This is a genomic window from Neorhizobium sp. CSC1952 (genome assembly GCF_030378245.1).
GTDB classification, from domain to species: Bacteria; Pseudomonadota; Alphaproteobacteria; order Rhizobiales; family Rhizobiaceae; genus Neorhizobium; species Neorhizobium oryzae_A.
This window is the reverse complement of record NZ_CP128416.1, coordinates 4,139,503-4,363,757: the sequence shown is the minus strand read 5'-3', so window position 1 is coordinate 4,363,757 and position 224,255 is coordinate 4,139,503. Positions and strand designations below refer to the sequence as shown.

Sequence of the window (224,255 nt, the reverse complement as noted above, 5' to 3'; positions counted from 1 at the left end):
CCTCGATCTCGTCGATGCGCGCGACGTTGAACTCGGCCTTGCCGCCCTTTTCCCAGATGGTTTCCGCCGCCGACTTGGGGATCACGCCGATTGCCGCAAGCGCATCGCAGGCATGCGCCTCGATCTCGAACCAGATGCGGAACTTGGTCTCGGGCGACCAGATGGCGACCATTTCGGGCCGGGAATAGCGGGGGATCATTGGCTTTCGGCTTTCTCAAAGAGTGTCGGGGCCGCTGTAGCAAGAAGCGGCACCAAGCTCAAGTTTTGGAATGGCGAAAGGCGATCAGGGTGCGGTCTTGATCGGGATGGCGATCCAGCGGCCGTCCTGTCCCTCGAACCCGGCGCTCAGGACCATGACGAGCGCGACCTCGACCGTCGCACCTCCCATGGCCGTGCCGCTGACGATGCCGCCGAGCCGGTAACCCGCGACGCAGCCTCGCGAGGACGGGATGCGCTGGTCTTCATGGACCACGTCATCGGCAGGCTTTCCGTCCCGCTCGGTGAACCGCAGGCGGAAGGAAACCATCTTCTCGACCATGCCTTCGCAGCGCGGATCGAGCGCCTGCGGAACCTCCTCGAGCACCAGCGTATCGGGTTCGCCGACCGGCGGCAGGACGGGCACGCTGCGGTAACGCAGCTTGTGCGGATCGCTGTCCACTTCGGTGACCGGATTGAAGGCCACGAGTTCGCCCGGATGATTGGCAAGCTCCCGGGTTTCGATCACCGTTTCCGCGTCGTTCTGGACCTGCCAGCGCGCCTTGGCGATCGTCGCACCGTCTTCTTCGAGCCGGACCCGGAACGGTGTTCCGGGCAGGTAGGTATCCTTGGCAAGGTCGAGCGCGTAGATATTGGCGTAGGGGAAGCCCGAGCCGTCCTGGATGCCGTATTCCTCGTAGGCGAAGACCTGACCGTCGGCGGAAAATCCGATCGGATGGATGCTGGAGATATCGGCTCCGGACGCAGAACCGGCAAAGAGCATCGCCGCACATGCCGGAACCGAAGATCGCAAGCTCGACATCATCTGCGCCCGTCCTTGGCGGCGGTTTTGAGCCGTGCGATTTCCGCCGGGGCTCTCAGTGCCGCGATATTGTTCCGATAGGCCGCGATTCCTTCGCCCTTGTAAACCGCAGAGCCGGCGACGAAGACATTCGCGCCCGCCGCGGCGGCTGCGCCGATCGTCTCCGCCGTGATGCCGCCGTCCACCTCGAGCTCGATCGGCCGGGCGCCGATCATCGCCTTGGCGGCGCGGATCTTCTCCAGCATCGCCGGAATGAATTTCTGTCCGCCGAAGCCCGGATTGACGCTCATGATCAGGATGAGATCCACGTCGTCCAGGACATTCTCGATCGCCGAAAGCGGTGTCGCAGGATTGAGCGTGACGCCGACCTTCTTGCCGAGCGACCGGATCGTCTGCAGCGAGCGGTGCAGATGGGGGCCCGCCTCGACATGCACGGTAATGCTGTCGCAGCCCGCTTTCGCGAAGGCTTCGAGATAGGGATCGACAGGCGAGATCATCAGGTGGCAGTCAAAGAAGGCCGTCGTATGGGGACGGAGCGACTTGATGATATCGGGTCCGAAGGAGATGTTGGGTACGAAATGACCATCCATGACGTCGAGATGCACCCAGTCCGCACCCGCTTCCACGGCATCGCGCACTTCCTGACCGAGTTTCGAGAAATCGGCGGCAAGAATGGATGGGGCGATGCGGATGGGCAGGGTCATGGCTCGAAAAGTCTCCGGTTTGATCGGCGTCTCTAGCATTCCCGCTTTGCGGGAACAATCGTCACTCGGTCGCCGGGTGGGACAGGGAAAAAGCCGATCCGCGCCATTCGAGCAGGCGGAATGGGTTTTCCCTCAATTCGTGGTGCTCATCGAAAGCGATCGGGCCGATGGCGGTGTTGAAGGAACCGCTGCCGATGGCTTCCGCCACAGGCCGGCGGCCGGCGGCCAGGATCGCCTGATGCGCGAGTTCGGCGGCGGCATGGGCCTGCAGCATGTATCCGTCGGGGTCGAGGTTCCTGGCACGCAGCGCTGCGACCGCCGCCGCGGCCGAGGGCAGGGCCGCATAGTCCGGAAGTGCGACGGCGAGTACGCCGTCGCGCAGCGGCACGGGACGGTTGGCCGCCCGCATCGCATCGCCGCCGATGAGCGTCAGGGGAATGCTTTCCGAAGCCGCGTCGCGGGCGATGATCGCCATGTCGTTGCGGTCGCCGCCGACGAAGACATGCGTCGCACCCGCCTTCGCGAGCCGGCGTACCAGCGCCACCTGCTGTTCCTGGCCGGGACGGAACGTGTCGGTGAAAACAGGGGTGATGCCCGCCGGCTCCAGGTGCTGGCGGATGGCGCTCGCAAGTTCTCGGCCGTAGATCGTGCCGTCCTCGACAAGCGCGATCGGCTCCGCCTTCCAAGCGCTCAGGATGGTTTCGGAGAGCTTTTCCGCCTCGTCGCCATCCACGGGCGCAATGCGGTAGAAGGGCCAGCCGTTGCGCAGCGCATCCTCCATCAGGATCCTGGAGCGGACGGAAATGCTGATGGCCGGAATCTGTGCGGCTTTCAGTTGCGGCAACGCCGTTGACAAGGTCTCAACGCAGAGGAAGCCGATCGCAACGACTGCCTTTGCATCCATGAGATTCCTGGCGACGGCGGCGCCACCGCTTTCTTCGCAGTTCTCATCGATCTCGACGATCGTATCGCCGGCCGTCTCCGCCGCCGCGCGCGCGCCCTGGAAGACCTGGGCGCCGAGGGATGCGTAAGGGCCGGAACGGGGCGCCACGACGCCGATCACCGCCGCCGATGCCGTTCCGCACGCGAGAAACGAAGCCAGCAAACCGGCGATGATGAAACGTCGTGCTGTCATGCTTTTCCTGAAAGTCTTGGCTCAGGCCACATTTAGCCCTCCTGCCGCGAGCGTCAAAGAGAATCGGCCATGGGATGTAAAAAGCCGCAACCGACGTGGACATCAAGTCTCTTTGCCACCATATCTCCAATAGGAATATGGGGCTGACATGGTCCCGCATGCCCGTGACGCCCCTTGACGAGATGCCTTTGCCGGACCATTCCTTTCTCGATCCCGCCCTCTACCGCGACGGCATGGCGCGCTATGCCGGCCATGTCCAGGTGGTGACGACGGAATTCGAAGGGGTTAGGCGCGGCGTCACGGTGACGGCGGCCTGCTCCGTCTCGGACAATCCGCCGACCCTGCTGGCCTGCCTGAACAGCAGCAATGCAAATAACGCGATCTTCGGCAAAAGCGGCATCTTCGCGCTGAACTCGCTCGCGGCGCATCATGAAGCCCTGGCGACCGCGTTTGCGGGCCTGAGCGGCGTGCCGGCCGAAGAGCGTTTTACGCTCGGCACCTGGACGACGCTTGCAACCGGCGCGCCGGTGCTGGCCGATGCGGTCGTGAGCTTCGATTGCAGACTGACCGACATCAAGCAGGTCTCGACGCATTTCGTGATGTTCGGCGAGGTAAAGGCGATACATTTCGGTGAGGCACGCCCCTCGCTCATCTATCTGGACCGCGGTTTTCGCACACTGTAGAACGCCGATTGAAGAAGGTGTCATATGCCGGACGAAAGAAACACAATCCCGCTGCCCGGATCGATCGACGAGACGATCGCGCTTCTGGGGGATAAGGATTATCTTGCCGGCCGATCGCTGGCGACGGTGATCTTTCTGGCGCTGAAGATGAAGCGGCCTCTCTTTTTGGAAGGCGAGGCGGGGGTCGGCAAGACGGAGATCGCCAAGACCCTTGCCAGGGCGCTCGGCAGGCCCTTGATCCGCCTGCAATGCTACGAAGGCCTCGATATTTCCTCCGCCGTCTACGAATGGAACTATCCGGCACAGATGCTCGACATCCGGCTTGCCGAAGCGACGGGTGTCAAGGACCGCAAGGCGCTGGAAGCCGACCTTTTTTCCGAGCGGCATCTGATCCGCCGCCCGGTGCTGCAGGCGCTGGGGGAGAAGGGCGGCCCGGCACCGGTCTTTCTGATCGACGAACTCGACCGCACCGACGAGGCTTTCGAGGCCTTCCTTCTGGAAGTGCTGTCGGATTTCCAGGTGACGATCCCCGAACTCGGCACGATCAAGGCGGCCGAGCCGCCCATCGTCGTCATCACCACGAACCGCACCCGCGAGATTCACGACGCCTTGAAGCGCCGCTGCCTCTATCATTGGGTCGACTATCCGGATGCGGCGCAGGAATTGGAGATCATCCGCCGCAAGGTGCCGCAATGCGCCGAGACGCTGTCGCGGCAGGTCGTGGCCTACGTCCAGAAGCTCAGGACGCTCGACCTCTTCAAGAATCCCGGCGTGGCGGAGACGATCGACTGGGCGACGGCGCTGACCGAACTCGACCGGATCGCGCTCGATCCGGAAACGATCGCAGATGCGCTCGGCACGCTTCTGAAATACCAGGACGATGTCGCGCGCATCAAAGGCGGCGAGGGCGAACGGGTGCTGAACGAAGTCAGGGCGGAACTGCTGGCTGCTGGGTGAGACGATGGCTGCTGGGTGAGACGATGGCTGCAGGGTTTGACGAGGATGGAGCGATGGTTTCGGCCGGTGACGGGCGGCTTGCGGATAATCTCGTCTATTTTTCCCGCGTGCTCCGGCGCGCCGGCTTGAAGACCGGGCCGGCCACCGCAGCGGATGCGATCGCCGCCGTCGATGCGATCGGCATCGGTTCCCGCGAGGAATTCCACGCAGCGCTCTCGGCCGTCTTCGTCAAGCGCCACGAGGATCAGCCGGTCTTCGATGAGGCCTTCAAGCTGTTCTGGCGTTCGCGCGACCTCGTCGGCAAGATGATCGCGATGATGTCGCCCAAGGCTGCCGACAATCGCGAACGGGAAAAGCAGAGGGCCGGCGCCACCCGCGTCAGCGATGCGCTCACCGCCGACCGGCCCGAAAATCCCGGGCGCAAACCGCCCGAGATCGAAGTGGATTCGCGCTTCACGACGTCCGCCAGCGAGGTGTTGAAGCGCATGGACTTCGCCCAGATGACGGTGGCGGAACTGGCTCAGGCGAGACGCGAGCTCCGGAAGCTGGCGCTGCCGCTCGATCAGGTGACGACCCGCCGGTTCCGGCCATCGGGCCGTCCGCCGAGGATCGATCCGCGGGCAACCATGCGGCAAGCCATGCGGAGCGGCGGCGATCTCATCCTGCCGCGTTTCCGGCAGCGCAAGATGGCGCCGCCGCCGCTGGTCGTGCTCGCGGATATTTCCGGCTCCATGAGCCAGTACACGCGCATCTTCCTGCATTTCCTCCACGCGCTGACGGAAAAACGGACGCGGGTGCATACCTTCCTGTTCGGCACGCGGCTCACCAACGTGACCCGGCAGATGCGCCGGCGCGATCCGGACGAGGCGCTGACCGGCTGCACGGACGCCGTGCGCGACTGGTCCGGCGGCACGCGGATCGGCGCGACGCTTGCCGAGTTCAACCGGCTCTGGTCGCGCCGCGTGCTGGGGCAGGGCGCCGTGGTGCTGCTGATCACCGACGGGCTGGAACGCGAAGGCGTCGAGGAACTGGAAAAGGAAATGGACCGGCTGCATCGCTCCTGCCGGCGGCTGATCTGGCTGAACCCGCTACTGAGATTCGACGGCTTCGAGGCGAGAGCCCGCGGCGTGCGCGCCATGCTGCCGCATGTGGACGAATTTCGCGCCGTTCACAATCTGCAGTCGCTTGCCGATCTTGCGATTGCATTGTCGGATGATCATACAAAAGCTGCGGACCCGCGGCGATATCTGGATATGAGGAGGGTCGCATGACTGTTTCCGGAATATTGGATCCCTTGACCACCGCGCAGAGCTGGAAGGAAGCCGGTCGCGAGGTGGCGATCGCCACCGTGATCGACACCTGGGGCTCGGCGCCGCGGCCGGCCGGCAGCCATCTCGTCATCGACGGCGAAGGCAATTTCGAGGGCTCGGTCTCCGGCGGCTGCGTCGAGGGCGCGGTCATCACCGAAGCCCTCGACGTGATCGCCTCCGGCGCGCCGAAGATGCTGGAATTCGGCGTTGCCGACGAAACGGCCTGGCGCGTCGGCCTGTCCTGTGGCGGCCGCATCCGCGTCTATGTGGAAAGGCTCGGCTGATGCAGCTCGAAGCATTGGTGAAATTGAACGCCGCCCGGCGCGACCGCAAGGCCGCTGTCGTCGTGACGGATCTTTCCGATGACAAGGTGCAGGTCATCCTCGAAGGCGATGCGGTGCCCGGTCCGCTCGGTGAGGAGGTCGTAAAGGCTTTCCGCAGCGGCAAGGTCGGCACGGTCGATGTGGAAGGGCAACCGCTTTTTCTCAACGTGCACCTGCCGCCGCCGCGCATCGTGGTGATCGGTGCGGTGCATATCAGCCAGGCACTGGCGCAGCTGGCGCCGGTCGCGGGTTACGACCTGACGATCATCGATCCGCGCACGGCCTTTGCGACCGAGGAACGCTTCGAAGGCGTCGAACTCATCGCGGACTGGCCGGAGGACGTGCTGAAGGATCGTCCGCTCGATGCCTATACCGCGCTTGCGGCCGTGACCCATGATCCGAAGATCGACGATTTTCCGCTGTCGGAGGCGCTCAGGGCCGGCTGCTTCTATGTCGGCGCGCTCGGCAGCCGCAAGACCCATGCGAAACGCGTCGAACGTCTTAAAGAGTTGGGCCGCACCGACAACGAGATCGGCCGCATCGCCGCTCCGATCGGGCTTGATATCGGCGCCGCAAGCCCGGCGGAGATCGCGCTCGCGACGCTTGCCCAGATCGTCCAGGCGTTCCGCCGCCGCGACCTCGTCACTACCGGGTGACCGCGATGCGATACGGAACATTTGAGCTCGGCGAAGCGGAGGGCACGGTACTGGCCCACAGCATCCGCTTGCCGTCCGGCCGGGTGCCGAAAGGGCAGGTGCTGTCGCAAGGCGATATCGTCCGGCTGTCGGAGGAAGGTGTCGCCTCCGTGGTGGCTGTCCGGCTCGACCCGGGCGACATGCTGGAGGACGAAGCGGCAGCGACGATCGCCGGTGCGATCGCGCCCGACAATCTACGCTTCTCCGAGGCGACGACCGGCCGGGTCAACATCTATGCCAGGGTCGACGGCCTTTTTGTTGCCGACAAGGCGGTGGTGGACGCGCTGAATCGCATCGATCCGGCGATCACGCTTGCCTGTCTCGCGGATCATGTCGCGGTGCGCGCGGGTGACATGGTGGCGACCGTCAAGATCATTCCGCTGGCGGTCGGCGGCGACAAGGTCGCGCAAGCCGTCTCGCTTCTGTCGGAAGCGGTTGCTTTCGAGGTGAAAACCTTCCGTCCCCGAGCGGTGACACTGGTCGCGACCGAGCTTCCGTCGCTGAAAGCCTCGGTCATGGACCGCACGGCCAGGCTGCTGGAGCAACGGCTCGCGCCATCCGGTAGCCGGCTCATAAAAGAGATCCGAATCCCGCATTCCGCCGATCGTCTGACCGAGGTTCTGCGAGAGCTTAAGTCTCGGGAAATTGATGAGCCGGCTATGGTTATCGTCTTCGGCGCTTCTGCGGTGGCCGATGCGGACGACGTGATTCCGGCCGCCATCCGGCGTGCGGGCGGCGAGGTGGAGCAGGTCGGCATGCCGGTCGATCCCGGTAACCTGCTGGTGCTCGGCCGGATTGGCGAGGTCCCGGTGCTTGGCGCGCCGGGCTGCGCCAGGTCCCCCAAGGAGAACGGGTTCGATTGGGTGCTGAACCGGCTGATGGCGGGCGAGACGCCGACCTCCTTCGATATCACCGGCATGGGCGTGGGAGGGCTGCTGATGGAAATTCCGACCCGGCCGCGACCGCGCGATGCGACGGCGGAGAAGAAGGTGACATTGTCGGTCGGAGCGTTGCTGCTTGCGGCCGGCCAGGCGCGGCGCATGGGCAAGGAGGGACCGCACAAGCTGCTTGCCGAGTTCGGCGGCGTGCCGCTCGTGCGACGCAGCGCCGAGGTCCTGTCGGCCTCGCAGGCATCGCCTGTCGTCGCCGTCACCGGACATCGCCGCGAGGAGATCGAAGCGGCTCTCGCCGGTCTCGATATCCGCCTGCATTTCAATTCCGGCTACGCCTCGGGCATGGCGGGTTCGCTGGTGACCGGCTTTTCGGCGCCGGAACTGGCCGAAAAGGATGGTATCCTCGTCATGCTGGCGGATATGCCGGGTGTCACGACGGACCATGTGAACATGCTGATCGCGGCCTTCCGCGAGGCGGGCGGCGGTGTGGTGGTCCGCTCGGTGTCGGAAGGCAAGCGCGGCAATCCGATCATCCTGCCGCGTGTCGCCTATGATGCCGTGCTTCGACTCGAAGGCGATGTCGGTGCGCGCGCCATCATTGAAAATTCCGGTCTGTCGGTCATCGATGTCGATATCGGCCCGGCGGCCCATCTCGATGTCGATACGCCCGAGGCGGTGACGGCTGCGGGTGGCGTGCTGAGGGGGTAGCTCATGGACAATGCCGGCATCGAGGAGATGTTCGAAGGGCTCGGTCCCGTTTCGATCCGCCGCATGTTCGGCGGCAAGGGCATCTATCATCAGGGCTTGATCGTCGCGATCGATCTGCGCGACGAGATCATGCTGAAGGCGGATGACGTGAGCGCGCCCGAATTCGAAGCGGCCGGAGCTCGTCAATGGACCTACGAGAACAAGAAGGGCACACCGGTTCCGATGCCCTATTGGTCGGTGCCGGAGGCAGCCTTCGACGATCCGGACGAAATGCGGAAATGGGTGCGGCTTGCCTTCGAAGCGGCAGTAAGGGCGAACTCGAAGTCCTGACTGCAGCACGAATCATCGCTGCAGTGCGAAATCTAGCGGCTTGATCCGGAAACTAAGGGAAGCTTATTATTGCTTCGTAGTGGGGACGTGGGTGTCGAATCTCTCGACCGGGTAGCGTCCGGGAATAAGAACAAAATAATTTCATGAAGATAGCCGCTTCGGTTTGCCGGGGCGGCTTTCGTTTTCATTCATTTCAAAAGATGCGCGAAAGCTTTTGCCGCAAAGGCAGACAGCGGCTGCGGCAGGCCGCTGAGATCGAACCAGCCGATTTCCGACAACTTGTCGGGTTCGGCAAGCGTCGGTTCGCCGGAAAAATCGCGCGTGATGTAGATCAATGAGATCCAGTGCTGCCGGTCGGCCTCGACGATCTCCTCGACCGTGCAGAGATAATCGACCTTGCCGATCCTGAGGCCGCTTTCCTCTTCCGCTTCGCGGCGCGCCGCCTCGGAGGAGGGCTCCATCAGGTCGACCTTGCCGCCGACAATGCTCCAGAACCCGGTTTCCGGCGCCTTCAGGCGGCGGCAGAGCAAAACTCTGCCGTCTTCGCGCAGAATCACCAGCCCGGCACCGACGCCGGGAAAATCTATGCCGGGTTTTGCAGACATGCGAGCGACCTTGGGATCAGCCCTTGGCGTTGGCGACGATCAGCATGAAGGCGGGAATGTCGTCGCCGAAGCCGACAGGGGTCGGGCCGTCGTCGTGATCGCGGTGGTAACGGGCGCGACGCTCGCGATTGTCGTCATTGGCAGGGTTCGGCCGCGTGTTGCGGTTGCCGCCATTGTTGTGCGGCTTCCTGTCTGCCCTGCGCTCCGGTTTCACGTTTTCCACTCTCGACTCCACGAATGCCTCTTCGGCCTCGATCTGATTATCCTGACTTTTCGTGTCAGCCCTGTGACCCGAATTGCCGCGCCCCGAATCACTGCGCCCCGAATCACCGCGCTTGCCGCGGCCGCGCTCCTTATCACGATCGCGGCCCTTGCGGCCACGCTCGTTGTCGTGGCTTTCCATGGGCGCCGGGAGCGCAGAGAGATCGCCGTTCTGCCATTCGACTTTTTCGCCGATCAGCTTCTCGATCGCATCGAGATACTTCGTATCGGCGCGGGTGACGATGGTGAAGGCGCGGCCCGAACGGCCGGCGCGGCCCGTGCGGCCGATGCGGTGGACATAGTCTTCCGCATGGATCGGCACGTCGAAGTTGAACACATGGCTGACATCCGGGATGTCGAGCCCGCGTGCGGCGACGTCGGAAGCAACCAGCAGCTTGATATTGCCGTCCTTGAAGTTCGCAAGCATGGTCATGCGCGAGCGCTGATCCATGTCGCCATGCAGCGCGCCGACGGAGAAGCCATGGCGCTCGAGCGAACGGAAGAGTTCGGAGACGTCCTTCTTGCGGTTGCAGAAGATGATCGCGTTCTTGAGCTCGTCCTGCGCCTTGATGAGATCCCGCAGCACGGCGCGCTTCTCGTAATCCTTGTTATGGGAGGCGACGAGGCGCTGCGTCACGGTCTTGGCGGTCGAGGAGGGCTTTGCGACTTCGACGCGTTCCGGATTCTGCAGGAAACGGTCGGCAAGCTTCTGGATCTCCGGCGGCATGGTGGCCGAGAAGAACAGCGTCTGCCGGGTGAAGGGGATCATCTTGGCGATCCGCTCGATATCCGGGATGAAGCCCATGTCGAGCATGCGGTCGGCCTCGTCGATGACGAGGATCTCGACGCCGGTCATCAGGAGCTTGCCGCGCTCGCAATGGTCGAGAAGGCGGCCGGGCGTCGCGATCAGCACGTCTGCGCCGCGCTCCAGCTTGCGGTCCTGGTCCTCGAAGGAGACGCCGCCGATCAGCAGCGCGACGTTGAGCTTGTGGTTCTTGCCGTATTTGTCGAAATTTTCAGCGACCTGCGCGGCGAGCTCGCGGGTCGGCTCCAGGATCAGCGTGCGCGGCATGCGGGCGCGGGCGCGGCCCTTCTCCAGAAGCGTCAGCATCGGCAGGACGAAGGAGGCGGTCTTGCCCGTTCCGGTCTGGGCGATGCCGCAGATATCGCGGCGCTGCAGCGCATGCGGGATTGCCCCTACCTGGATCGGCGTAGGGGTCGAGTAACCCGCGTCGGCGACCGCGGAGAGGACTTTCTGGCTCAGGCCAAGATCAGCGAATGTGGTCAAAGGGAATTCTGTTTCCGTTCCGGTTCTATGCGAACACTATGCAAGTCGGCACAGGACAGGCCGACGACTGGCCGCGACATAGGACCAAAAAGCCTGAAAGTCAAGGAAAACAGGGCGATTGGGCTTAGGATTGGTGAACGAAGACGGTAAAGGTCGAAGCCGGCTATTCTTCAGTGGCAAAGAATTGTCCGATGCGAGGGCAATCTCTTCAGTTGAGATAGGTCGTGAGCTTCATGCCGGCATTGAGAAAACGGCTGGGATCGACGGGGTTTCCATCGCGGCGCACTTCATAATGCACATGCGGGCCGGTGGAGCGGCCGGTTGAGCCTGCCCGGCCTATGACGTCGCCGGCGGAGACCATATCGCCCTCCTTGACGAGGATTTTCGACATATGGCCGTAGCGGGTGGCGATGCCCTGGCCATGATCGATCTCGACCAGATTGCCGTAACCGGCCGAAAGACCGGCTATCGTTACCTTGCCGGCGCCGGTCGCCTTCACCGCCTGACCGGTTTCGGCCTGAAAATCGATGCCGGCATGCAACGCCAGGCGACCGAGGAAGGGATCGATGCGGTTGCCGAAGCGGCTGGTGACCGCATGGCCGGGGGCAGGATTGCCGAAGGGAAGGTCTCGCGCGGTCTCGCGCACGCTCTCCAGCCGGGTGAGCGCGGCGTCAAGCTCGTCGAGGGAGGCGTCGAAGGCGTTGGTATCCGTTTGCGGCTCGACATAGGGGCCGCCGACGCCTTCGCCGGCGCTAGCGCCGGCATTCGCCTCGGAGGCCACATCCACTCCCGTCCGCTTCAGGATGGTGGCGATCGCGTCCGCGGTCTGCGCGGCTCCCGTCGTCAGGTCGGCGATTTTTGCGAGCTGCTGCTTCTCGATGTTCTTCAGGGACAGCGTCACTTTGGAGAAGACGCGATCGGCCCGGTCGGCCATGTTTTCGCGCAGCGGCGCATAACCGAGGGCACTCGTCGCATCGAGAGGCGCCGCCGAATTCTTGCTCGAAAGAAGTTTTTCGATCGCCTGGATGCCGCTGCCGCCGGAAAGTGATGCCCGGCGTTCTCCGGATGCCGGCTGCAAGGCGGTGGGAGCGATCGTCTCAGGTGCCTTGAGGCCGGATTCCTCTGCGCGGTTCAGAAGCGATCCGAGCTTGCCGTGCCGGTCGAAGAGGGTGTTCTGCTGTTCGAGGAGCTTTTCGACCTTCTGTTCGACAACCTGCTGGTCGAGGAGCTGGCGGGACGTGATCCGGTCGAGCTGGGCGCGCAAAGCCGCAATCCGGTCCTCGTAGTCGTGCTGCATCCGCGCCTGGCGCGCCATGGTCGCGCCGATCAGGTCGTCGCGGATGACGAGATAGGACGTGGCCGCGAGATAACCGATCGCAAAGACGCCGAAGAAGCAAAAGGTAAGGGCCGCCATCCATGGCCGGATGGTCATGTGGCGGATCTTCTCGCCGCTGGCGAGGATGAGAACGTGGCGAGGCGCACGTTTCCCAAACACCCGGTTTTCGGTTCCCTTCGCCACGTGCTGCCCCCTGAGATGCGACTCCTGACGTCGCTGACCCATGGCCGGATTACACACGGTTATGGTTAACCAATGCTTTACTTCGACGGGTCAGGCATTGCTGGTGGAGGTGAGCGAACGGTAGAAAGAGGGCGTCAGCCCCGCCTCGGCGCGAGCGATATCGTTGAAAGGCGCCTTCAAGGAGCCGCGGAAGTTGGCGCGTACGAGCTGCTGGAAGGTGGCGGCCGGGTCCTTGCGCTCGCGGGCGCAAAGAAAGCGAAACCACTTCGCCCCGATCGCCACATGACCCTTTTCGTCGTTGTAGATGACGTCGAGGATCGCGGCGGTTTCGAGATCGCCGCTCTCGCGCATCTTCGCCTGCAGGGACGGCGTCACGTCGAGCCCGCGCGCTTCGAGAATGAGAGGCACGACGGCAAGCCTGGCGGTCAGATCGTTGCGGGTCGAATGGGCGGCCTGCCATAGTCCGTCATGGGCGGGCATGTCGCCGTAGTCGGCGCCCATCTCGTTCAACCGGGCTCGGACCATGCGGAAATGCTTGGCCTCCTCGAAGGCGACCTGCATCCAGCCGTCGAAGAAGGAGTTCGGCACCGGCTGGGTTGCGAAACGGGCGACGATGTCGAGCGCCAGATCGACGGCATTGAGCTCGATATGGGCGATCGCATGCAGGGTTGCGATGCGGCCGTTGACCGTGTGGAGCGAACGCTTCCCGACCGCCTTCGGCGGCACGAGTTCCGGCTTTTCCGGGCGGCCGGGCCGCTCGGGCAGCGGCGGATCGAGCGGCGAGCGCAGCGACAGGCGGCGCTCGAACCAGCGGGTGGCGGTTTCCTGCGCCAGCCGCGTCTTGATGTCGAGATCGGCCGAAAGAATCGCCGTGGTTGCGCCGCCCCTCAACGAGGTGATCGAAAATTCGTCCGACATCAGGATATACGCGTCCCCGTTCACAACGCCTTGAGGCTTTCCAGAACTTCCTCGGCATGGCCTGCGACCTTCACCTTCGGCCAGATCCCGGCGATTCGCCCGTCTGCGCCGATCAGGAAGGTCGTTCGCTCCACACCCATATAGGTGCGCCCATACATCATCTTCTCCTTCCAGACGCCGTAAAGATTGGCAAGGGCCGTGTCCTCGTCGGAAGCGAGGATGATCGAGAGCCCATGTTTCTGGGCGAACTTGTCGTGTTTCTTGACCGTGTCCGGGGATACCCCGATGACGGCAGCTCCCGCTTTTTCGAATTCCGGGAGGAGGCCGGTGAACGAGATCGCCTCCTTGGTGCAGCCCTCGGTATCGTCCTTGGGATAGAAATAGAGAACGACCGGTTTGCCGGAAAATTGTTTCAAGGACACGCGGCCGCCGCCGTCGCGGGGGAGTTCGAAGTCGGGAGCGGTGTCTCCGATCGCCAAATGAGGCATGGATTTCCTTTCTTTTGCCGGTATCTTGAGTGATTGTCGCCGCAATCGGTATATACTGGCCCGCGCGACGTCCAGATCACTCCCGAATATGGAAAGATAGTTTCAACCTGATGGCGGAAATTCGCGGAGAAAGGGTCAGTTTCAGCCGGAAAGACATTGTTCCGCTGCACGAACTTCCCTCTGCAAAGACGGAAGATCCGATCATCGTCCATTGTCCGCCGCCGCGTTCGCGGGTGAAGCGATTCGGCAAGACGGTCGTGCTGTTCGTCATGCTGGTAATCCTCGCGATCGGCAGCGCCGTCTTCGCCATCGAAAGCGGCGTGGCCGACGGAACGCTTTCCGCACGCGCCCAGAGCGCGCTCAACGATGCGATCGGCCCGCGTTACGCAGCGTCGGTCGGTTCGACCGCGATCCGTTTCGATTCGGGTTTTCGCCTGGCGCTGGAGGCCCGCGACGTCGATATCGTCGAACAGGCGACCGGCCGGCATCTGAGCCGGACCGGCGCCATGCGCATGGCCATCGACCCCCTGGCGCTTCTGGCCGGCCGCATATCGATCAAACACATGGAGGCGGAACATATCCGGCTCGATACGGCGCAACTCCCCTCCGGCGATCCGCTGCCGCTCTCGGAAGTCCGCATCGACGCCATGCCCGCGCTGCTGGAACAGGCATTCCAGCGTCTCGACGAGGCGCGGGGCCTCATCGAACGCACCGGCACCGGCTCGGTCAGCATTTCAGGCATCGAAATCCTGCTGCCGGCGGCACCCGGGCGGACGCCGACCACTCTCGTCGTGGACGATCTCAACCTGACCCGCAGCGCCGAAGGCGAGGTGGAGATCAACGGGGCGATCAGCCTGAACGGCCGCAAGGCCGTGCTGACGGCTGCGTCGAAGACCGTGGAAGGCGTTACGACATCGCTGTCGGCGAAGCTCACCGGTCTGGAGGTGACACCTTTCCTGTTGCAACGCACGGAAGACGGCGCGCCGCGCGAAGGGATCGAGGGTTCGCTCGATCTCGACCTTGCCGCCGTCCGCGCAAGGGAGACGACGAAGCCCGCGATCACCGCAACGCTCCGCCAATCTCCCGGTCACTTCTATTTCGACGGGCTCCAGCAGGTCTTCACCGGCGCCGAGATCAACATTTCCTACGATTTCGCCAAGAACTCGATCGAGCTCCTGCAATCGGAAGCCCGCTTCGGGCCGACCGTCCTGCCGTTCACCGGCGCAGTGATCGATCTCAGCAGGCTCGATCCGAATGACGCGCGTCTCGGTTTCGGCCTCGATCTCCTGATCAGCGGCGGCACCGCCACGGGCGCCACGGAAAGCGAGCAGCCGGCACGGTTCGATCTCAAGGCGACCGGCCGCTATCTTTCGGTCGAACGGGAGCTGCAATTCGACGAAATGGGCGTGTCCAGTCCGCTTGGGAGAATGGCCGGATCGCTGAAGGTCCGTTTCGGCAGCGACTCGCCCGAGATCAGCTTCGGCGCGCAATTGCCGCATATGGAGGTGACCGGCGTCAAGCAGCTGTGGCCATTCTGGATGGCGCGAAAACCGCGCGAATGGGTCATGGACAACATGTTCGGCGGGACCGTGACCAACGGCTCGATCGCGGTCTTCATTCCCGCGGGCCGCATGAAGGGACCCGGAATTCCGCTGGAGCTCGATGAGAACGAGCTGCAGATCGGCTTCGATCTCGCGAATGCGCGAATGAATCTCCCCGGCGACATCCCTCCGCTTCGCGACATCGACGGCCGGTTCACATTGAACGGGCAACTGCTGCAGGTCGATGTCGCCCGCGCGGCCTCCTTCTTCCCGTCCGGCCGGTTCGTCGCGGTGGAAGGCGGCCGTTTTTCCATTCCCTCGACCTATGCCAAGCCCTTGATGGCGGATCTTTCGCTGAAACTTGCGGGACCTGCGGACGCGGTGACGGAGCTGGCGAATTTCCAGCCGATCAATGCGCTGAAGGGAACCGAGTTCAAGCCGGAGGATTTTTCGGGAAATGCGCGCGTCGACCTCACCGCGCGCATGGGCCTGATCAATGCCCATAACCCGCCGAAGCCGACCTGGAACGCCCATGCCGAGCTCGACCACGTCAATCTCGGTCCGGAATTCTCCGGCCGCAAGATCAGCGCGCTGGACGGCACCCTGGACATCGATACCCAGACGGCGAGGCTCGTGGCCAACGGCAGGATCGATGACGTTCCGGCCGACATTACCCTGGTCGAACCGGTCGATGCCGGATCCGCGACGAAGCCCGAGCGGGTCATCAAAGCGGTCCTCAACAACGATCAGCGCGAAAAGCTGGCGCCTGGCCTTTCCGACATGATCGACGGAACCGTGACGGCGCAGCTGACGCGCATCGACGCAAGCCGGCAGGCGGTCTCGCTCGACCTGAGCCGTGCGGCGCTTTCCGTGCCGTGGCTCGGCTGGACCAAGGGGAGCGGCATTCCGGCGAAGGCCCAGTTCGAGCTTTCGGAGGATGGCGGGCGCAGCGATATCCGCAATTTCGAACTGTCAGGCGACGGTTTCGGGGTAAAAGGCAGCCTCTCGCTCAACGGCGATGAATTGACATCTGCCGAATTCTCCAATGTGCAGCTTTCGCCGGCCGACAATTATGCCGTTGCCGTCAAGCGCGCCAAAGGCAGTTTTGCCGTCTCGATCACCGGCTCGGTCATGGATATGCGGCCGATCATCACCAGGCTGCGGGCAGGCGGAAAGGGCGGAAGCGGAGGCAGAAGCAGCGACGACGGCGACGCGAGCGTACGCGCCAAGCTGGGTCGCGTGATCGGCTTCAACGATCAGACGCTTTCGAACGTCTCGCTTCTGTTTTCCAGCCGCAACGGCGATATCGCGACCGCCGATTTCTCCGGCGTGACGGATAGCGGGCAGGCGGTCGTCAGCCAGATGAACCGCGGCGATACGATCTCCGTCACCAGCGGCGATGCGGGGGCGGTGATCCGCTTCGCGGACCTTTACGACAACATGCGCGGCGGGCTCCTGAACCTGAGGCTGAAGGCGCAAGGGGACGCCTGGGCAGGTTCCATCGATCTGCGCAGCTTTTCGCTCGTCAACGAGCAAAAGCTCCAGTCGCTGGTTTCGACGCCGGACCAGGAGGGGCGCAGCCTGAGTTCGGCGACGAGGCGGAATATCGACGTGACCTCCGCCAAATTCCAGCGTGGTTTCGCGAGCCTTCTCTACCGCGGCGGAAGCCTTGCCGTGGAAAACGGCGTGGTGCGCGGCGAGCAGATCGGCGCGACGTTCCAGGGCCTTGTGCGGGACGGCAAGGGCAACATGAACATGACCGGTACCTTCATGCCGGCTTACGGGCTGAACCGCCTGTTCGGGGAGCTGCCCCTGATCGGCGCCATACTCGGCAACGGTCGCGACCGCGGCCTGCTGGGCATCACCTTCAAACTGGAGGGGGCCTTCGACAAGCCGCGCTTGACCGTCAATCCGCTGTCGCTGATCGCCCCCGGCATCTTCCGCCAGATCTTCGAATTCCAATGAAAAGGGCCGCAGAAGCGGCCCATTCCGATCTTCCTCAACGTGTTGCCGGATCAGGCCGGACGCACCAGGATATGCTTCTTCTTGCCGAGCGAAAGCTTGATGACGCCGTCGCTGGTGACTTCGCCGGTTCCGATCACTTTTCGCTCGTCGCTCACCGGCTGGTCGTTGATGCGCACCGCGCCACCCTGGACGTGGCGGCGGGCTTCGCCGTTCGAGCCGGCAAGCCCGGCACGCACGATGAGCGTCAGGAGGCCGATGCCGGCATCGAGCTCGGCAGAGGGCACCTCGACCGACGGCAGGTTCTCGGAAAGTCCGCCTTCCTCGAAAGTCTTGCGGGCCGTCTCGGCGGCTTCCTCGGCTGCGGCACGGCCATGCAGGATTGCCGTCACCTCGGTCGCGAGGAGCTTCTTGATCTCGTTTACCTCGGCGCCGCCGAGCGCCGAAAGCCGGGCGATCTCGTCCATCGGCAGCGTCGTGTAGAGCTTCAGGAAGCGCGGCACATCCGCATCCTCGGTATTGCGCCAGTACTGCCAGAAATCGTAGGCCGACAGCATCTCCGGGTTCAACCAGACCGCGCCGGTCGCGGACTTGCCCATCTTGGCGCCCGACGACGTGGTCAGCAGCGGCGAGGTGAGGGCGAAGAGCTGCGGCGTCCCCATGCGGTGACCGAGATCGATGCCGTTGACGATATTGCCCCATTGATCCGAGCCGCCCATCTGCAGCCGGCAATCGTACCGCTTGGCGAGTTCCACGAAGTCGTAGGCCTGGAGGATCATGTAGTTGAACTCCAGGAACGACAGCGACTGCTCCCGGTCGAGACGGGTCTTGACGCTCTCGAAGGAAAGCATCCGGTTGACCGAGAAATGCCGGCCGACATCGCGCAGGAACTCGAGATAGTTCAGCCCGCGAAGCCAATCGGCATTGTTGATCATCAGCGCGTCCTTCGGGCCGTCGCCGTATGCGAGGTAATTGGAGAAGACGCGCTTGATCGAGCCTATGTTGCTCTCGATCGTGTCGATGGTCATGAGCTGGCGTGCTTCATCTTTGAAGGAGGGGTCGCCCACCATGCCGGTGCCGCCGCCCATCAGGGAAATCGGCCGGTGGCCGGTCTGCTGCATCCAATGCAGCATCATGATCTGGATCAAGCTGCCGACATGCAGGCTCGGCGCCGTCGGGTCGAAGCCGATATAGCCCGTTACGGTTTCCTTCGAAAACAGTTCATCGAGACCGGCCTCGTCGGAGACCTGGTGGATGAAGCCACGCTCGTCGAGCGTGCGAAGGAAATCGGACTTGAACCTGGACATGACCTATCTCTGCGGGATGTGTGTTTTATGGATATGGCCGCGCCTCTAGCACTGTTTTTGCCGGCAATCACTTCAAAAGTGATGCTGGGAGGAATCAGCGCTTTGAATGAAAGGGCGGCACCTCTCGGCCTCCTGTCGGTCCGGCGGGACACGACGTCCCTGACGGCATTGATATTTTAGGCATTAACGTTTTCTTGTTCATGCGCTTTTAACATCCGGTCCGGACGCGGTAACCAGGGGTGGCGTGCAGGATTCCTGCACCGGTGGGTGATGAACGGGGCGGCCTTTTTCCTGGCGGTGAATTTCATCATCGCCATTTCCTTTTCGCTGGTCTTTGCGGTGGTCTCGACCCGCAGCCGTTCGCGGAGCGCCGCCCTCTGGTTTGCGGCAGGTTTTGCCGTTGCCTCGCTTTCGGCACTCTGCGAACTGCTGGTCGCCTACACGGACATCCCCAAATTCTGGGCGATCGGGGCTTTTTCGACCGTGCTTACCGGCATGATCCTGCTGAGGGGCGGCGTCGGCGAGCTTTACGGCCGCAAAATCGACCTGAGGAAGGCGGTCGGCTTCCTGTTGGCCGGCATCTTCCTCGATATGCTGATCTATGACCTGCCGCGCGGAACCGCCCTGCATGCCTTTCCCTATCAGACGCCTTTCGCGTTCGTTATCTTGACGAGCGCCGCTGCCGTCTTTTCGTCCACGCGCCGGCTGACGATCGATCGGGCGCTCGGCGGCCTGCTTCTGGTGACCGGCCTGCATTTTTTCGCCAAGGCCGGCCTTGCAGTCGTTGCAGGAGCGGGGACGACCGCCAAGGATTATATCCACACGAACTATGCGCTGATCTCGCAAAGCGCGACCGCCGTGCTCATGGTCGCCGTGGGATTGACGCTGCTGTCCGTGCTCGTTCTGGAGATCATGGCGGACGAGCGCAGCAATTCGGAAAAGGACTCCCTTTCCGGCCTCGCCAACCGCCGCGGTTTCGAGAACGGCGTGAAGGCGGCGCTCACGTTCGCACCCAACGACCGGCACGCGCTGATCCTCTGCGATCTCGACCGTTTCAAGAAGATCAACGATACCTACGGTCATCACGGCGGCGATCTGGTCATCCAGGCTTTCGGCGATCTTTTGCGGGCGAGTGCCGCCAAGAGCGCTGTGGTCGGCCGTGTCGGCGGCGAGGAGTTTGCGGTCTTCATGCCGAGCACGACACCGGAGATGGCGGCGCTGTTTGCTCAGGCATTGAGGGGTGGGACGATGGGGATAGCGGTGAGCGCGCTTCCGTCCTCCTTCACCGTGACGGCAAGCTTCGGCGTGGCTGAACTCGCGCCCGGAAATGATCTCGCTTCCGCCATGCGCGATGCCGATGCCGCGCTCTACGAAGCCAAGCGCTCCGGCCGCAACTGCGTCAAACAGGCACGCCGGCAGGGGGTGCTGGAACCCGCAGGGATCAAGGCCGTGAAATGAAACGGCCGCAAAAGCGGCCGTCGGGACTGGTCGTTTCGGGTTTCGCTCAGCGAATGCGCTTGGCGGCCGGTTCCGGCACCAGCTCGCCGTTCAGGCGGCGGTCGAGATAATCCTCGCATTCGGCCATCAGCGTCTCCACATGGCCGTTGAAGAAATGGTTGGCGCCTTCGACCATGCGATGGGTGATTAGGATGCCTTTCTGCGTCTTCAGCTTTTCGACGAGGGCATTGACGTCCTTCTCGGGCGCGACCTTGTCGGCATCCCCGTTGATGATGAGGCCCGAAGACGGGCAGGGGGCGAGGAAGGAGAAGTCGTAGATGTTGGGCTGCGGCGCGATCGACATGAAGCCTTCGATCTCTGGACGGCGCATCAGAAGCTGCATGCCGATCCAGGCGCCGAAGGAATAGCCCGCGACCCAACAGCTCTTGGAATCGGGATGCAGACTCTGCACCCAGTCGAGCGCGGAGGCGGCATCCGACAATTCTCCGGCGCCGTGATCGAACTCGCCCTGGCTGCGTCCGATGCCGCGGAAATTGAACCGGAGCGTCGTGAAGCCGCGCTTCTGGAACATGTAGAAGAGCTGGTAGACGATCTGGTTGTTCATCGTTCCGCCGAATTGCGGATGCGGGTGCAGGATGATGGCGATCGGGGCGCTTTTTTCCTTGGAGGGCTGGTAACGACCTTCCAGGCGGCCGGCGGGGCCGTTGAAAATGACTTCGGGCATCTGTACTCCGGTCAACGTGCTCAGGTTCCAAACCGGCCGATCGCGTCGAGTTTGACTTGACGAAGCCGCTCAGCTTTTCTAAAACACAGTTTAGAACCATTCGAAATTGTGGGCGCCCTGCAAGCGGCACCCGATGCGATGTCTCATAAGGCAAGGCTCAAGGAAATTTCAAGGAAAATGCGGGCCTCCCGCCTGCAGACGTGGAACTCGACCTCTATCTAGGAACGGAACTGAAACAGGCAATGGCGATCAACCGCATATATCTGGATTGGAACGCGACGGCGCCTCTGGCTGCGCCGGCGCGCGCCGCCATGCTGGATGCGCTTGAATTGCCGGGTAACGCCTCGTCCGTGCATGGTGAAGGCAGAGTGGCCCGCGCCGCCGTCGACAAGGCCCGCCGGCAGGTGGCCGCGCTCGTCGGGGCCGAGCCGACGCATGTGACGTTCACGAGCGGCGCGACGGAAGCGGCGAACCATGTGCTGACGCCGGAGTTCCGCATGGGCCGGGCGCCGCTGACGATCAGCCGGCTTTACGTCTCGGCAATCGAGCATCCGGCGATTCGCGAGGGCGGTCGCTTCGATACGGCTGACGTAACGGAAGTGCCCGTCACCCGCGACGGAATCATCGATCTGGCGGCGCTCGAAAACCTGCTGGACGGCCATGATCGCAATGCCGGCCTCCCAATGGTGGCCGTCATGCTGGTCAACAACGAGACGGGCATTGTCCAGCCCGTGGCGGAAGCCGCTGCGCTGGCTCATGCCCATGGCGGCTTGATGGTGGTGGATGCGGTTCAGGCGGCGGGTCGCCTTCCGGTCGACATCAACGCGCTCGATGCGGATTTCCTGATCCTCTCGTCCCACAAGATCGGAGGGCCGAAGGGCGTCGGCGCACTCGTCTCCCGCGGCGAAGCCTTGATGCCGAAGCCGCTGATCCGCGGCGGCGGACAGGAAAAGGGACATCGTTCCGGCACCGAGAATTTCCATGCCGTGGTCGGCTTCGGCGCGGCGGCGGAAGCGGCGCTTGAAGGCCTTGCGGAGCGCAATGCCGCCATCGGCGTGCTGCGCGACCGGCTGGAAGAAGGCATGCGCCGGGCCGCGCCGGATGTCGTCATTCATGGTACGGCAGTTCCGCGCGTGGGGAATACCTGCTTCTTCACCTTGCCGGGCCTGAAGTCGGAAACGGGACAGATCGCCTTCGATCTCGAAGGCGTCGCGCTGTCGGCCGGCTCCGCCTGCTCCTCGGGCAAAGTGGGCGAAAGCCATGTTTTGACGGCCATGGGACACGATCCGAAACTCGGAGCGCTTCGGATTTCGCTCGGTCCCGACACGACGCAAGAGGACATTTCGCGGGCGCTCGCCGCCTTTAGCAAGATTGCCGCTCGCCGAAGACCGGCGGGCGAAGCCGCATGAGCGGCCGGTAAAATTGCGGAAGCGCAAATTTCCGCTTGCCAAAAGGTGTGAAAACCGCCTTCTGGCGCCTACATAAGGGTGGCAGTTGTCCCCCTGACAAGATGACAGAATTGCCGGAATTTGAACCGGCAAGATTTGGAGAATGAGCATGCCTGCTGTCCAGGAAACAATCGATCAGGTCCGTGGGATCGATATCGATCAGTACAAATACGGTTTCGAAACCGTCATCGAAGTGGACAAGGCTCCCAAAGGTCTCTCGGAAGAGATCATTCGCTTCATTTCGGCCAAGAAACAGGAGCCGGAATGGATGCTGGAGTGGCGCCTGGAGGCCTATCGTCGTTGGCTCACCATGGAAGAGCCGACCTGGGCGCGCGTCGACTATCCGAAGATCGACTTCAACGACATCTATTACTACGCCGCTCCGAAGAACGTCACCGGCCCGAAATCCCTCGACGAGGTCGATCCGGAGCTTCTGAAGACCTATGAGAAGCTCGGCATTCCGCTGAAGGAACAGGAAATCCTGTCCGGCGTGCAGAAATCGAAGGTCGCCGTCGACGCGGTCTTCGATTCGGTCTCGGTCGTGACGACCTTCAAGGAAGAGCTGAAGAAGGCCGGCGTGATCTTCATGTCGATCTCCGAGGCCATCCGCGAACATCCGGAACTCGTGAAGAAGTATCTCGGTTCGGTCGTTCCGGCCTCCGACAATTTCTATGCGACGCTGAACTCCGCCGTCTTCACCGATGGTTCCTTCGTCTTCGTGCCGAAGGGCGTGCGGTGCCCGATGGAGCTGTCCACCTATTTCCGCATCAACGAGAAGAATACCGGCCAGTTCGAGCGTACGCTGATCATCGCCGAGGAAGGCGCCTACGTCTCCTATCTCGAAGGCTGCACGGCGCCCCAGCGCGACGAGAACCAGCTTCATGCGGCGGTCGTCGAACTCGTGGCGCTCGATGACGCCGAGATCAAGTATTCGACCGTCCAGAACTGGTTCCCGGGCGACAAGGAAGGCAAGGGCGGCATCTACAACTTCGTCACCAAGCGTGGCGATTGCCGCGGCGCCCGTTCGAAGATCTCCTGGACCCAGGTAGAGACCGGTTCGGCGATCACCTGGAAATATCCGAGCTGCATCCTGCGTGGTGACGACAGCCGCGGCGAGTTCTACTCGATCGCCGTGTCCAACGGCCATCAGCAGGTCGACAGCGGCACCAAGATGATCCATCTCGGCAAGAACACGTCGAGCCGCATCATCTCCAAGGGCATTTCCGCCGGCCGCTCGAACAACACCTATCGCGGCCAGGTATCGATCCATCGCCGTGCCGAGAACGCCCGCAACTTCACGAACTGCGACTCGCTGCTGATCGGCGACAAGTGCGGCGCGCATACGGTGCCTTACATCGACGTGAAGAACGCGTCGGGCAAGGTGGAGCACGAGGCGACCACATCGAAAATTTCAGACGACCAGAAGTTCTACGTCATGCAGCGCGGCATTCCGGAAGAGGAAGCGATCGCGCTCATCGTCAACGGCTTCGTCAAGGAAGTCATCCAGGAACTGCCGATGGAATTCGCCGTCGAAGCCCAGAAGCTGATCGGCATTTCGCTCGAAGGTTCCGTGGGCTGATGGCCCGCTGTCCGAATATCGCGCTCTGACGCGTCACCGAATAAATCCGGAAGGATAAGAATTATGCTTGAGATCAAGAACCTGCACGCACGTATCGCCGAGGACGGCACCGAGATCATCCGCGGCCTGAACCTCACCGTGAAGCCCGGCGAGATCGCCGCGATCATGGGCCCGAACGGCTCCGGCAAGTCGACGCTTTCCTATATCCTCTCCGGCCGCGAGGATTACGAAGTCACCGAGGGTGACATCCTTTATAACGGCGAGAGCATTCTGGAACTCGATCCGGCCGAGCGCGCCGCCAAGGGCATCTTCCTCGCCTTCCAGTATCCGGTGGAAATCCCGGGTGTGGCCACCATGCAGTTCCTCAAGGTGGCGATGAACGAGCAGCGCAAGGCGCGCGGCGAGGCGGAACTGACGACGCCGGACTTCATGCGCCGCGTCAAGGATGCCGCCGAAAAGCTGAAGATCGACCAGGCCATGCTGCGTCGCCCGCTGAACGTCGGTTTCTCCGGCGGCGAAAAGAAGCGCGCCGAGATCCTGCAGATGGCGTTGCTTGAGCCGAAGCTTTGCGTGCTCGACGAAACCGATTCCGGCCTCGACATCGACGCGCTGAAGATCGTCGCCGACGGCGTCAACGCGCTGAAGTCGCCGGACCGCGCCACAATCGTCATCACCCATTACCAGCGCCTGCTCGATTACATCGTGCCGGACACCGTTCACGTTCTCTACAAGGGCCGGATCATCCGCTCCGGCGACAAGGCGCTGGCGCTCGAGCTGGAAGAGAACGGCTATGCCGACATCATCGGGGAAGCGGCGTAAGCGCCGAGGAAGGATGTTGTCATGAACATGCAGACGACAATGCGCCTGACGGCCGCCGAAACCGCTTTGGTCGAAGCCTTCGGCGCCCAGTTCGGCGAACTGCCGGGCGACGGCACGGTTGCGGGCAAGCGCGACCGGCTTCTGGACGATTTGAAGAAGGCCGGTCTTCCGACCCGCCGCATCGAATCCTGGCATTATACGGACCTCAAGAACCTGCTGCGCACCGTTCCGGATGCGGTCTCGGTACCGGCGCTCGATCCCATCGCGCCCGTCGTGGAGGGTTCGCAGGTTCTTTCTGTCCTGCAGGGCGAAGCCGCTGCCAAGCCTTCGATTGAAAGCCTGGACATCGCGGCCTTCAAGGAAAAGCTCGCCGACGGTTCGGCCGCCGCCGCCCTGACGGCGCTCGACAGGGACGATGCGATCGGTCGCATCAACGGCAGCTTCGTGCGCGACGGCTTTGCGATCACGGTTCCCGCCAATACGGAACTGGAAGAGCCGGTCGAGCTCCAGGCGCTGCATGGCGCCGGCCAGATCCACACGCGTTTCCCGGTCTCTTTCGGCGCATCGTCCAAGGCGACGATCATCGAGCGTCACCGCGCGGTGACCGAAGGCGCCGCGCTGGTGTCCTCGATCAGTGACATCGCGCTGGAAGACGGTGCGGAAGTCACCTGGATCATCCTGCAGCAGCAGGGCGCGGCCGACACCCATCTCGGCCAGATACGCGTCGAACTCGGCGCCAATGCAAAGCTCAGGCTCTTCGTCGTCAATGCCGGCGGCAAGCTGGTGCGCCAGGAGCTGCGCATCAACGTGGAAGGCGAGGGCGCCGAACTGACGCTGCGCGGCGTCAACCTGCTCGGGGGCGAAAGCCATACCGACGTGACACTGGTGCTCGGCCATAACGTGCCGCACACCAATTCGACGGAGATCATCCGCAACGTCGTGTTCGACAAGGCCAGCGGCGTCTTCCAGGGCATGATCCGGGTCGCGCCCGATGCCCAGAAGACCGATGCGAAGATGTCGTGCAACACGCTGCTGCTCACCGATGACGGCGATTTCTCGGCCAAGCCCGAACTCGAAATCTTCGCCGACGACGTCGTCTGCGGCCACGGCGCCACGGTCGCCGATATCGATCGCAACCATCTCTTCTACATGATGGCGCGCGGCGTTCCGGAGAACAAGGCGCGTGCGATGCTGGTCAATGCCTTCGTGGCGGAGATCGTCGAGGAGCTGGAAGACGAAAAGCTGGTCGAGGCGCTGGAAGGCGTCATCTCGGCCTGGCTCGAGAAGCACGCCTGAGGTCGCTGACGAGAGCGACTGATCTTTCCATCGTCATGCTCGGCCTTGTGCCGAGCATCCACGACGGTTGATACGGCTGCAACGATAGGAAAGGGTCTGACATGGACCAGACGACACCAGTGACCGCCTATGACGTTGACGCCATAAGGCGGGATTTTCCGATCCTGTCGACCATGGTGCATGGCAAGCCGCTGGTGTACCTGGACAATGGCGCCTCGGCGCAGAAGCCGCAGGCGGTGATCGACGCGATCAGGCACGCCTATTCGAGCGAATATGCGAATGTGCATCGCGGCCTGCATTTCCTGTCGAATGCCGCGACCGAGGCTTACGAGGCGGCGCGCGAAAAGGTGCGCCGTTTCCTGAATGCCGGCTCGGTCGACGAGATCGTCTTCACCAAGAATTCGACGGAAGCGATCAACACGGTCGCCTATGGCTGGGGCATGCCGAAGATCGGCGCGGACGACGAGATCGTCGTGACGATCATGGAGCATCACTCCAACATCGTGCCCTGGCATTTCATCCGCGAACGGCAGGGGGCGAAGCTCGTCTGGGTGCCGGTCGACGACGAGGGCGCCTTCCATATCGAGGATTTCGAGAAGTCCCTGACCGAGAAGACGAAGCTCGTGGCGATCACCCATATGTCGAATGCGCTCGGCACGATCGTTCCTGTGAAGGAGGTCTGCCGCATTGCGCATGAGCGCGGCATTCCGGTTCTGATCGACGGCAGCCAGGGCGCCGTGCACATGCCGGTCGATGTGCGCGACATCGATTGCGACTGGTACGTGATGACCGGCCACAAGCTCTACGGCCCTTCGGGCATCGGCGTGCTGTACGGCAAGATGGATCGCCTCAAGGAGATGCGGCCGTTCCAGGGCGGCGGCGAGATGATTTTCGAGGTGGCGGAGGATAACGTCACCTACAACGATCCGCCCCATCGCTTCGAAGCCGGCACGCCGCCGATCGTCCAGGCGATCGGGCTGGGCTATGCTTTGGACTATATGGACAAGATCGGCCGGGCGGCGATTGCCCGCCATGAAGCGGACCTTGCGGCCTATGCGGCCGAGCGGCTCAGGGCGATCAATTCGCTGCGCATCATCGGCAATGCGCCCGGCAAGGGCGGCATCTTCTCCTTCGAGCTCGCCGGCATCCATGCCCATGACGTCTCGATGGTGATCGACCGCAAGGGGGTCGCGGTCCGCGCCGGCACGCATTGCGCCATGCCGCTCTTGAAACGCTTCGGCGTGACCTCCACATGCCGGGCATCCTTCGGCATGTACAATACCCGCGCCGAAGTGGACGCGCTTGCGGATGCGCTGGAATATGCGCGCAATTTCTTTGCCTGAGGAAGCTTGTGATGGCTGTCGATGAAACGGAACCGAAATGGGACGCCCGCGAAGGGATCATCCAATCCGCCATTCCGGCCGATGAACTGGCCCGTTTGAGCGACGACATCGTCGCGGCGCTGAAGACGGTCTACGATCCGGAAATCCCGGCCGACATCTTCGAACTCGGCCTCGTCTACAAGATCGATATCGAAGACGACCGCATGGTGAAGATCGTCATGACGCTGACCGCTCCGGGTTGCCCGGTCGCCGGCGAAATGCCCGGCTGGGTGGAAAACGCCGTCGGCGCCGTCGAAGGTGTTTCCGGCGTCGAGGTGGAGATGACTTTCGATCCGCCCTGGACCCCCGACCGCATGTCGGAAGAGGCTCAGGTCGCCGTCGGCTGGTACTAGCATGATCCTGAAAAGCTGTAGACTTTTCAGATGAGATCATGTGGCTAGCTGGTATTGATCGGTTAATTGGCCGGTACTACATTGATTCCGATAACACCGGGCCTTGAACCCGGCTGTGGAAGGAGAATGAGCTCATGGGCTTCGCAATTATGACGATGACCGATGCCGCCGCGACGCGCGTCAAGCAGATCGTGGCCAATTCCGGACCGGACGCCAAGGGCATCCGCGTCGGGATCAAGAAGGGCGGTTGCGCCGGCATGGAATACACGATCGATCTCGTCACCGAACCGAACGCCAAGGACGATTTGATTGAACGCGAAGGCGCGCGGGTCTGGGTCGAGCCTTCTGCCGTGCTTTATCTCCTCGGCACTCAGATGGATTTCGAAGTCACCAGGATGCGCTCCGGCTTCACCTTCGTGAACCCGAACCAGACATCGGCCTGCGGCTGCGGCGAATCCGTCGAGCTGAAGCCGGCGGACCTCGCAGCGCTTGCCAAGCAACGCGAAGCGGAAGCACGCGTCTGACGCGCTGGTTCGTCCGTCATCATCCTCGGACTTGTCCGAGGATCTAAGCTATTCAATATATTAGGCCGTTGCAGATCCTCGGGGCAAGCCCGAGGAGGGCGTACCAAATGGGCCTTCTCGCCTATTTACTCACTCGTGCCGAAGCGCTTCGATCGGGTTGAGCTGTGCTGCGCGACGGGCGGGAAAATAGCCGAAGACCATGCCGATCGCCGCTGAGAAGGCGAAGGCCAGCAGGATGATCGTCGGGCTCGCCACGAAGGGCACCTGCAGGTAGCTGACCACGCCGAATGCGAGCGTAAGCCCGGCGACAATGCCGGTCACGCCGCCGAAGATAGACAGCATCACGGCCTCGACGAGGAACTGGGTCAGCACCTGGCGCTCCAGCGCGCCGATCGCCAGCCGAATGCCGATCTCGCGCGTGCGTTCGGTCACCGACACCAGCATGATGTTCATGATGCCGATGCCGCCGACGAGCAGGCTGACGGCCGCGACGGCACCGAGCAGGCCGGTGAGCAGGACGGTGGTGCCCGTCATGGCGGCGGCGATCTGCGACATGTCGTTGACCGAGAAATCGTCCTCGCGGCCGATCGCGATGCGGCGGCGTTCGCGCAGCAGGCTTTCCACGTCCGACTGCACCTTGGCCGTCGAGACGCCGTCCTGTGCCGAAAGAATGATGCTGCTGATCGTCTTCGTGCCGCCGATCCGCCGCTGGTGCAGTTTCAGCGGCATGACGACCGTGTCGTCCTGGTCGTCGCCCATTCCCGATTGCCCCTTGACGGCGAGCACGCCGACGACCGGGCAGGCGACATTGCTGACACGGATGTTCTGGCCGACCGGATTGGCGGAGCCGAAGAGCTCCCGGCGTACCGTTTCCCCGATGACGCAGGCGGCCTGGCTGCCGCGGTCCTCGTTCGGCAGGAAGCTGCGGCCGAGCGACAGATCCCAATCCTGGGCGATCAGATAGTCGTTGGTCGTGCCGATCACGCTGGTGGAGTGATTGGCTCCCCCGGCGATGACGGTGGCCGTGCCGCGGTTCACCGGGGCCACGGCCCTGAGGCCGCTTACCTGCTCCTGGATCGCCAGAATGTCGCTGTCGGTGAAGCGTTTCGCTTCCGTGCTCGCCCGTCCGGGACCCCACTGGCCGGGGCGCACGAAAAGCGTGTTGGTGCCGAGGCGGGAAAGCTCCGACTGGACGCGGGCCGTCGTGCCGTTGCCGACGGTCACCATGGCGATCACCGCCGCGACGCCGATGACGACGCCGAGCACGGTCAGGAAGGAGCGCAGCATGTTGCGGCTGATGGCACGCCAGGCGAGTTTTGCCGTTTCAAGAAACACGGTCCGGCTCCTTCACTTGGGCCTGGTCGGAAGCGAGACGGCCGTCGACGAAACGCAGCAGGCGTTTGCCATAGGCGGCGATATCCTCCTCGTGGGTTACCATGATCACGGTGATGCCGTTCTCGCGGTTGAGCCTGGTTATCAGCTCCATGATCTCGATGCTGGTCCTGGTGTCGAGATTGCCGGTCGGTTCGTCGGCAAGCAGCACGGCGGGGTCGGTGACGATGGCGCGGGCGATCGCCACGCGCTGCTGTTGGCCGCCGGAAAGTTCCTGCGTCGTATGACCCTCACGGCCCTTCAGCCCCACCTGTTCGAGGGCTGCGAGCGCACGCTGGCGGCGCTCCTTGTGGTCCATGCCGCGATAGACGAGCGGCAGTTCCACGTTCTCGACGGCGGAGGTGCGGGCGAGCAGGTTGAATCCCTGGAAGACGAAGCCCAGCATATGCCGGCGCAGCAGGGTGAGCTGCGAGCGGTCGAAGCTGCTGGTCGGAATGCCCTGGAACAGGTATTCGCCCGAGGAGGGCACGTCGAGACCGCCGATGATGTTCATGGCGGTCGATTTGCCGGATCCCGACGGCCCCATGATCGACACGAATTCTCCCCGCGAGATGGAGAGGTCGATATGGTCGAGCGCCCGGATCGTCGCTTCCCCGCGCCCGTAGAATTTCGAGACCTGCCTGAACGTGATGAGGGGAGGGAGCGTCATGGCGTCTCCTCTCAATTGGCCCGCGCGACGGCATCCGTGATCAGCAGATCGCCTTCCTTGATCTCTCCGGATTTCAGCACCGTGAACTGCCCGTCGGTCGGACCGGTCTCGACCTGCACGCGCTCCGGAACGCCGTTGCGCAGCACCCAGACGGCGCGGCCGGCAGCCGAGGCCTCGTTGCCGCCGCGATTGCCGCGCGGGCGGGGCGGCGAAAAGAGGCGGCTCAGGAGATCGCCGCGGCCGCGCGCGGTCGTCGGCGGCGAATAGCGGAGCGCCGCATTCGGCACGAGAAGCGAATCGGAGACGGATTGCACCGTGATGTCGGCCGTCGCCGTCATGCCGGGACGCAGGAGAAGGTCTGCGTTGTCGACGGTCAGGATCGCCTTGTACGTGACCACGTTGGACACAGTCTCGGAAGCGAAGCGTACGGCCTCTATGGTGGCGGGGAAGCTGCGTTCCGGATAGGCGTCAACGGAGAATTTCGCCGTCTGGCCTTCCCGCACCTGGCCGACATCCGCCTCGTCGACGGCGACCTGCAGCTCCATGCGTCTCAGGTCGCCGGCAATGGTGAAGAGCACCGGCGCGTTGAGCGAAGAGGCGACCGTTGCGCCGGGATCCACGTCGCGGGTCAGCACGATGCCTTCGATCGGCGAGACGATCTTCAATTTCGACAGATTGACTTCGGCGAGCCGCAGGTTGGCTTCGGCGGAAAGCACCGAGGCCTCGTTGATGGCCGTGGTGGCAAGCGCCGAATCGTAGGCGTATTTCGCCGCGTCGAGTTCCTGCTGGCTGGAAATGCGGTTGCTGACGAGGCCCGTCAGCCGGTCGAGCGTGTTCTTTGCCGAAGCGGCTTCCGCTTCCGCCTTGAGCACGTTGGCCCTTGCGGAGGCAAGCTGGGCCCGCGCGCTCTGGACGTCGGCCTCCTGCTTGTTGGTATCGAGTTCGGCCAGCACGTCGCCTTGCTTGACCGCGCTGTTATAGCTCACGTTGACCTTACGCACCGTGCCGGACAGCTCGCTCGATATATCCACCTGATCGGTCGGCTGAACCGAGCCGGTTGCGGTGACGATGACCGAAAGACCGCCCTGCTTCACCGGCTGTGTGGTATAATCGTAGCGCGGCCCGTTATTGCCGAAATAGGAATAGCCGCCGACGGCGGCGATCGCGAGAACGACGACCAGAATCGGCCAGAAGAACCAGCGGCGCTTGTCGCGCCGGCCTGAGGCCGCCAGGATCGCGGCAAGATCGGGCGTGGCGCTCGTCTTTGCTGCCGGGTCCGGTGTCTTCTGCACGTTCAAGGTCATGTCCTTCTCTTGATGATGATCAACTGGAGGCTCCACCGCCGCTTCGCCGTCATGCGGCGCAAATCCGCCGGAAGCATGGTCATCGCGGATTTCCCTATGGTCCCAATGACATGAAATGCGTGTAGGAGATACTTAAATATCGGTAAGGTGGTGCCGAAGCCCGAGGTGGCAAGGGCGGTGCGATCATACCTGCCGGTATGCATCGATATCTCGGCTCATGCGTTGTCGCAGCGCAAGGAAGGAGATTTCCCATGATCGATGCTGAAAGAATCAAGGAACATGCCGAGGTCATCGGTGCCGATGGAGTTCATGTAGGAACCGTCGACCGTATCGAGGGTGGCCGGATCAAGCTGACGCGGAAGGATAGCGGCGAAGGCAGCCACAAGGGCCACCATCACTTCGTCCCGCTCGATCTCGTCGTGGATATCGAAGGGGACACGGTACGGCTCTCGGCCGACGGCGATGTGGCGGTCTCGTTCGAAGAGGAAGAAGGCGGCAAGTCCGTCCATTGAAAGAAAGCCGGCGCATTGGAAGGCGCCGGCTTTCGCCAGGTTTCTCAACGCTGATCTATTGCGTCGAGCTCGGAACGCCGAAACGTTCCGGCAGGAAGGCGGTTTCCGACGGCGGTCCGCTGAGCCGGTCGGTTTTTGCGGCCGTGGTCGGGTTTGCCGGATGCATAAGAAGGGCGACCACGAGGCCGCCCGCGATCGCCGATCCCAAGGCGATCAGGGCGTTTCGGAAGTTCATGGCAATCACTCCTTATCGCCATGAAACGTTCCAGCGAATCCGAAGGTTCCGGCCGGGGACCTGAACCTTCGGATCAATCTCTCGTGAAGAGCGCTCAGGTCTTTTCGCGGGCCGTTTTCAGGGCTGTCGCCCACCAGGAAAGATCGTCCAGCATGGTTTTCACGCCCGGTTCGAGATGGGTGAGATCGGTCAGATTCTTTTCCTGCTGCCACACCGCGAAGAAGTCGGCGCCCTGGATGTGGACGCCCGGGCGGGTCGGGACCATCTGCAGCTCCACGGCGATGTTGCGGAGGTGCTCCACGGCCCGCGCGCCGCCGACGCTGCCGTAACCGACGGCCGCCGCCGGCTTGCGGTTCCATTCGTTGTAGGAATAGTCGAGGGCGTTTTTCAGCACCGCCGTGATCGAGCGATTGTATTCGGCGACGATGAAGATGTAGCCGTCGAATTCCGCGACTTTCTTCTGCCAGCGCCGGCCCGTTTCGTTCTCGGTCGGAACCCAGGCGTTGGAAGCCTTCTCGTTGAAGAACGGCAGCGGGAAATCGCGGAGGTCGACGATCTCGAACTCCATGTCGTCGCGCTGCGACGCCGTATCGTAGATCCACTTGGCCGGCTTTTCGCCGAAGCGGACATCGCGCGTGCTGGTGATGATGATCGCAATCTTGGGCTTGGCCATGAAATCTCTCGTTTTCGGAAAATGATCTTGGAGGTGGCGCTGGGGAATATGGTTGCAGGATGGGAATGGTCAAGCCGGCGAAGAGGCTGCGGCAGGCCGGCGGCCGGTATCCCCGATCGCGGATACCGACCTAGTTCTTTGCCGAAAGCTCCGCCGGCGAAGCCAGGATGTCGACCTCACCGAGCGACTGATCCTTGTATTTGAATGCCAGGATGCTGAGCACCGAGAAAACGAGAATGACAAAAATAATTCGCATCAAGAACTCCTTCGGCCATACTAACGGTGCGGATAGTCGAAGGTTCCGGTGCAGGTTGCTTCAGAAGAAATCGTGCGGCTTAAGTTTTTCGGCAGGTATTGCTTCTGCGTTTGCCGGCTCTCCTTTTTGGAGCATCCGCATCGGCGCTGTCTGAGCCGAAAATCCGGCAGCGCCGATGCGGAAAGACTGTCCAGACCGCTCAGCCGACGGAGAAGGGAACCGCCACGAAGGTCTGGTTGTCGCCGCGTTGGATGAGAAGCAGGACCGATTTCCTGCCGGCTCTGCCGGCTTCCGCGACGGCGGTCTTGGCTTCGCCCGCGGATTTGACGGGCCGCTGATTGACGGAGACGATGACGTCTCCGGGCTGCAGGCCCACATCCGCCGCCGGCTTGTCGGGAGCCACGCTTTCGATCACCGCACCGCTTTCCCGGCGCGGCAGATTGAGCGCCTGGCGGATATCGGGCGTGAGATCGGCAAGGCCGACGCCGATCGTCGGGACACGCTGCGCGGCCGGGCTCGACTTGTCGCCGCTGGCGGCGGAAGCTTGCTTCTGGTCGTCCTGATTGCCGCCGACGGTGATGTTCAGCTCCTTGCTTTGCCCCTGACGCCAGACGGTGAGGCCTTCCCTGGAGCCGGGCGCGAGGTCGGCGACCATGCGCGACAGGTCCCTCGGCGACTTGACCGCCTGACTGCCAAGCGCCGTGATGACGTCCCCCGTCTCGATACCCGCACGGGCGGCGGGCGTGTCCTCGCTTACCTTGGCGACCAGCGCCCCTTCCGGCCTGCCGAGGCCGATCGCGCTTGCGACATCGGCGGTCACCGGCTGGATTTGCACGCCGATGAAGCCATGTTCGATCGAGCCGTCCTTCATCAGCTTGGCGACGACCTTCTGGGCCTGGTCGGAGGGAATGGCAAAACCGACGCCGACGCTGCCGCCGTTCGGCGAGTAGATCGCGGTATTGATGCCGACCACCTTGCCTTGAAGATCGACCAGCGGGCCGCCCGAATTGCCGTGATTGATCGGCGCATCGATCTGGATGAAATCGTCATAGGGGCCGCTGTGCAGGTCGCGGCCGCGGGCGGAGACGATGCCGGCCGTGACGGTCGTGCCGATGCCGAAGGGATTGCCGATCGCAAGGATCTGGTCGCCGGCATTGAGTTTGTCGGAATCGCCCCAGACAATGGTGGCCAGCGGCTTGGGCGCGTCGATCTTGACCACCGCAAGATCGGATTTGGCATCGGCGCCGACGAGTTTCGCGGGCAGCTCCGTGCCGTCGTCGAGGGTTACCTTGATGCTCGTCGCATTGTCGATCACGTGGTTGTTGGTGACGATATAGCCGTCCGGGGTGATGACGAAGCCGGAGCCGAGGGCTTCGGCGCGTTCTGTCGGCCGTTGCGGCATCTGGCGCGGGATCGGAATACCCTGCTGGCCGAAGAACTGCCGGAACTGCTCGTCGAAGGGCGAATCGTCTCCGAAGAGCGAACTCTCGTCGGAGCTGACATTCTGCGCCTTCATCGTGGTGGTGATGGTGACGACGGCAGGCTTGTCGGCCGAAACGATCGGAGCGAAGGAGCCGCCTGGGGCGGTGATGCCGGAGATGGGCGGCGCATCGGTTGCGGCATGGGCGGCGCTGGTGCCCAGGACGACGGGCATCGCAAGCGGAACGGCGACGATTGCGGCTCCGAGAAGTGCTGCGATACGATGTTTGCGGAGGATATTGGACATGATGATCTCCTTTCATCTGCCGGTGCCCGGTACGCCGGGAGGCGGCGTTGCGGGCAAGAGGGATCAGGACCGCGGAGAGCCTCCGCAGCCGGTGGGTAATTGGTTGAGATTGGCGGGCGAGGAGCGAGCGCGGCTTGCCCGTCGAAGGTCGGCTTTATCCGGGCGGATGCCGTGGCGATTCTGCCGGTCGATGGCTTATTGGAACAAACGAGCGCACGGCGCGCCTCCGACTGTGATCTCAGAGGTTTCGGCGGGCTGTCTCATACCGTCGCGTCGCGGCACGTCCCTGCCGCCGGCGGTATTCAGCCTCGATGTGAAATTACGCTTTCGATCCGCAGCAGTCAGCTTAACAATAAATAAGGTTCCAACGCCGGGGTTTGCCGAATTTCCGACCCAATCTTAACCCTCAGGCTGCAAGCTTGAGGAAGAACATTCCATATCTTCAAAAGGTTAGATCATCCGTGCTCGACGCCGTGCACCCGCAGATTGCCCGGTAGGAACCTGACTTATCTGTAACAATGTCGCTTCGCGGGAAAGATGAAGGATTTTTAAGGTGGTGAGAACGCTGGGATTCGAACCCAGGACCTACTGATTAAAAGTCAGTTGCTCTACCGGCTGAGCTACGCTCTCCCGTGGCCGCGCCGGAGCGCGTCCCTGAAAGTGCGCGGAACATATGCAGGCGACACCTTGCGGTCAACCCGCAAAAACAGCAAAAATGCGGCGTCTTGACGCTTTTCCCCGCCCGGAGCGAAAAGGTGATTGGCATTCGGGGCCTTGGGCTATTACCTGAGGCACAGCCGCGGGCGCCGAAAAGCCCGTCAGCCGGAGCCACACGTGTCGATTGCCGAAATATCCCTCCTGAGCGCGCTTCTTGCCGGCGCCCTGTCGTTCCTCTCCCCCTGCGTTCTGCCGCTCGTGCCCCCTTATCTCTGTTATATGGCGGGCATTTCGGTGGATCAGTTCCGCGGCGGTGGCGATGGCGGTGCGGCGGTCGTCGATTCGGGGAACGGCACGCGCAAGGCGGTGCTGATGTCGGCGCTCTTCTTCACGCTCGGCTTTGCGACGGTCTTCGTGGCGCTCGGCGCCGGAGCCTCGACGATCGGCGTGCTGCTTCGCCAGCATCTCGATCTTCTCTCCAAGATCGGCGGCCTGATCATCATCGTCATGGGTCTGAATTTTCTGGGCGTGTTCCGGATCGGCCTTCTGGCGCGCGAGGCACGCTTTCAAGGGGGCGGGCAGCCCGCGACGCTTTCCGGCGCCTACATCATGGGCCTTGCCTTCGCCTTCGGCTGGACGCCCTGCATCGGTCCGGTGCTCGGGGCCATTCTCGGCGTGGCCGCTTCGCGCGATACGGTGGGCGAGGGGGCGACGCTGCTCGCCATCTATTCCTTGGGGCTCGCCGTGCCCTTCTGGATCGCCGCCGGCTTTTCCGGTGCCTTCATGCGGTTCCTTGCCCGTTTCCGCCGCCATCTCGGCATGGTCGAGAAGGTCATGGGCGTTTTCCTGATCCTGACCGGCCTCGCCTTCATTTTCGGTTTCGTCAGTTCCGCCGCGATCTGGTTCCAGCAGACCTTTCCAATCCTGATGCAAATCGGCTAACGGGAAGGCTCCTTCCAACACGGCCCGGCTTCGGGCAGGGGAATGATGGCCGATATCGTCGCATTGCTGCTGCCCTTCTTCGGGCTGATCTTCATTGGTTATCTCGCCGCAAAGGTCATCAAACAGCCGGCCGAGGCGCTCGGCTGGATGAATACCTTCATCATCTACGCGGCCCTTCCGGCACTTTTCTTCAAGCTCGTGTCGCGCACGCCGGTGGAGCAGCTGACGCGGGCCGATTTCATCTTCGGCGAAATCGGCGCGACCTATCTGATCTTCCTCGTGCTCTTCCTGATCGGCTTCTTCATTCGCCGCAACTCGTTTGCCGACTGCACCATCCAGTCCTTCGCAGGAGCCTACGGCAATATCGGCTATATGGGGCCGGGCCTTGCGCTGCTCGCCTTCGGCGAAGCGGCGGCAGTGCCGGTGGCGCTGATCGTCTGCTTCGAGAACGCGGCGCATTTCATCGTCGCGCCGGCAATGATGGCGATGGCGGGCGGCGACAAGCGCCCGCTCTTGCAGGTCGTTACCGATATCGCCCGGAAAGTGGCGCTGCACCCCTTCATCATCTCAACGGCGCTCGGCTTCTGCTTCGCCGCCTTCTCGGTCCAGCCGCCCGAGGCCTTTCGGCGGCTGGTCGATTATCTCGCCCAGGCCGCAGCGCCCTGCGCGCTCTTCGCCATGGGCGTCACGCTTGCGCTTCGGCCGATCAGGCGCGTGCCGGCGGAGATCGGCTATATCGCCGTCTTCAAGCTGATCGTCCTGCCGATGACCACCTACACGGTGCTTTCGGTGATCGGCAATTTCGATCCGGTCTGGATCTATTCGGCGATGCTGCTTTCGGCGCTGCCGACGGCAACCAATGTCTTCGTCATCAGCCAGCAATACGGCATCTGGCAGGAAAGGGCCTCGGCCAGCATCCTGATCATCACTGCGGCCTCGGTACTGACGCTACCGGTTCTGCTCTACCTCATCCATTCCGGGATGCTACCGCCGGACCTCGTTCCGTAGGCGCAAGGCGTCGATGACGGCGCGGAAGCCGCGGCCCGGCTCGATCCCCTCGCGCATCAGCAGGTTGCGGAGCGGCGGCGCACTGGTGAGAATGTGCAGGCCTGCGGCCCGCAACATCTGCACGGGCAGGAAATCCGAAAGCAGCGAGCGGTTCAGGAGATCGACGCCGAAGGTGCGGCTCATGACGTCCGGACGGCGTCGGCGATTGAAGCGCTCGCCCGCATCCGCCGGGATCGGCCGGTCGCCCATGGCGGCCAGCAGTTCCGTGAGCGCGATGATGTCGCGCAGCGAAAGGTTGAGGCCCTGCGCGCCGATCGGCGGAAAGGCATGCGCGGCTTCCCCGATCACCGCCAGCCGCCCCTTGCCGAACCGGTCGGCCATCAGACTGGAAAGCGGCCAGACTTGCGGCGCCCCCTCGACGGTCACCTTGCCGAGCATCGATTGCATCCGGTCTTCGACAGCCCGGGACAACTCCCCGGCAGGCAGTTCGACAAGGCGCTGCGCCTCCTGCGGCTTGACCACCCAGACGAGGCTGGAGCGCGAACCGGGCAGGGGAACCTGCGTGAAGGGCCCCGTTTCGGTGTGGAATTCGGTCGAGACATTGCCGTGCGGCAGCGTGTGGGCAAAGTTGAGCACCAGCGCCGATTGCGGATAGGACCAGCGGCGCACACCGATCCCGGCGGCCTCGCGGGTCTTCGATTTCCGGCCGTCGGCACCGATGACGAAATCGGCGGTAATCGTCGATCCATCCGAAAGCGTGATGGCCGCCCGTTCGTCGTTATAATCCAGCATCCCGACGCTGTGCTCCAGTTTGATGATGTTGGGTTCGGCCGAGACGGCGGCATCCAGTGTCCTGGAAAGGGCCCGGTTGGGGATGTTGTAGCCGAAGGCGTAGAGCCCGACATCCATGGCGCGGAACTGGGCCGCCGGCGCGCGCAACAGCCGCTTGGTGCCGTCGATGATCTGCATGATGGAAAGGGGCGCCGCCGACGGCGCTATGTCTTCCCATAGGCCGAGCCGCTCCAGGAACCGGATCGACTGGTCCATCAGCGCCGTGGTGCGCTCGTCGGTCCTTTCGGATGCGGGAGCGATGAGCGCCACCTTGCGGCCGGCGCGCGCGAGCGCCAGGGCCGCGACCGATCCGGCCAGTCCTGCGCCCACCACGGCGATTTCGAAATGCTGCATGTCCGTCGTCCTGCTTGCGAATGTCCGTGACGGATTAACTAGAACTTCCGCGCGCGCATATCCATGGGGCATCGCGGCGCAGCATAGAAAAAGCAACGCTTTAGGCGGATGGAAAGGGTCAAGCCGGTTGCAAAGCATGCGGATTGGCCGCATACGTCGGGGATGAGCGAAAGGCGGGACTGACGCGTGATCAGGCGAATCTTCAACTACCGGAACGTTCCCTATGCGGAAATCCGCGCCTTCTCCGTTCATCTCCTGACGGCCTCGGGTTCCTTTCTTGCCTTCCTCGGCGTTGTCGCGGCGGCCGAGCATCGTTTCGTCGATATGTTCTGGTGGCTCGGCCTGGCGCTGCTCGTCGACGGCATAGACGGGCCGATCGCCCGCAAGGTGCGGGTCAAGGAAGTCCTGCCGAACTGGTCCGGCGACACGCTCGACAACATCATCGACTATGTCACCTATGTTCTGTTGCCGGCCTTCGCTCTCTACCAGAGCGGCATGATCGGCGAGCCCTGGTCCTTCCTGGCCGCCGGAGCGATCGTCGTCTCCAGCGCGGTCTATTATGCGGACATGGGCATGAAGACGGAGGAATATTTCTTCTCCGGCTTCCCCGTGGTCTGGAACATGGTGATCTTCACGCTCTTCGTCATCGATGCCAGTGCAACGACCGCGATGATCCTCGTATCCGTCTCGGTCGTCCTCACGTTCCTGCCGATCAATTTCCTGCATCCGGTCCGGGTCAAGCGGCTGAGGCCGCTCAATCTCGCCATATGTCTCATATGGTGTGCGCTGGGCGGCTATTCGCTTCTTCTGCATTTCGCCACACCCGGCTGGGTCATCTGGGGCGTGGTCGCCAGCGGGATCTATCTGTATTGCATCGGCGGCGTGCTGCAGCTCTTTCCCAATCTCGGAAAATAGTTGGACCTTGTTTTTCTCCCTCGTCTTTCATGTTGTGCGAAGCAACAAAAACGGTATCAATATGACAGACGCGCGCTGAGGCTTTAAGTCTTGGGAAGCGTTCGGAAAAACAATGCGCTGCCATGCCCGCGAAGCCTCGTGAGAAGGTGGGGCAAAGGCGGCAAACAGGGGGTTCTGTGACGTTATCCGATGACCCGGCGGCCGTTCCGCTCTTGTCGGTTCGAGGTTTGACCAAGCTTTTCGGCAGCTTTGCCGCGTGCAACGCGATCGATCTCGATATCGCGCCGGGTGAAATCCATGCGCTTTTGGGTGAAAACGGCGCCGGCAAGTCGACGCTGGTGAAAATGCTTTTCGGCGTCCTGCAGCCGAGCGCCGGACAGATCCTCTGGGAAGGCATGCCGGTGACGATCGCCTCGCCAGGCGGGGCCCGGCAGCTTGGCATCGGCATGGTCTTTCAGCATTTCTCCCTGTTCGAGGCGCTGACGGTCGCGGAAAACATTGCGCTGTCGCTCGATCCGAAGATTTCGCTGTCGAGGATTTCCGAGGAAGCCGCGTCGCTTTCCCGGGCCTACGGTCTGCCGCTCGACCCGAAGGCGCATGTGGCCGATCTTTCCGTCGGCGAGCGCCAGCGCATCGAGATCGTCCGGGCGCTGCTCCAGAACCCCAGGCTCATCATTCTCGACGAGCCGACCTCGGTGCTGACGCCGCAAGAGGCCGACCGGCTGTTCGAAACGCTGTTCAAGCTCAAGGCCGAGGGCCGCTCGGTTCTCTATATCAGCCATCGGCTGGAGGAGGTGCGGCGCATCTGCGACCGCGCCACCGTTCTGCGCCACGGCAAGGTCACGGGAGCCTGCGACCCGAAGCTGGAAACGCCCGCCTCGCTCGCACGCATGATGGTCGGCTCGGATGTCGCGGAGGTGCATCGGGACGACGGTGCTGCACTTGGCGATATCCGTATCGAGGTCAGCAACCTTTCGGTGCCCGCCCGAACGCCCTTTGCCGTCTCGCTCAAGAACATTTCCATGAAAGTCCGCGCCGGCGAGGTGCTGGCGGTCGCGGGTGTGGCGGGCAACGGGCAGGGCGAGCTCTTCGATGCGTTGTCGGGCGAATATCCGGTCTCCGAGGACGAAGCGATCCGCATCCGCGGCAAGGCGGTCGGCCGCATAGGCATCAGCGGCCGCCGGCTGCTCGGCGCGGGCTTCGTGCCGGAAGAGCGTCATGGCCATGCGGCAGTTTCCGCCATGGCGCTTTCGGACAACCTCCTGCTGGCCCGCAGCCAGTCGGACAAGCGGGCATTTCTGGCAGGCGGCGTCGCGTCGATCATCCGTCACGACGCTGTCCGTTCCGCGACCCGCCGCATCTGCGAGGCGATGGATGTCCGCAAGAGCGGTGAGGACCCGCTCGCCGGTTCGCTTTCCGGCGGCAATCTCCAGAAATTCATCGTCGGACGCGAGCTCGACCGCCAGCCTGCGGTCCTTGTCGTCAACCAGCCGACTTGGGGCGTCGACGCAGGCGCGGCAAGCCGCATCCGCCAGGCGCTGATCGATCTTGCCAAGGCGGGTTCGGCGGTGGTGGTGATCAGCCAGGACCTCGACGAGATTTTCGAAGTGGCGACCAATATCGCGGTGATTTCGGAAGGCAGGCTCTCCGAACCGCATCCGGCCGGCACGCTGACGCTGGAGCGCATCGGCCTGATGATGGGCGGCATTCACGAAAGCCATTCGATATCGGACGCGGCGCCTTCCAGGCCGGAGGGCACCTATGCGCATTGAGCTCGAAAAGCGCGCCCGTGTCTCGACGCTGTTTTCGTTTCTCTCGCCGCTGCTGGCGCTGGTGCTGACGCTCGTCTTCGGCGCCATCATGTTCTGGTTGCTGGGAAAAAGCCCGCTCAACGCGCTCTATGTCTATTTCGTCGAACCGCTGCTCGAAATCTGGTCGCTGCACGAGCTTGCGATCAAGGCGGCGCCTCTCATCCTGATCGCGGTAGGCCTCTCCGTCTGCTACCGCTCCAACAACTGGAACATCGGCGCGGAAGGCCAGTTCACCATTGGGGCGATCACCGGCTCGATCCTGCCTGTGCTCTATCCGGAATGGCATTCGCCGATGATCCTGCCGCTGATGCTGGTCATGGGTATGGCGGGCGGCGCGCTTTATGCCGGAATCCCGGCGCTTCTGAAGACGAGGTTCAACACCAACGAGATCCTGACGAGCCTGATGCTGGTCTATATCGCCGGGCTTTTCCTCGACTGGTTGGTGCGTGGTCCCTGGCGCGATCCGCAGGGGTACAATTTCCCGCAGACCAAGAGTTTCCAGATCGAGGCGGTGCTGCCGGAAATCCTGTCCTCCGGCCGCGCCCACTGGGCCTTCGTCTTCGCGATCGTCGCCGCCGTGGCCCTGTGGTTCATGATGCGCTTCATGCTGAAAGGGTTCGAGGTTTCCGTGCTCGGCCAGTCGGAGCGGGCAGGGCGCTTTGCCGGCTTCTCCGCCCGGCGCATGGTGTGGTTCTCGATGCTGCTTTCCGGCGCGCTCGCGGGATTGGCTGGCATTTCCGAAGTCTCGGGCTCCATCGGCCACGTGCAGCCGGTGATTTCCCCCGGCTACGGATTCACGGCGATCATCGTCGCCTTTCTCGGCCGATTGAACCCGCTCGGCATCATTGCCTCCGGCCTCGTGCTGGCGCTCACCTATCTCGGCGGCGAGGCGGCGCAGCTTTCGATCGGCATTTCCGACAAGGTGAGCCGCGTCTTCCAGGGGCTGCTGCTCTTCTTCGTGCTCTCCTGCGACACGCTGATCCACTACAGGATCAGATTGGTCTTCGCACGAACGAAACCGGCGGAGGTGACTGGCTGATGTTCGAGGCGATCCTCCTGACCGTCATCACCGCGTCGACGCCGCTGGTCATCGCAGCCCTCGGCGAGCTGGTGGCGGAACGCGCCGGCGTGCTGAACCTCGGCGTCGAAGGCATGATGATCATGGGTGCGGTCTGCGCCTTCGCGGCAGCTCAGCTCTCCGGCTCGCCTTATATCGGCATCCTTGCCGGCATCGTCGGCGGGGGGCTGTTTTCTCTGCTTTTCGGTTTCCTGACCCTGACATTGGTCGCCAACCAGGTGGCGACGGGTCTCGCGCTCACCATTCTGGGGCTTGGTCTTTCGGGCCAGCTCGGTGAGGCTTTCGTGGGTCTGCCGGGCATCAAGCTGCAGCCGATCGTCATCCCGCTGCTCTCCGACATCCCGTTCTTCGGTCGCGTCCTGTTCAGCCAGGACCTGATCTTCTACCTGTCCGTGACGCTCGTCATCGGCATCAACTGGTTCCTGTTCAGGAGCCGCAGGGGTTTGAAGATCCGGGCGATCGGCGACAACCATGCCTCCGCCCACGCGCTCGGCATCAACGTCATCGGCGCCCGGTATCTGGCGGTGATGTTCGGAGGCGCCTGTGCCGGGCTTGCCGGCGCCCAGCTTTCGCTGGTCTATACGCCGCAATGGGTGGAGAACATGTCGGCCGGCCGCGGCTGGATCGCGCTTGCCCTCGTGGTCTTCGCCTCCTGGCGGCCATGGCGGGTGCTTGCCGGCGGTTATCTTTTCGGAGCGGTCGGCATCGGCCAGCTGCATGCGCAGATACTGGCGCAGAACCTCGGCATCGTCATCCCCTCGCAATTCCTGTCCGCACTTCCATATGCGGCTACTATTGTCGTGCTGATCATCATTTCGCATAATCGCCGCACGACGCTCATCAACACGCCGGCGTCGCTCGGGAAACCCTTTGTCCCCGATCGGTGACCGCGGCACCACAACAAAACCGTCTTCAAGCCAATAGAGGTCAGGAAATGAAGAAATTGATTATCGCCCTTGCCGCATCGGCCGCCTTGCTTGGCGGGTTCGTGACCGGCGCCGAGGCACAGGAAAAGACGAAGGTCTGTTTCATTTACGTCGGTTCCCGCACGGATGGCGGCTGGACGCAGGCGCATGAGATCGGCCGCCAGGAGCTTCAGAAGGCGCTCGATGCCAAGATCGAGACGCCTTTCCTGGAAAACGTGCCGGAAGGCCCCGATGCGGAACGCGCGATCGAGCGCATGGCCCGTTCCGGCTGCGCGCTCGTCTTCACCACCTCTTTCGGCTTCATGGATGCCACCATCAAGGTCGCCCAGAAATTTCCGGACGTGAAGTTCGAGCACGCGACCGGTTTCAAGGCCGCGCCGAACGTTGCCACCTACAATTCGCGCTTCTACGAGGGCCGTTACATCCAGGGCCAGATCGCCGCGAAGATGTCGAAGAAGGGCGTGGCAGGTTACATCGCTTCCTTCCCGATCCCGGAAGTGGTGATGGGCATCAACGCTTTCGAACTCGGCGCCAAGTCGATCAACCCGGATTTCAAGCTGAAGGTCGTCTGGGCCAATACCTGGTTCGATCCGGGCAAGGAAGCCGATGCCGCCAAGGCGCTGATCGACCAGGGCGTCGATATCCTGACGCAGCACACCGACACGACCGCGCCGATGCAGGTCGCAGCCGAACGCGGCATCCTCGCTTTCGGCCAGGCTTCCGACATGATCGCCGCCGGTCCGAAGACGCAGTTGACCGCGATCGTCGACACCTGGGGTGCCTATTACATCAAGCGGACCCAGGCGCTGCTCGACGGAACGTGGAAATCCGAGCAGATCTGGGACGGCCTGAAGGACGGCATCCTGACCATGGCGCCCTATACCAACATGCCGGACGACGTGAAGGCGATGGCGGAAGAAACCGAAGCCAAGATCAAGTCGGGCGAACTGCATCCCTTCACCGGCCCGATCAACAGGCAGGACGGCACGCCTTGGCTCGCCGCCGGCGAGAAGCCGCAGGACGGCGTCCTCCTCGGCATGAACTTCTATGTCGAAGGCGTGGATGACAAGCTGCCCCAATAAGCTTTGATGGAACTGAAGCGAGGAGGGCGCCGGTCGGCGCCCTTTTTGTTTCGGTTGCACACAACCCGTTTATCGCGCTTCAAGGAAGTTGCTGATATGAAGCGGCCAATGCCGAGAAGGAGATTCCCGATGAGCCGTTCCTGCCTTGCCGTCATCCTCGCCGCCGGCGACAGCACGCGCATGAAATCGTCGATGTCGAAGGTGCTGCACAAGGTGGCTGGCCGGCCGATGATTGCGCATGTGATGGCGGCGGTCGCCTCGACCGGCGTTTCCGACGCAGCGCTCGTGGTGGGGCGTGATGCGGAAGCGGTCGTCAAGGCGGGCTCCCTGGACGGCGTTTCGGTGGAGGCTTTCCAGCAGACGGAACGGCTGGGAACCGGCCACGCGGTTCTGGCCGCCAAGGACGCGATCGCCCGCGGATATGATGATATCCTCGTCGCCTATGGCGATGTTCCGCTGGTCACTCCGGCGCCTTTCGCCGCGGCGCGTGAAAAGCTGGCTCAAGGCGCGGATGTCGTGGTCATCGGTTTCCACACGGACAATCCGAACGGATACGGCCGCCTGCTGGTCGAAGACGGCGAGCTCATCGCCATTCGAGAGGAGAAGGACGCGACGGACGAAGAACGCAGGATCACCTGGTGCAACAGCGGGCTGATGGCGATCGACGGCCGCAAGGCGCTGTCGCTGCTCGAAAGGATCCGCAACGACAACGCCAAGGGCGAGTATTACCTCACTGACATCGTCGAGATCGCCCGCGCGGCCGGCGGCAGGGTGATGGTTGTCGATGCGCCCGAGACGGAAGTTGCCGGCTGCAACAACCGGGCCGAGCTCGCGGTCCTCGAGAGACACTGGCAGGAGCGCCGCCGCCAAGAATTGATGCTCTCCGGCGTCACCATGATCGCGCCCGAAACCGTTTTCCTTTCCTATGATACCGAGATCGCCCAAGACGCCGTGATCGAGCCGAACGTCTTTTTCGGACCTCACGTGACGGTCGAGAGCGGCGCGGTCATCCATTCCTTTTCCCATATCGAAGGTGCCCATATTGGCGCCGACGCGGAGATTGGCCCGTTCGCACGCCTGCGTCCTGGCGCGAAGCTGCTCGTGCATGCGAAGGTCGGCAATTTCTGCGAGGTCAAGAATTCCGAGATCGGCGAGGGCGCCAAGGTCAACCATCTGACCTATATCGGCGACTCCTTCGTCGGACCCCGCGCGAATATCGGCGCAGGCACGATCACCTGCAATTACGACGGGGTGAACAAGCACGTGACGCGGATCGGCGCCAACTCGTTCATCGGTTCGAATTCCTCGCTGGTCGCCCCGGTTTCGATCGGCGACGGCGCCTATATCGCATCGGGCAGTGTCATCACCGAGGACGTCCCGGCGGATGCTCTCGCCCTTGGCCGCGCGCGTCAGGAAGTGAAGCCCGAACGTGCCAAAGTGATCCGGGAACGGGCACTTGCTTTCAAGGCCGCTAAAAAAGCGGGTAAATAAACAACCGCGTCTTAACCGGCGACCGTTACTTTCAGACATCGAAAGTGACCGGCGGGCCGATTGCGGAAAGCTTGCAATCGGCTAGGAATCCGCCCGGGTTCAACGAAGCGGAGAGGGTCTTTCATGTGCGGGATTGTCGGTATCGTCGGCACGGAACCGGTGGCGTCGCGACTGGTCGACGCGCTGCGGCGGCTCGAATATCGCGGCTATGATTCCGCCGGCGTTGCCACCATCCACGGCGGGAAGATGGAGCGCCGCCGCGCCGAGGGGAAGCTTTTCAATCTCGAGAAGAGGCTGGATGCGGAACCGTTGCCCGGCACGATCGGCATCGCACACACCCGTTGGGCGACACATGGCGTACCGAACGAAACGAACGCCCATCCGCATTTCGTGGACGGCGTCGCAGTCGTCCACAACGGCATCATCGAGAATTTCTCCGAGCTGAAGGACGAGCTGCTCGCCGACGGCGCGGTTTTCGAAAGCCAGACGGATACCGAGGTCGTCGCGCATCTGCTCGCAAAATATACGCGCCAGGGCCTCGATCACCGGGCCGCCATGCTTGCCATGTTGAACCGCGTTTCGGGCGCCTATGCCCTCGTCGTGATGTTCGAGGACGATCCTGGGACGATCATGGCCGCCCGCTTCGGGCCGCCGCTCGCGATCGGCCACGGCCGCGGCGAGATGTTTCTGGGTTCGGATGCGATCGCATTGTCGCCCTTCACCAGCGAGATCACCTATCTCGTCGATGGCGATTGCGCGATCATGACCCGCAAAGGCGTCGAGATCGTCGATTATTCCGGCAAGCCGGTAAAGCGCCGGAGCCAGGTGTCCCAGGCGGCCGCTTTCCTGGTCGACAAGGGCAACCACCGGCACTTCATGGAAAAGGAGATCTACGAGCAGCCGGAAATCATCTCCCATGCGCTCGGCCACTATATCGATTTCGCCGCCCATACGGTGAAGGCGAACGATACGGCGATCGACTTCGGCAAGGCGTCGGGACTGGCGATCGCCGCCTGCGGCACGGCCTATCTTTCCGGTCTGATCGGCAAATACTGGTTCGAGCGCTATGCGCGCCTGCCGGTCGAGATCGACGTGGCCTCCGAGTTCCGTTACCGCGAATTGCCGCTCTCGCCCTCGCAGGCGGCTCTCTTCATCTCCCAGTCCGGCGAAACCGCCGACACGCTCGCTTCGCTGCGCTATTGCAAGGATCAGGGGCTGAAGATCGGCGCCGTCGTGAACGTGAAGGAATCGACGATCGCCCGTGAGTCGGATGCGATCTTCCCGATCCTCGCCGGACCGGAAATCGGCGTCGCTTCGACCAAAGCATTCACCTGCCAGCTCGCTGTGCTTGCGGCGTTGGCGATCGGCGCCGGCCGCGCCCGCGGCACGGTGTCGGCGGACGACGAGAAGGCGATGGTCAGACATCTGGCCGAGATGCCGCGGATCATGAGCCGGGTTCTGAACGACGTGCAGCCTGAGATCGAGGCGCTGTCGCGCGAACTCTCCCGCTTCAAGGACGTGCTTTATCTCGGCCGCGGCACGAGCTTTCCCCTTGCCATGGAAGGGGCGCTGAAGCTCAAGGAGATTTCCTATATCCATGCGGAAGGCTATGCCGCCGGCGAGCTGAAGCATGGGCCGATCGCGCTGATCGACGAGAACATGCCGGTGATCGTCATCGCGCCGCATGACCGGTTCTTCGAAAAGACGGTCTCCAACATGCAGGAAGTGGCGGCCCGCGGCGGAAAAATCATCTTCATCACCGACGAGAGAGGGGCGGCCGCCTCGAAGCTTCCGACCATGGCGACCATCGCGCTGCCGAATGTCGACGAGATCATTGCGCCGATGATCTTCTCGCTGCCGATCCAGCTTCTCGCCTATCACACGGCCGTCTTCATGGGAACCGACGTCGACCAGCCGCGCAACCTCGCGAAATCCGTCACTGTGGAGTGAGGACACTCCGCTTTTTCTTGCATCGCAGTATCGCATCCGGCATTGTCGCATCGAATGGATGCGGCAATACTCAGGTAGTTTAGGGAAGTGGAATGAGCGACAGTCCAGAGCGAATATCGCTGGCCGGCCGCCTCAGGAATAACTTCCTAACCGGGCTGATCATCTGCGCGCCCCTGGCCATCACCATATGGCTGACCTTCACCTTCATCGACTGGGCCGACAGCTGGGTCACGCCCTACATCCCGCAGCGCTACGATCCGCAATATTATTTCAACATCACCATTCCCGGCACGGGACTGGTGATTGCTGTCGTGTTCATCACCATCGTCGGCTTTCTCGGCAAGAACCTGATCGGCCGGTCGATCGTCAATTTCGGCGAGTCCATCCTGCACCGGATGCCATTGGTCCGGACGATCTACAGAAGCGTCAAGCAGATCCTCGAGACGGTCCTGAAGGAGCAGTCCACCTCCTTCAAGAAGTGCGGGCTGATCGAGTTCCCAAGCCCCGGCATGTGGGCGCTGGTCTTCATTTCCGGCGATGCTCAGGGCGAGATCGCGGCGAGGCTCAATGCGGAAGGGGAGGAAATGGTCGCCGTCTTCATGCCGCCGACGCCCGTTCCGACGGCCGGATTCCTGATGTTCGTGCCGAGAAGCAAGATCGTCATGCTCGACATGACGCCGGAGGAGGGGGCAAAGCTCCTGATCTCGGGCGGCCTCATCGCTCCGGAATACAAGCCGGCTGCGGGTGCCCCGACCGCGGTCCTGCCTCCGCCCGTCGTTCCGGGCTGATCACCCCGCCCGGAGAAACCGGATCGCCTCGTCGCGGCGGTGGAGGTAAAGGAGTACGCGCATGTTCCGGCCGCGCTCGCCGGTGAGTTCCGGATCGCGTTCGAGCAGATAGGCGGCGTCCTTGCGGGCAATTTCCAACAGGTCGGCATGTGCTTCGAGGCTGGCGATCCGGAAGCCCGGCGTGCCGGACTGGCGGGTGCCGAGCAATTCCCCTTCGCCGCGCAGTTTCAGATCCTCCTCGGCGATCAGGAAGCCGTCCTCGCTGTCGCGCAGGATCGAGAGCCGCGCCCTTCCGGTTTCGCTCAAGGGTCCCTTGTAGAGCAGAATGCAGGTGGAAGCCTCGTCGCCGCGTCCGACACGGCCCCGCAGCTGGTGCAGCTGGGCGAGCCCGAAGCGTTCCGCATGTTCGATCACCATGATCGTCGCATCCGGCACGTCGACGCCCACTTCCACGACGGTGGTCGCGACCAGCAACCGCAGCTCGCCTTTCTTGAAGGCGGTCATGACGGCATCCTTGTCCGGCCCGCTCATCCGGCCGTGTATGAGCCCCACATTGTCGCGGCCGAGTTCCCTGGCGAGCACCGCATGGCGCTCCTCTGCCGACATGAGATCGGAGACATCCGATTCCTCGACCAGCGGGCAGATCCAATAGGCTTTTTTTCCTTCATCGATCGCGCTCCGGAGCCGGGAAACGATTTCGCCGATCCTTTCGGTGGGGATCGTCACGGTCTGGATCGGCTTGCGGCCCGCGGGTTTTTCCGTGAGCTTGGAGACGTCCATGTCGCCGAAGGCCGCAAGAACCAGAGTGCGCGGGATCGGCGTCGCGGTCATGACGAGCATATGCGGCGAAATGCCCTTGGCGGTGAGCCGCAGGCGTTGATGCACGCCGAAGCGATGCTGTTCGTCCACGACGGCGAGCATGAGATTGTGATAGTTGATCGTATCCTGGAACAGCGCATGGGTGCCGATGACGATCTGCGCCTCGCCGGAAGCGATCCGCTCGACGATCTGGTCGCGTTCGCGCCCCTTGGTACGGCCTGTCAGCACTTCCACCGTGACGCCGGCGGAAGCCGCGAGCTTCGAAATCGTCAAAAAATGCTGGCGGGCGAGGATTTCCGTCGGCGCCATCAGCACGGCCTGGCCGCCGGCTTCCACCGCAGCCGCCATCGCGAGCAGTGCGACGAGCGTCTTACCGGCCCCGACATCGCCTTGCAGCAGCCGCAGCATGCGTTCGTCGCCGGCCATGTCCTTCAGGATGTCGTCCACTGCGGCTCGTTGGCTAGGCGTCAGCGAGAAGGGCAGTCCCGCAATGATCTTTGCCGCGATATCGCCCTTCACCCGGATTGGCTGGCCGGGTACCTTGCGAAGACGCTGCCTGACCAGCGACAGCGATACCTGGCCGGCCAGGAACTCGTCATAGGCGAGCCGGCGGCGTGCCGGAGATTGCGGATCGATATCCGTCTCGTCGCGCGGATCGTGCAGCCGTTGGAAAGCTTCCGTTACGGAAGGAAAGTCTTGACGTAACGTCAGATTGGCATCCGCCCATTCCGGCAGATCTGGCAATCGCGCGACGGCGCCGTCGATCGCCTTTCGCAACACCTTGGATGAAAGACCTGCCGTCAGCGCATAGACGGGCTCGATCAGCGGCAGGTTTTCCGCTTCCGAGGACTTCACGATGAAATCCGGATGCACCATGGAGGGGCGGCCGTTGAACCAGTCGACCTTGCCGCTCACCATCACCATCTCGTCGATCGGCAGGGATTTCTCTAGCCAATTGCCCTTGGCGTGGAAGAAGGTGAGCGCCAGCTCGCCGGTATCGTCGTGCAGGAAGACGCGATAGGGCATGTTGGACTTGCCGCGCGGCGGCGGCTGGTGCCGGTCGACGCGGCCCTCGATCGTGACGATCGCGCCCTGCGGTGCCAGCGCGATGCCGGGACGATTGCGCCGGTCGATCAACGAATAGGGGGCGTGGAAGAGCAGGTCGACGACGCGGCAGTCGTCCGGATCTTCGCGCCCGGTGACGCGGGCGATCAGCTCGGCAAGCTTCGGCCCGACGCCGGCAAGCGAGGCGACGGGCGAAAACAGCGGATCGAGGATGGCGGGACGCATGAGGCGCAAATTGCGTCAAGTTTTGCCCACTTGGCAAGGTGACGGGGACGGAAAAGCGTCTTATATGAACCGCAAACAAGGACATCGACATGACAGGACTAGCGCGCACGAGCGCGGATCTCGACCCGCGCCGCAGGCGCATTCTCTATCGCTGCTGGCATCGCGGCATCCGCGAGATGGACCTCGTATTCGGCAGCTTTGCCGAAGCGGAGATCGGCCGCCTTTCGGATGCGGAACTCGACGAGTTCGAAGCGATCATGGGCGAGGACGATCACGATCTGCATGCCTGGATCACTGGAGCTAAGCCGCTGCCGGAACACCTTCGGACGCCGCTTTTCGTGCGCGTCGCCGCCTATACGCCGGATTTCGACCCGGTGACCAAGGCCTCCCTCGAAGCGAGGCTTGGAAATACCCGATGAATTCTGGCCAGATGATCCCCGGATTCGATGCGAAGAGGATAGCGGCTGCGCCAAGCCCGCTGACGATCGGCAACGTGCCGCCCGGCATGGAGCCGCTGCTGCTGGCGGAGCTGGCGCGCGCCGGCCAGCCGGTCGCCTATGTCATGTCCGACGGCCAGCGCATGCCCGATCTCGAGCAGATGCTCTCCTTCGTCGCGCCGGAGATCCCGGTCCTGACGCTTCCGGCCTGGGACTGCCTGCCCTATGACCGCGTCTCGCCGAGTGCGGATGTCTCCGCAAGGAGACTGGCGGCGCTGTCCGGGCTGATCTCGCATGCCAGGAAGCCGCATGCGGCGATCGTGCTCGTCACGGTCAATGCCATGCTGCAGAAGATCGCTCCGGCCGACATTATCGAGAGCCTTGCCTTCTCGGCCAGGCCCGGCAACCAGGTGCGCATGGACGACATCGCCGCGCGGCTGGAAAGGAACGGCTTCGAACGGGTGGCGACCGTGCGCGAGGTGGGCGAATTCGCCGTACGCGGCGGCATTCTCGATGTCTTCGTGCCGGGCACGGAGGAGCCGGTGCGGCTGGACTTCTTCGGAGACACGCTGGAATCGATCCGCTCCTTCGACCCGGCCAGCCAGAGGACGACCGGACAGGCGCGCTCCCTCGATCTCAACCCGATGAGCGAGGTGACGCTGACGCCCGACACGATCAGCCGTTTCCGCAAGAACTACCTGTCGCTTTTCGGCGCCGCGACCCGCGACGACACGCTTTATCAGGCCGTCTCCGAAGGCCGCCGGTATGCGGGAATGGAGCATTGGCTGCCGCTTTTCTACGACAGGCTGGAAACCGCCTTCGACTATCTCGAAGGCTTCCGGATCGTCACCGACCATACCGCCCGCGAGGCGGCGAACGAGCGCTCCAAGCTGGTCCTTGATTATTACGAGGCGCGGCGGGATTCGGGCAGCCAGGGAAAAGGTGCCGCGGCACAGGCCGCACCCTACAAGCCGATCTCGCCGGGTCAGCTTTATCTCGACGGCAAGGCCTTCGCCTCGACGCTCGATGCCGTCAACGCGCTCCGCCTGACGCCTTTCAACGAGATGGATGCCGAAGGTCGCCGGGTGGTGACCTTGGAGGCGCATGCCGGCCCGCGCTGGGCCAAAACCCAGGCCGAGGAGAAGGATCGTGACGAGCGCGTCAACGTCTTCGATCTCGTCGTCAAGCACATTGCCGACAAACGCGCGGAAGGCACCAAGGTCCTCGTCACCGGCTGGTCGTCCGGCTCGCTCGATCGGCTGCTGCAGGTGCTCGACGAGCGCGGCCTGAAACGCATCAGGCCGATCGAGAAACTGGCCGATCTGGAGATGCTGGAAAAAGGCGAGGCGGCTTCGGCGGTTCTGAGCCTCGAAGCCGGCTTCGAAACCGGCAATGTCGCCGTCATCGGCGAGCAGGATATTTTGGGCGACCGCATGGTACGCCGCGGCAAGCGCCGCAAGCGCGGCGCGGATTTCCTGACCGAGGTCGCCGGCCTCGACGAAGGTTCACTCGTCGTCCATGCCGAACACGGCATCGGCCGTTTCGTCGGCCTCGTGACCATCGAGGCGGCCGGCGCGCCGCGCGCCTGTCTTGAGCTGCACTATGCCGACCAGGCAAAACTCTTCCTGCCGGTCGAAAACATCGATCTTCTGTCCCGCTACGGCTCGGACGCGGCGGAAGCCCAGCTCGACAGGCTCGGCGGCGGCGCCTGGCAGGCCCGCAAGGCCAAGCTCAAGAAGCGGCTTCTCGACATGGCGGACGACCTGATCCGCATCGCCGCGACCCGCATGACGCGCCGCGCGCCGATGCTGACGACGCCGGAAGGGCTCTATGACGAATTCGCGGCCCGTTTCCCCTATGACGAGACCGAGGATCAGGCGAACGCCATCGACGCGGTGCGCGATGATCTCGGCGCCGGCCGGCCGATGGACCGGCTCGTCTGCGGCGACGTCGGTTTCGGCAAGACGGAAGTGGCGTTGCGCGCCGCCTTCTTCGCGGCGATGAACGGCGCCCAGGTCGCGGTCGTCGTGCCCACCACGCTGCTCGCCCGCCAGCACTACAAGACCTTCAAGGAACGTTTCCGCGGCCTGCCGATCACGATTGCCCAGGCCTCCCGCCTGGTTTCCGCCAAGGAGCTTGCCCAGACCAAGAAGGACCTCGCCGAAGGCAAGGTCGATATCGTCGTCGGTACCCATGCGCTGCTCGGCGCCGGTATCAAGTTCGCGAACCTGAGCCTGCTCATCATCGACGAGGAGCAGCATTTCGGCGTCAAGCACAAGGAACGGCTGAAGGAACTGAAGAGCGACGTTCACGTCCTGACGCTGTCGGCGACCCCGATCCCGCGCACGCTGCAGCTCGCCATGACGGGTGTTCGGGAATTGTCGCTGATCACCACGCCCCCTGTCGACCGCATGGCGGTCCGCACCTTCATCTCGCCCTTCGATCCGCTCGTCATCCGTGAGACGCTGATGCGTGAGCACTATCGCGGCGGCCAGAGTTTCTATGTCTGCCCGCGCGTCGCCGATCTGCCGGAAATCCAGGCCTTCCTGCAATCCGACGTGCCGGAGCTGAAGGTCGCGGTCGCGCACGGCCAGATGCCGGCAGGCGAACTCGAAGACATCATGAACGCCTTCTACGACGGCAAGTATGACGTGCTTCTGTCGACCACGATCGTCGAATCCGGCCTCGACGTGCCGACCGCCAACACCCTGATCGTCCACCGCGCCGACATGTTCGGCCTCGCACAGCTCTATCAGCTCCGCGGCCGCGTCGGCCGTTCCAAGGTGCGCGCCTTCGCGCTCTTCACGCTGCCGGTCAACAAGCCGCTGACGGCGACGGCCGAACGCCGGCTCAAGGTGCTGCAGTCGCTCGACACGCTCGGTGCCGGTTTCCAGCTCGCAAGCCACGACCTCGACATCCGCGGTGCCGGCAACCTGCTGGGCGAGGAACAGTCCGGCCATATCAAGGAGGTGGGCTTCGAGCTCTACCAGCAGATGCTGGAGGAAGCAGTCGCGGAGGTGAAGGGTGACGACGAGATCACCGATACCGGCTGGTCGCCGCAGATCTCCGTCGGCATCACCGTGATGATCCCGGAAACCTACGTGCCCGACCTGCATCTGCGCATGGGCCTCTATCGCCGCCTCGGCGAGCTCTCCGAGCTTCCGGAAATCGACGGCTTCGGTGCGGAAATGGTCGACCGGTTCGGCCCCATGCCGCCGGAGGTTCAAAACCTGCTGAAGGTCGTCTACATCAAGTCGCTCTGCCGCAAGGCGAATGTCGAGAAGCTCGATGCAGGCCCGAAGGGGATCGTCGTTTCCTTCCGTGACAAGCAGTTCCCGAACCCGGCGGCGCTTGTCGGCTACATCGCCAAGCAGGGAACGCTTGCGAAGATCCGGCCGGACCAGAGCGTGTTTTTGACCCGCGACCTGCCGTCGCCTGAAAAGCGGCTTACCGCCGCCGCCCAGGTGATGACGCAGTTCGCGGAACTGGCGAAGACGTGATCACGCCTTTGGCTGATCGGATGCTTCGGGCGCAATCACGGCGGACGCCTGTGCGTCCGGCGCGACCGCGACGGGCAGCGGGACATTGCGGACCCGCTCCCGCTGAAGCGTCAGCAGGCCGGAGCCGCATATCAGCAGGATGCCAAGGAGCATCGGAAGATCGACATGGTCGCCGAAGACCAGATAGCCGAACAGCACGGCCCAGATCATCTGGCTGTATTGCGTCGGGCCGATCATCGCGGCCGGCGCATAGTTTGCAGCCTTCATCAGGAGAATGGCGGCAAGCGCCGCCAGCAATCCGAAGCCTGCAAGATACAGCCACTGTTCCGAAGTGGGGATGCGGAAATCCGCAACCATCAGCACGCCGCAGATGACGAGAACGCCGAGAACGCCGGCGCTGTACATCGAGATGTTCTTTTCGGTCGGGCCGATGGCGCGATAGCAGATGATCGAGATGGCGCCGCTCAGACCGCCGAACACGGCGCCCAAATGGCCGATCGACAGTTCGCGAAAGCCGGGCCTCAGGACGATCAGCGTACCGATGAAGCCGATGACCACCGCGCTCCAGCGCTTGATGCCGACCTGTTCCTTCAGGAAGACGACCGACATGATCGTTACGAAACAGGGCAGCAGGAAGATCAGGACGAAGGCTTCCGCCATCGACAGATGGGTGAAGGCGACGACGCTGCCGATCGTGCCAGCGGCCTGGGCGACGAAACGAAGCAGCCATAGCGCGCGGTTCGAGGTGCGGAACGCATCCGTGACACGGTCGCCCGGCTTCATCAGGAACGGAAATCCCGCAAGGCCGAAGACGGCGCCGATGAAAGACGATTGATAGGGGCTGAGCACGCCATGGATCATCTTCACGCTGGCATCGCTGAAGGCATAGGCGGCAAAGGCCGCGAAGGCGAGCATCACGCCCTTGAAAGCCTGATCAACCCCTTTCGGTTCGGCCATGATCAGATCATGCCCTTGCGGGCCTCGGCCTTCAGCTTGGCGATTTCGCGCAGCGCGTTCGCAAAGACGTCCGGCGTCTGCGCGCCGCTCACCGCATATTGTCCGTCGATGATGAAGAAGGGCACGCCGGTGACGCCCATCTTCTGCGCGGCGTCGATCTCGGAAAGCACCGTGTCCTTGTCGGCGTCGGTCTTCAGAAGGTTCTCGACGACCTTGCGGTCCATTCCTGCGTTTTCGGCGATATCGGCGAGGACCGTATGGTCGCCGACATTGCGGCCTTCCTCGAAATTCGCTTTGAAGAGCGCAGTCGCGACCTTGTCCTGGACCTCGCGGCCTTCCATCATCGCCCAGTGCAGCAGGCGGTGCGCGTCGAGCGTATTGGGACCGATCTTGATCGCCTCGAAATTGTAGCGGATGCCGACCTCTTCCCCGAGCTTTCTCAGTGTCGCATGGGCGCGTTCGACCGCATCCTTGCCGCCGAGCTTGGCGGCAAGGTCGGCCTGATGATCGACGCCCTCCGGCGGATGGTCGGGATTGAGCCGGTACGGCCGCCAGTTGATGTCGACGCCAACCTCATCCTGCACGTCGGCAACGGCGAGTTCGAGACGCGCCTTGCCGAGATAGCACCAGGGGCAGACGATATCCGAGACTATGTCGATGGTTACGCGCTCCATGGCGGCGTCCTTTCTTCGGTGAACCCGAAAGAGAGAGGAGTTATTGCGCGCGTTTATCCCACCAGGTGTTGAGCTGGTAGCCGTAAAGCGGCAGTGTCTCGGGATAGCCGATATAGCTGCGCCGCGCCACCCATTGTTCCGGGATGTGGTAGAGCGGTACCATGTAATGGCCGGAAATCAGCATCCGGTCATAGGCTCGCACCGCCGCCTCGAAATCCTCCTCGCCGCGCGCCGCCAGCATCGCGTCTATCAGCCTGTCGAGGTCGGGATCCGCCGTACCGGCGAAATTGAAGCTGCCCTGTGCATCGCGCGCGGCGGATCCCCAGCGCCCCAGCTGTTCGATGCCCGGCGAAAGCGACGCCGGATAGGATTTCATGATCATGTCGTAGTCGAACTTGAAGGATCGCGCCTGGTACTGCGCATCGTCGACGGTGCGGATCGACATGTCGACGCCGATCATCCTGAGCGTTCGCTGATAGGCGATCGCCAGCTTCTCCTGGTCTATGGTCTGGGTCATGACCTCGAAGGCGAGCGGCCTGCCCGCCGCGTCCGACATCCTGCCGTTCTTGATCGTATAACCGCCTTTCCGCAGAAGATCGACCGCCTGGCGCAGGACCTTGCGGTCGGCACCGGAGCCGTCGGTCTTCGGCAAGCGATAGGTTCCGTCGAGTACGGCAGGTTCGATCCGGGCCTTGGCCGGGCCAAGGATCTTCAGTTCCCGATCGTCGGCCGGCTTGCCGAGCGAGGTGAGGGGGGAATTCTGCCAGATGCTCTCGGTACGGGTGTAAGCGCCTTCGAACAGGTTCCTGTTGGCCCATTCGAAATCGAAGGCGAGCGACAGGCCGGCCCGTACGTTCACGTCGGCAAAGACCGGCCGGCGGGTGTTGAAGACGAAGCCGAGCATGCCGGTCGGCAGTTGCGGCTTGAAGGCATCCTTCACCACGTCGCCGTTCCGGACCGCCGGAAAATCATAGGCCCGCGCCCAATGGGTCGGGCTCCCTTCCAGATAGATGTCGATCTCGCCCTTCTTGAAGGCCTCGAACAGCGTGTTTTCCTGCAGGAAATATTCGACCGTGATCTGATCGTAGTTGTCGAAGCCGATTTTGGAGGGAATATCCTTCCCCCAGTAATCCGGGTTGCGCTCGTAGACGATGCGCTCGCCGGGCGAGACGGATTTTATGCGATAGGGGCCGGAACCGATCGGCGGTTTCAAGGTCGACTGGTCGAACGTGGCCGGGTCGATGACGTGCTTGGGCAGGATCGGCGTAGCCGTCGCGAGAATCAGCGGGGTTTCCCGATCCGCTTTCTCGCTGAAGGTGAAGCGGACGCCGTGTTCGCCGACCTTTTCCATCTTCTCGACGGCCGCCAGCCGGTTCGAAAATGGGATGCGGCCCTTGTCGCGCAGAAGTTCGAACGAGAAAATCACGTCGTCGGGAGTCACCGCCTGACCATCCGACCATTTGGCATCGGGATTGAGATTGAACTGAACGAAGGTGCGGTCTTCATCCCATTCCACGCTTTCCGCCAGGAGGCCGTAAAGCGAGAAGGGTTCGTCGGCCGAGCGCACCATCAGCGGTTCATAGATGAGGTTTCCGAAAATCGTGTCCCACACCCCCCGGGCAGTCGTGCCCATGCTTTTCAGGATGAAGGGATTGAGACTGTCGAACGTTCCGACCACGCCATAGGTCACTCTGCCGCCCTTCTTCACGTCCGGGTTCACATAGGGGAAATGCTGGTAGTCCGGGGCAAGCGCGGGACTGCCGTGCATGGCGATCGCGTGCAGCGGCTCGGCGATTGCGGGCGTGCTCATCAGGAGTGCGGCGATGACGGGAACGAAGCGTCGCATGGGGCTCATGGTGGTGGAATCCTCACTGATTCGCCCGCAAAATAGCGCATGCCGGCAGGGCCACCAACCGCAGCAATGCGCAAAAGAGCGACCGCCGGCGTTAACGTCTTGTCAAAAATGCGAAAGGAGGGCTGGATATCGACGCGTGCCCGATGTAACAGGGTGACCGGACGGGCGGGTCATTCAAATGCCTCATTTGACCGACAGGTGACGGGCAGGAATGACACCCCGAGGGATTTGACCGGCGTCGGCCGCACCCAACGGATTTCAGGAGACGGATTTCGTTATGATGTTCAAGGCAACCCAAGTTCTGCGGACGGCGATGTCCGTTCTCGCTCTCTCGATCGGCGCGAGCACGCTGCCGGTTGCAGCCCTTGCACAGGATGCCGCGGCTCCGGCCGCCGGTGCTCCGAGCGCTCCGCTCGGCTGGTTCAAGACCTGCACCAAGCAGGACGACAGCGATCTCTGCGTCGTGCAGAACATCACTGCAGCCCAGAACGGCCAGCTGATCACGGCCGTTGGCCTGATCACCGTCGAAGGCAAGGTCAACCGCAAGATCCTGCAGGTTTCCGTGCCGACCGCGCGCCTCGTGCCGCCCGGCATCGTCATGCAGATCGATGGCGGCAAAGGACAGAAGCTCGATTACGTCGTCTGCCTTCCGGACAAGTGCACGGCGGAAGTGCCGCTGACCGATGCGATGATCGCGAGCCTCAAGAAGGGCAACGAAGTGATCTTCACCTCGATCAACTTCCGTCGCGCGCCGAACCCGATCAAGATTTCGCTCTCGGGCTTCACGGGTGCTTTCGACGGCCCGGCCATGCCGCAGGAGCAGATCGCCCAGAGCCAGCGGAGCCTGGAAGAAGGCATGCAGCGCAAGGCGGAAGAGACGCGCAAGAAGCTGGAAGACGCCCAGAACGCCGCCAAGCAGGGTCAGTGATTCGGGGCTTGAACCCAAAACCGAAGCCCGGCCTCGTGCCGGGCTTTTTGATTCCGGATACAAAAAAGCGCCGGCTGGAATGCCGGCGCTTCTGAAGCTTCCGATGGATCGTATTAGTGGGCCAGGATGATCTTGGGCTTCAGCTGGCCGGACGGACCGCGATCGAAGATCTGATAGACCTGCGGGTTGCGCAGCGGTGCGTCGCTCTCGTCGTGTTCCAGGTTCTGCTCCGAAACATAGGCGACATATTCCGTTTCGTCATTCTCCGCGAGGAGATGGTAGAAGGGCTGGTCCTTGCTCGGCCGGATTTCGGCGGGAATGGCATTCCACCATTCTTCGGTATTGGCGTATTCCGGATCCACATCGAACACGACGCCCCGAAACGGAAAGACTTTGTGGCGGACCACCTCTCCGATGGTAAATTTAGCGTTGCGTTGTTTCATGGTGCGATGTCCTTTCGCATCCTAATGTGGGAACAAAATTCTCCGACATCAAGAGAGTAATGCGGGCGGACGCCCATCGTTCCACCGGATAGACTTAAGGATTTCTGAGCTTTCGCGGTCTTGCGGTGGCAAGTATCACGCCGCCGAGAACGAGGACGATGCCGAGCGCATGGTAATACTCGAATTTTTCGCCGAGAAAGATGACCGCCATGACGATCGAGACCGGCGGCATCATATAGAGCGTGATACCGGCCGTCGCGGGTCCGAAGATGCGCACCGTGTGCTGGAAGCAGAAGAAGGCGGCAAGCGATGCGAAAAGAATGATGCCGGCGATCTTCGACCAGGCCGATGCCGTTTTCGGCAGCAGCCCGCCGTGAAGGAATTCCCATAGGGCCGGCGGCAGCAGGAGCAGAGAGCCGGAAAAGGCGATGAGGCCGAAGAGCGAGAACGGCCGGATCGTCTGCGCGGCGGGCCGGCGCAAGAGGACCGAGTAGATCGCAAAGGCGATCGCCGCCACCAGGATCCCGAGATCGCCGAGATTGAACTCCATATGGGTGAGGGCCGCGAAATCGCCGCGCAGGACGATCGCGGTAACGCCGGCGAAGGCGACCGCCATGCCCGAAAGCTCGCGGCTGCCGATCCTGCGCCCGGAAAACAGCCATTCGAACAGGATGATGAACAGCGACGACGTCGTGTAGATCAGCGTCGCATTGGAGGCCGTGGTCAATGTCAGCGCCCAATAGACGAAGCCGCTGCAGATGCTGATGCTTAAGAACCCGAGCCACAGCCAGAGCCAGGTATGTCTCTGCACGAAATTCCAGGCGGCCGGCCAATCGAGATAAAGCACCGGCACCATGATCAGCGCCGATCCGGCCCAGCGGATGAAGGCGGTGATGAAGGGGCCGATTTCTCCGATCACCCCGCGTCCGAAAATGAGGTTGCTCGAAAAGAAGACGGGGACAAGCGCGAAGATCAGCCAGTCGAGGGCGCGCGGCTGCGGCGTGTTCGGCGAGGGCATGGGGCACCGGAGGGACGTGGAAGAGGCAGGGCCCCAAAATGGCGAACGGCGGGCTTTCGAACCCGCCGTTCCAGAGAAGGAGGCGCGGCGACCGCGCCTGATCGGATCAGGCCGAATAATACATGTCGAATTCGACCGGATGCGGGGTCATTTCGAAGCGCATGACCTCCGTCATCTTGAGCTCGATATAGGCATCGATCTGATCGTCGTCGAAGACGCCGCCGGCCGTCAGGAACTTGCGGTCGCGATCGAGATTTTCGAGCGCCTCGCGCAGCGAGCCGGAAACGGTCGGGATCTTCTTCAACTCCTTCGGCGGCAGGTCGTAGAGATCCTTGTCCATGGCCTTGCCGGGATGGATCTTGTTCTTGATGCCGTCGAGGCCGGCCATCAGCATGGCGGCGAAGCCGAGATAGGGGTTTGCCAGCGGGTCGGGGAAGCGGACTTCCACGCGCTTCGACTTCGGGCCGGAGCCGAATGGAATGCGGCACGACGCCGAACGGTTACGGGCCGAATATGCCAGGAGAACCGGCGCTTCGTAACCCGGAACGAGGCGCTTGTAGGAGTTCGTCGTCGGGTTGGTGAAGGCGTTGATCGCCTTGGCATGCTTGATGATGCCGCCGATGTAATAGAGGCAGCTCTCGGAAAGGCCCGCATATTCGTCGCCGGCGAAGGTCGGCTTGCCGTCCTTCCAGATCGACTGGTGCACATGCATGCCCGAGCCGTTGTCGCCGAAGATCGGCTTCGGCATGAAGGTCGCGGTCTTGCCGTAGGCATTGGCGACCTGGTGAACGACATACTTGTAGATCTGGATCTTGTCGGCGTTGCGCACCAGCGTGTCGAACTTGACGCCGAGCTCGTGCTGGGCTGCCGCCACTTCGTGATGGTGCTTTTCCACGACCACGCCCATTTCGGAGAGCACGGTCAGCATTTCGGAGCGCATGTCCTGCAGGCTGTCCACCGGAGGAACCGGGAAATAGCCGCCCTTGACGCGCGGACGGTGACCGAGATTGCCGGTCTCGTAATCGGTGTCGTCGTTGGAGGGCAGTTCGGAAGAGTCGAGCTTGAAACCGGTATTGTACGGGTCGGCCTTGTACTTGACGTCGTCGAAGACGAAGAACTCCGGCTCGGGGCCGACAAAGACGGTGTCGCCGATGCCGGAAGCCTTCAGATAGGCTTCGGCTTTCTTGGCGGTGCCGCGTGGATCGCGGTTGTAGGCTTCGCCCGAAATCGGATCGAGGATGTCGCAGAAGATGACCATTGTCGACTGGGCGAAGAACGGGTCCATGTGAACCGTCGCCGGATCCGGCATCAGCACCATGTCCGACTCGTTGATGGCCTTCCAGCCGGCAATCGAGGAACCGTCGAACATGACGCCGTCGGCGAACATGTCCTCGTCGACGGCTGAAATGTCCATGGTGACGTGCTGCAGCTTGCCGCGCGGGTCGGTGAAGCGCAGGTCCACGAACTTGACGTCGTTTTCCTTGATTTGTTTCATGATTTCGCTTGCGCTCGTCATATGACCTTCCTCGATGTAAGATGACGATTGTGAGGCCCGGGCCGGCGGCCTGAGGCGGATTAGATGGCGTCTATGCCGGTTTCACCGGTGCGGATGCGGATGACTTCCTCCACGTTGGAGACGAATATCTTGCCGTCTCCGATCCGTCCAGTCTGCGCGGCATTCCGGATAGCCTCGATGACCGCATCGGCATTCTCGTCCGCCAGGACGACCTCGACCTTCACCTTCGGCAGAAAGTCGACGACATATTCCGCGCCGCGATAGAGCTCCGTGTGGCCCTTCTGGCGGCCAAAACCCTTGGCCTCGGTCACGGTGATCCCCTGCAAGCCGACTTCCTGAAGGGCTTCCTTCACCTCGTCGAGCTTGAAAGGCTTGATGATCGCTTCGATCTTTTTCATGAGAAACTATCTCTCCGCTTCTCCCTTGAAGCAGGCCTCTACCCGCTCGGCCATGCCAATGCAGATATCGTGCCAAACTCCGGCGCCACATTCAAAAAGATAATGCGATTTTGCACCAATTCCCCGCATAAGCGAGGGGCTCGTGGCAAAAATGTTTCCGCTTTGCCCGGATATTGTGCGCCGAAGTCCAAAAATCGGATTTTCTTGTCGATTTTCCGAAAGTTGAGCCGGCGTAAATCCGAATAGCGTAGTGGTATAAATTTAATCATTTGCTTAAATTTTAATCTGATTGTGTACCGGAAGGACGCTTGTTTTCCGATCATTCTTTCCGTTCAATAGCGGGATGAACCTTTCGCTCGACCATATCCTTTTGACGCCCGAAGAAATGGCCGCAGCGGACGTCGCGTCGGCCCGGTCCGGCATCCCGTCCTTCGACCTGATGGAGCGGGCAGGGCAGGCGGTCGCAGCCGCCGCGCTCAAGCATTTTCCCGGTGCGCTCCGCTTCGTCGTGCTTTGCGGCCCGGGCAACAATGGCGGCGATGGCTACGTCGCAGCACGGGCGCTTGCCGAAGCCGGTGCATCCGTCGCCATCTTTCATATAGGTGATCCGGGAAAGCTGAAGGGCGATGCCGAACAGGCGCGCGGCCTCTGCCGCCTGCCATCCGCGCCGCTGGAGAACTACCGGCCGCAAACCGGCGATGTGATCGTCGATGCCCTCTTCGGCGCTGGTCTGACGCGCGCCGTGCCCGATATCGTCTCGGGTGTGATTCGTGCGGCCCATGATCTGGATATCCCCGTCCTTGCGGTCGATCTTCCTTCCGGCCTCTGCGGCCGGCGGGGCGTGCCGCTCGGCGCGGCCTTCCGGGCGAAGCGCACGATCACGTTCATGACCCGCAAGCCCGGTCATCTTCTGCTGCCGGGCCGGGCGCTGTGCGGCTATGTCGAAGTTTTCGATATCGGCATTCCGGCCCGCATCGTCCATTCCGTCGCCGGCAAGATAAGAGAGAATGCGCCGGCGCTGTGGCAGGGCCTCCTGCCGGAGCCGGCAGGGGATACTCACAAGTACCGGCGCGGACATCTGGCAGTCTTTTGCGGGCCGGCAGGCAGGACGGGAGCCGCACGGCTTTCGGCAATGGCGGGTTTGAAGGCCGGGGCGGGGCTCGTGACCGTCGTTTCCCCCGGCGATGCCATGCCCGTCAACGCCTCTTCGCTCACTGCGGTCATGCTGCATCAGGTCGATACGGCCGGAGATCTCGAAAGCTGGCTGGGGACCGCGAAACTTGCCGCCTTCGTGCTCGGGCCGGGCTTCGGCATTGGGGAAAAGGCCCGGAAGTTCGTGCTGGCGCTGAAGGACCGGCCGCTGGCGCTCGACGCCGACGGCATCACATCTTTCAAGGACAATCCGCAGCAACTGTTCGATGCTTTCGCAGGCGGCGAAACTCGTCTGGTGCTGACGCCGCATGAGGGCGAATTCTCCCGGCTCTTTTCCGATCTCGCCGCGGACGAAAACCTGAGCAAGGTGGAGAAGGCGGCAAAAGCCGCAGAACGCGCCCACGCCGCGATCGTCTACAAGGGCGCCGACACGGTGATCGCGAGCCCCGACGGCCGCACCCGCATCAATGCCAACGGCCCGCCCCGGCTTGCGACGGCCGGCTCCGGAGACGTGCTCTCCGGCATGATCGGCGCGCTGCTCGCCCAAGGCATGCCGGCTTTCGAGGCGGCCGCGGCGGGCGTCTATCTGCATGGCGAGGCGGCCAGGCGGGCGGGCAGGGGAATGACGGCCGAAGATCTTGCCGCCCATGCGGGCGTCGGGGTCGACGCCTAGTCCTTGCCTTCCAGCAGTTCGCGCATCGCGATCGCGCCGTAAGGCGCATTCACCTTCCCTTCATGGATGAAGAAGGCAAAGACATCGCGCGGCTTCTTCTCGACCTTGCGGGCTGCATCGATCAGCGGCAGGTCGTCCGGCACGTCACCCTCGGCCCAGGTTTCGAGCCGCTTCGCCCAGGCCTTCATATCTTTTTCCGGATAGCAGGTCTTGATGTCGTCCGACCCCTTCTGCAGACGGGCATAGACGAAATCCGCCGTCACGTCGGCGACCATCGGATACTCGAAATGATCGGCACAGACCGGTGCGATACTGTATTTGGAAAGCAGCGCGACAAATTCCGGCACCTTGAAACTGTCGTGACGCACTTCCACCACATGGGTCAGCTTCAGCCCGTCCAGCCTGTTCGGCAGCAGTTTCAGAAAGGCTTCAAAATCGTCCGGCTCGAATTTCTTGGTCGGCGCGAACTGCCAGAGCAGCGGACCGAGATGGTCGCCAAGCTCCGTCAGGCCCTGGCCTAGGAACTTCTCGATCGATTCCCCCGCCTCCGCCAGAACCTTGCGGTTGGTGGTGAAACGGCTCGCCTTCAGCGAAAATATGAAGCCTTCCGGCACGTCGGCCGCCCATTTCGCGAAGGTTTCGGGCTTCTGCGAACCGTAATAGGTGCCGTTGACCTCGATGACCTTGAGCTTGCTCGCGGCATATTCGAGCTGCTTCTTCTTCGGCAGTTTTTCCGGATAGAACGTGCCTTCCCACGGCTCGAAGGTCCAGCCGCCGATGCCCGTCCGAATAGTGCCGGCTTTGGTCATAAACTCCTCCCGATGCGGATGACTATTCCGCCGCTTCCACCTTTTTTGCCGGCCGGCGCTCCAGCAGCTCTTTCAGGAACTGGCCGGTATAGGACCGCTTTTCCTTGACGATCTGCTCCGGCGTGCCTGCCGCGACGATCTCGCCGCCGCCCGTGCCGCCTTCCGGACCGATGTCGATGATCCAGTCGGCCGTCTTGATGACTTCGAGATTGTGCTCGATCACCACCACGGAATTGCCCTGGTTCACCAGCTCGTGCAGCATTTCCAAGAGCTTGGCGACGTCATGGAAGTGCAGGCCGGTCGTCGGCTCGTCGAGGATATAGAGCGTGCGGCCGGTCGAACGTTTCGACAGTTCCTTGGCTAGCTTGACGCGCTGCGCCTCGCCACCCGAAAGCGTGTTGGCCTGCTGGCCGACCTTGATATAGCCGAGACCCACGTCGAAGAGCGACTGCAGCTTGTCGCGCACCGCCGGCACCGCGGAGAAGAACTCGACGCCTTCCTCCACCGTCATGTCCAGCACGTCGGCGATCGATTTGCCCTTGAAGGTGACGTCCAGCGTCTCGCGATTGTAGCGCTTGCCGTGGCAGACGTCGCAAGTGACGTAGACGTCCGGCAGGAAGTGCATCTCGATCTTGATGACGCCGTCGCCCTGGCAGGCTTCGCAGCGTCCGCCCTTGACGTTGAAGGAGAACCGGCCGGGCTGATAGCCACGCGCCTTGGCCTCCGGGAGCCCCGCGAACCAGTCGCGGATCGGCGTGAAGGCGCCGGTATAGGTCGCCGGGTTGGAGCGCGGCGTGCGGCCGATCGGCGACTGGTCGATGTCGATCACCTTGTCGATGAACTCGAAACCGTCGATCTTGTCGTGTTCGGCTGGAATTTCCCGTGCGCCCATGACCCGACGCGCGGCCGCTTTGTAAAGCGTCTCGATCAGGAAGGTGGACTTGCCGCCGCCGGAAACCCCGGTCACCGCCGTGAAGACGCCGAGCGGCACGGATGCCGTGACATTCTTCAGATTGTTTCCGCGCGCGCCGAAAACCTTGATCTCCTTGCCCTTCTTCGGCTTGCGGCGTTCGGCCGGCACCGGCACGCCGAGCTCGCCCGAGAGATATTTGCCGGTCAGCGACTTCGGATTGGCCATAACCTCGTTCGGCGAACCCTGAGCGACGACCGTGCCGCCATGAATGCCGGCGGCCGGTCCGATATCGACGACATAGTCAGCCGTCAGGATCGCGTCCTCGTCGTGCTCGACGACGATCACCGTATTGCCGATATCGCGCAGGTGCTTCAGCGTGTCGAGCAGCCGGGCATTGTCGCGCTGGTGCAGGCCGATCGACGGTTCGTCGAGCACGTAGAGCACGCCCGTGAGGCCCGAGCCGATTTGCGAGGCGAGCCGGATGCGCTGGCTCTCGCCGCCGGAAAGCGTGCCTGAATTCCGGGACAGGCTCAGGTAATCGAGGCCGACATCGTTCAGGAACCGCAGGCGCTCGCGAATTTCCTTCAGAATGCGCACCGCAATCTCGTTCTGCTTGGCATTCAGCTCGGCAGGCAGCACTTCGAACCAGTCGCGCGCCGCCTTGATCGACATGTCGGTGACTTCGCCGATATGCAGCTTGTTGATCTTGACCGCCAGCGCTTCCGGCTTCAGGCGATAGCCGTTGCAGGCCGGGCAGGGGGCCGCCGACATGTAGCGTTCGATATCCTCGCGCGCCCAGGCGGAATCCGTTTCCTTCCAGCGGCGTTCGAGGTTCGGCACGATGCCTTCGAAGTTCTTCACCGTCTTGTAGGAGCGGGCGCCATCGGCGTAATGGAACTCGATCTTTTCCTCGGTCCCGTGCAGGATCGCCTTCTGCGCCTCCTCGGAAAGCTCGTTCCAGCGGTTCGAGAGCTTGAAGCCGAAGGTCTTGCCGAGCGCCTCCAGGGTCTGGTTGTAATAGGGCGATGTGGATTTCGCCCATGGCGAGATCGCCCCGTCGCGCAGCGTGCGGGCAGGTTCCGGCACGATCAGCGCCTCATCGACCTTCTGCTGCGAACCGAGGCCGTCGCAGGTCGGGCAGGCGCCGAAGGGGTTGTTGAACGAGAAGAGCCGCGGCTCGATTTCCGGAATGGTGAAACCTGAAACCGGGCAGGCGAATTTTTCCGAAAACAGCACGCGTTCATGCGTCTCGTTGAGCGACTTGTTGGCCGAACCGCCGGCTGCGGTCTCCTCAGGCGGCAGCGGCTTGTCGGCGAATTCCGCGACCGCCAGCCCGTCGGCGAGCTTCAGCGAGGTTTCGAGACTGTCCGCAAGGCGCGCGCCGATATCGGAACGCACCACGAGACGGTCCACCACCACGTCGATATCGTGCTTGTATTTCTTGTCGAGCGCCGGAACGTCGGCGATCTCGTAGAACTGGCCGTCGACCTTGACGCGCTGAAACCCCTTTTTCATCAGGTCGGCGAGTTCCTTCTTATACTCGCCCTTGCGGCCGCGGATCATCGGCGCGAGGATATAAAGGCGCGTCCCCTCATCGAAGGAAAGCACGCGGTCGACCATCTGGCTCACCGTCTGGCTTTCGATCGGCAGGCCCGTCGCCGGCGAATAGGGCACGCCGACGCGGGCGAAAAGCAGGCGCATGTAGTCGTAGATTTCGGTGACGGTGCCGACGGTCGAACGCGGGTTGCGCGAAGTCGTCTTCTGCTCGATCGAAATCGCCGGAGAAAGCCCGTCGATCTGGTCGACGTCCGGCTTCTGCATCATCTCCAGAAACTGCCTTGCGTAGGCCGAGAGGCTTTCCACGTAGCGGCGCTGCCCCTCGGCATAGATCGTGTCGAAGGCGAGCGACGATTTGCCCGAGCCGGAAAGGCCCGTCATGACGATCAGCGAATTGCGCGGCAGATCGAGATCGATGCCCTTCAAATTGTGCTCGCGCGCACCACGTATGGAAATGGTCTTCAGTTCACTCATCGTCATACTCATCGGGGGGAGGATCGAAGGTCCTTATGTAGTGATTGATGCGCGCGTGTCGAGACGAAACTGCTGCGATGCAGCGCCGTTCCGAGTCGGTTGACAGCACTATAGGAATAAATTAGAACAAATAAAGAACAAATTTGCCTGTGGATTAAAAATCATCGGCACCCACCGGATCGGACCGATGGGTTAAAGTGCAGGGATTGGTTTAGGGCCGCGGAATGCGGCGGACAAGGTGAAAATTATGGCTGGTAGCGTGAACAAGGTCATCCTGGTGGGAAATGTCGGAGCCGATCCGGAAATCCGCCGCACCCAGGACGGCCGGCCGATCGCCAACCTGCGAATTGCGACCTCCGAGACCTGGCGTGACCGCAATTCGGGCGAGCGCCGTGAAAAGACCGAGTGGCACAACGTCGTCGTCTTCAACGAAGGGCTCTGCAAGGTTGTGGAGCAGTATGTGAAGAAGGGGGCCAAGCTCTATGTCGAGGGCCAGTTGCAGACCCGCAAGTGGCAGGACCAGAGCGGCAACGACCGCTACACGACGGAAGTGGTGCTGCAGGGCTTCAACTCGACCCTGACCATGCTGGATGGTCGTGGCGAAGGCGGTGGCGATCGTGGCGGTTACGGCGGCGGTGGCAGTCGCGTCGGCAGTGATTTCGGCGGCGGCGACGATTTCGGTGGCGGTTATGGTGGCGGAAACGACTACGACCGCCGGCCGTCCGGCGGGGCGAACCGTGGCGGCGGCGGCAACCAGCCGCCGGCCGGCGGCAATTTCTCGCGCGATCTCGACGACGACATTCCGTTCTGATCCGGGCGCTCCGGTCTGCCGTCGGGCATCCATTGTGTTTCGATATTCGGGGAAAGCGTTCGCGCTTTCCCCGAATGCGTTCAGGCGGCTGCCTTGTCGGCCAGCATGGACACCATCACGTCGGATTGCGACAGGATGCCGACCAGCTTGTTGTTCTCCCGCGTCACCGGCAGGTAATGCAGGCCTTGCTCGGCGAAGATGATCATCGCGTCGGCGACCGGCGTATTGGGGCGGACGGTTTTCACCGGCGTCGTCATGATGTCCTTCACCGTATCGTTCGGAGCGCTCGCGCCCGATAGAACAAGCCGCAGTCGCTGGCCGAAGCCGATTCTCGGCCGCCCGTTGACCCAGTGCGCCTTGTCGAGAAAATCCGTCTGGGTGACGATGCCGACGACTTCGGCGCGGTCGTTGGTCACCGGCAGGGCCTTGAAATGGTGGGCGCGCATCAGGTCGTGCGCTTCCTTCAGCGTGTTGTCGGGCGCCACGGCCACCACGTCGCGCGACATGATGCTGGCGCAGTCGAAATAGCCGGCGCGGCGGCGATAGGATCGCAGTTCCGTGCGCCGCAGGATCGTTTCGAGATCGTCGCGGTCGATATCGAGGAACTCGTCATATTCCTTCAGCACGTCGTCCAGGTCCGCAGAGGTGAAACCGATGCGCTGAAGGGGGGCAGGATCCTTGGTGCCGTGGTCGGTCGACAATCTCACCGCGTGCGGATAGCTGCGGCCGGTCAGGTTGTTGAAGATCAGAGCCAGCACGACGAGAGCGAGCGAATTGCCGGCGACCGGCCACAGCACGAAACCGTAACCCAACTCATGGATGGCCGGCCCGCCGAGCACGGCGGTGAGCGCGATCGCGCCGCTCGGCGGATGCAGGCAGCGGAACGTCATCATCGCCGCAATCGCCACGCTGATCGCTACGGCCGAGGCGAGGAACGGATCGCCGACGACGAGCGCTACGGTGACCCCGACGAGAGCCGAGACGATATTGCCGCAAAGGATCGACCAGGGCTGCGCGAGCGGGCTCGAGGGAACGGCGAACAGCAGGACGGCCGAGGCGCCCATCGGCGCGATCAGGGCCGGAAGCGACGCATCGGCCCGCAAAGCGAGGCTCCCCGCCAGTCCGGTCGCCAGGATGCCTATCAGGGCGCCGAGGGCGGCACGCAACCTTTCCCTGGGACTGACGGGCATGGTGTCGGGCAGAAGCCGCTGCAACATATGTCGCATTGATGCAAAACCTTTGATTCCGTTCGGTGCGCCGGCTTTTAGCAGAAAACGCCGATCCGTCATGCGGTTCTTGCAGCTTTCACAGATTGAACGCCGAGCGCACACCGTCGACCACGAACTGGACCGAGAGGGCGGCGAGAATGACCCCGAGCAGGCGGGTGAGAATGGCCCGGCCGGTGACGCCGAGGAACCGGTCGAGCCGTTCGGCGACCAGGAGGGTGACGTAGACGAGCGCCATGATCAGCGCGATGACGCCGATCAGCAGCGCCCGGTCGGCGGGGCCGGGGAACGTGCCGGCGAGCAGCACCGTGGCGGAGATCGCGCCCGGCCCGGCGATCAGCGGCAGGGCGAGCGGAAAGACCGCGATATTGTGAATATGGTCGATGGTGATTGCCGTCTGCGAGGTCTTTTCCTTCCGTTCCTGGCGCCGTTCGAAGACCATTTCGAAGGAGATCCAGAAGAGCAGCATGCCGCCGGCGATGCGGAAGGCGCCGATCGAGATGCCGAGAAGCCCGAGCACGCTCGAGCCGAAGAGCGCGAAGACGGCCAGTATGCCGAAGGCGATCAGCGAGCCGCGGAAAGCGACCTGGCGGCGCTGAGGCGCCGTCATGCCGACGGTGAGGCCGAGGAAGACTGGGGCGAGCCCCGGCGGATCGAGTGTCACGAGCATCGTCGTGAGCGCATTGATCAGCATGTCAGGCGTTGCCATATCTTCCCCCGTCCAGCTGCAATTCTTGCAGTCTCGTGCGAAGATTGTTAGGACAGGCGCGCGGTTTAGGGAAGCCCGCAACGGGCTTTTGAAAATAAGGCGTCATCCTGCCAAAGATGCCTGGAAAACACCGCAAAAACTGTTCAAAACCATGGTGGAAATTGGCGCTCGGAACCGCTTTCCGCTATAAAACAACCAACTGATTCCGAACAGAGATCGTGATCCGATTTGACTGAGCAAAGCACACCCGGCGGCGGAAAGCTGCCTCCCGGCATCGAACCCATTTCCATCATGGAAGAGATGCAGCGGTCCTATCTCGATTATGCCATGAGCGTTATCGTGAGCCGCGCCCTTCCGGACGTCCGCGACGGATTGAAGCCTGTCCATCGGCGCATCCTTTACGGCATGTCGGAACTCGGCATCGACTGGAACAAGAAATACGTCAAATGCGCCCGCGTCACCGGGGACGTGATGGGTAAATACCATCCTCACGGCAACCTGGCGATCTACGACGCGCTCGCCCGCATGGCGCAGGATTGGTCGCTCCGTCTGCCTTTGATCGACGGCCAGGGCAATTTCGGCTCGATCGACGGCGACCCTCCGGCGGCCGAGCGTTATACCGAATGTCGCCTTGAAAAGGCGGCCCATTCGCTGCTCGACGATCTCGACAAGGAAACCGTCGATTTCCGCGACAACTATGACGGCACGCTCTCCGAGCCCGTCGTGCTGCCGGCGAAGTTTCCGAACCTGCTCGTCAACGGTGCGGGCGGCATCGCGGTCGGCATGGCGACCAACATTCCGCCGCACAACCTTGCCGAGGTCATCGACGGCTGCATCGCCATGATCGACAACCCGGCGATCGAGCTGCCTGAGCTGATGCAGATCATCCCCGGTCCGGATTTCCCGACCGGCGCCCTGATCCTCGGACGTTCCGGCATCCGATCGGCCTACGAGACGGGCCGCGGCTCGATCATCATGCGGGGACGGGCGACCATCGAGCCGATGCGCGGCGACCGGGAGCAGATCATCGTCACCGAGGTTCCCTATCAGGTGAACAAGGCCGCGATGGTCGAGAAGATTGGCGAACTGGTGCGCGAGAAGCGCATCGAGGGCATTTCCGACCTGCGCGACGAAAGCGACCGCCAGGGTTATCGCGTCGTGATCGAACTGAAGCGCGACGCCAATGCGGAAGTGATCCTCAATCAGCTTTACCGTTATACGCCGCTGCAGACCTCCTTCGGCTGCAACATCGTGGCTCTGAACGGCGGCAAGCCGGAACAGCTCACGCTGATCGACATGCTGAAGGCCTTCGTGTCCTTCCGCGAGGACGTGGTGAGCCGGCGCACGAAATACCTGCTGCGCAAGGCGCGCGAGCGCGCTCACGTCCTGGTGGGGCTGGCGATCGCGGTTGCGAACATCGACGAGATCATCCTGCTGATCCGTCGCGCGCCCGATCCGCAGACGGCGCGCGAACAGTTGATGACCCGTCGTTGGCCGGCTCAGGATGTCGAGGCGCTGATCCGCCTGATCGACGATCCCCGCCACAAGATCAACGAGGACGGCACCTACAACCTGTCGGAAGAGCAGGCCCGCGCGATCCTCGAACTGCGTCTTGCCCGTCTGACGGCGCTCGGCCGCGACGAAATCGGCGACGAGCTCAACAAGATCGGCGCCGAGATCAGCGATTATCTCGATATCCTGTCGTCGCGCCTGCGCATTCTGACGATCGTCAAGGACGAGCTTGCCGCCGTACGCGACGAGTTCGGCACGCCGCGCCGCACGGAAATCCTCGAAGGCGGTCCGGATATGGACGACGAGGATCTTATCGCCCGCGAGGACATGGTCGTCACCGTATCGCATCTCGGCTATATCAAGCGCGTCCCGCTCGGCACCTACCGGGCCCAGCGCCGCGGCGGCAAGGGGCGGTCCGGCATGGCCACGCGCGACGAGGATTTCGTCACGCGCCTGTTCGTGGCCAACACCCACACGCCGGTGCTGTTCTTCTCCTCGCGCGGCATCGTCTACAAGGAGAAGGTCTGGCGCCTGCCGATCGGCACGCCGCAATCGCGCGGCAAGGCGTTGATCAACATGCTGCCGCTGGAAGCCGGCGAGCGCATCACCACGATCATGCCGCTGCCTGAGGACGAAGCGACCTGGGATAACCTGGACGTCATGTTCTCGACGACGCGCGGCACCGTCCGCCGCAACAAGCTGTCGGACTTCGTGCAGGTGAACCGCAACGGCAAGATCGCCATGAAGCTTGAGGAGGAGGGCGACGAGATCCTCTCCGTCGAGACCTGCAAGGGGCCGAACCTCGACCTCAGCGAGCCGGGCGACGACGTGCTTCTGACGACGGCGCTCGGCCAGTGCATCCGTTTCCCTGTCGATGACGTCCGCGTTTTCGCCGGCCGCAATTCGATCGGTGTGCGCGGCATCACGCTCGGCGAGGGCGACCGCATCATCTCCATGACCATCGTCGGCCATGTGGATGCGGAGCCGTGGGAGCGTGCAGCCTATCTCAAGCGCTCGGCCGCGGAACGGCGCGCCGCGGGCGTCGACGAGGAGGATATCTCGCTGGTCGGCGAGGAAGTCACCGAAGGGGGACAGCTCTCCGACGAACGCTACGAGGAGCTGAAGGCGCGCGAACAGTTCGTGCTGACTGTCTCGGAAAAGGGTTTTGGAAAGCGTTCGTCCTCCTACGACTTCCGCACCTCGGGCCGCGGCGGCAAGGGCATCCGCGCCACCGATACGTCCAAGACGGCGGAGATCGGCGAACTGGTGGCGGCCTTCCCGGTCGAAGAGAACGATCAGATCATGCTCGTCTCCGATGGCGGCGTGCTGATCCGCGTACCGGTCAACGGCATCCGCATCGCCAGCCGCGCGACCAAGGGGGTCACGATCTTCTCCACCGCCAAGGACGAGAAGGTCGTCTCGGTCGAGCGCATCAGCGAGCCGGAAGGCGACGAGGAAAACGGCAATGGCCTGCCGGAAGAGATCACGGCCGAGACCGGCGATCTGGGTGCTGCTCCGGAAGAAGGAGCGAATGACGAGGGTGCGGCTGATTAAGCCGCATCTCTTTCGGCAGATCAACGAACTGAAAAGCCGGAGGACGAAAGTCCTCCGGCTTCTGTTTGAACCGGGCGCGACGGGAATCTGCGAACCGGTCCGCTACCGTAAAATCGTCAGAATGCGCTGTGGCGGCGCGCGAAATCCCTGAAATCCTTCATGTCTTCGCGCTCGCGGCGAAGCTCGGAAATCGTCGAGGCCACGGATGCCACGAACATGATGCTGATCAAACTTGCCAATACAGTCAACGTCACGAACATGGTCATCCTTTCTTGTCCGTATCCGCCTCAGTAATAGGAAAGATCGGTATAACGACCCGTCACCTGCGGATAATTCAGATCTGTCAACTCGGATTTATCTTGATAAAGGGTTACTGTTGCCGTCAGCATCACAGCGATCATTGCCGTCCACACCAGATTGATCATGGTGATCTTGTCCGGCATGATCGTTTTCCTTCTCGCGATCATCTCCGTCTGTCCTTCTTGTTTGCCTGAACGCGCGTCGCGCAAACAGGTTCCACCGCATTTTGAGAGAGACTTATCCGGATTGCTCTGAAGCGTCCTTGAATGCTTCGTTCATCTGGCGTTCAGAATTCGAACCGTTTCAAGGCTCGTCCGGAGTGAGGAAGAAAAGCACGACCTCGATGAAAAGCGACAAGGCAACAGCGCCTATCACCACCACGGCCAGCATCTTCCTGTTGTTCTCCCGCGATACGGACGGGTCTTCGTGCCCGCCACGATGCCTATGAAACCATAGTGCCGCTGAAACGCCCTTGAACGGGCCGTTCATCTCTCGTTCAGAATAGGGAGCCTTGCGGCGGCGGAACTTCCGTGACAAAAGGCGCAGAAAATTTTAGCTGCAACAGGTCCGGACCCGGCATGACGACTGCTTTTTACCCCGGCTCTTTCGATCCGATGACGAACGGTCATCTGGACGTGCTCGTGCAGGCGCTGAATGTCGCCGACGAACTCATCGTTGCGATCGGCATTCATCCCGGCAAGGCGCCGATGTTCTCGTTCGAGGAAAGGGCGGATTTGATCCGTGCTTCGCTCGAAGAGGTATTGCCCGGACGCGCGGACAGCCTTTCCGTCGTCGCCTTCGACAGGCTTGTCGTCGACGCGGCCCGCGAGAGCGGTGCCACGCTGCTGATCCGCGGCTTACGCGATGGCACCGATCTTGACTATGAAATGCAGATGGCGGGCATGAACCGGCAGATGGCGCCCGATATCCAGACCGTCTTCCTGCCGGCGGGCGTCGCCACTCGCCCCATTACCGGCACATTGGTCCGGCAGATCGCTGCCATGGGCGGCGATGTCAGCGCTTTCGTGCCCGGCGCGGTCCTCAAGGCCCTCAACAACAAGCTGAAACGCTGATCGTTTCCGAACCCCGGAGTTCCGCATGAAACTGTTTCGTCTCGCCGCTGCCGGCGCTTTTGTCTTCGCTTCGATGATCCTGCCCTCCATCGCTTCGGCCGACACGCTCACCATTCAGCTGAAGGATGGTCCGGTGGTGATCGAGCTCATGCCGGACGTGGCGCCGAAGCATGTGGCGCAGATCGAGGCGCTCGCCGCCAAGGGCGCTTACGACAACGTCGTCTTCCATCGCGTCATCGACGGCTTCATGGCTCAAACCGGTGACGTTCAGTTCGGCAAGGAAGGCGGCCCGAACTACAATCCGGCCCGCGCCGGCACGGGCGGCTCCGATCTTCCGGACCTGCCTGCGGAATTCTCGAAAGTGCCGTTCGAGCGCGGCACGGTCGGCATGGCGCGCGCCCAGGATCCGAATTCCGCCAATTCGCAGTTCTTCATCATGTTCGATGAGGGGGCTTTCCTGAACGGCCAATATACGGTCGTCGGCAAGGTCGTGTCGGGCATGGAGTTCGTCGACAAGATCAAGCGCGGCCAGGGCGGTAACGGCGAAGTGACCAACCCCGACAAGATGATCAAGGTCTCTGTCGGCAAGAAGTAATGAACCAAGGCGCTCAGTCGGACGACGTGTCCGCCGCCTCGAAAGGAGAAGCAAATGGCCGAGATCAAGGATCCGGAAAACACCCTCATCATGGAAACCAGCAAGGGCAAGGTCGTCATCTCGCTCCTGCCGGACCTGGCGCCGGGCCACGTCGCCCGCATCAAGGAGCTTGCCCGCGAGAAGGCCTATGACGGCGTCGTTTTCCACCGCGTCATCGCCGATTTCATGGCCCAGACGGGCGATGTGAAGTTCGGCAAGCAGGGCGCCGAAAGCTTCAATCCGGCCCGCGCCGGCATGGGCGGTTCGGACAAGCCGGACCTGAAGGCCGAGTTCTCCGCCGTTCCGCATGTGCGCGGCACCTGCTCCATGGCCCGCTCGCAGAACCCGAACTCCGCCAATTCGCAGTTCTTCATCTGCTTCACGGATGCCCCGTGGCTGAACAAGCAGTACACGGTCTGGGGCCAGGTCATCGAAGGCATGGACAATATCGACCAGATCAAGAAGGGTGAGCCGGTCAAGGATCCGGACTCGATCGTTTCGCTGCGTGTCGCAGCCGACGTCTGACCCGATCTGAATTCATGGCCCGCTCCGCTTTCGGCGGGGCGGGTTTCGCTTTTCTGGAAGTTCAAGCCCGAATGCGCGTCGATCTGTTCGATTTCGATCTGCCGGAGGAAAGCATTGCGCTGAGGCCCGCAAGCCCGCGCGACAGCGCCCGGCTGCTTGTCGTCCGTCCGGATGGGGAGCCTGTTCTTTCCGATCATCGCGTGTCGGAACTGCCCGGCTTTCTGAAATCGGGCGATGCTCTGGTCTTCAACGATACCAAGGTCATTCCCGCCCAGCTCGAAGGAATCCGCCACCGGGAAGGGGCGGGCGGCCAGCAGGTCTCCGCGACGCTCCACATGCGCACCGCGCCGGATATCTGGAAAGCCTTCGCCAGGCCGGGAAAACGCATCAAGATCGGCGACCGCATCGAGTTCGGCCACGGCGGAAACGCCTGCCTCCTCGGCTCGCTTGCCGCGACCGTCGAGGAGAAAGGCGAGGGCGGCGAGGTGACGCTGCGCTTCGACCTGTCCGGCCCGGCGCTCGACGAGGCGATCATGGCGGTCGGCCATATCCCGCTGCCGCCCTATATTGCCGCCAAACGCCCGGAAGACGACCAAGACCGCAAGGATTACCAGACCATCTATGCGCGCGAGGAGGGCGCCGTCGCGGCCCCGACGGCCGGGCTGCATTTCACGCCGGAACTGTTCGCTGCGCTCGACGCAGCCGGCATCGAACGGCATTTCGTCACGCTGCATGTCGGAGCAGGCACCTTCCTGCCGGTGAAGGCCGACGACACCGAAGATCACAAGATGCATCAGGAGATCGGCTATGTCAGCGCCGAGACGGCCGCACGGCTGAATGCCGTGAAGCGGAGGGGCGGGCGCATCGTTTCGGTCGGCACGACCTCGCTGCGGCTGGTCGAAAGCGCTGCCGCCGAGGACGGAACGATAAAACCCTGGAGCGGCGCCACCGGCATCTTCATCACGCCCGGCTACCGCTTCAAGGCGGTGGACATGCTGATGACCAATTTCCATCTGCCGCGCTCGACGCTGTTCATGCTCGTTTCGGCCTTTGCAGGGCTTGAGACGATGCGCTCGGCTTACGCCCACGCGATCGAAGCCGGCTACCGCTTCTATTCCTACGGAGATTCCAGTCTCCTTTTCCGGACCGACAAATGACCGAAACCTTCCAGTTCAATCTCAAGAAGACCGACGGCGGCGCGCGCCTTGGCGAGGTCACCATGCCGCGCGGAACGATCCGCACGCCCGCCTTCATGCCGGTCGGCACGGTCGGCACCGTCAAGGCGATGTATCTCGACCAGGTGCGCGATACCGGCGCCGACATCATTCTCGGCAACACCTATCACCTGATGCTTCGTCCCGGGGCGGAACGCGTCGCGCGCCTCGGCGGGCTTCACAACCTCATCCGCTGGCCGCATCCGATCCTCACCGATAGCGGGGGCTTCCAGGTCATGTCGCTCTCGGGTCTGCGCAAGCTCGACGAGAAGGGCGTCACCTTCAAGAGCCATGTGGACGGCAGCCTGCACCACATGTCGCCGGAACGCTCGATCGAAATCCAGGGGCTGCTCGGCTCCGATATCCAGATGCAGCTCGACGAATGCGTGGCGCTTCCCGCCGAGCCCAAGGAAATCGAGCGCGCCATGGAATTGTCCCTGCGTTGGGCCGAGCGATGCAAGATCGCTTTCGGGGATCAGCCCGGCAAGGCGATGTTCGGCATCGTCCAGGGGGGCGACCAGCCGGACCTGCGCATCCGTTCCGCCGAAGGCCTGAGGGAACTCGACCTCAAAGGCTATGCGGTCGGTGGCCTCGCCGTCGGCGAGCCGCAGGAGGTGATGTTGCAGATGCTGGAAACCACGCTCCCGGTCCTGCCGTCCGAAAAGCCGCGCTACCTGATGGGCGTCGGCACCCCGGACGATATCCTGAAATCGGTCGCCCGCGGGATAGACATGTTCGACTGCGTCATGCCGACCCGCTCCGGCCGCCATGGTCTGGCCTTCACCCGCCGCGGCAAGGTCAACATCCGCAATGCCCGCCATGCGGAGGATTTACGGCCGCTCGACGAAGAATCTGCATGCCCGGCGGCGCGGGATTACTCGCGCGCCTATCTGCATCACCTCGTCCGCTCGGACGAGGCGCTCGGCGGCATGCTGCTCTCCTGGAACAATCTGCACTATTACCAGGACCTGATGAAGGGCATCCGCCAGGCGATCGCCGAGGGCCGTTTTGCGGATTTCTACGCCGAGACCCAGGAAATGTGGGCCAAGGGCGACATCGACCCGGTCTGAGGGCAGCGGTGGTAACTAGATGCCGGTGCTGGCGGTGTTGCGGATCATCCGGACACCGTCGACCTTGTAGCTTCCGTCATCCATCAGCCGCATCTGGTAGATGGCGGTCCAGTCCTTGCCTTCGCGGGCGCTGATCATCACTTCCTGCAGCACCAGTTCGCCGCCGCCGATCAGTTTCGAACGGCCGAAGGCGTAGTTGCCGGCGTGATAGACCGGCTCGTAGCTCTTGCGCACCATGTCCAGAAACTGATCCTTGCTCGGATAAAGGCTGCGGATGCTTGGCGAGGCGAAGGAATAGGCCTTTTCCGCATCGTTGCGCAGCAACGCGGCGATCTGGCCGGAAATGACGGCCTGGGCCTCTGCGACCGGATCTTCGGCCTTTGCAGCGGCGAAGGAAAAGAGAACGAAACTCAGAACGACATAAGGAAATCGAACGGGCATCGGGGTTCTCCAGGAGCGGGCACGAAGAGGCTAGCGCCTTTCCGGCAAAGGAGAAGATGGCTCGATGCGAATTTTCCGGCGATGCCGTTTACATGGACAGCAAATCTGAATGATTACAGGATGATGACGTGTGGGTCGCTGAGAGGCCGAAACATGCACTTTTCCGTGAATTTTCCTCCTGCGGCGGCGCAGGGCAGGGTCCCGTTATCATCGCTTGCCCGTGACGCCTCGCGCTGGCAGGAATGCAGCCGGGAGCCTTGATTCGCCCGGACTGCCATTTCGATGAAAACCCTTCTGCCGCCGGCCTTGCTTTATTTCAGCAATGCCATCCTGTTCGTTTCGCTGTTCACGCGCCTGCCGGCCATCCAGGCCTCCATGGGCATAGACAAAGCGGCTCTCGGTCTCGCGCTCCTGAGTGCGCCCGTCGGCACGTTTGTCGCCCTGCCGCTCGCCGGAAGGATTACCGACCGGTTCACGCCGCGGCTGACGGCATTGGTCACGCTGCCGGTCTGCGCGGCGCTGAGCCCGGCCCTGACCGTTCTTCCGGTCGGCGGCTTCGCCGTCTGCTTCTTCCTCTTCGGCTTTTTCCGGACGATCTTCGACGTTGCCGCCAACATGATCTCCGCCGGCATCGAGCAGCGCACGGGTACGAAGGTTCTCGCCCGCAGTCACGGCTTCTGGTCGGTAGGTCTTCTGGTTGGATCGCTATGTTCCGGTTTCCTGGCGGAGAGGGCGGTCGCGTCCTTTTCCCAGCAGGTCATGGCAGCCGGTTTCGTCATCGCTGCCTGCCTGCTCGTGTTCTGGATGACGCCGAAGGACGTCGCGCCGGAACCGCAACCGGATCGCAAGCGTCCGGCCTATGTCCTTCCGGACCGCACGATCATCCTGATCTGCGTCATGGTCTTCGGCCTGTGTATCGTCGAGGGCGCGATCTACGACTGGGGCATCTTCTTCCTGCGCGAGGAACTTGAGGCCGATCCGGCGATCGCCGGTGTGCTCTATGCCGTTTTCACGGTCGGCATGGGGCTGACCCGGCTTTCCGGCGACATGCTGCGCGACAGTTTCGGGCCGGTGGTCCTGGTGCGCGCCTCGGCCGTTTCGGTCGCCGCCGGCATCGTGCTTCTCGTGACGACGCCCGGGCTGATGCTCGCCGGCCTCGCGCTTTTCCTGATCGGATGCGGCGTGGCGCTCGCTTTCCCGCTGGCCGTCTCGACGACGATCACGCTCGGCAAAGGGCAGCCGTCGGAAAACCTTGCGGCGCTGGCGCTGACCCTGATGCTTTCCACCATCGGCATTCCGCCGCTGCTCGGTTTCATCGCGGAGCATGTCAGTCTTGTCGCGACCTTTCTGGTCCTGCTGCCTTGCGTGCTGGTCAGCTTCCTGATGGCCCCGGTGGCGGAAGGTCGGCGCCTTTCTCTGTTTTCCCGCCGTGGTTAGCTGTGGGGAAATCGGGCAGGGGTGCGGTCTGCCCCTAATTGGCCATAAGAATGCATAATGGGTTGAGCCCGCGGGCCATAGCCGTTACGACAATGAAACTGACTTGCCGAAAACAGGTGACACTGTGATCGACCCTTATGAGATGCTTGGTGTTTCCCGCGAGGCGGATGGCGCAGCCATCAAGTCGGCCTATCGCAGGCGCGCGAAGACGGCCCATCCGGACGCCGGCGGCGACGTCGACCTGTTCGGCAAGCTGAAGACGTCCTATGAGCTGCTCTCCGATCCCGTGCGCCGCAAGGTCTATGACGATACCGGCTATGATCCGGAACTCGCCGATCCCAAGGATCTGCAAGGTCTGGTGATCCTCGAAACGCTGGTCAACGAGGTCATTCTCGACGAGCGGGAACCGGGCAGTTTCGACCCGGTTGCCGCCATACGCCGCAAGCTCACCGACAGGATCGTCAACGCCCGCTTCTGTCAAAGCTATTTAAAGATGTGACAAAGTAGGCAACTTAGAAATGCGACGTCATCCTATTCCTTATTACTGTGTTTGCAAGTTGCTATATTTACAAAGTACGAAGACGCAAGCCGCCGGCCGGGTGGAGCTGGTCAGGATTGCGTAGCCCGGTCGGCGGCGGATGGCTCTAGCTGCAAGATAAACTTTAGCTTTGACACCCCGATCACTCCGCCGCTTTCAGCTGCGCAAGGGCTTGCTGGCGTCGGGCGATGACCACGGGATCCTTGGTAAAGTCCGTCTTGCGGCCAGGCTTCGTGCCGCGCTTCTGGTAGCCATTGCTCTGGCTGCCGTCGCGAATGCCGAACATATGGTCCGTCTGGCCGGTGCGGCGCGGCCCGCCCTTACTGCGCTGCTGTTGGCGCCCCGCCTGCAGCTCAGCCACGATCGAAAGCATGTCATCCAGCCGTTTGTTATCGACCACCTCAGGGCGATGCACCGAGCGCAGCGTGTCGAAGGTTCTGTAGGGCAGGGACGTCCCCTCATGGGTGATCTCGAGGCGGCCGTCGGGATAGTCGCAGACAATGACCTTCTTGCCGGCGAGCGCCGTGGCGAGGTCGGTCGGATCGAGGATGAACATCACCTTGTCATAGCGCAGCGTCAGCGACTGCGACAGCTTGCGGATCTCCTTGCGGCACATGGCGCCATCGAGGTTCTCATGCGCGGCAAACGGCCGATGCATGTCCTTCGGATTGCGCGGCGCCTTGCCAAAACGACGATTGAAGTCGGCCATGAACTCCGGCGCATAGGCATTTGCCGCCGCGATCGTGTCGATGCCGCGCAGCCGCAGTTCCTTGACGAGGCGATCCTGCAGCGTCTGGTTGGCGCGCTCGACGCGGCCCTTGGCCTGCGGGGTATTGGCGCAGATGATGTCGATGTTGAGCTCATAAAGAGCCCGGCCGAACTGCGTCAGGCCGCTGGTTCTGTCCTTCTTGGAAGCATGGGTGGTGCGGAAGATGCCATGCTTGTCGCTGTAGAAGGCAATCGGCTTGCCCCATTGCTGCAAGTAGGCCTTCGTCGCGTGCAGATAGTCGAAGGTGTTCTCCGAGGCTGCAAAGCGTAAGTGCAAGAGCTTGCCGGTGGCATCGTCGATATAGACGAGCAGGGCACATTTGGGACCGCGGTTCTCGAACCACCAATGATGCGAGCCGTCGATCTGGACGAGTTCGCCGAAGCAATCGCGCCGGCCGCGCGGCTGGAAAACCCGCTTCTTGCGTTCGCGGCGCGACACCCAGATGCCGGCTTCCATCATCCACTGCCGCAGCGTCTCCTTGCTGACGGCAATCCGGTGGCGTTCGAGCAGCTTCTCGGCGGCCAGGGTTGGTCCGAAATCCAGGTAATGCTCACGCACCAGGTCGAGCACCAGGTTGCGGAAATCCTCGCTGTGACGCCGGTTGCTCGGACGGCCGCGCTTCTTCGAGACGAGACCATCGGCGCCGGCCAGGTCATAGGCCTGCAACAGCCGGTGGACCTGACTGCGGCTGAGACCGAGCAACGCGGCCGCCTCGACGACGCTCAGGCTGCGCCCGCGTATCCGCTGGATCAGTTCAAGACGATGCAATTCCTTCTGCGACATGGTGATCAAACAAGACATGACGACTCCGAACGCTCACGGTCTCAACCACGCTTCACGTCGCCAGTCTTCCTTCCAAACGTTGACGTTTGACCAGCATCCCGAGAGGCGACGACTGTCGCATCTCTAACTGGCTCATATGTCGCATCTCTAAAATGCCGATGGATCAATACAGCGCATGCGCATGGGTATAAAGCACCGCATCGACCCGCTGCACGTTGGCGGCGACCATCTGCTGGCGGAAATCCGGTCCGGTATCGACCACGACCACCGTGCTGCCGCCATCAGGCCCGATTTGCTCGACCATGAAAGCCGCGCGGGTCCGGTAATTTTTCGGATTGCCCGGATCGCAGGCACCCCAATCGCCGTTCGGTCGCGGCACGCCGGGCGACGACGAGCAGCCAAGAATGGTAAAGCGCCGCCGATACCGCGCCACCGCTCAAAGCCTCGGCATTCTGGAGAAGATGCGAAACGCATTCTCCGTGGTGATCCGGGCGATCTCTTCATAAGCCACGCCCTTGCATTCGGCGAGCACCTCGGCCGTATTGACCACGTACGAAGGCTCGTTGCGCTTGCCGCGCCAGCGCTTCGGCGCCAGATACGGCGCATCGGTCTCGACCAGCAGCCGATCCATGGGCACGGTTTTGGCTATGTCCCGCAGATCCTCGGATTTCGGAAAGGTCAGAATGCCGGAGAAGGAGATATAGCCGCCGAGCTCGACGCCGGTACGGGCAAGCTCGGGACCGGACGAAAAGCAGTGCAGAATGAAGGGGAAGGCCCCCTTCCCGCTTTCCGTGGTGAGGATCTCGATCATGTCCTCGTCGGCACTGCGGCTGTGGATGACGAGCGGCAATTGGGTCTCGCGCGCCGCTGCTATATGACGGACGAACCCGGTCTTCTGGTCGGCCGGCGTTTGCGTATCGTAGAAATAGTCGAGCCCGGCTTCGCCGATCGCGACGATCTTTTCATGCCGGTTGGCAAGACGCACCAAGTCTTCCGTCTGGACGTCCAGCTCGTCGCCGGCATTGTTCGGATGCGTGCCGACGGAGCAGAAAACCGACGGATATTTCTCGGTGATCGCCAGAAGGCCGTCGAGTTTGCGCACCCGGGTCGAAATGGTCACCATCTGCGTCACGCCGGCCTCGTGGGCACGCGTGATGATCGCGTCGCGCTCGTCTGCGAAATCGGCAAAATCCAGATGGCAATGGGTATCGATCAGCATGAAAAAGCCTACGAGGTCGTTTCGGGCGCCACGTAACGCGGGAAGACCGGCTGCGGTGCTTCGAGAGCCGTGCCCGGCTTCAGGCGGCCGGCTTGGCCAAGCGCCGCAAAGTCCCGGCTGTCGGCCGGCACGGCGACCAGATCGAGCAGCTTGGCAGACGATTCCGGCATGAAGGGCTGCAGCAGGATGGCGATCTGGCGCACCACTTCGGCCGTCACATAGAGCACCGTGCCCATGCGGGCCGGGTCGGTTTTCCTCAGCACCCAGGGCGCCTGGGCGGCGAAGTAGCGGTCCGTGTCGGAAACGACGCCGATGATGGCCGCGAGCGCCCGGTGGATGGCCTGCTTGCTCATTTCCTCCCGGCAGATGGCGATGAGCCCGTCTGCCGCGGTGAGCAGTTCCTCGTCCGTGTCGGTAAGTTCGCCGGGCTCCGGAATGCGGCCGTCGCAGTTCTTGACGATCATCGACAGCGAGCGGCTGGCGAGATTGCCGATACCGTTGGCGAGATCCGCATTGACACGGGCCGCGATGAGCTGCTCGTTGCAATTGCCGTCCTGCCCAAAGGAAATCTCCCGGCAGAGATAATAGCGCACGTAGTCGAGCCCGAACTTTTCCAGAAGCTCGAACGGATCGACCACGTTGCCGAGCGATTTCGACATCTTCTCGCCGGCGTTCAGCACGAAGCCGTGCGCATAGACGCGTTTCGGCAGCGGCAGCTTGGCCGACATCAGGAAGGCCGGCCAATAGACGGCGTGGAAGCGGATGATGTCCTTGCCGATGATGTGCACATCCGCCGGCCAGTATTTGGCGCGCGGGCCTTTCGGGTCCTCCAGATAGCCGGTGGCGGTGAGATAGTTGGTCAGCGCATCGACCCACACATACATGACGTGCGCGGGGTCGTTCGGTACCTTGATACCCCAGTCGAAGGTGGTGCGGGAAACGGACAGATCCCTGAGGCCGGATTTGACGAAGGAGATCACCTCGTTTCGGCGCTCGTTCGGGCCGATGAAGTCCGGATTTTCCTCGTAGTGCTTGAGCAGCTTGTCGCCGTAAGCCGAGAGCCTGAAGAAATAGCTCGACTCCTCCACCCATTCCACCGGCGTGCCCTGCGGCCCGTAGCGCACGCCGTCGCGCACCTCGGTTTCGTTCTCGGCGTAATAGGCCTCATCGCGCACCGAATACCAGCCCGCATAGGTATCCTTATAGATGTCGCCGTTATCGGCCATGAGGTTCCAGATGTCCCTGGAAGCCTCGTGATGGCGCGCTTCGGTCGTGCGGATGAAATCGTCGTTCGACGCGTTCAGCAGTCGGCCCATGCCGCGGAATTCGGCGGAGTTGCGCGCGGCGAGCTCCTCCGGCGTGACCCCTTCCGCACGCGCGGTCTGCTGCATCTTCTGGCCGTGCTCGTCGGTACCGGTCAGGAAGAAGACATCCTTGCCGTCGAGGCGCTGGAAGCGCGCCATGGCATCCGTCGCGATCAGCTCATAGGCATGGCCGATATGCGGCTTGCCGTTCGGATAGGAAATCGCGGTAGTGATGTAATAGGGCGTCTTGTCGGACATGGGGCACTCGGGCACTTGATTTGTTCATGCCGCTCTTAGCGCATGTTTCGCGGATGCGAAACACAAAGTTCCTCGATGGGGTTCCCTCGCCTAGCGTCGGGCGGCTTCAAGGATCGAGAGGATCGTCTGCTTGCGGTCGAGGTTGTAAGCCTGCGCGATGGTGATCTTCTCGCCTATGTCGCTGACGAGCTTTGCCTGCCGGTCGGCGGTCGCAAGATCGCCGCCAAGCGCTGCCGCGCGGGCCCGGGCCACGAGGTGGTCGCTCAGATGCTCCAGGAAGAACCCGAAGATCACGTCGCTCTCCTTGCCGGACAGCACGTCGGCCAGCCGGTGCATGGCCTTGCGGGCCGTCGGGCCTTCCGCGGCGATCACCTCGTCGAAGGCGGCGATGATCTCCGTACCGCCGTAATTCAGGAGCTTCAGCGCCTGCGAGACGCTGCCCTTCCCCATCGAGAGCACCATTTCCTCGGTCTTGCCGCCGTCGAGGGGCATTCCAAGTCCGGCCAGCGCCTTCGCAAGATCGCCGTCACTCAGCGGTGACAACTTCAGCGGCTGGCAGCGGGAACGGATCGTCGGCAGGAGTTTTCCAGGCGCATGGGACAGGACCAGGAAGAGCGCCCGCCGCGGCGGCTCCTCGAGGATTTTCAGGATGGCATTGGCTGCGTTGCGGTTGAGATCGTCGGCGGGATCGATGATGACGATCCGCCAGTTGCCCGTGCCGGAGGTCTGGGAGAAGAAATGCCCTGCCCTGCGCACCTCGTCCACGGTGATCGCTGTTTTTGTCTTGCCGGTCTTCTCGTCCACCGGCCGGGCCAGATGCAGGAGATTGTGCGAGGCACCGGAGGCGATCTGCCGGCTGACCGGCGAATCCGGATCCGGATCGGCGATATGATCGGGCGCTGTCGCGGGATCCGGATGGGTGAGCACATGATTGGCGAAGCGGAAGGCGAGCGTCGCTTTGCCGATCCCTTCCGGGCCTTCGATCAGGATCGCGTGGTGGCCCTTGCCGGAGCGGTAGCTGCGGGCAAGGAAATCCTCGGCGGCCCGATGGCCGTAGAGATGCGGATTGCGTGCCGGCGGCATGGCGCCGTCGAGAATGCCCGGGGTTTCCTCGCTCATCCGACGGTTTCCGTGCTGGCCGCCCGGGCGGAGGGGAGTTCGCGCACCAACGGTTCGACGATCGCGAAAATCTCCTGAGCGATCTCCTCTTCCGGGCGCTCGGCATTTACCACCCGGCAGCGCTCGGGCTCGGCCTCCGCGATCTCCAGATAGGCCTCCCGGCGCTTCTCGTGGGTCTCGATCTCTTCACGCTCGAACCGGTCCGGGGCGTTCTCGGCACTGCGCTTGCGGGCGCGCTTCAGCCCCACTTCGGCCGGCAGATCGAGGATCAGCGTGCAATCCGGCATCACGCCGTTGATCGCGATGCGCTGCAGCGCCTCGATGAAATCCGGCTCCAGGTTGCCGGTAACGCCCTGATAGACGCGCGAGGAATCGATGAAGCGGTCGCAGAGCACGATCGCGCCGCTTTCGAGCGCCGGCCGGATCACCTCTTCGACGTGATCGTTGCGCGCGGCGGCAAACAGGATGGCTTCCATGCGCACCCCGAATTCCTCCGCCGCGCCGGAGAGAAGGACGTGACGCACGGCCTCCGCCCCCGGCGAGCCGCCCGGCTCGCGGGTCATCAGCACATCATGGCCGCGCCGGCGCAACTGGTCCGCCAGCCGGCGAATCTGGGTGGATTTGCCAGCCCCCTCGCCGCCTTCGAAAGTCACGAACAATCCGGAATGTTCTGCCACGCGTGTTTCCGCATTCACTTCTTTATCGGCTTATAACGCATAAGGGTGCGCTGCGAAACAACGTCTCGATGCTAAAGCCAGAAGAACATCAGTTCCAGGAGAGCATCGGTCGCCTGGCTGGTAAGGCTGCCCTGCCCGACCGGTTGCGCCGTCACCAGCGGCACTTCCCGCACCACCCGGTCTCCTGCGGAAATTCTCAATACGCCGACATCCTGCCCTTCGGCGACCGGCGCCCTCAGTGGCCAGCGATAGACGATCCGCCCACTCAGTCGCGCGGGATTGTTGGTCGGCATATAGATATCGACGGGTTCTTTGGCGACGAGATCGACATAACGCGACGTGCCGCCGTAGACGCTCGCCTGACCGATCACCTCACCCTGGCGGAAGAGCACCTTGGTCTCGAATGAGGAAAGCCCCCATTCCAGCACCCTGCGTGCTTCCTCTAATCTCTCCTTGTCGCTCGCAAGGCCGCCCATCGCCAGGAAGAGCCGTGTGCCGTCGCGCTCCACCGAGGCGACCAGTGCGTAACCGGAACCCTCAGCAAAGCCGGCGCCCAGGCCGTCGATGCCGATATTGAGCGCCATGAGCGGGTTCTTGTTGCGCTGGAAAATCCTGTTCCATTCGAAATCCGGTTGCGCATAGAGCGGATAGAACTCCGGATATTCCCGATGGATGTGACGTGCGAGCTCCACAAGGTCGCGCGCGGTCGTGTGACTCTCGGCATCCGGCAGTCCGGTGGAATTGCCGAAGACGGAACGGGCAAGGCCGAGATCCTTGGCGCGTGCCGTCATGCGGGCGGCGAATTCCGCGTCGGAACGGGAAATGCCCTCGGCCAGCACGATGCAGGCGTCGTTGGCATTCTGGATGATGACGCCCTTGACGAGGTCCTCGACGCGAACCTGCGATTTCAGCGCCGCGAACATGGTGGTCGTGCCGGAAGGCGCCCCGCCGGTCCGCCAGGCATGTTCGCTGACGGGATAGACCGTGTCCGGGCTGATCTCGCCTTTTTTGATGGCGCTGAAGACGACCTCCATCGTCATCAGCTTGGCAAGCGATGCGGGCGGAAAGGTCTGGTTTTCATTGGAAGCGAGCAGCACCGTGCCGGTCTTCGCCTCCACCATGTAGACCTGTTTGGCCTTGGTGACGAAACCGGGCGAAGGCTCCTGCGCATTAGCGGCTCCGGAGAGCCGGGCGGCTGCAAGGATAGCCAGGCAAAGGAGGAGCAGAAGGCGTCGCATCATCACCACAGACCGTTTCATTCCCCTGCGTAGCAGTGCCGATTGCGGGCGGCAATCGGCACGAGGCTCAACGCACGGGCTTTTGAGCGGGCCTCGGAGCTTCGAGGATCATGTTGCCGAACATGACCTGCGGGGCTCGCGGCTGGGGTTCCGCGACATATCCGGTCGCGGTGTTCCGCGTCGGTGACTGGACTGCCCTCGCCTGCGGTTCGGAGGAGTAGACCGCCGCGACGGTCCTGGTCTGCTGACGGACCTCGTTGCCCATCGGGCGTTCGATCGGCATAGGGCCGATCTGCGGCAGCAGCGCGAACTGCTCGAGAGCCTGGAATGCCTGTGTCGCGGCCGGCGCCTGCGCCGGACCGCTCGGCGTGCGTCCGGCAAGCGCGACCGGCGTCGGCATGGCGGAACCGTAGCTCTGAAGCTGATCGCCGAGCGGCTGGTTCGAGGCGACCATGACGCCGGTCGCGATCTGCCCTTCCGGCCGGAACGACGGCAGGCGGTCGCCCTTGCGGATATAGGATGCCATCAGGAACGGCATGTCCCTGCCATCCATGCGTGCGCGGCCGGCATACTGCACGTTGACACGCGCCGTGCCGGTCCGCTTGATATCGAGCAGATCGGCTGTCTTGCTGGAGACGTCGATGATGCGGCCCGGATGATAGGGCCCGCGATCGTTGACGCGGACGATGACCGACGAACCGGTGTCCAGATTGGTGACGCGCGCATAGCTCGGCAGCGGAAAGGTCGGATGGGCGGCCGACAGATGGTCGCTGTCGTAGACTTCCCCATTGGCGGTGAGCCGCCCGTGGAAGGCCGAGCCGTACCAGGAGGCGAGGCCGTTCTTGTTGTAGTTCGGATCCTCCTTCGGAACGTAGGTCTTGCCCTTCACCTCGTAGGGCTGGCCGACCATGAAGCGGCCGCCGCCCTTCGGCACCGCCTGACCTTCGCGGACAACCCGCGGGCTGGCCTTAACGCCATATTCCTTTTCGGAGAAATATTCCTTGCTGCGGGGCTTCTTCTTCGGAGCCTCGGTCGTGGCGCAAGACGCCATCCCCACGCAGACCATCGTTATTCCGAGCCATTTCGCACCCAGCGAAAGCTTGCCGCCACTCAAACCCAAACTCGTCCGTCCTATGCCGCTTTCGCCGCGACGAGCAGTCGACAGTCCTCGTTACTGTCCCGCTTTTCGCAGCCATTGAACCGGTTCGGGACATACCCCTATGCCGCCGAACTCAACAGGGTTTGAGTTTTGCCGGCAAAATGGCAACAATGCGAACGAAATCGGGCGGATAGATAAACTTCTACCGATTATGGTTAACCGTCGGTTCATGCTGGCGGGTGGCAAGCGGTTTGGAGGTCCCTACCCCGCCATTATTTGGAATCGACTTCCGCGTCATCATGCCAGCGGGTCTCGAACGACAGGTTGCCGGTAAGCACAGCCCGGCCTCGTTCGTCGCGCACCGTGACGCCGATCGCCCCTTCTGCGGTGCCCGGAAGCTCTTCCGAGGCGATATCCACGAGGATCCGGCTCACTTCCCGGGTGATTTCCTCGCGAGTAGATACGTCCAGGCCCTGCTCGTCGCGAACGAGGCCGCTGCCGTTGACGAGATCGAAGAAATATCGCGCCATGCCGTTCTTCCCGCTTCATGCAACGCACCGAATTGCCGGCCCGGGATTTTGTTCCTCCTCCGGTGGTCTCCCGGTTTGATAGCTCTATATGATCTTTCCCCAAACCTTGTCGGCACCTGAACTCAACCGAGGAAGAACGTGATCGAATCCCTGCTTCTCAATCTCGGACAGCACGACGTTTTGACTGAGGGGGAGCGGGATGTACTCGCACACATCATCGGCCGGGAGCGACGGTTTCCGGCGGGCGAGGATCTGGTGGTCGAAGGGTCCAGGCCGGGCCACAGCAGCCTGCTCATCGATGGCTTCGCGGCCCGTTACAAGCTGACGGCGGAGGGGACGCGGCAGATCACGGCGATCCATGTCGCCGGCGATTTCGTCGACCTGCATGCCTTCCTTCTCAAGACCATGGATCACGGCGTCGTCGCGCTGTCCGCCTGTCATGTCGCCTTTGCCGATCACGCCGAACTCAAGCAGGTGACCGAACGCCATCCGCATCTGACCCGCATGCTCTGGCTCGATACGCTCGTCCATGGCTCGATCCACCGGGCCTGGATCGTCGCCATGGGCAGGCGTTCCAAGGCCTCCCACCTCGCCCATATCATCTGCGAACTTTACGTCCGGCTCCAGGTGGTTCATCGCGTCAGCGGCTGGAGCTTCTATCTGCCTCTTTCCCAGGGCGAGATGGCGGATGTTCTGGGGCTGTCGCTCGTGCACATGAACCGCGTCATCCAGATGCTTCGGCGGGAAGGTCTGATTTCGTGGGTCAACCAGACCGTCACGATCCTTGATTGGGAGCGATTGAAGGAGGTCGCGGAATTCGATCCGACCTATCTCAGCCTCTCGGTGGAGCCGAGATGAGGATTTTGAAGCGAAATGATCTCCTTTGGTTGACGCCGAAATGCGGCCGGCTATAAAGCCACAGCCGAGCAGGAAGAGTGTCCGAGTGGTTTAAGGAACCGGTCTTGAAAACCGGCGTGCGGGAAACCGTACCGTGGGTTCGAATCCCACCTCTTCCGCCAAACACCGATAGCCCTCTAGGCGTGATATTGCCGCCTATCGCCGCATCGCTACAGGCGGTGCTGACAACCGCCGATTCCACGTTACAGTCCTATATATCTTGAAGATTGGCAATGACTGCAACCGACCCGTTGCGGACGTTGGCGACAGTGCGACTAATACCGAAGAGCCGACTTTGACCGTGTTCATCGCGGCTCTTCCGGTATCTCTCAGGGATTAGGCGATACTGACGACGACTGTTTGACCGGATCAGAGCGACAGCCGAACCTGCAAATCGTTAAGGAGCCACCGGCCGGCCGGGCCAGGTTCATGGTCCGCCATGCGGGCGGCGTAGATGGTCAGGGCGTCTGCCGGGTCACGGGCATCTTCGGCCAGCTCGAGCCGAACCAGATCCCCGGCTGCGAGATGATCGGCAATCAGATGCTCCGGCATCCGGCACCAGCCGAAGCCGGCCAGCAGGAAATCAAGTCTGCGGCCGAGGTCGACAAAGCGCCACCGCGTGGCGCTGGCCAGGCCGTAATTGTTCGCTTCCCGATCGACGGGATCGGACAGGACCAGCTGGATATGGCGCTCCAGGTCGTCGCGGGTTGCCGGACGACCAAGCGCTGCCAATGGGTGTTCGGCGCTGACCACGGGCGTCAGCGCCACGCGCAGCAGTGGCGAAGCCACGACGTCCTCGGGCACCACCGGCAGCAGCAGGCAAAAGGCCAGTGCGACGTCGCCGCTGCGCAAACGACGCAGCGCCCCGCCCAGGCCCTCGGTCGAGAAGCTGACGGCAAGATGCGGATAGGCCTGGTGCAGCGCGCGCAGGCTTTCGATGAGGGGAGCGGTGGGCACCAGCGGATCTATGGCCAGGGCAAGCTCGGGCTCGACCCCGCCTCGCGCCCCGGTCGCGACGGCCTCGAAGCGTGCCGCGCTCGAAAGCACCAGCCGGGCCTGATCGACCAGAACCCGGCCCGTTTCAGTCAGGCGGGGGCGATGGGTGCTGCGGTCAAAGAGCTGGACGCCCTGAGCGGCTTCCAATGTCGCCACCGACTGGCTGATTGCCGATTGCGCACGGCGCAATTGCCGCCCGGCCGCCGAAAAGCTGCCGGCATCAGCAATGGTCACCAGGACGCGCAATTGGTCGAGGCTGAGGCTGCCGATCATGATCCATCACATTAGCCGATAGAGATAATCACTTTATTATCGCTCCCGCCGCTAGATGGAAAGCCTTATATCGTCTGCATCTGTCACGGCTGTTTAGCCCAAAACCTTGAGGACGCCATGCCCAATCTTCTCGTTGTCGAAACCAGCGCGCGCGGCGAGGCTTCGATTTCCCGTCAGCTGACCAAACGCCTTGTCGCCAATTGGCTCGAGGTGCATCCGGATGGCGCAATCGTGCGGCGCGACCTGGCCGTGGATGCGCTGCCGCACGTGACCATGCCGTGGTTGTCGGCCTATTTCACGCCACCGCATGCCCATACCGCGGACATGGCCGAGCAACTGCGTCTCTCGGACGCGCTGGTTGCCGAATTGCTGGCAGCGGACGAGCTTGTCATCGCCACGCCGGTCTACAACTACAATATCCCGGCCAGCCTCAAAGCCTGGATCGATCACATCGTGCGCAAGGGTATAACGCTTGGCTTCGACGGCAAGGGGCTGCTGATCGGCAAGAAAGCCACCGTAGTGCTGGCGTCCGGCGGCATCTATGGCGAGGCCTCGCCCATCGACCACCTCAATTTTGCCCCGCGATACCTCAAGGCCATTCTCAACGTCCTCGGCATCACCGACGTGAGGGTTATCCATGGCGAAGGTGCCAAGGCCGTGGATATGGGTGAAGCAACGATGGACACGTTCATAGACGCCGTCATTCCGAAGCTCGATAGCGCCGCGGCAGCCTGATTGATCGGGAGTACGCGGCGCCCCGATGGAGCCCGCTTGCTTCCACCGAGTTCAGGCATGCCGCAAGATTGCCGCTGCCCGTCGTCGCATCTTGCCTTCGGATCACTGTTCATGCCGAGAAACAGAACGTGGTCACGCTCGTCCGGTTTGGCACTCTTCCTTGCAATAGCTGACCGTCCGTGCCTTACTTTTGGAGGGCTATAGCGTAGACGGAGTTCTCCGTTTCATCGTTCGCGGTCCGCCATTTGCCGCCGATTGCCCTCTATGGCGTAATATTGCCGCCTATCGCCGCATCGAACCGGTCACTCCCGACAAACGCTCCAGCACAGAACGAGCTTCATGGTCCCGTAAGGCCGCCCAGCGCGTCTTTGGCTCCCAACCCCCTGAAGATGAGTGCTATTATCCTCGCCGCCTGAGCATCCCTCCCGGGATGGGATGGAATCTGCCACAGTACGCCGAGAAGCATCAAGACATCGTCGGCATTTGCACCGTGATCGATCGCACCCGCGGCCTCACATGCAGCGATGAGCGAGCCCACCGCCGACACCATTTGCTGATAGGCCTCGCGTTGATCATCCTCAGAAGTGGCCCCTTGCAGAAGTTTTGCCACTCCGCGTTTCATTGCGCTGGAATCGGCTAGCTGGGCACACCATAGACGGAACGCCTCAAGCGGAGGATGCCCTTGCAAAAGTGTCGATGCGAGAGCCGCAAGGGCGCTGATCTCCTTGCGATAGATGGCCAGGGCCAGAGCTTCCCGCGTCGGGAAGTGGCGATAGAGTGTGCCTTGCCCAACTCCGGCTGCCTTGCCGATAGCGCTGAGCGGGGTTTCGGGATCGGCGGTCAGGGCCTCCCGTGCCACCGCAAGTATGCGATCACGGTTTGCGCGGGCGTCTGCCCGCAATCCATCCTCTTCTACAGCCATATCGCCTCTTGACTAAACGGACAATTGTCCGTTACGTAGCAGCAAGCGGACACTTGTCCGAATATAGCGAATGTGGAGATGGACATGCAATATGCCAAGCTCGGCCGGACGGGCCTCGATATTTCGCCTATCTGTATCGGCTGCATGGGGTTCGGGGATCCGTCGCGCGGTTACCCTTCCTGGTCGCTCGACGAGGAAGCAAGCCGGCGCCTCATTCGCCACGCCCTTGAGGCGGGCATCAATTTTTTCGACACCGCCAATTTGTATTCAAATGGTTCCAGCGAGGAGATCCTCGGGCGGTCACTGAAGGACTTCGCGCACCGCGAAAACGTTGTGATCGCCACCAAACTCAGCGCACCCATGCGCGACGGACCCAATAGTATAGGGCTATCGCGCAAGGCGATCATGACCGAGGTGGATATGAGCCTCAGGCGCCTGGGTACGGACTATATCGACCTCTATCAGATCCATCGTCGTGATCGCACTACCCCCTGGGAAGAAACGCTCGAGGCCCTGAACGATGTCGTCAAGGCGGGCAAGGTCCGGTATCTCGGCGCATCGTCCATGATGGCCTGGGAATTCGGCAAAGCGCTATATTTGCAGAAATCCAACGGCTGGGCCCGCTTCGTGTCGATGCAGGACACCTACAATCTCCTCGACCGCGAGGAAGAGCGCGAGATGCATGCGCTTTGCATCGATGAAGGGGTGCAGACCATCGTCTATAGCCCTCTCAACCGTGGCCGGCTGGCCCGGCCTTGGGGAGCGATCACTGCAAGGGCGGAAACCGAAGCGGTCTATAATCTGGGTGCAGCCACTGCCGACAGCGACAAGCTGATTGTCGATGCGGTGGGGGCCATCGCGGAAGAACGGGGCGTCGGCCGGTCCATAATCGCGCTTGCCTGGTTGCGCCGCAATCCCGTTGTGGCGGCTCCGATCGTGGGGGCGCTGAAAGCAGAACATATTGACGATGCCGTGGCCTCCCTATCGATCAGCCTCACCGACGACGAGGCGGCAAGGCTGGAGGCACCCTATACGCCGCGGCTCGACCATCAGGGAGTGTCCGACCCGGCCAGGCTGCGTCGCGCAGCTGAAGCAGCCACAGGACACAGCATCAGCCGCCTCCCAGTTCGTGAACTGGGCAAGGCGACATGAACCTTGCTCGTTCTGGCCACCTGCATGTCCATCTTCGGAGGTGGTCAGCTTTCTGCATTTCACCGCCGGAAACTGACTGTCCGCTTTACGCCCCATTGTAGCCATTCGCTCGCGCCCCAATCGGGCTATAGCGTAGACGTAGTTCTCCGTTTCTTCGTCTTCGGCCCGCCATTTCTGGCGCGATCCGTAATGGCAACTAGTCTTTCAGACGCTTCTCGAAATCACGAATGGATTGTTCGATCCAAGGCTCGCGATATCCGGCGGTATAATCGATTTCGGTAGACCTTCCGCGCTTCTTCCAGAAGAACAATAGTCGTTTCAGGATCGCCATCATTCGCGCTGCGCCCTCATTTCCGTCTGAGAGAGACCCGACCCGTGTCTCGCTTGATCCACGCGCCGGGTCTCCGCCGCAAGGCGATGCGGCGATTCCGAATTGGCATCCGCTAAATGAACGTTTGCTGAATGGCCTTAAAGAGGATCGAGCCGGCGGCATGGCGGCGAGTCCGCTCTACCTCCTGTGACCGGCAGCTTGGAACTATCGCCTGAAAGGCAGGTTGCGACATGAATGACGTTCAGGAGCGCAACCCATGAAAGATACCGAAACCCCGACGGGCCTGTCGCCCTCGGCCGATCATCCCGCGCAGAAGAGAAGGAAGATGCGCGCCGGCCGAGGACTTGCCCTGTTCATCGCGGGCGTGGCCGCTGCGGCATTCGCCGTCTATCTCTTCGTTGTCGTCTACGGACTTGTCGCAGGCACTTGAGAGAAGGCGCCACCCGCCAATATGCGGGGAGGAGCCCTCCCCCCCGGCCTTTATCGATGCGGATCCTGCAGATTGCGCGCGCCGGTGATCGCTCCGCAGGGTCGCTTTGCGCCGATTCAGGTCTCGAACTCGCGCGGCCGGCCGGGACCGGCGATGAGCCCGGCTGCAGCGACTGACGGCGTCCATCAAGCTCGGCGCAAGCGAACATTCCTATCGTCCCGTCGTCCGGAATGATCCGGTAGCGATTGGAGACAATGATATGTCGAACGAAACCACTCCGATAACCCAGCCTTCCGAACAGGCGATCGCGCTGTTCCTGCAGGAAAACGACCCTGACAGGCTGACCGACATCCTGGTCGAGGCGCTTTACGAAGCCTTCCGCACGCTCGAGGACGAGATCAGGCTCGACACCGTGCATTGACGCAGCGTTAGGTTCCGTAACGTGAGCCACATGGCTGACCGATATCCGCGGCCGATGTCTGCTTTTTCCGGTCAATCGAATCGGGAATAGGGATTTGCATTGTTCTCATTTTGTTCTATCATGAGCCATGCAAATCGCCTTCGACTTCGGAGCTCCCACGGATATCGCGCTGATGCGTGCAGGACTGCGTTCGGCCTTTGCCGGCTATCGGCCCCATAACATCCGTGAGCCGATCGGCCAGCTGATCAAGTCGATGATCAGCAGCCGCACGAAGGACGAGGTTTCGCTGAAGGCCTATCGGAGGCTGGTCGAATGTTATCCGCGGTGGAGCGAGCTTGCCGGCGCTCCGGTTCCCGACATCGAGCGGGCGATCAATGACGTCACGCATGCGAAGGACAAGGCCTCTTATGTCAAGGAGACGCTCGGCCTGATCGCGAGAGACCATCCGGATTTCGATCTGTCTTTCCTGAAAGAGCTTTCCGTTCCGGAGGCCCTGGCCTGGCTGCAGGCCTTACCCGGCGTCGGTCCGAAGGTTGCCGCCTCGACGCTGAATTTTTCGACGCTCGCCATGCCGGCCTTCGTCGTCGATACCCATGTGCTGCGCGTGCTGGCCCGCTTCGGCGTGGTCGGCCCGCGTGCCGACATCGCGGCCGCTTATCACGCGGTCATGGCCGCGGTGCCGGATTGGACGGCATTCGAGCTGTCGGAATTCCATGTCCTCAGCAAGCGTCTCGGGCAACTCTCCTGCCGCTTCGACAATCCGCACTGCGGGGAATGCCCGCTCAGGCAGCATTGCCGTTTTGCCGGCTCCGCCGTCGGCGCACGGATATCCCATTCCCCTCTGCCGGCAGACCGGCCGCTTGTATTTCCGGGCCGAACGTGATTGCGGTAAGACATTTCCCCTCCCCACGGATTCGCGCCCATGCCCACTACCGCCATCCCCTTCCTCACGATCGGCTTCCTGATCCTTTCGAACGTATTCATGACATTTGCCTGGTACGGGCACCTCAAATTCGAGAACAAGCCGCTCTATCTCGTCATTCTGGTCAGCTGGGGCATCGCCTTCTTCGAATATTGCATGCAGGTGCCGGCCAATCGCATCGGCTACGGCTATTTCAATGCCGCGCAGCTGAAGACCATCCAGGAGATCATCACGCTTTCGGTCTTCGTGATCTTTTCCGTGCTTTATCTCGGTGAAACCATCCACTGGAAGCAGATCGTCGGCTTCGGCTTCATCGCGCTCGGCGCTTTCTTCATCTTCACCAAATAGCCGCTCCCGGGAACCACCGCGCCATCGGGACGTTCGGATCGTCGTGGTCTCAGGTGGTGCGATGAAGAAACATGCGGGCAATATCCGGATCGGCATTTCGGGCTGGACCTACAAGCCCTGGCGCGGCGTGTTCTATCCCGAAGGCCTGCCGCAGAAGCAGGAACTGACCTATGCGGCCCAGCACTTCCGCTCGATCGAGATCAACGGCACGTTCTACGGTCTTCAGCGTCCGAAAAGCTTTGCCGCCTGGTACGACGCGACGCCGGACGATTTCGTTTTCGCGATCAAGGCCTCGCGATACATCACCCACATGCGCCGCCTCGTCGATATCGAAACGCCGCTTGCCAATTTTCTGGCTTCCGGCATCCTCCGCCTCGGCAGGAAGCTCGGTCCCGTTCTCTGGCAGTTTCCGCCGCGGATGGCGTTCGATCGGGACCGCTTCGAGGCCTTTCTGAAACTGTTGCCGAAGGACACCGAGGAAGCTGCGGAACTGGCGCGGAAACACGATTCGCGCCTCGATGATCGCGCCTATGTCGAGACCGATGCGAAACGGCCGATGCGCCATGCGCTGGAAATCCGCCATGACAGCTTTCGCTCTCAGGAGTTCGTCGACCTGCTTCGGGAATACCGGGTGGGGCTGGTCGTGGCCGACACCGTCGAATGGCCGCTTCTCATGGATCTGACGGCCGACTTCGTCTATTGCCGGCTGCACGGTTCTGAACAACTCTATGTGAGCGGTTACGACGACAAGGCGCTCGACGATTGGGCGCATCTGATCCGGCAATGGGTCAGGGGCCGCGATCCGAGGGAAGCGCTGCGTGTCGGCCCTCCCTCCCCGCCGCGCGCCCACGGGCGGGATGTCTATGTCTATTTCGACAATGACGTGAAGGTTCGCGCCCCGCGGGACGCCGAAGCCCTCGCGAACCGCCTGGATGCCGGCCCTGCTTCGTCGGCCGCAAAGCCCGCCAGGCGCGCGTGAAACATCATCATTCGCTTTTCCGCGGGCATGCCTTCATTTCCGTCTCGGTTTGATTTAGAGACAGTCCTTCGATCCGCCGCTTGAAGGCGGCAAGACTGTTTGCGCAAGACTGTTTGCAAGGTGTGTTGATCCATGCTCGATTCCCTCAGAGACGCCGCCCGCTCCTGGGTCGCCAAGGCGCTGCTTCTGCTTCTGGTCGTTTCCTTCGGCGTCTGGGGTGTCTCCCACACGGTGTTGACGACGAACAGCAACACCGTGATGACCGTCGGGGATCAGCAGATATCGACTGAGGAATTCCGCCTCGCCTATCAGCGCCAGATCGCCAATCTGAGCCGCCAGTTCGGCACGCAGCTCACGGCGGAACAGGCCCGCGCCTTCGGCGTCGAGAACGAGGTCTTCGCCCAGCTTGCCGCCGGTGCCGCGCTCGATCAGCTTTCAGACGACATGAACCTCGGCCTCTCGGAGGACCGGCTCGCCAATCTGATCGCCGAGGATCCGGCCTTCCGGGGTGTCAACGGCCAGTTCGACCGCAACCTCTTCACCTCCAGGCTGCGCAATGCCGGCATTCGGGAGGATGACTATATCAAGGAGCGCAGCAAGGTCGCGGTCCGCAGCCAGATCGTCGAGGCGGTCTCCGACGGCTTCAAGCCGCCGCAGGTGCTTGTCGACGCATTGAAGACCTATCGCGACGAAAGCCGCACGGTCGATTATCTCCTGCTCTCCAACGCCAATATCGATCCGGTCAAGGCGCCGGCCGATGACGTGCTCGCGGCCTGGTTCGAAGGCGTGAAGACCCGCTATCGCGCGCCGGAATACCGCACCTTCGCCTATGTGAAGCTGCAGCCCGCCGACATTGCCGATGCGTCCGCGGTCACCGACGACCAGGTGCGCGCCGAGTATGAGAAGAGCAAGGACAGCTACAAGACCCACGAGACCCGCACGATCGAGCAGCTTCCCTTCCCCGACAAGGAAATGGCCGAAGCGGCCGCAACCCAGCTGAAGGACGGCACGGCGACCTTCGACCAGCTCGTCACCGATCAGGGTAAGACCGCCTCGGACGTGCTGCTCGGCGATTTCACCAGGGAAAACCTTCCCGATCCGGCTTTCGCGGATGCCGCCTTCAAGGTGGCGGCGAACGGCGGCACCACGCCGGTCGTCGACGGTGCGTTCGGTCCGGTCATCCTGCGCGTCACCAATATCCGCCCGGAGACGGTCCGTTCCTTCGACGAGGTGAAGGAGGACATCCGCCAGCGGCTTGCGGTTTCCTCCGCGTCCCAGGAGGTCCTGAGCGTTCACGACCGGTTTGAGGACATGCGCAGCGGCGGCACCACGCTTGAGGACACGGCCAAGGCCCTGAACCTCAAGGCCGTCACCGTCACGGCCGACGCTTCAGGCAACAACGAGCAGGAACAGCGGATCACCGACCTTCCCGCCTCCAACCAGCTCCTGGGCGAGGTCTTCCGCACCGAGCCCGGCGCCGATACCATTCCGGTGAACCTCGGCAATGACGGCTATGTCTGGTTCGAGGTCCGCAACATCGTGCCCGAACGCGACCGTCCGCTGGCCGACGTACGCGACAAGGCCGTTGCCGATTGGACCGCCGACCAGCAGCGCCAGGCGCTGGCCGCCAAGGCGAACGAGCTCAAGGGCCGCCTGGACAAGGGCGAGACGCTGGCGGCGATCGGCGGCGAGCTCGGCCTTGCCGTCGAGAACAAGCAGGGCCTGCGTCGCGGCGCCGAGGACGCGATCTTCGGCAACGAGGCGATCACCGCGGCCTTCGCCGGTCCGGTCGACACCACCGCCACTGCGCTCGGTGCGGATGGCGAAAGCCGCCTGCTGATGAAGGTGACCGCCGTCGATCAGGCGACGACCGATGCCCTGTCCGGCGACGAGCAGTTGCAGCGCATGGCCGATGCTACCGGCGACGACATGCTCGACCAGATGGTCAACAGCCTGAAGGACAGCTACGGCGTCTCCATCAACCAGGCAGTCGTCAATCAGGTCATGCTCCAGTGACGGGTAAGGATGAGCCGCGTATGCCTGAGCTGAAACCTCTTATCGCCAAGGTCGCCAACGGCGAGAGCCTGAGCCGCGAGGAGGCGCGCGACGCCTTCGATATCCTGATGTCCGGCGAGGCGACGCCGTCGCAGATCGGCGGCTTCCTGATGGCCTTGCGCGTGCGCGGCGAGACGGTGGCGGAAATCGCCGGCGCCGTCACCACCATGCGCGCCAAGATGCTGCCCGTCGAGGCTCCCGCCGACGCGATCGATATCGTCGGCACCGGCGGGGACGGGCTCGGCACCTATAACATCTCCACCCTCGCCTCGCTGATCGTCGCCGGCTGCCGCGTCCCGGTCGCCAAGCACGGCAACCGCGCGCTGAGTTCGAAATCCGGCACCGCGGACACGCTGTCGGTGCTGGGCGTCAACCTGGAGATCGGCCCCGACCTGATCTCCCGCTGCATCAGGGAAGCCGGCATCGGCTTCATGTTCGCGTCCATGCATCATGCCGCGATGCGCCATGTCGGCCCGAGCCGCGTTGAGCTCGGTACGCGCACGATCTTCAATCTCCTTGGGCCCCTATCCAACCCGGCCGGCGCCAGGCGCCAGCTTCTCGGCGTCTTCGCCCCGAAATGGCTGGAGCCGATCGCCGAAGTGCTGCGCGATCTCGGCTCGGAGACCGTCTGGGTCGTGCATGGCGACGGCATGGACGAGATCACCACGACCGGCGTCACGCAGGTCACCGCATTGGAAAACGGCAAGATCCGTTCCTTCGAGCTGACGCCGATGGATTTTGGCGTGCAGCCTGCGACGCTCGCCGAACTCAAGGGTGGCGATGGCGTAGCGAATGCTGCCGCCTTGCGCGCCGTGCTCGGTGGTGCGAAGAATGCCTATCGCGACATCTCGCTCTGCAATGCGGCCGCCTCGCTCGTGGTCGCCGGCAAGGCTGAGACGATTGCCGACGGCATGCGGCTCGCCACCCGCTCGCTCGAAAGCGGCGAAGCGGCGGCCGCGCTCGATCGCCTGGTCGCCGTCTCGAACGACAAGGATTGAGGTCATGACGGATATCCTCAAGAAGATAGAAGCCTATAAGCGCGAGGAGATCGCCGCCGCCAAGGCAAGCCTGCCGCTTGCCGAGTTGAAGGCGCGTGCCGCCGATCAGTCCGCGCCGCGGGGTTTTCACCGCGCATTGAAAGCCAAACAGGACGCCGGCACTTTCGGCCTTATCGCCGAGATCAAGAAGGCCAGCCCGTCCAAGGGCCTGATCCGCCCCGATTTTGATCCGCCGGCGCTCGCTGCTGCCTATGAAGCGGGCGGCGCCGCCTGTCTTTCGGTGCTCACCGACAAGCCGAGCTTCCAGGGCGCACCGGAATTTCTGACGGCCGCCCGCAACGCCTGCTCGCTGCCGGCGCTGCGCAAGGATTTCATGTTCGAGACTTATCAGGTCTACGAGGCCCGTGCCTGGGGTGCGGATTGCATCCTTCTCATCATGGCATCGCTTTCGGACGGTGAGGCGCGCGAACTCTACGACGTTGCGGCCGAACTCGGCATGGACGCGCTGATCGAGGTGCATGACGAAGAGGAAATGGAGCGGGCGTTAAAGCTTCCCTCGCCGCTGATCGGCATCAACAACCGCAATCTGCGCACCTTCGAGCTCAGCCTGGAGACCAGCGAGAAGCTGGCGCCCATGGTGCCGGCCGACCGTTTGCTCGTCGGCGAAAGCGGCATCTTCACCCATGAGGATTGCCGGCGTTTGAAACAAGTCGGCATCAACACGTTCCTCGTCGGCGAAAGCCTGATGCGCAAGGACGACGTGGCTGCGGCGACCCGCCTGCTTCTGACCGGCGAGGCCGCCACCCTGGCGGCGGAATGATGTCGGGCCTCACCCATATCGGCGCCTCCGGCGAGGCGCATATGGTCGATGTCGGCGACAAGGCCGAGACAAGCCGCGCGGCGACGGCCGAGGGCTATGTCCGCATGCTGCCGCAAACGCTGGCGCTCATCCGCGAAGGCAATGCCAAGAAAGGCGACGTCATCGGCACGGCGCGGCTCGCCGGCATCATGGCCGCCAAGAAGACGTCGGATCTCATCCCGCTCTGCCATCCGCTGATGCTGACGAAGGTTTCGGTCGAGATTGCCGAGGATGAGACGCTTCCCGGCCTGCGCGTTATCGCGACGGCAAGACTCACCGGCAAGACCGGCGTTGAGATGGAGGCGCTGACCGCCGTTTCCGTCGCATGCCTGACGATCTACGACATGGCCAAGGCCGCCGACAAGGGTATGGAAATCGGCGGCATCCGTCTCCTCGAAAAGACCGGCGGCAAATCCGGCACCTATCGCGCGGAAGACCGATTGGAGGGCTGAGCCATGGCATTGCTGCCCGTCGCAGAAGCAAAAACCCGCCTGCTCGACAAGGCGGACCCGATCGAAGCGGCAGAGGCCGTGCCGCTCGGCGAGGCGAATGGCCGGGTGCTGGCAGCCGATGTCGAAGCGCGCCTCACCCAGCCGCCGTTCGACGCTTCCGCCATGGACGGTTATGCGCTGAATGCCGCCGATGCGCCGGCTGTCGGCTCGGAGCTGACAGTCATCGGCAGCGCTGCCGCGGGCCATGCTTTCGAAGGCGCGCTCGGCAGGGGCGAAACCGTGCGCATCTTCACCGGCGCGCCGCTGCCGCAGGGAGCCGATTCCATCCTCATCCAGGAGGATGCCGAACGGCTCGAGGGCGATCGCATCCGTACGAAGTTCGAAGTGGTCAAGGGCCGGCATGTGCGCCCGCGCGGCCAGGATTTCGCCGAGGGCGAGGCGGTGTTGTCCGCAGGCACGGTGCTGGATTTCTCGCACCTGACGGTCGCGGCCGCGATGAACCGTCCGGAGCTTTCCGTCCATCGCCGTCCGCGCGTCGCCATCCTTGCGACCGGCGATGAGCTGATCCAGCCCGGCGGCACGCCCGGCGCGGCGCAGATCATCGCCTCCAATACGTTCGGCATTGCGGCCCTGGTGCGCGACAATGGCGGCGAGGTTCTCGACCTCGGCATCGTCAGGGACCGCCAGGCGGATATCGCGGCCGCGATCGAAAAGGCCCGCGCCGCCGAGGCCGATGTTCTCGTGACGCTTGGCGGCGCTTCGATCGGCGACCACGACCTCGTCCAGGCGACGTTGAAGGGGGCTGGCATGGAACTCGATTTCTGGCGGATCGCCATGCGGCCGGGAAAGCCGCTGATGGTCGGCCGGCTCGGCGGCATGCAGGTTCTCGGCCTGCCCGGCAATCCGGTCGCAAGCCTCGTCACCGGCATGCTCTTCCTCGAACCGCTGGTGAGAAAGCTCGCCCGCCTGCCGGAGAAACACCGCGAGGTGCAGGGCGTCACCGCCAAGGCGCTCACCGCCAACGATCAGCGCCAGGACTATCTCCGCGCCCGGCTCTCGAAGGATCGCGACGGCAATCTGATGGCTGAGGCCTTTCAGAAGCAGGATTCGTCGATGATGAAGATCTTCGCTCATTCCGACGGCCTCATCATCCGCCCGCCGCACGCGCCGGAACTGCCGGCCGGCTCCCCCTGCCCCATATTGCTGCTTCGGCCCTGAAGGTGCGCCTATCCGGATATTCGATGGCCACCTATCGATTCGATAGGCTAGGAGCGCGCGACCGCAGCCGCTAAACCTTCGATCTCGTCTCGCCGGAACGTTCACGCCCATCAAATCCGTCTCGTCGGCTGCGCTCCAAGCTCATATCCGAAATTCATATCTGTAAACTGTCAGGAGGTTTTACATGTCCAACCCGAAAATCGGCATCATCGTCGGCACCACCCGCCCCACCCGCTTCGCCGACAAACCGGTCGAATGGCTGACGGCGCTCACGGGGGAGCGCAGCGACCTCGATTTCGAGGTGGTCGATCTGCGCGACTATCCGATGCCGTTCTTCGAGGAGCCGGTCTCGCCGGCCAGGACCCCTTCCTCTCATCCGGTTGCCCAGAAATGGGCGGCGAAGATCGCCTCGCTGGACGGCTATATCTTCATCACCGCGGAATATAACCACAGCATTTCCGGCGCGTTGAAGAACGCGCTCGATTACGTCTATCCGGAATTCGTCCGCAAGCCGGCGACCTTTGTGGCCTATGGCGGTGTCGGCGGCGCCCGTGCGGTCGAACAGCTCCGCCTGATCTGCATCGAACTGCAGATGGCGGCGCTCCGCGCGGCGGTGCATATCTCGCGCGATCAGTTCGCGGCCGTCTTGCAGGGTGAAAAGACGCTTTCGGATTTCGAGGTGCTGAAGCAGCAGGCGACCCTCATGCTGGACGATCTCGCCTGGTGGACGAAGACGCTGAAGGCCGGCCGCTCGTAAGCCAAGAAAGTGCGGGCTCTCAGGCGGCGATTCTCTCTCTGCCGCGGGCAGCCCTACAGGTCCGAGGCTCCGGAAAGGCCGGTGGTCTGGGTATAGCGCGCCCGCGGCCGGATCAGGTGACCGCCTTCGATCTGTTCCATGGCGTGGGCGAGCCACCCGGTGGTGCGCGATAGCGCGAAAATGACGAGCGGCGCCTCTTCGGGAAGCGTGAACGTGGCGGCAAGCGTCGCCAGCGCGAAATCGATATTGGCCGGTTCGCCGAGCAGCTCCTCTCCGGCTTCCGCGAGCGAGCCGTAGATCGCCGGCGCGTCGAAACTCGCCATGAGGGCTCGCGCGCGCGGATCGCCCTGGGGATAGAGCCGGTGACCGAAGGCCCTGACCGCTCCCTCCGAGGAAAGGGTTGCGCGGATAGCCTCGCGCACCCCGAGCGATGCCGCCTGTTCGGTGAGCCGCGTCACGCTCAGCCACGCGCCGCCATGCCTGGGGCCCGTCAACGCGGCCAGTCCCGAAAGCGTCGCTGCGGAAAGGGCGGCACCCGACGAAGCGGTCACGCGGGCCGCAAAGGCGGAAACGTTCAGCTCGTGCTCGGCTGCCAACACCAGCGCCTTGCGGATCGGCTCAGCCGCCTCCGGCCGCTGCCAGCCCGATGCCAGCCGCTGGTGCAGCGGCAGGGGATCGCCGCGCCAAGGCGCAAGTCCTGCTGCGACGGTCGACAGCACGCGGGCGGCCTCGGCCTTGAGAACGGCAGCGCTTCGGCCGAGCGCCGGCAGGTCGGTCGTCACGCGCGCGGCAAGCCCCATCAAGGCTGCCGCCATGCGCGATACACCACCCTTCCCTTCGACCACGCCGACACGGACCTCTCCGGTGTCCCAGAGAAGCGCGGCGATCTCCTCCAGCGTCGCATGTCCGGTAAGCTCGACCGCATCGCGGCCGCGATAGAACAGTTTCCCATCCGAGATCGTCGAGATGGATGTGGGCAGCACGGGATCGCCCCAGCGGATCGCTTCGGCCGCCACCGCCGCCGATTGCCGCCGCCCGGCGTGGCGCTCCGCCAGCCGTTTCACGTCGTCGGCCTGATAGAGGCTTCGCCTTGGGTCGGCCGGATCGGGCTTCGCACGAATGCGCCCGCGGCTGACATTGGCATAGAGCGTCTGCGATTTGGTCCCAAGAAGGGCGAGCGCCTGTTCGGCGGTGATCCAGAGCGTGTTCATATTGATCGATTGCATCAAGATTGACGTCAATAAGACTAGGGCCGATCATCTCTCCCGTAAAGGAGAAACCCTCATGAATAACGGACTTGAAGACGTCGTCGCCGCCGAAACCCGGCTGTCGGACGTGGATGGAGAAGCCGGCCGCCTGATCATTCGCGGCATATCCCTGGACCGGCTCGTCGGGCGCGCGACCTATGAGGATACGGCCGCCCTGCTGCTCGACGGCCTGCTGGACCGGCCCGTCACGGTGAGCGACCTGAAGGCGCGTCTCGGCCGCATGCGCGCCGAGGTTTTCGCCCATATACAGGCGATGGACGAAGCGCTGTCGAAACTGCCGCCAGTCGATGCCATGCGGGCTCTGAGCGCGAGGCTGCCCGATGGCGAGGATTTCGAGACGGCGCTCCGGCTGCTCGCGGCACCTGCCGTCTTCCTGCCGGCCGTGCTGAGGCTGCAGAAGGGCGAGGCGCCGGTAGCCCCCACACCCGCCCTCTCCCAGTCCGCCGACATTCTCGCCATGCTGAATGCAGGCCTTCCCTCCAGGGAGCAGGTGGCGGCGCTGGATGCCTATCTGGTGACGATTTCCGACCACGGGCTCAACGCCTCGACCTTCGCTTCGCGCGTCGTCGCCTCCACCAGGGCCGGCCTCACCTCTTCCGTGCTCGCGGCGATCGGCGCGCTCAAGGGACCGCTGCACGGCGGTGCGCCGGGACCGGTGCTCGACATGCTGGAGGCCGTCGGTACGGAAGCCGACGCAAAAGCCTGGCTTGCCCGGGCGCTGGATCGCGGCGAGCGGCTGATGGGCTTCGGCCATCGGGTCTATCGCGTGCGCGATCCGCGCGCCGATGCGCTGAAAGGCGCCCTGAAGCCGCTGACCGCAACCGGCCAAGTCGACCGGGACCGCATCCGGCTTGCGGAAGCCGTCGAGCAGGCGGCACTTGCCATCCTGAAGGAACGCAAGCCGGACCGCCCCCTCGACGTCAATGTCGAGTTCTACACGGCCCTGCTGCTCGATGCGCTGAAATTCCCGCGCGAGGCTTTCACCGGCGTCTTCGCGATCGGCCGCACGGTCGGCTGGATCGCGCATGCCCGCGAACAGTCGCTCGAGGGACGGCTGATCCGTCCGCGCTCGGTCTATGTGGGACCGATGCACCAGGCGGCGTAGAGAGGCCGATTACATCCGGACCGACATCCCACCGTCGACGGTCAGCACATGGCCGTTGACGAATGAGGCGGCGTCGCTCGCGAGGAAAAGCGCAGCACCTGCAATCTCCTCCGGCCGGCCCCATCGCTCAAGGGGCACACGCCGGCGCGCGAAAGCGATCATGTCCGGGTTTTCGGAAAGGGCGGCGTTGGTCTCGGTCGCGAACATGCCCGGCGCGATTGCATTGCTCGTCACACCGAATGCGCCGTATTCGACGGCGAGACTGCGCACCAGGCCGGTCATGCCCTGCTTGGCGACCGGATAGACCGCGTCGCCGGGCATCGCCATGTCGCCGATGATCGAGGTGACCGCGATCAGCCGGCCATGACCCCGCTCCTTCATGATTTCCGCGGCATCGCGCGACAGCGAGATCGCCGAAAGGAGATCCGTCCGGATGAGGTCCAGGATTTCGCGGTCGTCGAACGCGGCGAGCGGACGTCTGTCGCGGGCGCCGACATTATTGACCAGGATATCGAGCCGGCCATGCGTTTTGCGGATATCCGCGACGACGGCCCGCCCCGCATCGATATCCACCACGTCGAAGGCCGCCGCCTGCGCCTTGCCTCCGGCTTTCGCGATCGCGGCAACGGCCTTATCGAGCGTTTCGGCAGTTCGTCCTGTCAGAACCACGTGGGCGCCCGCTTCGGCGAGAGCCCGCGCCATCTCGAACCCGAGCCCTCTCCCGCCGCCCGTGACCAGAGCGACCCGTCCGTCCAGGGAAAATCTGTTGAAAATGCTCATATCAAACCCGCCCGATGAAATGCCGCGATCCGAGCACGTCACCGGCGGGAATGCAAGCCATGCCGCGCCCTTATCAGGCGCGGAGAAATCGCCGCAAAAAACATGGATGGAAGAGCCGCCTCAGCGGCCGGCCGGTTATACCAGACGGCTCTGCTCCAGCGCCGCTTCGATGAAGCTCGCAAAGAGCGGATGCGGGTCGAGCGGCCGGCTCTTCAGTTCGGGATGGTATTGGACGCCGATGAACCAGGGATGGTCCGGATATTCGATCGTTTCCGGCAGCAGGCCGTCCGGCGACATGCCGGAGAACACGAGGCCGCAGCTTTCCAGCCGGTCCTTGTAGTCGATGTTGACCTCGTAGCGGTGGCGGTGACGTTCGGAAATGTCGGTCGAGCCGTAGATGTCGGCGATCTTGGTGTCCTTCTTCAGCGCCGCCTTGTAGGCGCCGAGGCGCATCGTGCCGCCGAGATCGCCGGAAGCGCTGCGCTTCTCCAGCTCGTTGCCCTTCACCCATTCGGTCATGAGGCCGACCACCGGCTCCTTGGACGGGCCGAATTCGGTCGACGAGGCCTTCCCGATGCCGGCGAGATTGCGCGCCGCCTCGATCACCGCCATCTGCATGCCGAAGCAGATGCCGAAATACGGCACCTTCTTTTCACGCGCATAGCGCGCCGCGTTGATCTTGCCCTGCGAGCCGCGCTCGCCGAAACCGCCCGGCACGAGAATGCCGTTGACCTTTTCCAGATAGGGCGCCGGATCTTCCTTCTCGAAGATTTCCGACTCGATCCATTCGAGCTTGACCTTGACGTGATTGGCGATGCCGCCGTGATGCAGCGCCTCGATCAGCGACTTGTAGGCGTCCTTGAGGCCCGTGTACTTGCCGACGATCGCGATCGTCACTTCGCCTTCCGGCGTGCGGATGCGGTTGCAGACCTCTTCCCAGGGCTCGAGGCGCGGCTTCGGCGCCGGTTCGATGCCGAATGCGGCCAGCACCTCGTTGTCGAGGCCTTCCTTGTGATAGGCCATCGGCACGTCGTAGATGTTGGCGACGTCGAGCGCCTGGATGACGGCGGACGGACGCACGTTGCAGAAGAGCGAAAGCTTGCGGCGCTCCGCTTCCGGGATTTCCCGGTCGGCGCGCACCAGCAGGATGTCCGGCGCGATGCCGAGCGCCTGCAGTTCCTTGACCGAATGCTGCGTCGGCTTGGTCTTGAGCTCGCCGGCCGCCGGAATGTAGGGCATCAGGGTCAGGTGCAGATAGACCGCGGTGCCGCGCGGCAGGTCGTTGCCGAGCTGGCGGATCGCTTCGAGGAAAGGCATCGCCTCGATGTCGCCGACGGTGCCGCCGATCTCGCAGATGACGAAATCGTAGTCCTCGTTGCCTTCGGTGACGAAATCCTTGATCTCGTTGGTGACATGCGGGATCACCTGGACGGTCGCGCCGAGATAGTCGCCGCGGCGTTCCTTGTCGATGATGTTCTTGTAGATGCGGCCGGTGGTGATGTTGTCGGTCTTGGTCGCCGAACGCCCGGTAAAGCGTTCGTAATGGCCGAGATCGAGGTCCGTCTCCGCCCCGTCGTCGGTCACGAACACCTCGCCGTGCTGCGTCGGGCTCATCGTGCCCGGATCGACGTTCAGATAGGGGTCGAGTTTTCTGAGCCGCACCCGGTAGCCCCGGGCTTGCAGCAGTGCTCCAAGTGCCGCGGCCGCAATTCCTTTTCCGAGGGAGGAAACCACGCCGCCAGTGATGAATACATATCGCGCCATGGGAGTCACCGGATACCTTTTCATTCGTGATTCCGCCAGCACAAATTATCCGCTTCTAAAAAAACGGCTGTGGAATCTTCTCAAAATAAAACCGGCAGGCTTTTGGCCTGCCGGAGCGTGAAGCTTTGACCCGGGCCTTACTGGCCGGTCGGGACACCCGAAGGCGCGGCCGGAGCGGCAGGCTCAGAAGGTGCCGCCGGCGTCGCACCCGCTGCCGGAGCATTGCCGGTCGCAGGCGCTGCGGGAGCCGGAGCTGCCGCGCCGGCACCGGACGGAACGCCGTTGTCGGAAGGTGCGGGGGTCTGTGCCGGCGCCGGACCGAGCTGGTCGAGAATGCCGCCGCCCTGACCCTGCTGTCCCTGCGGGATGCGGTTCAGGATGTCGCTCGGGCGGCTTTCGTAGCGAGCCAGGATGCCGAGGGCCAGCGAGGTTATGAAGAAGAGCGTCGCGAGGATCGCTGTGGTGCGGGTCAGCGCATTGGCGGTGCCGCGCGCCGACATGAAGCCGGAGCCGCCGCCGATGCCGAGCCCGCCGCCTTCGGAACGCTGGATCAGCACCACGCCGACAAGCGCGAGCACGATCATGAGGTGAATGACGATCAGAACGGTCTGCATATCAAAATCCATGCCTCCGCGACGGGAAGCAACAATGAGGTTGGCGGCTCTTTACATGAGAGCCGCGCGCATTCCAAGCCCTTCTGAAAGCTTTAGGCAATCAGCTCTTCATAGACCCGGTAGATGGCGAGGAAATCGGCGGCTTTCAAGCTCGCGCCGCCGATGAGAGCGCCGTCCACGTTCTCGACACCCATCAGCTCCCGTGCATTTCCCGGTTTGACCGAGCCCCCATAGAGGATTCGCATGCGCTTGCCCTCTTCGCCGAAACGCATGACGAGCTCGGCTCGCATGAAGGCGTGAGCGATCTTGACGTCCTCGACGGTCGGCGTGACGCCCGTGCCGATCGCCCAGACGGGCTCGTAGGCGATCACGGTATTGGTCGCCGTCGCCGCTTCCGGCACCGAATTGAAGATCTGGCGCTTCAGGACGTCGAGTGTCTGGTAGGCGTCGCGTTCGTCCGCGGTTTCGCCGACGCAGATGATTGCCGTCAGGTCCGCTCCGTAGGCGGCTTCGGCCTTGGCGCGGACAAGGTGATCGGTCTCGGCATGGTCGGCGCGGCGCTCCGAATGCCCGACGATGACATGGGTGCCGAAGCAATCGGCGATCATCTCTGCCGAAATGTCGCCCGTGTGGGCGCCGGAAACGCTCTGGTGGCAGTCCTGGCCGCCGATCATCAGCGGACTGTCGGTCGCAAGCGCGGTCGCGACATAGATGAGCGTAGCGGGCGGGCATATCAGCGCATCGACCTTTTCGGACAATGCGCCCCGGACGCCTTCGGCCATGGCCTTGATTTCGGTCAGGGACTCGCGGGTGCCGTTCATCTTCCAGTTTCCGGCAACGAGCGGGCGAACGTCGGGCGTCATCGGCAGATATGTCCTCTCTCTATTCGGTTTTTACCGTCGAAAAACCGGACCTCCACATATACGGGAACCTGTTTAGACGCATCCAGCCTAAATTGGTACGCAAAAGACGGGTCTTGGTTCAAGACTTTGGTTAACGGCTGCCTCGTCAGCCGGCGGAAAGCAGGAAATTCAGCACCTTCCGCCAGTCGACCATGCGGATCGGCGTGCCGTGGCTGCCGGTCTCGAAGAGCGTGAAGCGGGTGGGATAGCCGCTACCCTTCAGCTTGCGATAGACAGCCTCCTGCTCTCCTGCCTTGTAGACGCTGTCGGCGCTGCCGTGGGCGAAGTAGATCGGCACCTTGCGCCTTGCCAGGGCGCTTCCGGGCAGGCCGGGATCCGGCGGGCCACCGAGCAGGACCATGCCTTTGAGATCGCGCACCGCCTGACCGTCACGGCTGATCCCTTCGCAGATCAGGCCGCCCATCGAGGCGCAGGCGAGGATGACCGGCCCTCCTCCGGACTGTTCACGGGCATAATGGATGAGCGCCGCGATGTCGGCCACGCCTTTTTCACCAAAGGACGTGACGCTCGGCGAATAGTAGTTGCCGCCACCGGCGACGGCGAGGTTCTTCAGCCGGTTGAAATTGCCCCCGAACGTGTAGTCGTTGACACCGAGCCGCCGGTCACCCCCGCGGCCATGGATGAAGATCACGGTGAAGGCGGCGCCCTTCGCCTGCCCCACCCTGGTGACATCGAGCCTCCGGTCGGAAAGATCGAGCGTCTCGTTCTCCTGGTGGCGCCGCACGCCGGGCGAGACATAGGCGTCCTTGACGCGCCGCTCCGGTTCCCGGTCGCGGCCGTTGATGTCGCGCATCTCCTGATAATCGATCACCTCATAGGCGCCGCCGTCGGCAGATTTCAGCACCGTTTGACGGGAAAACAGGTCGTCCTTGAACGGCTTGATCGGACCTTCCTGAGCGGCTGCAGGCAGCCCGGCGAATGTAATAAGACCTGCAAGAACCGCACCGGAGACGAAATGAATTGTGGACATGATTTCTTTCATCGGTCTTCCACGGCCGTTGAATCTTGCTATTGCGATACCGGCAAAGCATTGCTGAAAAACGGCCGTTTCCTTGCGGCATCGCGAAAAAGCCCGCTTTCTGGCAGAATCGCGAGTGATTCGAAACAGCATGGGATGGATATGGCTTCCTCCTCCGCACCCCGACAGGTAGTATCGACTGAGCCGATGGATGACAATAACGACCTTTTCGCAGACCTGCCTCTGACGTCGAAGCCGGTCGCCGTCGAACCCGCGCCCGCCGCCCGGGCCGAGCCTCCGGCGCAGCGCCCTGCCCCGTCGCAATCGTCCGGTGACGACTATGGCGCCTCCTCGATCCGCGTTCTGGAAGGCCTCGAACCGGTGCGCATGCGCCCGGGCATGTATATCGGCGGCACGGACGAAAAGGCCCTGCATCACCTCTTCGCGGAAGTCATCGACAACTCGATGGACGAGGCGGTCGCGGGCCACGCGGACTTCATCGAGGTGCATCTCGATGCCGAAGGCTTCCTGACCGTCACGGACAACGGCCGCGGCATTCCGGTCGAGAACCACCCGCAGGTGCCGGGCAAGTCGACCCTCGAAGTCATCATGACCAAGCTGCATGCGGGCGGCAAGTTCGACGGCAAGGCGTACGAGACGTCGGGCGGCCTGCACGGCGTCGGCGTTTCGGTCGTCAACGCGCTGTCGGACCTTCTGGAAGTCGAGGTCGCCCGCAACCGCAAGCTATACCGGCAGCGTTTCTCCCGTGGCGTTCCGCAGGGCGGGCTGGAACAGCTCGGCGACGTGCAGAACCGGCGCGGCACCAAGGTCCGCTTCCATCCCGACCCGCAGATCTTCGGCGAGCACGCGAAATTCGATGCCGGGCGCATCTTCCGCATGGCGCGCTCCAAGGCCTATCTCTTCGGCGGCGTCGAGATCCGCTGGAGCTGCGATGCGGGCGTCGTGCCCGCCGGCGGCGAAATCCCCGAAAAGGCCGTCTTCCATTTCCCGGGCGGCCTGAAGGATTATCTTTCCGCCACGCTCGGCAAGGAATTCACCGTCACCCGCGAAATCTTCGCCGGCCGCACGGAAAAGACCGGCGGCCACGGTGCGCTCGAATGGGCGATCACCTGGTATGGCGGCGATCCGCAGGTCCATTCCTATTGCAATACCATTCCCACACCCGAAGGCGGAACGCATGAGGCGGGGCTGCGCATCGCCCTCACCAAGGGCCTCAAGAACTATGCCGAACTGACGCAGAACAAGCGCGCCAGGGAAATCACCACCGACGACGTGATGATATCGGCGGTCGGCATGCTATCGGTCTTCATCCGCGAACCGGAATTCGTCGGCCAGACCAAGGACAAGCTCGCCACCGTCGAAGCCCAGCGCATCGTCGAGAACGCGCTTCGCGATCCCTTCGACCACTATCTCGCCGGCAATCCGGCGGAAGCCGCGAAGCTTCTCGACTGGGTCATCGAGCGCGCCGAAGAGCGCCTGCGCCGCCGCAAGGAAAAGGAAGTCAACCGCAAGACGGCGGTGCGCAAGCTGCGCCTGCCGGGCAAGCTTGCCGATTGCTCGCAGAATACGGCCGAAGGCGCCGAACTCTTCATCGTCGAGGGTGACTCGGCAGGCGGCTCGGCCAAGCAGGGCCGCAACCGCGCCAACCAGGCGATCCTGCCGCTGCGCGGCAAAATCCTCAATGTCGGCAGCGCCAGCCGCGAAAAACTCTCCGCCAACCAGCAGATCGCCGACCTGATCCAGGCGCTCGGCTGCGGCACGCGGACGAAATACCGCGAGGAAGACCTCCGCTACGAGCGCGTCATCATCATGACCGACGCGGATGTCGACGGCGCGCATATCGCGTCCCTGCTCATCACCTTCTTCTATCAGGAAATGCCGGAGCTGATCCGCGGCAACCACCTCTACCTGGCGGTGCCGCCCCTCTACAAGATCACGCAGGGATCGAAGACCATCTACGCCCGCGACGATGCGCACCGCATCGAGCTGATGGAGACCGAATTCAAGGGTCGAGGCAAGGTGGAGATCAGCCGCTTCAAAGGTCTCGGCGAAATGCTTCCGGCGCAGCTCAAGGAAACCACCATGGATCCGGCGAAGCGCACGCTCCTGCGCGTCGAGATCGACGACGTGGATTTCGAAGGCACCCGCGAGGCGGTCGACAACCTGATGGGCACCAAGGCGGATGCCCGCTTCCGCTTCATCCAGGAGCGCGCGGCCTTCGCCGAAAACCTGGATATCTGAACCGGTCGTTCGGGTTAGCGCCAGCCCTTTCCATCCCCCTTGGGTCCCCAAAGGGCCTCATCAGGAACGTTTGCATCTACTTCCGGTTTTAACCGGAGGAAGATTTCATATTTCTATCGCATCTGCCGTCTAGGTCGTAAGCTTCCCTTTAAAGGCTGGCGCTTACTCTTGTGCCAGGAAGCCTCATAAGCCATATGATGGCGGAAACGGAAAAGGATCAGTGGTGAGCGGAAATAACGATCGCAAAGGACCGAAGGAGCCGCGCTGGCTTGGACCGGTGGCGCCGAGCAGGGTTGCGCTCATTCCGCCCATTTCCGCAGCGCGCTGGCTCCTCGTACTCGTCGCCATCGCAGGCATCTATTTCTTCCACGGCTTCGTCGTACCCGTGCTCGCCGCGCTCGTCATCGGTTTTGCGAGCTGGCCCCTCTACCGCGAATTGCTGCGCCGCATCGGCGGCAACACGACGCTTGGCGCCACGCTCGCCATCATCTTCATCCTGACGTTCCTCATCGTGCCGATCGGCATTGCGATCTCCTACACGATCGGCGAGGTGCGCCAGTGGATCGTCTGGGCGGCCGAGGTGAACCGTTTCGGCGCGCCGCCGCCGGCCTGGATCACCGGCCTTCCATGGATTGGCGAATGGCTCGGCATCCAGTGGGTTCAGCATGTCGGCGCCCCCGGCGCGATCGGCGAACTCATCCAGATCGTCAGCGGCGCCAATATCGGCAACATCTATCGCGCCATCGTTGCGGCCGGCGACGGTGCCTTCCATCTCGTCCTGACGCTGCTGTTCATGCTGATCGCGCTGTTCTTCGTCTATCGCGACGGCGGAGCCTTCAGCGAGCAGATAGACCTTCTCGGCGAGCGCATCCTGCCGGCCCGCTGGGGGCGCATCTCGCGCGTCGTCCCCGCCACGATCAGTTCCACGGTGACGGGCCAGACGCTGATCGCCATCGGCGAAGGCATCGTGCTCGGCATCGCCTATTACATCGCCGGCGTCCCCTCGCCCGTAACCCTCGGCGTGATCACCGGCGTCATGGCCCTCATTCCGGGCGGTGCGCCGCTCTCCTTCACGTTGATCTCGTTCTATCTCGTGGCGAACGGTTCTTACTTCGCGGGTGCCGGCCTGTTCTTGTGGGGTTCGGTGGAGCTCTTCATCGTCGATAAGACGCTGAGGCCGCGCCTGGTCGGCGGGCCGATCAAGCTGCCTTTCCTGCCGACCTTCTTCGGCCTGGTCGGCGGCGTCAGCACCATGGGCTTCCTCGGCCTCTTCATCGGTCCGGTGCTGATGGCCCTCCTCGTCTCGATCTGGCGCGAGTGGATCCGTGAGGTGAAGATGGCCGAAAGCACCGAAGTGGAATCGGCCGATCTCGCCAAAGGCCCGGCCGTCCAGGATCTTCCTCCCGAGGTTCCGGTGGTCAGGAAAGCTTCTTCTCCATGAAGATGCTGAGCGGATCGGGCCGGTAGTTTCCGAACGGCCCGATCTCCGTAAATCCGTAGGCGCGATAGAGGCCGATCGCTTCCGGTTGGCGGATGCCGGTCTCCAGCCGGATCGCTGAAAGGCCGAGTTCGCGGCTCCGTTTCAGGATCGCGTCCATCAGCCGTCTACCAAGCTTCAAGCCCCGCGCCGGCTCGTCGACGAACATGCGCTTGATTTCCGCCGTGCCGTCGTCCGCTTTGACCAGCGCACAACAGCCGAGCACCGCAGCGCTGCTCCGCGCAACGAAGAAAGAGACGCCCGGCTCCTCCAGGCTCGAAACATCCACCATATGGTTGCTTTCAGCCGGATAGAGCGAAGCCGCGTAGGTGTCCGAGAGTTTGAGAAGCCTCAGCACCTCAGGCTGGCGAGGCGGCTCGAGCGCGATCGTCACGGTCATCGGCATTCTCCTTGCTCTGGCATGTTGGCTACCCGATTACAGGACGAAGAACGCGTTTGAAACCGCCTTGATCGGGCCAAGATTGCACATTCTAAGTCGATCACCATCATCCAGGGGACGACATGAACGCCGCACTCATCGTCATGACCATTCTCGGCTGCGACGACGCCGGAACCGATTGCCACTATATAGCGACCGCCGAGAACCGCTGGCCGACCATCGAAATGTGCGATGCGGTTTCCGAAGATCAGCTTGCCGGCTATGTGAGCCAGCCCTACCCGATGATCATCGCCGTCTGCCAGAAGCCGGAAACGACGGAGGTCGCAAACGCACCGGTGCCGCAGGCAAAGCCCGGCGCGCCTGCGTCTGGGCCTGCTCCGCAAGCGGCCCCAGTCACGCTTGAGGTCACGCCGCAGGAAAAGGAAACCTTGGCGGAGCGTGCGATCCACCGCGTCAAGGCCGTTCTGCCGACGACGGAAGGCGTGAAGACGCTGATGGTCAAGCCGGTGCGTCTCGTAGAGGATAGCTACTCCTGGGTCGCCAGGAAACTCCAGCGCTGAGCCGGCTCACGCCGCCAGGAAGAGGTCGCTCGCGTAAGACCGCGCGCTGAACCGCACTTCCATCCGGTGCAGTTTCTCGACCATGTCGAGAAGCTCGGAAACCGGCGAGAGCGGCATGCCCGGCCGGTGATATCTTTCAAGCAGCCGGGCCGATATGCCGCCGGGTACGCCGCTTGCCGCAGCCTTTCTCCAGAGGAGAACCGCTTCGACGAAGACGACGGCGATATCGCGGCCAAGGCCCGTGGCTTCGAAGAGCGCCCGCACCGCATGCATGCGGCCGGTGGCAAGGATCGCCCGCACGCGGCGGTCGTCGAGACCGGAGAGCGATACCATCGCACCGGCGAAGAAATCCACCTTGCCGGTGCAGAGCGTGTGGATCAGGAAAGCGGGGGTGAGACGCCCCGCCGTCCGCAGGTGCTCGACCAGCCCGGCAATCTCCTCCTGTGGCACCGTGCCGGCGATCGCGACGGTGGCCGCCTCGCCGGCTTCGCGGGTCACCCGGTCGATCCGCGCCGGCGCCATGATGGTGCGTACCAGACCGGAATTCGCCAGCGCCGCCGTGATATGGCTGACGAGCATATGGCGAGCATCCGCAGGCAGGTTCTCCTGCTCCAGCAGCAGGTTGCGGATGTCGCTGCGATCCCCGAACCGCTCGGCGATCCGCCGCAGCGAAACGCGGGTGATCGAAGCGGTTTCGTTTTCGAGCAGGATGGCCACCTCCGCCTCGTCGCCGATCTCGGCGATCGCGGCAGCGACGCCGCGCGAAAGAAGGGGCCGCGCGGCGATCAGTCCGCGGGTCAGGTTGTCGCCCCGCCCGGCGAGATCCACGAGGTCGCTTTCGGTCAGCACAGGCGAACGGGTGATCACGGTGCAGGCGATTTCCGGCTGATCCTCGGCAAGCGAGACGATGACCGCGCGCGGCGCATCGGGCGAATCGGCAAGCGCTTCGGCCAGAGCCAGCCGCACGCGCGGCGAAGGATCGTCGAGCAGATAGGTCATAGCGAGCGCAGCGGCCCGGTGCTGCTCTCCCGCCATCGGCGAGTGGAGATAGGCTCGCCCCAGCGCATTGGCAGCCTTGGCCCTGTCGGCCACCCTTGCGGTTTCCGCCCAACGAAGAAATGCTTGTACGATCACACCCAGCCCCGATAACACATGCCAGTAAACACCTGACCGGTTGAGGCCTACACTAGGGCGGAAAAGTTTAAGATTGGTTCACCACGTTTGTTAATCATGCCGAAGTCTTTGAAATCACGTTCCTGGCTGATCGTCGAACCGTCGGCCGCCCCGGCAGCGGTCCAGTCGGCCGGCGCGGACAGGATCCTGCTCGATCTCACGGGCTCGTCCGTGTCGTGGCAGGCGGTTTCGGAATTTTCCAAAGCGTGGTCGGATATGGAGCCGGACCAGCCGCTCTCGTTCCTTTTGCCTCCCTTCCTCTCTGGACGAACAGAGACCGCTGCCGGGAATGCAGTTCGGGCGGGCGCGGTCTCGGTCTTTCTTTCCGGAGCGCACAGCGGTGCCGAGGTTCAGAGGTTGGATGTGATCCTCCGGGTCGAGGAGATACGGGGTGGCCACGCCCCCGGCGGCACGGCGATTGTCGCTCTGGCCAATGCCGCCGGCATGCTTGCGGCTGCCAGCTTCGAGCGCTGCAGCAGGCGCCTTCGGGGCATCGGGTGGGAAGCCCAGGGCGGTCCGCTGTCGGATACCGCCCGCCTCGCCCGCGCCACGATCGGGCTCGCCGCCTCCGCCGCCGACGTCGTGGCCCTGGATGCCGTTTCACCGACTGGCGACGATGCCGCCTTCCGGTCCGAATGCCTTGCCGCGCGCGAAAACGGCTTTGCCGGCAAGCTCAGCCGGCAAAGCCGCCAAATTCCGATCATTAATCATGTTTTTGCAGATCAGGCTTCTGCGCCCGTCGGCCGCACCATTTCGAAGACGTCGGAACCTCCGTCGGCATAGTCCCGATAGCCCATGCGCGCGATCGGCCGGGCAAGGCTCATGTCGATCCGGCCGTTGCGAAGGATTTCCTCGCTGATATGGATGCCGATCACCTGCCCGAATACTATGAAGGCCTCGGCCTCCTCGCCGTCCAGACCCTTCGGCTGGATTATTTCGGTGACCCGGCACTCGAGCGCCGTATAGGCTTCCGCGACGTAGGGCGCGTCGATCAGCTCGGCCATCTTCGCCGTCAGCTCCGCCAGGTCGAATTCGCTGACCCCATAGGCGACCGCCGCCGAGGAGGCGTTCACCTTTTCGGCGAGGTGACGGCTTGCAAGGCTGGCTGTGAAGACGCCGGTCTCCTCCGCGTTCTTCAGGCTGTGCTTGCGTCCGCTGGAGGAGAACATCACCAGCTTCGGCCGGTCGGAGACGGCGTTGAAGAAGGAATAGGGCGAGAGATTCAGCGATCCGTCCCTGCCCTTCGTGCCGATCCAGCCGATCGGCCGCGGCGCGACGATCGCCTTGAAGGGGTCGTGCCTCAGCCCGTGCTGGTTGGTGTCGGTCGTGTAGAACATCACGCTTCGCCCGCGTAGGTGACGATCTCGGAAAGCACCGGCCGCGGACGGTCGGGCGTCGGGAAATCGCTCGAACCGATATGAATGAAGCCTGCGACCTTCTCGCCGGGCTTGATGCCGAGCAGAGCGAGTGCCTCGTCGTCATAGGCGACCCATTCGGTACGCCAGTTGGCGACATAGCCGTGGGCGTTCGCCGCCATCAGCATGTTGAAGCAGAGCGCGCCGGCGGAAAGCACCTGCTCCCATTCGGGAATTTTGACGTGCGGCGCAGCGGTGCTGACGACTGCCACCACCAGCGGCGCACGCGAAAACCGCGTCAGCTCCGCTTCCCTGGCGGCTTCCGCCATGTCGGGCGTCTTCTTCAGCGCCAGCGCCAGGAATTGTTCGCCGAGCCGCTTCCGCACCGCGCCGCGATAGACCACCAGACGCCAGGGCGCCAGCTTGCCGTGGTCCGGAACGCGCGTCGCGAAGGTCAGAATCGCCTCCAGCTCCTCCTGCGACGGCCCCGGCTCCTTGATCTGGGCAACCGGTGTGGAATGCCTGTCGCGCAGAAAATCGGTGAGTTTAACATCATTTTGCATGGTCAAAACTTTCTTTTGGGGCTTGTGCGGTGGCGAGGTCTTGAAATTGCCTTGGCATTGGTCTTCAAGTGCAGTCTCGAAAAAGAAGAGTCAACCGGTACAGAACAGATGTCAGGCACTTCCTTTGGGCTACGCTGGACCTTGGCAGGAGCGCTGATTCTTGGCTCTGCCTTCAGCGCGTTTGCCCAGGAAGACGCCTTCAAGAGCTTCCGCCAGCTCGACAGCACCGGCAAGATGCCGAAGCTCAATGCCTTTTCCGCCGTACCGGCCGGTCCCGCCGGCACGGCTGCCAAGGACGTGCTGTTCGACGCCAGGCTGACCGCCGACGGCGAGGTGATGCAGGAAGGCCTCGCCTGGCGCGTCTTCAGCCCGATTGCCGGCGATGACGGCAAGCTGCCCCTGGTTGCCAGTTCCGAGGGGGGCTCGGCGGCCTTCCAGCTCATGCCCGGCGACTATTTCGTCAATTGCGCCTTCGGCCGCGCCGGCGTCACCAAGAAGCTTACCGTCCCCGCGGACGGCAGCGTTCCGAAGCAGACGCTGGTGCTCGACGCAGGCGGCTTCGTGCTGAATGCCGTGGCCGGCGCCGACCAGCGCATTCCGCCCAACGAACTGAGCTTTTCCATCTATTCGTCGGAAGTCAGGGAAAACGGCGACCGGGCGCTGGTGATGTCCGACGTCAAGCCGAACACCGTCGTCCGGCTCAATGCGGGCACCTATCACGTCGTTTCGGAATATGGCGACGTCAACGCGGTCGTCCGGGCCGACATCCAGGTGGAGGCCGGCAAGCTCACCCAGGCGGTCCTGCAGCACCGGGCGGCGCAGATCGCGCTCAAGCTCGTCTCCCAGCCGGGCGGCGAAGCCATCGCCGATACCGCCTGGTCGGTCCTGACCGCGGCCGGCGACATCGTCAACGAAAGCGTCAGCGCCTTCTCCACCATGGTTCTGGCGGAGGGCGAATATCTCGCCGTCGCCCGTAACAAGAACAAGATCTACCAGCGCGAATTTACGGTCAAGGCAGGCCGCAATATCGAGGTCGAGGTGCTGATGCGCGAGACGCCGCAAATGGCCGGTTCCGCGAAAGCGCTGAGCGACAGGAATTAGCCGATTCCGATATCCGGCATCCTGCCTGATTGACCCGATCGCCGGGGAGACAGCGCCCGTGTGACGACAGGCGCTGTCGAGGATTGTCAGGCGGCAGCCTTCTTGGCTTCGAGCCGGCGCAGGATGTCCGGCGGCGTCGCTTCATGGGCAAGCGAAGCGACGGCTTCCTCGAGCTTCATCGAAGTCTGCGCCTGCGAGCCGAGACGGCGGATGTTGACCGAACGCTCCTCGGCTTCCTTTTTGCCGCAGACGATGATGACCGGCACCTTGGTGACCGAGTGCTCGCGGATCTTGTAGTTGATCTTTTCGTTGCGGAAGTCGGTCTCGACGATCATGCCCGCCTCGCGAAGAGCCTCCGCCACCTCGCGGCCGTAGTCGTCCGCATCCGAGGTGATCGTCGCCACCACGACCTGCAGCGGCGCGAACCACAGCGGCATATGGCCGGCGAAGTTCTCGATCAGGATGCCGAGGAAACGCTCCATCGAGCCGCAGATGGCCCGGTGGATCATCACCGGCTGGCGCTTCTCCGAATTCTGGTCGATGTAGAACGCGCCGAACCGTTCCGGCAGGTTGAAATCCACCTGCGTCGTGCCGCACTGCCATTCGCGGCCGATCGCATCCTTCAGCGTATATTCGAACTTCGGCCCGTAGAACGCGCCCTCGCCCGGCAGGATGCCGGTCTTGATGTTGTTCGACTGCGACTGGATCGTCTTCAGCACATCCGTCATCACGCTTTCGGCACGGTCCCAGAGCTCGTCCGTTCCGACGCGCTTGTCCGGCCTGGTCGAAAGCTTGATGGTGATCTCCTCGAAGCCGAAATCCTTGTAGACCGACAGGATGAGCTCGTTGATACGAAGGCACTCGGCAGCCATCTGCTCATCGGTGCAGAAGATATGGGCGTCGTCCTGCGTGAAGCCGCGCACGCGCATCAGGCCATGCAGGGCGCCGGACGGCTCGTAGCGATGCACAAGGCCGAATTCCGCAAGTCTTATCGGTAGTTCTCGGTAAGACTTGAGGCCGTGCTTGAAGATCTGCACGTGCCCCGGGCAGTTCATCGGCTTGAGCGCGAAGACGCGCTGGTCCGCTTCCTCGTCGTCCGGATGGACGAAGGCATGGGCGGATTTCACCGCGAACATGTTCTCGTTGTACCAGCCCCAGTGGCCGGACGTCTCCCACAGCGATTTGTCGAGCACCTGCGGCGCGTTGACCTCTTCGTAGGTTCCCGCGAGCCGCCGGCGCATATAGGCCGTCAGCGTCTGGAACATGCGCCAGCCCTTGCCGTGCCAGAAGACGACGCCCGGCCCCTCTTCCTGGAAATGATAGAGGTCCATTTCCCGGCCGAGCTTGCGGTGGTCGCGCTTTTCCGCCTCCGCCAGCACGCGCAGATACTGGTCGAGTTCTTCCTGGCTCGCCCAGGCCGTGCCGTAGATGCGGGTCAGCATGGCGTTGTTCGAATCGCCGCGCCAATAGGCGCCGGCCACCTTCATCAGCTTGAAGGCCGTGCCGATCTGGCCGGTCGACGCCATGTGCGGCCCGCGGCAGAGGTCGAACCAGTCGCCCTGGTGGTAGATCTTGACGTCCTGGCCTTCCGGGATCGCGTCCACGAGCTCGACCTTGTAGCCCTCGCCCATGTCGGCGAAGACGTTGCGGGCTTTCTCGCGCGGCCAGACTTCTTTGGTGAACGGCTTGTTGCGGGCGACGATCTCCTTCATCCTCGCCTCGATCCTCGGCAGATCCTCGGGCGTGAAGGGCCAGTCTTCCCGGGTGTCGGGATGGACGCGCTTGAAATCGTAATAGAATCCGTTCTCGATCACAGGCCCGATGGTGACCTGCGTTCCCGGCCAGAGCTCCTGCACGGCTTCCGCCATCACGTGGGCGGCGTCGTGGCGGATCAATTCCAGCGCGCGCGGATCGGTGCGGGTGACGATTTCGATCGACCCCGTGGCTACCGGATCGGCGAGATCCTGCACGGTGCCGTTGATGGATACCGCGACCGCCTTCTTGGCGAGCGACTTGGAAATGCTCTCGGCAACGTCACGGCCGGTCGTTCCGGCGTCGAATGCGCGGACGGAACCATCGGGAAATGTAAGGGAAACGGATTGGGACATGTCTTTCTCCTGTCCAGTCCCGCCAACGAATGCGGGTGGTGACAAAATGGCCGGTCAAAGGGTCGGAATTGACCGGCTGCGAAACGGGCTGCGTGATAGTGCGTTTCGGACGATTAGTAAAGCTGCGGGCTACGGGTGATGCCGCCAGTAGCGCCAGGGTGTCCACCAGTGCTGATGGGCAGCCAACATCTCCGGCACGGGATCGAGGCCGCCGGTGCCGCCCGGCCCACAACGCGCGACGCGGAAGAACGTCATCCACCCGCCGGGCCAGAGCCCGTGCCGCGCGACCGCCTCGTAGCCGTATTCGGAACAGGTCGGGATATGCCGGCAGGCATTGCCGATGAAACCCGAGAGCGTCAGTTGATAGAACCTGATCAGCCCCATGCCGAGGAGCCGTCCGGGTGTCTTGCGGAACGGTCCCGGCCAGTTGCGCGAACGATTGGCGCCTGGTTGACTTTGAGAATGCCCGCAGTCCGGAGCGTCGCACATTACGCTTGCTCCGCTGTTGATGATGACAGTCGATCCCTTACGACGTGCCGATCCGGCCCCCCTCTGCCCTGCCGGGCATCTCCCCCACAAGGGGGGAGATCGGATAGCCGCATCGCTTTTGCCTTATCGCCGGCGGCGCGCCCTGCTGAGGATGAAACGTAAGAGGCGAAAAGAAGCCGGCTCCCCATGTGATCTCCCCCCTTGTGGGGGAGATGCCCGGCAGGGCAGAGGGGGGTATGCATAGGCTGATTGCTCATCCGACTTTCGCCAGCTGCTTCGCCTCGATCTGGTCGATTGCGTCGACCACCGCCTCGAAGGTCAGCATGGTGGAGGGATGGCGGGCCTTGTAATCCTTGACCGGCTTCAGGTAGCGCATGTCTTCGAAGCGGCCGTCCGGCCCCTCGCCGTCTTCCTTCAGCATGGCGAGCATGTCCTCGCGGGCCTTGCGGATTTCGGCGGCCGTGGCGCCGATCACATGCCGCGCCATGATCGAGGACGAAGCCTGCCCGAGCGCGCAGGCGCGCACCTCATGCGCGAAATCGGTCACGGTGTCGCCCTCCATCTTCAGATAGACGCGTACCTTGGAGCCGCAGAGCTTCGAATGTTTTTCCGAACTCGCATCCGCATCCGGCAGATTTCCCGCGTGGGTTATGTTGCCGGCGAATTCGAGGATCTTGCTGTTGTAGATGTCGTCCATGGCGGCTCGCGCTTTAAGCCCCGTCGTCGTTTGAACACAGCGTCACGTCCGGCGGGCTACCATAAAAAGGTTCCTGACATTATATGTGATCTGGAGGCCGGATCATCAAGAAAGGATGTTTTCACGAAATCCTCTCGAAATCGGAATAGGATATCTTGTAAAAACCTCCGCCGAGGATCAGATAACGCCGGATTGCCTAAAAATCAGCCGCGGCTGCCCGTGTGCTGGTCAGTCAGTGAGTAGAGCCAGTCGGATGCGGCCTTGAACCGCATCAGGAGACGATAGATGGATGCCATTGTGAAGAATTTCCCGGCTTCGAAGGAGAAGCAGGCCCGTCCCACGCTGCAGGAGGCCGAGGAAGCCGTCCGCGTCCTGCTCCGCTGGGCAGGCGACGACCCCGCCCGCGAAGGCCTGCTCGATACGCCGAAGCGTGTCGCCGCGGCCTACCGCGAACTGTTTGCCGGTTACGAGCAGTCGCCGGAAGAGGTCCTCGGCCGCACCTTCGAGGAAGTTTCGGGCTATGACGATATCGTGCTTGTGCGCGACATCCCGTTCTTCTCCCATTGCGAACACCACATGCTGCCGATCATCGGCAAGGCGCATGTCGCCTATCTGCCGAAAGGCCGCGTTCTCGGACTTTCCAAGATCGCCCGCGTCGTGGAGATTTTCGGCCGCCGTCTGCAGACCCAGGAAAACCTGACGGCGCAGATCGCCAATGCCATCGAGGAAACCTTGAAGCCGCGCGGCGTCGCCGTGATGATCGAGGCGGAGCACATGTGCATGGAAATGCGCGGCGTCCAGAAGCGGGGTTCGCAGACGATGACGACGACGTTCTCCGGCGAATTCAAGACGAACGCGGCCGAACAGGCGCGCTTCTTCACGCTCGTCCGCAACCGCTGACCGGCGGAGTTTCAAATGCCGCTCACCTTTGAAAAGCCCTCCGCCGACAAGGCGGAGCTGGAGGGCGCGGGTGCCTTCACGCCCCGCTTCGATGCGAACGGACTGGTCACGGCCGTCGTCACGAATATCCGCGACGGCGAGTTGCTGATGGTGGCGCATATGGACGCCGAGGCATTGGCGCTGACCATCGAGACCGGGATTGCCCATTACTACAGTCGTTCGCGCCGCAAGATCTGGAAGAAGGGGGAAACCTCCGGCAATCTCCAGACCGTCCACGAACTGCGCACCGACTGCGACCAGGATGCCGTCTGGCTGAAGGTTTCCGTCGCCGGGCACGATGCCGCCTGCCATACCGGCCGGCGCTCCTGTTTTTATCGGGTCGTAAGAAAACGTGACAGCGATGCTGTCCTTGAAATCACCGACAACGAACGCCATTTCGATCCTGATGCCGTCTATTCGGACGGGGGAACCAAATAAGAACTGCCCCGTTTTTCGACACGCAAGCGTCGGATAAACGATTTCGAAACCTGTCGGTGGCTTAATCCGCAGAACCAGGGGTTGTTCAGCTTTGGAGGTTTTTGTCGATGCTGAACTGGAGTTGGAATCGTCGCGATCCGCAGGCGGCGCCTGCTGAGGCCGGCGGAACGCAGGTTCTGGCCCCCATCCCTCCACAGATCGTCGAAGCCCCCCGCAAAGCAAAACTTGCCCTCGCCCTCGGCGGCGGTGCCGCGCGTGGCTGGGCCCATATCGGCGTGCTCCGCGCGCTGGACGAAGCCGGCATCGAGGTCGGCATGATCGCCGGCACGTCCATCGGCGCCCTTGTCGGCGGCTGCTATCTCGCCGGCAAGCTCGATGCGCTCGAAAATTTCGCCCGTTCGCTCACCATGCGACGCATCGCCGGCCTTCTGGATCTGACGATCGGCGGCGGCGGCCTCCTCGGCGGCATGCGGCTCACCAAGCGCATGCAGGAGCATCTGGAAGGCCTGACGATCGAGGATCTCGACCGCCCCTTCGTCTCCGTTGCGACCGAGCTCCATACGGGCCATGAGGTCTGGATCTCGAGCGGTTCGCTGATTACGGCGCTGCGCGCGTCCTACGCCCTGCCCGGTATTTTCGAACCGGTCAACTGCAACAACCGCACGCTGGTCGACGGTGCGCTCGTCAATCCCGTCCCGACCTCCGTCTGCCGCGCCTACGAGCAGCCGCTCGTCGTCGCGGTCAACCTGAATTACGACATCTTCGGCCGCTCGGCGGTGGTCAAGCACAATGCCAGCGTCCAGCCGGTCGATAACGGCCGCCGGAAAGACGGGATGCATGTCGGGGTCACCGGCACGATGGTGCAGGCCTTCAACATCATCCAGGAGCGCATCTCGCGGGCCCGGCTTGCCGGCGATCCGCCGGACCTGGCGCTGCATCCGCGTCTGAGCGATATCGGCCTTTCGGAATTTCATCGCGCCGGCGAGGCGATCGACCGCGGCTACGACGAAACCATGTCGCAGATCGCCGCGCTGAAACGCGTGCAAGAAGTGTTCGCCCGCTGATTTTTGCGGGCGATTTTGCCTGTTGGAGAGGCTTCCTCGAACGATCAGCCGGCGATATAGGCCTTGATCTGTTCGGCCTCGAGTTCGATCTCGCGGATGCGCGACTTCACCACGTCGCCGATCGAAACGATGCCGGCGAGCTTCCCGTCCTTTTCGACCGGCACGTGGCGGAAGCGCCCGCCGCTCATCATGCCCATCAGTTCGTCGACGGTCGTTTCTTCCTTGCAGCGCTGCACGTTGGTGGTCATGGCCGACCTGACCGGCTGACCGAGCACGCCGGGGCCTTTGCCCGCGATCGCGCGCACCAGGTCGCGCTCGGTGAAGATGCCGGCGATCCGGCCTTCCGCTCCCGTGACCACGACCGCACCGATCTTGTTCTGGTTCAGGATCGCTGCGACATCCAGCAATGTCTTGTCCGGATCGACGGTCACCACATTGCGCCCCTTCGCATCGAGCATGTTCTTGACGACTATTGCCATGGCTCTCTCCTCGCAACCAAGCTTGGCTCGGGCGCCGCTCCTCCTCCCAAGGCCGCGGTTCCCTCGCGCAGGAATTGTTTCCTGCTCCTTTTGAAGGATAGGGCGAGGTCAAAAACAGATCAAGGTTGTGTAAGCGGCATGCGGCTCGGCGGAACGGGATCGAAGAAGCCGAAGAGCAGGAAGCCGAACAGGAAGCCGCCGATATGGGCATCCCAGGCGATCGGCCCCATATCCGCCCCGAACAGCGTCACGCCGAAGGCGATCAAAAGATTGCCGATGAACCACATCGCCGTGAAGATGACCACGGTGCGGTTCCTGAAGGAGCCGAGGATGGATTGGCGCGGATAGAGATGGCCGTGCGTCCGGTCGTAGCCTCGGCGTGCCGGAAAGGCGAAGCGGCAGGCGGCGCCCATCAGCGCGGAAACGACGCCCGACGCGCCGATCAGCAGCGTTTCGTTGCCCCAGTTGATCAGGGCATGGAAAAAGGCGGATGCGACGGCGGACAGGATCCAGAACAGCACGTAGCGAAAGGTCCCGATGCGCCGGACGACCGGCGCTCCGAAAGCCATCAGCCAGAGCGCATTGAAGAGGAGATGTTCGATGCTGCCGTGCAGGAGCGAATAGGTGACCGGCGTCCAGAGCCAGGCAAAGCCCTGCTCTTCCAGCGGATAGGCATATCGCAGCGGCGCGAAGGCGAGATTCACGACGAAATACGCCCGCGCATCCTCGTCGAGCAGGTATTCCTGGATGACATAGATGCCGGCAAGCAGCGCCAGCGTCACCACCAGGCTCTGCGGCAGGTTGAACACCGGCTGGGAAGACCTGCCGTTCTCCTCCGTTTCCTCCCGTTCATCCGCCTTGTCCGGCTCGCGGTCCATGCCCGTTCCTTTACGTTTCCCATCCCTCGTCCGGAATGTTCCGACAGCCATATAGGAGTGGCCCGCCGAAGGAAAGCATCGCACGGTGGTGTGTAACAGGCCCCTTACGGTTGAGGATTTCTTAACTCTAAGCCGCCGTCCGTGGCATGGATTTCGCTGAGAACCGGGAAACGGTCGTGCATGAGGCGCGGCCTGCATCAAAATGTGACAGGTGATGACGTAATGCGGAATGAGGCAAGCCGGAGAATTTTCGACTATTGGACCGATCTGAGGGGGAATCGTGCGGCGCCGCTGCGCACCGAAATCGATCCTGCGGCGCTGCGCCATCTTCTTCCGCATCTCTTCATCGCGACGATCGATACGGACGGCCGTCCTGTTTTTCGGCTGGCCGGCACCCGCATCTGCGATCTCTTCGGCCGGGAATTCCGCGGCGCGGCCTTCGCCGAGGCGTGGCTCGAAGACGACCGCCGACCCCCTATCGGGATCGTCCATGACGTGATCCGCCACGAGCAGCCGGCGCTGCTCGATGTCGGCATATCGGACGGCGACGTCCGGCACGATTACGAGATGCTGCTGCTGCCGGTCCGCTCTGCCGAAGAGGCCGGAAGCGACCGTGTTCTCGGTGCTCTTTTGCCGCACGATGCGTCATATCCGGCGACCCGGATCCCCGCCGCCGGCCTGTCCCTGGAGAACTGGTCCTTCCTCGAAGGGCATGGCGCACCTTTCGGAGCGTCTCTCACGGGTGACCGCCACGGCGTTGCCGAGATGCTGCGGCGTCTCCTGCCGGCCCGTTTCTTCCCCGAGAGCAAGGCATCCTGAAAGGCCTCGAGAAACCGCTTCCGTGCCGCGGCGAAAAATCTTTGTTAACTGCGATGGGTTATCTCTTCGGCTGGATTTCCAAAGAGAAAAAGCCCCTCTCAAATGTATTCGTTTCAGCCGGCCCAGCCTCAGTCGACGCAGACCATTCCCGCCCCGCGCACATTCCAGAGGGTATCGGTCAATATCGCCGGCCGGCTCATGCTGGCGAGCCATGAGGAATTTCCCTGCACGGTGCTGGACATGTCCCCGGGCGACGTCACGTTCGCCTGTGTCGGCCGCCCTGCCGTCGGCGAGCGGGTGATCGCCTATCTCGATCATATCGGGCGGCTGGAAGGCGCCGCGACCGGCCTGTCGAACAACGGCTTTGCGATGGCGATCGCCGCGACGGAGCGCAAGCGTGAAAAGCTTGCGGCCCAGCTCACCTGGATCGCCAACAAGCATGAACTCGGCCTGCCCGAGGATCGCCGCCACGATCGCCTGACGCCGCGCAACACCCGCTGCGAGATCGCGCTCGACGACGGCCGGCGTTATGCCTGCCGCATCATGGACCTTTCGCTTTCCGGTGCGGCGATCGATATCGACATCCGTCCGGCGATCGGCACCTCCGTCCGTCTGGGCAATATGCGCGGCCGCGTCGTGCGGCACTTCATGGAAGGCGTCGCGATCGAGTTCAACTCGGTTCAGTCGCGCGAAGCGCTGACGGAATTCCTTTAAGGACTACCCTGTCCCGGCATCGTCGCCTGCCCGGCAAGGCCTGTTCCTTGCCGCCGTTTCAGTATCGGACAGGCCCCGGATGCCCCTCGCCTGTACCAAAACGGACTTTTTTCAAAAAAATTTGTGCTCTTTCGGCACTTTTTTCCGATGCCGAAATCGCCCCGAACCGCCGTTTTACCCCCTGTCCGCAGACAGGCTGAGGCGCTCCTTTTCGAGATAATCCATGCTCGGCACCGCCAAGAGGAGGTATCCGCCGAACTCCGAACCGGTTTTGGGCGCTCCTTGAAAAGCGTTTATTTCCAGTGGGATAAATGAAATTTCGGATCGCGGGCTAGGGCAAATAGCTTGCATTTTATGAAAATTAAGCTCGAATTCTGTTCGAGTTTGACGAAAATTCAAAGCGTATTCTAGCTGCTTTTTAGGCAAATTGAATTCAAATAAGATATTGATTTTACTGCGAGATTTTGCGGTCGCTCAAGCCCTTCATGGCACAGTTCTTCCCATAACGGGGAGACAAGAAAATGAACTGCCTCAAGGGACTGGGCCTCGCTGCCGTCACCGCCGTCATGGCGATCTTTTCTGCCGGACAGGCCTTCGCCATGCCGCCCGGCGCCATGCGCGTCATCGGCCAGGCCAACCCGCCGCTCGGCCATTACGAGTTCTGCCAGACCTATGTGAGCGAATGCGCCGCGACCTATAAGGATGCGGGCCCAATGACGCTGACGGAGGACAAGTGGCGGACGCTGCTGGACGTCAACTACACCGTCAATTCCTCGATCACCCCCATGACCGATCAGGAGATTTACGGTGTCGAGGAGCGCTGGGCCTATCCCCGCACCGTCGGCGATTGCGAGGACTTCGTCCTTCTGAAGCGCAAGATGCTGATGAAGAAGGGCTTTCATCCGTCCGACCTGCTCATCACCGTCGTGCTGCAGCCGAATGGCGAGGGCCATGCGGTCCTGACCGTGCGCAGCGACCGCGGCGACTTCGTGCTCGACAATATGCGCAACAAGGTCATGCTGTGGTCGGACACGGAGTATACCTATCTGAAGCGTCAGGCGAGCGACAATCCGGCCCGCTGGGTAAAGCTTCAGGACGGCCGCGCGACCGCAGTCGGCTCCGTCGGTCAGTAACCCCCAAAGGAGCGGGAACCGGCGACCGGTCTCCGCTCCTAAGATGCCGGGCTGCACATCTGCAGACGGTTGCCGAAGGGGTCGTGGAAACTTGCGAACACGACGTAACCGTCGAATACGACCGGTTCCCCGCATGCCACGCCCCTGCATCGGAGTTCGTCCACCGCCGCATGGCAGTCCTTGACGTTGAGGACCACCGTCGTTCCCGTCGAAGGTTCCCAATCCGGCCCTGCCAGCGTCACCGCCAGATTGGCATCGCCTCCCGTCGAGAATTCGATCCACCCGGCGTCGGGCAGATCGTAAAGCGGTTCGCCGAGGCCGAGCGTGTCCCGGTAGAAGAGCCGCGCCCGCTCGAGATCGGTGACGGAAATCGACACCACGTTGATTCCATGGAAAAGCTGCACCTCTTCCTCCCTGCGCAACCCGCCGTCGGGCCGGCGCCGTTTACGAAGCGTTAACGATAACCCGCCAGATTGCCGCTTATCGCTCGCCCGCGTTCCGTATCCCGTTCCTGTTCCATTTCGGGCACGGCGAAGCTTTCCGAGCGTAAGAACATGGAGCGCGCGTCATGGCAGGTCCAGCCCCCGCCCCGCCGGTAGCCGAAGAGGCCCCGCTGATCTCCAGCCGGTTCCTCTACCGGATGACGGCGGTCATCGCTGTTCTCGTCGTCCTGACCGTCGCGATCGGCGTCGGCGGCCAATGGTTTGGGCAGCGCATCGCGCTCGCGGGACATACGGACAGTACCGAGGAATTGCTGATCCAGATCGGCCAGGACGAGCTCAGCCTCCCGGCCAACACGATCCGCTTCCGCGACCAGCGCCAAAGCGGCGTCGCCGAACGCGTCGACCTTTACCTCACCTGGCCGGAACTCAAGGGCTACAGTGCCGAAATGCGTCCGCGGTTCGACGATATCGCGCAATCCTCCGCGTTGATTTTCCTGCAGTTATCGCAAAGCACGATGTCGCGGGACATGTCCGGCCGTCTGGAACCCATCTATTCCAAGCTCTTCGAGGGCGGGCCGCAGCCGGTGAATTTCGGGCTGACGCTGCACCGGCTGCGGCCCGATTCCGGCTACGGTAACGAGATCGTGTTGACGGCATCGAGGCCGGATGCCCCGGACTATGTCGTGCGCTGCCTTCTCCCCGGCCCCGGCGGGAAACCGACCAGCGGAGATTGCCAGCGCGACATCCATATCGGTCAGGACCTGACGGTACTCTACCGCTTTTCCAGCGCGCTTCTGAAGGACTGGCAACATATTGATGCCGCAGTTCGGCTTTTTGTCGAAACCCGGCTGGCGAAATAGCCACCACGGACGGGTCGGGTTGATGTCTAGGCTGATGCTTAAAATGCAGCATATCCAAGCAAGCTGCTGTTCATCATAAACCTCTTGGTAACGCTATTCCCCTAGATTTGGGACTGCGGCCGTGACGGGGGCGCGTCCGGGCGTGGTAAATGTGATGCAAGCGATGAGTGCGGCAGTGTCGAAAACGATGTTACTCGCCTCCTTTTCCAAGGATGGCACAACGGTTCCGGGACGTTTTCTCGGTTATCTCTTCACCCTGGTTCTGGCGGTTTCCATCTTCTCGGCGCCTGCGGAGGCTGCCCCGAAATATGCCGGGATCGTGGTCGACGCCAGTACCGGCAAGGTCCTCTATGCCGAAGACGCGGACGGCCTGCGTTATCCCGCATCGCTCACCAAGATGATGACGCTTTACCTCACTTTCGAGGCGCTTGAAGCGGGTCGTATCGGTCTCGATACGAAAGTGCCGGTGTCCGGCAATGCCGCTGCCGAACCGCCCTCGAAATTGGGCGTCCGCGCCGGCGGTTCCGTGACGGTCGACCAGGCGATCCGCGCGCTCGTCACCCGATCCGCCAACGATATCGCCACCGCGCTGGGCGAATTCCTCGGCGGTTCCGAGGACCGTTTCGCCCAGATCATGACCCGCAAGGCCCGGGCGCTCGGCATGACGCGGACCACCTACCGCAATGCCCACGGCCTGCCGAATACCGCCCAGATGACGACGGCCCGCGACCAGGCCCGGCTTGGCATGGCGCTTCGTCAGCACTTTCCGCAATATTATGGTTATTTCGGCATCCGCAGCTTCAACTTCGGCAAGCAGGTGATCGGCAATCACAATCGCCTGGTCGGCAACGTGAAGGGCGTCGACGGCATCAAGACGGGCTATACCCGTGCCGCCGGCAGCAATCTCGCGACCTCCGCCCAGCTCGATGGACGTTCGATCGTCGCCATCGTGCTTGGCGGACGCTCCAGCGCCGCTCGCGACGCCACGATGCGAAAGCTCGTCGCCGAATATCTGCCGAAGGCTTCGCGCGGCGGCAGCGGCAACCTGATCGCCCAGGCTCCGGCTGCTGCAGCGCCCGTTCCCGCAGCGCCGGTCAGGTCCGCTTCGGCTGTCGCGGCTGCACAGTCCGATGCGCGCCAGATGGCCGCTCTCGACCTGCCGAACAGCGGCCCGATGCCCGGCGCACGCTATGGCGAACAGCCGGCCGCTGCGGCCGCTGCACCTGCTCCGGCAGTCGCCTCCGCCTATGCCGCCGAGCCGGCTCAGAAGAAGGTCATTACCCAGGCGATGAATACGGCGATGGCCGGTGTCGCAGCCGTGCCGACCCCCGCGCCCGAGTATATCCCGGAGCGCACGGAAAACGTCGTCGCCCGCCGTACCGGCAGATCGACCGTCGATGACGTCACCACGGCCTCGACCAGGGCGGCGGCTTCGGTGACGCCGAGCGGCTGGGTGATCCAGATCGGCGTCTCGCCCAATCCGAAAATGGCTCAGGATCTCCTGCAGAATGCGCAGGATAAGGGCGGCAAGGTACTGCGTTCCGCCAAACCCTTCACCGTCGCCTTCAACAACAATGGCGAACAGATTTACCGCGCCCGCTTCGGCGGCTTCGACGACCAGAAGACGGCCGTGGATGCCTGCAACGCCCTCAAGAAGAAGGGCATCAGCTGCTGGGCCTCGCTCCAGTGAGCGGCGGAGAGCGCTCGATACGAAAATATCTGCGCCGGTTCGCCGGCGCGGTGGAATCTCGAAAGTAACGCGTAGACGGGGTTTCCGATGGCAGTGAATGAAAACAGTGTGGACTTCGCCTTGACGGCCATGCCGAAAAGCAGGGCCAAGGGTGTTGCTCTCAATCCGCTTCATGAAGCGGCCATGCGGCTCGCCGGTCTGGGGCTCAGCCGCTCCAAGGAAAAGACGCGCGATCTGGTCGCCATGCTGCTCAGCCACGGCGCCCGCGCCTGGCGCCATTCCCAGCCGGAAGCGCATATCCACCTGCATATCGGCATCCGTTCCGGCCGCGCGCCGGTCCGCCTCAAGCTTCGCTGATCGGGATTGTTTCAAACTCGCTTTGAAATGCCCTACAGCAACCCGAGCTCGGCGAGTTCGCGCCGAAGCTCTTCCGGCAGCGCCGCAACGCCTTCTCCGAGTTTGCCGAGGTCGCGCGGCGCCTCCTCGTCCTTCAGGTAGCGCCATCCCTGAAACGGCCGCTTCGGCTGCGGCGCGGTCTCGATGACTTCCGGCCCGAGGACCAGATGGCAGCGCTGAATTCCGTCGCCGCCCGTGAACGTCTCGATATTCAGAAGCTTCTGGCGCGCCATGACCTGGCCCTTGATCACCCAGTAGAGCGAACCGTTTTCCAGAAGTTCGTCGACGCGCTTCGGCACCATGCGGGTGGTATGCGTGCTGTGCGGTTCGAGGCCGGCGGCAATCGCGTTGAGCGACCGTTCGGCCACCCAGTCCCGGAGGTCCTGGATCGAGTCCGCGCCGACGCAGAGTTTGATCAGATGTAGAGCCATCTTCTGGTTCAAGACCCAACCGGGCCGCGCGTCAAGTCCCTGCTCCCTTGCTCCACAGGGGTCAGCATTCGACGACGTTGACGGCGAGGCCTCCGGTCGAGGTCTCCTTGTACTTTTCGCTCATGTCGTTGCCGGTCTGGCGCATGGTCTCGATACAGGCGTCGAGCGGCACGAAATGCGTGCCGTCGCCCTTGATGGCAAGAGAGGCGGCAGTCACCGCCTTGACCGCGCCGAGCGCGTTCCGCTCGATGCAGGGCACCTGCACGAGGCCGGCGATCGGATCGCAGGTCATGCCGAGATGGTGTTCGAGCGCGATCTCGGCGGCGTTCTCGATCTGCTCCGGCGAACCGCCCATCACGGCCGCGAGCCCCGCCGCGGCCATGGCGGCGGCCGAACCCACCTCGCCCTGACAGCCGACCTCGGCGCCGGAGATCGAGGCATTGTGCTTGATGATCCCGCCGACCGCCGCCGCCGTCAGCAGGAAGTTGCGGATGTCCTCATCGGTGGCATCCTCGTGGAAATGCAGGTAGTAGCGGATTGCCGCGGGGATGACGCCCGCCGCCCCGTTGGTCGGTGCGGTGACCACGCGCCCGCCGCCGGCGTTCTCCTCGTTGACGGCCATGGCATAGACGGAGAGCCAGTCGTTGGCGAGCAGCGGGTTCAGCCGGTTGCTGCGCCATTCCTCGTTGAGCTTGTCGTGGATCGCTTTCGCCCGGCGCTTCACCTTCAGCCCGCCGGGCATGATGCCGTCGACCTTGAGGCCGCGATCGATACAGCTCCTCATCGCCTCCCAGATGCGGTCGAGACCGGCATCCAGTTCGGCCGCGCTCATCCTGGTCTCCTCGTTCGCGCGCTTCATCTGGGCGATCGTCAGGCCGGAGCCGCGGGACATGTCGAGCATCTGCTTGGCGGTCGAGAACGGATAGGGTACCCGCGCGTCGCTCGACGATTTCTTCGGCATGCGCATGGCTTCGAGCTCGGTGTCCGTCACCACGAAACCGCCGCCGATCGAATAATAGATGCGCTTCAGGAGCAGCCGTCCGTCCCGGTCGAAGGCGGAGAAGCTCATGCCGTTGGCATGGCCCGGCAGCGGCTGCTTCTTGTCGAAGATGAGGTCGGTCTTCGGCTGGAACTCGTAAGGGGGATGGCCGGGCGGCGTCACACGGCCGGTCCGTTCCACCTCGTCGATGATGGCGTCCATCCTGTCGGGATCGACGCTTGCCGGCTCCTCGCCCATCAGCCCCAGGATCACCGCCCTGCCCGTCCCGTGGCCGATCCCGGTGAAGGCGAGCGAACCGTGCAGGCTCACCTTCAGCGCCGCGACATGCGCGCCGGCCGGCCGCGGCCATTCGGCGGAGAGGATCAGCGCCAGGAACCGGTTGGCGGCCGACATCGGCCCCATCGTGTGCGAGCTGGAAGGGCCGATACCGATCTTGAAGACATCGAAGACGGACAGGAACATGGGAATCCGCAAGAACAAACAGGATGATCGCAAGGCTATGCCAGGCGGCCCGCGGGTTCAGGCGGTTGCCCGACATCCGGTTTGACGGCCGCGACATGACCCTAAAATAGAAACGGCGCGGTACGAATACCACGCCGCAAGGAAGAATTTCAGGAATTCGACCGCTAAAATCAGAAGGCGCCGAAGAGATAGGCTAGTGCCATGGCGCCGGCAAATCCCGCCAGCGCCTTGAAGGTGACGCTCCAGCAGGATTTCTGGGCAGTGCTTTCCATGTTGTCTCCGGGTTCTTGTCGCATGAATAAACGTCCGCTTCGGACTGTCGTGGATAACGGTCTATTAAAATTCCGCGTTCCCCGCAATGCAAAAACGGCGGAACCATGGCCCGGGATCGCAAGCCCGCCATATTTGTTAACGGCCGGCCCGCGCCGGGGTTCCTGCCGATCCGGGAGGACTTGCCGCGGCAGCCGAAACAAAGCATGACGAAACGAACGTCGACCCTTGAGTCCCCGGTGAAGCCATGACGATCGCAGACTACATAGCGCTTGCCCTCTTCGCCCTGCTCTGGGCCGGCTACTCCTGGGTGACGGCCGGCTCGGGGGCGCGCTTCTTTCCCCGCGCCAGCCTGAACCGGGCCATGGCGGAGCGCCGCAGGCTGTGGATATACAATTCGCTCCGCCGCGACTTGAAGATGATCGATACTCAGATTCTGGCCGGCTTACAGAACGGCACGGCCTTCTTCGCCTCGACGTCGATCTTCGCGATCGGCGGCTGTTTCGCCCTTCTCGGCGCGACGGAAAAGGTGGAGGCCGTCTTCAGCAACCTGCCGATGGTCGCCTATGGCGGCCGCACCGCCTTCGAGATCAAGGTGGCCGGCCTTACCTTCCTGTTCGGCTACGCCTTCTTCAAGTTCGGCTGGTCCTACCGGCTCTTCAACTACTGCACCATCCTCTTCGGGGCGCTGCCGATGATGCACGACACCAACCTCGATCGCGCCGCCGCCGAACGGGCCGCCGATCAGGTCGTGCGGATGAACAGCATAGCCGCCCAGCACTTCAACGCCGGCCTCAGGGCGCTCTTTCTGTCCGTCGGCTATCTCGGTTGGTTCGCCGGGCCCTATATGTTCATGGCCATGACCCTGTTCGTGATCTTCGTGCTCGTCCGCCGCCAGTATTTTTCCGAGGCAAGGCTGGCGCTCATGGATCGTGACGTTCCGTAATGCAGAAAGACCGCCGGAAAGATTGCCAGAAAGACCGATTGTGACCGTTGCCGAAAATCAAAATCCCGCTTTGCGGACGCCCCGCATCACGCTCATCGATACCCTGCGCGGCGTGGCGCTCGTCGCCATGGCGACCTATCACTTCACCTGGGATCTGGAATTCTTCGGCTACCTCGATCCCGGCACGGCAACGCAAGGCTTCTTCCGCATCTATGCCCGGTCGATTGCCAGTTCCTTCCTGTTTCTCGCCGGCGTCAGCCTCGTGCTGGCGCATGTCCCGCATATCCGCTGGCATTCCTTCTGGAAGCGTTTCGCCATCGTTGCCGGCGCGGCCGCGGCGATCAGCATCGCGACCTTCATCGGCTTCCGCAACGAGTGGATCTATTTCGGCATCCTGCACAATATCGCGGTATCGAGCCTGGTCGGGCTTGCCTTCCTGCGCCTGCCCGCCTTTGTGACCGGGGCAGTCGTTCTACTGATCGCCGCCGCGATGGTCCTCGACTATGTCCTCCCCGGAGTGCTGGATTCGGCGGTTTTCAACACCCGCTGGCTGAGCTGGCTCGGCTTTGCCGAAATCCCGCCGCGTTCCAACGACTACGTGCCGCTCTTTCCGTGGATTGCCGCCCTGCTGGCCGGTATCGCCGTCGCCAGGCTCGCGATCGCGCGCAACTGGCTGCCGCAGCTTGCGGCCTTCCAGACGAAACCGAACCTTCTCTCCAGGGCCGGCCGTCATAGCCTGATCGTCTATCTCGTCCACCAGCCGGTGCTGATCGCGCTCGTCTATCTCTTCTCGCTCGTCTACCCGGCTCCGCCGCCGGACCCGCGGGTGGGCTACACGCTGAGCTGTGAAGCCGGCTGCAACGGACAGACGAACGATCCGGGCCTTTGCCGGCGCTTCTGCGGCTGCACGGCCGACAGGCTGATCGCCCAGTCGCTGATCGTGCCGTTGCAGACCGGCGCGATCGCCCCGCAGGACGACCGTGTGCAGGCGATCGCCGAGGAATGCTCGATCGGCGCGCAACTCTCCGACGGAAATTGACGGTCAGGTCCCGACGCCGATTTCGGCGAGCCGCGTCAGGCAGGCTTCCTCGACATTGTCGAGCTCGGCCAGCGTATCGTCGATATCCTTGCGCTTCTGACGCAGGTCGTCGCGCTTCTCGTCGATTCGCTTCATCAGGAGCTTGAGCTGGCCCATCTCGCCCGGCGGCTCCTTGTAGACCTGGATGATCTCGCGGATCTCGGCGATCGTGAAGCCGATCCTGCGGCCGCGCAGGATTTCCTGGATGAGCCTCCTGTCGGCTGCCCGGAAAAGCCGCGTGCGGCCCCGGCGCTCCGGATGGATGAGCCCTTCGTCCTCGTAGAAGCGAAGCGTGCGGGTGGAAACCCCGAATTCTCGCGTCAGCTCGGTGATGCTATAATATTTGTTCACGACCATGTCCTGCTACCTGAAGCCAAAATAATTGACTTTTACGTAACAGTCAATTTTTGGCCGTTTGGCATCCGTTCAGTTCAGGAGCCAGAGCGTCGCGAGCCCCAGAAACGAGAAGAAACCGGTCGTATCGGTGATCGCCGTGACGAAGACGGCGGAGGACACGGCCGGATCGGCGCCGGCCCGGTCGAGCAGCAGCGGGATCATGATGCCCGCCATCGCCGCCGCGAACATGTTGATCAGCATGGCGGTGGCGATCAGCCCGCCGATATGGATGTCGTGGAACCACAGGCCTGCCACCGTCCCGACGAGGCAGCCGATCACCACGCCGTTGATAAGGCCGACGCCGGCCTCGCGGCGCGCGACGCGCCAGGCGTTATGGATGTCGAGATTGCGGGTGGCGAGTGCGCGCACGGTCACGGTCATCGTCTGCGAGCCGGCGTTGCCGCCCATGCCGGCGACGATCGGCATGAGGATCGCCAGCGCCACCACCTCTTCGATCGTCGCCTCGAAAAGCGAGATCACCGAGGCGGAGATGAAGGCGGTGAAGAGATTGATCAGCAGCCAGGGCACGCGCGAACGCGAGGTTTCGGTCACGGAATCGGACAATTCTTCATCGCCGACGCCGGAGAGCCGCATGATGTCCTCTTCCGCCTCCTCCTGGATGACGTCGACCACATCGTCGATCGTCAGCACGCCGACGAGCCGGCCGTTCTCGTCCACGACGGCGGCGGACAGGAGGTCGTATTGCTCGAAAAGCTGGGCGGCCTCCTCCTGGTCCATGTCGGCGGGGATCGGATAGTTCGTCTCCCGCATGATCGTCTCTATCTTCACCTGACGCTTGGTGCGCAGGATCCTGTCGAGGTCCACGACGCCGAGCAGCTTGAAGGTCGGGTCGATGACGAAGATCTGCGTGAAACTCTCCGGCAGGTCCTCTTCGTCGCGCATGTAGTCGATCGTCTGGCCGACGGTCCAGAACGGCGGCACTGCGACGAATTCCGTCTGCATGCGGCGGCCGGCCGACTGCTCCGGATAGTCGAGCGCGCGGCGCAGCCGCACCCGCTCGGTGAACGGCAGCTGCGCGAGGATTTCTTCCCGGTCCTCCTGGTCGAGGTCTTCGAGAATGTAGACGGCGTCGTCCGAATCGAGATCGCCGATCGCCGCGGCGATCTGCGCGTTCGGCATCTGGTCGACGATTTCCATGCGGATCGCTTCGTCGACTTCGGTAAGCGCCGTCAGGTCGAAGTCGTCGCCGAGCAGCTTGACGAGCGCCAGGCGCTGGTCGGGCAGGATCGCTTCCAGAAGGTCGCCGAGCTCGGATTCGTGCAGCCGGGCGACATGCTGGCGCAGGAAGAGAACATCCCGGTCGGCGATCGCCGCCCCCACCATCGCCAGGAAATCGGCGCGGATCGACCCGTCCTCGGAATAGATGTCGTCGCCGGCTTCGTCGGTCTTGGTGCGCAGGCGGTCGTCTTCGCCGATATCGCTCATCTGCCGCCCTCGCTGCTTGCATCCGACAAAAGGAAGATGGCGGCAAAAAGCATATTGTCAACAACCGGATAGCTCAATCCGGCGCTATTGCCCGTGACGCCGGTTTTCCTGCTAGAACAATTGGCGTTGCGGGTCCAGCCCGCACCCTGAAATGGCCTGGAAAATCCCGGGAAAATCCCTGGAAAATCCAAGTGCAAAAGACCGGAGGAAGTTCGAAAATGACCGTCCGCACCATCCTGAAATATCCCGATCCGGGTCTCTCCGAACCTTGCGGACCGGTCGAGGCTTTCGACGCCGCCCTCGGCACCCTCGCCCACGATCTCCTCGATACGATGCGGGCGGCGCCGGGCGTCGGGATCACCGCCGCCCATATCGGCGTCTTCACGCGCCTCGTGGTGCTGGAGCTCTCGAAGGAGACTGGGCCGCGCTTCTACGCGAACCCCGAAATCCTCTCGTTCTCGGCAGAGACCATGCGGCATATGGAGGGCAGCGTCTCCATGCCGGGAGCAACCGAGGAGGTCGAGCGGCCGCGAAAGATCCGCTTCCGCTACCAGGATCTCGGAGGCGCCTTTCACGAGGAGGACGCGGAAGGTTTTTATGCCGTCTGCATGCAGCACGAGATCGACCAGCTCGACGGCGTCTTCTGGCTGAAGCGGCTTTCCCGGCTCAGGCGCGACCGCCTGATCCGCAAATGGGAGAAGGGAAAATAGGTCCTCGGCGCTGAACCAAAATCGGTTTCAACCGTTCATCGCTCGTCGCAAGGAGGAGCTACGACCATGAATGCAACCGCAGACAAGACCGCAGCCGAACTGGAGCGAAAAGTATCCGAACGCCTGGCAGGACTGCCGGACGTGGATGCCTCCCATATCGAACCGCATGCCGAGGGAACCAAGGTCATTCTCGAAGGTTCTGTCGATACCGTGTTCTCCGCCCGCAAGGCGGTCTTGAGCGCGGAAACCGTGGATGGCGTCCATGACGTCGAAAGCCATCTGACCCTCACGGGAAGCAAGGATCGCCCATCCGCGGGCCATTGAAGAAAACATTGCCCGGCGCATCGCAGGTGCGCCGGGAGCCGGCTGAAATGAGGAGACGACCATGCCCGCCAAGCGAAAGGTTGACGACATTTCCCGCGAGGAGGATTTCCGCGACTACGACGACCGCAATATCGACGAAGGCTGGCCCTATGACGATGCCTCGGGCGCCGGTGCGCGGCCGGTCGACAACGCGGCCTATGGCGAACCCGCCGCCAATTTCGACAGCGAGCGCAACCGCGGCTATCACGTCGACGAAGCGGATTTCGACGGATTGGAAGAGCGCGTGGTCGACAGTGCCTTTCCCGGCACGGACGGGCTTGAGGAATCCGACGACCTGGAGGAGCGCATCACCGATTCGATCGAGAACCTGCACGTCGTCCCCATGGATGCGATCGACGTGCATGTCGACGGCGACAAGGCGACGATCGAGGGGGTCGTGGACGATGCCGCCGCCTCCCGCAAGATCGTTCGGCAGGTTCAGGACGTCCCGGGCGTGCGTGTGGTGATCAACAATCTCCGGCTTGCCGGCGTCGACAGCCGCATTCCCGACGACGACTAGCCGATTTCGACGGAGAATTCGGGCGAGCCCTTCAGCGTATTGCTGACGGTGCAGATGTCTTCCGCCATATGGGCGATCTCCGTCTTTTCCAGGGGACTGAGATCGCCTTCGACCGTCAGCTTCACGATGAAGCGTGTGATCCGGGATGGCCCGCCCTCAGCCTTCTCGCCCGTGACATGCGCCCTCACCTCTGCAAGCCTGTCGAGAATGCCGAGCTTGCTCGCGGCGATCCGGCCGCTGAGCACGAGGCAGGCCGCGAGCGAGGAAAACATCAGATCGAGCGGATTGAAGCCCTGCTCCGAGGCGCCCGTCACCACGTCCACCTGGCCGTTCGTCTCGCTTGTCACCTGCGGGTGACCGAGGCGGCCGACCACCGCCGTCGCACCGATCGGACGCGTCTTCACTTTCAGTTCCACCATGGAATCGCCTCCTACCCTTCCGAAACGGTCGGCCCGAATATTTCTTCGAAAGCCTCGCGCAGCCTGATATCCACATCCGCCATCATCACCGGCAGGCCGAGATCGACGAGGCTCGTCACGCCATAGGCGCTGATGCCGCAGGGCACGATGCCGGAAAAATGCGAAAGGTCGGGATCGACATTGAGCGACAGGCCGTGGAAGCTCACCCAGCGCCGCAGCCTTATGCCGAGCGCGGCCACCTTGTCCTCGGCCATGGAACCGTCCGGCAGAAGCGGCTTTTCCGGCCGGCGCACCCAGACGCCGACGCGGTCCTCGCGCCGTTCGCCGCGCACGTTCATCATGTCGAGCGTGCGGATGACGAGTTCTTCCAGCGCCGCCACATAGGCGCGCACGTCCTGCCGCCGGCGCTTGAGGTCCAGCATCACATAGGCGACCCGCTGGCCCGGGCCGTGATAGGTATATTCGCCGCCGCGACCTGTGGAAAACACCGGGAATCGGTCGGGCTCGATAAGATCGGCAGCGTCGGCGCTCGTGCCGGCGGTGTAGAGCGGCGGGTGTTCGAGCAGCCAGACCAGTTCGTCCGCGTCGCCGTCGGCGATCGCCGCGACTTCGCGTTCCATTTCGGCGACCGCCTGCTCGTAAGGCACGAGCCCGTCGGAAATCCGCCAGCGCACCGGCGCAGAACCGGGCTTCGGCAGCATGGCAAGGGTAAGATCGGTGCGTGTCAGCATGGGAATTCTTCTGGCAAAAACGATGGAAGGCGGCAAGAGGCGGGCTTTCCGGCCGCTTCCATATAGGTATTTCGCTTTCGGATTTTTATCCTTCAAAAATCTGTCACGGCACACTTGTGCCCGGGAAATCGTTTTGCTACATGCTGCCCCGCCGGCGCAAATCGGCACCTACCACGATGCGGTCGTGGCGGAATTGGTAGACGCGCAGCGTTGAGGTCGCTGTGGGGCAACCCGTGGAAGTTCGAGTCTTCTCGACCGCACCAAAAGAAACCCGCTTCGGCGGGTTTTTTGTTGTCCGGACCTCGATGATGCCGCTGCCCGGATATCCCGCTTGAAGAACGACGATGCCTGTGGTTGAAAACGCCGTTCCTCGAAAGCGCGCCGGCATGCCCCCTTCCACACCTGAAAACCCGCTCAAGGGCATGGCCATCATGGCCACCTGCATGGTCGTGCTGCCGCTGATGGACGCGATCGCCAAATACATGGCGACCTTCGAAGCCATGTCGCCCGGACAGGTGACTTTCTACCGCTTCTTCTTCCAGCTCGTCTGCATCCTGCCCCTGGTGTTCTTCACGGGGACTGCCGTCTTCAGGGCGAAGCGCCCGTGGATGAACCTCTTCCGCGGCATGCTGCATGCGGCGGCGAGCCTGATGTTCTTCGTCGCGGTCAAATACATGCCGCTCGCCGACGTCTTTGCGATCTATTTCGTCGAACCCTTCATGCTGACCATGATGTCGGCGGTCTTTCTCGGCGATAAGGTCGGCTGGCGGCGGTGGCTGGCGATCGTCGTCGGTTTCGGCGGCGCCATGATCGTCATCCAGCCGAGTTACGCGATCTTCGGCTGGACTGCGCTGCTGCCGGTCGCCTGCGCCTTCCTTTACACCCTCTACCTCTTTCTGAACCGGGCGATCGGCGAAGCCGATTCGCCGCTGGTCATGCAGACCATGGCGGGCGTCGGCGGCACGCTTTTCATGGCGGTGGCGCTCGGCATCGGAAACGGCATGGGCGCCACGGACTTCACGCCCTCGCTTCCGGCCTCCTTTCTCGGGCTCTTCCTGCTGATCCTGCTCGGCTCGATCTCCGGCTACATGCACCTGCTTGTCGTCCGCGCCTTCCGCCTGGCGCCGCTCTCGCTGCTGGCACCCTTCCAGTATTTCGAGATCATCTCGGCCACGGTATTGGGATATGCCCTTTTCGGCGATTTCCCCACGGCTTCGAAATGGCTCGGGATCGTCATCATCGTCGCCTCCGGCCTTTTCATCATCTGGCGCGAACGTCTCAAATCGAGGCAGGCCGAAGCGGTTTAACGGTTTCCTTGGCCGCGGGTTAACGCCGCTTCTTTTCCGACCCTCAACTTCTCTCCGGTAAGACCCACATCAGAGTTTCATGATGAAACGGAGATGGAAGATGAGCGGATTCCGCTTTTCTTTTCCGGCATGTGTCGTCGCCGGGAAGGGTCGGATCGTGGCCGACGATATTTTCATGCTGCGCAGATATGCGTTCCCGGACGGCATCCGCTCCTGCGAAGACGTGCTGACCCTGTTTGCGATCCACGAATCCTCTCCCGAGCGCAGCTCCGAATGGACGGCCTATTTCGTCGAGAGCCTGACGGCCTATCTCGTCCACGGCACCGAACCTGCGGGCATTATCGACGAGGCGAAAGCCGGCTGGCTGATGCGCACGATCGCGGCCGACGGCGCCGTCCGCTCGGCTCCCGAGCTCGAATTTTTGCTGCATGCCATGGAAGTCGCATCGGAGGTGCCGGAAAGCCTCTCTGCCTTCGCGCTCGATCAGATCCGCCTGGCTCTCGACCCGGACGCACGCGGGGCCTATCACGCGAGCCGGCCGGCGGCCGAAGGCATCACCGCTCACGATCTTGCCTATGTCTGGCGCGTACTGCGCGGCGCATTGGAACGAGGCCGGCTGATGCTCTCGCCGCTCGAGGCACGAGTGCTGCGCGAGATCGATGAGCTCGCCGCTCCCTCCGCCCACCATCCGGCCTGGCGGGAGATGATGGAGGCGATCGTCACTCCCGACCAGCCACGGGAAGCGTTGCGCTCGGAGCGCTGGTTCATTTCCGAGGGGCGGCTTTCTGTGGATGAAGGTCTTGCCGCCTGAGGTCGAAGATGGGCGGAAGGCGGGGCGGAACGGCTTCCGCCGGCATCGGTTGCGCCTATGCCGTTGACATCGCGGCGGAAACCGGCTCAAAGGCCGCATGAAGACCGATAACCCCCTCCTTCCCCTGGGCTATTCCGCCGTTCCGCCCGGCAAGCTCGCCACCGTCGTGACCTGCCTGGAGATGTTTGCGCCGCCGCCCGCGAAACCCGCGCCTGCAGCGGATCCGTCCCTGGCGCTGGAACACTGGCAGTCGCCCGATATCGAAAGCTATCGCGCACTGTTCCGCGCCGTGGGCGAGAACTGGATGTGGGTGTCGCGCCTTGCCATGGCGGACGAGAACCTCGCGGCAATCCTCAACGATCCCAAGGTCGAGATCCATGCCCTGACGGATCGCGGGCGTCCCGTCGGCCTGCTGGAACTCGACTTCCGGCAGGATGGCGAATGCGAACTCGTGTATTTCGGCCTGGTTTCCGATGCGATCGGCAAGGGCGCCGGCCGGTTCCTGATGAACAAGGCGATAGAGAAAGCCTGGGCCGGACCGATCCGCCGCTTCTGGGTGCATACCTGCCATCTCGATTCCCCTCAGGCGTTGCAGTTCTATCAGCGTTCCGGCTTCAAGCCTTACGCTACGATGGTGGAAATTCTCGACGATCCGCGCCTCACCGGCCTGCTGCCGAAGAGCGCCTCGACGCACATACCCCTCATCGAGCCGTAAGCCTCTCGTGTTTTTTTGCGACTTGCGGCGTCCGGTTCCGGCTTGAGCCGCAGCCCTTGCCTGTGCGAAGGTCGCGCCGAATCTGGAAGTATCAGGGAGAGAACATCATGGATGTCCGTGCCGCCGTCGCCGTCCAGGCAGGAAAACCGCTTGAAGTGATGACCGTGCAGCTCGAAGGCCCGAAGGCCGGCGAGGTGCTGATCGAAGTGAAGGCGACCGGCATCTGCCACACCGACGATTTCACCCTGTCCGGTGCCGATCCGGAAGGCCTCTTCCCGGCCATCCTCGGCCACGAAGGCGCCGGCATCGTCGTCGATGTCGGCCCCGGCGTCACGTCGGTGAAGAAGGGCGACCACGTCATTCCGCTCTACACGCCGGAATGCCGCGAATGCCCTTCCTGCCTCAGCCGCAAGACCAACCTCTGCACCGCGATCCGCTCCACGCAGGGACAGGGCCTGATGCCGGACGGCACCTCGCGTTTCTCGATCGGCAAGGACAAGATCCACCATTACATGGGCTGCTCGACCTTCGCGAACTACACGGTCCTGCCGGAGATCGCTGTTGCCAAGATCAATCCGGACGCGCCCTTCGACAAGGTCTGCTACATCGGCTGCGGCGTCACGACGGGGATCGGCGCCGTCGTCAATACTGCGAAAGTGGAGATGGGCTCGACCGCCATCGTCTTCGGCCTCGGAGGCATCGGCCTCAACGTCATCCAGGGGCTCCGCCTTGCGGGCGCCGACATGATCATCGGCGTGGATTTGAACAACGACAAGAAGGCCTGGGGCGAACGTTTCGGCATGACCCATTTCGTCAACCCGAAGGAAGTCGAAGGCGACATCGTGCCCTATCTCGTCAACATGACGAAGCGCGGCGCGGACCAGATCGGCGGCGCCGACTACACGTTCGACTGCACCGGCAACACGAAAGTGATGCGCCAGGCGCTGGAATCCTCCCATCGCGGCTGGGGCAAGTCGGTCGTCATCGGGGTCGCCGGCGCCGGCCAGGAAATCTCCACCCGTCCCTTCCAGCTCGTCACCGGCCGCACCTGGATGGGCACCGCCTTCGGCGGCGCCCGCGGCCGCACCGACGTGCCGAAGATCGTCGACTGGTACATGGAGGGCAAGATCGAGATCGACCCGATGATCACCCACACCATGCCGCTCGAAGACATCAACAAGGGTTTTGAACTGATGCACGGCGGCGAAAGCATCCGCTCGGTCGTTATTTACTGACCCGAACCTATGGACTGGCCGAAGAATTGGAAGCTGAAGCTGAGATACGGAAAGCGAAAACAGCTTTCCGTCATTTCACGCTAATTGCCAACGACGAGATTATTGAAGCCAATCCAGATTTTGGTACGACGGCGGGAGCAGCGGCCTTTTTCACGATCCATGCCTGGGCTAAGGATAGCGAGGAGGCCACCGATATGCTCGTTACCATAGGTCCTCAGGTGGGTTTTAGTGCGATGGGACGTATCTATGTTTACGTGACGGATCCTCAACAGCCACCTCGCGAAAACCCCCATGGCTACGGCCTGAGTTTCCATCAGTATCAGCGCGGCTGATCCCATGCCCCAAATCTACGTCGATGCCGATGCCTGCCCCGTGAAGCCGGAGATCCTGAAGGTCGCGGAGCGCCACGGCCTCGAAGTGACCTTCGTGGCCAATTCCGGCCTGCGTCCATCGCGCGATCCGATGGTGCATAACGTCATCGTTTCCGGCGCCTTCGACGCAGCGGACGACTGGATCGCAGAGCATGCCGGGCCGGGCGACATCGTCGTCACCGCCGACGTGCCGCTCGCCGGCCGCTGCGTCTCGAAGGGTGCGCTGGTGACAGGTCCCGCGGGCCGGGTATTCGACGAGACCAATATAGGCATGGCGAGCGCCATGCGCGATCTCGGCGCGCATCTTCGCGAAACCGGCGAGAGCAAGGGCTATAATGCCGCCTTCTCGCCCCGGGACCGGTCGAAATTCCTCGAAACGCTGGACCGGCTCTGCCGCCGCGCCAGATCAGGTCCGTAGGAAAGCGGAAGCTCACCATGCCGAACCCGTGGCACAGATTGAAGCATCAGCGGCATGGTCCGTTCTTCGCCGGCGCCGTCATATCGCTCGTCTGCCTGCCCTTCCTGCTGTTTTACGTGCCGAATCTCGCTCCCGGGATCGCCGCGATCGTCTTTTTCCTCATCTATCTCGGCATGATGGCCGCGCGTATCCCGAAGCTCGACGGTCCCATGCTGAGGCAGAAGGGCCAGAACACGGATGAGCCGGCGCCGGTCATCCTTGCCGTGACGCTGCTTGCCGTCGCCGTCGCCGTGGTCTCGCTCTTTGGGGTGCTCAATCGGGATCGCCCGGCAGGCCTCGCGGAAATCTCCCTGGCCTTCGCTTCGGTGGTTCTCGGATGGCTGACCATCCACACCATGTTCGCCCTTCACTATGCCCATCTCTACTGGCGGCCGGACGAACAGCGGCGCAAGAGCGAGGCGAAGCGCGGCGGCCTGGATTTTCCCGAAACGGACGAGCCCGGCGCCTATGATTTCCTCTATTTCTCCTTCATCATCGGCATGACCGCCCAGACATCCGATACCGCCATCACCACCGCCGAGATGCGCAAGATCAATCTGGTGCATGCGGTCATATCCTTCTTCTTCAACACCGTGCTCGTGGCCGCCGCGGTCAACACCGTGGTTTCGCTCGCCGGCTGAGCTTCAGGGAGATTCCATATGAAAGTCCTGTCCCAGAATACCGCCTTCGGCGGAATGCAGGGCGTCTTCGCGCATGATTCCGAGGCCTGCAAATGCGAGATGACCTTCGCCGTCTTCGTGCCGCCGAAGGCGATCCATGAGCCCTGCCCGGTCCTCTGGTATCTCTCCGGGCTGACCTGCACCCACGCAAACGTGATGGAAAAGGGCGAGTACCGCCGGCTTGCCGCCGAACTCGGCCTCATCGTCGTCTGCCCGGATACGAGCCCGCGCGGCAACGACGTACCCGACGAACTCACCAACTGGCAGATGGGCAAGGGCGCCGGTTTCTATCTCGACGCCACCGAAAAGCCCTGGGCCGAACACTACCGGATGTACACTTACGTCACGGAAGAGCTGCCGGATTTCGTCAGCCGCCATTTCCGCATGGACATGAGCCGCCAGGGCATTTTCGGCCATTCCATGGGCGGCCATGGCGCCATGACCATCGCGCTGAAGCACCCGGACCGTTTCAGAAGCTGTTCGGCCTTCGCCCCCATCGTTCAACCGTCCACCGCCGATTGGTCGGCTCCCGCTTTCGAGAAATATCTGGGCTCGGACAAGGCTGCATGGCGGCAGTACGACGCCTGCGCGCTGGTGGAGGACGGCGCCCGCTTCCCGGAATTCCTGATCGACCAGGGCAAGGCGGACGGATTTCTGGAAAACGGCCTGCGGCCCTGGCTGTTCGAGGAGGCGGTGAAGGGAACGGATATCGGTCTGACGCTCAGGATGCACGAGCGCTACGACCATTCCTATTACTTCATCTCGACCTTCATGGACGATCATCTCCGCTGGCATGCGGAACGGCTAGGTTGAACAGTTGAGTTTCGTTACCAGGCAATATATATTGTATATGCATGGACATTCGGTGGTCGGACGAGAAGAATGATCTTCTTAAGCTGAAATTCGGTTTCGGCTTTGAAAGGATCATCATAGCGTTGAGCGACGGGAAACTGTTGAGTGATCGCCACCATGTCAACGAGGAACGTTACCCGCATCAGCGGCAACTGATCATAGAGATCGAAGCCTATGCCTTCGTCGTCCCTTATGTCGAAACGGAAGACGGGATTTTCCTGAAGACCTTCTTCCCCAGCCGCAAGGCCACCCGCGATTACCTGAAAGGTGAGGCCCCGTGAGCAAGAACAAGATGGCCGAAGAGTTGAGCGAAGACGAAATCATCGCGCTGTCGGAAACCGATGGATGGGCACCGGTCGGTGATCTTGATGGACGCAGGCGATTCTGGCAGGAAGCCGCGCGTAACACGATCGAGGGCAAACGCCAGCGTATATCGATCTCGATCCCCGAAAGGGATCTGGCACGCCTGAAAGCAAAGGCTCTCGAAGAAGGCATGCCCTATCAAACTCTGATCAATTCGATCCTGCACAAATACGTTTCCTGATCCTCACGGAAACAGCGCGTTCGCGATCGCCGGCCGGCGCGGGCCGTCGAGGCGGAATTCGCCGGCGATGCGGTCGGCGATCCTTTCGGCGAGCTGCCGGTCCGCCTCCTCCGCATCGAGCAGGAAAACGGAGGTCTTGAACGTCCCTTCGGCGATCGGCTCGCCGCTGGAAACGGAGATCGCCTGGACCGTGACCGTCGCCTCGTGCCGGCTGCCGATCAGGAGCGGCATATGCGACGCCCTGTCGATACGCACGGCGATGATCGTCCGCGGCAGCATGGTCGCCCGCACGGTCGCGCGGATCGCCTCGTCGACCAGCATGTCGGTGGCGATCACCAGCGCCCGCGGCACGTCGGGCCGCGCGGTGACGAAGGCGCCGCGCACGTCATAGAGCAGTTTTTCGCGTGCTTCGCCTGAATCCGGCATGCGGAAGGCCATCAGCGGCAAGGCGGCGAGCACGATAAAAGCAAGGCGGAAGACACGGCGGACCATCGAGAAACCCGGGGAAAACGGTGCTTCGCGATGTTGCGCCGGTTACGGTTAGGGAAGCCTTAAGCCGGGCCGCGCAATGCGAGAAAAACTGCCGCCGCCGCCTGCATCTCCTCGAGCCGCTTGGCGCGGCGATGTTCCGCTTCCGCGTCCGTCCCCCAATGCTCGTTGGTCCAGTCCTCGTCGAGATGGGCGAGCGCCCAGGCCTCCTCGGCCGTGATCCGGCCTTCCGCAAAGGCGAGCGCCAGAAGCGCCGAGCCCGTCAGCGACGTGACCGTATGGATGACGGCAAGCTCGATCGGCGTGTCGTATTTCCGGAGCGTCACGGCGAAGGCGGCGATCGCCTCCTTCGGCTGCTCCTGCGGCATGACGCCCTCGATCAGGATGAAGCGAGCGCCGAGCTCGTTCGCCGCCCAGTCGATGATCGGGTCCCATCGCTCGTTCTGCCGGATGACCAGATTTTCCGGCCCCTCGGCGCGGTAGCAGAGCATGTCGCTTGCCGAGAAGCGCAGGATGTCCTCGAACACGGCTTGGCTGTCGGCGGCGATGCCGTCGATTGCCGTGTTGACGAGACGCGTCACCGGCATGGTGCGCGGATCGATGACCTCCACCTGGCTCGCCCATTCGTCGCGCAGCAGCTCGGCAAGCCTGGCATTCGGAGCGACAAGCCCGTTCTTCGCCGGCGTCTTCACCGGCCGCCCATCCAGATGGATGGCGTGACCGCCCTCGCCTTCCGAAACCGAGACTTCCTTGTAGAAGCGTTTCGGCAGCGGCTTCTGCATCTGGATCTGCGCCCGCCGCGTCGGGTCGGCATGGCTCATCGCTTCGGAAGGATCGGGAAAAATCTCACGCATGAAAAACCTCAGCCGATATGGGCGAGAATCTCGCTCGGATGATGGACGACGGCGTCGGCTCCCGCCTGTTTCAATTCGTCCGCCGAGGCATAACCCCAGGAAACGCCGAGCGCCTTGGCGCCGGCCGCCTTTGCCATCTGCATATCGTAGATCGCATCGCCGATGACAAGGGTGTCGGCCGGCTTCATGCCCGTCTCGTCGCAGCATTCCGTGACCATTGCCGGATGCGGCTTGGAGGGGCAGTCGTCCGCTGTGCGACCGACGACGAAATATCTGTCGAAACCGTGCGTCTCCATGACGAGATTGAGGCCGCGCCGCGACTTGCCGGTCACCGCCCCGATCAGCAGACTGTCCCGCGGGCCGATTTCGTCGATCAGCTCGCGGATGCCGGGAAACAGCGGTTCCTTGAAATCCAGGTCCTTGCGGACGACCGCGAACAGCGACTTGTAATAGGCCATCATCTCGACGTCCTCCCCGTCCGCATGCTCCTTGCCCTGCATGCGGGCGATCGCGATGTCGAGCGTCAGGCCGATGATCGCCTTCGTGTCGGCGAATGTCGGTTCGGGCTTGGCGAACTGCGCGAAGGTCCGGCGCATGGTTTCGTGGATGAGGCCGGCGCTGTCGACCAGCGTGCCGTCGCAATCGAACAGGACCAGTTTCATTCTTCGTCGCCCTTGTCGCCGTCGGCCTGATCGAAGCCGAGCAGGTTCCAGCTCTGCACCATATGCGGCGGCAGCGGCGCGGTGACCTTCAGGCGCCCGCCGGAAGGATGCGGAATGTCGATATGCCGGGCATGCAGATGCAGCCGCTTTTGGATGCCGCCCGGAAAATCCCAGTTCGAATCGTCGATGAAGTATTTCGGGTCGCCGATGATCGGATGGCCCATATGCAGCGCGTGGACGCGAAGCTGGTGGGTGCGGCCGGTATAGGGCTCCATTTCCAGCCAGGCGAGCCGCTGCGCGGCCGTATCGATCACGCGGTAATAGGAAACCGCATGGTCGGCGCCATCCTCGCCGTGCTTGGCGATCCGCATCCGGTCGCCGTCTGGCGTCTGCTCCTTGACGAGCCAGGTGGAGATCTTGTCCTCGTGCTTGCGCGGCACGCCCTTCACCAATGACCAATAGGTCTTCTTGGTGTCGCGCTCTCGGAAAGCGGCCGTCAGCTTCTGCGCCGCGCCGCGGGTGCGGGCGATGACCAGCACGCCGGACGTGTCGCGGTCGAGACGGTGGACCAGCCGCGGCTTCTCGCCCTTCTGGTTCACCCAGGCGTCGAGCATCTTGTCGATATGGCGGGAAACGCCGGAACCGCCCTGCACGGCAAGCCCCGCCGGCTTGTTCAGCACGAAGACCTTGTCGTCCTCATGCAGCAGCATGCGCGCCAGAAGCTCCGCATCGCCGGAATGCTTGAGCTCCTTCGAAGCGATCGGGCCGGTTTTCCTGGCATCCGTCTCCATCGGCGGAATGCGCACCATCTGGCCCGGCTGCACGCGGGTGTCGGATTTCACCCGGCCGCCATCGACGCGCACCTGGCCGGAACGCAACAGTTTCTGCAGCGCGCCGAAGCCGAGGCCCGGATAATGGACCTTGAACCAGCGGTCGAGGCGCATGCCCGCCTCGTCCGCCTCGACGCGGATATGCTCGATGCCTGCCATCAAGTGTCTTTCGTAATTCCCTAGGGTCAGCCCTGCCCTTTAGAGCATTGCCCGCCCGAGCGCCAGCCCGGCAAAGACCGCCCCGAGAGAGACTGCCACGCTGGCGACGATATAGGTCGCGGCGATGAACCCGGCGCCGCGCTCGAACAGCGCCACGACATCGAGCGAAAAGGCCGAGAACGTCGTGAAGCCGCCGAGGAAGCCGGTGACGATCAGGAGCCGCATTTCCGGGGAAGCGTTGAGCCGGCGGGCGATGAGTTCCGCCAGGAAGCCGATCGCGAACGAACCGACGACGTTGACCGTGAGCGTGCCCCACGGGAAATTCGGACCGAACTGGCGCAGCGTCCAGACGCCGACGAGATAGCGGAGGACGGAACCGGCCGCCCCGCCGATGGCGACGATAAGCATGTTGATCATGGGCACCTGTGTAATACGGCCGGAAAAATCGTCAAATCGATAAAATGCCGCGCTTTTGTTTAAAGGGGAACAAATCGGGTTCTGCTTACGTCTTTTCTATAGACAAGGAGTGGCGACACGCGACATGACACTGGTGGTCAGCATATCGGCGAATACCGCAGCCATGGCCATCGAGGCCCTGAAGCCCGGCCGGCGCATTTCGGCCAAGGACCACGTCGCCGATATCAAGGCCGATGCGGACCGTAACGCACGCCGCGCCGAAAATGCCGCCGAGCCCGGTGATGTCGAACGCATGTCTCCCGCCCCGACGGTCTCCCTGGACCTTCTGGCCACCGGCCAGCAGCCGCGCCAGCAGGCGACGCTCGATCAGGCGCAATCCGCCTATCGCGATCTCGACGACTGAAGGTCGCCTTTTCAGGCCGCCACGCCCCGGATATTCCCCCGCCCGTCTTCCCGGCGGGCTTTTGCGTTGCGGTAGTAGCGGATGAAATCCGGAGCCGGCAACGGCTTGGAAAACAGCCAGCCCTGGCCGAAGTTCACGTCGCGTGCCTTCAGGTAGTCCGCCTGTTCTTCGGTCTCCACCCCTTCCGCGACGATATGCAGATCGAGCGTCTTGGCCATCTCGATGATGTGCGAGGTCACCGAACTCGTCGCGCTGTTGCGGCCGATCGTATCGATGAAGGATTTGTCGATCTTCAGCGCATCCATCGGCAGGCCTTGCAGATATTGCAGGCTGGAATAGCCCGTGCCGAAATCGTCGATCGCCACCGCATGGCCTCTCTCGCGAGCCCGGGCCAGGGTTGCGCGGGCGGCGTCGATATCGATGAAGCCGCGTTCGGTCGCCTCGAGCCAGATCTGCCGGGACTCGATCTCCGTTCCGGCGAGCCTGTCTTCGAGAACGTCGAGCGCGCGCCCCGACGTCACGTCGGCGGCGGAGAGATTGACGGCCACATGCAGCGAGCGGTCCATTCTGAGCAGCGCACCGAGTTCGGCGATGATCGCCTCGATCACCTGATCGGTGATCGGCAGGATGAGCCCGCTCTCTTCCGCCAGCGGAATGAAGAGGTCGGGCCTGACCAGCGATCCGTCCGGCCGCTGCCAGCGCACCAGCGCTTCGGCGCCGATGCAGGTCCCCGTCTTCAGCTCGACGATCGGCTGGTAGTGGACGATGAACTCGCGCTTGCGCACCGCGATCGAGAGCTCGCCGAGCGGCGACAATCTCTTTCGCGACAGCCACGCCACGATCCCGACGATGAAGATCGCGATGAACGCGCCGACCGGCAGCAGAAGGAACTGTTCCTCGCGCAGCTTGGCGGCAAGGTTGGCACGCGGCTCCATGGCGATCGCGATCAGCCCTCTGTCTCGCGCGACCGCATAGAACGAGGAAGAGGTCATGCCCTTCCGCGGCTCGCCGCTGCTCAGCGTTTCGACGAGCGCCGGATCGGGCGAATTGAGCTTGCTGATCAGCAGGCCGTCCTGGTTTGCAAGCGCCAGCGAAATGTCGTCCTCCACGAGGATGTCGACGAACCGGGCGGGGTCCATGAGCACGCTGTAGCCGCCGTAATGCAGCGCCATCACAGGGTTTCCCATGCTGGCGGCAGGCTGCACGTGCGTCGTCACTTCCAGACCGTCCGGCGTCACGTAATCGACCGGCGCCTTGTTGACCTCGCCCTCCTCCACGCCCCAGGAGGTGCATTTCAGGCGTCCGTTCTCGATATAGCCGACTTCCGCGACCGAGGGCGTATTGAAGGCGATCACCCGCATGCGGGCGATATGCTGAGGCGAACAGGGCGCCAGGCGCGGATAGGCGAGCGAATCGAGCGCCAGCTTGGCGTCCTCGAAAGTCCTGCCGGCGCGCATGATCGTCTGCTCGGCCACCCGTTCGAGATTGTCCTGCTGTTTCTCGACCGCGATCGTCCAGGAAATATAGGCCATGGCGGCAATCGGAACGATCGCACCGAGGAGGCCCAGGAGGATGGCCGCCGCAATCACGCGAGAACGCCGCAGTTCCATTGCCGAAACCTTTGATGAAGGGTCGTGCCTCAGTCATCGCGGATTTCTGTTAAGATTTCTTGCTGCAACTCGATCAGGTTGTATCGAAGCAGACCCTGAAACCCGGACCGTCGCCACGTGACGACAGGGCGGAGATATGCGATCTTTGGATTTTGAAGTACAGCTTCAGACATCATGCGGATTTACCTGTCTAATCCTGCATAATCTTCTCGCTTATGTGGTAGCCTGTCTTTCAACGGAGCATCCCCCATGACACAGGAAATGTCACAGGAAATCCCACAGGCGACCTCGCAGAAAACACCCCTTCTCTTCCTCGTCACCGGCGTCAGCTCGGGGCTCGGCAAGGCGATCGCAGGCACGGCCCTTGATGCCGGCCACAAGGTCGTCGGCACCGTCCGCCGGCAGGAAGACGCCGCCGCCTTCGAAGCCACCGCACCGGGCCGCGCCATGGCCATCCGTCTCGACGTGACCGACACGGGCGCGATCGCGCCGGCGGTCGCGAAAATCGAAAAGGAGATCGGCCCGATCGACGTTCTCGTCAACAATGCCGGCTATGGCCACGAAGGCGTGCTTGAGGAGTCGACCATGGCCGAACTTCGACATCAGTTCGAGGTCAACACCTTCGCACCGGTCGCCTTCATGCAGGCCGTGCTTCCCTATATGCGTGCGCGCCGCGCCGGCCGCATCGTCAACGTCACCTCGATGGGCGGCATCATCACCATGCCCGGCATCTCCTTCTATCACGGCAGCAAGTTCGCGCTGGAGGGTATCGGGGAATCGCTCGGCAAGGAGGTCCGCGAGCTCGGCATTTTCGTGACGGCCGTGGAGCCCGGCGGTTTCCGCACCGACTGGGCCGGTCGCTCCATGGTCCGGGCCGGCCGCAGCATTGCCGACTACGACGCCATCTTCGATCCGGTCCGCGAACGCCGGCAGGGTTATAGCGGCAGGCAGGCGGGCGATCCCATCAGGCTCGGCAAGGCGGTGCTGGAACTCGTCCGGTCGGAAAATCCGCCTGCGCACCTCCTGCTCGGCAGCGATGCGCTCCGCTTGGTTCGCGACAAGCTCGCAAGCCTGAACGCCGAGATCGAGGCTTGGAAGGACGTCTCCGCCTCGACCGATTTTCAGGAGGCCTGACATGTCCGAAGCTCCGCTGGAGGGTCTCGAAGCCTTCGTCACCGTGGCTCGCCTGCGGAGCTTTTCGGCCGCCGCCACAAGGCTTTCCATTTCGCCTTCGGCCGTCAGCCAGGCGGTGCGGACGCTGGAACGCCGGCTTGGCGTCGCTCTCTTCCATCGCACGACGCGCAGCGTCAGCCTGACCGAGGCCGGCGAGGCTTACCTCGCCCGCGTCGGGCCTGCCCTGCAGGAACTGACTGCCGCGGCGGCGGTGATCGGCGAGAATGCTGCCGAACCGTCCGGCCTGCTCAGGCTCAACGTGCCCCGCTCGGCCTATATGATCGTGCTGCAGCCGATCCTCACGGAATTTCTGGAACGCTACCCGGCAGTCGATATCGACGTCGTCGTCGACGGCGCCAGGGCCGATATCGTCGAGGGCGGTTACGACGCCGGCATCCGCTTCGGTGACCTCATCCAGAAGGACATGATCGCCGTGCCGGTCGGCCCGCCGATCTCGGCCTTTGTCGTCGCGTCGCCGGACTACCTGGCCCGCTTCGGCACACCGCGGCATCCGCGCGACCTGCTGCAGCACCGGCTGATCGCCTTCCGGCCGACCAATACCGGCCAAGTGGAGAAGTGGGATTTCGAAAGGGATGGCGAAAAGCTCGTCCTGCCGGGCACCGGACGGCTGACCTGCAACGACCTTGCGGCGCTCACCCAGGGCGCGCTGGACGGGCTCGGCGTGAGCTATCTGATCAATGGCCATATCGACGACCTGCTCAAACAGGGAAAGCTTGTCCGACTGCTGGAGGACTGGAGTCCGCCGCTTGCCGGCTTCCATATCTATTTCGCCGACCGCCGCCATGTGGCGCCGAAACTCCGGGCCTTCATCGATTTCCTGAAGAGCCGGAAATGGGCGGCACCTTCCAATCTCGACGCCTATTTCCGGGCGAAATCCGGTTAAGGCCTGCCGCCGGCGAAACGCAGCGGAAAACCGTCGAAACCCTTGATCTCCTTCAAAACGAAGGTCGTCTGCATCTCCTTGATGCGCGGCAGCCGCCGCAGCGTCGACATGGCGAAATCCGCATAGCTGTCGAGATCGGGCGAGACGACCTGCAGCAGGAAATCGGCGTCGCCTGCGATGCTGTAGCAGGCGACCACCTCGTCGAGGCCGATAACCTCGGCGGCAAAAGCCTCCGCCTCCGCGGCGCTGTGACTGTCGATCTTCACGCGGATGAACGCGAGCACGCCGAGACCGATCGCCTTGCGGTCCAGCACGGCCTTGTAGCCCTGGATGACGCCCGTCTCTTCCAGATGCCGCACGCGGCGCCAGCTCGGCGATGTGGAGAGCCCGACTTTCTCGGCAAGCGCCTGATTGGTCAGGCGGCCGTCTGTCTGCAGGGCCTCAAGGATTCGCACATCCGCCGGCTCGATCGTGTCAGCCATAAAAGTCTACCCGCTCTTCAGGATAAAGAGGTAGCTTCTACCAAAACGGCCGGAAAGTTGAAAGGAAAAGGTAAGATCGATCTGCCGATCCGGAATAATCTCCCGGCATCTTTTTCACGAGCCTCCTCCGAGACATGACCGACGACATCCGCATCGCCATCATCGTCAATCCCGCTTTGCCGCTGGGCCTCATCGCCAATACGGTCGGCGCCGTATCGATCGGCCTCGGGGCCAGACTGCCGCAGCTCGGCGCCCGGCAGCTGACCGACCGCGGCAGCCGCACCATCGATATCTCCTCCAACCGGCCCGTGCCGATCCTGCAGGCGGAGACCGATGTGATCCGGTCGCTTCTGTTGCGAGCCTTCGACCAGCCGCAAGAGCGCGCCATCGTTCCCTTCCCGGCCTTCGCCCGGTCGCTGCACGACTACAAGGATTACGAAGCCGCCTTCCCCGGCCGGGATCTCTCGCAGGAGCCGATCGACGGCCTGGGCCTCGCCGGCCCGTCCAAATGGGTGAAGTCGCTGACCGGCAGCCTGAAACTGCTACGGTAGAACGCAAAAAGGGCCGCTCCTCGAACGGCCCGGATCGCGTTCAATTGTGCCGGTGGCCGGCAGGCCCCGCCGCCTCGACCGGCAGCGTGATGTCCACCGAACCGGCCTTCTCGAAGGTCAGCGTCACCGGCACGGTTCCGCCCTCCTTGAAGGGCTCCTTGACCTTCATGAACATGAGGTGCAGCCCGCCGGGCGTCAGTTCCACCGTCTTGCCGGCGGGGATGGCGATGCCGCCGTCAAGCTTGCGCATTCTCATCACCTGGCCCTGCATGGCCATCTCGTGCAGTTCCACCGTGCCGGCGACCGGCGAAGAGACCGAAACCAGCATGTCGTCGGCCTTGCCGTTGTTCTTCACGGTGAAATAGCCGCCGCCGACCGGCTGGCCCGGCAGCATCGCCTTCGTAAAGGCGCCGGTCACGTCGAGATCGCCGACCTTGACGACGGCGTCATGGCTTGCCGCCGCGCCGCCCATGTCCATGCCGGCATGCTCGTCGTGGCCGCCTGCCGTTTTCGCGGTCACCGCGAGCACCGGCGCCGGGCTCTTGAGCGAATGCGGATCGGCACCCTCTGGCGCGACCTGGTCCCACGCGACCTTGCCGTCGGTGCCGCAAAGCTGCGTCGCGGGAAAGGCCAGCGTCTTGCCCGCCGCGATGCCGGAGACTTTGCCCTGGATGTTGAACGTGTCGTAATAGGCGTCGGCCAGGTTGCCGTTCTTCCAGCGGATTTCCACCGGACCCGAGGTCACCTTCGTGCCGTGGTCGTCATAGGATCTGGCATAGTCGCCCTGGATGATTTCGAGCTCCCAGCCGGGCTTCGGCTGCGGCTTGGCAAGAACGAAGCCCTCCGGCAGTTTGACCTGGAATTCCGTCGTGGCCTTGCCGTCGCAGCCATGCGGTACCTGCAGCGAGATCACCGAGGTGCTTTCCTCAGCCACGCTGCCGTTGACGAATGTGACATGTGCATGCGCCTGCGTGATGCCTGCAGCGGCGAAAAGGCCGGAAAGCGCAAGTTTGGTGATGGTCTTCATGGAGTGTCCCCTTCCGGTGACAGCGTGCTTTGGCTGTATCGACCGGGATTCGATTGATCTCTTGGATGAACGGCAGGATCAGATCGAAAGCGGCGGCGCGCGGGATTTCGGCCGGGCGACGGCGGTCGTACCGAGCAGCTCGGAGAACTCCCCGAGCGGATTGGCGAGCGAGGCGCGTTCGCCGGAAAGCCAGGCTGCGTCGTCCGGCGGCGGCAGGATCACCGAGGCGGCCAGCAGGCAGACTTCGCAAAGCGGCCTTGCCGCCGGTGTTTCGCGCCCGTGGTCGCCGTCGGAGCAAATATCCGCGAACGTGCCGTCCGGCAGCCGGTAGGCTTCGCTGTAGGAATCGGGCGGTGCCGCCGCCTGGACCGGCTGGTGTGCGAAGCCCAGCCCGAAGAGCAGCGCGGCGCAGAAGATGCGCACCAGTTTCGCCGCTGTCGAAAGCCTCGCCATCGTTGTCTCGCCTGTCTTGACGGCACTCGAATAACGCAAATGGAGACAAAGCGCAAAAGCGTTTTGTCGCGCGCCGGAGCACCGGCGCCGTTGCCCGTTGCATTAGGTCAAATCGCATTTGCTGCGCTGCGACAGAAATCGTGTCCTCCGCGACATGGGGGGCTTGCCAAACCGTCAATGAGGCCGATAATGACGGCCAGACTCGCTGGGAGAAGCCGCTTCGATGCGGTGCCGAAGGAGCAACCGCCCCGGAAACTCTCAGGCAAAAGGACCAGCGGGCACCGACAGGAACTCTGGAGAGAAGCTTTGCTTCGAGCAAGGCTCGCCGAAGGGATAACAATCTCAGGCGACAAGGACAGAGGGGGCTCATGAACCGGCGCGGCGACGCGTCTGACACTGAGCCGGCGCCGGTCAAGCGCCAGACCTGGAGGCGTCCTTGGACGATCAGATTCTCAAGCAAACCCCGCTGCACGCCCTTCATCTGTCGCTCGGCGCCAGGATGGTGCCCTTCGCCGGCTACGACATGCCGGTGCAATATCCCGCCGGCGTGTTGAAGGAACACCTGCATACCCGCGCCGCCGCCGGTCTTTTCGATGTCTCCCATATGGGCCAGGTGATCGTCCGCGCGAAAACCGGCACTTATGAAGATGCGGCTCTGGCGCTCGAAAGCCTCGTGCCGGTCGATATCCTCGGCCTGAAGCCGGGCCGCCAGCGCTACGGCTTCTTCACCGGCGAAAACGGCGGCATCCTCGACGACCTGATGATCACCAATCGCGGCGATCATCTTTTCGTCGTGGTCAACGCGTCCTGCAAGGAGGCGGACATCGCCCACATGCGGGCACGTCTTGCCGGTTGCGACGTCTCCCTTCTGGAGGATCGCGCTCTCCTCGCCCTTCAGGGCCCGCGCGCCGAAGGGGTCCTGGCGGCTCTGTGGCCGGACGTGACGGACATGAAGTTCATGGACGTACGCGACGCTCTCCTCCACGATGCGCCCTGCATCGTCTCCCGCTCCGGCTACTCCGGAGAGGACGGTTTCGAGATTTCGGTTCCGGCAGACCAGGCCGAACAGATCGCCAAAGCCCTGCTCGAAGATCCCCACTGTATGCCCATCGGCCTCGGCGCCCGGGATTCGCTCCGCCTCGAAGCCGGCCTCTGCCTTTATGGCAACGACATCGACACGACCACATCGCCGGTCGAAGCCGGGCTCGAATGGGCGATCCAGAAGGCGAGGCGCCCCGGCGGCGCCCGCGCCGGCGGCTATCCGGGTGCTGCCCGCATCGAAGAGGATCTGGAGAAAGGTCCGGTCCGGCGTCGGGTGGGCCTCAAGCCCGAAGGAAAGGCGCCCGTGCGCGCCCATGCCGGACTGTTTGCGGAGGATTCTCCGGAGTCGCCGATCGGTGAAATCACCTCGGGCACGTTCGGGCCGAGCACCGAAGGCCCTGTCGCCATGGGCTACGTTCCCGCCTCGCTTGCCGAACCGGGGACCCGGGTCTTCGCCGAGGTGCGCGGCAAATACCTGCCCCTCGTCGTCACCGCCCTTCCCTTCATCACCCCGACCTATAAGCGGTGACACCATGATGGTCGTACCAGCCGCAGCCCCCCTCTGGCCTGCCGGCCATCTCCCCCACGGGCGGGGAGATTGGATGGGCGCACCGGCTTCCCCGACCACCCGCGCCCAAGAGAGGCGAGGCTTTGCCGCCGGCAGGCCGGAGGTGGGTATCCCCGCGAACGCCGAACCAATCATCCACATCACCTTTCCAGAGAGGACCTCCCCATGCTGAAATTCACCGCCGAACACGAATGGCTGAAACTCGACGGCGATGTCGCCACCGTCGGCATCACGGCGCATGCCGCCGAACAGCTCGGCGACCTCGTCTTCGTCGAATTGCCGGAAGTGGGCGCCGAGCTCGCCAAGGACGGCAATGCCGCGACGGTAGAGAGCGTCAAGGCTGCCTCAGACGTCTATTGTCCGCTGGATGGCGAAGTCACCGAAATCAACCAGGCGATCGTCGACGATCCTTCCCTCGTCAACTCGGACCCTCAAGGAGCCGGCTGGTTCTTCAGGCTGAAGCTCAAGAACGCCTCCGACGCCGACGCGCTGCTCGACGAGGCCGCCTACAAGGAGCTCATCGCATGAGCGACCAGTCCGATTTCCATTTCACCGACTACCAGCCCTACGACTTCGCCAACCGCCGCCATATCGGCCCTTCGCCGGCCGAAATGGCGGAAATGCTGAAGGTCGTCGGCTATCCGACCCTCGACAAGCTGATCGACGCCACCGTTCCGGCCTCCATCCGCCAGGAAGTGCCGCTCGCCTGGGGCCCCGCGCTCACCGAACGCGAGGCGCTCGACAAGCTGCGCGATACGGCCAACAGGAACAAGGCGCTCGTCTCGCTGATCGGCCAGGGCTATTACGGCACGATCACGCCGCCGGTCATCCAGCGCAACATCCTCGAAAACCCCGCCTGGTACACGGCCTATACGCCCTACCAGCCGGAAATCAGCCAGGGCCGTCTCGAAGCGCTCCTCAACTTCCAGACCATGGTCTGCGACCTCACCGGCCTCGATGTCGCCAACGCCTCGCTGCTCGACGAGGCGACCGCCGCCGCCGAAGCCATGGCGCTCTGCCAGCGCCAGGCGAAATCGAAGGCGACCGCCTTCTTCGTCGATGCCGCCTGCCATCCGCAGACGATCGCGCTGATCGAGACCCGCGCCGCACCGCTCGGCTGGACGGTCGTCGTCGGAGACCCGATGACCGATCTCGACCCGGTCGACGTCTTCGGCGCGATCTTCCAGTATCCCGGCACGCACGGCCATGTCCGCGATTTCTCCGGCCTGATCGCCCGTCTGCACCAGACCGGCGCGGTCGCGGCCGTCGCCGCCGACCTTCTGGCTCTGACGCTTCTGAAATCGCCCGGCGAGATGGGCGCCGACATCGCCATCGGCTCCTCGCAGCGCTTCGGCGTGCCGGTCGGCTACGGCGGCCCGCATGCGGCCTACATGGCCGTCAAGGATGCGCACAAGCGCGCCATGCCCGGCCGCCTCGTCGGCGTCTCGATCGATGCCCGAGGCAACCGTGCCTACCGCCTGTCGCTGCAGACCCGCGAGCAGCATATCCGCCGCGAAAAGGCGACCTCGAACATCTGCACCGCGCAGGTCCTGCTCGCCGTCATGGCCTCCATGTACGGCGTCTTCCACGGCCCCGACGGGCTGAAGGCGATCGCCCAGCAGGTCCACAAGAAGGCCGTGCTGATGGCCAAGGGCCTCGAAAAGCTCGGCTACCGGATCGAGCCGGACACGTTCTTCGACACGATCACCGTCGAGGTCGGCCATATGCAGGGCCTCGTCCTGCGCGCCGCCGTCGCCGAGGGCGTGAACCTGCGCAAGATCGGCGAAACGAAGATCGGCATGTCGCTCGACGAGCGCACCCGCCCCGCGACGCTGGAAGCCGTCTGGCGCGCCTTCGGCGGCGATTTCAAGGTTTCCGATTTCGAGCCGGAATACCGCCTGCCGAACGCGCTCCTGCGCAAATCGGCCTACATGACGCATCCGATCTTCCACATGAACCGCGCCGAAAGCGAGATGACCCGCTATATCCGCCGGCTCTCGGACCGGGATCTCGCGCTCGACCGGGCGATGATTCCGCTCGGCTCCTGCACGATGAAGCTCAACGCCACGGCGGAAATGCTGCCGATCACCTGGCCGGAATTTTCCGACATCCACCCCTTCGCCCCCGCCGACCAGGCGCTCGGCTACAAGGAGATGATCGACGATCTTTCCCAGAAACTCTGCCAGATCACCGGTTACGACGCCTTTTCCATGCAGCCGAATTCCGGCGCTCAAGGGGAATATGCGGGCCTCCTGACCATCCGCAACTACCACATCGCCAACGGCGACGCGCACCGCGACGTCTGCCTCATCCCGACCTCCGCGCACGGCACCAACCCCGCTTCCGCGCAGATGGCCGGCATGAAGGTCGTGCCGGTGAAGGCCAGGGATAACGGCGACGTGGACCTCGACGATTTCCGTTTGAAGGCCGAGCAATATGCGGAAACCTTGTCCGCGTGCATGATCACCTATCCCTCGACGCACGGCGTTTTCGAGGAGACGGTGCGGGAGATCTGCGAGATCACCCACAGGCACGGCGGCCAGGTCTATCTCGACGGCGCCAACATGAACGCCATGGTCGGGCTTGCCCGTCCCGGCGACATCGGCTCCGACGTTTCCCACCTGAACCTCCACAAGACCTTCTGCATCCCGCATGGCGGCGGCGGCCCCGGCATGGGGCCGATCGGCGTCAAGGCGCATCTCGCCCCGCATCTGCCCGGCCATCCGGAGAGCGACGGTCGCGAGGGCGCGGTCTCGGCCGCCCCGTTCGGTTCGCCGTCCATCCTGCCGATCTCCTGGTCCTACTGCCTGATGATGGGCGGCGAAGGCCTGACGCAGGCGACCAAGGTGGCGATCCTCAACGCCAACTATATCGCGGCAAGACTGAAGGGCGCCTATGACGTGCTCTACAAGTCGGAGGCCGGCCGAGTCGCGCATGAATGCATCATCGACACGCGCCCGCTGAATGCCACGGCCGGCGTCACCGTCGACGACATCGCCAAGCGCCTGATCGACTGCGGCTTCCATGCGCCGACCATGAGCTGGCCGGTCGCCGGCACGCTGATGATCGAGCCGACCGAGAGCGAGACCAAGGCGGAGATCGACCGTTTCTGCGATGCCATGCTGGCGATCCGCGAGGAAGCCCGCTTGATCGAGGAGGGCCGCATGGACAAGGCGAACAACCCGCTGAAGAACGCCCCGCACACGGTGGAGGACCTGGTCGGCGAATGGGACCGCCCCTATTCCCGCGAACAGGCCTGCTTCCCGCCCGGCGCCTTCCGCATCGACAAATACTGGTCGCCGGTCAACCGCATCGACAACGTTTATGGCGACCGCAACCTCGTCTGCACCTGCCCGCCGATGGAGGCTTATGCCGAGGCGGCCGAGTAGCGGCATCGGTCTCACCCGGCTCATCCTTCGCACCCTTCTCTCCGCCCCGACGGGGAGAAGGGTGCAAGACGGGACGGATGTGATAAATGGCTTTTCGTGCCCGCGGACAAGATAGGAAGGATCGGTGATGGAAGAGCACCCGAACGGCAATTCTCTCTGGAACAAGGTGTTCGACACGGATTCGATCACCGGCACGGGCCGCTTCGTCCTGCTGATCCTCGTCTTCATCGTCATCGGCGGCGGCCTCTCCTGGCTCGTTGGCTGAGGATCGGCGATTGAAAATTTCATGGGCTCTGTCGGATGGGCAATGTCCCGTCCGTCCTTAGCGTCGTACGCTCCACCAATTCAGAAGGATCACGACCATGCCCAACACCATACGCCTGCACCGCGTCCTGGCGGCCAGCCCGGAAAAGGTCTATCGCGCGTTCATCGAGGCCGACGCGCTCGCCAAATGGCTTCCCCCGAACGGCTTCACCTGCACCGTGCATCACTTTGAATCGACAGTCGGCGGCAAGTTCAAAATGTCCTTCCGCAACTTTACGACAGGCAACAGCCATTCGTTCGGCGGCGAATATCTCGAGCTCGTTCCGGGCGAGCGCCTGCGCTACACGGACAGGTTCGACGACCCCAACCTGCCCGGCGAAATGGAAGTCACCGTGACGTTGAAGAAGGTTTCGGTCGGGACCGAGATGGATATCACGCAGGCAGGCGTGCCGGACGTCATCCCCGCCGAGGCCTGCTATCTCGGCTGGCAGGAGTCGCTGAAAAACCTGGCGAGGCTCGTCGAGCCGGAAATCAACGAGTAGCGCGTTCGGGATCGATCACCCTTCCGCGGAGCATTTTCTTCCCGCGGGTGGGACGAAGGGGAGTTCGTGCCGATCCAGCCCCCTCTGGCCTGCCGGCCCTCTTCCTCCCCAGGGGAAGGGCAATTGCATATCAGCAAGATATGCTGAGGCCTCTATGGACTGACGAGGCGGCGGCGCGCTCTCCCCTTCTCCCCAGCGGGGAGAAGGTGGTCCGCAGGGCGGATGAGGGGGGCGAAGCCAAAATACAGCGATGCCGCGCCTGCCGCGTGCGCACCCCCTCATCGCCTCGCTTTGCTCGGCACTTCTCCCCGCTGGGGAGAAGTGGGCGCAAGCCGAACTGGCTCGGTTCCTCCATATGCGATTGCCCCCGCCCGTGAAGGAGATCCCAAGCAGCGCGCTCTTCCCTTCTCCCCAGCGGGGAGAAGGTGCCCGCAGGACCGGATTAGGGGGGCGAAGCCACCATCGGTCGATGCCGCGCCTGCCGCGTGTGCACCCCCCTCATCGCCTCGCTTTGCTCGGCACTTCTCCCCGCTGGGGAGAAGAGGGAGAAAGCCGATCCCGCTCGGTTCTTCCATATGCGGCATGCCGAATAGCGCGCTTGTTCTTCTGAGGAAACCGCCGCCCCATCCGATCTCCCCCCTTGTGGGGGAGATGCCCGGCAGGGCAGAGGGGGGTGCGGCGACATCCCCGGCACTGATGGATAAAACGCAAACCCGCCTCAGCTCTATCAATCACTTGACCTCTTTCTCATCCCCGCCCTCCCGCCTCATGCCTACAATCCCCCCGTCCCGCATCGGATACACCGGAAGGCGTTCCGGCGAGGCGGGGCCGGCGCGGGTGTTGAGGGGAAGACGCAAAGCCTCAACCTCCGGGTTCGCGGAAAATGGTCTCCCTCCGGCGACACGGGGAGAGGTGACGGGCAGCGGACCGGCCCATCGTCTCTTGATGCCCGAAAGAGCGCGCCGGGCGTGCCTGTGCGGCACACAGGGTGGCCGAACGGATGGTTTCGCCGGACTTTTCTGTCCGTCCGCGTAAAGCGGAGAGTCCGGCGGCGGCGTCATGGATCGTTGGCGATAACTCGGTTCGCCCGGGGTCCATGCGGCATTCTCGGGTTTAACCCGAGGAGAACACCGTCCGGGAAGGCCAAGGCAGAGGGACCGAAGTCGCGGATAAAAACCGCCGAACGGGGCGCTGAGAGGTGTCACCTGTTAAACTAACATAAGAGGCAGCTTTCAGCGCCCCGTCCGACTTGAAAATCTCAAGATCGCCAAGGGAAAAGTGTGTCTTGAAATCATAGGCTTTGTCGATGAGGGAACGCTTGCCCCTACCCCGCCAGCCTCTTCGCCCCGCCATCGATATCAACCGCTGCAAAGGCTGCGGCGATCACCTCGACGCCTGCCCCCGGACGGGTCGCCTCGGCGGAGAGGATCTGGCGGAACCGGCGGGCGCCGGCAAAACCCTGGAAGAGCCCGACCATGTGGCGGGTGACGTGATGCAGCCTTCCGCCGGACGCGATCACCTCGTCCGCATAGGCCATCATGGTGTCGCGCAACGCCAGCCAGTCGACGTTAGGGGTTTGAACCCCTGTAGGACCCGAACCTGTGACCAGCTCATCCACTCCCGCCAGCAGCCCCGCATTCTGATAGGCGGCGCGGCCGAGCATCACCCCGTCCATCACCTTGAGGTGACCTGCCGCCTGGTCGAGGTCGGCAATGCCGCCGTTGATGCCGAGGAAGACGCTAGGGTTCTCCCGCTTCATCCGGTAGACGAGCTCGTAGTCGAGCGGCGGAATTTCGCGGTTCTCCTTCGGCGAAAGCCCCTGCAGCCAGGCCTTTCGCGCATGGATCCAGATCGCGTCGGCACCGGCCCCGATCATCCGGGCGAGGAAGTCCGGCAGCACGTCCGTCGGTTCCTGCTCGTCCACGCCGATGCGGCACTTCACCGTCACCGGCACGGTCGAAACCTTCTTCATCGCACTCACCAGATCGGCGACATGTCCGGCATCGCGCATCAGGCAGGCCCCGAACGTGCCGGACTGCACCCGGTCCGACGGGCAGCCGACATTGAGGTTGATCTCGTCGTAACCGTAATCGGCGGCGATCCGGATCGCTTCGGCAAGCTTGCCCGCGTCCGATCCGCCGAGCTGCAGCGCCACCGGATGCTCCTGAGCCGAATAGGCGAGCAGTCTCTCGCGCGGCCCGTGGATGATCGCATCCGCCACGATCATCTCGGTATAGAGCACCGCCTCTTTCGAAAGCTGCCGGTGCAGGAAACGGCAATGCCGGTCCGTCCAGTCGATCATCGGAGCGACTGCGAAAATCTTCTCACCGTGCCTCAGCGCGTCTGCGTACATTCGAATGCCTCTGTTGCGTGGTTCTCATACAATGGTGACAAGTTTTTTGCCAGTTTCCGCCTGGCGAAAGGATTGGGGCTAGGATTGAGGGGCGAATTAAGAGACAAAGACATCCCTGTCTTCATTCACCTTCTTAGGATGCCTCCCATGCTCGCGACCGTGATCCCCGCTCCCGAAACCGTGCTTCTCGACGTGGAGGGCGCAAAGGAGCGGTTTCCGGTGCGGCGGGTCTATTGCGTCGGCCGCAACTATGCCGACCACGCGCTCGAAATGGGCGGCGATCCGTCGCGCGAACCGCCCTTCTTCTTCCAGAAGAATGCCGACAATCTCTATAACGGCAAGACTTTCCCCTATCCGCCGCTTTCGAGCAGCGTCCATCACGAGGTGGAACTGGTCGTGGCGCTGTCGGCCGGTGGCGCGGATATAGCGGTCGGGGACGCGCTTTCCAAGGTCTACGGCTATGCGGTCGGCATCGATTTCACCCGCCGCGACCTGCAGGATGTGGCCAAGAAGATGAGCCGTCCGTGGGAGGCGGCAAAAGCCTTCGAGAAGTCGGCGCCCGTCTCCGCCCTCGTCCCGGCCTCGAAGATCGGCCATCCGCGGGCGGGCAGCGTCTGGCTCGACGTCAACGGCCAGCGCAAGCAGTCCGGCGATCTCAACCAGCTCATCTGGAAGCTGCCGGAAATCATCGCCGAACTGTCGAAGCTCTTCGTGCTGGCGCCGGGCGATGTCATCATGACCGGCACGCCGGCCGGCGTCGGCCCGGTCGTCAAGGGCGACAAGGTCGCCTGCGGCATCGAGGGTGTCGGAAAACTGTCGCTGACGGTCGCCTGACCTCGGATTTGGGAGGAAACCATGCCGCTTTACGCTCTCGGAGAATTCAAACCGAAGCTCCCCGCCCCGGACCGCTACTGGGTGGCGCCGGATGCCACCGTCATCGGCAAGGTGGAGCTCGGCGAAGATGTCGGCATCTGGTTCGGCTCGGTGCTGCGCGGCGACAACGAGCCGATCACCGTCGGCGCCGGCTCGAACATCCAGGAAGGCGTGATGATCCACACCGACCCGCGCTATCCGGTCAGGATCGGCAGGGATTGCACCATCGGCCACCACGCCATCATCCATGGCTGCATCATCGGCGACAATTCGCTGGTCGGCATGGGCGCGACGATCCTGAACGGCGCCAGGATCGGCAGCAACTGCCTGGTCGGCGCCAACGCGCTGGTCACCGAAGGCAAGGAATTTCCCGACAATTCGCTGATCGTCGGCTCGCCCGCCAGGGCCATCCGCACGCTGGACGAGGAGGCGGTCGAGAAGCTGAGGCAGTCGGCGGTGCGCTACGTCGAGAACTGGAAACGGTTCGCCCGCGATCTCCGTCCGCTTTAAGCGGCGCCGAGTTCAGGCGGCACAGGAACTGCAGACCCCGCGAATCTCGATCGTTGTCTTGGCCGGCTTGAAGCCCTTGCCCTTCGCCCAGTCGCCAAGGCGATGGTCGACGGCGTGATCGTGGAATTCGAACACGTGGCCGCAGCTCTCGCAGATCGCGAACGCGACCGTGCCGTGGCCGTGCCCCTTGGCGCAGCAGTCGCTTTCGGGATGGGCGCAGGCGACGAAGGCGTTCAGGCTCTCCAGCCGATGCACCATGCCGAATTCGAGAAGCTTGTCGAGCGCCCGATAGACCTGCAGCGGCGCCCGGAAACCGTGGTCGCGGAGTTTGTCGAGGATCGTATAGGCGCTCATCGGCGCATCCGAACGGGTCAGCACGTCGAAGACGAGCGACTGGTTCTTGGTGAGCGCCGGTGAAGATACTGGTGCGTTCATCATCGCACTCCTGTGTTGCCGGCCCTGTCGGCCGTGTTTTTTCCCGCTGTCGGGATGAGGCTCAGAATGAAAAGTAAGAGCGCCGCGACCACGATGGAAGGGCCGGACGGCGTATCGTAGGTGAGCGAGCCGAACAGGCCGCCGACGACGGCGACGGCGCCGATCAGCGATGCGGCGACGGCCATGATCTCGGGGCTGGCGGAAAAGCGCCGCGCCGTGGCGGCCGGAATGATCAGCAGCGCGGTGATCAGCATGATGCCGACGATCTTCATGGCGATCGCGATGACGAGCGCCATCAGGAGCATGAAGAGGAGCCGCGCCTGCGCCGGCTTCATGCCTTCGGCTTCCGCCACGTCCTCGCTGACGGTGGACGCGATCAGCGGACGCCAGAGAAAGGCGAGTGCTGCGATCACCAGCGCGCCGCCGCCCCAGATGAGCGCGATGTCGGTGCGGGTGACGGCAAGAATGTCGCCGAACAGGAAGGCGACGAGATCGATGCGCACCCAGGTCATGAAGGCGACCAGCACGAGGCCGATCGCCAGCGCCGAATGGGAGAGGATGCCGAGCAGCGCGTCCGCCGAAAGCGACTGCCGCCGCTGCAGCATCAGGAGCAGCAGGGATACGGCCACCGCGACGCCGAAGACGGAAATCAGGAGATTGATCTCGAAGAAGAGCGACAGCGCCACGCCGAGCAGTGCCGAATGGGCCATGGTGTCGCCGAAATAGGCCATCCGCCGCCAGACGACGAAACAGCCGAGCGGACCCGCCGTCAGCGCCACGCCGACCCCGGCGATGAGGGCGCGTGTGAAGAAATCGTCAAGCACGATCGTCCTCCCTGCCTGGGCCTGCCGCATGATGGGCGTGGCCTTTGTGCTCGTGAGGATGGTGGTGATCGTGCGAGTGATGCGAATGATCGTGATGCTCGTGAGGACGGTGCCCGTCCTCGGGATGATGTCCGTCGCCGGGATGGCAATGATCGGTGATCGAGCCGTCGCCGTGCAGGACCCGGCCGTCCGGCAGATGGGTGTGGTCGTGGTGATGGCTGTAGACGGCAAGCGAGCGCGTGTTGCCGAAGAGCTTCAGGTAGTCGGCGCTCTGGCTGACGGTTTCCGGCGTGCCGCGGCAGCAGATATGGCCGTTGAGGCAGATGACGGTATCCGTGCCGGCCATGACCATGTGCAGGTCGTGCGAGATCATCAGGATGCCGCAGCCGGTCGAGTTGCGGATCGAGCGGATGAGGTCGTAGAGCGCGCTCTCGCCGGCGAAATCGACGCCCTGCACCGGCTCGTCGAGCACCATGAGGTCCGGCTTGCGGGCGATCGCGCGGGCAAGCAGGGCACGCTGGAACTCGCCGCCGGACAGGTGCCGCACCTCCGCGTCGATGAGATGCGGTATGCCGGTGGCCTTAAGCGCATCCGTCAGCTCCCCGTCGGGAAGTGGACCGGTGAGCCGCATCAGCCGCCGCACGGACAGCGGCATGGTCCAGTCGATCGCGAGCTTCTGCGGCACATAGCCGATACGCATGCCGGAGGCCCTGGTGACCGCGCCCTCGTCCGGCCGCAGCACGCCGATCGCCAGCTTCGCGGTCGTCGATTTGCCGGCCCCGTTCGGCCCGATCAGCGTCACCACTTCGCCGCGGCGGATCGAAAAATCGAGACCGCGCACCAGCCAGCGGCCATCGCGTCGGATGCCGGCATTTTCGAGCGAGACGAGCTGGCTTTCGCTCCGAAGGGCCGCGGCCCTGTTGGTCATCAGCATGTTTTTCCGGAATCCCTGTTGTCACTGGCTATGACACACGTTATAGCATAACGCAATTGATGTAATAACATTACAGATCAATGCAAGGACACGGCATGAATCTCCCTGCTCTTTCCCTTTTGTCCGCCACCGCCCTTTTCGCCGGCGCGGGCGCTGCTTTCGCGGCGCCGGACGTCGTGGTCTCCATCAAGCCGATCCATTCGCTGGTGGCCTCCATCATGCAGGGCGTCGGCGAGCCGAAGCTGATCGTCGCGGGAGCCGCCTCGCCCCATACGTTCTCCCTCAAGCCCTCCAACGCTGCGACGATCGAGAGCGCCGATATCGTCTTCTGGGTCGGGCCAGGCATGGAAGCCTTCCTCGAAAAGCCCCTGGAGGCCCTGGGTTCCAGGGCCACGGTGGTGGAACTCGAGGATGCGCCCGGCCTGGAAAAACTTCCTTTCCGCGAAGGCGGTGCCTTCGAGGCGCATGACCACGGCCATGAGGGCGAGGCGGCACATGAACATGGCGGCCACGATGAGGAACATGCCGAAGGCGAAGGTCACGAGCATGAGGGCCATGAGCATGAGGGTCATGAACACGAACACGGCGCCTTCGACACGCATCTCTGGCTCGATCCGATGAACGCCAAGGCGATCGCCGCCGAGATCGAGAAGACGCTGGTCTCCGCCGACCCGGCGAATGCCGCGGCCTACCAGGCCAATGCGGCGGCGCTGATGCAGAAGATCGACGCCTTGGACACCGAATTGAAGGCGACCGTGGAGCCCGTCAAGGACAAGCCCTTCATCGTCTTCCACGATGCCTACCAGTATTTCGAAAAGCGCTACGGCGTGAGCGTGGCGGGCTCGGTCACGGTCAGCCCGGAAACCATGCCCGGCGCCGACCGGATCAGCCAGATCCACAGGAAGGTGACGGAGCTCGGCGCGACTTGCGTCTTCGCCGAACCGCAGTTCGAGCCGAAGCTGGTGGCCGTGGTGACGGAAGGAACGCCGGCCCGCTCGGCAACGCTCGACCCGGAGGCGGCGACGCTGAAGGAAGGTCCGGACCTCTATTTCGAGCTGATGCGCGGGCTCGCAAGCTCGATGAAGGATTGCCTGTCTCAGGGAACGTGAACCGGCAGGAAACGCCGGCCGGCCGCATGGTGGCGATCGATGCGAAGTCTTGCGGGCGCTTGAAGGCAGCGCCCGCAGACAGACTTGCCCTTAGCGGGAAGCGATGATGCTGGAGATCACACCGGTGGCGATGCCGACCAGCAGGAAGTCGTTGTCGACCTTGACCCAGTGGTAGCCGCGCGGCGGCGCCGACAGGCGATAGCGGCGGTAGTCGCGGATCTCGGCCATGCGGCGCCGTTCGGCCGGGCTCATGCGGTGACCCTTCACCCAGCGATGCTTGTGGACGACGACCTTCTTCTGCACATGGACGCGCTTGTCGACCCGCTTTTCCACGTGCCGGGAACGGTCGGGGCCGTGGCGCCAGTCCTGCGCCTGCGCCATGGGAGCGGCAAGAACGGTTGCGGAAAGAAGGATGGCAAAGAACTTTTTCATCGGGTGTCTCCTCGTGTTGACCACGCCCGGAAACTAGGCCCCGAATGATGAACCGTATCTGAACCGCGGAATTACATTTCTGTAATGAAATTATGACGTTCCGTTAATTTTTTGAAGCGAGGCACCGCTGCTTTAACGCACCGTCAACGGAGCGGCCGAGGCGAGGCGATTCGCCCTCCCGAGTATCGAAAGCGAAGGGCGTGCTATCCATCCTTCTCCCCGCCATAACGGGGAGAAGGTCGCTGCAGGGTATGAGGGGCAAAACCCCGTTTACCGCTTACCGCTGTGGCCCCTTTCGCTCGGCCGAGGCGGCCCAGAGGTTGATGTCGGCGTCTTTCGCATAGGTGTCGATTTTGGCAAGCTCTTCCGGGGTGAAATCGAGCCTGTCGAGTGCCTTCACGCAATCCTCCACCTGTTCCGGCCGGCTGGCGCCGATCAGCGCGGTCGTCACCCGGCCGCCGCGCAGAACCCAGGCGATCGCCATCTGCGCCAGCGTCTGGCCGCGCTTTTCCGCGATCGCGTTGAGCGCATTGAGGTTGGCGATATTCTTTTCGTTGAGGAAGGCCGTGCGCAGAGACTTGCCCTGCGCCGCGCGGCTGTCCTGCGGGATGCCGCCGAGATATTTGGAGGTCAGCATGCCCTGCGCCAGCGGCGAGAAGACGATCGAACCGATGCCGAGGTCGTCGAGCGTGTCGAGAAGGCCGTCCTCCTCGACCCAGCGGTTGATCATCGAATAGCTCGGCTGATGGATGAGGATCGGCGTGCCGAGTTCCTTGAGGATCGCCGCAGCTTCGCGGGTGCGTTTCGAATTGTAGGACGAGATGCCGACATAGAGCGCCCTGCCCGACCTGACGATATGGTCGAGCGCGCCGCAGGTCTCTTCGAGCGGCGTCTCCGGGTCGAAACGGTGCGAATAGAAGATGTCGACATAGTCGACGCCCATGCGCTTGAGGCTCTGGTCGCAGGAGGCGATCAGATATTTGCGGCTTCCCCACTCGCCGTAGGGACCGGGCCACATATTGTAGCCGGCCTTGGACGAGATGATCAGCTCGTCGCGGTATCCGCGAAAATCCTCGCGCAGGATCTGGCCGAAGGCGAGTTCGGCACTGCCGGGCCTGGGACCGTAATTGTTGGCGAGGTCGAAATGGGTGATGCCGAGATCGAACGCCTTGCGGGCGATCGCGACCTTGCGCTCATGGGGCGTGTCGTCGCCGAAATTGTGCCAGAGGCCGAGCGAGATCGCCGGAAGCTTGAGCCCCGAACGGCCGCAGCGGTTGTATTTCATGGTTTCGTAGCGGTTTGCCGCCGGTTGCCAGGTCATGATCGAAGTCCTCCGGATGAAATGCGGCGCGGAAAAGCGCGCCGCATTCATAGAGCAATTCCGGGCAAGGTGGGAACCGGTTTTCCCGTTCGGCAGTCAGCGCAGCAGCGCCAGCGCCTCGTCTATTCCGAGCGCGGCGGGCTGGGTGCAGGTGGTCGTGAGCTCCACGAACCGGTGTTCCTCGCCGGATTTCAGGATCGAGGTCATGACATCCACGCCGTGCAGCGTGCGCTCCAGCGAGCAGCGGGCATCGCGCCCCTCGATCAGCGCCATCGCCATGTCCGCCAGACCGGCCGTGCGGTAATTGGCGCGCGGCCCCTGCGGGCTTTCCTGGTTGAGGATGCCGAAGGGGTGGTCCCAGGGTTCGAGCGGCTCGATGGTCTTGTTGCGGCCGCTCGCCTCCACCACGCCGCCGAAGAAGTTCGGGTCCGGCACGAAGAGCGAGCCTTCGGTGCCGTAGAGCTCCATGTTCGCATGGCGGTGCGACCAGACATCCCAGCTTGCCGACAGCGTGATGGTGGCACCGTTCGCGAATTCGAGCAGGGCGTGGATATTGGTCGGCGTCTCGACGGGGATCACCTGCCCCTTGAGCGGCTCGCTGGTAACGGTGCGGGTCTTGTTCGCCATGGATGTGAGCGCCGCCACCCGCTTCACCGGCCCGAGGAAGTTGATGAGGTTGGCGATGTAGTAGGGCCCGAGGTCGAGGATCGGCCCGCCGCCTTCCAGGAAGAAGAAGCCGGGGTTCGGATGCCACATCTCCATGCCGGGGCTCATGACATGGCAGGTGCCGGAGGTGATGCGGCCCACGCCCCCCTCGTCGATATATTTACGGGCGAGCTGATGGGCGCCGCCGAGGAAGGTATCGGGGGCGCAGCCGACGGAAAGCCCCTTCTCCTTCGCGAGCTTCTGCAGCGCCTTGCCCTCTTCGAGCGTGATTGTCAGCGGCTTTTCCGAGTAGACGTGCTTTCCAGCTTCGAGGATCGCCCTGGAGACGGAGAAATGCGCCGCCGGGATCGTCAGGTTGACGATCACGTCGAGCTCGTCATTGTCGAGCAACTCGGCGATCGACTGCGCCTTGACGCCGTATTCCTCGGCGCGCATCTCGGCCGCCTCCTTGTTGAGGTCGGCGCAGGCAAGCACTTTCAGCCCCTTGAAGAGGGGCGCCAGCTTGAAATAGGTGGTGGAAATATTGCCGCATCCGATGATGCCGACGCCAAGTTCCCTGGACATGAAAAACTCCGGAATCTTCTGATCAATAGGTTTTGAAGGAGGCGATCGAGCGCGTCAGCAACCGCTCGACATCCTTCGGATTGTCGTGTTCGAGCACGTAATGCCTGGCCGGCGTTTTTCTCAGCGCCGCCATCAGGTCCTTCCACGGCACCGTGCCGTGGCCGACATCCGCCCAGCCGTCCTCGTCGGCATTCTCGCCGGCCGGCGCGATGTCCTTCACATGCACGGCCGAGATGCGCTTGCCGTAGCTCTCGATCCACGCATAGGGATCGGCGCCGCCCCGGATGAGCCAGGCGATATCCGCCTCCCAGGCGAGATCGGGGCCGCCGGCCAGGATCTGCTCCTGCGGCGTCGAACCGTCGGCAAGCGCCTTGAACTCGAAATCGTGGTTGTGCCAGCCGAACGTATAGCCGGCGTCCTGATACCGCTTGCCGGCTTCCTGCAGCCGCCGGCCGAAGGCGAACCAGCCGGCGGCGTCGCCCGGCCGCTGGTCCGGCATGAGGAATGGGCAATAGATCGCCTCGATGCCGAGGATTTTCGCGATCCGCAGAGCCTGTTCCGGCTCCTTTTCGAGGAGGTCGAGGCCGAAATGGCCGGTCGGCATGGCCAGCCCGTTGGCGTCGAGCTCGGCGCGCAGCGCTTTCAGGCCGGCCTCGTCGAGCGTCGCGTAGATGCCGCCGTAACCCTCGACTTCCGAATAGCCGGCGCGGGCGACGAGTTTCAGGATATCGGAAAGCGGCGGGAAATTGCGGGCGCAATAGAGCTGAAAACCGAGCTTCGTCATAGGCTTCTCCTCGAAATGGACCTTTAGCCTGCCGCCTGGCAGGAATGGAGGTCGTAGATGCGGAATTGCGGGGCCGTGCCGCCCGGCACGGCGGGAGTGAACGTGATGCGCCGGCTCTCGCCGGCGGCCAGATCGAAAGCGTTGTCGGAATAGCGGCCGGGCGTGGCGCTCTCGATCAGCACGAAGAGCGCCAGTCCCCTCGCCTGCACGAGCAGGTCGAAAGCGCCGTCACCTGCGGGCGACACGGAAAGTTCGAGACCGGCAGGTTCGAGTTCCAGCGCCTTGTAGGTGCCGTGGACATAATGCCCCTCGCCGCCCGTACCGTCGGAAGCGGTGAAGCTCCAGGCAAGGATCGAGGCGGCAGGAATGTCCGAGGCCGGCAAGGTCAGGACGGTCACCGCGGCATCCGGCGTGCAGACGGCTTCGACGCTTCGCAGCCGCGTGCGTTCGCCCTTGAGCGTGAGCAGCGAGAGATTGATGGTGACCGTGACGTCCGCGGGCGTGTCATTGACCAGTGACAGGCGGATTTCCCGTCCGTCCTCCGACGGGATGGCCGCCACGGCGACCGGCTGGAAGAAGCGCCGGGCCATGTAATGCAGCATCTTCCAGCTTCCGCCGTAATCGAGGCTCGACCAGGAGGCGACAGGCCAGGTGTCGTTGAGCTGCCAGTAGAGCGTGCCCATGCAATGGGGTTTCAGCGAGCGCCAGTAGTCGACGGCCGTCTTGATCGCGATCCCCTGCTGCACCTGGCTCAAATAGACGAAATTCGGAAAATCCGCGGGAAAGCGGAAATTGCGGAACATCGTGCCGGCGATGCGCTCGTTGCCGCCGGCATTCTTCTGGTGATGCTCCATCACCGGCGAGGCGATGTTCATGTCCTTCGCCGCCGCGTAGGTCTCGATCACTGGCAGCGAGGTATAGGACTGGAAACCGAATTCCGAGCAGAAGCGCGGCCGGACCGAACGGTAATCGTCGAACGGCTTGTTCTCGTGCCAGACCGACCAGTAATGCATGTCGCCGGAGCCGTCCGCATGCCAGGCATCGCCATAGTCCAGATAGCCGGAAGCCGGGCTCGACGGCCACCAGATCGCTCCGGGCGCGGCCTTCTTCACAGCCTGTTCGATCGTGCGGTTCAGCCGGTCGTAGTTGACGAGATAGCGGTCGCGGTTCTCGCGAGAATCCGGAAACCAGTTGAGCGCGCCGACCAGTTCGTTGTCGCCGCACCAGAGGACGATCGAGGGATGCGAGCTCAGCCGGCGGACCTGATAGTCCACCTCCGCCTCGACGTTTTCGAGGAAATCCGGCGTCGAGGGATAGAGATTGCAGGCGAACTGGAAATCCTGCCAGACCATCAGGCCGAGCCGGTCGCAGAAGTCGTAGAACCAGTCCGCCTCGTAAAAGCCTCCGCCCCAGACGCGGATCATGTTCATGTTCGCGTCGATCGCCGAGCGCAGCAGGTCCTCGGTCTTTTCCGGGCTCGTCAGCGAGAAGAGCGCGTCGGCCGGGATCCAGTTGGCGCCGCGGCAGAAGATTTCGCGGCCGTTGACGCGGAACGCGAAGCGGCTCCCGGCCTCGTCCAGATCGGTCAGGAGTTCGACGGTGCGCAGACCGACCCGGCGGACGATCGTCTCGGATGGGATATCGACCTCCAGCCGATACAGCGTCTGGTCGCCGCTACCCGCCGGCCACCAGAGTTTCGGCTCTTCGATATGGAAGACGTGAGTGATCACCGTTTCGCCTGGGCCTACGCCACAGTCGAGTCTGACGCGCTCGCTGCCGAACGAGAGGTGAACCGGCAGGATACCGGGCTCCTCGGCATGGAACGTCACGGTCACATGGAGGTCGACCGCACCGCCGTCATGTCTCTGACTGGTGACGACATGTTCGATGCGGGCGGTTTCGAGCTTCTTCAGCGCAATCTCGCCATAGAGGCCGAGCGGCGCCAGCGCGATATTCCAGTCCCAGCCGAAATGGCATTGCGGCTTGCGCAGCATGTTTCCGTTGGGAATCGGGCAATTTGCGGTGGAATAGGGAATGTAGAAGGGCTGCCGCGCCTGGCGCTCCGCCCCTGCCGTAATGCTGGAGCGGAAGAGGATGCGGATCGTATTCCTGCCGGGCTTCAGTGCCTTCGACACGTCCGGCCGGTAGCGGCGGAAGCAGTTGTCGGCTTCCAGAACCGCGACGCCGTTGACGAAGACGGTCGCAACGGTGTCGAGATAGGTGATGTCGAGATACCAGGACCCGTCCGGATCATCGAGCGTGAACTGCCGCTCGACCGCCCAGTCCTCACGAGCGACCCATTGCACCTCGTTCTCGTTGCGGCCGAAATAAGGGTCGGGGATGATGCCGGCCGATCTCAGCGCGCTGTGCACGTCGCCGGGGATGGGAATCTCGGTGCGATGCGTTCCGGTTGCGGAGGTAAGCTGCCATGTGCCGGAGAGGTCGATGGATGTCATTGGATCTGTCCGGGAAAGCTATGGCGTGCCGTGTCCGCCCCCCTCTGGCCTGCCGGCCATCTCCCCCACGGGTGGGGAGATTGGCTGGGAGCCTGCTCACCGCTCCCATCGCGAGCGTGGGGGATGGCGAAACGTTGCCACGAATCGATCTCCCCCCTTGTGGGGGAGATGGCCGGCAGGCCAGAGGGGGGTAACGCTTGACGCGACCGCAACCGACCTAGGCAAAACTGGCACCAGCGCAACATCAAATCCGCTCTTCCGTCTCGGCATCGAAAAGCGAGGCCATGGTCATGTCGAAGGCGAGGCGGACCTTGGCGCCGACCGCATAGCGCCGGGCGCCGCCGATGCGTACCGACAGCGTATGGCCGGCATGTTTGAGCCAGATGAGGTTGTCGGCGCCCATCGGCTCCTCGATATCGACCACCGCCTCGTGCACCTCGCCGCCGGAAATGTCGCCGTCCACCTTGATATGCTCCGGCCGGACGCCGAGGATGACCTTGCGTCCCGGGGCGAGCGGCTGCGCGGCGTCGTAGCCGTCGAGCGAGAAGCTGGTGCCGTTGGTCCTGAAGACCGGGCGACCGCCCTCCTCCGCCAGTTCGCCCGTCAGGAAATTCATCGACGGCGAGCCGATGAAGCCCGCGACGAACCGGTTCTTCGGCCGGTTGTAGATCGTCACCGGATCGTCGAGCTGCTGGATGACGCCGCTCTTCATGATGGCGATGCGGTCGGCGAGCGTCAGCGCCTCGATCTGGTCGTGGGTGACATAGATCATCGTGTTCTTGAGCGCCTGGTGCAGCCGCTTGATCTCGACGCGCAATTCGGAACGCAGCTTGGCGTCGAGGTTCGAGAGCGGCTCGTCGAACAGGAAGACGTCCACGTCGCGGACCAGCGCGCGGCCGATCGCGACGCGCTGGCGCTGGCCGCCGGAAAGTTCGGCGGGCTTTCGCTTCAACAGCGGTTCGATCTGCAGGATGCCGGCGGCACGCGCCACCCGGCGGTCGATCTCCTCCCTCGCCATCTTGGCGACGCGCAGGCCGAAGGAAAGGTTCTTCTCGACCGTCATCTGCGGATAGAGCGCATAGGACTGGAAGACCATGCCGATGCCGCGGTCCTTGGGCTCTTCCCAGGTGACGTTCCTGTCCTTGATGAAGATCTGGCCCTCGGTCGGTTCGAGGAGGCCGGCGATGCAGTTGAGCAGCGTGGACTTGCCGCAGCCGGAGGAGCCGAGCAGCACCAGGAACTCGCCGTCGCGGATGTCGAGGTTCAGGTTTTCCAGCACCTTCACCGAGCCGAATGAAAGCGACAGTTCGCGGATGGAAACGCTGCTCTTCGGGCGGAGGGAAACAGTGTCGTGCATCAGGCTTTACCCTTTGACTGCGCCGGCGGCGATGCCGCGGACGAAAAGCCGGCCGGAGATGAAATAGACGATCAGCGGAACCGCGCCCGTCAGCAGCGTGGCCGCCATGTTGACGTTGTATTCCTTCACGCCCTGGACCGAATTGACGATGTTGTTGAGCTGCACGGTCATCGGATAGGTATCCGGCCGGGTGAACACGACGCCGAACAGGAAGTCGTTCCAGATGCCGGTCACCTGCAGGATCATCGCCACCACGAAGATCGGCAGCGACATGGGCAGCATGATCCGGAAATAGATCTGCCAGAAACCCGCTCCGTCGATGCGCGCCGCCTTGAAGAGTTCGACCGGAAGCGAGGCGAAATAGTTGCGGAAGAGCAGCGTCAGGATCGGCATGCCGAAGATGGTATGCACGACGACCAGCCCGGTGAGCGTGCCGTAGATGCCCATTTCCCGCAACACGATGACGATCGGATAGATCATCACCTGATAGGGAATGAAAGCGCCGACGATGAGGATCGAGAAGAAGAGTTCAGCGCCCTTGAACCGCCAGTTGGCGAGCGCATAGCCGCTCACCGACGCCACCGCGATCGACACGACGACCGACGGCACGAGGATGCGCACCGAATTCCAGAAGCCGCGCGAGAGTCCGTCGCAGTTGAGCCCCGTGCAGGCCTCGGCCCAGGCCTTGACCCAGGGCTCGAAGGTGATCTCCAGCGGCGGCGAGAAGATGTTGCCGAGCCGGATTTCCGGCATTCCTTTGAGCGATGTGACGACCATCACGTAGAGCGGCAGGAGGTAATAAAGGGCCGCGACGATCAGCGTGCCGTAGAGCATGACGTTGCGGCGCGACAGGACCCGCCGCGGCTTGCGGCCGCGGGGGCCGGAAGCAAGGCGCGATGAAACGGCATCGATGCCTGCCACGGTCGTGTTGAGGGTGGAAATGTTAGCCACGCTTGCGCCCTCCGAACTCCAGATAGGCCCACGGAACGATGATGATCGCGACGGTCAGCAGCATCATCGTCGAGGCGGCGAACCCCTGGCCGAGATTCTGCGCCTGGAACATGTAGTCGTAGACGTATTTCGCCGGCACTTCGGAGGCATTGCCGGGACCGCCGCTCGTCTGGGCGACGACGAGGTCGTAGACCTTCACGATGCCGCTCGCGATGATGACGAGCGTGGTGATGAAAACCGGGCGCATCATCGGAATGACGATGAGGAGGTAAGTCTTCCACATCGGGATGCCGTCGACCCGCGCGGCCTTCCAGATGTCCTCGTCGATGCCGCGCAGGCCCGCAAGCATCAGGCACATGACGAGGCCCGTGCCCTGCCAGAGCGCGGCGATCAGGATGCCGTAGATGACGATGTCGGGGTCATAGAGCGGATCGAAGCTGAAGCCGGTCCAGCCGAGCGAGCGGACCACCGACTGGATGCCGAACTCCGGATTGAGAACCCATTGCCAGACGAGGCCGGTGACGATGAAGGAGAGCGCGAAGGGATAGAGGAAGATGGTCCGGAAGGTGTTTTCGAAGCGGATCTTCTGGTCCATTAGGGCCGCCAGCACGAAGCCGATGACCAGGCTGAAGATCAGCGAGAGAATGCCGTAGATCGCCAGATTCTGGATCGAGATGATCCAGCGGGAAGAGGCCCAGAGCCGCTCATACTGGTCCAGGCCGACGAAATTCAGCCGCGGCAGGAGCCTCGAATTGGTGAAGGAATAGATCACCGTCCAGAGCGTGCCGCCGAGAAAGATCACGCTGGCGACCAGGATCATCGGAATGGACGCGATCTTGGAATTGAGATTGCGGAACAGATGGTTCGGCCGCCCGGCCGCTGCCTGTTTGACCATGCTGGGCCATCCTCCGTTGAAGAAAGAAGCTTGGAAGGAGCCGGCCGCCGCCGGCTATGGGGCAGCCGTCATGCTGACGGCCGCCCCCGCACGACGGGAGAGATCAATCGGCAGAGCCGATGATGTCCGCGAAGCGCTTCTGCGCGTCTTCCGGCGTGATCGAGGCACTGGCGAAGAACTCGGACATCAGGTCCTCCTTCTGCTTCTGCGTATCCTGCGACAGCAGCTGATCCGTGCTGGTCACGATGTTTCCCTTGGCGATGATATCCAGCCCCTTCTTCATGCAGTCGTTGGCAGCAGCGATATCGACGTCACCCCGGATGGGGACCGAACCCTTCTTCAGGTTGAAGGCAACCTGCACCTTGGGATCGACGATGGTTTCGGCCAGGATATCCTGCGCCTTGGATTTCGCTTCATCCTTGAGGACCGGGAAATAGAAGGCATCGCCGCCGGTCGTCAGATATTGGTTGAGGCCGAGGCCCGGCAGGCAGCTGTAATCGGTTCCGGCCGTCTTTCCCGCGACCTGGAACTCGCCCTGCGCCCAATCGCCCATGATCTGGCCACCGGCCTTGCCGGTGATCACCATGTTGGTCGCCTGGTTCCAATCCTGGACATTGCTGCCTTTGGCCATCTGGCGGGCCTGGTCCGCGGCGGCGAATATCTTCGCCATCTCGGGACCGGCGGCGACCTCCTCGTCCTTGTCCTTGTAGACCTTCTCGTAAAGCTCCTTGCCGCCGATCGAGATGGTCAGGGTGTCGAAGAGGCCGTTCGCCTGCCAGGGCTGGCCGCCCAGCGCAAGCGGCTGGATGCCTGCCTTCTGCAGCGCCGGCGCGGCGGCGACGAATTCATTCCAGTTCTTCGGCACGGGGACGCCGGCCGCCTTGAACGCGTCGTTCGAAAGCCACAGCCACTGCCAGGAATGGATGTTGATCGGCGCGCAGTAGATCTTGCCGTCGATGGTGCAGGAATTGAGCAGGCTGATCGGACGGATGACTTCCTTCCACTTGCCCTTTTCCGCCACCTCGGTGAGGTCGCGCATCAGGCCTTCCTGCACCAGCTCCTCGGCCTGCCGGCCGTGGTTGAACTGCGTCGCACCCATCGGGTCGCCGCCCGTGATGCGGCTGATCATGATCGGTCGCGCGGTGCTGCCGGCACCGGCGATCGCGCCGTCGATCCACTTGTTGCCGGTCGCATCGAATGCCTTGGCAAGTTCCGCAACGGCTGCGGCCTCACCTCCGGACGTCCACCAATGCGTCACTTCCAGATCAGTCGCATTCGCGAGGCCGAAAGGCAGCGCGACCGTCGCGGCCAAGGCGGCCGCCATTGCACGGAAATCCATGAGTTCTCCTCCCTCACTGAAACGTTGCCGTAAAAACGTAGGCCAATCGCAAAAAACGTGCAACCCGTTTTATCGGAAAAAATTCGTGATCCGAGAAAATACAATCAATGGGAGAATACATGACCCGCCGGAAGAAACTGCGACAAACGCACAAGGCCTCAAAATACGCGATTTATCGAATGCCTTGCCCACATATAGCTTTCTTGCATTCGCAATTGCAAAATTCGATTTCGCATCTGCGTTGTACAACTTCTGGAAAATGCATTTTTCAAAAATCCGAAATTCCACTCGACATTTTACCTCTATCGTTACAGTAAATACCCTCTGGAGAGAATATCGGGAGGAATCGCGCCGTTTTCAGGCAAGCTTCGGCTCACTATAGTGACGGCCTGACTCGGGCGGTGGTGACGAATGGACGACAGTGGAAGATCAAGGACAGGCGCATCAATCCAGGGCGCAGGTCGGGCGCGTCCCACCTTGAAGACGATCGCCTATATGACGGGGCTTGGCATCACCACCGTCTCGCGGGCCTTGAAGGATGCGCCGGATATCGGCGCGGAGACCAAGGAACGTGTCCGGCTGGTCGCCAACCAGCTCGGTTATCAGCCGAACCGCGCCGGCGTGCGCCTGCGCACCGGCAAGACCAATGTCATCGCCCTGGTCCTGAGCATCGACGAGGAGCTGATGGGCTTCACCAGCCAGATGGTGCACGGCATTACGGAAGTGCTGGGCGGCACGCAATATCACCTGGTGGTGACGCCGCACTCCTTCGAAAAGGACCCGATGGTGCCGGTGCGCTACATCCTCGACACCGGTTCGGCGGACGGCGTGATCATCTCACGCATCGAGCCCGAGGATGCGCGGGTACGGCTGATGACGGAACGGAACCTCCCCTTTGCCACGCATGGCCGCACGGACATGGGCATCGAGCATCCCTACCACGACTACGACAACGAGGCTTACGCCTACCAGGCCGTCCGCAAGCTGGTCGAGAAGGGCCGCCGGCGCATCGCGTTCCTGTCGCCGCAGAGCCGATTCTCCTTCTACATCCACAGCCGCATCGGCTTCGAGCGCGGCCTTGCGGATTTCGGCGCGACGGAAGTGCCGATGGGGCGCGTGACGAGCGAAACGCCGTTCGAGGAGACCCGCGCCTATGCGGAGCGGCTGATGCGCTCGGCGGAGCCGCCGGACGGGATCATTTCGATCAGCGGCTCAGCAACGATCGCGCTCGTGGCTGGCCTCGAGGCGGCTGGCAAGAGGCTCGGCGTCGATGTCGACCTCGTGTCGAAACAGTCGGCCGAGTTCCTCAACTGGATCCGGCCGGAAATCTATACCGTCAACGAGGATGTCCGCCAGGCCGGCCGCGAACTTGCCAAGGCGGTGATGGCCCGCATAGACGGCGTCGCGCCCGAGCTCCTGCAGAGCATCAGCCAGCCGGTCTGGTCGAAGATGGCGCCCGCGGACTGAACGGCTCAGGGCTGAAACGAGACGCCCGCCGGAGAGGCGGGCGTATTCTTTTCACAAGGGATCGAAGATCAGGCGTTGTTGCCGAGACCGCTGCCCCACGGGCCATGATGCCTGTCCACGCCGTCGAGACGGTCGAAGCCATGGGCGCCGAAGAAATCGCGCTGCGCCTGGATCAGGTTCGCCGTGCCGCGGCCGCGTCGGTAGGCGTCGAAATAGGAAAGCGCCGAGGCGAGCGCCGGAACCGGCAGGCCGGAAAGCGTTGCATAGGAGACCACGCGGCGCAGCGCGCCATCGGTTTCCTTGACCATCTTCGCGAAGGCCGGCGTGACGATGAGGTTCGCCACATGCGGATCCTTGGTGAAGGCGGAGGTGATCTCGTCGAGGAACTGCGAGCGGATGATGCAGCCGGCGCGCCAGATCTTGGCGATCGTCGGCATCGGCAGGTTCCAGTTGTATTCGGCGGAAGCGGCGGCCATGACCGCGAACCCCTGCGCATAGGCGCCGATCTTGGCGGCCAGCAGCGCGTTTTCGAGATCGGCGAGGAAGGCCATGCCGTCTTTCGGCCTCTCCGCGACCTTCGGCAGGCCGAATATCTTCTCGGCGGCGGCGCGCTCTTCGCGCTGCGACGAAAGGATGCGGCCGGCGACGGCTGCTTCGATCGCAGTCGCGGCGACGCCGAGGTTCTGCGCCTCGATGACCGACCATTTGCCGGTGCCCTTCTGGCCGGCACTGTCGACGATGACGTCGACCATCGGCTTGCCGGAAATCGGATCGGTCGCCTTCAGAACCTTCTCGGTGATCTCGATCAGATAGGAATTGAGACGGCCCGTATTCCAGCGGCCGAAGACATTGCCGATCTCGGACGCGCTCATGCCGAGGCCGTCGCGCAGGATGCCGTAGATTTCGGCGATCATCTGCATGTCGGCATATTCGATGCCGTTATGGATGGTCTTGACGAAATGGCCGGCGCCGTTTTCGCCGAGCCAGGCGACGCAGGGTTCGCCGTTGAACTTGGCGGAAATCGAGGTCAGCACTTTCTCGACGCGCTTCCAGCTCTCTTCCGTGCCGCCGACCATGATCGACGGGCCGTGACGGGCACCCTCTTCACCGCCGGAGACGCCCATGCCGATGAAGGTCAGGCCGCTGTCCTTCAGATTGTCGAAACGGCGCATCGTATCGCGAAAATTCGCGTTGCCGGCATCGATCATGATGTCGCCGGGCGAAAGATAGGGCTTCAGGAGCTCCATCTGCTGGTCGACCGGATCGCCGGCCTTGATCATGATGATGATCGGCCGCGGCGGGCGGATGGCGGCGACGAATTCTTCGAGAGTCTCGCAGGGCACGAGCTGGCCCTGCAGTTCGCCGGCCTCGGCATAGAACTTGCGGGTCGCTTCCGGAGTGCGGTTGAAGACGGCGATCCTGTTGCCTTTTTCGGCGATGTTGAGCGAAAGATTCGAGCCCATGACGCCGAGCCCGATAAGGCCGATTTCTGCCTGTTCCACGGATGTGCCTCCATTTGAAGATTCGAGGGTGTTGTCGCACTCATATAGTTCGACGGCAAGGCTGAGGCGACATTAAACGATTAAATTTCGATGACACTGCGTCTTCCCACGGATGACGGGGCATGCCGTCCGGCTTTGCCGAAACGATGCCTTGCCTGTGCCCATATCGGATGCGACAAGGATCGTCATGAGTGCCGCCGCCAAGACAGACAAGACAGACAAGACAGATATGCCGGTGCTGGCCATGTGCGCTGGCACCTATCGCGAGCAGCCGGCGACCGGCCGGCTCGCAAGGCTCTTCCGCCGCGTCTGGTCGCACAGGCTGCCTGAGCATTCCGCAGGAGGGACGGCAGTCGTGCCTGACGGTTGTTCGGACCTGATATGGACGGGCGGCCGGTTGATGGTGATCGGCCCCGACCGCATCGCCGCGTTCCCGGCCCTGCCCGCCGGAGAGACGGTCCTCGGCCTGCGCTTCAGGCCAGGCGCCGCCTTGCGCTGGCTTGACATTCCGCTGAGCGAGCTCGTCGGGCGGTCGGTGCCGCTGCGGGACGTGCGAGGTGATGTCAGAGCGATCGAGGAACAGCTCGCAGACGAAGCCGACGCGGGACGCAGGCTGGCACGTCTTTGCGCCTGGGCAGGCGGAGAGGCAGCCGCGGCGATTGATCCGCAGGGTGACATGGAAGCGCTCTTCAACCGCCTGAGCCGCGGGACGCTGCACGACTTCTCGGCAGGTGCGGCACTCGGCGAGCGCACCCTGCGGAGGCGAAGCCGCGACCATTTCGGTTACGGGCCGAAGACGCTCGAGCGCGTTCTCCGCCTCCAGCGTCTCCTCGGCCTTCTGCAAAAACCTGCATCGGACAATCTGGCTATTCTGGCCTACGAGGCGGGCTATGCCGATCAGGCTCACATGAGCCGGGACGTGAAGGAACTTACGACGCTGACGCCGCAGGACATTCGCCGGCAGCTCTCCGCCTGATTGTCCGTTTTCTTCAAGAAACGGCGGTCCTTTTCCTATAAGCCTGCGGGAAATGGAGGAACGACCATGACGACCATGCCCGCCCGTATCATTCACATGAGCATCGAAAGGCCCTGGCAGGAGGTCTACGCCTTCGCGTCCAACCCCGAGAACATGCCGCTCTGGGCCTCGGGACTGTCCACCAGCCTTGACCGCGATGGCAACGACTGGATCGGCGACGGCGGGCCGCTCGGCAAGGTGCGCGTGCGGTTCACTCCCGGCAACCCCTTCGGCATCCTCGACCATACGGTGACGATGGAAAACGGCCTCGTCGTGGAAAATCCGCTGCGGGTGATGCGAAACGGCGACGGCGCGGAAATCATGTTCACGCTGCTGCAGCGCCCGGATCTCGACGACGCGGCTTTCGAATCGGACGCCGCTCATGTTCTCAAGGACCTGAGGACGCTGAAAGAACTCATGGAACGGAAGGGATAGGAGGCAACTCATGGGAGCCAGAGGAGCGGATCGCAAGATCGACTATATCGAATTCAATGTCGGCGACATCGAAAGAGCCAAGGCGTTCTACGGCGCGGCCTTCGGCTGGACCTTCACCGATTACGGACCGGACTATTGCGAATTCCAGGACGGGCGGCTGACCGGCGGCTTTGCGAAATCCGGGAATGTGAGCGCCAAAGGCGGCGCGCTGGTCATCCTCTTCGCGGATGATCTCGAAGCCATCCAGGCAAAGGTCGAGGAAGCCGGCGGCAGGATCGTCAAGCCGATATTCGCCTTCCCCGGCGGGCGCCGGTTCCAGTTCACCGACCCAGAAGGATATGAGCTCGCCGTGTGGTCGGATAAATAGGGATCATGCCGCTGGACGCCGCCTGCGGTCGGCCGTCTCCTGCATGACCAGGAGCGCGCCGATGAGCTGCGACGACCCTGAAACGCAGGGCGACATGCGGCAGCGGATCACGACGGTCCGCCCGTCGATCTGGTCCGCATAGGTGAGCGAGATGCTTTCGCCCTCGAAACAGCGGTCGAGAGCCGGCTTGAACTCGTTCTGGAAGCGGTGGATGCCGACGAATTCGGCGATATGCCGGCCGATCAGCGCATCGCGCGGCAAATCGAGACGGCGGGCATTCGTTTCGTTCGAATAGAAGATGCGGTAGCCCGGCGCGATCACCACGATGCGGTCGGAAATACGGTTGAGGAGCGCGTCGTCGAGAAAGCCGTCGGCCGTGGCATCGGCGATCACCGAGGTTTCCGTCGGTTCCGGCGCCGGCCGGCGGTTGAGCGAAAGGCCGGTCTCGGGAACCACGTAGCGCTCGACCAGCATCTGCAGCAGATGCCCGTTGCGGCGCACGCAGCCGCCGTCGTCCGCCTCCTCGTTCAGCAGATCGAGGGCGAACCGGAACTGCGCCTGGATGCTGGTCGCATCCTTCCCCTGGCTCGAAAAGATGGCCAGCAGCAGCGGGTCAAGCTCGCGGTCGAGCGCGGCGGTCGCCTGTGTGTCGTTATGTTCGATCGCCTGCCGAAGATCGGCATATTTGAACCAGAAAAGATCGATCAAGGCCTGCAAAGAACCACCCCTCTCCTTGTCCGGAGATAACGCCGACCTCCCCCGAGATCGATGTCTCCGTCATTTGATGCGATTCACATTAATTTTTTTCTCAAAATCAGACCCCATTTGTGGCCGATGACTTAATGCAGAATGTCCGGCCACGCAATCCGGAGATGTAATCAGATTCTGCACATCCGCAGATTACAGCCGTCCCTTGATATGCCAGCGATCGTGATACCAGAGCCACTGCTCGGGGTATTCCCGCACCCAGCTCTCCACCTTGTCGTTCAGCACCTGCGCGGTGCCCTGAACGTCGAGGTTTCCGTTTGCATCCCGGGGCAGTTCGATCTTCGGTTCGATCTCCAGCCGGTAGCGATTGTCCGGCAGGCGGATGCAGCGTGCCGGATATACGTCCGCATTGAATTGCCGCACGAGCTTGGCGAGCAGCGGATTGGTCTGCACCGGCCGGCCGAAGAACGTCGTCTTGAGCCCTTTCCGGAATTTCTGGTCGACCAGGACACCCACGCCGCCGCCCGCTTCCAGCCGGCGGGCGAGCGCGAAGGACGAGCCGGCATGCGACGGCACCAGCTGACCCATGCGGCTTGCCCGGAAGTCGAACACCTTCTCGGCGATATAAGGATTGTTGGGCGGCCGGAAGAGCACCATCACTTCCAGGCCGAACGCCTTGCCTGCAACCGGCAGAAGCTCGAAATTGCCGGTATGGGCGGTGAAGACGATGAAGGGGCGCGGATTGTCGCGCAGGTCGAGGAAGATCGGTATGCCCGACACTTCCACCCTGCCCGGCTTTTCCTGGCCGGGATCGAAATCGAACAGGCGGTCTAGGAAGACGTATTCGGCGGCAAGCCGGCCCATATGGCCCCAGCTCGCGATGGCAATCTCTTGAAGCTCTCCGTCGGTCTTTTCCGGATAGGCATTGCGCAGGTTGACCAGCATCAGCTTGTGGCGGCCGAGCTTCGGACCGATGCGGCGCGCCAGCCGGTCGGCGAAACGGATCGCCGGATCGGCCGGAAAGACCTTGAGAAGATTGAGAAAGCCGAATGCGATCTGCGCCACCAGCCATTGCTGGAAGTTTCGCAGCGCGATCGCGATCCGGACGATGAACATCTTCACGGGCAGGCGCCTCAATCCATCCTGAGCACGATCTTGCCGAAGACCTGGCGGGTTTCCATGCGCTCCAGCGCCTTGTCGATCTCGTCGAAGGTGACTTCCGTGTCGATGACCGGATGGACGATCCCCTGGGCCATCTTCTGCATGGCGTCCGCCATGTTCTCCATGCGGCAGCCGAAGGAGCCGAGCAGCTTCAACTGCTGCTGGAAGAGCATCATCAGGTTCATCTCGGTCGAGACGCCGGAGGTCGAGCCGCAGGTGACCAGCCGTCCGCCGCGCTTGAGGCAGAGCATCGAGCCCGCCCAGGTATCCTTGCCGACATGTTCGAAGACGACGTCGACGCCCTTCTTCTTCGTCAGCTTGCGGACGACGCCTTCGAAGCGGTCGGTGCGGTAGTTGATGACGTGATCGGCGCCGAGCGCCCTGGCGCGCTCGATCTTGTCGTCGGAACCGACCGTGGTGATGACCGTGCAGCCCATCTTCCTGGCGAGCTGGATCGCCGCCGTGCCGATGCCCGAGCCGCCGGCATGCACGAGGATCGTCTCGCCCGGCTGCAGCTTGGCGTTGTCGAACAGCATGTGCTCGACCGTACCGAAGGTCACCGGTGCGAGCGCTGCGCCGACCGCATCGACGCCGGGAGGTGCCGGCACCAGAAGGCGCGCCGGCAGGTTGGCCTTTTCCTGCGCGAATCCGTCGAGGTGGAAACCGTGCACCCCGGAGACGTTTTCGCACAGATTGTCGCGCTTCTCCCGGCAGGGCTTGCAGAGGCCGCAGGTGCGCGCGCCGTAGATCGACACGAGCTGTCCGGGGAGAACGTTCGATACGCCCGGACCGATCGCTTCCACCACGCCGGAGGCTTCCGCGCCGATCGTCAGCGGCATCTTGCGCTTGGCGAACGCCATGCCGCGCCAGCCCCAGACGTCGATATGGTTGAGCGCGACCGCCTTCACGCGGAGCGTCACCTCGCCGGGGCCGGGAGCCTCGGGTTCGGGAATGTCCACGGCCTCGAGCTTGCGGTCGTCGATCAGTTGCAGAGCGCGCATGACTTTATTCCTTTCAGATCCACCAGACTGACGAGGACTTTGCCGCATACCCGTCGTCATGCTCGGGCTTGTCCCGAGCATCTGCTAACCTTCATTTTGCTGACGTTGGTAGATCCTCGGCGCAAGGCCGAGGACGACGTCCCGATTTATGGCGCTGGCCTTAGACCGGTTCCAGCGCCATGACAAGGCTGGCGTTCTGGCCGCCGAAGCCGAAGGAGTTGGAAAGCACCGCTTTCGGTTGCCCGTTCCGCTTCTCGTTCGGCACCACATCGAGCACGATCGTCGGATCGGGATTGGTGTAGTTGATCGTCGGCGGCAGCGTGCCGGTGAGCATGGTCTGGATCGAGAAGACGGCTTCCACAGCGCCGGCCGCCGTCAGCGTATGGCCGATCATCGACTTGTTCGACGAGACGGGGATGTCCTTCAGGCTGTCGCCGAAGACGGCGAGCATGGAGCCGTATTCCATCTTGTCGTTTTCCGGCGTCGACGTGCCATGCGCGTTGATATAGCCGATGCCGCTTTCGTCCATTCCGGCATCCGCGAGCGCTGCACGGATCGTGGCGATCGCCGGGCCGCCGTCCGGCGAAGACCGGGTGCGGTGGAAATGGTCCGCCTTCTCGCCGCACCCTTTCAGGATGCCGAGGACCTTGGCCCCGCGGGCGATCGCGGACTCCAGCGATTCGAGCACCAGCGTCGCGGCCCCTTCGGCGATGACGAAGCCGTCGCGATCCTTGCTGAAGGGCTTGGACGCCTTTTCCGGCGGATCGTTCTGGGTGGAGAGTGCGGAAAGCAGCGAGAAGCGAATGAGCGCCTCGGCGCTGACCGAACCGTCCGTCGCAACGGTCAGCGCGCGGTCGGTGCGGCCCTGGCGGATCGCCTCCACGCCGAGCTGGATCGCGGTGGCGCCCGACGCGCAGGCCGTCGACAGGGTCACGGGAAGTCCGCGCGTGCCGAACGTATCGGCCAGACGCTCCGAGATTGAGCCGAACTGCACGGCTTCGAGGAAAACCGGATCGGGGCGCTCACGCATGGCGGTCAAAAAGCGGTCATAGGCGTCGCCCTCCGCCCTGGACGGCGGGGCGCGGTCGGCAAGCGCAAAACGATCGCTCCACTCGGGCTCCACCGGCGGCGCGGCCAGGAAGAGCGGGCCGTCGAAATCGCCGGAAAGCCCTGCCTGGGCCAGTGCCTCGGCTGTCGTTTCCCGCGCGAAGGCGAAGGAGCGTTCGACGGAATTCTCCGCCGGCACCTTGATGAAATCGACCGTGCCGCTGATCCTGGTGGAAAGCCCTTCCGTCGGAAAGCGGCTGACCTTGTGGATGCCGGACGTGCCCGATGTCAGCGCTGCCCAATTGTCGGCAAGCCCCTGTCCCAGCGACGTGATGACGCCCATGCCGGTGACCGCGACGATCGGGCGGCCGAGATGATCCTTGAAGCGATTGTCGCTCATGATTGCTCCTTTACGCCGCAGAGAGGACCGCGAGGCCCTCGCCGCGCGTATAACCGACCGTCGTCACCACCGCATGCTTCGCGGGAGCCGCCATCGGCTTTTCGTTCCGGGCATCGAATGTGGGAACGCGGGCCGTGCCATCCAAGCTGAGTGCCGCGAGCGCAAGACCGAGCGGGAACTGCGCCTCCATGCCGTGGCCGGTGACGCCGCCGTAACCGCGGATCGGTGCGCCGGCGAACGCCTGCTCCAGAACCGCCTTTTCGCGGGATGCGAGCTCCACAAGCCCGCTCGCGCCCGAGAAGACGACCGTGTCGTCTTTCGAGAGGCCGGAAGCATGGCCGGCAAGGCGGGTCAGGCGCTTTTCGAGCCGCCCGTCATCGCGAGTACCGCGATCGCCTTCGATCGCGTCGATCACGGCGTAGACATGCGCGCCGCGGGCCTCGGCATGCGCGCGCGATTCGAGCACCAGGAAGGCGCCGACCGAACCCATGATCATGCCGCCGCCGTCATCGGCCGAGCGCGACCAGAGCGGATGCCAGTCGCCGGTCGCATGCGCCCGGATGCCTTCGACGAGCAGAAGAATGTCGGCACGCTCGGCGACAAAGGCGCCGCCGACCAGGCAATGGGTCGACTGACCGGCCTTTATCCGGTGGAAAGCCGTCTCGACCGCGGAAATGCCGGCCGACTCCTCGCCCATGAAGGTGCGGGACGAACCCGTGACCTTATGGACGATCGATATGTTGCCGGCCACCAGGTTGGAAAGCTGCGCCAGAAACAGCGTGGGCCTGAGCTCGGTCGTCAGCTTTTCGTTCAGAAGCATCTCGCGGTCGTTGCGCTTGAGCGCCTCGTCGACGATCAGGGAATCGACCTTGATGTCGCGCTCGCCGCCGCCGGCCGCGACGATCATGTCCATGGAAGCGCAGGCTTCCGCATCGGTCTTGAGGCCCGCATCGTCGAGCGCCAGGCCGGCGGAAAACACGCCGAGCCTCTGCCAGTTCTCCATCTGGCGCTGGTCGCCGCGCTTTGCGATCTGCGCTGACCAGTCGATTTCCGGCATGGGATGGACCGGATAGGGCGCGAAACGCTCGGTCTCGACCTTCGGCGCCCCCACATCCGCAGACGACAGGAGAGCCGCATGCGGTTCCTTGCCCACGCCCTGGCAGGTGACGATCCCGACCCCGGTAATCACGACATCATTGTCAGACTTCATCATATCCTCTTTGCCCATCGGCCCGGATGAGAAAGCTCTCGGGCAATTCCTGGAAAAGCGCGAGCCGGTTTTCCGTCCGGAACTGCGTCAGATTTAGACGCTTGCGGCGAGCGCGTCCATGAGGCCGACCTCTTCCGCACGTGTGCGGACGACCGGCGCCAGCGGGATCTCGCTGAAATTCATGGTACGCAGCTTGAGCTGCGCATCGCAGACCCGTTTGCCGGCGCTCGAAATCTTCGCCTTGGTGACGGCGTAGCCGGACCCCTCGTGCTCCAGAAACGCCTCGATGTCGAGCACGGCATCCGGTTCGACGAAAGTGCGCATCTTGGCACCGTCGACCGACATCAGGAAAGGCATGGCGGCGAAATCCGTGGCGGCGAGCACCAGGAAGCCTGAGGCCTGCGCCATGGTTTCGATCAGCAGGACGCCCGGCACCAGCGGCATTCCGGGAAAATGCCCCTCGAAGACCGGGCTTTTCGCCGGCACGACCGAGCGCGCCTTGAGGGTTTTCGCCTTGAGATCGACCGCTTCGACGCGGTCGATCATCTGGAAATATTCGAGCAGCATAAGATTGCCGGCCCGGGAAGATCGGTGACGATCAGCCCTTTGCCGCCTTCAGCTCGTCGATCTTGGCACAGAGATTCTTGAGGACGAAATATTCCTCGGTCGAAACCTTGCCCTCGTTCACTTCCTGCGTCCACTGTTCCAGCGGAATCTTGATGCCGAATTCCTTGTCGATGGCGAAGACGATATCCAGAAAGTCGAGGCTGTCGATGCCCAGGTCATCGATCGTGTGGCTTTCCGGCGTGATCGTTTCGCGATCGATTTCGCTGGTCTCAGCGATAATGTCGGCAACTTTGTCGAATGTAGCAGTCACGCCCATGTCCTCTGAAGAATAAGAAATCAAAGTTCCACATAGGGAAATCGATCCCAAATGCCAATGGCCTCGTTTTCCCGCTTGAAAATTTGCGTCGGAACTGTTGCCTAAACAGCAATTGCCCGATCAGGCAACAGAATGGCGGCCGTCCACCAGCGCCGCGCGGATAGCCTCCAGCACTTCCTCCGACCGGACGTCCGTGCAGACCCACTGGCTCGGCTGCCCGTCCCAAGGGCTGCCGGTGAATTTGCGGCCCTGGTCGGGCGCCTGGATCGTCGCGCCGTCCGCGATACCGCCGCACACGACACGCACGGCGCCGCCGCGCAGGGTGAAGAGGTCCGGCCGCACCAGATAGACGCAGGCCGCGCTGTCGTGCACGGCCATGCCGGCGATGCCGACCCGGCTTTTGTAGAACTCGATGTAATATTGCGACAGGTCGGACAGAAGCTTCACGGACCGGTCGCCCGATTTCACCATCACGTCGAGATATTCCGCCGTCATGATCGTCTTCATCGTCACGTCGAGGCCGACGATCGTCACCTTCCAGGGGGTCGTGAAGATGATGTCGGCAGCTTCCGGGTCGCCGTGGATGTTGGCCTCGGCAGCCGGCGTCACGTTGCCGATGACGTCGAAGGCGCCGCCCATGACGACGACTTCCTTGACCAGGCCGGCGATCTCGGGATCGGCCCGAAGCGCCAGCGCCAGGTTGGTCATGCGGCCGACGGCGACGAGCGTCACCTCGCCGGGATTGGCGCGTACCGCATCGATGATGAACTGGTAGGCCGGCCGCGGATCGAGCGGCAGGTCCACCGTCTCCGGTACGCCGATGTTTCCGAGTCCGTCGGCGCCATGCACCACCGAGGCCGCACGGTCGTCACGGCGGGACGGATCGATGGTCTGCGCGGCGCCTTTCGCGATCGGTGCGGAAATATCCCATTCCTTATGCAGAAACTGAGCATTCCGGGTCGTCAGATCAACGCCGACATTGCCGAAGACGGTCGTCACGCCGAGGAGATCGATTTCCGGATGCCGGTGCAGGAAGAGCAGCGCCATGGCGTCGTCGACGCCGGGATCCGTATCGAAAATGACCTTGTGCATGTGCTTCGTCCCCGTGTTCGACGGTTTTCAAGGTCGCGCACAATAGCGGCAAACGGTCGGAGCGCAATCCCCGCCGGGACATGACCGCCTCCGGGAGAACGCGGGTTGCGTCGCCGCCCGTTCGATGCGAGAAGCGCCCGCCCCTCCACGGGGGCGTCCTTCCGCTGACCGGGTTTCCCCTTGAACGACCTCGCTTCCCATCTCGTCCTGCTGCTTTTTCTGGCTGCCTTCTTCGCCGGCTTCGTCGATTCGATCGCCGGCGGCGGCGGGCTCATCACCATTCCGGCCATGCTGATCGCCGGCATTCCGCCGCTCGAATCGATCGCGACCAACAAGCTGCAGTCGCAATTCGGCTCGGCTTCGGCGACGATCGCCTATGCCAGGCGCGGCCATGTGAATCTCAGAAAGCAGCTGCCGATGGCGGCCATGTCGCTGGTCGGAGGCGCGGTCGGCGCCACGCTGGCCTCTCTGGTGCCGGCCGACTGGCTGGCTGCGGCAATCCCTTTCCTGCTCGTCGCAATCGCCGTCTTCTTCGCGGTGAAGCCGAACCTCGACGACATGGACAGTCACCAAAGGGTGACGCCCTTCGTCTTCGGGCTGACGGCGGTGCCGCTGGTCGGGCTCTATGACGGCATGTTCGGTCCGGGCGCCGGGTCCTTCTATATGCTCGGCTTCGTCCTGCTCGCAGGCTTCGGCATGCTGAAGGCGACGGCGCATACCAAGCTCATCAATTTGGGCTCGAACTTCGGTTCCTTTCTGGTTTTCGCGGCGACCGGTTCGATCCTCTGGAAAATCGGCCTCTTGATGGGTATCGGCCAGTTTCTCGGCGCCCAGGTCGGCTCGCGCATGGCGATGCGGAACGGCGCGAAGCTGATCAAGCCGCTGCTGGTCGTCTCCTGCCTTGCGCTTGCCCTGAAACTGATCGCCGATCCGTCCCATCCGGTGCGCGTCTGGCTCGGCTTCTAACCCTTCATTTTCAGGGGCAGGCCTGCGGCGACGAAGAAAACCTCGTCGGCGACGGCGGCTATGCGCTGATGCAGCCGGCCCGCATGGTCGCGGAATTCCCGCGCCATCCTGTTTTCTGGCACGATGCCGAGCCCGACCTCGTTGGAGACGAGGATGAGACGGCCGGAGAGAGCGCCGGACGCCTTCACAAGCGCAGCGCCCTCGGCATCGACGTCGCGCCCCTCCATCATCAGATTGGTGATCCACAGCGTCAGGCAATCGACCAGCACGACCCTCCCCGGCGCATCCGTTTCGGTGAGATGCGCCGCCAGATCGAGCGGCACCTCATGCGTCACCCACCCCTCGCCGCGATCGGCCCGGTGGCGGGCGATGCGCTCACGCATCTCGTCGTCATAGGCGCGGCCGGTCGCGATGTAATGCCGTTCCAGGCCGCTTTCCCTCGCAAGGTTTTCCGAAAAACCGGATTTGCCCGAACGGGCACCGCCGAGGACGAGCGTGAGATGACCGGAGCGTGTCATGAAAGGAGGAGGCCTGCTCCAGAGGGGACCGGACGATTCGTAGACAAGAGAGGCGTCCGGCCCTGTTGATGATGGCTCTGGATTCGCATTGCCTGGAAATGGTGCAGGCTTTGCAGGCGAGAGTCAATCGGTACGCGCCGCGCCGCAGCCCGACATCCCTTGCGGCGCCTGCTGCTGCAGCGCGAATCGACGACAATCGGAAGGTGAAACCGTCCCGGGCCGGAACATCGGGACCCGCCATCGGACGCAAGGGCAACCGGTACGCACTACCTAATCCGGTGCCGAGGGCGAGCTGACCGCCCGCACGGAAATCAATAGCGCGACATTCTTACCGGATGGTTATTGCGCGCCGTAAGTCACGCGAATTTCTCTCTTTTCATGTTTTTCGAGAATTCCGCGACGGCGGAACGGAACGGAGCGGTTGCAGGATACCGCATCCGACCGCCAGATCTCGCCGACGATGCGGCCAGGCTCTCCCGCACGTTGTAGCGCATTGAGGCTGCCGATAAGACGAACCGGCGAAGCATGCTGCAAAAAGAGCTGGAACTGCCCGCACCGCGCGTTTGCCGGCCCCGGCAGATTGATTTCTGTCGGCGAAACCGTACCCTGCCGCTCAGGCTGACACATAAATGCGCGGTATCCGTGACAAGGGTTTCGCAGACGCGAAAAGACGCGCCGCGCCTTCGTTACGGATGACCGAGCGGACATCTGCCGAGGTGGGCGCCGCAACGACGAGACTGGGAGGTCTTAAAATGAAAAAACTCCTTGCTTCCGCAGCCCTCGCAGCCGGTCTTTACACCTTCGCAGGCTCCGCGCAGGCCGATTGCGGCTCCGTCTCCGTTGCGGAAATGAACTGGGCGTCGGCAGGCATCGCCGCCCATGTGGACAAGATCGTCCTCGAAAACGGCTACGGCTGCACCGTCGCCCTCGTCGCGGGCGATACGATGCCGACCTTCCTTTCCATGAACCAGAAGGGCCAGCCGGACGTCGCGCCGGAATTCTGGGTCAATTCCGTGCGCACGCTGCTCGACAGGGCCGTCTCGGCAGGCCGGCTGATCGTCGGAGCCGAGATCCTCGCCGACGGCGCGATCGAGGGCTGGTGGATTCCGAAATTCGTGGCCGACGCCCACCGGGACATCAAGACGGTGCAGCAGGCCCTCGCCCGTCCCGAGCTCTTCCCGGCCCCCGACAATCCTTCCAAAGGCGCCATCTACAACTGCCCGACAGGCTGGAGCTGCCAGGTTTCGACCGCCAATCTCTACAGGGCGCTGGGGGCTGAGGAGAAGAATTTCGAGCTTGTCGACACGGGCACGGCCGCCGGTCTCGACGGCTCGATCGCCAGCGCTTTTGAAAGGAAGACCGGCTGGCTCGGCTACTACTGGGCGCCGACCGCCATCCTCGGCAAATACGAGATGGTGAAACTCTCCTTCGACGTGCCTCACGACAGGGCCGATTGGGACGCCTGCACCGCCGTGCCGGACTGCCCGAACCCGAAGGTCAATTCCTATCCGACCTCGCAGGCCTTCACGCTCGTCACCAGGGAGTTCGCCGAGAAGGCGGAGGTGGCGATGGACTATATCAAGAAGCGCAAGTGGACCAATGCGACGGTCAACAAGATCCTTGCCTGGCAGACGGAGAACAAGGGCACGAACGAGGATGCCGCCCGGCATTTCCTGAAGACCATGCCGGACATCTGGACCCCCTGGATTACGCCGGACGTCGCCGAAAAGATCAAGGCGTCGCTCTGAAACACAGCTTGGAGGCCAGCTTGCCCCTCCGTGTCGCAGCTGCGCCCCCCGTATGTCGCCCGAGGTGGCGTAGCCCGTCTGCCGCTACGCGATACTTCCGGCGCGGATTCTGCTAGGATTTGCCTCTCGCGCCCGGAAAGCCATGCCGGGCAAGGGCGATGAACCAGAAACAACAAAGGGGAAACCATGGCGAATTGCAGCTTGGTGCCGGATGTCTTCCATGACGTTCCGGTCAGCGCCCGCGCAGACATCCGGAGGTGATCCATGGCTAGTCAAGGCATCGAGATCAAAGGCCTCTACAAGATTTTCGGCAACCGCGCGCGCGACTACGTGGACGCGGTCAAGGCCGGCATGACCAAGGCGGAGCTCAACGAGAAGCACGGCCACGTGCTCGGGTTGAAGGACATCAACATCTCCATGCCGGCCGGCGGCATCACGGTGGTGATGGGGCTTTCCGGCTCGGGAAAGTCGACACTGATCCGCCACATCAACCGCCTGATCGAGCCGACCGTGGGCGAGATCGTCTATGACGGCGCCGACGTCTGTCGGATGAACGAAAAGGACCTGCGCGAATTCCGGCGGCACAAGACGGCGATGGTGTTTCAGAAATTCGCCCTTCTGCCGCATCGCACGGTCATCGAGAACACGGTCTACGGCCTCGACATCCAGGGCGTGCCCCGCGCCGACAGCGTCAAGCGCGGCCAGTACTGGATCGAACGCGTCGGGCTTGCCGGTTTCGAGAAGCACTATCCGAACCAGCTTTCCGGCGGCATGCAGCAGCGCGTCGGGCTTGCCCGGGCTCTCGCCAACGATGCCGACATCCTTCTGATGGACGAGGCCTATTCGGCGCTCGACCCCCTGATCCGCGTCGACATGCAGACCGTGCTGCTCGACCTGCAGGCGGAACTGAAGAAGACCGTCGTCTTCATCACCCACGATCTCGACGAGGCGCTGAGGCTGGGCGACAAGATCGCCATCTTGCGCGACGGCCAGGTCGTGCAGCAGGGCACCGGCCAGGAGATCGTGCTGTCCCCGGCCGACGACTACATCACCGCCTTCGTCAAGGAGGTGAACCGCGGCCGCGTCATCCGGGCGAAAACCGTGATGCGGCCGCTCGAAGGCGCACCAGACGGGCTGCGGCTTGCCGGAAGCGCGACGCTGGAGAGCGCCGCCAAGCGGATGACCGAAGCGGGGCAATCCCGCGCGGTCGTCACGGATGAAGACGGCGCGCCGGTCGGCACCCTCGACCTTCCGACCATCATCGCCGCAATGGTCACGCCGGCCGGCCATGAGACGGAGAAGATGGCGGCGGAATAAGAGACATGTGTGTCGCGCGCAAGCGGATGATCGCAAGTTGAAATCATATAAAGAAATCTTTATATGATCGACTTACACCCTAAGGAGCGCGTGAATGCCGACCGCCGACGCACTGACCGAACTTCTCCGCGAAAAAGGCGTGCTGCTGGCCGACGGCGCGACCGGCACCAATCTCTTCGCCATGGGGCTCGAAGCCGGCGAAGCGCCGGAGCTCTGGAACGAAGCGGCGCCGGACAAGATCGAGAAACTGCATCAGGATTTCGTCGATGCGGGCGCCGATATCATCCTCACCAATTCCTTCGGCGGCACGCGCCATCGGCTGAAGCTGCACAAGGCGGAAGGCCGGGTGCACGAACTCAACAGGCACGCCGCCGAGATCGCCCGCAAAGTGGCGGATGGAGCCGGCCGCAAGGTGATCGTCGCGGGTTCCGTCGGCCCGACGGGCGAACTGCTCATCCCGCTCGGCGCGCTTTCCTACGAGGATGCGGTCGCGGCTTTCGCCGAACAGATCGAAGGCCTGAAGGCCGGCGGCGCCGATGTGGCGTGGATCGAGACCATGTCGTCTCCCGATGAAATCCGCGCGGCGGCGGAAGCAGCCGTCATGGTCGGCCTGCCCTATACCTATACCGGCTCCTTCGATACCGCCGGCCGCACGATGATGGGTCTCGACCCCAAGGATATCCACGGCGTGGCGAGGGATGTCGGCAGCGGACCGGCCGCGGTGGGCGCCAATTGCGGCGTCGGCGCTTCGGATATCCTGTCGAGCCTCCTCGACATGACGGCTGCCGATCCGGATGCCATCACCATCGTCAAGGGCAATTGCGGCATTCCGGAATATCGCGGCGCCGAGATCTTCTACTCCGGCACGCCGCCGCTGATGGCCGAATATGCGAGGTTAGCCCGGGATGCCGGCGCGAGGATCATCGGCGGCTGCTGCGGCACGTCCTGCGAGCATCTTGCCGCCATGCGCAGGGCGCTCGACGATTACATGCCCGGACCACGTCCGACGATCGAGGAAATCGTCGACAAGATCGGCCCGCTGCGCAATAAGACCGCCAGCGAATCGGGCGGCGATTCCGGTCGGGAAAGACGCCGCCGGCGAGGCTGAAGCCGAGGACGACGACATGGCGAGCATTTCCCCGATCGGCAGCCGCGAGACGGTGGCGGAAAGCCTTGCCGGGCTTTCGTCCGAACACCAGGGCTGGCTGGCGCTTCTCATGGAAAATCCGGCCTCCGACGATCTGCTGCTCGACGGCCTTCATCTCTACCTCGACCAGGCATCGGAAGCGCGGTTCCTCAATTCGCTGAAACTGCAGAAATGCGGGGAATGGATCGGCAATACCGCCCCTGCCCGACTGCAGATCCGGCTGATGGAAGCGGCGAAATCCAGCCAGCATTCCGCCTATCTCGCCTTCCGCGAGGGGCTGGCGAAGTCCGGCGGGCTGGAGCGCGCCTATCCCAAGGCAAGCATCTAGGGCGCCAGAGCCGCCATGTGAAATCTCAACTGCTCCGGCGAGTAGCGGAATTTCTCGCCGACCGGACAGGCATTGCGCGCCAGGCAGCCGGAGCTCACGCAGGTCCTCCCGCCGCTCTCGCTCGCGAGATAGGTCCGGCAGGCCGGGAGGTCGAAGCCGCTCAGGCCGACCGCGCCGGCGGGACAGGCCGTCAAGCAGGGTTTATCTAAGCAGCGATCGCAGGGATGAGTGCCCCTCCTGATCGGGCTCTCGACCGCGAACGGAAAGGCCAGCGCCCCCCGATAGCCGTGCCAGAGCCCGTATTCGGGATGGATGAGAATACCGAGCGGCGACAGTCTCAGTCCTTCCGCCTGCATCGCCCACCGCTGGAACGGCTGCCAGGGCGGATCGGACGGGAAATAGACGGTCGCACCGAGCGTCTCCGCAACCGGCCGGATCAACTGCTTCGACCAGGTATCGAGCGGATCGGGACCGTCATATGTCTTCTGCCATCGCGTGAAGGCAGGCCAGATCGAGCCGCCGACATTGCCGAGCAGGACGACGGACGAGGCGGGGGAGCCGTCCGGCTGCAAAGGTCCCTCGCCTGCCGGGAAGTTGACGACCCCGCGGGCATGGATGCCGTGCGGTTCGAGCGCCGCCGAAATCCGCCGCAGGATGGTCGAGGGGCCGCTCCCAGGGTTCTTCAACGAGGCCCCTCGTATTTGTAATGCGGCCGCCAGACCCCTTCCTGGATGAAGTCGGCGACCAGCCTGGCGCCGCCTTGCTCCCTGGCGGCCTCGGGCTCTCTTCAGGTGAAGGCGTCGGGCATGGAATCCTTGCGGTCCCTGATGAAGGCCAGAAGCGCCTCGTCGATCGCCGGATCGAGCGGCGGGGCCTCGTAGGAATCGAGCCAGGCACGGCAGAGCGCGTTGGCGCGCTGCTCGATACGCTTTTCGCCCTCGATCTCCCACTGCTCGAACGAATTGTTGTCGGCGAGCGGCGAGCGGTAGAAGGCGGTCTGGAAATGCGCCTGCGTGTGGGTGCAGCCGAGATAGTGGCTGCCGGGCCCGACTTCGCGGATCGCATCGAGCGCCTGCCCTTCTTCGGAAAGATCGACGCCCTGCGCCATCTTCTGCATCATGCCGAGCTGGTCCTGGTCGATCATGAATTTCTCGTAGGACGACACGAGACCGCCCTCCAGCCAGCCGGCCGCATGCAGCACGAAATTCGTGCCGGCGAGCAGCGTCGTGTTGAGCGTATTGGAGGATTCATGCGCGGCCTGCGCATCCGGCACTTTCGAGCCGCAGAGCGAACCGCCGGTGCGGAACGGCAGGCCGAGACGGCGCGCGAGCTGCGCGGCGCCGTAGGAGACCAGCGACGGTTCGGGCGTACCGAAGGTCGGCGCGCCCGACTGCATGGAGATCGAAGCAGCGAAGGTGCCGAAGAGAACCGGCGAACCCTTGCGGATGAGCTGCGTCAGGGAAGCGCCGGCCAGCACCTCGGCGAGGATCTGCGACAACGTTCCCGCAACGGTGACCGGGCTCATGGCGCCCGACAGGATGAAGGGCGAGACGACCGAAGCCTGGTTGTGCCGCGCATAGACCTTGAGCGCACCGAGCATGGTGCCGTCGAAGACCATCGGCGAGTTCGCGTTGATGAGGTTCAGCGTCACGCAATTGTTCTCGACAAACTCGTCACCGAAGACGATCTTCGCCATGGCGACCGTATCCTCGGCCCGTTCCGGCGCGGTGACCGACCCCATGAAGGGTTTGTCGGAATATCTGATATGGCTGTAGACCATATCGAGATGCCGCTTGTTGACCGGCACGTCGACCGGTTCGCAGACCGTGCCGCCGGACGAGTGCATGGACGGCGCCATGTAGGCGAGCTTCACGAAATTGCGGAAGTCCTCGATCGTCGCATAGCGGCGGTTGCCGTCGAGGTCGCGCACGAAGGGCGGGCCGTAGACCGGCGCGAAGACGGTCGCGTTGCCGCCGATATGGACGTTACGCTCGGGATTGCGGGCGTGCCATGTGAATTCCCTGGGCGCGGTCTTCAGGAGCTCGCGGCAAAGCCCTTTCGGGAAATGTACCCGGTGGCCCTGGACGTCCGCACCGGCCTTTTTCCAGAGGTCGAGCGCCTCGTCGTCGTCGCGGAACTCGATGCCGATTTCCTCAAGGATGAGATCGGCATTGCGCTCGATGAGCTGCAGGCCCTCCTCGTCGAGTACTTCATAGACGCCGATCTTGCGGGTGATATAGGGCAGCGACGGACCGGGGCCGCTGCCCGCGCGCGCCGCGCGGCGGCCTGCAGCGCCCCGTTCGCCGCGTCCCCGTCGTCCCGCGCCGCCTGCCGGTTCCGTTTCTCGGGTCAAATCGTCCATGATGCTCCTCGCCTTCACGCCGCCCTGTGGGCATTTCTCTGATGCGCCATGCTAGGCTCATGCGCAAGCCGAACCCTGCCTCTCTGCGTCACGGGTTTGCGCAGGACAGACATTCAAGCTCCGGCAAGCTCCGGCAAACTCAGCCAAGCTCAGGCCGCACCGTCGTTTTTCCGACGCGCCGCTGTCGCATACGAAGGAAATCGCGAAACAATTTGCAGGTACAGATATTCGAAGACGGTGAGCGTCTGATTTGCCGATCCCCGCGAACGTGAAGGGAAGCATTCCATGTCCGACGACGAAATCATCCTTTCGGAACTTTCCGACGAGGAACTCGTGCAGCAGATGCACGACGACCTCTATGACGGATTGAAGGAGGAGATCGAGGAGGCGACCAACATCCTGCTCGAACGCGGCTGGACGCCCTACGACATCCTGACCCAGGCACTGGTCGAAGGCATGCGCATCGTCGGCATCGATTTCCGCGACGGCATCCTCTTCGTGCCGGAGGTGCTGCTGTCGGCCAACGCGATGAAGGCCGGCATGGCGATCCTCCGCCCGCTGCTTGCCGAAACCGGTGCGCCGAAGCTCGGCAAGATGGTGATCGGCACGGTGAAAGGCGACATTCACGACATCGGCAAGAACCTGGTCGGGATGATGATGGAGGGCGCCGGCTTCGACGTGATCGACCTCGGCATCAACAATCCGGTCGAAAACTATCTCGATGCGATCGAACGGGAAAAGCCGGACATCATCGGCATGTCGGCGCTGCTCACCACGACCATGCCCTACATGAAGGTCGTCATCGACACGATGAAGGAAAAGGGCATCCGGGACGACTATATCGTTCTGGTGGGCGGCGCGCCGCTCAACGAGGAATTCGGCAAGGCGGTCGGCGCCGACGCCTATTGCCGCGATGCCGCGGTCACCGTCGAAACGGCGAAGGACTTCATCCGCCGCAGGCACAACAGCCTCGCCGCCGGAGCCTGACCCCCGGCAGCGAAGCTGGTCATCCGTCCATCAGCGGGCGGCGCGATCGACGCGGCGGCCGGCGTCCTGGGTGGCGTCAACGGCATTCGCCGTATCCTGTCCCATGCCGCGGATCGTGTTGCCGCAGGAGGAAAGCGAAACCATCGTCGCGAAAAGAGCGGCGATCACCGTGACTGTCTTGGCCGTCATGATAGAATACTCCCATGGATATGGATCGGATTGTTCCGGAAGGTGAACCTCCGGTGGAAAGCGGATTTCCGGCGAAGGAACGTTCAAATCGCGAAAAAGTTCACGTGATCGCGTGCGGAGCGATCGCGCGGGAGATTCTCGCCGTCTGCCGCCAGCACGGCCTCGACCATATCGACCTCAATTGCCTGCCGGCCATCTGGCATGCCTATCCGCAAAAGATCGTGCCGGGGCTGGAAAAGGCGGTAGCCGAGGCCCGGGAAAACGGCTTCGAGAAGATTTTCTTCGCCTATGCGGATTGCGGCACCGGCGGCGATATCGACCGGCTTTGCGAACGCGAAGGCATCGCCCGCATCGAAGGGCCGCATTGCTATTCCTTCTTCGCCGGCAACGAGGCCTTCGCAGATAGGGCCGACGAGGACCTGTTCTCCTTCTTCCTGACCGATTTCCTGGCCCGCCAGTTCGAGGCCTTCGTGATCGAACCCTTGGGCCTCGACAGGCACCCGGAGCTGAAGGCCCTCTATTTCGGCAATTACCGCAAGCTTGTCTATCTCAGCCAGGAAGAGGACGAGGCCCTGCAGGAAAAGGCCCGGGCGGCGGCGGCCTATCTCGGCCTCGACTACGAATACCGATTCACCGGCTACGGCGACCTCACGCAAGCGTTACGGTCGGCTTAACCGTTTCTTTTCGGCTTCCGGCAAAGAGTGCGGCCCTGCGCTTAAGCGGGGTGGCACATGCAGGACCGGAATTCTTCTCGGATCGTGGTGATGACGGCCGGCGGGACCAACCCGCAGGTGATGATCAATGCGCTCGCGAAACATTTTCCCGACCTGCACGTCATCGAGGAGGAACCGGAATCGAAGGGGACGCTGCTCAAGCGCCGGGCCAAACGCTTCGGCTGGCTCACCGCCTTCGGGCAGCTGGCAACCATGGTCGCCTCCAGGCTCGGCAAGAGCGTCGCCGCAAAGCGCACGCAAGAGATCGTCCGCGACCATGGCCTGTCCGCCGACCCGGACCCGGCGATCCCCGTCGTCCGTGTGCCGTCCCTCAACGATCCGGCCTGTCACGCAACGGTGACAAAGCTGCAACCTGCGGCGGTCTTCACCATTTCCTGCCGCATCCTGTCGCCGGCGAAGCTTGCCGCCATCCCCTGCCCGGTCATCAATTTCCACGCCGGCATCAACCCCATGTATCGCGGCCAGATGGGCGGCTACTGGTCGCTCGTCGAGCGTGACGAGAAGAATTTCGGCGCGACCGTGCATCTGGTCGACAACGGGATCGACACGGGCGGCACGCTCTATGAGAAGCGGCTGACGCCCTCGCGGGCCGACAGCCTTGCCACCTATCCGCTGCTGATGACGGCCGCATGCATCGATATCAGCGTCCAGTCGCTCGAGGATGCGGTCAACGGCACCTTGAAGCCCTACCAGCCTCAAGGCGCCTCGCGCTTGCGCTTCCCGCCGCCGATCTGGACCTGGCTCTATCACGGCATCGCCAAGGGCATCTGGTAGACGCGTCGTTTTTTGCTCTGTGCGACGTCGTGGCAAGCGCAGTCCCGGGCGCTCGGCCCGTGCATGCTGCGCGTCAACAAGGGAGCAAGTCATGGCCGACCGCATCATCGTCTACTGGCGGGACATTCCGGCGCAGGTGATCGTCAAGAAGGGCCGCCAGACCGCCAAGCGGGAGCTTTCGCTGCGCTTCACCGAGGCGATCGACATGTGCGCCATGCGGACCGGGGCTTCCGAGACCGACGACTACCTCGCGGAATGGCGCAAGGCGGATCCGGTGCCTGTCTCCGACGATCTGGAGGCCGAGGCCGACAGGGCGGCGGTCGAACTGGAGGCGGCCTATGACAGGGAACGGCTCGTCGCGCTGGTGAAAGCCGGCGGCCGCGAGAGCGCCTGACGCAAACTTTGAGAACAATCATCTCGGGCCCCAGAAAAGCGCCCAAAGGACCAGGAGCCAGGAATTAGATGACCCGCACCATCGTCGCATCCGCAACCCGCGAGGTCGTGATCGGCTTCGACCAGCCTTTCTGCGTGATCGGCGAGCGCATCAACCCGACCGGCCGCAAGAAGCTGGCGGCGGAAATGGTGGAAGGCAATTTCGACGCGGTCATCAAGGATGCCCTGGAACAGGTCGCCGCCGGGGCTACCATGCTCGACGTCAATGCCGGCGTGACCGCCGTCAACCCGAACGAGACCGAACCGCCGCTCCTCGTCCAGACGCTGGAGATCGTCCAGAACCTTGTCGACGTCCCTCTCTCCATCGACTCCTCCGTCACGGCGGCGATCGAGGCGGCGCTGAAGGTCGCCAAAGGCCGGCCGCTCGTCAACTCCGTGACCGGCGAAGAGGAGAAGCTCGAAGCGATCCTGCCACTCTGCAGGAAATACGACGTGCCGGTGGTGGCGATCTCCAACGACGAGACGGGTATTTCCATGGATCCGGACGTGCGTTTCGCCGTCGCAAAGAAGATCGTCGAACGCGCCGCCGATCACGGCATCAAGGCGCACGACATCGTCGTCGATCCGCTGGTCATGCCGATCGGCGCGCTGGGTTCGGCGGGCCTGCAGGTCTTCGCGCTGCTGCGGCGGCTCCGCGAAGAGTTGAAGGTCAACACGACCTGCGGGCTTTCCAACATCTCCTTCGGCCTGCCGCACCGGCATGGCATCAATGCCGGCTTCATCCCGATGGTGATCGGCGCGGGCATGACCTCGGCGATCATGAACCCCTGCCGGCCGCAGGAAATGGAGGCCGTCCGCGCCGCAAACGTGCTGAACGGCACGGACCAGAACTGCGGCACGTGGATCATGACCTATCGCGACTACAAGCCGGCCGAAAACGGCGCTGCGGCATCCGCCCCTGCCCTGGTCAATGGCGGTCGGCGTGGCGGGCGTGCGGCGAGGGCTGGCGCTGCAGCACGGATGGAGTAGAACGCGATCCAAACCGCGTGAAGTGACCAAATGAACGATACCCGCATCCACCCTCTCGTCCTCTTCATGCCGTCCGGCAAGCGCGGCCGGTTTCCGGTCGGCACGCCGGTGCTGGATGCCGCGCGCCAGCTCGGCGTCTATGTGGAGAGCGTGTGCGGCGGACGGGCGACCTGCGGGCGCTGTCAGGTCTCGGTGCAGGAAGGCAATTTCGCCAAGCACGGGATCACGTCGTCCGACGATCACCTGTCGGCGATCGGCCCCAAGGAGGAGCGCTACGACCGCGTCCGCGGTCTGCCGGAAGGCCGCCGCCTCTCCTGTTCCGCTCTGATCCAGGGCGACCTCGTCATCGATGTGCCGCAGGATACGGTGATCAATGCGCAGGTGGTGCGCAAGGCCGCCGACGAGCGCGTCTTCGACCGCAATGCGGCGATCCGCATGTGCTACGTCGAGGTCGAAGAGCCGGACATGGAAAAGCCGCTCGGCGATCTCGACCGGCTGAAGGCGGCGCTTGCAGCCGACTGGCATTTCGATGAACTGGACGTGGACTTCCACCTGATCCCCAGGGTTCAGTCGATTCTGCGCAAGGGGGAATGGAAGGTCACGGCGGCGATCCACAAGGACGGCGAGGACGACCGCCCTCGCCTGATCGCGCTCTATCCGGGCCTCAAGAACGAGGCCTACGGGATCGCCTGCGACATCGGTTCGACGACGATCGCCATGCATCTGTCGTCGCTGCTCTCGGGACGCACCGTGGCATCCGCCGGCACGTCCAACCCGCAGATCCGCTTCGGCGAAGACCTGATGAGCCGCGTCTCCTACGTGATGATGAATCCGGACGGCCGCGAGGCGATGACGGCGGCGGTACGGGAAGCCCTGAACGGACTGATCGACAAGGTCTGCGTCGAAGGCGGCGTGTCCCGGACGGACATTCTCGACAGCGTCTTCGTCGGCAATCCGATCATGCATCATCTTTTTCTCGGCATCGATCCGACCGAGCTCGGCGGCGCGCCCTTCGCGCTTGCCGTCTCCGGCGCCGTAAAGGTGAAATCGTCCGAGACCGGTCTGTCGATGAACGAGGGCACCCGCACCTATGTGCTCCCCTGTATCGCCGGTCACGTGGGGGCGGATGCGGCGGCTGCGACGCTTTCCGAAGGTCCGCACCGTCAGGATGAAATGATGCTGCTGGTCGATATCGGCACCAATGCGGAAATCGTGCTTGGCAACAGGACCCGTGTCCTCGCCGCCTCCTCGCCGACCGGCCCGGCCTTCGAGGGCGCGGAGATTTCGTCCGGCCAGCGCGCGGCGCCTGGCGCCATCGAACGCGTCCGCATCGATCCCGTGACGCTCGAACCGCGTTTCCGGGTAATCGGCGTGGAGCCCTGGTCGAACGAGCCGGGTTTTGCCGAAGCGGCGGCTGCGACCGGCGTCACCGGCATCTGCGGCTCGGGCATCATCGAGGTGATCGCCGAGATGTATCTCGTCGGGATCATTTCCGAAAACGGCGTGGTGGACGGCGCACTTGCCGGGCGCAGCCCACGCATCCTGCCGAACGGCCGCACCTTCTCTTATCTGCTGCACGACGGCGAGCCGCTGATCACGGTGACGCAGAACGACGTGCGCGCCATCCAGCTCGCCAAGGCGGCGCTCTATGCCGGCGTGAAGCTTTTGATGGACAAGCAGGGCGTCACCGAGGTCGACCGGATCGGACTGGCGGGCGCTTTCGGGACGTTCATCGATCCGAAATATGCGATGGTTCTCGGCCTCATCCCCGATTGCGATCTTTCGAAGGTCAAGGCCGTCGGCAATGCGGCCGGCACAGGCGCCCGCATGTGCCTGCTCAATCGCGGCTATCGCCGCGAAATCGAGGAAACCGTCCGGAGAATCGACAAGATAGAAACCGCCCTGGAACCGAGATTCCAGGAGCATTTCGTCGCCGCCATGGCGCTGCCGAACAAGATCGATCCCTTCCCCAACCTTTCGGCCGTGGTGACGCTGCCGGAGCGCAAGGTGCTGGCGGATGCGGCCGGCGAAGGCGGCGCCCGCAGGCGCCGCCGATCCCGCGATTGAAGGATCAGGCCGCCGCGGCGACGAAGGAGCCGAAGGCCTCGCGAATGCTTTCGGCCACCGCCTTGGCGGGGTGGGAAAGCTGCGGCGCGGTCAGCAGGCGGATATCGAAGCTGATGAGTTCCGGCAGGCCTTCCTTGGGGCCGAGGATCTGCATGTCCTCGGTCACATAGGACAGCGGGAAAGGCGCGATCGCAAGGTCGGAGACGACCGCCGCCCGCTGCGCCATGGTATGCGCGCTCGCATAGGCGACACGATAAGGCCGCTTGTGCTTCTCCAGTTGGGAAATTGCATCCTGCCGCCAGACGCAGCCGTCTTCCCAGACGGAGATCGGCAGAGGATCGCGCAGGTAGGCCGTGCCGCATTTGGCGCCGGCCCAGACCAGCTTTTCGGTATGGATCACCTCGCCGATTGTCGGGAACGGCCGCGTCGCGCAATTGATGAGGGTCAGGTCGAGCCGCTGCTCCTCGATGCGCTTGCGAAGCTGGATGCTCTGGTCGACCATGACATCCACCATGATGCCGGGAAATGCCTCGCCGAAATGCTTGAGAACCCGCGGCAGGATGCGCTCGGCGATATCGTCCGGCGCCCCGAGGCGGACCACGCCGGAAAGCTCCGGCATCACGAAGCGGGAAACGGCCTCGTTGGAAAGCGCCAGCATGCGCCGCGCATAGGAAAGCAGCATTTCGCCATGCTGCGTCAGCGTCACGGAACGGGCATCGCGCAGGAAAAGCGTCGTCTTGAGCTGCTCCTCGAGCTTCTTGATCTGCATCGAGACGGCAGACGGCGTGCGCAGCACCGCATCGGCCGCGGTAGAGAAATTGCCCGTCTCGGCAATCGCCACGAAAGTGCGCAGCACGTCATTGTCGAGCAACGGAAGCGGTGGGCGGAACGGGACGGTCATCGCGGACTCCATTCAAAAAAACTGAACTTAAAGACCATATCATTTCGTTTGATTGAATGTCAAACGCGGAGCATACTCCAAATCATCGGAAGCAAGCGTCGATACAGAACAGAATTTCATGAGACGCATAACTTGCATCCGATTGATTGATGGATTGACAGCGCCCATGCTCCCGATTGGCGCTGTCCCATGAACACCCAAGGAGAACCGTTATGACCATGATCACCTATCAGGGGAGCGAGCGCTCGCGGGTTCGTCCGTCATCGTTCGTCTCGACCATCCGCCCGGCCCTGCTGATCGCGCTGAAGCTGCGTGACGAATGGAGCCGCCGCAAGACCGAAAAGATGCTGGAAAGCCTTCCGGCGGAGATTCGCAAGGACATCGGTTGGCCGACGCCCAATGCCCCAGCCAACCGCCGATAAACCTCCCGGCACGGCCCGCTTTCGATAGAGGAAGGCGGGCCGCCCCGCTTCCCGCGCCGCGCCTCCGGCAAGCGGCCTGAACCGACCGCCGCTGCGACACGGCCATGTCGCAAAAATATTACCGGCTTGTCGTCAAAAGCCCTTCTCCGTTACTTTCTTCCATGCCAATGTCGCTTTTGAAGTAAAAGCGGGCCGCAACGCACGGCCACGGCAAGGGGAAGACGGACATGGATATCACCAGCACATACCCGGCGAAGAAGCGTTCTCTCGTCTTTTTCCTCGTACCGCATTTTACCATGCTGCCCTTTTCGGCGGCGATCGAGACGCTCCGGATCGCCAACCGCATGCTCGGCTATTCAGCCTATACCTGGCGGCTCTGTTCCGCCGACGGCGAGAAGGTCTCTTCGTCGAGCGGTATCGGCATCGAGGTCAATTCCTCGCTCGCCGACGAGCGGCGTTACCTTTCCGGGGAAAACCGTCCCAACATGGTGATCGTCTGCTCCGGCATTTATGTCGAGGAATTCAACAACAAGTCGGTGAACGCCTGGCTGCGCGAGACCTATAACCGCGGCATTGCGGTCGGCAGCCTCTGCACCGGCGCCCACGTGCTCGCCCAGGCGGGTTTGCTGAACGGCAAGCGCTGCGCCATCCATTGGGAAAACCTGCCCGGATTCGCCGAGGCCTTCCCGCAGGCCGAAGTCTACGCGGATCTCTACGAGGTCGATTCGAACCTTTACACATGCGCCGGCGGCACGGCGTCTCTCGACATGATGCTGAACCTGATCGGCCAGGATTTCGGCGAAAATCTCGTCAACCGGGTCTGCGAACAACAATTGACCGATCGGGTGCGCAATCCGCACGATCGCCAGCGCTTGCCGCTGCGTGCCCGCCTCGGCGTCCAGAACGCCAAGGTGCTCTCGATCATCGAGCTCATGGAAAACAACCTCTCCGAGCCGCTGTCCCTGGTGGAAATCGCCGACGATGCCGGCCTTTCCCGCCGCCAGATCGAACGCCTGTTCCGGCAGGAAATGGGCCGTTCCCCGGCCCGCTATTACCTGGAGATCAGGCTCGACCGCGCCCGGCACCTGCTGGTGCAGTCCTCCATGCCCGTCGTGGAAGTGGCCGTCGCCTGCGGTTTCGTGTCCGCCTCGCATTTTTCGAAATGCTACCGCGAGGTCTATAACCGCTCGCCCCAGCAGGAGCGTGCCGAGCGCAAGCTCAACATGAATACGTCGCGCACCGGCGTGGTGGTTTGACCGTCAAACGGGTGGCGGCCGGTCAGCCGGCTGCCTGCAGCGCCACCGTGCGATCCGAAAAGACCCGGTTGCGGCCGTGGTTCTTGGCCATGAACAGGAACTGCTCGGCCGCGTTGAGATAATTGTCGAAGGTTTCGGGGCCGCGGATTTTTGCCAGCCCGATCGAAACGGTGATCGAGAAATCCGCCGCGCCGGCTTCGAGCCGCATGGCCGCGATTTCAAGCCGGATCTTTTCGCAGAAATCCATCGCCGCGGCGCTGTCGAGGCCGACCAGAAGCAGGCCGAATTCCTCGTCGCCCAGACGTGCCACGAGATGCCGGCTGCCGATGCAGGCGGCTTCGAGCCTTGCGGCAAGCGCCTTCAGGACGCGGGCGATGGTTTCCTCGTCATGGGCAGTTTCCAGACGCCGGAAATGGTCGATGTCGACGATGGCGGCAGCGCAGGATATCCCCTGAGAGAGGCTTTCCTCGACCAACGGTTCGCCGAGGCGGTAGAATTCCGTGAGGGTAGGAAGGCCCGTCAAGGGATCGGCTGTCAGGGCGGCCGCGTCCGCCCGCGCCGGCGAAGGCGCCGACCAGCCGTAAGTCAGGCGCTCCGTCTCCCGGAAATGCTGGCTCTGAATATAGGGCATGCGAAGTTCCTTACGGTCAGGCGACGCTCTTGACCGCCGGCTCCTTGCCCTTCGACTGCATCGACCAGATCTGGATCAGCGTGTCGAGGTTCTGATTGACGCGGCAATAGAATTCCTCGTCGATGAACGGCCGCAGCATGAAGTCGTTGCCGCCGGCCTTCAGGAACCGGGCCGACAGCAGCCGGTTCGAGGAGGACGAAACGCCGATGATCCTGAGCTCGTGGGACCCGCGCACCGAGCGGATGCGGCGGGTAAGCTCGAAACCGTCGATGTCCGGCATGTTGTAATCGGTGACGACGAGGCCAATATCCGGGTTCTTCTTGAGAATCTCCAGCGCCTTGGCGCCGCTCTCGGCCGTGCTGACGCGGAAATTGTAGCGTTTCAGGCGGCTCGACAGCAGAGCCCGCGCGGTCGGGCTGTCGTCGACGATCAATACGTGGTGGCGATGGTTGGTCAGGAACCGGCAGACCGATTCCGCCAGCATCTCGACCGCGAAGACGTTGTCCTTCAGGATGTAGTCGACGATGTCCTTGGTGAGCAGCTTGTCGCGGGTCTCCTCGTGGAACGTTCCCGTGAAGACGATGGTCGGGATCGACAGGTCGATCAGATATTCAAGGGCCTCGCCGTTCTCGGCGCCCGGCAGGTTGATGTTGGAGATCGCGAGCGTCACCGGCTCGGTGGAGCGGTCGTAGGCGAGCTGCAATTCCTCGAAATTGCGGCAGACTTCGGTCTCGATGCCGAAAAGCTCCTTGAGCCGGGTGCCGATCATCGAAGTGAAGACGTTGGAATCCTCCGCAAGCAGGATGCGGGAATTTGCCAGGGATTGGCCGGAATACTGCATCCCGGAAATGCCGAGGAATGTCATGGTGCCCCTATCAATAAAATATTGTCCCCTCTCCAAAACCCTTACTGAAAACGATTTGCAGAACCGTTAATCCGAGCACCGATCGGCCTGAAAAACGGCACGGGCGGCCCGAAAGCCGCCCGCTAACGTCAATGATTTCTTACTTTTAACGCGTCTAGGCCCTGAGCGCCGCATTGTCAGGATCGAACGGGCTCTCGGGAATGACGCTCGCGTTGTAGAGCGTGCCGAGGATCTTGATCTTGAGCCTGGTGCCGGTCTCGGCATAGCCCGGCCTGACCATGGCGAGCGCCAGCGACTTGCCGATGCGCCAGCCATAGGCGCCGTTGGTGGCGCGGCCGATCAGCTCGCCGGTCTCGTTGTAGATCGCTTCCGATCCGCGGGCGTCGACGTCGTTGGCCCCTTCGACGGCGAGCGTGCAGAAGTTCCACTTGAGGCCGTTCTCCTTGTAGGAAAGAAGGCCCTGCCTGCCGAGGAAATCCTTGTCCGTCTTGATGAAGCGGTCGAGCCCGGATTCATAGGCGTTGTATTCGATCGACATCTCGCGCGGGATGAGCCTGTAGGATTTCTCGACCGACATCGCCAGCATGGCGCGGATGCCGAAAGGCTTGATGCCGAACTCGGCGCCCGCCTCCATCAGCTTGTCGAAGATGTAGTTCTGCATCTCGATCGGGTGATGCAGTTCCCACCCGAGCTCGCCGACGAAATTGACGCGCAGCGCATGGGCGCTGGCCGCGCCGACAGAAATCTCCTTGCCGGAAAGCCAGGGGAAATCCTTGTTCTCCAGGCTCGTGCGGGTGAGCTTCTTCAGCACCGCGCGGGATTTCGGACCGGCAAGAACCAGGACGCCGAACTTCTGGGTGATCTGGGTCAGCTTCACCGATCCGTCGGTCGGGGCAAGCTTGCGCAGATAGTCGTGGTCATGCGCCTCATAGGCGCCGGCGGAAACGAGGTAGAAGCGATCCGGCGCCCATTCGTAGACGGTGAACTCGGAACGCACCCCGCCGTCCTTGGTGAGCAGATGGCAGAGGGCGATGCGGCCGCGCTTCTTGGGGATCGCATTGGCGAGGATCGAGTCGAGGAAAGCACGCGCGCCGGGACCGGAAACCTCCATCTTGGCGAAGGCCGACATGTCGAGAACGCCGGCGTTCTCGTGCACGTTCTTGATCTCGTTGCCGACATGGTCGAAATAGTTGGAACGGCGGAACGACCATTTTTCGACGATCCGGCCATCGTCCAGCGGCGGCGCATGGTTGTGGCTGGTGATGACGTCGGCCCCGACGCCGAGTTCCTCCTTCGGCACCTCGTAGCCTTCCGGCACGAACCAGTTGGCACGCTCCCAGCCATAGACGGAGCCGAAAACGCCGCCGAGCTTCTTCAGGCGATCATACACGGGGGTAGTCTTCAGGGGACGTGCGGCGGCACGCTCCTCGTCGGGATAATGCATCGTGAAAACATTGGCATAGGCTTCTTCGTTCTTCTCGATGAGATAGCCTTCCGTTGCGTAAGGCCCGAAGCGGCGGGGATCGACGCCCATCATGTCCACGGTCGGCTCGCCGTCAACGATCCATTCCGCGAGCTGCCAGCCGGCGCCGCCTGCGGCGGTGATGCCGAAGGAATGGCCCTCGTTGAGCCAGAAGTTCCTGAGACCCGGCGCCGGGCCGACGATCGGCGATCCGTCCGGCGTATAGGCGATGGCGCCGTTATAGACCTTCTTGATGCCGACTTCGCCGAAGGCGGGCACGCGCGCGATCGCGGTTTCGATATAGGGCATCAGCCGGTCGAGATCCTCCTGGAAGAGCTCGTATTCGCTCTCGTCGGAAGGCCCGTCGACATAGCAGACGGGCGCGCCGACTTCGTAGGGGCCGAGCAGCAGGCCGCCGTTTTCCTCGCGCATGTACCAGGAGGAGTCCGACTCACGCAGCACGCCCATTTCCGGCAGGCCCTTCGCCTTGCGCTCCTGCACCGCCGGATGGGGTTCGGTGACGATATACTGGTGCTCGACCGGAATGACCGGGATGTTAATGCCGACCATCTCGCCGGTCTTGCGGGCGAAGTTGCCGGTACAGGAGATCACGTGTTCGGCGGTGATCTCGCCCTTGTCGGTCGTCACCTTCCAGAGGCCGTCCGGCTGCTGTTCGATCGCTGTGACCGTCATGTTTCGGTAGATCGTGGCGCCGCGATCGCGCGCTCCCTTGGCGAGCGCCTGGGTGAGATCGGCCGGCTGGATGTAGCCGTCGTCCGGATGCTGGATGGCACCTAGGATGCCGTCGGTCTCGCAGAGCGGCCAGACCTCCTTCACCTCATCCGGCGTCAGGATATTGACCTTCACGCCGATCGTCTCGGCGATGCCGGCATAATACATAAACTCGTCCCAGCGGTCCTTGGTGCGGGCGAGGCGGATGTTCGAGACCTTCGAAAAACCGACATTCATGCCGGTTTCCTCCTGCAGTTCCTGATAGAACCGCACCGAATACTTATGAAGCTGCCCCACCGAATAGGAGAGGTTGAAGAGCGGCAGGAGGCCCGCCGCATGCCAGGTCGAGCCGGAGGTTAGCTCCTTGCGCTCGATCAGGACCGCGTCGCTCCAGCCCTTCTTCGCCAGGTGATAGAGCGTCGAAACGCCGACCACGCCGCCGCCGATCACCACCGCCCGTGCATGTGTCTTCATGGAAATGAACCCCTCTTCGGCTTCGCTTCGCCGCGTCGAACAATTTCGGCGACTATGCAATTCCGGCAGGCAGCCCAAACGCCTGATTACGACATGGCGCCATCCAGCCCGCGACGGTGGCGTCGATGGGTCCGGAGAGGGCTCTTATGCGCCTCCCCGCATGTCGCCCTCCTCCGGCAGGACCGGCTTGCCGCGGTGGAAGACGATCTCCTGCTGCGGGAACGGAATATCGATCCCCTCCTCCCGGAACCGCTTGAGAATGGCGATCCTGAGGCCGTTTCGGATCCTCAATCCCTCGCCCATGTCGGCGAGATGGAAGCGCAGTTCGAAATTCAGCGACGAAGGTCCGAAGCTCATGAATTCCACATGCGGCTCGGGGTTGCGCAGCACTTCCGGCACCTGGTCGACCAGTTCGAGCAGGATGTCGATCACCTTCTGCGGCTCTGTATCGTAGCTGACAGAAACGGGGATTTCCGAACGCCCGATCTTGTTGCGGTGCGTCCAGTTGCCGACCGGCGAATTGATGAGATCGGAATTCGGCACGATGATCGACTGCTTGCGGAAGGTCTCGATCTCGGTGGCGCGGACCGAGATGCGCTTGACGATGCCTTCCGTCGCCCCGGTCACCACGTGATCGCCCACCTTGAACGGTCGCTCGACGAGCAGGATCAGACCGGAGACGAAGTTCGACACGATATTCTGCAGGCCGAAACCGATGCCGACCGAAAGAGCCGAAGCGACGAGTGCAAAGCTCGACAGATCGATGCCGGCGGCCGAAACGCCGACGATCACCGCAAGACCGACGCCGAGATAGCCGATGCCGGTCCTGACCGAATTGCGCACGCCCAGATCCACCTGGCTGCGCGCGAGAACGTTGCCGTCGATCCATTTCTGCACCCAGCGGGTGACGATGAAACCGATGCCGAAGAGAAGCAGGCCGCCCAGGATGCCGACGAGCGAGATCGAGATGTTGCCGATGCGGATCTCTGTGAAGAAGTTGTAGATCCAGGCCTCGATATCGGCGATCTGGAAGCCCCAGGTGAGCAGGATCAGCGGGATGCCGAAGAGCAGTGCGAAAGCATAGATGCCGAGCCCTGCGACGAGCCCCGCCTGGTCGAGCGCCACTTCCTTGAAATTGAAGCGCTCGGCAAGCCTTCGCCCGGCAGCCGTGTCGGTAAAGGCCCCCTGTTTGGAAATCGCCTTGCCGGAGAGAAGCCCGACATAGATGAGGACGATGGCGGCGCCGGTCAGCACGATCTGGGTCGAGGCGAAGCGCGCCAGGCCCACATAGCCAGTCAGCACCGCAAGGATGAGCAGGCCGCCCATGACGCGAAGCAGCAGCGAAAAGAACCGGGGCCAGGCGCCTCCCGGCCCGTCGGGGCTCTCGTCTTCGACAAGCCGGGGCCGGACGAAGGAGATCGCGATGAGGATCAGCCCCACGATGACGGAGGCGAGCAGGCTCTTGACGATGGTCAGGACCAGCGGCGAATCGAGCGCCTCGCTGATGGCGCCGAGCAGATAGTCGAGCCCGTTGACGACCGCCATGGCGAGCACGGCAACCGTCAGGAAACGCGCGCCCCGATTGGTGATTCGCACCAGCCGCCATTCCGGTTCGCCCGGAGCGAGAACGCCATAGGTGAGCTTCCAGACGAAATAGACGAACCAGACGAAGCCGAAGAAGGTGGCGATGATCGGCGCCACGTCTGGCCGCAGCACGTTGAAGCCGTCGAGGAAGAGGAAGGAGGCGACGAGGAAAGCCGCAAGCGACACCGTCTGAATGACCGTCGACCAGAACGCCACGGAAAGTCTTCGGATATAGGACGGCGTCTCCTGCTCGTAGCGGCGGATGAAGCGGCCGAACAGCCGGTAGCCGCCCGACAGGAACAGCATCGCCGCGCCGAGCGACAGAGCGATCGCGCCGAGCAGTTGCAGCTTCTTGAATTTCCAGACGAAGCCGATCCAGCTCCCAAAGGTCGAGCCGAAATTCCGCACTTCCGTGGTGATGGCATCACCGGCCTCGGCGAACAGATCGCCCGAGAGCTCGGTGTGTCGGAAGAGCGTCTGGGCAAACAGCGTGCGGCGCAGATTGGTGATCGTGTTGGCAAGCTGCGTGGCGCTGTTCGACAGATTGTTGGCATCCTCGACGATGAGGTTCAGCTCCGAACGTTCGTTGAGAAGCCGGCTGCGTTCTTCCGCCACCGCCGGCGCCTCGGGCGGCTGCCCGGCGGCCGGCGCGTCGCCGAGGCTCGTAAGCCGCGACTGGATCTGCTCGACACGCGTCTTCATCGCATCGGCGATGGCCTGCATCGCGCCGACGATCTCCTCGGCCTGGACCCTCAGCTCGGCAAGACGCGCATCGTCCTGCGCATCGCTTTCCACACGGCCGCGGAAAGTATTGAGCTGCTGGCGGATCGCATCGATCTTGTTGCGCATATCCGCATTGATGGAATCGACCGTTACGTCGGAGGCTGCCTGCGGCTGCGCCTGCGCTGCGGCGGATGTCGGATGGAAAAGCGGGGCGGCGAGGACCGCGATCAGGAAAGCCGCAATGAACGCACGGGCGAAGCGCCGAACGATGGAGGGGCCGGTCGTGAAAGTTTCTGCCAAGTTTCTGCTCTTTATCTTTCGATCGGATTCGCCGGCGAAGGTAGAGCGACTTCTGGGCGAAGAAAAGGAAGGTCTCACTCGGATCGTACGAATTGGAACAATCGACGGAACCTGGAACATTTCCCCCGCGTTACCTTTTGCCAATATCAGACAGGAGAGCAAATCATGGAAGGTGCAGGGGTAGGCTGGATCGCAGCCATCATTATCGGGGGTATCGCGGGCTGGCTCGCGGAACAGTTCATGAAGAGCAATATGGGCATCCTCATGAACATCCTTCTCGGCATTGTCGGAGCCATCATCGCCAATGCCATTCTCGGCCTTTTCGGCGTCGTGCTCGGCGGATGGATCGGCTATCTCATCGCCGGCTTCATCGGCGCCTGCATCCTGATCGCGGTCGGCCGGATGATCCGGCGCTAGCGCGTCCTCAGAAACCGGCGCCGGGCCTGGAAAGATACTCCAGCTCGGCGGCGGTCGATTCCCGTCCCAGGATGGCATTCCGGTGCGGAAAGTGCCCGAATTCGCGGATCACCGCCCGGTGACGTTCTGCATAATCCAGATATTCCGGATCCCCGAGCATCGTGAAGAGCTCGACCGAACGGTCCTGCTCGGCAAGGTTTTCCGAATGCTCGAAGGGCAGATAGAAGAAACAGCGCTGCTCTGCCGGAACAGCCATGTCGGCCCCGGCCTCGATGGCGAGCTTCGCCTCCCTTAACGCCAGCCAGTCGGTCGCGAAGGCGAGCGGCGTGCCGCGATAGATGTTGCGCGAGAACTGGTCGAGCATGATGACGGCAGCAAGCCGGTTTGCGGGCGACGTCCGCCAGGCGTCGAGCTCGCCGCGCGCAAGCGAAAGATGCGTGGCCGCGAAGTGCTTGCGCATGGCCTCGTCCAATGCCTCGTTCTTCTCGAACCAGTCCTTGCGGGTCAGCTCCTTGAACCAGAAGGAAAACACTTCTTCCGGCGTTTTGACGTCTGCTTGAACCATGGGCATCTCCTCAGTCGAGGCGGAGCTTGGAAATATCCATTCCGAGCATGCGGGCAAGCGCTTCCACGACCAGATTGTGATCTTCCCGCTGCGGCAGGCCAGACACGGTTACCGCGCCGATGCAGCCGACACCCGTCAGGCTGATCGGGAAACTGCCTCCATGCGCGGCATAATCGGAGGAGGATAGCCCGAATTTCGCCTCCAGGGTCGTATCCTGCTGGGCAAGCTTGCAGCCGATCGCATAGCTCGACTGGAAGAAGCGCAGCACAAGATTGCGCTTGCGGCGCACCCAGCCCTCATTGTCGGCGGTGGAACCCGGCAGGGCCGCATAGAAGGCAGGCATGGAATGCAGCCGCACGTCGATCGCCACACCGAGCCCGCGCTCCGTCGCCATCTGGCGAAGCAGCGATCCGAGCTCCCAGGCGGTGGTGAGATCGAAGCGGTCGAAGACGAGCGCCTTCTCCTGCTCGGCGATGCGCCCGATATCCTGTTCGATGGCCATGCTCGTCATTCCTCGCTTACCACAGCGCGGGCATTGATGACGGCAAAGAAGGCGAAAGTAAAGTTCTGCCGCCTATTCGGCGGCCGCAAGCGCCTGCTGGGGGAAGAAGGCCGCGAGCTCGTCGACGGCAAAACCGATCCGCTGCTGCAGCGCTTCGGAAACGACGCGATAATCGGAAAAATCCCGGTCGGAGGCATAGACGGCGGTCGGCAAGGTATGGGCCGTGAAGAAACCGAAAAGCGGCCGCAGCTGGTGCTCGACCATCAGCGCGTGGCGGTCGCCGCCGCCGGTGGCCGTGATCAGGATCGGTTTGGCACGGAGCTGTTCGGGATCGATCAGATCGATGAAATGCTTGAAGAGCCCGGGATAACTGCCCTTGTAGGTCGGCGAGCCGACGATCAGGAAATCGGCTTCGACGACATCTTCCAGCACCCTTGCGGCATTGCTGTCGAGATCGCTCTGGCGCTGCGCCAGGCCGAGCGACGGCCCCACATCGGTCAGGTCATGGACCTGCGTCTCGAAGCCATAGCGCTCGGCAGCGATCGCCGCGATATGGTTGACCAGCGCAAAGGTCTTGGAGGGACGATTGTAGCTGCCCGCGAGCCCGACGAGTTTGAAGGCCATGCAAGTTCCTTTCCGCGCAATGACTTGACTGAGATTAGCGCCGGCGCCCCGACATGAAAGCAAGGAACCTGCCTGAGATGCGCGGCCAGGAGAAAATAATGCTAAAGCCCCGCCCGATCACGCGATGCGGGCGTAGGGGGGCGCCCTCCGGGCGATCTCGGCGGCGACCGTTTCGGCAAGCGCCTTGGCCTGGACGCGGATATCCGGCACCGCCGTGATCTCCCAGAATTGGCCCGCCGTGAGCGCGCCTGCGGCGAAAAGACCGGGCTGCGGTCGCCCCTGCGGATCGAGAACGCGGGACTGCGGATCGACGGAAATGCCGAGCCCCAAGTCGTCCATGGCGATCATCCGGCGGTCGCGCATCGCCGTGAGCAATGGCGAATGGCCGATGCCGGCGCGCTCCATGCCCGTGCAATTGACGACCCAGTCCGCATGGAATGCGGCGATGTCCCGCCTGCCTCTCCTGCGATAGTGAACGCTTGCGCCGCTACCCTCCTTTTCGATCGATCGCAGATAGCCCGCATGCACCGTCACCGTGCCGTCCTTCATAAGCGCGTCGAAACGGGTGAAAACCTCCGGCGCGATCCGGTGGCGGTGGATGTTCCACCAGGCAAGCGCATGACGCAGGAAGCGGCCGCGCTGCTCCGTGCCGAGGCTTTGCCAGAGCGCCTGCGTCTGCGGCCTCAGGCCGTCGATCACCGCCCGCCAATCGGCGCCCTTGTCGACCTGCCGGCGCAGTGCACGAAGGAGAGTGCTGATCTCCCGGCTTTCCGGCAGTTCAGGCGGCACGGGTGCGGCACGCCGGGCGGAATGCGGATGCGGCACCAGCCCGCGACGCGACAGGACGTGGATACGGCCGCGATGCCCTTGGGCACGCAGCGACAGCACCTGGTCGATCATCGTCAGGCCGGAGCCGAAGATACAGATCTCGTCGGTCCGCCCGACCCGCGAAAGCCAGCCGAGCCGCCACGGATTGTCGATGATGCGCGGACGAGCCGCCTCATCGACGCGATCCTTGGGCAAGGGCAGATCGGCATTACCCACACCGAGCGCCAGGATGACGTTGCGGGCCTTCAGTTCGCCGGTATTGTCGAGGCAGAAGACGAGGCCGTCGCTCTCGCACTGAACACACGCGGTTGCCTTCGCCTTGACGAAATCCACCCGCGCCCGCCGCTCGCGCGGCCTCAGAAGCGAAGCCAGCGTGTCGCGCAGATAGAGCCCGTAGTCGCCGCGCGAGGCGAAATCCTCGGCGAAGGCCGCCCTGCCCTGACGGCGCAGCCATTCGACGAAATCGTCCGGACGGTCCGGAAACACGCTCATGCGCGCCGCAGGTACGTTGAGGCGATGCAGGTAGAATTCGGTACGGTAGGCCGTGCCCCGTCCGAAGCCCGGATCGTCGCCGATCACGGCGATGGAGGCGGACGACGGCAGGAAGCGCAGGAGGTTGATTGTGAGGGCGATTGCGGAAAAACCGGAACCGACGATGGCGACGTCATAGGTCATCAAGCACACACTCCCCGTCCGTTTTTTGAAGGTTGGGCGAAAGGGTCGTCTTGGAAGCCCGCAAGCGTTTTGAACCCGTTTGCGGTGGTCGCTTCAATCTCGATCAGGTTACTAGAGATTGGCATAGAGTAAAGATGTTTTCCGCTTCATCCGGCGTCGCCATTCCGGATGGAGGCCTGCCGCTGTGAAAATACGGGGTGGCGGAACCACGGCGGAAAGCGCGGCGGACCTCGTAGCCATCTCGAAAACTCCTCCGTTTGACCGGAGAGGATAACCGGAAACCTAGAGCGTTTCCTTGTTGGATTGAAGCATTCTGTTGGCTCAAACGGAGTCGGATGGTCGACCGGCTGGCGCAGGTCGTAGCCCCGCCCTACAGCCGAGCCAGCCGGTCGATCAGGCGGCCCGTTTCAGCCAACCCGCAGGGCCGGGCATCTTTCCGCCGGGATCAAAGGCGATCGGCTCGGACGTACCAACGGGTATGCCCTTCGCCAATCGCCTTTGCCCCAACGAAAACCTGCTCCGGCAGAATGCTTCAATCTAACAAGGAAACACTCTAGGCGCTTGGTTCCGCCGGTTCCCTTCAGGATCAAGGCAGCAGTTCGTGGATGGAGGTCAGCAGCTTCTCG

225 protein-coding genes, 3 tRNA genes, 3 pseudogenes and 1 riboswitch (2 of these 232 only partly in view) are annotated in these 224,255 nt (G+C 63.1%); of the genes and pseudogenes, 116 read left to right on the top strand and 115 right to left on the bottom strand.

The window, feature by feature from the left end:
• From purB to QTA58_RS21085, 4 genes are all read right to left on the bottom strand, one after another.
• A protein-coding gene (gene purB / locus QTA58_RS21100; RefSeq protein ID WP_289670663.1) for an adenylosuccinate lyase crosses the window boundary here: on the bottom strand, positions 1–199 show its beginning. The gene continues 1,109 nt to the left of window position 1, outside the view; the window shows 199 of its 1,308 coding nt (coding positions 1–199); it begins with the start codon at positions 197–199; its stop codon lies beyond the left edge, outside the window.
• A gap of 84 nt (positions 200–283) precedes the next feature.
• Positions 284–1,021 carry a DUF2259 domain-containing protein gene (locus QTA58_RS21095; RefSeq protein WP_289670661.1) on the bottom strand — a complete coding sequence of 246 codons (738 nt, stop codon included), beginning with the start codon at positions 1,019–1,021 and terminating at the stop codon, positions 284–286.
• Positions 1,018–1,722, bottom strand: a complete 705-nt coding sequence (rpe, locus tag QTA58_RS21090) for a ribulose-phosphate 3-epimerase (RefSeq protein ID WP_289670660.1) — start codon at positions 1,720–1,722, stop codon at positions 1,018–1,020. Before rpe ends, QTA58_RS21095 begins: the two co-directional genes overlap by 4 nt.
• Positions 1,723–1,783: 61 nt before the next feature.
• Positions 1,784–2,857: a branched-chain amino acid ABC transporter substrate-binding protein gene (locus tag QTA58_RS21085; RefSeq protein ID WP_289670658.1), complete on the bottom strand. Its 1,074-nt coding sequence runs from the start codon at positions 2,855–2,857 to the stop codon at positions 1,784–1,786.
• Positions 2,858–3,039: 182 nt separating this feature from the next.
• Between QTA58_RS21085 and QTA58_RS21080 the strand changes: the two genes are divergently transcribed.
• The 7 genes from QTA58_RS21080 to QTA58_RS21050 are packed head-to-tail and all read left to right on the top strand — an operon-like array spanning position 3,040 to position 8,756.
• Complete coding sequence (locus QTA58_RS21080; protein ID WP_289673254.1) at positions 3,040–3,540, top strand: flavin reductase; 501 nt, start codon at positions 3,040–3,042, stop codon at positions 3,538–3,540.
• A gap of 24 nt (positions 3,541–3,564) precedes the next feature.
• Positions 3,565–4,497 carry a MoxR family ATPase gene (locus QTA58_RS21075; protein ID WP_289670656.1) on the top strand — a complete coding sequence of 311 codons (933 nt, stop codon included), beginning with the start codon at positions 3,565–3,567 and terminating at the stop codon, positions 4,495–4,497.
• Positions 4,498–4,520: 23 nt separating this feature from the next.
• Entirely contained in the window at positions 4,521–5,768 is a 1,248-nt protein-coding gene (locus QTA58_RS21070) for a VWA domain-containing protein (RefSeq protein ID WP_289670654.1), read from the top strand.
• A complete protein-coding gene (locus QTA58_RS21065) occupies positions 5,765–6,091 on the top strand; it encodes an XdhC family protein (RefSeq protein WP_085424369.1) in 327 nt (108 codons plus the stop codon). The genes QTA58_RS21070 and QTA58_RS21065 overlap by 4 nt, the downstream gene beginning before the upstream one ends.
• Entirely contained in the window at positions 6,091–6,786 is a 696-nt protein-coding gene (locus QTA58_RS21060; RefSeq protein WP_289670652.1) for an XdhC family protein, read from the top strand. The genes QTA58_RS21065 and QTA58_RS21060 overlap by 1 nt, the downstream gene beginning before the upstream one ends.
• A 5-nt stretch (positions 6,787–6,791) precedes the next feature.
• The gene (locus tag QTA58_RS21055; RefSeq protein WP_289670650.1) at positions 6,792–8,426 is read left to right on the top strand and encodes a molybdopterin-binding/glycosyltransferase family 2 protein; all 1,635 of its coding nucleotides are present in this window, start codon (positions 6,792–6,794) and stop codon (positions 8,424–8,426) included.
• 3 nt (positions 8,427–8,429) lie between these two features.
• On the top strand, positions 8,430–8,756 hold the full coding sequence (locus tag QTA58_RS21050; protein ID WP_085424372.1) for a TfoX/Sxy family protein: 327 nt from the start codon (positions 8,430–8,432) through the stop codon (positions 8,754–8,756).
• A 188-nt stretch (positions 8,757–8,944) separates the two neighbouring features.
• On the opposite strand, the gene QTA58_RS21045 is transcribed toward QTA58_RS21050, so the two are convergent.
• From QTA58_RS21045 to bcp, 5 genes are all read right to left on the bottom strand, one after another.
• Positions 8,945–9,361 (bottom strand): NUDIX domain-containing protein, encoded by a 417-nt coding sequence (locus QTA58_RS21045; RefSeq protein WP_289670647.1) that lies wholly within the window; start codon positions 9,359–9,361, stop codon positions 8,945–8,947.
• Between the two features lie 16 nt (positions 9,362–9,377).
• Positions 9,378–10,910, bottom strand: a complete 1,533-nt coding sequence (locus tag QTA58_RS21040) for a DEAD/DEAH box helicase (RefSeq protein WP_085424374.1) — start codon at positions 10,908–10,910, stop codon at positions 9,378–9,380.
• Positions 10,911–11,118: 208 nt separating this feature from the next.
• A complete protein-coding gene (locus QTA58_RS21035) occupies positions 11,119–12,429 on the bottom strand; it encodes a M23 family metallopeptidase (RefSeq protein WP_289670645.1) in 1,311 nt (436 codons plus the stop codon).
• Positions 12,430–12,519: 90 nt separating this feature from the next.
• On the bottom strand, positions 12,520–13,347 hold the full coding sequence (locus QTA58_RS21030; protein ID WP_289670643.1) for a ferritin-like domain-containing protein: 828 nt from the start codon (positions 13,345–13,347) through the stop codon (positions 12,520–12,522).
• Between the two features lie 20 nt (positions 13,348–13,367).
• Positions 13,368–13,835 carry a thioredoxin-dependent thiol peroxidase gene (bcp, locus tag QTA58_RS21025; RefSeq protein WP_289670641.1) on the bottom strand — a complete coding sequence of 156 codons (468 nt, stop codon included), beginning with the start codon at positions 13,833–13,835 and terminating at the stop codon, positions 13,368–13,370.
• Positions 13,836–13,945: 110 nt separating this feature from the next.
• Here bcp and QTA58_RS21020 point away from each other — a divergent pair, with 110 nt between their 5' ends.
• Positions 13,946–17,341 carry a DUF3971 domain-containing protein gene (locus QTA58_RS21020; RefSeq protein ID WP_289670639.1) on the top strand — a complete coding sequence of 1,132 codons (3,396 nt, stop codon included), beginning with the start codon at positions 13,946–13,948 and terminating at the stop codon, positions 17,339–17,341.
• A gap of 50 nt (positions 17,342–17,391) precedes the next feature.
• Here QTA58_RS21020 and tyrS read toward each other — a convergent pair whose 3' ends face one another.
• On the bottom strand, positions 17,392–18,645 hold the full coding sequence (gene tyrS / locus QTA58_RS21015; RefSeq protein WP_289670637.1) for a tyrosine--tRNA ligase: 1,254 nt from the start codon (positions 18,643–18,645) through the stop codon (positions 17,392–17,394).
• A gap of 270 nt (positions 18,646–18,915) precedes the next feature.
• On the opposite strand from tyrS, the gene QTA58_RS21010 reads away from it, so the two are divergent.
• A complete protein-coding gene (locus QTA58_RS21010) occupies positions 18,916–20,103 on the top strand; it encodes a GGDEF domain-containing protein (RefSeq protein ID WP_289673252.1) in 1,188 nt (395 codons plus the stop codon).
• Between the two features lie 46 nt (positions 20,104–20,149).
• Here QTA58_RS21010 and QTA58_RS21005 read toward each other — a convergent pair whose 3' ends face one another.
• A complete protein-coding gene (locus tag QTA58_RS21005) occupies positions 20,150–20,827 on the bottom strand; it encodes an alpha/beta hydrolase (protein ID WP_085424380.1) in 678 nt (225 codons plus the stop codon).
• A gap of 242 nt (positions 20,828–21,069) precedes the next feature.
• Here QTA58_RS21005 and QTA58_RS21000 point away from each other — a divergent pair, with 242 nt between their 5' ends.
• From QTA58_RS21000 to sufA, 7 genes are all read left to right on the top strand, one after another.
• A complete protein-coding gene (locus QTA58_RS21000; RefSeq protein WP_289670634.1) occupies positions 21,070–22,236 on the top strand; it encodes a cysteine desulfurase family protein in 1,167 nt (388 codons plus the stop codon).
• Between the two features lie 148 nt (positions 22,237–22,384).
• Entirely contained in the window at positions 22,385–23,854 is a 1,470-nt protein-coding gene (gene sufB / locus QTA58_RS20995) for a Fe-S cluster assembly protein SufB (protein ID WP_085424381.1), read from the top strand.
• Positions 23,855–23,917: 63 nt separating this feature from the next.
• Positions 23,918–24,673 carry a Fe-S cluster assembly ATPase SufC gene (gene sufC, locus QTA58_RS20990; RefSeq protein ID WP_085424382.1) on the top strand — a complete coding sequence of 252 codons (756 nt, stop codon included), beginning with the start codon at positions 23,918–23,920 and terminating at the stop codon, positions 24,671–24,673.
• 21 nt (positions 24,674–24,694) lie between these two features.
• Positions 24,695–25,969 (top strand): Fe-S cluster assembly protein SufD, encoded by a 1,275-nt coding sequence (gene sufD, locus QTA58_RS20985; RefSeq protein WP_289670632.1) that lies wholly within the window; start codon positions 24,695–24,697, stop codon positions 25,967–25,969.
• A gap of 101 nt (positions 25,970–26,070) precedes the next feature.
• On the top strand, positions 26,071–27,312 hold the full coding sequence (locus tag QTA58_RS20980) for a cysteine desulfurase (RefSeq protein WP_289670631.1): 1,242 nt from the start codon (positions 26,071–26,073) through the stop codon (positions 27,310–27,312).
• Positions 27,313–27,323: 11 nt separating this feature from the next.
• Positions 27,324–27,704 carry an SUF system Fe-S cluster assembly protein gene (locus tag QTA58_RS20975; protein WP_085424385.1) on the top strand — a complete coding sequence of 127 codons (381 nt, stop codon included), beginning with the start codon at positions 27,324–27,326 and terminating at the stop codon, positions 27,702–27,704.
• A 134-nt stretch (positions 27,705–27,838) separates the two neighbouring features.
• Positions 27,839–28,228 (top strand): Fe-S cluster assembly scaffold SufA, encoded by a 390-nt coding sequence (gene sufA, locus QTA58_RS20970; RefSeq protein WP_085424386.1) that lies wholly within the window; start codon positions 27,839–27,841, stop codon positions 28,226–28,228.
• Between the two features lie 129 nt (positions 28,229–28,357).
• Here sufA and QTA58_RS20965 read toward each other — a convergent pair whose 3' ends face one another.
• From QTA58_RS20965 to QTA58_RS20955, 3 genes are read right to left on the bottom strand one after another with little or no spacing between them, the layout of a single operon-like run.
• Positions 28,358–29,563 carry an ABC transporter permease gene (locus QTA58_RS20965; protein WP_289670628.1) on the bottom strand — a complete coding sequence of 402 codons (1,206 nt, stop codon included), beginning with the start codon at positions 29,561–29,563 and terminating at the stop codon, positions 28,358–28,360.
• Positions 29,553–30,269: an ABC transporter ATP-binding protein gene (locus QTA58_RS20960; protein WP_085424388.1), complete on the bottom strand. Its 717-nt coding sequence runs from the start codon at positions 30,267–30,269 to the stop codon at positions 29,553–29,555. Before QTA58_RS20960 ends, QTA58_RS20965 begins: the two co-directional genes overlap by 11 nt.
• An 11-nt stretch (positions 30,270–30,280) precedes the next feature.
• Positions 30,281–31,573, bottom strand: a complete 1,293-nt coding sequence (locus QTA58_RS20955; protein ID WP_289670625.1) for an efflux RND transporter periplasmic adaptor subunit — start codon at positions 31,571–31,573, stop codon at positions 30,281–30,283.
• Between the two features lie 251 nt (positions 31,574–31,824).
• Here QTA58_RS20955 and QTA58_RS20950 point away from each other — a divergent pair, with 251 nt between their 5' ends.
• On the top strand, positions 31,825–32,085 hold the full coding sequence (locus QTA58_RS20950; RefSeq protein WP_289670624.1) for a DUF2171 domain-containing protein: 261 nt from the start codon (positions 31,825–31,827) through the stop codon (positions 32,083–32,085).
• A 55-nt stretch (positions 32,086–32,140) separates the two neighbouring features.
• On the opposite strand, the gene QTA58_RS20945 is transcribed toward QTA58_RS20950, so the two are convergent.
• The 5 genes from QTA58_RS20945 to QTA58_RS20925 all read right to left on the bottom strand — a co-directional run bounded on the left by QTA58_RS20945 (position 32,141) and on the right by QTA58_RS20925 (position 35,605).
• Complete coding sequence (locus QTA58_RS20945) at positions 32,141–32,320, bottom strand: hypothetical protein (protein ID WP_085424392.1); 180 nt, start codon at positions 32,318–32,320, stop codon at positions 32,141–32,143.
• Between the two features lie 94 nt (positions 32,321–32,414).
• A complete protein-coding gene (locus QTA58_RS20940) occupies positions 32,415–32,993 on the bottom strand; it encodes an NAD(P)H-dependent oxidoreductase (protein ID WP_289670622.1) in 579 nt (192 codons plus the stop codon).
• A 130-nt stretch (positions 32,994–33,123) separates the two neighbouring features.
• Positions 33,124–33,249, bottom strand: coding sequence for a hypothetical protein (locus QTA58_RS20935; protein WP_272937862.1), 126 nt, complete (start codon positions 33,247–33,249; stop codon positions 33,124–33,126).
• Positions 33,250–33,448: 199 nt separating this feature from the next.
• Complete coding sequence (locus QTA58_RS20930; RefSeq protein WP_289670621.1) at positions 33,449–34,975, bottom strand: DegQ family serine endoprotease; 1,527 nt, start codon at positions 34,973–34,975, stop codon at positions 33,449–33,451.
• Positions 34,976–35,529: 554 nt separating this feature from the next.
• Positions 35,530–35,605, bottom strand: a tRNA-Lys gene (locus QTA58_RS20925).
• A gap of 204 nt (positions 35,606–35,809) precedes the next feature.
• On the opposite strand from QTA58_RS20925, the gene QTA58_RS20920 reads away from it, so the two are divergent.
• Both QTA58_RS20920 and QTA58_RS20915 read left to right on the top strand, forming a co-directional pair.
• Entirely contained in the window at positions 35,810–36,574 is a 765-nt protein-coding gene (locus tag QTA58_RS20920; RefSeq protein WP_289670619.1) for a cytochrome c biogenesis CcdA family protein, read from the top strand.
• A 45-nt stretch (positions 36,575–36,619) separates the two neighbouring features.
• Positions 36,620–37,582 (top strand): AEC family transporter, encoded by a 963-nt coding sequence (locus QTA58_RS20915; RefSeq protein WP_289673250.1) that lies wholly within the window; start codon positions 36,620–36,622, stop codon positions 37,580–37,582.
• Here QTA58_RS20915 and QTA58_RS20910 read toward each other — a convergent pair.
• Positions 37,559–38,767, bottom strand: coding sequence for a UbiH/UbiF family hydroxylase (locus QTA58_RS20910; protein ID WP_289670617.1), 1,209 nt, complete (start codon positions 38,765–38,767; stop codon positions 37,559–37,561). The genes QTA58_RS20915 and QTA58_RS20910 overlap by 24 nt on opposite strands.
• A 186-nt stretch (positions 38,768–38,953) precedes the next feature.
• Between QTA58_RS20910 and pcsA the strand changes: the two genes are divergently transcribed.
• The 8 genes from pcsA to QTA58_RS20870 all read left to right on the top strand — a co-directional run bounded on the left by pcsA (position 38,954) and on the right by QTA58_RS20870 (position 48,808).
• Positions 38,954–39,682, top strand: a complete 729-nt coding sequence (pcsA, locus tag QTA58_RS20905) for a phosphatidylcholine synthase (RefSeq protein ID WP_085424397.1) — start codon at positions 38,954–38,956, stop codon at positions 39,680–39,682.
• 176 nt (positions 39,683–39,858) lie between these two features.
• The gene (locus QTA58_RS20900; protein ID WP_289670615.1) at positions 39,859–41,454 is read left to right on the top strand and encodes an ABC transporter ATP-binding protein; all 1,596 of its coding nucleotides are present in this window, start codon (positions 39,859–39,861) and stop codon (positions 41,452–41,454) included.
• Positions 41,444–42,532 (top strand): ABC transporter permease, encoded by a 1,089-nt coding sequence (locus QTA58_RS20895; protein WP_289670614.1) that lies wholly within the window; start codon positions 41,444–41,446, stop codon positions 42,530–42,532. Before QTA58_RS20900 ends, QTA58_RS20895 begins: the two co-directional genes overlap by 11 nt.
• Positions 42,532–43,458 carry an ABC transporter permease gene (locus tag QTA58_RS20890; protein ID WP_289670613.1) on the top strand — a complete coding sequence of 309 codons (927 nt, stop codon included), beginning with the start codon at positions 42,532–42,534 and terminating at the stop codon, positions 43,456–43,458. Before QTA58_RS20895 ends, QTA58_RS20890 begins: the two co-directional genes overlap by 1 nt.
• Before the next feature lie 47 nt (positions 43,459–43,505).
• On the top strand, positions 43,506–44,579 hold the full coding sequence (locus QTA58_RS20885; protein WP_289670611.1) for a BMP family ABC transporter substrate-binding protein: 1,074 nt from the start codon (positions 43,506–43,508) through the stop codon (positions 44,577–44,579).
• A 129-nt stretch (positions 44,580–44,708) separates the two neighbouring features.
• Positions 44,709–46,070 (top strand): bifunctional UDP-N-acetylglucosamine diphosphorylase/glucosamine-1-phosphate N-acetyltransferase GlmU, encoded by a 1,362-nt coding sequence (gene glmU, locus QTA58_RS20880; RefSeq protein WP_289670609.1) that lies wholly within the window; start codon positions 44,709–44,711, stop codon positions 46,068–46,070.
• Positions 46,071–46,193: 123 nt separating this feature from the next.
• The gene (glmS, locus tag QTA58_RS20875; protein ID WP_289670607.1) at positions 46,194–48,020 is read left to right on the top strand and encodes a glutamine--fructose-6-phosphate transaminase (isomerizing); all 1,827 of its coding nucleotides are present in this window, start codon (positions 46,194–46,196) and stop codon (positions 48,018–48,020) included.
• A gap of 92 nt (positions 48,021–48,112) precedes the next feature.
• Complete coding sequence (locus QTA58_RS20870; protein ID WP_289670605.1) at positions 48,113–48,808, top strand: DUF502 domain-containing protein; 696 nt, start codon at positions 48,113–48,115, stop codon at positions 48,806–48,808.
• Here QTA58_RS20870 and recG read toward each other — a convergent pair whose 3' ends face one another.
• On the bottom strand, positions 48,809–50,917 hold the full coding sequence (gene recG, locus QTA58_RS20865) for an ATP-dependent DNA helicase RecG (RefSeq protein ID WP_289670603.1): 2,109 nt from the start codon (positions 50,915–50,917) through the stop codon (positions 48,809–48,811). It lies immediately after the preceding gene.
• Positions 50,918–51,006: 89 nt separating this feature from the next.
• On the opposite strand from recG, the gene QTA58_RS20860 reads away from it, so the two are divergent.
• Both QTA58_RS20860 and mfd read left to right on the top strand, forming a co-directional pair.
• Positions 51,007–51,336, top strand: coding sequence for a succinate dehydrogenase assembly factor 2 (locus QTA58_RS20860; protein ID WP_289670602.1), 330 nt, complete (start codon positions 51,007–51,009; stop codon positions 51,334–51,336).
• Between the two features lie 11 nt (positions 51,337–51,347).
• A complete protein-coding gene (gene mfd / locus QTA58_RS20855; RefSeq protein ID WP_289673249.1) occupies positions 51,348–54,854 on the top strand; it encodes a transcription-repair coupling factor in 3,507 nt (1,168 codons plus the stop codon).
• On the opposite strand, the gene QTA58_RS20850 is transcribed toward mfd, so the two are convergent.
• From QTA58_RS20850 to QTA58_RS20840, 3 genes are read right to left on the bottom strand one after another with little or no spacing between them, the layout of a single operon-like run.
• Positions 54,855–55,811 (bottom strand): DMT family transporter, encoded by a 957-nt coding sequence (locus QTA58_RS20850; protein WP_289670600.1) that lies wholly within the window; start codon positions 55,809–55,811, stop codon positions 54,855–54,857.
• Between the two features lie 2 nt (positions 55,812–55,813).
• Positions 55,814–56,485: a DsbA family protein gene (locus QTA58_RS20845; RefSeq protein WP_289670599.1), complete on the bottom strand. Its 672-nt coding sequence runs from the start codon at positions 56,483–56,485 to the stop codon at positions 55,814–55,816.
• Positions 56,486–56,525: 40 nt separating this feature from the next.
• Complete coding sequence (locus QTA58_RS20840) at positions 56,526–58,331, bottom strand: extracellular solute-binding protein (RefSeq protein WP_289673248.1); 1,806 nt, start codon at positions 58,329–58,331, stop codon at positions 56,526–56,528.
• A 286-nt stretch (positions 58,332–58,617) separates the two neighbouring features.
• Between QTA58_RS20840 and QTA58_RS20835 the strand changes: the two genes are divergently transcribed.
• Complete coding sequence (locus QTA58_RS20835; RefSeq protein WP_085424410.1) at positions 58,618–59,268, top strand: invasion associated locus B family protein; 651 nt, start codon at positions 58,618–58,620, stop codon at positions 59,266–59,268.
• Positions 59,269–59,381: 113 nt separating this feature from the next.
• Here QTA58_RS20835 and hspQ read toward each other — a convergent pair whose 3' ends face one another.
• The 4 genes from hspQ to QTA58_RS20815 form a co-directional block, all read right to left on the bottom strand.
• A complete protein-coding gene (gene hspQ / locus QTA58_RS20830; RefSeq protein WP_085424411.1) occupies positions 59,382–59,711 on the bottom strand; it encodes a heat shock protein HspQ in 330 nt (109 codons plus the stop codon).
• Between the two features lie 94 nt (positions 59,712–59,805).
• Entirely contained in the window at positions 59,806–60,729 is a 924-nt protein-coding gene (locus tag QTA58_RS20825; RefSeq protein ID WP_289670596.1) for a DMT family transporter, read from the bottom strand.
• A gap of 106 nt (positions 60,730–60,835) precedes the next feature.
• On the bottom strand, positions 60,836–62,245 hold the full coding sequence (glnA, locus tag QTA58_RS20820) for a type I glutamate--ammonia ligase (RefSeq protein WP_085424413.1): 1,410 nt from the start codon (positions 62,243–62,245) through the stop codon (positions 60,836–60,838).
• 59 nt (positions 62,246–62,304) lie between these two features.
• On the bottom strand, positions 62,305–62,643 hold the full coding sequence (locus QTA58_RS20815) for a P-II family nitrogen regulator (RefSeq protein ID WP_056326314.1): 339 nt from the start codon (positions 62,641–62,643) through the stop codon (positions 62,305–62,307).
• Positions 62,644–62,986: 343 nt separating this feature from the next.
• Here QTA58_RS20815 and QTA58_RS20810 point away from each other — a divergent pair, with 343 nt between their 5' ends.
• Positions 62,987–64,468: an NAD(P)H-hydrate dehydratase gene (locus tag QTA58_RS20810; protein WP_289670594.1), complete on the top strand. Its 1,482-nt coding sequence runs from the start codon at positions 62,987–62,989 to the stop codon at positions 64,466–64,468.
• On the opposite strand, the gene QTA58_RS20805 is transcribed toward QTA58_RS20810, so the two are convergent.
• Positions 64,465–65,277: a DUF72 domain-containing protein gene (locus QTA58_RS20805; RefSeq protein WP_289670593.1), complete on the bottom strand. Its 813-nt coding sequence runs from the start codon at positions 65,275–65,277 to the stop codon at positions 64,465–64,467. The genes QTA58_RS20810 and QTA58_RS20805 overlap by 4 nt on opposite strands.
• 22 nt (positions 65,278–65,299) lie before the next feature.
• Complete coding sequence (gene uvrA, locus QTA58_RS20800) at positions 65,300–68,221, bottom strand: excinuclease ABC subunit UvrA (protein WP_289670591.1); 2,922 nt, start codon at positions 68,219–68,221, stop codon at positions 65,300–65,302.
• A 247-nt stretch (positions 68,222–68,468) separates the two neighbouring features.
• Here uvrA and QTA58_RS20795 point away from each other — a divergent pair, with 247 nt between their 5' ends.
• Positions 68,469–69,032 carry a single-stranded DNA-binding protein gene (locus tag QTA58_RS20795; protein WP_289670590.1) on the top strand — a complete coding sequence of 188 codons (564 nt, stop codon included), beginning with the start codon at positions 68,469–68,471 and terminating at the stop codon, positions 69,030–69,032.
• An 80-nt stretch (positions 69,033–69,112) separates the two neighbouring features.
• Here QTA58_RS20795 and QTA58_RS20790 read toward each other — a convergent pair whose 3' ends face one another.
• Together QTA58_RS20790 and QTA58_RS20785 are read right to left on the bottom strand one after the other, a co-directional pair.
• Positions 69,113–70,258: an HPP family protein gene (locus QTA58_RS20790; protein WP_085425104.1), complete on the bottom strand. Its 1,146-nt coding sequence runs from the start codon at positions 70,256–70,258 to the stop codon at positions 69,113–69,115.
• Positions 70,259–70,337: 79 nt separating this feature from the next.
• Positions 70,338–70,967 carry a MarC family protein gene (locus QTA58_RS20785; RefSeq protein ID WP_085424417.1) on the bottom strand — a complete coding sequence of 210 codons (630 nt, stop codon included), beginning with the start codon at positions 70,965–70,967 and terminating at the stop codon, positions 70,338–70,340.
• Between the two features lie 228 nt (positions 70,968–71,195).
• Between QTA58_RS20785 and gyrA the strand changes: the two genes are divergently transcribed.
• Entirely contained in the window at positions 71,196–74,033 is a 2,838-nt protein-coding gene (gene gyrA / locus QTA58_RS20780) for a DNA gyrase subunit A (protein ID WP_289670589.1), read from the top strand.
• Positions 74,034–74,149: 116 nt separating this feature from the next.
• Here the strand turns inward: gyrA and QTA58_RS20775 are convergent, their stop codons facing one another.
• The 3 genes from QTA58_RS20775 to QTA58_RS20765 all read right to left on the bottom strand — a co-directional run bounded on the left by QTA58_RS20775 (position 74,150) and on the right by QTA58_RS20765 (position 74,822).
• Positions 74,150–74,299, bottom strand: coding sequence for a hypothetical protein (locus QTA58_RS20775; RefSeq protein ID WP_289670588.1), 150 nt, complete (start codon positions 74,297–74,299; stop codon positions 74,150–74,152).
• Between the two features lie 21 nt (positions 74,300–74,320).
• Positions 74,321–74,476 (bottom strand): hypothetical protein, encoded by a 156-nt coding sequence (locus QTA58_RS20770; protein WP_159457700.1) that lies wholly within the window; start codon positions 74,474–74,476, stop codon positions 74,321–74,323.
• A 160-nt stretch (positions 74,477–74,636) separates the two neighbouring features.
• Positions 74,637–74,822 carry a hypothetical protein gene (locus QTA58_RS20765; protein WP_143531768.1) on the bottom strand — a complete coding sequence of 62 codons (186 nt, stop codon included), beginning with the start codon at positions 74,820–74,822 and terminating at the stop codon, positions 74,637–74,639.
• Positions 74,823–74,911: 89 nt separating this feature from the next.
• Between QTA58_RS20765 and coaD the strand changes: the two genes are divergently transcribed.
• From coaD to tgt, 5 genes are all read left to right on the top strand, one after another.
• Positions 74,912–75,406 (top strand): pantetheine-phosphate adenylyltransferase, encoded by a 495-nt coding sequence (gene coaD, locus QTA58_RS20760; RefSeq protein ID WP_085424420.1) that lies wholly within the window; start codon positions 74,912–74,914, stop codon positions 75,404–75,406.
• A gap of 25 nt (positions 75,407–75,431) precedes the next feature.
• A complete protein-coding gene (locus QTA58_RS20755) occupies positions 75,432–76,001 on the top strand; it encodes a peptidylprolyl isomerase (RefSeq protein WP_085424421.1) in 570 nt (189 codons plus the stop codon).
• A gap of 54 nt (positions 76,002–76,055) precedes the next feature.
• On the top strand, positions 76,056–76,565 hold the full coding sequence (locus tag QTA58_RS20750) for a peptidylprolyl isomerase (RefSeq protein ID WP_085424422.1): 510 nt from the start codon (positions 76,056–76,058) through the stop codon (positions 76,563–76,565).
• A 71-nt stretch (positions 76,566–76,636) separates the two neighbouring features.
• Positions 76,637–77,722, top strand: a complete 1,086-nt coding sequence (gene queA, locus QTA58_RS20745; RefSeq protein ID WP_289670586.1) for a tRNA preQ1(34) S-adenosylmethionine ribosyltransferase-isomerase QueA — start codon at positions 76,637–76,639, stop codon at positions 77,720–77,722.
• The gene (gene tgt, locus QTA58_RS20740; protein WP_289670585.1) at positions 77,719–78,849 is read left to right on the top strand and encodes a tRNA guanosine(34) transglycosylase Tgt; all 1,131 of its coding nucleotides are present in this window, start codon (positions 77,719–77,721) and stop codon (positions 78,847–78,849) included. The genes queA and tgt overlap by 4 nt, the downstream gene beginning before the upstream one ends.
• A 15-nt stretch (positions 78,850–78,864) precedes the next feature.
• Here tgt and QTA58_RS20735 read toward each other — a convergent pair whose 3' ends face one another.
• Positions 78,865–79,290 (bottom strand): DUF4864 domain-containing protein, encoded by a 426-nt coding sequence (locus QTA58_RS20735; protein ID WP_085424425.1) that lies wholly within the window; start codon positions 79,288–79,290, stop codon positions 78,865–78,867.
• Positions 79,291–79,572: 282 nt separating this feature from the next.
• Between QTA58_RS20735 and QTA58_RS20730 the strand changes: the two genes are divergently transcribed.
• Positions 79,573–80,727: an MFS transporter gene (locus tag QTA58_RS20730; protein ID WP_289670584.1), complete on the top strand. Its 1,155-nt coding sequence runs from the start codon at positions 79,573–79,575 to the stop codon at positions 80,725–80,727.
• Between the two features lie 124 nt (positions 80,728–80,851).
• Positions 80,852–81,190, top strand: a pseudogene (locus QTA58_RS20725) (DnaJ domain-containing protein); the annotation flags it as partial.
• A gap of 217 nt (positions 81,191–81,407) precedes the next feature.
• Here QTA58_RS20725 and QTA58_RS20720 read toward each other — a convergent pair.
• The 9 genes and pseudogenes from QTA58_RS20720 to QTA58_RS20680 all read right to left on the bottom strand — a co-directional run bounded on the left by QTA58_RS20720 (position 81,408) and on the right by QTA58_RS20680 (position 90,261).
• Positions 81,408–82,835, bottom strand: a complete 1,428-nt coding sequence (locus QTA58_RS20720; RefSeq protein WP_289670583.1) for an ISNCY family transposase — start codon at positions 82,833–82,835, stop codon at positions 81,408–81,410.
• Between the two features lie 148 nt (positions 82,836–82,983).
• Positions 82,984–83,250 (bottom strand): annotated as a pseudogene (locus QTA58_RS20715) (MBL fold metallo-hydrolase); the annotation flags it as partial.
• 3 nt (positions 83,251–83,253) lie between these two features.
• Positions 83,254–84,036, bottom strand: a complete 783-nt coding sequence (locus QTA58_RS20710; protein WP_289670582.1) for a TatD family hydrolase — start codon at positions 84,034–84,036, stop codon at positions 83,254–83,256.
• 8 nt (positions 84,037–84,044) lie between these two features.
• On the bottom strand, positions 84,045–85,598 hold the full coding sequence (gene metG, locus QTA58_RS20705; RefSeq protein ID WP_289670581.1) for a methionine--tRNA ligase: 1,554 nt from the start codon (positions 85,596–85,598) through the stop codon (positions 84,045–84,047).
• Between the two features lie 90 nt (positions 85,599–85,688).
• Positions 85,689–86,717, bottom strand: coding sequence for a DNA polymerase III subunit delta' (locus QTA58_RS20700; RefSeq protein ID WP_289670580.1), 1,029 nt, complete (start codon positions 86,715–86,717; stop codon positions 85,689–85,691).
• Positions 86,714–87,394 (bottom strand): dTMP kinase, encoded by a 681-nt coding sequence (tmk, locus tag QTA58_RS20695; RefSeq protein WP_085424433.1) that lies wholly within the window; start codon positions 87,392–87,394, stop codon positions 86,714–86,716. Before tmk ends, QTA58_RS20700 begins: the two co-directional genes overlap by 4 nt.
• 71 nt (positions 87,395–87,465) lie before the next feature.
• A complete protein-coding gene (locus tag QTA58_RS20690) occupies positions 87,466–88,632 on the bottom strand; it encodes a D-alanyl-D-alanine carboxypeptidase family protein (protein ID WP_289673246.1) in 1,167 nt (388 codons plus the stop codon).
• 67 nt (positions 88,633–88,699) lie between these two features.
• Positions 88,700–89,698, bottom strand: a complete 999-nt coding sequence (locus QTA58_RS20685) for a septal ring lytic transglycosylase RlpA family protein (protein ID WP_289673244.1) — start codon at positions 89,696–89,698, stop codon at positions 88,700–88,702.
• 305 nt (positions 89,699–90,003) lie between these two features.
• Positions 90,004–90,261: a hypothetical protein gene (locus tag QTA58_RS20680; RefSeq protein WP_289670579.1), complete on the bottom strand. Its 258-nt coding sequence runs from the start codon at positions 90,259–90,261 to the stop codon at positions 90,004–90,006.
• Positions 90,262–90,399: 138 nt separating this feature from the next.
• On the opposite strand from QTA58_RS20680, the gene QTA58_RS20675 reads away from it, so the two are divergent.
• Both QTA58_RS20675 and QTA58_RS20670 read left to right on the top strand, forming a co-directional pair.
• The gene (locus tag QTA58_RS20675; RefSeq protein ID WP_289670578.1) at positions 90,400–91,119 is read left to right on the top strand and encodes a Crp/Fnr family transcriptional regulator; all 720 of its coding nucleotides are present in this window, start codon (positions 90,400–90,402) and stop codon (positions 91,117–91,119) included.
• 71 nt (positions 91,120–91,190) lie between these two features.
• Positions 91,191–91,280 (top strand) — tRNA-Ser (locus tag QTA58_RS20670).
• A gap of 247 nt (positions 91,281–91,527) precedes the next feature.
• On the opposite strand, the gene QTA58_RS20665 is transcribed toward QTA58_RS20670, so the two are convergent.
• Complete coding sequence (locus QTA58_RS20665) at positions 91,528–92,427, bottom strand: LysR family transcriptional regulator (RefSeq protein WP_289670577.1); 900 nt, start codon at positions 92,425–92,427, stop codon at positions 91,528–91,530.
• 117 nt (positions 92,428–92,544) lie between these two features.
• Here QTA58_RS20665 and QTA58_RS20660 point away from each other — a divergent pair, with 117 nt between their 5' ends.
• Entirely contained in the window at positions 92,545–93,162 is a 618-nt protein-coding gene (locus QTA58_RS20660) for an NAD(P)H-dependent oxidoreductase (protein WP_289670576.1), read from the top strand.
• A 337-nt stretch (positions 93,163–93,499) separates the two neighbouring features.
• Here the strand turns inward: QTA58_RS20660 and QTA58_RS20655 are convergent, their stop codons facing one another.
• Positions 93,500–94,084, bottom strand: coding sequence for a TetR/AcrR family transcriptional regulator (locus tag QTA58_RS20655; protein ID WP_289670575.1), 585 nt, complete (start codon positions 94,082–94,084; stop codon positions 93,500–93,502).
• A gap of 84 nt (positions 94,085–94,168) precedes the next feature.
• Here QTA58_RS20655 and QTA58_RS20650 point away from each other — a divergent pair.
• From QTA58_RS20650 to QTA58_RS20595, 12 genes and pseudogenes are all read left to right on the top strand, one after another.
• Positions 94,169–95,122, top strand: a pseudogene (locus tag QTA58_RS20650) (aldo/keto reductase); the annotation flags it as partial.
• Between the two features lie 701 nt (positions 95,123–95,823).
• A complete protein-coding gene (locus tag QTA58_RS20645) occupies positions 95,824–95,997 on the top strand; it encodes a hypothetical protein (protein WP_159457701.1) in 174 nt (57 codons plus the stop codon).
• A gap of 259 nt (positions 95,998–96,256) precedes the next feature.
• A complete protein-coding gene (locus QTA58_RS20640) occupies positions 96,257–96,418 on the top strand; it encodes a hypothetical protein (RefSeq protein WP_200814154.1) in 162 nt (53 codons plus the stop codon).
• Between the two features lie 172 nt (positions 96,419–96,590).
• Positions 96,591–97,301, top strand: coding sequence for an endonuclease (locus tag QTA58_RS20635; protein WP_289670573.1), 711 nt, complete (start codon positions 96,591–96,593; stop codon positions 97,299–97,301).
• A gap of 39 nt (positions 97,302–97,340) precedes the next feature.
• On the top strand, positions 97,341–97,688 hold the full coding sequence (locus QTA58_RS20630) for a DMT family protein (RefSeq protein ID WP_085424442.1): 348 nt from the start codon (positions 97,341–97,343) through the stop codon (positions 97,686–97,688).
• A 61-nt stretch (positions 97,689–97,749) separates the two neighbouring features.
• Positions 97,750–98,667, top strand: coding sequence for a DUF72 domain-containing protein (locus QTA58_RS20625; protein WP_289670572.1), 918 nt, complete (start codon positions 97,750–97,752; stop codon positions 98,665–98,667).
• 132 nt (positions 98,668–98,799) lie between these two features.
• Positions 98,800–100,683, top strand: coding sequence for a peptidylprolyl isomerase (locus tag QTA58_RS20620; protein WP_289670571.1), 1,884 nt, complete (start codon positions 98,800–98,802; stop codon positions 100,681–100,683).
• 20 nt (positions 100,684–100,703) lie between these two features.
• Complete coding sequence (trpD, locus tag QTA58_RS20615) at positions 100,704–101,720, top strand: anthranilate phosphoribosyltransferase (RefSeq protein ID WP_289670570.1); 1,017 nt, start codon at positions 100,704–100,706, stop codon at positions 101,718–101,720.
• A 4-nt stretch (positions 101,721–101,724) separates the two neighbouring features.
• A complete protein-coding gene (gene trpC / locus QTA58_RS20610) occupies positions 101,725–102,540 on the top strand; it encodes an indole-3-glycerol phosphate synthase TrpC (RefSeq protein WP_289670569.1) in 816 nt (271 codons plus the stop codon).
• Positions 102,540–103,031, top strand: a complete 492-nt coding sequence (moaC, locus tag QTA58_RS20605) for a cyclic pyranopterin monophosphate synthase MoaC (RefSeq protein WP_289673242.1) — start codon at positions 102,540–102,542, stop codon at positions 103,029–103,031. Before trpC ends, moaC begins: the two co-directional genes overlap by 1 nt.
• Positions 103,032–103,034: 3 nt before the next feature.
• Positions 103,035–104,249 carry a gephyrin-like molybdotransferase Glp gene (gene glp / locus QTA58_RS20600; RefSeq protein WP_289670568.1) on the top strand — a complete coding sequence of 405 codons (1,215 nt, stop codon included), beginning with the start codon at positions 103,035–103,037 and terminating at the stop codon, positions 104,247–104,249.
• Positions 104,250–104,433: 184 nt separating this feature from the next.
• On the top strand, positions 104,434–105,006 hold the full coding sequence (locus tag QTA58_RS20595) for an NAD(P)H-dependent oxidoreductase (RefSeq protein WP_289670567.1): 573 nt from the start codon (positions 104,434–104,436) through the stop codon (positions 105,004–105,006).
• Between the two features lie 53 nt (positions 105,007–105,059).
• Here the strand turns inward: QTA58_RS20595 and QTA58_RS20590 are convergent, their stop codons facing one another.
• Positions 105,060–106,232, bottom strand: a complete 1,173-nt coding sequence (locus QTA58_RS20590) for a citrate synthase (protein WP_289670566.1) — start codon at positions 106,230–106,232, stop codon at positions 105,060–105,062.
• 58 nt (positions 106,233–106,290) lie between these two features.
• On the opposite strand from QTA58_RS20590, the gene QTA58_RS20585 reads away from it, so the two are divergent.
• Entirely contained in the window at positions 106,291–107,379 is a 1,089-nt protein-coding gene (locus QTA58_RS20585) for a citrate synthase/methylcitrate synthase (RefSeq protein WP_289670565.1), read from the top strand.
• A 9-nt stretch (positions 107,380–107,388) separates the two neighbouring features.
• Here QTA58_RS20585 and QTA58_RS20580 read toward each other — a convergent pair whose 3' ends face one another.
• The 5 genes from QTA58_RS20580 to QTA58_RS20560 form a co-directional block, all read right to left on the bottom strand.
• Positions 107,389–108,159: an SDR family oxidoreductase gene (locus tag QTA58_RS20580; RefSeq protein ID WP_289670564.1), complete on the bottom strand. Its 771-nt coding sequence runs from the start codon at positions 108,157–108,159 to the stop codon at positions 107,389–107,391.
• A gap of 135 nt (positions 108,160–108,294) precedes the next feature.
• Entirely contained in the window at positions 108,295–109,932 is a 1,638-nt protein-coding gene (locus QTA58_RS20575) for a CTP synthase (RefSeq protein WP_289673240.1), read from the bottom strand.
• Positions 109,933–110,060: 128 nt separating this feature from the next.
• Positions 110,061–110,537, bottom strand: coding sequence for a preprotein translocase subunit SecG (gene secG, locus QTA58_RS20570; protein ID WP_289670563.1), 477 nt, complete (start codon positions 110,535–110,537; stop codon positions 110,061–110,063).
• A gap of 92 nt (positions 110,538–110,629) precedes the next feature.
• Positions 110,630–111,400, bottom strand: a complete 771-nt coding sequence (tpiA, locus tag QTA58_RS20565) for a triose-phosphate isomerase (RefSeq protein ID WP_289670562.1) — start codon at positions 111,398–111,400, stop codon at positions 110,630–110,632.
• 145 nt (positions 111,401–111,545) lie between these two features.
• On the bottom strand, positions 111,546–112,430 hold the full coding sequence (locus QTA58_RS20560; protein WP_289670560.1) for an alpha/beta fold hydrolase: 885 nt from the start codon (positions 112,428–112,430) through the stop codon (positions 111,546–111,548).
• A 195-nt stretch (positions 112,431–112,625) separates the two neighbouring features.
• Between QTA58_RS20560 and parE the strand changes: the two genes are divergently transcribed.
• Together parE and QTA58_RS20550 are read left to right on the top strand one after the other, a co-directional pair.
• A complete protein-coding gene (gene parE / locus QTA58_RS20555; RefSeq protein ID WP_085424454.1) occupies positions 112,626–114,680 on the top strand; it encodes a DNA topoisomerase IV subunit B in 2,055 nt (684 codons plus the stop codon).
• A 223-nt stretch (positions 114,681–114,903) separates the two neighbouring features.
• A complete protein-coding gene (locus tag QTA58_RS20550; protein WP_289670557.1) occupies positions 114,904–116,121 on the top strand; it encodes an AI-2E family transporter in 1,218 nt (405 codons plus the stop codon).
• On the opposite strand, the gene QTA58_RS20545 is transcribed toward QTA58_RS20550, so the two are convergent.
• A complete protein-coding gene (locus QTA58_RS20545; RefSeq protein WP_289670555.1) occupies positions 116,099–116,557 on the bottom strand; it encodes a GNAT family N-acetyltransferase in 459 nt (152 codons plus the stop codon). The genes QTA58_RS20550 and QTA58_RS20545 overlap by 23 nt on opposite strands.
• A 122-nt stretch (positions 116,558–116,679) precedes the next feature.
• Here QTA58_RS20545 and QTA58_RS20540 point away from each other — a divergent pair, with 122 nt between their 5' ends.
• The gene (locus tag QTA58_RS20540; protein WP_289670554.1) at positions 116,680–117,117 is read left to right on the top strand and encodes a hypothetical protein; all 438 of its coding nucleotides are present in this window, start codon (positions 116,680–116,682) and stop codon (positions 117,115–117,117) included.
• A gap of 6 nt (positions 117,118–117,123) precedes the next feature.
• On the opposite strand, the gene QTA58_RS20535 is transcribed toward QTA58_RS20540, so the two are convergent.
• Positions 117,124–118,251 (bottom strand): DUF2336 domain-containing protein, encoded by a 1,128-nt coding sequence (locus QTA58_RS20535; protein ID WP_289670553.1) that lies wholly within the window; start codon positions 118,249–118,251, stop codon positions 117,124–117,126.
• A gap of 210 nt (positions 118,252–118,461) precedes the next feature.
• On the opposite strand from QTA58_RS20535, the gene QTA58_RS20530 reads away from it, so the two are divergent.
• A complete protein-coding gene (locus tag QTA58_RS20530; RefSeq protein ID WP_289670551.1) occupies positions 118,462–119,073 on the top strand; it encodes a hypothetical protein in 612 nt (203 codons plus the stop codon).
• Here the strand turns inward: QTA58_RS20530 and QTA58_RS20525 are convergent.
• Positions 119,013–119,627: a flavin reductase family protein gene (locus QTA58_RS20525; protein ID WP_289670549.1), complete on the bottom strand. Its 615-nt coding sequence runs from the start codon at positions 119,625–119,627 to the stop codon at positions 119,013–119,015. The two genes, QTA58_RS20530 and QTA58_RS20525, sit on opposite strands and share 61 nt — an antisense overlap.
• Entirely contained in the window at positions 119,627–120,208 is a 582-nt protein-coding gene (locus QTA58_RS20520) for a nitroreductase (RefSeq protein ID WP_289670547.1), read from the bottom strand. The genes QTA58_RS20525 and QTA58_RS20520 overlap by 1 nt, the downstream gene beginning before the upstream one ends.
• Before the next feature lie 108 nt (positions 120,209–120,316).
• On the opposite strand from QTA58_RS20520, the gene QTA58_RS20515 reads away from it, so the two are divergent.
• Positions 120,317–121,309: a hypothetical protein gene (locus QTA58_RS20515; RefSeq protein ID WP_085424461.1), complete on the top strand. Its 993-nt coding sequence runs from the start codon at positions 120,317–120,319 to the stop codon at positions 121,307–121,309.
• Positions 121,310–121,395: 86 nt separating this feature from the next.
• Here the strand turns inward: QTA58_RS20515 and thrS are convergent, their stop codons facing one another.
• The 3 genes from thrS to QTA58_RS20500 all read right to left on the bottom strand — a co-directional run bounded on the left by thrS (position 121,396) and on the right by QTA58_RS20500 (position 124,603).
• Positions 121,396–123,417, bottom strand: coding sequence for a threonine--tRNA ligase (thrS, locus tag QTA58_RS20510; protein ID WP_289670546.1), 2,022 nt, complete (start codon positions 123,415–123,417; stop codon positions 121,396–121,398).
• A 129-nt stretch (positions 123,418–123,546) separates the two neighbouring features.
• On the bottom strand, positions 123,547–123,906 hold the full coding sequence (yidD, locus tag QTA58_RS20505; RefSeq protein WP_289670545.1) for a membrane protein insertion efficiency factor YidD: 360 nt from the start codon (positions 123,904–123,906) through the stop codon (positions 123,547–123,549).
• 253 nt (positions 123,907–124,159) lie between these two features.
• Positions 124,160–124,603 (bottom strand): iron-sulfur cluster assembly scaffold protein, encoded by a 444-nt coding sequence (locus QTA58_RS20500; RefSeq protein WP_085424464.1) that lies wholly within the window; start codon positions 124,601–124,603, stop codon positions 124,160–124,162.
• Positions 124,604–124,888: 285 nt separating this feature from the next.
• On the opposite strand from QTA58_RS20500, the gene folE reads away from it, so the two are divergent.
• The 3 genes from folE to QTA58_RS20485 all read left to right on the top strand — a co-directional run bounded on the left by folE (position 124,889) and on the right by QTA58_RS20485 (position 127,044).
• Positions 124,889–125,503, top strand: coding sequence for a GTP cyclohydrolase I FolE (gene folE, locus QTA58_RS20495; protein WP_085424465.1), 615 nt, complete (start codon positions 124,889–124,891; stop codon positions 125,501–125,503).
• A gap of 15 nt (positions 125,504–125,518) precedes the next feature.
• On the top strand, positions 125,519–125,980 hold the full coding sequence (hisI, locus tag QTA58_RS20490; protein WP_289670543.1) for a phosphoribosyl-AMP cyclohydrolase: 462 nt from the start codon (positions 125,519–125,521) through the stop codon (positions 125,978–125,980).
• 107 nt (positions 125,981–126,087) lie between these two features.
• Positions 126,088–127,044, top strand: coding sequence for a patatin-like phospholipase family protein (locus tag QTA58_RS20485; RefSeq protein ID WP_085424467.1), 957 nt, complete (start codon positions 126,088–126,090; stop codon positions 127,042–127,044).
• Between the two features lie 44 nt (positions 127,045–127,088).
• Here the strand turns inward: QTA58_RS20485 and QTA58_RS20480 are convergent, their stop codons facing one another.
• Together QTA58_RS20480 and QTA58_RS20475 are read right to left on the bottom strand one after the other, a co-directional pair.
• On the bottom strand, positions 127,089–127,523 hold the full coding sequence (locus QTA58_RS20480; protein WP_085424468.1) for a CBS domain-containing protein: 435 nt from the start codon (positions 127,521–127,523) through the stop codon (positions 127,089–127,091).
• Positions 127,524–127,642: 119 nt separating this feature from the next.
• A complete protein-coding gene (locus tag QTA58_RS20475; protein ID WP_085424469.1) occupies positions 127,643–128,401 on the bottom strand; it encodes a rhomboid family intramembrane serine protease in 759 nt (252 codons plus the stop codon).
• Between the two features lie 222 nt (positions 128,402–128,623).
• Here QTA58_RS20475 and QTA58_RS20470 point away from each other — a divergent pair, with 222 nt between their 5' ends.
• The 3 genes from QTA58_RS20470 (at position 128,624) to QTA58_RS20460 (ending at position 131,067) form a co-directional block, all read left to right on the top strand.
• Entirely contained in the window at positions 128,624–129,220 is a 597-nt protein-coding gene (locus tag QTA58_RS20470) for a PAS domain-containing protein (RefSeq protein WP_289670540.1), read from the top strand.
• A 102-nt stretch (positions 129,221–129,322) separates the two neighbouring features.
• Entirely contained in the window at positions 129,323–129,934 is a 612-nt protein-coding gene (locus QTA58_RS20465) for a PilZ domain-containing protein (protein WP_289670538.1), read from the top strand.
• A gap of 521 nt (positions 129,935–130,455) precedes the next feature.
• Complete coding sequence (locus tag QTA58_RS20460) at positions 130,456–131,067, top strand: transglutaminase-like cysteine peptidase (RefSeq protein WP_085424472.1); 612 nt, start codon at positions 130,456–130,458, stop codon at positions 131,065–131,067.
• A gap of 38 nt (positions 131,068–131,105) precedes the next feature.
• Here QTA58_RS20460 and QTA58_RS20455 read toward each other — a convergent pair whose 3' ends face one another.
• Positions 131,106–131,471, bottom strand: a complete 366-nt coding sequence (locus QTA58_RS20455) for a VOC family protein (protein ID WP_085424473.1) — start codon at positions 131,469–131,471, stop codon at positions 131,106–131,108.
• Between the two features lie 164 nt (positions 131,472–131,635).
• Here QTA58_RS20455 and QTA58_RS20450 point away from each other — a divergent pair, with 164 nt between their 5' ends.
• The 3 genes from QTA58_RS20450 (at position 131,636) to QTA58_RS20440 (ending at position 134,417) form a co-directional block, all read left to right on the top strand.
• Entirely contained in the window at positions 131,636–132,370 is a 735-nt protein-coding gene (locus tag QTA58_RS20450) for a hypothetical protein (protein ID WP_289670535.1), read from the top strand.
• Between the two features lie 154 nt (positions 132,371–132,524).
• Positions 132,525–134,060, top strand: coding sequence for a D-alanyl-D-alanine carboxypeptidase (locus QTA58_RS20445; RefSeq protein WP_289670534.1), 1,536 nt, complete (start codon positions 132,525–132,527; stop codon positions 134,058–134,060).
• A 129-nt stretch (positions 134,061–134,189) separates the two neighbouring features.
• Positions 134,190–134,417 carry a hypothetical protein gene (locus QTA58_RS20440; protein ID WP_234811340.1) on the top strand — a complete coding sequence of 76 codons (228 nt, stop codon included), beginning with the start codon at positions 134,190–134,192 and terminating at the stop codon, positions 134,415–134,417.
• Positions 134,418–134,449: 32 nt separating this feature from the next.
• Here the strand turns inward: QTA58_RS20440 and QTA58_RS20435 are convergent, their stop codons facing one another.
• Together QTA58_RS20435 and QTA58_RS20430 are read right to left on the bottom strand one after the other, a co-directional pair.
• Positions 134,450–134,887, bottom strand: a complete 438-nt coding sequence (locus QTA58_RS20435) for a DUF1489 family protein (RefSeq protein WP_085425111.1) — start codon at positions 134,885–134,887, stop codon at positions 134,450–134,452.
• A 61-nt stretch (positions 134,888–134,948) separates the two neighbouring features.
• A complete protein-coding gene (locus tag QTA58_RS20430; protein WP_289670533.1) occupies positions 134,949–136,349 on the bottom strand; it encodes an L-serine ammonia-lyase in 1,401 nt (466 codons plus the stop codon).
• Positions 136,350–136,866: 517 nt separating this feature from the next.
• On the opposite strand from QTA58_RS20430, the gene QTA58_RS20425 reads away from it, so the two are divergent.
• Together QTA58_RS20425 and QTA58_RS20420 are read left to right on the top strand one after the other, a co-directional pair.
• Positions 136,867–137,565: a DUF599 family protein gene (locus tag QTA58_RS20425; protein WP_085424478.1), complete on the top strand. Its 699-nt coding sequence runs from the start codon at positions 136,867–136,869 to the stop codon at positions 137,563–137,565.
• 40 nt (positions 137,566–137,605) lie between these two features.
• Positions 137,606–138,604, top strand: coding sequence for a DUF1624 domain-containing protein (locus QTA58_RS20420; protein WP_289670530.1), 999 nt, complete (start codon positions 137,606–137,608; stop codon positions 138,602–138,604).
• Positions 138,605–138,607: 3 nt separating this feature from the next.
• Here QTA58_RS20420 and QTA58_RS20415 read toward each other — a convergent pair whose 3' ends face one another.
• Positions 138,608–139,000, bottom strand: coding sequence for a MerR family DNA-binding transcriptional regulator (locus QTA58_RS20415; protein ID WP_085424480.1), 393 nt, complete (start codon positions 138,998–139,000; stop codon positions 138,608–138,610).
• A 69-nt stretch (positions 139,001–139,069) separates the two neighbouring features.
• The gene (mgtE, locus tag QTA58_RS20410) at positions 139,070–140,485 is read right to left on the bottom strand and encodes a magnesium transporter (RefSeq protein ID WP_085424481.1); all 1,416 of its coding nucleotides are present in this window, start codon (positions 140,483–140,485) and stop codon (positions 139,070–139,072) included.
• A gap of 218 nt (positions 140,486–140,703) precedes the next feature.
• Between mgtE and QTA58_RS20405 the strand changes: the two genes are divergently transcribed.
• From QTA58_RS20405 to QTA58_RS20395, 3 genes are all read left to right on the top strand, one after another.
• Positions 140,704–141,195, top strand: a complete 492-nt coding sequence (locus tag QTA58_RS20405; protein ID WP_289670528.1) for a peptide deformylase — start codon at positions 140,704–140,706, stop codon at positions 141,193–141,195.
• A 66-nt stretch (positions 141,196–141,261) separates the two neighbouring features.
• Complete coding sequence (locus tag QTA58_RS20400; RefSeq protein ID WP_289670527.1) at positions 141,262–141,519, top strand: BON domain-containing protein; 258 nt, start codon at positions 141,262–141,264, stop codon at positions 141,517–141,519.
• A gap of 61 nt (positions 141,520–141,580) precedes the next feature.
• Entirely contained in the window at positions 141,581–142,078 is a 498-nt protein-coding gene (locus QTA58_RS20395) for a BON domain-containing protein (RefSeq protein WP_289670525.1), read from the top strand.
• Here the strand turns inward: QTA58_RS20395 and QTA58_RS20390 are convergent.
• Together QTA58_RS20390 and lipB are read right to left on the bottom strand one after the other, a co-directional pair.
• The gene (locus QTA58_RS20390) at positions 142,075–142,497 is read right to left on the bottom strand and encodes an OsmC family protein (protein WP_085424485.1); all 423 of its coding nucleotides are present in this window, start codon (positions 142,495–142,497) and stop codon (positions 142,075–142,077) included. The genes QTA58_RS20395 and QTA58_RS20390 overlap by 4 nt on opposite strands.
• Before the next feature lie 11 nt (positions 142,498–142,508).
• Positions 142,509–143,228: a lipoyl(octanoyl) transferase LipB gene (gene lipB, locus QTA58_RS20385; protein ID WP_289670524.1), complete on the bottom strand. Its 720-nt coding sequence runs from the start codon at positions 143,226–143,228 to the stop codon at positions 142,509–142,511.
• Positions 143,229–143,406: 178 nt separating this feature from the next.
• Here lipB and QTA58_RS20380 point away from each other — a divergent pair.
• From QTA58_RS20380 to QTA58_RS20330, 11 genes are all read left to right on the top strand, one after another.
• A tRNA-Leu gene (locus QTA58_RS20380) sits at positions 143,407–143,491 on the top strand.
• 123 nt (positions 143,492–143,614) lie between these two features.
• A complete protein-coding gene (locus tag QTA58_RS20375) occupies positions 143,615–144,535 on the top strand; it encodes a DMT family transporter (protein ID WP_289670523.1) in 921 nt (306 codons plus the stop codon).
• A 157-nt stretch (positions 144,536–144,692) separates the two neighbouring features.
• Entirely contained in the window at positions 144,693–145,346 is a 654-nt protein-coding gene (locus QTA58_RS20370) for a hypothetical protein (protein ID WP_289670522.1), read from the top strand.
• Positions 145,347–145,443: 97 nt separating this feature from the next.
• Entirely contained in the window at positions 145,444–146,061 is a 618-nt protein-coding gene (locus QTA58_RS20365; protein WP_289670520.1) for a GNAT family N-acetyltransferase, read from the top strand.
• Positions 146,062–146,168: 107 nt separating this feature from the next.
• Positions 146,169–147,296, top strand: coding sequence for an S-(hydroxymethyl)glutathione dehydrogenase/class III alcohol dehydrogenase (locus QTA58_RS20360; protein WP_085424489.1), 1,128 nt, complete (start codon positions 146,169–146,171; stop codon positions 147,294–147,296).
• 26 nt (positions 147,297–147,322) lie between these two features.
• Complete coding sequence (locus QTA58_RS20355) at positions 147,323–147,628, top strand: hypothetical protein (protein ID WP_289670517.1); 306 nt, start codon at positions 147,323–147,325, stop codon at positions 147,626–147,628.
• 4 nt (positions 147,629–147,632) lie between these two features.
• Entirely contained in the window at positions 147,633–148,085 is a 453-nt protein-coding gene (locus QTA58_RS20350; protein WP_085424492.1) for a YaiI/YqxD family protein, read from the top strand.
• 17 nt (positions 148,086–148,102) lie between these two features.
• Positions 148,103–148,765: a DUF1345 domain-containing protein gene (locus QTA58_RS20345; RefSeq protein ID WP_289670516.1), complete on the top strand. Its 663-nt coding sequence runs from the start codon at positions 148,103–148,105 to the stop codon at positions 148,763–148,765.
• Between the two features lie 18 nt (positions 148,766–148,783).
• Complete coding sequence (gene fghA / locus QTA58_RS20340) at positions 148,784–149,617, top strand: S-formylglutathione hydrolase (protein WP_289670515.1); 834 nt, start codon at positions 148,784–148,786, stop codon at positions 149,615–149,617.
• Positions 149,618–149,757: 140 nt separating this feature from the next.
• Positions 149,758–149,937: a hypothetical protein gene (locus QTA58_RS20335; RefSeq protein ID WP_234811311.1), complete on the top strand. Its 180-nt coding sequence runs from the start codon at positions 149,758–149,760 to the stop codon at positions 149,935–149,937.
• Positions 149,934–150,200 carry a CopG family antitoxin gene (locus QTA58_RS20330; RefSeq protein ID WP_085424496.1) on the top strand — a complete coding sequence of 89 codons (267 nt, stop codon included), beginning with the start codon at positions 149,934–149,936 and terminating at the stop codon, positions 150,198–150,200. The genes QTA58_RS20335 and QTA58_RS20330 overlap by 4 nt, the downstream gene beginning before the upstream one ends.
• A 3-nt stretch (positions 150,201–150,203) precedes the next feature.
• Here QTA58_RS20330 and QTA58_RS20325 read toward each other — a convergent pair whose 3' ends face one another.
• From QTA58_RS20325 to crcB, 5 genes are read right to left on the bottom strand one after another with little or no spacing between them, the layout of a single operon-like run.
• Entirely contained in the window at positions 150,204–150,692 is a 489-nt protein-coding gene (locus QTA58_RS20325; RefSeq protein WP_289670514.1) for a hypothetical protein, read from the bottom strand.
• A gap of 59 nt (positions 150,693–150,751) precedes the next feature.
• Positions 150,752–151,543, bottom strand: coding sequence for an ATP12 family chaperone protein (locus tag QTA58_RS20320; RefSeq protein WP_289670513.1), 792 nt, complete (start codon positions 151,541–151,543; stop codon positions 150,752–150,754).
• Positions 151,544–151,551: 8 nt separating this feature from the next.
• Positions 151,552–152,205: an HAD-IA family hydrolase gene (locus tag QTA58_RS20315; protein WP_289670512.1), complete on the bottom strand. Its 654-nt coding sequence runs from the start codon at positions 152,203–152,205 to the stop codon at positions 151,552–151,554.
• The gene (locus QTA58_RS20310) at positions 152,202–153,194 is read right to left on the bottom strand and encodes an RluA family pseudouridine synthase (protein WP_289670511.1); all 993 of its coding nucleotides are present in this window, start codon (positions 153,192–153,194) and stop codon (positions 152,202–152,204) included. The genes QTA58_RS20315 and QTA58_RS20310 overlap by 4 nt, the downstream gene beginning before the upstream one ends.
• Positions 153,195–153,233: 39 nt before the next feature.
• Positions 153,234–153,611 carry a fluoride efflux transporter CrcB gene (gene crcB, locus QTA58_RS20305; protein WP_289670509.1) on the bottom strand — a complete coding sequence of 126 codons (378 nt, stop codon included), beginning with the start codon at positions 153,609–153,611 and terminating at the stop codon, positions 153,234–153,236.
• A 124-nt stretch (positions 153,612–153,735) separates the two neighbouring features.
• Here crcB and QTA58_RS20300 point away from each other — a divergent pair, with 124 nt between their 5' ends.
• Positions 153,736–154,014 (top strand): hypothetical protein, encoded by a 279-nt coding sequence (locus QTA58_RS20300; RefSeq protein WP_085424502.1) that lies wholly within the window; start codon positions 153,736–153,738, stop codon positions 154,012–154,014.
• An 11-nt stretch (positions 154,015–154,025) separates the two neighbouring features.
• On the opposite strand, the gene QTA58_RS20295 is transcribed toward QTA58_RS20300, so the two are convergent.
• Positions 154,026–155,624, bottom strand: a complete 1,599-nt coding sequence (locus tag QTA58_RS20295) for an EAL domain-containing protein (RefSeq protein ID WP_289670508.1) — start codon at positions 155,622–155,624, stop codon at positions 154,026–154,028.
• Positions 155,625–155,873: 249 nt separating this feature from the next.
• On the opposite strand from QTA58_RS20295, the gene QTA58_RS20290 reads away from it, so the two are divergent.
• Both QTA58_RS20290 and QTA58_RS20285 read left to right on the top strand, forming a co-directional pair.
• On the top strand, positions 155,874–156,758 hold the full coding sequence (locus QTA58_RS20290) for an oxidoreductase (RefSeq protein ID WP_289670507.1): 885 nt from the start codon (positions 155,874–155,876) through the stop codon (positions 156,756–156,758).
• A gap of 1 nt (position 156,759) precedes the next feature.
• Positions 156,760–157,701 carry a LysR family transcriptional regulator gene (locus QTA58_RS20285; RefSeq protein ID WP_289670506.1) on the top strand — a complete coding sequence of 314 codons (942 nt, stop codon included), beginning with the start codon at positions 156,760–156,762 and terminating at the stop codon, positions 157,699–157,701.
• Here the strand turns inward: QTA58_RS20285 and QTA58_RS20280 are convergent.
• Positions 157,698–158,183 (bottom strand): Lrp/AsnC family transcriptional regulator, encoded by a 486-nt coding sequence (locus QTA58_RS20280; RefSeq protein ID WP_289670505.1) that lies wholly within the window; start codon positions 158,181–158,183, stop codon positions 157,698–157,700. The two genes, QTA58_RS20285 and QTA58_RS20280, sit on opposite strands and share 4 nt — an antisense overlap.
• Before the next feature lie 134 nt (positions 158,184–158,317).
• Here QTA58_RS20280 and QTA58_RS20275 point away from each other — a divergent pair, with 134 nt between their 5' ends.
• The gene (locus QTA58_RS20275) at positions 158,318–158,734 is read left to right on the top strand and encodes a DUF2000 domain-containing protein (protein ID WP_289670503.1); all 417 of its coding nucleotides are present in this window, start codon (positions 158,318–158,320) and stop codon (positions 158,732–158,734) included.
• A gap of 40 nt (positions 158,735–158,774) precedes the next feature.
• Here the strand turns inward: QTA58_RS20275 and QTA58_RS20270 are convergent, their stop codons facing one another.
• Positions 158,775–159,761 carry a copper chaperone PCu(A)C gene (locus QTA58_RS20270; protein WP_289670502.1) on the bottom strand — a complete coding sequence of 329 codons (987 nt, stop codon included), beginning with the start codon at positions 159,759–159,761 and terminating at the stop codon, positions 158,775–158,777.
• A 78-nt stretch (positions 159,762–159,839) separates the two neighbouring features.
• The gene (locus QTA58_RS20265) at positions 159,840–160,214 is read right to left on the bottom strand and encodes a hypothetical protein (RefSeq protein WP_289670501.1); all 375 of its coding nucleotides are present in this window, start codon (positions 160,212–160,214) and stop codon (positions 159,840–159,842) included.
• A 196-nt stretch (positions 160,215–160,410) separates the two neighbouring features.
• A riboswitch (glycine riboswitch) is annotated at positions 160,411–160,498 on the top strand.
• Positions 160,499–160,650: 152 nt separating this feature from the next.
• Between QTA58_RS20265 and gcvT the strand changes: the two genes are divergently transcribed.
• The 5 genes from gcvT (at position 160,651) to QTA58_RS20240 (ending at position 166,018) form a co-directional block, all read left to right on the top strand.
• Positions 160,651–161,784, top strand: a complete 1,134-nt coding sequence (gene gcvT, locus QTA58_RS20260) for a glycine cleavage system aminomethyltransferase GcvT (protein WP_289670500.1) — start codon at positions 160,651–160,653, stop codon at positions 161,782–161,784.
• Positions 161,785–161,988: 204 nt separating this feature from the next.
• Positions 161,989–162,351 carry a glycine cleavage system protein GcvH gene (gene gcvH / locus QTA58_RS20255; protein WP_085424510.1) on the top strand — a complete coding sequence of 121 codons (363 nt, stop codon included), beginning with the start codon at positions 161,989–161,991 and terminating at the stop codon, positions 162,349–162,351.
• Positions 162,348–165,212: an aminomethyl-transferring glycine dehydrogenase gene (gcvP, locus tag QTA58_RS20250; RefSeq protein WP_289670499.1), complete on the top strand. Its 2,865-nt coding sequence runs from the start codon at positions 162,348–162,350 to the stop codon at positions 165,210–165,212. The genes gcvH and gcvP overlap by 4 nt, the downstream gene beginning before the upstream one ends.
• Before the next feature lie 124 nt (positions 165,213–165,336).
• Complete coding sequence (locus tag QTA58_RS20245) at positions 165,337–165,477, top strand: hypothetical protein (protein WP_159457704.1); 141 nt, start codon at positions 165,337–165,339, stop codon at positions 165,475–165,477.
• Between the two features lie 97 nt (positions 165,478–165,574).
• Positions 165,575–166,018: an SRPBCC family protein gene (locus QTA58_RS20240; protein WP_289670498.1), complete on the top strand. Its 444-nt coding sequence runs from the start codon at positions 165,575–165,577 to the stop codon at positions 166,016–166,018.
• Positions 166,019–167,342: 1,324 nt separating this feature from the next.
• Here the strand turns inward: QTA58_RS20240 and dusA are convergent.
• Entirely contained in the window at positions 167,343–168,371 is a 1,029-nt protein-coding gene (dusA, locus tag QTA58_RS20235; protein ID WP_289670497.1) for a tRNA dihydrouridine(20/20a) synthase DusA, read from the bottom strand.
• 147 nt (positions 168,372–168,518) lie between these two features.
• On the opposite strand from dusA, the gene QTA58_RS20230 reads away from it, so the two are divergent.
• A complete protein-coding gene (locus QTA58_RS20230) occupies positions 168,519–169,205 on the top strand; it encodes a fumarylacetoacetate hydrolase family protein (protein WP_289670495.1) in 687 nt (228 codons plus the stop codon).
• A 21-nt stretch (positions 169,206–169,226) separates the two neighbouring features.
• Positions 169,227–169,754 carry a gamma carbonic anhydrase family protein gene (locus QTA58_RS20225; protein ID WP_289670494.1) on the top strand — a complete coding sequence of 176 codons (528 nt, stop codon included), beginning with the start codon at positions 169,227–169,229 and terminating at the stop codon, positions 169,752–169,754.
• A gap of 12 nt (positions 169,755–169,766) precedes the next feature.
• On the opposite strand, the gene QTA58_RS20220 is transcribed toward QTA58_RS20225, so the two are convergent.
• Genes QTA58_RS20220 through QTA58_RS20210 form a run of 3 tightly spaced genes read right to left on the bottom strand, consistent with a single transcriptional unit; the run spans position 169,767 to position 171,941 of the window.
• Positions 169,767–170,189, bottom strand: coding sequence for a Fur family transcriptional regulator (locus tag QTA58_RS20220; RefSeq protein WP_289670493.1), 423 nt, complete (start codon positions 170,187–170,189; stop codon positions 169,767–169,769).
• On the bottom strand, positions 170,189–171,013 hold the full coding sequence (locus tag QTA58_RS20215) for a metal ABC transporter permease (RefSeq protein WP_289670492.1): 825 nt from the start codon (positions 171,011–171,013) through the stop codon (positions 170,189–170,191). The genes QTA58_RS20220 and QTA58_RS20215 overlap by 1 nt, the downstream gene beginning before the upstream one ends.
• A complete protein-coding gene (locus QTA58_RS20210) occupies positions 171,006–171,941 on the bottom strand; it encodes a metal ABC transporter ATP-binding protein (RefSeq protein WP_341850269.1) in 936 nt (311 codons plus the stop codon). Before QTA58_RS20210 ends, QTA58_RS20215 begins: the two co-directional genes overlap by 8 nt.
• Before the next feature lie 101 nt (positions 171,942–172,042).
• Here QTA58_RS20210 and QTA58_RS20205 point away from each other — a divergent pair, with 101 nt between their 5' ends.
• A complete protein-coding gene (locus tag QTA58_RS20205) occupies positions 172,043–173,056 on the top strand; it encodes a zinc ABC transporter substrate-binding protein (RefSeq protein ID WP_289670490.1) in 1,014 nt (337 codons plus the stop codon).
• A gap of 90 nt (positions 173,057–173,146) precedes the next feature.
• Here QTA58_RS20205 and QTA58_RS20200 read toward each other — a convergent pair whose 3' ends face one another.
• From QTA58_RS20200 to QTA58_RS20160, 9 genes are all read right to left on the bottom strand, one after another.
• On the bottom strand, positions 173,147–173,488 hold the full coding sequence (locus QTA58_RS20200) for an RcnB family protein (protein WP_085424519.1): 342 nt from the start codon (positions 173,486–173,488) through the stop codon (positions 173,147–173,149).
• A gap of 277 nt (positions 173,489–173,765) precedes the next feature.
• Positions 173,766–174,809, bottom strand: a complete 1,044-nt coding sequence (mgrA, locus tag QTA58_RS20195) for an L-glyceraldehyde 3-phosphate reductase (RefSeq protein ID WP_289670489.1) — start codon at positions 174,807–174,809, stop codon at positions 173,766–173,768.
• Between the two features lie 96 nt (positions 174,810–174,905).
• Positions 174,906–176,039, bottom strand: coding sequence for a Gfo/Idh/MocA family oxidoreductase (locus QTA58_RS20190; RefSeq protein ID WP_289670488.1), 1,134 nt, complete (start codon positions 176,037–176,039; stop codon positions 174,906–174,908).
• Between the two features lie 22 nt (positions 176,040–176,061).
• Complete coding sequence (locus QTA58_RS20185; protein ID WP_289670487.1) at positions 176,062–176,823, bottom strand: sugar phosphate isomerase/epimerase; 762 nt, start codon at positions 176,821–176,823, stop codon at positions 176,062–176,064.
• Between the two features lie 23 nt (positions 176,824–176,846).
• Positions 176,847–179,279, bottom strand: a complete 2,433-nt coding sequence (locus QTA58_RS20180) for a glycoside hydrolase family 2 protein (protein WP_289670486.1) — start codon at positions 179,277–179,279, stop codon at positions 176,847–176,849.
• Positions 179,280–179,523: 244 nt separating this feature from the next.
• The gene (locus QTA58_RS20175) at positions 179,524–180,636 is read right to left on the bottom strand and encodes an ABC transporter ATP-binding protein (RefSeq protein WP_289670485.1); all 1,113 of its coding nucleotides are present in this window, start codon (positions 180,634–180,636) and stop codon (positions 179,524–179,526) included.
• Between the two features lie 6 nt (positions 180,637–180,642).
• On the bottom strand, positions 180,643–181,587 hold the full coding sequence (locus QTA58_RS20170) for a carbohydrate ABC transporter permease (RefSeq protein WP_085424524.1): 945 nt from the start codon (positions 181,585–181,587) through the stop codon (positions 180,643–180,645).
• Entirely contained in the window at positions 181,580–182,482 is a 903-nt protein-coding gene (locus QTA58_RS20165) for a sugar ABC transporter permease (RefSeq protein ID WP_085424525.1), read from the bottom strand. The genes QTA58_RS20170 and QTA58_RS20165 overlap by 8 nt, the downstream gene beginning before the upstream one ends.
• Before the next feature lie 103 nt (positions 182,483–182,585).
• The gene (locus QTA58_RS20160; RefSeq protein WP_085424526.1) at positions 182,586–183,821 is read right to left on the bottom strand and encodes an ABC transporter substrate-binding protein; all 1,236 of its coding nucleotides are present in this window, start codon (positions 183,819–183,821) and stop codon (positions 182,586–182,588) included.
• A gap of 411 nt (positions 183,822–184,232) precedes the next feature.
• On the opposite strand from QTA58_RS20160, the gene QTA58_RS20155 reads away from it, so the two are divergent.
• A complete protein-coding gene (locus QTA58_RS20155; protein ID WP_085424527.1) occupies positions 184,233–185,288 on the top strand; it encodes a LacI family transcriptional regulator in 1,056 nt (351 codons plus the stop codon).
• A gap of 68 nt (positions 185,289–185,356) precedes the next feature.
• On the opposite strand, the gene gndA is transcribed toward QTA58_RS20155, so the two are convergent.
• Positions 185,357–186,790 carry an NADP-dependent phosphogluconate dehydrogenase gene (gndA, locus tag QTA58_RS20150; protein WP_085424528.1) on the bottom strand — a complete coding sequence of 478 codons (1,434 nt, stop codon included), beginning with the start codon at positions 186,788–186,790 and terminating at the stop codon, positions 185,357–185,359.
• Positions 186,791–186,977: 187 nt separating this feature from the next.
• Here gndA and QTA58_RS20145 point away from each other — a divergent pair, with 187 nt between their 5' ends.
• From QTA58_RS20145 to QTA58_RS20135, 3 genes are all read left to right on the top strand, one after another.
• Positions 186,978–187,766 (top strand): helix-turn-helix domain-containing protein, encoded by a 789-nt coding sequence (locus QTA58_RS20145; RefSeq protein ID WP_289670483.1) that lies wholly within the window; start codon positions 186,978–186,980, stop codon positions 187,764–187,766.
• 66 nt (positions 187,767–187,832) lie between these two features.
• A complete protein-coding gene (locus QTA58_RS20140; protein ID WP_289670482.1) occupies positions 187,833–188,240 on the top strand; it encodes an SRPBCC family protein in 408 nt (135 codons plus the stop codon).
• 10 nt (positions 188,241–188,250) lie between these two features.
• Positions 188,251–188,607 (top strand): VOC family protein, encoded by a 357-nt coding sequence (locus QTA58_RS20135; RefSeq protein ID WP_085424531.1) that lies wholly within the window; start codon positions 188,251–188,253, stop codon positions 188,605–188,607.
• A 3-nt stretch (positions 188,608–188,610) separates the two neighbouring features.
• Here the strand turns inward: QTA58_RS20135 and QTA58_RS20130 are convergent, their stop codons facing one another.
• The 8 genes from QTA58_RS20130 to QTA58_RS20095 all read right to left on the bottom strand — a co-directional run bounded on the left by QTA58_RS20130 (position 188,611) and on the right by QTA58_RS20095 (position 196,109).
• Positions 188,611–189,324 carry a PAS domain-containing protein gene (locus QTA58_RS20130; protein WP_289670481.1) on the bottom strand — a complete coding sequence of 238 codons (714 nt, stop codon included), beginning with the start codon at positions 189,322–189,324 and terminating at the stop codon, positions 188,611–188,613.
• Positions 189,325–189,507: 183 nt separating this feature from the next.
• Entirely contained in the window at positions 189,508–190,437 is a 930-nt protein-coding gene (locus tag QTA58_RS20125) for a lipid A biosynthesis lauroyl acyltransferase (protein ID WP_289670480.1), read from the bottom strand.
• An 11-nt stretch (positions 190,438–190,448) separates the two neighbouring features.
• On the bottom strand, positions 190,449–191,477 hold the full coding sequence (locus tag QTA58_RS20120; RefSeq protein ID WP_289670479.1) for a zinc-binding dehydrogenase: 1,029 nt from the start codon (positions 191,475–191,477) through the stop codon (positions 190,449–190,451).
• A 160-nt stretch (positions 191,478–191,637) separates the two neighbouring features.
• Positions 191,638–192,924, bottom strand: coding sequence for a beta-ketoacyl-ACP synthase (locus tag QTA58_RS20115; RefSeq protein WP_289670478.1), 1,287 nt, complete (start codon positions 192,922–192,924; stop codon positions 191,638–191,640).
• A gap of 10 nt (positions 192,925–192,934) precedes the next feature.
• Entirely contained in the window at positions 192,935–194,137 is a 1,203-nt protein-coding gene (locus QTA58_RS20110; protein WP_289670477.1) for a beta-ketoacyl-ACP synthase, read from the bottom strand.
• 90 nt (positions 194,138–194,227) lie between these two features.
• Positions 194,228–194,701, bottom strand: a complete 474-nt coding sequence (locus tag QTA58_RS20105) for a 3-hydroxyacyl-ACP dehydratase FabZ family protein (RefSeq protein ID WP_085424536.1) — start codon at positions 194,699–194,701, stop codon at positions 194,228–194,230.
• Between the two features lie 31 nt (positions 194,702–194,732).
• Positions 194,733–195,017 carry an acyl carrier protein gene (locus QTA58_RS20100; protein ID WP_092662234.1) on the bottom strand — a complete coding sequence of 95 codons (285 nt, stop codon included), beginning with the start codon at positions 195,015–195,017 and terminating at the stop codon, positions 194,733–194,735.
• 120 nt (positions 195,018–195,137) lie between these two features.
• Positions 195,138–196,109: a nucleoside hydrolase gene (locus tag QTA58_RS20095; protein ID WP_289670474.1), complete on the bottom strand. Its 972-nt coding sequence runs from the start codon at positions 196,107–196,109 to the stop codon at positions 195,138–195,140.
• Positions 196,110–196,289: 180 nt separating this feature from the next.
• Between QTA58_RS20095 and QTA58_RS20090 the strand changes: the two genes are divergently transcribed.
• Positions 196,290–197,075, top strand: a complete 786-nt coding sequence (locus tag QTA58_RS20090) for a TSUP family transporter (protein ID WP_289670473.1) — start codon at positions 196,290–196,292, stop codon at positions 197,073–197,075.
• Here QTA58_RS20090 and cobU read toward each other — a convergent pair.
• Both cobU and QTA58_RS20080 read right to left on the bottom strand, forming a co-directional pair.
• Positions 197,072–197,593 carry a bifunctional adenosylcobinamide kinase/adenosylcobinamide-phosphate guanylyltransferase gene (gene cobU, locus QTA58_RS20085; protein WP_085424539.1) on the bottom strand — a complete coding sequence of 174 codons (522 nt, stop codon included), beginning with the start codon at positions 197,591–197,593 and terminating at the stop codon, positions 197,072–197,074. The two genes, QTA58_RS20090 and cobU, sit on opposite strands and share 4 nt — an antisense overlap.
• Before the next feature lie 339 nt (positions 197,594–197,932).
• Positions 197,933–198,220 (bottom strand): hypothetical protein, encoded by a 288-nt coding sequence (locus QTA58_RS20080; RefSeq protein WP_289670472.1) that lies wholly within the window; start codon positions 198,218–198,220, stop codon positions 197,933–197,935.
• Positions 198,221–198,345: 125 nt separating this feature from the next.
• Here QTA58_RS20080 and QTA58_RS20075 point away from each other — a divergent pair, with 125 nt between their 5' ends.
• The 4 genes from QTA58_RS20075 (at position 198,346) to QTA58_RS20060 (ending at position 202,133) form a co-directional block, all read left to right on the top strand.
• Positions 198,346–199,341 (top strand): ABC transporter substrate-binding protein, encoded by a 996-nt coding sequence (locus QTA58_RS20075; RefSeq protein ID WP_289670471.1) that lies wholly within the window; start codon positions 198,346–198,348, stop codon positions 199,339–199,341.
• A 264-nt stretch (positions 199,342–199,605) separates the two neighbouring features.
• Entirely contained in the window at positions 199,606–200,658 is a 1,053-nt protein-coding gene (locus QTA58_RS20070; protein ID WP_289670470.1) for a glycine betaine/L-proline ABC transporter ATP-binding protein, read from the top strand.
• A gap of 94 nt (positions 200,659–200,752) precedes the next feature.
• Complete coding sequence (gene bmt, locus QTA58_RS20065) at positions 200,753–201,766, top strand: betaine--homocysteine S-methyltransferase (protein WP_289670469.1); 1,014 nt, start codon at positions 200,753–200,755, stop codon at positions 201,764–201,766.
• 16 nt (positions 201,767–201,782) lie between these two features.
• Positions 201,783–202,133: a hypothetical protein gene (locus QTA58_RS20060; protein WP_085425118.1), complete on the top strand. Its 351-nt coding sequence runs from the start codon at positions 201,783–201,785 to the stop codon at positions 202,131–202,133.
• Here the strand turns inward: QTA58_RS20060 and QTA58_RS20055 are convergent.
• Both QTA58_RS20055 and QTA58_RS20050 read right to left on the bottom strand, forming a co-directional pair.
• Entirely contained in the window at positions 202,130–202,819 is a 690-nt protein-coding gene (locus QTA58_RS20055) for a ferredoxin (RefSeq protein WP_289670468.1), read from the bottom strand. The genes QTA58_RS20060 and QTA58_RS20055 overlap by 4 nt on opposite strands.
• 101 nt (positions 202,820–202,920) lie before the next feature.
• A complete protein-coding gene (locus QTA58_RS20050; protein WP_085424545.1) occupies positions 202,921–204,495 on the bottom strand; it encodes a trimethylamine methyltransferase family protein in 1,575 nt (524 codons plus the stop codon).
• 285 nt (positions 204,496–204,780) lie between these two features.
• Here QTA58_RS20050 and QTA58_RS20045 point away from each other — a divergent pair, with 285 nt between their 5' ends.
• Positions 204,781–205,482 carry a B12-binding domain-containing protein gene (locus QTA58_RS20045; RefSeq protein ID WP_085424546.1) on the top strand — a complete coding sequence of 234 codons (702 nt, stop codon included), beginning with the start codon at positions 204,781–204,783 and terminating at the stop codon, positions 205,480–205,482.
• Between the two features lie 30 nt (positions 205,483–205,512).
• Here QTA58_RS20045 and QTA58_RS20040 read toward each other — a convergent pair whose 3' ends face one another.
• On the bottom strand, positions 205,513–205,626 hold the full coding sequence (locus QTA58_RS20040) for an entericidin (protein WP_234811341.1): 114 nt from the start codon (positions 205,624–205,626) through the stop codon (positions 205,513–205,515).
• A gap of 98 nt (positions 205,627–205,724) precedes the next feature.
• Here QTA58_RS20040 and QTA58_RS20035 point away from each other — a divergent pair, with 98 nt between their 5' ends.
• The 5 genes from QTA58_RS20035 (at position 205,725) to QTA58_RS20015 (ending at position 210,668) form a co-directional block, all read left to right on the top strand.
• Positions 205,725–206,345 (top strand): DUF1638 domain-containing protein, encoded by a 621-nt coding sequence (locus QTA58_RS20035; protein WP_085425119.1) that lies wholly within the window; start codon positions 205,725–205,727, stop codon positions 206,343–206,345.
• Between the two features lie 57 nt (positions 206,346–206,402).
• Positions 206,403–207,179, top strand: a complete 777-nt coding sequence (locus QTA58_RS20030) for a formyl transferase (RefSeq protein WP_289670467.1) — start codon at positions 206,403–206,405, stop codon at positions 207,177–207,179.
• Positions 207,180–207,270: 91 nt separating this feature from the next.
• Positions 207,271–207,573 (top strand): virulence factor, encoded by a 303-nt coding sequence (locus QTA58_RS20025; RefSeq protein ID WP_085424549.1) that lies wholly within the window; start codon positions 207,271–207,273, stop codon positions 207,571–207,573.
• Positions 207,574–207,641: 68 nt separating this feature from the next.
• Entirely contained in the window at positions 207,642–208,601 is a 960-nt protein-coding gene (locus QTA58_RS20020; protein WP_289670466.1) for a methyltetrahydrofolate cobalamin methyltransferase, read from the top strand.
• A gap of 30 nt (positions 208,602–208,631) precedes the next feature.
• Complete coding sequence (locus QTA58_RS20015) at positions 208,632–210,668, top strand: ASKHA domain-containing protein (RefSeq protein ID WP_289670465.1); 2,037 nt, start codon at positions 208,632–208,634, stop codon at positions 210,666–210,668.
• A 4-nt stretch (positions 210,669–210,672) separates the two neighbouring features.
• On the opposite strand, the gene QTA58_RS20010 is transcribed toward QTA58_RS20015, so the two are convergent.
• Complete coding sequence (locus tag QTA58_RS20010) at positions 210,673–211,569, bottom strand: LysR family transcriptional regulator (RefSeq protein ID WP_085425120.1); 897 nt, start codon at positions 211,567–211,569, stop codon at positions 210,673–210,675.
• Positions 211,570–211,781: 212 nt separating this feature from the next.
• On the opposite strand from QTA58_RS20010, the gene QTA58_RS20005 reads away from it, so the two are divergent.
• Complete coding sequence (locus QTA58_RS20005; RefSeq protein ID WP_085424552.1) at positions 211,782–211,991, top strand: hypothetical protein; 210 nt, start codon at positions 211,782–211,784, stop codon at positions 211,989–211,991.
• 227 nt (positions 211,992–212,218) lie between these two features.
• Positions 212,219–213,247, top strand: a complete 1,029-nt coding sequence (locus tag QTA58_RS20000; RefSeq protein WP_085424553.1) for a GlxA family transcriptional regulator — start codon at positions 212,219–212,221, stop codon at positions 213,245–213,247.
• 22 nt (positions 213,248–213,269) lie between these two features.
• Here the strand turns inward: QTA58_RS20000 and QTA58_RS19995 are convergent, their stop codons facing one another.
• The 4 genes from QTA58_RS19995 to QTA58_RS19980 form a co-directional block, all read right to left on the bottom strand.
• Complete coding sequence (locus tag QTA58_RS19995) at positions 213,270–213,878, bottom strand: GGDEF domain-containing protein (RefSeq protein WP_289670464.1); 609 nt, start codon at positions 213,876–213,878, stop codon at positions 213,270–213,272.
• A gap of 16 nt (positions 213,879–213,894) precedes the next feature.
• Entirely contained in the window at positions 213,895–214,743 is an 849-nt protein-coding gene (locus tag QTA58_RS19990) for a response regulator (protein ID WP_085424555.1), read from the bottom strand.
• A gap of 154 nt (positions 214,744–214,897) precedes the next feature.
• On the bottom strand, positions 214,898–217,411 hold the full coding sequence (locus tag QTA58_RS19985) for an FAD-dependent oxidoreductase (protein WP_289670463.1): 2,514 nt from the start codon (positions 217,409–217,411) through the stop codon (positions 214,898–214,900).
• A gap of 144 nt (positions 217,412–217,555) precedes the next feature.
• Positions 217,556–219,961 carry a mechanosensitive ion channel family protein gene (locus QTA58_RS19980; protein WP_289673235.1) on the bottom strand — a complete coding sequence of 802 codons (2,406 nt, stop codon included), beginning with the start codon at positions 219,959–219,961 and terminating at the stop codon, positions 217,556–217,558.
• Positions 219,962–220,183: 222 nt separating this feature from the next.
• On the opposite strand from QTA58_RS19980, the gene QTA58_RS19975 reads away from it, so the two are divergent.
• A complete protein-coding gene (locus QTA58_RS19975; protein WP_085424558.1) occupies positions 220,184–220,435 on the top strand; it encodes a GlsB/YeaQ/YmgE family stress response membrane protein in 252 nt (83 codons plus the stop codon).
• A 7-nt stretch (positions 220,436–220,442) separates the two neighbouring features.
• On the opposite strand, the gene QTA58_RS19970 is transcribed toward QTA58_RS19975, so the two are convergent.
• The 5 genes from QTA58_RS19970 to QTA58_RS19950 all read right to left on the bottom strand — a co-directional run.
• On the bottom strand, positions 220,443–221,000 hold the full coding sequence (locus tag QTA58_RS19970; protein WP_289670462.1) for a DUF924 family protein: 558 nt from the start codon (positions 220,998–221,000) through the stop codon (positions 220,443–220,445).
• A 10-nt stretch (positions 221,001–221,010) separates the two neighbouring features.
• Complete coding sequence (locus tag QTA58_RS19965; RefSeq protein WP_289670461.1) at positions 221,011–221,502, bottom strand: heme-degrading domain-containing protein; 492 nt, start codon at positions 221,500–221,502, stop codon at positions 221,011–221,013.
• Between the two features lie 72 nt (positions 221,503–221,574).
• Positions 221,575–222,126, bottom strand: a complete 552-nt coding sequence (msuE, locus tag QTA58_RS19960; RefSeq protein ID WP_289670460.1) for an FMN reductase — start codon at positions 222,124–222,126, stop codon at positions 221,575–221,577.
• A 117-nt stretch (positions 222,127–222,243) separates the two neighbouring features.
• Positions 222,244–223,629: an FAD/NAD(P)-binding protein gene (locus QTA58_RS19955; protein WP_289670459.1), complete on the bottom strand. Its 1,386-nt coding sequence runs from the start codon at positions 223,627–223,629 to the stop codon at positions 222,244–222,246.
• 586 nt (positions 223,630–224,215) lie between these two features.
• On the bottom strand, positions 224,216–224,255 hold the 3' end of the coding sequence (locus QTA58_RS19950) for a response regulator (protein ID WP_289670458.1). 323 nt of this gene lie beyond the right edge of the window; the window shows 40 of its 363 coding nt (coding positions 324–363); its start codon lies off the right edge, out of view; the stop codon is at positions 224,216–224,218.

Excerpts from the sequence above, each read along its gene's own strand:
- QTA58_RS20040 (WP_234811341.1), bottom strand. The coding sequence starts at position 205,626 with ATGGTTTCGCTTTCCTCCTGCGGCAACACGATCCGCGGCATGGGACAG.
- QTA58_RS20165 (WP_085424525.1), bottom strand. The coding sequence starts at position 182,482 with ATGGTCAAACAGGCAGCGGCCGGGCGGCCGAACCATCTGTTCCGCAAT.
- QTA58_RS20640 (WP_200814154.1), top strand. The coding sequence starts at position 96,257 with ATGTCGAACGAAACCACTCCGATAACCCAGCCTTCCGAACAGGCGATC.
- QTA58_RS20345 (WP_289670516.1), top strand. The coding sequence starts at position 148,103 with ATGCCGAACCCGTGGCACAGATTGAAGCATCAGCGGCATGGTCCGTTC.
- QTA58_RS20135 (WP_085424531.1), top strand. The coding sequence starts at position 188,251 with ATGGGAGCCAGAGGAGCGGATCGCAAGATCGACTATATCGAATTCAAT.
- QTA58_RS21000 (WP_289670634.1), top strand. The coding sequence starts at position 21,070 with ATGGCGATCAACCGCATATATCTGGATTGGAACGCGACGGCGCCTCTG.
- QTA58_RS20960 (WP_085424388.1), bottom strand. The coding sequence starts at position 30,269 with ATGACGCTCCCTCCCCTCATCACGTTCAGGCAGGTCTCGAAATTCTAC.
- secG (WP_289670563.1), bottom strand. The coding sequence starts at position 110,537 with ATGCAGACCGTTCTGATCGTCATTCACCTCATGATCGTGCTCGCGCTT.
- QTA58_RS21085 (WP_289670658.1), bottom strand. The coding sequence starts at position 2,857 with ATGACAGCACGACGTTTCATCATCGCCGGTTTGCTGGCTTCGTTTCTC.
- trpC (WP_289670569.1), top strand. The coding sequence starts at position 101,725 with ATGACGGATATCCTCAAGAAGATAGAAGCCTATAAGCGCGAGGAGATC.
- QTA58_RS20185 (WP_289670487.1), bottom strand. The coding sequence starts at position 176,823 with ATGACGAAGCTCGGTTTTCAGCTCTATTGCGCCCGCAATTTCCCGCCG.
- QTA58_RS20300 (WP_085424502.1), top strand. The coding sequence starts at position 153,736 with ATGACACTGGTGGTCAGCATATCGGCGAATACCGCAGCCATGGCCATC.
- QTA58_RS20815 (WP_056326314.1), bottom strand. The coding sequence starts at position 62,643 with ATGAAAAAGATCGAAGCGATCATCAAGCCTTTCAAGCTCGACGAGGTG.
- QTA58_RS20805 (WP_289670593.1), bottom strand. The coding sequence starts at position 65,277 with ATGACCAAAGCCGGCACTATTCGGACGGGCATCGGCGGCTGGACCTTC.
- QTA58_RS20710 (WP_289670582.1), bottom strand. The coding sequence starts at position 84,036 with ATGCTGATCGATACCCATTGCCATCTGGATTTTGCCGATTTCGCAGAC.
- QTA58_RS20735 (WP_085424425.1), bottom strand. The coding sequence starts at position 79,290 with ATGCCCGTTCGATTTCCTTATGTCGTTCTGAGTTTCGTTCTCTTTTCC.
- QTA58_RS21080 (WP_289673254.1), top strand. The coding sequence starts at position 3,040 with ATGCCTTTGCCGGACCATTCCTTTCTCGATCCCGCCCTCTACCGCGAC.
- QTA58_RS20395 (WP_289670525.1), top strand. The coding sequence starts at position 141,581 with ATGCCCGCCAAGCGAAAGGTTGACGACATTTCCCGCGAGGAGGATTTC.
- QTA58_RS20915 (WP_289673250.1), top strand. The coding sequence starts at position 36,620 with ATGGCCGATATCGTCGCATTGCTGCTGCCCTTCTTCGGGCTGATCTTC.
- QTA58_RS20645 (WP_159457701.1), top strand. The coding sequence starts at position 95,824 with ATGAAAGATACCGAAACCCCGACGGGCCTGTCGCCCTCGGCCGATCAT.
- QTA58_RS20310 (WP_289670511.1), bottom strand. The coding sequence starts at position 153,194 with ATGGCAGGCATCGAGCATATCCGCGTCGAGGCGGACGAGGCGGGCATG.
- QTA58_RS20810 (WP_289670594.1), top strand. The coding sequence starts at position 62,987 with ATGAACCTTTCGCTCGACCATATCCTTTTGACGCCCGAAGAAATGGCC.
- QTA58_RS20060 (WP_085425118.1), top strand. The coding sequence starts at position 201,783 with ATGGCGAGCATTTCCCCGATCGGCAGCCGCGAGACGGTGGCGGAAAGC.
- QTA58_RS20980 (WP_289670631.1), top strand. The coding sequence starts at position 26,071 with ATGGACCAGACGACACCAGTGACCGCCTATGACGTTGACGCCATAAGG.
- lipB (WP_289670524.1), bottom strand. The coding sequence starts at position 143,228 with ATGCTGACACGCACCGATCTTACCCTTGCCATGCTGCCGAAGCCCGGT.
- QTA58_RS20230 (WP_289670495.1), top strand. The coding sequence starts at position 168,519 with ATGCTCGCGACCGTGATCCCCGCTCCCGAAACCGTGCTTCTCGACGTG.
- QTA58_RS19955 (WP_289670459.1), bottom strand. The coding sequence starts at position 223,629 with ATGACCTATGACGTCGCCATCGTCGGTTCCGGTTTTTCCGCAATCGCC.
- QTA58_RS20080 (WP_289670472.1), bottom strand. The coding sequence starts at position 198,220 with ATGTGTCAGCCTGAGCGGCAGGGTACGGTTTCGCCGACAGAAATCAAT.
- QTA58_RS20270 (WP_289670502.1), bottom strand. The coding sequence starts at position 159,761 with ATGAAGACCATCACCAAACTTGCGCTTTCCGGCCTTTTCGCCGCTGCA.
- glp (WP_289670568.1), top strand. The coding sequence starts at position 103,035 with ATGGCATTGCTGCCCGTCGCAGAAGCAAAAACCCGCCTGCTCGACAAG.
- QTA58_RS21050 (WP_085424372.1), top strand. The coding sequence starts at position 8,430 with ATGGACAATGCCGGCATCGAGGAGATGTTCGAAGGGCTCGGTCCCGTT.
- QTA58_RS20790 (WP_085425104.1), bottom strand. The coding sequence starts at position 70,258 with ATGCGACATATGTTGCAGCGGCTTCTGCCCGACACCATGCCCGTCAGT.
- mgrA (WP_289670489.1), bottom strand. The coding sequence starts at position 174,809 with ATGACCTGGCAACCGGCGGCAAACCGCTACGAAACCATGAAATACAAC.
- QTA58_RS20560 (WP_289670560.1), bottom strand. The coding sequence starts at position 112,430 with ATGTCCACAATTCATTTCGTCTCCGGTGCGGTTCTTGCAGGTCTTATT.
- QTA58_RS20890 (WP_289670613.1), top strand. The coding sequence starts at position 42,532 with ATGTTCGAGGCGATCCTCCTGACCGTCATCACCGCGTCGACGCCGCTG.
- QTA58_RS20755 (WP_085424421.1), top strand. The coding sequence starts at position 75,432 with ATGAAACTGTTTCGTCTCGCCGCTGCCGGCGCTTTTGTCTTCGCTTCG.
- QTA58_RS20730 (WP_289670584.1), top strand. The coding sequence starts at position 79,573 with ATGAAAACCCTTCTGCCGCCGGCCTTGCTTTATTTCAGCAATGCCATC.
- mgtE (WP_085424481.1), bottom strand. The coding sequence starts at position 140,485 with ATGAGCGATATCGGCGAAGACGACCGCCTGCGCACCAAGACCGACGAA.
- QTA58_RS19970 (WP_289670462.1), bottom strand. The coding sequence starts at position 221,000 with ATGGTTCAAGCAGACGTCAAAACGCCGGAAGAAGTGTTTTCCTTCTGG.
- QTA58_RS19985 (WP_289670463.1), bottom strand. The coding sequence starts at position 217,411 with ATGAAGACACATGCACGGGCGGTGGTGATCGGCGGCGGCGTGGTCGGC.
- QTA58_RS21095 (WP_289670661.1), bottom strand. The coding sequence starts at position 1,021 with ATGATGTCGAGCTTGCGATCTTCGGTTCCGGCATGTGCGGCGATGCTC.
- QTA58_RS20445 (WP_289670534.1), top strand. The coding sequence starts at position 132,525 with ATGCAAGCGATGAGTGCGGCAGTGTCGAAAACGATGTTACTCGCCTCC.
- msuE (WP_289670460.1), bottom strand. The coding sequence starts at position 222,126 with ATGGCCTTCAAACTCGTCGGGCTCGCGGGCAGCTACAATCGTCCCTCC.
- folE (WP_085424465.1), top strand. The coding sequence starts at position 124,889 with ATGGATGCCATTGTGAAGAATTTCCCGGCTTCGAAGGAGAAGCAGGCC.
- QTA58_RS20030 (WP_289670467.1), top strand. The coding sequence starts at position 206,403 with ATGCAGGACCGGAATTCTTCTCGGATCGTGGTGATGACGGCCGGCGGG.
- QTA58_RS20500 (WP_085424464.1), bottom strand. The coding sequence starts at position 124,603 with ATGGACGACATCTACAACAGCAAGATCCTCGAATTCGCCGGCAACATA.
- QTA58_RS20845 (WP_289670599.1), bottom strand. The coding sequence starts at position 56,485 with ATGGAGCGCGTAACCATCGACATAGTCTCGGATATCGTCTGCCCCTGG.
- yidD (WP_289670545.1), bottom strand. The coding sequence starts at position 123,906 with ATGTGCGACGCTCCGGACTGCGGGCATTCTCAAAGTCAACCAGGCGCC.
- QTA58_RS20140 (WP_289670482.1), top strand. The coding sequence starts at position 187,833 with ATGACGACCATGCCCGCCCGTATCATTCACATGAGCATCGAAAGGCCC.
- QTA58_RS20160 (WP_085424526.1), bottom strand. The coding sequence starts at position 183,821 with ATGGATTTCCGTGCAATGGCGGCCGCCTTGGCCGCGACGGTCGCGCTG.
- QTA58_RS20835 (WP_085424410.1), top strand. The coding sequence starts at position 58,618 with ATGATGTTCAAGGCAACCCAAGTTCTGCGGACGGCGATGTCCGTTCTC.
- QTA58_RS20950 (WP_289670624.1), top strand. The coding sequence starts at position 31,825 with ATGATCGATGCTGAAAGAATCAAGGAACATGCCGAGGTCATCGGTGCC.
- QTA58_RS20635 (WP_289670573.1), top strand. The coding sequence starts at position 96,591 with ATGCGTGCAGGACTGCGTTCGGCCTTTGCCGGCTATCGGCCCCATAAC.
- QTA58_RS20390 (WP_085424485.1), bottom strand. The coding sequence starts at position 142,497 with ATGGTGGAACTGAAAGTGAAGACGCGTCCGATCGGTGCGACGGCGGTG.
- QTA58_RS20425 (WP_085424478.1), top strand. The coding sequence starts at position 136,867 with ATGACGATCGCAGACTACATAGCGCTTGCCCTCTTCGCCCTGCTCTGG.
- QTA58_RS20515 (WP_085424461.1), top strand. The coding sequence starts at position 120,317 with ATGTCAGGCACTTCCTTTGGGCTACGCTGGACCTTGGCAGGAGCGCTG.
- sufD (WP_289670632.1), top strand. The coding sequence starts at position 24,695 with ATGAACATGCAGACGACAATGCGCCTGACGGCCGCCGAAACCGCTTTG.
- QTA58_RS20440 (WP_234811340.1), top strand. The coding sequence starts at position 134,190 with ATGCCGAAAAGCAGGGCCAAGGGTGTTGCTCTCAATCCGCTTCATGAA.
- crcB (WP_289670509.1), bottom strand. The coding sequence starts at position 153,611 with ATGATCAACATGCTTATCGTCGCCATCGGCGGGGCGGCCGGTTCCGTC.
- QTA58_RS19975 (WP_085424558.1), top strand. The coding sequence starts at position 220,184 with ATGGAAGGTGCAGGGGTAGGCTGGATCGCAGCCATCATTATCGGGGGT.
- QTA58_RS20910 (WP_289670617.1), bottom strand. The coding sequence starts at position 38,767 with ATGCAGCATTTCGAAATCGCCGTGGTGGGCGCAGGACTGGCCGGATCG.
- QTA58_RS20050 (WP_085424545.1), bottom strand. The coding sequence starts at position 204,495 with ATGGACGATTTGACCCGAGAAACGGAACCGGCAGGCGGCGCGGGACGA.
- parE (WP_085424454.1), top strand. The coding sequence starts at position 112,626 with ATGGATGACAATAACGACCTTTTCGCAGACCTGCCTCTGACGTCGAAG.
- QTA58_RS20115 (WP_289670478.1), bottom strand. The coding sequence starts at position 192,924 with ATGAGCGACAATCGCTTCAAGGATCATCTCGGCCGCCCGATCGTCGCG.
- QTA58_RS20750 (WP_085424422.1), top strand. The coding sequence starts at position 76,056 with ATGGCCGAGATCAAGGATCCGGAAAACACCCTCATCATGGAAACCAGC.
- QTA58_RS20315 (WP_289670512.1), bottom strand. The coding sequence starts at position 152,205 with ATGAAACTGGTCCTGTTCGATTGCGACGGCACGCTGGTCGACAGCGCC.
- fghA (WP_289670515.1), top strand. The coding sequence starts at position 148,784 with ATGAAAGTCCTGTCCCAGAATACCGCCTTCGGCGGAATGCAGGGCGTC.
- QTA58_RS20860 (WP_289670602.1), top strand. The coding sequence starts at position 51,007 with ATGACAGGACTAGCGCGCACGAGCGCGGATCTCGACCCGCGCCGCAGG.
- QTA58_RS20110 (WP_289670477.1), bottom strand. The coding sequence starts at position 194,137 with ATGATGAAGTCTGACAATGATGTCGTGATTACCGGGGTCGGGATCGTC.
- bmt (WP_289670469.1), top strand. The coding sequence starts at position 200,753 with ATGCCGACCGCCGACGCACTGACCGAACTTCTCCGCGAAAAAGGCGTG.
- moaC (WP_289673242.1), top strand. The coding sequence starts at position 102,540 with ATGTCGGGCCTCACCCATATCGGCGCCTCCGGCGAGGCGCATATGGTC.
- coaD (WP_085424420.1), top strand. The coding sequence starts at position 74,912 with ATGACGACTGCTTTTTACCCCGGCTCTTTCGATCCGATGACGAACGGT.
- QTA58_RS20525 (WP_289670549.1), bottom strand. The coding sequence starts at position 119,627 with ATGTTCTACACGACCGACACCAACCAGCACGGGCTGAGGCACGACCCC.
- QTA58_RS20450 (WP_289670535.1), top strand. The coding sequence starts at position 131,636 with ATGGCAGGTCCAGCCCCCGCCCCGCCGGTAGCCGAAGAGGCCCCGCTG.
- QTA58_RS20475 (WP_085424469.1), bottom strand. The coding sequence starts at position 128,401 with ATGGACCGCGAGCCGGACAAGGCGGATGAACGGGAGGAAACGGAGGAG.
- QTA58_RS20205 (WP_289670490.1), top strand. The coding sequence starts at position 172,043 with ATGAATCTCCCTGCTCTTTCCCTTTTGTCCGCCACCGCCCTTTTCGCC.
- QTA58_RS20840 (WP_289673248.1), bottom strand. The coding sequence starts at position 58,331 with ATGCGACGCTTCGTTCCCGTCATCGCCGCACTCCTGATGAGCACGCCC.
- hisI (WP_289670543.1), top strand. The coding sequence starts at position 125,519 with ATGCCGCTCACCTTTGAAAAGCCCTCCGCCGACAAGGCGGAGCTGGAG.
- QTA58_RS20190 (WP_289670488.1), bottom strand. The coding sequence starts at position 176,039 with ATGTCCAGGGAACTTGGCGTCGGCATCATCGGATGCGGCAATATTTCC.
- tgt (WP_289670585.1), top strand. The coding sequence starts at position 77,719 with ATGACCGAAACCTTCCAGTTCAATCTCAAGAAGACCGACGGCGGCGCG.
- sufA (WP_085424386.1), top strand. The coding sequence starts at position 27,839 with ATGGGCTTCGCAATTATGACGATGACCGATGCCGCCGCGACGCGCGTC.
- QTA58_RS20005 (WP_085424552.1), top strand. The coding sequence starts at position 211,782 with ATGACCATGATCACCTATCAGGGGAGCGAGCGCTCGCGGGTTCGTCCG.
- QTA58_RS21005 (WP_085424380.1), bottom strand. The coding sequence starts at position 20,827 with ATGCCCGAAGTCATTTTCAACGGCCCCGCCGGCCGCCTGGAAGGTCGT.
- QTA58_RS20785 (WP_085424417.1), bottom strand. The coding sequence starts at position 70,967 with ATGGCAACGCCTGACATGCTGATCAATGCGCTCACGACGATGCTCGTG.
- QTA58_RS20690 (WP_289673246.1), bottom strand. The coding sequence starts at position 88,632 with ATGCGACGCCTTCTGCTCCTCCTTTGCCTGGCTATCCTTGCAGCCGCC.
- metG (WP_289670581.1), bottom strand. The coding sequence starts at position 85,598 with ATGTCCGACAAGACGCCCTATTACATCACTACCGCGATTTCCTATCCG.
- QTA58_RS20770 (WP_159457700.1), bottom strand. The coding sequence starts at position 74,476 with ATGCCGGACAAGATCACCATGATCAATCTGGTGTGGACGGCAATGATC.
- QTA58_RS19990 (WP_085424555.1), bottom strand. The coding sequence starts at position 214,743 with ATGACATTCCTCGGCATTTCCGGGATGCAGTATTCCGGCCAATCCCTG.
- QTA58_RS20145 (WP_289670483.1), top strand. The coding sequence starts at position 186,978 with ATGAGTGCCGCCGCCAAGACAGACAAGACAGACAAGACAGATATGCCG.
- QTA58_RS21075 (WP_289670656.1), top strand. The coding sequence starts at position 3,565 with ATGCCGGACGAAAGAAACACAATCCCGCTGCCCGGATCGATCGACGAG.
- QTA58_RS20015 (WP_289670465.1), top strand. The coding sequence starts at position 208,632 with ATGAACGATACCCGCATCCACCCTCTCGTCCTCTTCATGCCGTCCGGC.
- QTA58_RS20485 (WP_085424467.1), top strand. The coding sequence starts at position 126,088 with ATGCTGAACTGGAGTTGGAATCGTCGCGATCCGCAGGCGGCGCCTGCT.
- thrS (WP_289670546.1), bottom strand. The coding sequence starts at position 123,417 with ATGTCCCAATCCGTTTCCCTTACATTTCCCGATGGTTCCGTCCGCGCA.
- QTA58_RS20460 (WP_085424472.1), top strand. The coding sequence starts at position 130,456 with ATGAACTGCCTCAAGGGACTGGGCCTCGCTGCCGTCACCGCCGTCATG.
- QTA58_RS20000 (WP_085424553.1), top strand. The coding sequence starts at position 212,219 with ATGGATATCACCAGCACATACCCGGCGAAGAAGCGTTCTCTCGTCTTT.
- QTA58_RS20540 (WP_289670554.1), top strand. The coding sequence starts at position 116,680 with ATGAACGCCGCACTCATCGTCATGACCATTCTCGGCTGCGACGACGCC.
- QTA58_RS20180 (WP_289670486.1), bottom strand. The coding sequence starts at position 179,279 with ATGACATCCATCGACCTCTCCGGCACATGGCAGCTTACCTCCGCAACC.
- QTA58_RS20175 (WP_289670485.1), bottom strand. The coding sequence starts at position 180,636 with ATGCACGACACTGTTTCCCTCCGCCCGAAGAGCAGCGTTTCCATCCGC.
- QTA58_RS20220 (WP_289670493.1), bottom strand. The coding sequence starts at position 170,189 with ATGAACGCACCAGTATCTTCACCGGCGCTCACCAAGAACCAGTCGCTC.
- QTA58_RS20265 (WP_289670501.1), bottom strand. The coding sequence starts at position 160,214 with ATGGCGAGGCTTTCGACAGCGGCGAAACTGGTGCGCATCTTCTGCGCC.
- QTA58_RS20240 (WP_289670498.1), top strand. The coding sequence starts at position 165,575 with ATGCCCAACACCATACGCCTGCACCGCGTCCTGGCGGCCAGCCCGGAA.
- QTA58_RS20290 (WP_289670507.1), top strand. The coding sequence starts at position 155,874 with ATGACACAGGAAATGTCACAGGAAATCCCACAGGCGACCTCGCAGAAA.
- QTA58_RS20095 (WP_289670474.1), bottom strand. The coding sequence starts at position 196,109 with ATGCACAAGGTCATTTTCGATACGGATCCCGGCGTCGACGACGCCATG.
- QTA58_RS20660 (WP_289670576.1), top strand. The coding sequence starts at position 92,545 with ATGCCCAATCTTCTCGTTGTCGAAACCAGCGCGCGCGGCGAGGCTTCG.
- QTA58_RS20885 (WP_289670611.1), top strand. The coding sequence starts at position 43,506 with ATGAAGAAATTGATTATCGCCCTTGCCGCATCGGCCGCCTTGCTTGGC.
- gcvP (WP_289670499.1), top strand. The coding sequence starts at position 162,348 with ATGAGCGACCAGTCCGATTTCCATTTCACCGACTACCAGCCCTACGAC.
- tyrS (WP_289670637.1), bottom strand. The coding sequence starts at position 18,645 with ATGTCCAGGTTCAAGTCCGATTTCCTTCGCACGCTCGACGAGCGTGGC.
- QTA58_RS20850 (WP_289670600.1), bottom strand. The coding sequence starts at position 55,811 with ATGGCCGAACCGAAAGGGGTTGATCAGGCTTTCAAGGGCGTGATGCTC.
- QTA58_RS20465 (WP_289670538.1), top strand. The coding sequence starts at position 129,323 with ATGTATTCGTTTCAGCCGGCCCAGCCTCAGTCGACGCAGACCATTCCC.
- QTA58_RS20360 (WP_085424489.1), top strand. The coding sequence starts at position 146,169 with ATGGATGTCCGTGCCGCCGTCGCCGTCCAGGCAGGAAAACCGCTTGAA.
- QTA58_RS20105 (WP_085424536.1), bottom strand. The coding sequence starts at position 194,701 with ATGCTGCTCGAATATTTCCAGATGATCGACCGCGTCGAAGCGGTCGAT.
- QTA58_RS20720 (WP_289670583.1), bottom strand. The coding sequence starts at position 82,835 with ATGTCTTGTTTGATCACCATGTCGCAGAAGGAATTGCATCGTCTTGAA.
- QTA58_RS20075 (WP_289670471.1), top strand. The coding sequence starts at position 198,346 with ATGAAAAAACTCCTTGCTTCCGCAGCCCTCGCAGCCGGTCTTTACACC.
- bcp (WP_289670641.1), bottom strand. The coding sequence starts at position 13,835 with ATGCCTCATTTGGCGATCGGAGACACCGCTCCCGACTTCGAACTCCCC.
- QTA58_RS20595 (WP_289670567.1), top strand. The coding sequence starts at position 104,434 with ATGTCCAACCCGAAAATCGGCATCATCGTCGGCACCACCCGCCCCACC.
- QTA58_RS20025 (WP_085424549.1), top strand. The coding sequence starts at position 207,271 with ATGGCCGACCGCATCATCGTCTACTGGCGGGACATTCCGGCGCAGGTG.
- QTA58_RS20010 (WP_085425120.1), bottom strand. The coding sequence starts at position 211,569 with ATGACCGTCCCGTTCCGCCCACCGCTTCCGTTGCTCGACAATGACGTG.
- QTA58_RS21030 (WP_289670643.1), bottom strand. The coding sequence starts at position 13,347 with ATGTCGGACGAATTTTCGATCACCTCGTTGAGGGGCGGCGCAACCACG.
- QTA58_RS20365 (WP_289670520.1), top strand. The coding sequence starts at position 145,444 with ATGAAGACCGATAACCCCCTCCTTCCCCTGGGCTATTCCGCCGTTCCG.
- dusA (WP_289670497.1), bottom strand. The coding sequence starts at position 168,371 with ATGTACGCAGACGCGCTGAGGCACGGTGAGAAGATTTTCGCAGTCGCT.
- QTA58_RS20210 (WP_341850269.1), bottom strand. The coding sequence starts at position 171,941 with ATGACCAACAGGGCCGCGGCCCTTCGGAGCGAAAGCCAGCTCGTCTCG.
- QTA58_RS20545 (WP_289670555.1), bottom strand. The coding sequence starts at position 116,557 with ATGACCGTGACGATCGCGCTCGAGCCGCCTCGCCAGCCTGAGGTGCTG.
- QTA58_RS20200 (WP_085424519.1), bottom strand. The coding sequence starts at position 173,488 with ATGAAAAAGTTCTTTGCCATCCTTCTTTCCGCAACCGTTCTTGCCGCT.
- glmU (WP_289670609.1), top strand. The coding sequence starts at position 44,709 with ATGAGCCGTTCCTGCCTTGCCGTCATCCTCGCCGCCGGCGACAGCACG.
- QTA58_RS20375 (WP_289670523.1), top strand. The coding sequence starts at position 143,615 with ATGCCCCCTTCCACACCTGAAAACCCGCTCAAGGGCATGGCCATCATG.
- QTA58_RS20775 (WP_289670588.1), bottom strand. The coding sequence starts at position 74,299 with ATGACCATGTTCGTGACGTTGACTGTATTGGCAAGTTTGATCAGCATC.
- QTA58_RS20825 (WP_289670596.1), bottom strand. The coding sequence starts at position 60,729 with ATGCCCTCGCCGAACACGCCGCAGCCGCGCGCCCTCGACTGGCTGATC.
- QTA58_RS21045 (WP_289670647.1), bottom strand. The coding sequence starts at position 9,361 with ATGTCTGCAAAACCCGGCATAGATTTTCCCGGCGTCGGTGCCGGGCTG.
- QTA58_RS20070 (WP_289670470.1), top strand. The coding sequence starts at position 199,606 with ATGGCTAGTCAAGGCATCGAGATCAAAGGCCTCTACAAGATTTTCGGC.
- QTA58_RS20520 (WP_289670547.1), bottom strand. The coding sequence starts at position 120,208 with ATGCAAAATGATGTTAAACTCACCGATTTTCTGCGCGACAGGCATTCC.
- sufC (WP_085424382.1), top strand. The coding sequence starts at position 23,918 with ATGCTTGAGATCAAGAACCTGCACGCACGTATCGCCGAGGACGGCACC.
- QTA58_RS20945 (WP_085424392.1), bottom strand. The coding sequence starts at position 32,320 with ATGAACTTCCGAAACGCCCTGATCGCCTTGGGATCGGCGATCGCGGGC.
- QTA58_RS20795 (WP_289670590.1), top strand. The coding sequence starts at position 68,469 with ATGGCTGGTAGCGTGAACAAGGTCATCCTGGTGGGAAATGTCGGAGCC.
- QTA58_RS20590 (WP_289670566.1), bottom strand. The coding sequence starts at position 106,232 with ATGCAATCGATCAATATGAACACGCTCTGGATCACCGCCGAACAGGCG.
- QTA58_RS19995 (WP_289670464.1), bottom strand. The coding sequence starts at position 213,878 with ATGCCCTATATTCAGAGCCAGCATTTCCGGGAGACGGAGCGCCTGACT.
- QTA58_RS20100 (WP_092662234.1), bottom strand. The coding sequence starts at position 195,017 with ATGGGCGTGACTGCTACATTCGACAAAGTTGCCGACATTATCGCTGAG.
- QTA58_RS20020 (WP_289670466.1), top strand. The coding sequence starts at position 207,642 with ATGACCCGCACCATCGTCGCATCCGCAACCCGCGAGGTCGTGATCGGC.
- QTA58_RS20320 (WP_289670513.1), bottom strand. The coding sequence starts at position 151,543 with ATGCGTGAGATTTTTCCCGATCCTTCCGAAGCGATGAGCCATGCCGAC.
- QTA58_RS20585 (WP_289670565.1), top strand. The coding sequence starts at position 106,291 with ATGAATAACGGACTTGAAGACGTCGTCGCCGCCGAAACCCGGCTGTCG.
- QTA58_RS20580 (WP_289670564.1), bottom strand. The coding sequence starts at position 108,159 with ATGAGCATTTTCAACAGATTTTCCCTGGACGGACGGGTCGCTCTGGTC.
- QTA58_RS20295 (WP_289670508.1), bottom strand. The coding sequence starts at position 155,624 with ATGGAACTGCGGCGTTCTCGCGTGATTGCGGCGGCCATCCTCCTGGGC.
- QTA58_RS20325 (WP_289670514.1), bottom strand. The coding sequence starts at position 150,692 with ATGGTCCGCCGTGTCTTCCGCCTTGCTTTTATCGTGCTCGCCGCCTTG.
- hspQ (WP_085424411.1), bottom strand. The coding sequence starts at position 59,711 with ATGAAACAACGCAACGCTAAATTTACCATCGGAGAGGTGGTCCGCCAC.
- QTA58_RS20620 (WP_289670571.1), top strand. The coding sequence starts at position 98,800 with ATGCTCGATTCCCTCAGAGACGCCGCCCGCTCCTGGGTCGCCAAGGCG.
- QTA58_RS20940 (WP_289670622.1), bottom strand. The coding sequence starts at position 32,993 with ATGGCCAAGCCCAAGATTGCGATCATCATCACCAGCACGCGCGATGTC.
- QTA58_RS20630 (WP_085424442.1), top strand. The coding sequence starts at position 97,341 with ATGCCCACTACCGCCATCCCCTTCCTCACGATCGGCTTCCTGATCCTT.
- QTA58_RS20120 (WP_289670479.1), bottom strand. The coding sequence starts at position 191,477 with ATGCGCGCTCTGCAACTGATCGACGACCGCAAGCTCGAGGCCGTGGAC.
- QTA58_RS20975 (WP_085424385.1), top strand. The coding sequence starts at position 27,324 with ATGGCTGTCGATGAAACGGAACCGAAATGGGACGCCCGCGAAGGGATC.
- QTA58_RS20765 (WP_143531768.1), bottom strand. The coding sequence starts at position 74,822 with ATGAACGGCCCGTTCAAGGGCGTTTCAGCGGCACTATGGTTTCATAGG.
- QTA58_RS20680 (WP_289670579.1), bottom strand. The coding sequence starts at position 90,261 with ATGGCGCGATATTTCTTCGATCTCGTCAACGGCAGCGGCCTCGTTCGC.
- QTA58_RS20285 (WP_289670506.1), top strand. The coding sequence starts at position 156,760 with ATGTCCGAAGCTCCGCTGGAGGGTCTCGAAGCCTTCGTCACCGTGGCT.
- QTA58_RS20350 (WP_085424492.1), top strand. The coding sequence starts at position 147,633 with ATGCCCCAAATCTACGTCGATGCCGATGCCTGCCCCGTGAAGCCGGAG.
- QTA58_RS20870 (WP_289670605.1), top strand. The coding sequence starts at position 48,113 with ATGAGCGACAGTCCAGAGCGAATATCGCTGGCCGGCCGCCTCAGGAAT.
- tpiA (WP_289670562.1), bottom strand. The coding sequence starts at position 111,400 with ATGACGCCCGACGTTCGCCCGCTCGTTGCCGGAAACTGGAAGATGAAC.
- cobU (WP_085424539.1), bottom strand. The coding sequence starts at position 197,593 with ATGACACGCTCCGGTCATCTCACGCTCGTCCTCGGCGGTGCCCGTTCG.
- QTA58_RS20400 (WP_289670527.1), top strand. The coding sequence starts at position 141,262 with ATGAATGCAACCGCAGACAAGACCGCAGCCGAACTGGAGCGAAAAGTA.
- QTA58_RS20655 (WP_289670575.1), bottom strand. The coding sequence starts at position 94,084 with ATGGCTGTAGAAGAGGATGGATTGCGGGCAGACGCCCGCGCAAACCGT.
- QTA58_RS20895 (WP_289670614.1), top strand. The coding sequence starts at position 41,444 with ATGCGCATTGAGCTCGAAAAGCGCGCCCGTGTCTCGACGCTGTTTTCG.
- trpD (WP_289670570.1), top strand. The coding sequence starts at position 100,704 with ATGCCTGAGCTGAAACCTCTTATCGCCAAGGTCGCCAACGGCGAGAGC.
- QTA58_RS20930 (WP_289670621.1), bottom strand. The coding sequence starts at position 34,975 with ATGTCCAATATCCTCCGCAAACATCGTATCGCAGCACTTCTCGGAGCC.
- QTA58_RS20280 (WP_289670505.1), bottom strand. The coding sequence starts at position 158,183 with ATGGCTGACACGATCGAGCCGGCGGATGTGCGAATCCTTGAGGCCCTG.
- QTA58_RS21065 (WP_085424369.1), top strand. The coding sequence starts at position 5,765 with ATGACTGTTTCCGGAATATTGGATCCCTTGACCACCGCGCAGAGCTGG.
- QTA58_RS21055 (WP_289670650.1), top strand. The coding sequence starts at position 6,792 with ATGCGATACGGAACATTTGAGCTCGGCGAAGCGGAGGGCACGGTACTG.
- QTA58_RS20275 (WP_289670503.1), top strand. The coding sequence starts at position 158,318 with ATGACCGACGACATCCGCATCGCCATCATCGTCAATCCCGCTTTGCCG.
- recG (WP_289670603.1), bottom strand. The coding sequence starts at position 50,917 with ATGCGTCCCGCCATCCTCGATCCGCTGTTTTCGCCCGTCGCCTCGCTT.
- QTA58_RS20415 (WP_085424480.1), bottom strand. The coding sequence starts at position 139,000 with ATGGTCGTGAACAAATATTATAGCATCACCGAGCTGACGCGAGAATTC.
- QTA58_RS21020 (WP_289670639.1), top strand. The coding sequence starts at position 13,946 with ATGGCGGAAATTCGCGGAGAAAGGGTCAGTTTCAGCCGGAAAGACATT.
- QTA58_RS20405 (WP_289670528.1), top strand. The coding sequence starts at position 140,704 with ATGACCGTCCGCACCATCCTGAAATATCCCGATCCGGGTCTCTCCGAA.
- glmS (WP_289670607.1), top strand. The coding sequence starts at position 46,194 with ATGTGCGGGATTGTCGGTATCGTCGGCACGGAACCGGTGGCGTCGCGA.
- QTA58_RS21060 (WP_289670652.1), top strand. The coding sequence starts at position 6,091 with ATGCAGCTCGAAGCATTGGTGAAATTGAACGCCGCCCGGCGCGACCGC.
- QTA58_RS20470 (WP_289670540.1), top strand. The coding sequence starts at position 128,624 with ATGCGGAATGAGGCAAGCCGGAGAATTTTCGACTATTGGACCGATCTG.
- QTA58_RS20480 (WP_085424468.1), bottom strand. The coding sequence starts at position 127,523 with ATGGCAATAGTCGTCAAGAACATGCTCGATGCGAAGGGGCGCAATGTG.
- QTA58_RS20665 (WP_289670577.1), bottom strand. The coding sequence starts at position 92,427 with ATGATCGGCAGCCTCAGCCTCGACCAATTGCGCGTCCTGGTGACCATT.
- uvrA (WP_289670591.1), bottom strand. The coding sequence starts at position 68,221 with ATGAGTGAACTGAAGACCATTTCCATACGTGGTGCGCGCGAGCACAAT.
- QTA58_RS20685 (WP_289673244.1), bottom strand. The coding sequence starts at position 89,698 with ATGGTCTGCGTGGGGATGGCGTCTTGCGCCACGACCGAGGCTCCGAAG.
- QTA58_RS19965 (WP_289670461.1), bottom strand. The coding sequence starts at position 221,502 with ATGGCCATCGAACAGGATATCGGGCGCATCGCCGAGCAGGAGAAGGCG.
- QTA58_RS20225 (WP_289670494.1), top strand. The coding sequence starts at position 169,227 with ATGCCGCTTTACGCTCTCGGAGAATTCAAACCGAAGCTCCCCGCCCCG.
- queA (WP_289670586.1), top strand. The coding sequence starts at position 76,637 with ATGCGCGTCGATCTGTTCGATTTCGATCTGCCGGAGGAAAGCATTGCG.
- QTA58_RS21010 (WP_289673252.1), top strand. The coding sequence starts at position 18,916 with ATGAACGGGGCGGCCTTTTTCCTGGCGGTGAATTTCATCATCGCCATT.
- QTA58_RS20625 (WP_289670572.1), top strand. The coding sequence starts at position 97,750 with ATGAAGAAACATGCGGGCAATATCCGGATCGGCATTTCGGGCTGGACC.
- QTA58_RS20955 (WP_289670625.1), bottom strand. The coding sequence starts at position 31,573 with ATGACCTTGAACGTGCAGAAGACACCGGACCCGGCAGCAAAGACGAGC.
- gcvH (WP_085424510.1), top strand. The coding sequence starts at position 161,989 with ATGCTGAAATTCACCGCCGAACACGAATGGCTGAAACTCGACGGCGAT.
- QTA58_RS20045 (WP_085424546.1), top strand. The coding sequence starts at position 204,781 with ATGTCCGACGACGAAATCATCCTTTCGGAACTTTCCGACGAGGAACTC.
- sufB (WP_085424381.1), top strand. The coding sequence starts at position 22,385 with ATGCCTGCTGTCCAGGAAACAATCGATCAGGTCCGTGGGATCGATATC.
- QTA58_RS20435 (WP_085425111.1), bottom strand. The coding sequence starts at position 134,887 with ATGGCTCTACATCTGATCAAACTCTGCGTCGGCGCGGACTCGATCCAG.
- rpe (WP_289670660.1), bottom strand. The coding sequence starts at position 1,722 with ATGACCCTGCCCATCCGCATCGCCCCATCCATTCTTGCCGCCGATTTC.
- QTA58_RS21070 (WP_289670654.1), top strand. The coding sequence starts at position 4,521 with ATGGCTGCAGGGTTTGACGAGGATGGAGCGATGGTTTCGGCCGGTGAC.
- glnA (WP_085424413.1), bottom strand. The coding sequence starts at position 62,245 with ATGACGAGCGCAAGCGAAATCATGAAACAAATCAAGGAAAACGACGTC.
- QTA58_RS20430 (WP_289670533.1), bottom strand. The coding sequence starts at position 136,349 with ATGTTCCTGTCCGTCTTCGATGTCTTCAAGATCGGTATCGGCCCTTCC.
- mfd (WP_289673249.1), top strand. The coding sequence starts at position 51,348 with ATGATCCCCGGATTCGATGCGAAGAGGATAGCGGCTGCGCCAAGCCCG.
- QTA58_RS20700 (WP_289670580.1), bottom strand. The coding sequence starts at position 86,717 with ATGAGCGAGGAAACCCCGGGCATTCTCGACGGCGCCATGCCGCCGGCA.
- QTA58_RS20935 (WP_272937862.1), bottom strand. The coding sequence starts at position 33,249 with ATGCGAATTATTTTTGTCATTCTCGTTTTCTCGGTGCTCAGCATCCTG.
- QTA58_RS20155 (WP_085424527.1), top strand. The coding sequence starts at position 184,233 with ATGGACGACAGTGGAAGATCAAGGACAGGCGCATCAATCCAGGGCGCA.